Below are 226,656 nucleotides of genomic sequence, written 5' to 3'. Positions count from 1 at the left end.
CGCCCGAGCTCATCAACTCCGACCCGTACGGCTCCGGCTGGATGATGGAGCTGCGGATCCCCGACGGGCGGGCCGTGGACGAGCTGCTCGACGCGGAGGGCTACCAGGCCGTCCTCGACGGTTCCTGAGCTCCCGCACCGGGTGCCGGGAGGCACGATCGTGGGGGCGGCCGTCCCTACGCTCCGCCACGGCACGCGGGTGTGCGCTCACGGTGGGTGGGGAGGGCCTCGACCCCGTGACGGGGACCGGTACCGTGACGGCCACCTCGCGACGATCCGTCACCGAGCCCGCACCGCCGCCCTCCCCGGAGAGCGTCGCGGACGGTCCGGCGGGACGGGCGGGACGACCTGGACGAGCACGACACGACGGAGGAGCACGGTGAGCACAGGCGGTCCCCCGGTCCCCCCCGAGCGTCAGGGCGAGACGACGTCGGTCTTCCGGGCCGACTTCCTGGCCGAGCCCGAGAGCGAGTCGCGCGGCACCTCGGTGTCCGGTGTCGACTCGCTGCCGGCGGGCTCGGCCCTGCTGGTGGTCAAGCGCGGGCCCAACGCGGGTTCCCGGTTCCTGCTCGACCGCGACACCACGAGCGCCGGACGCCACCCCGACAGCGACATCTTCCTCGACGACGTCACCGTCTCCCGCCGGCACGCGGAGTTCCGCCGTGACGGGGCCGAGTTCGTCGTCGTGGACGTCGGCAGCCTGAACGGCACCTACGTGAATCGCGAGCCGGTGGACACCGCCGTGCTCGCCAACGGCGACGAGGTGCAGATCGGCAAGTTCCGGCTCGTCTTCCTCACCGGCCCCCGCGAGGGCGGCTCGGCCGGGGCGGGGGCGGGGCTGGAGTGACCGCCGCCGGGCTGCCCGAGCCTGGGGGTGCCCCCCTCTCGATCGGCTCGGTCCTGGACGCGCTGCGGGCCGAGTTCCCGGAGATCACGATCTCCAAGATCCGGTTCCTCGAGTCCGAGGGCCTGATCCGGCCCGCCCGCACGCCGGCGGGCTACCGGCAGTTCTCGCACGACGACGTCGTGCGCCTGCGGTTCGTCCTGTCGGCACAGCGCGACCACTACCTCCCGCTCAAGGTCATCCGCTCGCGGCTCGAGGAGTTCGACCGCAACCCCGTCCCCGGCGGCCCCTCGCTGCCCGGCGACACCCCGGCCGGCGCCGACATGGCGCTCGCCGGCGGGCCCGCCGCGGAGTCCGGCGGTCCGGGTGGCCCGCCTGGTCCGGGTGGCCCCGGGGGACCGGGTGGGTCGAACGGCTCGCTCGGTACCGGCGGCGGGGTCACCGCACGGGTGCGCAGTCTCGCCTCGGTGGCCGACCGTGCGGAGCCCGACGAGGACCCGGACGGCCTGCCCGCGGTGGGGCGGGGCGACACGGTCGGCCGTGACGTCCTGCTCGCCGAGGACGGCGTCGACGCGGCGCTGCTCGACGGCCTGGAGCACCACGGCATCCTGCGCGCCGACGCCGACGGGCGGTACGAGCCCGAGGACGTCCTCGTCGCGCGCACCGCCGCCGCGCTCGCGCGGCTCGGGGTCGAGCCGCGGCTGCTGCGCTCCGCGCGCGCCAGCGCGGACCGCGAGGTGGGCCTGCTGACGCAGCTCGTGACGCCCGTCGCGCGCAGCCGCGGGCCCGAGGCCACCCGCCGCGCCGAGGAGCTCTCCTCCGAGCTCGCGGCGCTGTCCGGGCGCCTGCACGCCCTGCTCGTGGGGTCCGGGCTGCGCCACGGCCTGCGCCGCTGAGGTCTCCCGCCGAGTCGCCCTGAGGGCCGTGTGACGGGGGCGTCACACGGCCGTCATGGGTGCGCAGATCCGCTGGGCGACGCGACCTGAGGCGCATCCTCGGACGCGCGCGCAGGGGTGCCCGAGCGTGTAGCGTCACGGTTCGTCGACCGGTGGTCGGAGAGATGGAGCCAGAAGCTCGACAGGGCTCGATCCATTCGAGGAGGGCGAGTCGCATGAGCGAGATGCGTGTCGTGGGGGTTCGGGTCGAGCTCCCCGCGAATCAGCCGATCCTCCTGCTGCGCGAGACCGAGGGCGACCGTTACCTCCCCATCTGGATCGGGTCGGTCGAGGCCACCGCGATCGCCCTCGAGCAGCAGGGCGTCAAGCCGGCCCGTCCGCTCACCCACGATCTCCTCAAGGACGTCCTCGGCGCGCTCGACCGGCGCCTCGAGCAGGTCCGGATCATCGACCTGCAGGAGGGCACCTTCTACGCGGAGCTCGTCTTCGACGGCGACATCCGCGTGTCGGCCCGCCCCAGCGACTCCGTGGCCCTCGCTCTGCGTGTCGGGGTGCCGATCCACGCCGAGGAAGGCGTCCTCTCCGAGGCCGGGCTCGTCATCCCCGACGAGCAGGAGGACGAGGTCGAGAAGTTCCGCGAGTTCCTCGACTCGGTCTCGCCGGAGGACTTCCGTGGGGCGGATACGTAGTGTCGCGGCAAGGCTGAGCGCTGCCCCCACGCTCCTGCGTCGCGTGGCGTCAGCCGTCAGCCGCCGCGGCTGACCGGGGTGGTGGGAGACCTGGCCACCCGGCCAGCTAATCTCACCCTCAACTCGAGGTCGAGAGTCGCCGCGCGTCGCGTTGACCCCCGTCTCCGCCGCTCGTACCGTCGGCGTCACAACGGCACGAGGGAGGCACATCGGTGAGCGGTGGTCAGGACGGCGGTCCCGCCGGCCCCGAGCTCGAGCCCCTCGGCCCCGAGGGTGAACAGGGTCTGCTGTTCGCCGACGAGCTCTTCTCGGACGGCGAGCCGGGCGGCGAGGTCGTCGGCTACCGCGGGCCGGCCGCGTGCCAGATCGTCGGCATCACCTACCGCCAGCTCGACTACTGGGCGCGCACGAAGCTCGTCGTGCCGAGCATCCGCACCGCGACCGGGTCGGGCTCGCAGCGGCTGTACTCCTTCAAGGACCTCGCGGTGCTCAAGGTGGTCAAGAACCTCCTCGACACCGGCGTCTCGTTGAACAACATCCGCGTCGCGGTCGAGCAGCTGCGCCGCCACGGCGTGCGCGACCTCGCCCGCATCACGCTCTTCTCCGACGGCGTCACCGTGTACGAGTGCACGTCGCCGGAGGAGGTCGTCGACCTGCTCCAGGGCGGCCAGGGCGTGTTCGGCATCGCCGTCGGCGGGGCGATGCGCGAGATCCACGGCACCATCTCGCGGTTCCCGGCCGAGCGCGCCGACGCCGCGGCGGTCGACCACGCACCGGAGGACGAGCTCGCCTCGCGCCGCAACCGCGGGGCCCGCTCCGCCGGGTGACGCGGCCCACGCGGACCGTGGGCTGCCGGCCCCGTCTGCGCTACCCTCTGCGCGTCGTACTTGGACACCGCGCGGGAGAGACCTGCACACAGAAGCCTCTGGCTGCAGGCGCCGAAGGAGCAACTCCTCCCCGGAACCTCTCAGGCACCCTGACCGCGCGGAGGAGACGACCTCTGGAAAGAGGTGAGCGGTCGGGCTCGCGCCGGGATCGTCCACCCGCCGATGGTGCAAGCCGAGGGTGAGCCCACCCCACCGGCGAAGCTCTCAGGCGCCCGCACCGTAGCGGGCAGCGGCAGAGGGGGAGGCCGCGTTCGGGGACGGCGACGTCCGTGAGCGCGAGGCCCCTGTTCGCCCTGCTCCGGAGGCGTCATGAACGCATCGCACGGTCCCGCATCCTCGTCCTGGGAGAACGCTCCGCTCGCCGCGCTCGAGCACGGCGTCCCCTTTGCCGACCGTCACATCGGACCCGACGCGCGGGGCCTCGCCCGCATGCTCGAGACGGTGGGGGTCGGCTCGCTCGAGGAGCTCGCCGACCGGGCGATGCCCACGTCGATCCGCACGGACCCGGCCGACTGGTCCGACGACCCCACGGGCGCGGCGCCGCCCCCGCCGGCCACCGAGGCGCAGGTGCTCGACGAGCTGCGCGGGCTCGCCGCGCAGAACACGGTGCTCGAGCCGATGCTCGGGCTCGGGTACCACGGCACCATCACCCCGCCGGTGATCCGCCGCAACGTCCTCGAGGACCCGGCCTGGTACACCGCCTACACGCCCTACCAGCCCGAGATCTCCCAGGGCCGGCTCGAGGCGCTGCTGAACTTCCAGACGATGGTCTGCGACCTCACCGGCCTCGACGTGGCCGGCGCGTCGATGCTCGACGAGTCCACCGCGGCCGCCGAGGCGATGCTCCTGCTGCGCCGGGCCGACAAGACCAGGTCGTCGACGTTCCTCGTGGACGCCGACACCCTGCCCCAGACGATCGCCGTGCTGCACACGCGCGCCGAGTCGCTGGGGATCGCGCTGCAGACCGTCGACGTCACCGCCGAGCTCCCCACCGACGACTTCTTCGGCCTGCTGCTCGCGGCGCCCGGCGCGTCCGGCGCCCTGCGCGACCACCGCGCGGTCGTCGAGGCCGCCCACGCGCGCGGGGCCGCCGTCGTCGCGGCCTGCGACCTGCTCGCCGCCGCGATGGTCACCCCGCCCGGCGAGGTCGGCGCGGACGTCGCGGTCGGCTCCACGCAGCGCTTCGGGGTCCCGCTCGGCTTCGGCGGACCGCACGCCGGCTTCCTCGCCGTCCGTCAGGGGCTGGCCCGCCAGCTGCCCGGCCGTCTCGTCGGCACCTCGGTGGACGCCGACGGCGACCCGGCCCACCGGCTGGCCCTGCAGACCCGCGAGCAGCACATTCGCCGCGACAAGGCGACGAGCAACATCTGTACCGCGCAGGTCCTGCTGGCGGTGATCGCGTCGATGTACGGGGTGCACCACGGCGCCTCGGGGCTGCGGACCATCGCGCGCCGCACCCACCGCATGGCCGCCGTGCTCGCCGCCGGCCTGGTCAAGGGCGGCGTGGAGGTCGTGCACCGCGAGTTCTTCGACACCGTCCTCGTGCGGGTGCCCGGTGGCGCGGCGGCGGCCGCGGCGGCGTGCCGGGACGAGGGCATCCTCGTGCGCGAGGTCGACGCCGACCATGTCGGCCTTTCCTGCTCCGAGCGCACCACCCGCGAGCACCTGCGCGCGCTGTGGCGCGCGTTCGGCGCCGGCGAGATGGACGTCGAGGACCTCGACGCCGCCACCGGCGACGCCGTTCCCTCGTCGCTGGTGCGCACGTCGAGCTACCTCACCCACCCGGTGTTCCACCGCCACCGCAGCGAGACGGCGCTCCTGCGCTACCTGCGCGAGCTCTCCGACAAGGACGTCGCGCTGGACCGCAGCATGATCCCGCTGGGCTCCTGCACGATGAAGCTCAACGCGACCGCCGAGATGGAGCCGATCACCTACCCCGGCTTCGCGGAGCTGCACCCGTTCGCGCCGGAGTCCGACGCGCCGGGGATGCTGCGGGTGATCCACGACCTCGAGGACTGGCTGGTCCACCTCACCGGCTACCACGCGGTGTCGCTGCAGCCGAACGCCGGCTCGCAGGGGGAGCTCGCGGGGCTGCTCGCGATCCGCGCCTACCACCGCAGCCGCGGTGACGTGCAGCGCGACGTCTGCGTCATCCCGTCCTCGGCCCACGGCACCAACGCTGCCTCCGCGATCTCGGCGGGCATGCGGGTGAAGGTCGTGAAGACCACCGACCGCGGCGACGTCGACCGCGAGCACCTGGACGAGGTGATCGCGGAGGCCGGCGACGCGCTCGCCGCCATCATGATCACCTACCCGTCGACGCACGGCGTGTACGAGCCGCACGTGCGCAAGGTCTGCGCGGCCGTGCACGACGCCGGCGGGCAGGTCTACGTCGACGGCGCCAACCTCAACGCGCTGGTCGGGCTCGCCCGGCCCGGCCGCTTCGGCGCCGACGTGAGCCACCTGAACCTGCACAAGACCTTCTGCATCCCGCACGGCGGCGGCGGCCCCGGCGTCGGTCCGGTGGGCGTGGCCGAGCACCTCGCCCCGTTCCTGCCGAACCACCCGGCGCAGCCGTCGGCCGGCCCGGCGACCGGGGTCGGCCCGGTGGCCGGGGCGCCGTGGGGCTCGGCGTCGATCCTGCCGATCTCCTGGGCCTACGTGCGGCTCATGGGTGTCGACGGGCTGCGCCGCGCGACGCTGACCGCGGTCGCCGCCGCCAACTACGTCGCGACCCGACTGCAGGACCACTTCCCGACGCTCTACACCGGCCCGGACGACTTCGTCGCCCACGAGTGCATCCTCGACCTGCGCCCGATGACCAAGGCCTCGGGGATCACGGTCGACGACGTCGCCAAGCGCCTGGCCGACTACGGCTTCCACGCCCCGACGATGTCGTTCCCGGTGGCGGGGACGCTGATGGTCGAGCCGACCGAGTCGGAGGACCTCGACGAGATCGACCGCTTCTGCGACGCGATGATCGCGATCCGCGCCGAGGTGGCCCGCGTCGAGTCGGGGGAGTGGCCGGCCGACGACAACCCGCTGGTGCACGCGCCGTTCACGGCCCGGTCGGTGCTGGTGGGGGAGTGGGACCACACCTACAGCCGCGAGGAGGCCGCGTTCCCGGCCGCCGGCCGCCCGGCGAAGATCTGGCCGCCGGTGCGTCGCATCGACGCGGCCCACGGCGACCGCCACCTCGTCTGCTCCTGCCCCCCGCTCGAGGAGCTCGCCGACTCCTGAGGTGCGCTGCGCGCACGTGAGCAGAAATCAGTGCTGGAGCACTGATTTCTGCTCACATGGCCGAAGGCCACACGTCGAGTGCCGCCCGGATGCCGCGCAGCGTGAGGCCGCGGGCGTGCAGGAGACCCGAGGACCGGCCCGTCTCCTCGTGGAGCAGGCCCAGCAGGATGTGCTCGGAGCCGATCGACCGGTCGCCGCGCCGGATGGCCTCGCGCAGCGCGAGCTCGAGGACCTTCTTCGCGCCGCGCTCGAACGGGATGTGCCCCCACAGTCGCCGCCGGTCGCGCCCCGCTGCCCGGGTGCTCTCGAGCGCGCCCGGCCCGAACGCCTCCTCGATGCGGTCGCGGACCTCGTCGAGGTCGATGCCGACGCTCGCGAGCGCGTCGCGGTCCGGCAGCGGGGGGCCCTCGGGCGGCGCCGATCGCCGGAGGTCCTCTTCCACGGTGGTGACCGTGACGCCCCGCGCCGCGAGCAGGGCCGCGCCGCGGGTGTCGCTCGCCCGGCAGAGACCGAGCAGCAGGTGCTCGCTGCCGATGGTCCGGTCGCCCCGCTCGCGGGCGTCCTCCTGGGCCAGCACCACGACCCGACGGGCCGGTTCGGTGAATCGTTCGAACACGTCGGTCCCCCTTCAGAGGATGTGACGGCGGTACTTCTTGTGCACCGCCTGCCGGCTGACCGACAACCCGTCGGCGATCTGCTGCCAGGACCACCCCTGGTCGCGCGCGTTGCGCACCTGCAGCTCCTCGAGCGACTCGAGGAGCGTCCGCAACGACGACACCGCCGCGAGCCCCGTCGCCGGGTCCCGCGAGGACGCCGCCGCCGCCACCGCCGTCGCATCAGCCATGCGTGTCAATCTAGGTTGACGTGTCGAGCGGTGTCAACCGGAGTTGACGCCCGATCCTCAGACCGTGATCGCCTCTGTGGGTGCCTCCGGCGCGGGCACGATCGGCGGGGGAGTCGTGGCGTGGCGCAGCGCCCAGGCCAGCACGTAGTCGGCGATCTCCTCCCACCCCGGCGCGGCGGGCAGGAGGTGGGGCTTGCTGCCGAACTCGACGACCTCGGTGATCGTCTTCTCGGCCCTGTAGTGCGCCGCGTTCGACCACTGCACCTTCGGCGGCATGATGTTGTCGCAGCTGCCGCCGACGAACAGCAGCGGCGCGCGGCCCTCGTTCTCGTAGTTCACCCACGTCCCCTGGTGGCCGGGCGTGAGGTTCGCCAGCGCGCTCTCGAACAGGATGCTGCCCGACACCGGGATGGCGTAGCGCTCGTAGAGGGCGCGGGCCTGGTCCTCGGGGAAGGTGTTGGTGAACGCGTAGTTCCAGTGCTCGAAGTCGTAGCGCACCGCCCGGTGCCGGTTGGCCGGGTTCTTCAGCACCGGGAACGTGGCCTTGACCTGCGACAGCGGGATCACCGGCACGCCCTCGGTCGGTGCCGAGTTCAGCGCGACGCCGGCGGCGCCGAAGCCGTGGTCGAGCAGGATCTGGGTGAACGCGCCGCCCGCCGAGTGACCGATGATGATCGGCGGGGACGACAGCCCGCGCAGGATCTCCTCGAGGTGCTCGACGATCGCCGGGATCGTGAGGGCCTCGACGGGGGAGGGGTCGGCGTTGAGGGACTCGACCTCGACCTCGAACCCCGGGTAGGACGGGGCGATCACCCGGTACCCCTGCGCCTCGTAGTGGGCGACCCACTGCTCCCAGGAGCGCGGGGTCACCCAGAAGCCGTGGACGAGGACGATGGTGTCGGGCGTGCGGTGGGCGTGGGTCATCCCGGGACTCCTCGATCGGCCTACAGTGCGATCACCGTAGGTAGACACGGGACGGCGGAGTTGCCCGAGAGTGCGCGGTTCTTGCCGCAGGATGCGGTCGCAGCCTTGGTATCGCGCTCCGCCGTCTCTACGCTGAGTCACCATGCTGGTGCTCGACTCCCGGGACGCCTCCGCGTCCGAGCGCGTCGAGCTCGTGACGACCCTGATGGCCGAGACGAGCGCGGCCACCGTCACCCTCGCTCCGCACGCCGACCTCCACGCGCGCATGGACCTCTGGCAGCTCGGCCGCCTCCCGCTGTTCCGCAGCGAGTCCTCGGGAATGGCGATGTCCCGCGACCGGCGCCGCGCCCGCCGCGACGAGGCGCCGATCGTCGCGCTGGCCGTGCAGGAGCGCAGCACCGCCCGTCACGAGCAGTTCGGTCACCAGCAGACGGTCGCCCCGGGCCGGCTGATGCTGGTCGACCTCACGGCGCCGTTCGCGTTCTCGTGGGCGACGTCGGGGGCGTCGCGGGCGCTCCAGGTGCCCCTCGACGCGCTCGGCCTGCCGACGGAGGTCATCCGCGACGCGGCACCCCGCCTCGACGCGAGCCCGCTCGCGGGCCTCGTCGGTCGCCACGTCGTCGACCTCTTCGACGCGGCCGACCGCCTCGAGGCCGGCGAGCAGGCCGCTGCGGTCGGCGCGGCGAGCATCGACCTCGTCCGCGCACTCATCGCCTCGACCCACGGCGACCGGGTCGCCCGGCCCGTCCACCACGAGACGCTGCTCGCGCAGATCCACGAGTACCTCCGGCAGCGGCTGCGCGACCCCGACCTGGGTGCCGACGAGATCGCCGCGGTCCACAACATCTCCCGCCGCCGGCTGTTCGAGCTGTTCGCCCGCACCGGTGGCAGCCTCGAGCAGACGATCATCATGCGGCGCCTCGAGGCGGCCCACGACGAGCTCGGCCGGCCCGGCGCGCGGCACAAGGCGATCGCGACCGTGGCGCACGAGTGCGGCTTCCGCGACGCCGCGCACTTCAGCCGCCGGTTCAAGGACGCCTTCGGGGTGACGCCGCGGGACCGGCGGGCGGGCGCCTAGGCCAGGGTCGTCGTGCCCGGCGTGAGGACGACGGGCACGGGCGCGCCGCGGACGATGGCGCCGCCGGGGTCGCCGAGCAGGACGCGGGTGGCGGTGCCGGCCGCGTTGGCGCCGACGACGAGGATCTCGCCGTCGTCCCAGCCGATGCTCTCCACCGCTTCCTCGACGCTCGCCCCGGCGACCGCGAGGGTCTCGGCGTCGGTGACCCCGAGCTCGGTGAGCGCTGTGCGCTGGGCGGCGACCATCTGCTCGCGCCACTGCTCGACGACGACCTCCTCGGCGTGCAGGCCCGCCTCCGGCGGCACGGTCGGCCCGCGCTGGGGGCCGAACGATGCGACGCGCAGCGACGCCCCGGTGCGCCGGGAGAGGTCGACGGCCGTGGCGAGGACCCGGGAGGCGTGGCGGCCGCCGCCCCACGCGCAGGTCACGCGCGTGACCGGGCCGTCGTGGACGGCGTCGTCGCCGACCAGCGCCACCGGGACGTCCGCGGAGCGGGCGAGGCGCGCGCCGACCGAGCCCGGCCCGGGCGGCGCGTCCCCGAGCACGATCACGCCCGCCTGGTGGGCGTGCGCCGCGCGGGCGAGGCCGCCGGGGACCGAGCGGTCCTCGACGACGGTCGTCTCGACCTCGACGCCGTCCACGGCGGGCGCGGGTTCCGGCGCGGCCGGGTCACCGGGCGAGGTCACCGTGCACACGACGACCGGGCCCCCGAGCGCGCGGGCCAGGCGGGTGCCGAGCACGAGGGCCCCGGCGCCGGTGTCGCTCCCGGGGACGCGGCCGACCAGCACGGTCACGACGACTCCTCCTCGGATGTCTCCTCCGTCGACGCGCGCAGACGCGAGTGGCGTGCGCCGTAGAACGCCCAGAACACGAGCGCGACGCCCAGCCAGAGCACGAACACGATCAGCGTGATCCACTGCAGCCCGGAGATGAGGTAGATGCAGGCGGCGATCGAGAGGATCGGCGTCACCGGGTAGCCCGGCACCTTGAATCCACGCGGCAGGTCGGGCGCGGTGCGGCGCAGGACCATGACGCCGATCGAGACCACCGAGAACGCCACCAGCGTGCCCACGCTGACCAGGTCGGCGAGCACGTCGAGCGGGATCAGGCCCGCGAGGATCGCCACGGCCACGCCGACGATGATCGTCGTCGGCACCGGGGTCAGGGTGCGCGGGTTCACGCGCGAGAGCAGGGGCGGGAGCATCCCGTCGCGGCTCATCGAGAACAGGATGCGCGACTGCGCGTACATCGTCACCAGCGTGACGCTGAAGATCGAGATGACGGCGCCGGCGGCGACGACGATGCCCGGCCACGCGGACCCGGTGACCTCGCCCATGATCGCGGCGAGCCCGGCCTCCTGGCCCTCGAACTCGTTCCAGGGCTGGGCGCCGACCGCGGACACGGCGACGAGCAGGTAGATCGCGGTGACGGTGACCAGCGCGAGCATGAGGGCCCGCGGGAGCGTGCGCCGCGGGTCGCGGACCTCCTCGCCGGCCGTCGACACCGCGTCGAGGCCGATGAACGAGAAGAACACCGTCCCCGCCGCCGCGCCCACGCCGCTGAAGCCGAGCGGGGTGAACTCCGCGAAGTTGTCGACGGTGAACGCCGTGAACGCGATGCCCACGAACAGCAGCAGCACGCCGAGCTTGATGACGACCATGACGGCGTTGACCCGGGCCGACTCGCTGACCCCGCGGATGAGCAGCAGCGTGCAGAGCACCACGAGGATCACGGCCGGCAGGTTGAACACGCCGCCCGCGCCCGGCGCGCCGGACAGCGCGTCGGGGAACCGGACACCGATCGTGGCCTCGAGCAGGGCGTTGAGGTACTCCGACCAGCCCACCGCCACCGCGGCCGACGACACGAGGTACTCGAGGATCAAGCAGGCGGCCACGGCCATCGCCGCCGCCTCGCCGAGGGTGGCGTAGGCGTAGGAGTACGACGAGCCCGACACCGGCACCGCGGAGGCCAGCTCGGCGTAGCAGAGCGCGGTGAGGCCCGCGGTGATCGCCGCGATGACGAAGGACAGGACCACCGCGGGCCCGGCCTCCGGGGTGGCCTCGGAGAGCACGAAGAAGATGCCGGTGCCGACCGTGGAGCCGATGCCGATGGCCGCGAGCTGGCCGAGGCCCATCGACCTCTTGAGGTCGCCGCCCTCGCGCCCGGCGTCGGCGCCGGTCTCGGCGGCCATCGCGGTCACCGGCTTGCGCCGCAACCAGGCGGTGCGGTCAGGTCCGGGCACAGGTTCCCCCCTCGAGGTTGCCGCGTTCGTGTCCCGTCGCCCTCGAGCGGGTGATCGCAGAGACTAGCCCGTGTTCTGGCTCTCGGGCACGCGACTCGTCCGGCGACCGACCGACAGCGCGACCACGGCGGCCACGACCGTCACGATCCCGACCACCCAGAGCCCGGCGCGCTGGCTGCCGGTGAGGTCGGCGAGCCCGCCGGTGACGTACGGGGCGACGAACCCGGAGAGGTTGCCCAGCGAGTTGATCAGCGCGATGCCGCCGGCCGCGGCCGCCCCGGTGAGGAACTGGGAGGGCAGCGGCCAGAACGTCGGCAGCGCCGCGCAGGTGCCGACGGCGCAGACCGTCACCGCGGCGATCGCCGAGAAGGGGTCCTGCAGGTAGAGCGCGATGGGGATGGCGATCCCGCCGAGGATCATGGGGAGGGCGAGCCACCAGCGCCGTCCGCGCTCGCCGGCCAGGAAGCCGCCGTCGCGACGGGCCGCGGCACGGTCGGCCGCCCGGCTCCAGACCACCATCCCGATCGCCGCGACGGCGTAGGGGATCGAGGTGACCAGGCCCTTGTCGATGGTGTCGAGCTTCGTGCCGTACTGCTGCTCGAAGCCCGCCACGATCGTCGGCAGGAAGAAGCCGAGCGCGTAGAGGCCGTAGGTGACGCCGAAGTAGACGAACGCGAGCGCGAGGATCCGCGGCGCGGTGAGCGCGCGGCGCAGGGGCCAGTGACCGCCCGCCTCCACCTCGGCGGCCTCCGCGTCGAGGCGCCGGCGCAGCCAGCCGCGCTCGTCCTCGGCGAGCCAGCGCGCCTGGTCGGGGCGGTCGGTGAGGGCGAACAGGGTGACGACGCCCAGCAGGATCGCCGGGATGCCCTCGGCCAGGAACATCACCCGCCAGCCCGAGAGCCCGAACAGGCCGTCGCCCGCGGAGATGATCACGGCGCTGACCGTCGACCCGACCGCGGTCGAGATGGGCACCGCGACCATGAACCAGCCGACCGCCCGCGCCCGGTACTCGGCCGGGAACCAGAAGGTCAGGTACAGGATGATCCCGGGGAAGAAGCCGGCCTCGGCCACGCCGAGCAGGAACCGCAGGATGATCAGCACGGTCGCGTTCGGGGTGAACGCCATGATCGTCGCGACGATGCCCCAGGACACCAGGATCCGCGTGATCCACCGGCGCGCGCCGAAGCGGTGCAGCGCCAGGTTGCTCGGCACCTCGAGCAGCAGGTACCCGATGAAGAAGATGCCCGAGGCGAGCCCGAACACCGTCGCGGTGAGCCCGAGCTCGGCGTTCATGCCGTTCGGCCCGGCGAAGCCGATGTTGACGCGGTCCAGGTAGTTGACGAAGTAGAGCAGCCCCAGCAGGGGCATCAACCGCCAGGCGACCTTCCGCAGCGTCCGCCGCCCGAGGTCACCCTCCGTGCTCGATCCGCTCGTCTCCGTCGACACCCGTTCAGTGGACCAGGTGGGTCAGGTCCGTGTGAAGTGTGCGGGCGCGATCAGCCGCAGCTGCGCAGCGCCGAGACGTCCGGCGACCCTCCGCGCTCGAACGAGATGTGCACGTGGTCCTCGTGGTTGGCCGTGGCGCCGCCGCGGTCCTCCATGCCCTCCCAGCCGGACCCGGTGTTGATCCGCTGGTTCCAGATGACGTACTCGACGCCGAGGTCGCCCTTGTTGTCGATCACGCAGTCGGCGATGGCGTCGCCGTCGGTGGTCATGAAGTCGAGCGCGTAGCCGCCCGGGTGGTCGGACTGCCCGCCGCGGCTGCCGACGCCGAGGACGTCGTGGCCGGGGAAGACGCACTCCATCGCGTTGCCGACCTCCTGCACCGAGTCGGCCACGCCACCGTAGGAGCTCGAGGCCCCGCAGTCCGTCACCGACGCGGTGCGCTCCTGCTCGGCGGCCGCCTGCTGCGCGCGCTGCTGCTCGGCCGCGCGCGCCTGGGCCTGGCGCGCCACGGCGGCGTCGGCCGCGCGGTCGCGCTCGGTGGCCTTGATGAGGTCGGCCGACGCGGCGCCGGTGCTCGGCCCGCTCACCGGGGCGACGGCGGACCGCGCGGGGCCGGCGCTCGGGGCGTCGGCGAGGGCGGCACCCTGCGCGGAGAGCTCGAGGGTGGTAGCCGCCTCGTCCGCGGTGTCGGGCAGGGCGATGACGGCCGGCCCGACGAGCGCGAGCGCGCTGCCGGTCAGGCCCGCGGCCACCGCGCCGTGCCGGACCGCGGAGCGCCCGTTCGAGCGGTGCCGCGACGCGCCGCGGACGGCGCCCTCGGGCATGACGAACGGGACGGTACGGGGCTCGCGGCGCTGTCCTTCGTGCGCGTCACGGCCCCAGGGGGAGCGTTGCCGTGTCACGTGCTGCCTTCCGGTCACGGAACGGCCCGGCGACACCGTCGGGGTCGGTCGTCACCTCGGGGAGGAGAAGATCACCGTTGGGGGAGCCGTGACCTTCTCGTAACCGTTCCGTGAGCGACAGTAGACGAACCGGACGTGGTGATCCCGCCAGGTTGCCTCGGTGGCGACGGGCGGGACGCACGGCGCGGTCGACGGTCACGGGACGGTCACGGTGCGCGGTGACCGGCGCTCCGGGGACCGCTCAAGGTGCGATGCGCGCCGCGACCGCACGGCCCAGCGCCGTGCCGGAGCGCCACGCGGTCTCCACCTTCGGGCTGCCCCAGGCGTCGCCGCAGAGCCCGACGAGGTCGTCGGTGAGGGCGAAGTCGTCCTCGCGCGGCGCGGCGGGGCTCGCGAACGACCACCGGTGGGCGTGGGTCCACGCCGGCGCGTCCGTCAGGGCGAGCAGCTCGGTGACCGCCGCGACCACGGGCGCGACCGCACCCTCGGGGTCGTCGAGGTGGCGGCGGGCCCGTTCGGCGGTGGTGTGGGCGACGAGCACCGGGGCGCCGTCGCCGCGGCGATCGCCGTCGTCAGCGACCAGGTCGAGGTCCGGGTGGCCGTTGACGAAGGCGGCGCGGAGCGGCGACCAGCTGCGGTGCCCGTAGCCCAGCGCCACCGAGATCACCGGGTTCCAGTCCCGGCCGGCGACGAGGGGTGCGGCCCGCAGGGCGGGGTGCAGCAGGCGCGCGGCCTGGGGATCCGGCATCGCGAGGACCACGGCGCGCGCGGGGATGCCGTCGACCGCCGGGCCGGGGGCCACCTCGGTGACCGTGTGCCCGGTGCTCACCGTGACGCCCTCGGCGAGGTCGGCGACGAGCGAGCGCAGGCCCCCGGGGGCGCACCAGCGCTGCGGGCCCTGCCGCGACGACCACGAGCCGTCCGGGTCGCGGCTGGCCAGGGTGTCGGTCCACGGCCGGGCCAGCCCGCGCCGCTGCCAGTCGTCCACCACCGCGGCGAACTCGTCGTCGCGCACGGTGAAGTAGGCGGCGCCGAGGTCGACGACGTGCGCGGACCCGTCCGGTCCCTCCGGCAGCGGCCGGCTGGCCATCCGCCCGCCGACGCGGTGGGAGCGCTCGAGCACCCGTGCCGGCACCCCGGCGGCAGCGAGCGCCCGTGCGCACGCGACGCCGCTGATGCCGCCGCCGACGACCAGCACCTCGTTCCGGACCGGGGTCGTCACGCGCGGGACCCCGACCGTGTCACGTGCGTGCTGTCGCGGACCGTGCCCACGTACTCCTCGACCAGGTCCTCCAGGGCGACCAGCCCGACCGTCGCGCCGTCGTCGTCGACGGCCCGGGCGAGGTGGCTGCCCTCGCGGCGCAGGGCCGCGAGCGCCTCGTCCACCGGCGCGGAGAGCGCCAGCTCGGGCAGCGTGCGGACGCGCTCGGCGGGCACCGGCCGGTCGGCCGCCTCGTCGTCGGACTGCCCGTCCCCGTCGCCGTCGCCGAGGTCGAGGACGTCCTTGACGTGCAGGTAGCCGGCGAGCGCGACGACCGGCGCGTGCTCGCCCGACCCGTTGCGATCGGTCGGGGTGATCGGCGTCGTGCCCGGCTCGAGGTGGTGGGTGTCGAGACGGGGGTGGGCGTCGGGCGCCTGCGGGGCCTGCACCGGGAAGCGCGAGAACCCGGTGCGCGCGACGGCCTCCTCGACGGCGCCGACCGTCGGGTTGGGCGGGAGGACGGTGACGCGTTCCAGGGGGATCGTCACGTCGGCGACGGTGTGCTCGGCGGAGCTGAGCGCCTGGGTCAGCCGGCGGGTCTGCGACGCGTCGAGCAACCCCTCACGGCGCGACTCCGAGAGCATCTCGGCGATCTCCTGCGGCGTGTAGGCCGCCTCCCGCTCGTCGACGGGCGTGACGCCGAACAGGCGCAGGACGTGGTTGGCGCACCAGTTGAGCACCGTGATGATCGGCCGCGTCACCGTGAGGAACGCCACCAGGGCCGGCACCAGCCACAGCGAGGTGCGCTCGGGCCCGGCGATCGCGATGTTCTTGGGCACCATCTCGCCGATGACGATGTGCAGGATCGTCACGATCGTCAGCGCCACGACGAAGGCGATCGGGTGGATGAGCACCGAGGGGACGCCGATCGGCTCGAGCACGCCCTCGAGCTGGTGGGCCACCGCGGGCTCGCCGAGCGAGCCGAGGGCCAGCGAGCAGATCGTGATGCCCAGCTGCGCGGCCGCCAGCATCATCGAGAGGTGCTCGGAGGCCCGCAGCACCGTGGCCGCGCCGGAGACCCCCTCGGCCTGCAGGGCCTCGAGACGGTCGCGGCGAGCGGTGATCAGCGAGAACTCGGCGCCGACGAAGAACGCGTTGGCGAACAGCAACGCGATCATCAGCAGCAGCGCGACGGTGTCGCTCATGCGGGCGCCTCCGTCCCGTCGGTGGTGACCGCCGCCGGCACCTGGGGCGGGCGCACCACCCGCACCTCGGCGATCCGCCTGTCGTCGACGCGGGTGACGATCAGCTGCCAGTCGTCGCAGGTGACGGCGTCGCCGACGTTGGCGAGGCGCTGCAGCTCCGCGACGATGTAGCCCGCGAGCGTCTCGTAGACCTCGCTCTCGGGGAACGCCCAGCCGACGGCGTCGGCGAGCTCGTCGGGGCGCAGCATCCCCGAGACGATCCAGGCGTCGTCGCTCTCGCTGTGCACCCGCGCGACCTCGCCGCGGTCGTGCTCGTCGCGCACGTCGCCGACGATCTCCTCGACGAGGTCCTCCAGGGTGACGATGCCCGCGGTGCCGCCGTACTCGTCGACCACCAGCGCCATCTGCAGCCCGGCGCCCCGCAGGCGGTCGAGCAGCTCGTCGCCGTCGAGGGAGTCCGGCACCGTGGTCGCGGTGCGCATGAGGTTGCGCAGCTTCGTGGTGGGACGGCGGGCGCGCGGCTCGGAGAACGCCTGCTTGACGTGCACGACGCCGCGGATGTCGTCGAGATCGCGGTCGACCACGGGGAACCGGGAGAACCCGGTGCGCACGGTGGCGGCGAGCAGGTCGTCCACCGTGTCGTCCTGGGAGAGCGCCTCCACGCGCACGCGCGGGGTCATCAGCTCGTCGGCGCGGCGCTCGCCGACCCGCAGTGAGCGGGCCATCACCTCGGCCGTGCCCTCGTCGAGCGTGCCCTGCTGAGCGCTCGTGGCCACCAGCGAGCCGAGCTCCTGGGGCGAGCGCGCCGAGCGCAGCTCCTCGGCGGGCTCGACGCCGAGGCGCCGCACGATCCAGTTGGCCGACCCGTTGAGCCCGCTGATGAAGAAGGAGAGCACGCGCGAGAACGCGGCCTGGATGCCCGCGACCATGCGCGCGGTGCCCATCGGGCGCGCGATCGCGAGGTTCTTCGGCACGAGCTCGCCGAAGGTCATCGACAGCGCGGTGGCGACGATCAGGGCGATCACCGCCGCGGTCCCGCCGGCTGCGCCCGCGGGCAGGCCCAGGTCCTCCAGCAGCGGCGAGATCAGCGTCGCGATCGCGGGCTCGGAGAGGTAACCGGTGATCAGCGTGGTGATCGTGATGCCCAGCTGGGCGCCGGAGAGCTCGAAGGAGAGGTTGCGGTGCGCGCGCTGCACGATCTTCGACCGGCGGTCGCCGACCTCGGCGACGTGGTTGTCGATCTGGCTGCGCTCGAGGCTGGTCAGGGAGAACTCGGCCGCCACGAAGATCGCGGTGCCGAAGGTGACGGCGACGAACCCGACCAGGCCGAGCACCGACAGCAGGACGTCCACGATCGACCGTGTCCCCGTCTCAGCCCGTGGCCAACCGGGCCGGGAAGCCGCCGGTGGCGATCGGCCCCCAGCGCTGAACCGCCAGGCGGATCAGCGACTTGCCCTGCTTCGCCATCGCCGCGCGGTACTCGTCCCAGTCCGAGTGCTCGCCGGAGATCGAGCGGAAGTACTCCACCAGGGGCTCGAGCGCGTCCGGGAGGTCGAGCACCTCGGCGGTGCCCTCGACGTGCACCCACGGACCGTCGAAGTCGTCGGAGAGCACGCACATCGCCACCCGGGGGTCGCGGCGGATGTTCGCGACCTTCGCCCGCTCCGGGTAGGTCGACACGAGCAGGCGCCCTTCGGCGTCGATGCCGAGCGTGACGGGCGAGGTCTGGTCGCCGCCGTCGGCACGCCGCGTGACGACGATCGCCTTGTGCCGCGTGCGCAGGAAGGCGTCGAGCTCCTCGCGTCCCACCCGGTCGTTGGTCGCCACGTTCACCATGGCCACGAGGGTAGCCGCGGGGACCGACACGCCTCGTACGGTGATCACCATGGGTGCGCTGGACGGACGGCGGGTGGTGGTGACGGGCGCGTCGTCGGGCATCGGGGCGGCGGTGGCCCGCGCGGCGGCGGACGCCGGGGCCCGCGTGGGGCTGCTCGCCCGGCGCGCCGACCGGCTCACCGCCCTCGCCGGCGAGACCGGGGGGCACGCCGCGGTCGCCGACGTCACGGATGCGGGGGCCGTCACGGCGGCGGTCGACGAGCTCGCCGACGGCCTCGGCGGGATCGACGCCGTGGTGGCCGCGGCGGGGACGATGCACCTCGGCGCGGTGGAGGAGACCGACCCGCAGCGGTGGCGCGAGGTGTTCGACGTCAACGTGCACGGCCTGCTGGCCACGGCCCGGGCGGCGCTGCCGCACCTGGACGACGGCGCGAGCTGGGTGACGATCTCCTCGATGTCGGGCCGGCGGGTGCCCTCGGCCGCCGGCGGGGTCTACGCGGCCAGCAAGCACGCCGCGCACGCGGTCGACGAGACGCTGCGCCGGGAGGCCGGCGCCCGCGGGGTCCGGGTCACCACCGTGGCGCCGGGCTTCGTCGCCACCGACCTCATGGCGGGCGACGAGCCCGGGCGCGCCGACGTCACCGCCTTCCGCGAGCGGATGCACGGTCTGGGCCTGTCGCCCGAGCACGTGGCGGCCGCGGTGGTGCACGTCCTCGGCCTGCCGCCCGAGGTGTGCGTGGTGGAGTACGCCCTGGTGGCGAGCGCGCAGCAGCGGGAGACGTAGCCCGCGGAGCCCGACCCGTCGGCCGGGAGCGAGGTGACCTGCGCCGCAGCCGGTGGCGGGGGACCCCACGCCTCCGACGACAATGTCGCGCCATGTGCGACGGAGCCCCCGGGATGAGCGGGTCGTGAGTGGCAGCCCGTTCGTCGATTTCGACCGGACGTCCTGGGCCCAGCTGCGCGACACCAGCGCGGTGCCGCTGACGGCGCAGGAGCTCGAGGAGCTGCGCTCGCTCGGCGACCCGGTCGACCTCGAGGAGGTCCGCGACGTCTACCTGCCGGTGTCGCGCCTGCTCGACCTGCACGTCCGCGCGAACTCGGGGCTGCTCGACGCCTACCGGACGTTCCTGCGCCAGGACGAGGAGGCGACGCCGTTCGTCATCGGCATCGCCGGGTCGGTGTCGGTGGGGAAGTCGACGACGGCCCGGCTGCTGCGCCTGCTGCTGGCGCGCTGGGACGACCACCCCGACGTCGCCCTGGTCACCACCGACGGGTTCCTGCACCCGAACGCCGAGCTGGAGCGCCGGGGCCTGATGCGGCGTAAGGGGTTCCCGGAGTCCTACGACCGGCGGGCGCTGCTGCGTTTCGTGTCCGACATCAAGGCCGGCAAGCCCGAGGTGCCGGTCCCGATGTACTCGCACCTGGTCTACGACGTCCTCGACGAGCAGCGCATCGTGTCCCGGCCCGACATCCTCGTGCTCGAGGGCCTCAACGTGCTGCAACCGGCACCGCAGACCGGTGAGCGGGCGAGCGCGCTGGCGGTGTCGGACCTCATCGACTTCTCGATCTACGTCGACGCGCACCCGAGCGACGTCCGCCGGTGGTACGTGGAGCGCTTCCTGGCGCTGCGGGAGACGGCGTTCCGCGACCCGGCCTCGTACTTCCGCCGCTACGCCGAGATGGACGAGGACGCCGCGCGCGCCCAGGCGGCGCGGCTGTGGGACGAGATCAACGGGCCGAACCTGCGCGAGAACATCGCCCCGACCCGCTCGCGGGCCGGCCTGGTGCTCACGAAGGGTGGCGACCACTCGGTGCGACGCATCCGTCTGCGCAAGCTCTGACCTCGCCGTGACTGTCTCGATGGTCGAGCTTCGCACGCTCCGTCTCCCGGCCATGGGACCATGAGGTATGTCCACTTCCGCCACCGAGACGCAGGCCGGCCTGTCCGGTGGGTCCGGATCGTCCGATCCCGACCTGCCGTCGCGCCTGCGGCTGGCCGTCGGCCGGCTCAACCGGCGCATCCGTGTCGACTCCGCGGCCGCGCTGCCACCCCTCCAGACGTCGGTGCTCGCCACGCTCGAGGACCACGCGCCCCTGCGTCTGTCGGAGCTGGCGCGCCGCGAGGCGGTGACGCCGCCGACGATGAGCCGCGTGCTGGCCGCGCTCGACGACGCCGGCCTGCTGATCCGCACTCCGGATCCGCAGGACGCGCGGTCCGCGCTGATCCACCTCTCGGAGGAGGGGCACGCGGCCATCCGCCGTATCCGCACGGAGCGCACCGCGTCGCTCGCCCAGCGGCTCGACCGTCTGGACGCGGACCAGCGGGCGGCCCTCGAGGCGGCCCTGCCCGCCCTCGAGCTCCTCGTGGAGGAGTAGCGGATCCCTCGCGCGGTGTAACGTTCCGCGTCCGGCCGACGACGGACGGTGTGTCAGGTGTGAGCGAGACGACTCCGGGAGAGCCGGTGCTGTTCCAGGCCCCGCTGCAACGCCGCCCGTCACCACCCGAGGTGGCCGACGAGCGTGAGGCGCTCGAAGGCTGGCTCGACTACTTCCGTGCCCTGGTGGTGACCGCCCTCGACGGGCTCGACCACGAGACGCTCCGGCGCCGTGTGCCCGCCGACGGGCCCAGCCTGCTCGCGATCGTCAAGCACCTCTCCGAGCTCGAGCGGACGTGGCTCGTCGAGCGGTGGGGCGCCCGCGGCGGGCGCCACGTCCCGAGCTACGTCGACGAGGACGAGCCGGGCTACCGCCTCGCGGACGTCGAGACCCCCGAGGACGTCGTCGGCAGCTACCTCGAGGTGTGCGAGAAGGGTCGCGACGCGCTCGCCGGCGCCGAGTCGCTCGACGACGCCGTGCGCGACGACCGGCGCGGCCACATCGAGCTGCGCTGGATCCTGCTGCACCTCGTCACCGAGACGGCCCGCTACGCCGGCCAGGCGCAGGTGCTGCGCGGTGCCGCGCTCGCCCAGGCCGGCGACCCCGTCGGGGAGACCGTGCCGTCGACGACGTCGTCCGTGACGACCACCCAGCCGGTGGAGCCGGTCGACCCCGAGGACGCCTCGCCGACCTGAGGACCGACTACTTGACGGGGGCCTCCACCGTCAGGTCGTCGTGCGCGAAGCTCAGCAGCCCCTCGATCGCCCGTGACTCGTCGGTCGGGGTCTCGTAGGACCAGACCGCGTCGGTCAGCACGCGCCCGTCGGGCAGTCGCAGCGAGTAGTACGTCGCGTAGCCCTTGTACGGGCAGACCGTGCGCTTCTCCGAAGGCTCGAGCGTCGCCGCGAGGGCGTCGCGCGGTATGTAGAGGCGGTCGACCAGGCCCGTCTCGCCGAGCAGGATCCCGCCCTGCGCGTCCGCCACGGTCACGCCGTCGGTGGTGGTGACGGTGACGTGGCGGCTGGTGGTGCGCAGGCTGACGCGGTGGTACGGGTCGGGCAGGCGCCCGATGACCTCGTCGTCCTCGTCGAACCAGCGGTCGGCGGCGTCCGGGGCCAGCACCGCGAGCCCGGCGAGCCACGACGACTCGGGGATCGGGTCGGGGTAGGCCCACACGGCGTCGGGCACCACGCGGTCACCGACCCGGAGGCTCCGGTACGTCGCGTCGCCCTTGAACGGGCAGTGCGTGCTGGTGTCGCTGGGCTCGAGCAGGTCGGCGCGCAGGTCCTCCTCGGGGACGTAGAGCTGCGGCGGGAGCCCCGTCTCGAACAGCAGGTGGCCCCGCGTCGTGTCCAGCACGGTCACCCCGTCCACCTCCGCGCGCACGCGGCGGGTGAACGGCTCGAGCAGCAGCGAGTGCGCGGGACCCTCGACGGTGAAGGTGCGGGTCTCCGGCACCTTGCGCGACAACGGGCCACCGAACATGGTCAGGGCCACGACGACCTCCAGGACTGGGCGGATGCACCTGGTGGGTGCAACCCGCGTCGCGGCGGACGGCATTCCCTCCTCAGGTGCCGGTGCTGGCGGCACCCGCCGCCGCGACGGCGGCCACCGCGCCGTAGATGTCGGCGATCGCGCGGTGCACGGCCTCACCGGCCCAGTCGCCCTCGGCGATCACCTTGCTACGGTCGCGCAGCGCCCGCTTCGGCGCGTCGACGACCTTGTGCTCGGCCTTGACCGCGCGCAGCAGCGCGACGAGGGCGGCGTCGTCGGTGCTCGGGGCCACCCCGTCGACGAGCACCGCCCGCATCCGGGCGACGGCGGCGTCGCGACGGCCGCGGTCGGCGGCGGGGTAGCGGGGGGACCGCGGGAGGCCCAGGAAGGTGCGCTCCTCGACGCGCAGCGCGCCGTCGTGCACGAGCCCGGCCAGCAGCGGGTCGGTCACCCGGCTCTGGAGCTTCTCGATCGCGGCCTTCGGGGTCGGCTCGGCGGGCAGGCGCTCCAGGGCGAGGTCGAGCACGTGGTCGCCGGTCGGTCCGCGGTCCCCGATCATCAGCACGGTCTTCCAGCGGCGCTCCTCGAGCCGGGCGCGGTCGTCGAGCACGATCTGGAGCACCACCGCCCCGGCGAGCGCCCGCGGCAGGGACGTGGAGTCCACCAGGGGCGCGCCGGTGTCGGGGTCGTGCAGGAGCAGGGCCAGGTCCTCGGCGGTGCGCATGACGTCATCGTGGCGGCCCGCGAGGCCGCGCCGCCTCCTCCTCGCGACGGAGATCGGGTGTGGTCGACCTCCGCGCGGGGGAGGCCCACCCCGTGATCCAGCCCGTGACGCGCGAGGCACCCGGCTACCGGGGGCCGACCATGATGACCCAGCGCTGGTGCGACGTCGCGTTCCTGCACTGGGCGGTCGACCCGGCCGAGGTGGCCCCGCTGCTCCCGCCCGGGGTGCGGCCCGACGTCCACGACGGGGTGACGTGGGTGGGCCTCGTCCCGTTCCGCATGGTCGGCGCCGGGGTGCTGCGCGGGCCGTCGGTGCCGTGGCTCGGGACGTTCGCCGAGACCAACGTCCGCCTCTACACCGTCGACGAGCGCGGGGTGCGCGGCATCGTCTTCCGCAGCCTCGACGCCACCCGCCTCGCCGTCGTCGCCGGTGCGCGGGTGGCGTTCGGGCTGCCGTACCGGTGGGCGTCGATGGACGTCGCCGACGAGAACGGTGAGCGCACCTACGTGACCCGCCGGCCGCACCCGAGCCGCGTGCGGGTGCGGGTCGGCGCGACCCGGGACGCCGGCGAGCTGGAGGACTTCCTGACGGCCCGCTGGGGTCTGCACGAGCGCCATCTCGGCGGCGACTGGTACGTGCCGAACGTCCACGAGCCCTGGCCGCTGCACGACGCCGAGATCCTCGAGCTCGACGACGCGCTCGTGGCCGCCGCCGGCTTCCCGGACCTGGCGGACCGCCCGCCCGACCACGTGATGTGGTCGCCGGGCGTGGCGGTCCGCTTCGGGTTCCCGCGGCTCAGGCGCGGCGCAGTCCCGTCGCCCACTGCAGGTCGGCGAACACGGCCACGGCGGCGGCCTGGGCCAGGACGACCACGGCGCCGATGACGGTGAGCTCCGCCCACGCGCCGACCGCGAGCCCGAGGCTCATCAGCACCCAGGCGCTGTTGCCGAGCACGACGACCCAGGTCGCGGGGCGGGGGATCGCCGGGCGCGCGGCGAGCAGGACGAGCCCGGCGGCGTAGACGACGAGGAACAGGCCGACGCCGAGCAGCAGGGGCGTCGACAGTCCGAGCAGGGTGTCGAGGACGCCCGCGCCGGCCGCGGCGGCGATCCCCAGCGCTCCCGAGGCGGCGGCGTCGAGGCGCAGGACGCCCCGCAGGGTGCGGTGGGTGTCGGTGACGGTGGCGGTGGTCGTGGTGCTCATGGGGTCCTCCTCGTTCGGGCTGTTGACGAGAACCCTGCAGCGGCGCGGGTAAGCGGGTCGATGACCTCGCAGGTCATGGCCGCGACCTGGTAGCGGGCCCTAGCGTCGACGCCGTGACGACGCTCGAGTCCCGCCCGGCGCCCGGCGACCTGCTGCGCGGCTGGCGCACCCGCCGCCGGCGCAGCCAGATGGACCTCGCGCTCGACGTCGGCGTCTCCACCCGTCACCTGAGCTTCGTCGAGACCGGCCGCGCCCGGGCCAGCCGCGAGCTGCTCGTCGACCTCTGCGAGCACCTGGAGGTCCCGTTGCGCGAGCGGAACACGCTGCTGCTGGCGGCGGGCTTCGCCCCGACCTACACCGAGTCCCGGCTCGACGCGCGGGCCCTGGACGCCGTGCGGGGCGCGCTCGAGCACCTGCTCACCGGCCACGAGCCGTTCCCCGCGCTGGTGGTCGACCGGTGCGGCGACGTCGTCATGGCGAACCGGGCGGTGAGCGCGCTGCTCGCGCTGCTCGACCCGGCCCTGCTCGAGCCGCCGGTGAACGTCTACCGGCTCAGCCTGCACCCCGACGGCCTCGCCCCCCACGTGCGCAACCTCCCGGAGTGGGCCGGGCACCTGCTGCACCGTCTCGAGCGCCTCAGCGACCTCACCGGCGACCCGCGCCTGGTCGCGCTGCGCGACGAGCTCGCCGGCTACGTGCCGCCCGCCCCGACCGGCCCGGCCGCCCGCGCGGCCCACGTCATGCTGCCGCTGCACATCGCCCATCCCGACGGGGACCTGCGCCTCTACTCCACGATCACGCACTTCGGCGCGGCGTGGGACGTCACGCTCGACGAGCTGTCGCTGGAGTCGTTCGTCCCCGCGGACGCCGCGACCCGCGCCGTGCTGGAGGGGCTGGTCGCCGCGGGTTAGCCGCGCCGCTCGCGGGGCCGTCGTCACGGTCCTAGCGGCGGTGGCGTGCACGGCGATCACCGGGTCGTCGGACGACTCCCGGCGCTGGGCCACCGGCTCGTCGAACGTCCCCGCGTCGCGCAGGTAGGTGGCCACGATCGCGGCGCGCTGCCGGTCGTCGGCGGCGAGCCAGCCGCGGATCGCCTTGGTGGGGAAGCAGCGGTTCGAGAAGGTCAGCGCGAAGGTCCCGCCGGGGCGCAGCACCCGCCCGACCTCGGCGCACACGGCGACCGGCCGCACCAGGTAGTCGACCGAGACGGTGCAGACGACCGTGTCGAAGGCGGCGTCGGCGAACGGGAGGGTCGGGTCGGCGTTGAGGTCGCGCACCACCCGCTCGTCGGCCATCGGGTTGGCGTCGAGCTCGGCGGCGTTCATCCCGAGCACGGTGAGGTGCCGCGGCCGGGTGCGCAGGTGGGAGACCCAGGAGCTCATGAGGTCCAGCACGTCGCCGTCGGCGCCGATCTCGTCGTAGAACGCGCCCACCGCGGCGATCGCGCCCTCGTCGATGTGCTGCACGAGGCGCGGCGGGCCGTAGAAGGCGGTGTCGTCGCCGTCGTCGGCGCGGTCGAAGAACCCGGGCGGGAAGTCGGTCACGGACACCGGGTATCCCGGGGTCGGCCGTCACATGTGATCCGGGCGGCGGCGACGGGCCTCACCGGGCGCCGTCGCCGACCATGGTCCGCATGGCCGACCACGCCCGGGTGCTGTCCGCCGGTCCCACGCTCGCCGAGGACGGCGACGCCCTCACCGACGCGGCCGCGTTCCCCGTGCTGCGTCCGCTGACGCCGCGCTACGCCGACCTCGGCGGCGACGGCAGGGTGACGACGGTGGCGCTGGGCCGATGGTTCGAGGAGGCGCGGGTCGCCGCGGCGCTGCCCCGCTTCCGGCGTCTCGTCGAGGACGGCGGCGGGGCCTTCCGGTTCCTGCTCGCCGCGCAGCGGATCCGCGTGCTCGCGCCCATGACCCTCGACCGGGAGTACCGCGTCGGCACCGGCGTCCGGCGGGTCGGCGGCTCGTCGTACTCCTACGGCCACGGCGTGTTCGCGGGCGACCGCTGTGTCGCGGTGTCGGACTCGGTGACGGTGCTGGGCGGTGCCGCGGGCCCGTGCGCGCTGCCCGACGAGCTGCGGGCCGACCTCGCCCCGTTGGTCATCGACGAGCCCGGCGGCGCCCCGTCCCGTCCCGGGGCGGCGCGGCACGACCGCGCCCGCTACGAGCACGGGCACACCGTGGTGAGCCGCATCGGCGACGTCGACACCAACCGCCACGTCAACAACGTCGCCGTCCTGTCCTGGTACGCCGACGCGGTCGCGAGCTGGCAAGCGGCCCAGCTGGGCACCGTCGACGGCGGTCCGCCCGAGGACCTCGCCCCGAGCGCGTGGGAGGTGCAGTACGTCGCCGAGGTCGCGCACCCGCGCACCTATGACGTCGCCCTGTCCGTCGACGAGATCCCCGGCCGGGATGGTACGAACGGCCTGCGCTACCGGGCGGGGTTGTTCCTGGGCGAGCAGTGCGTGGGTCTCGCCGACGGCTTCGGATCCGCCTTCGGATCCGCACTGTCGGAACGCGGCGCGGGGCCGGCACGTTGAGCCGACCGTGATGACGCACGAGCTCGCGACGAGTCCCCGGGTCGTGGTGCCCGGCGCCCGTGCCGGGGTGGCCGGTGTGCTCGTGGCGCTGCTGGTCATCGGGGTGATGCACCTCGTGGGGCCCTCGTCGAGGGTCGACCCGGTCCGGCGCACGATCAGCGAGTACGCGCTGCTGCCCGGCGGCTGGCTGTTCGACGTCGCCGTCGTCGGGCTGGCGCTCGGGTCGGCGGGGGTGATCGCGGCCCTCGTCGCCGCGCGGCTGGCGCCCGCCCGGTCGCTGCCGGTCGTGCTCCTCGGGGCCTGGTGCGTCGGGCTGCTGCTCGTGGTCGCGTTCGAGAAGACCAACTGGTCGATCGGGCCGAGCGTCTCCGGCTACATCCACCGCTACGCGAGCCTCGTCGCGTTCATCGCCCTGCCCCTCGGGGCGCTGCTGCTCGTGCGGCGCCACCGTCACGACCCGGCCGCCCGGCCGTTCCGGGTCGGGGTGCGGATCGGCTCGTGGCTCGCGCTGGCGTCGTTCCTCCCGATCGTCGGGGCCATCGCGCTGCGCGGGGTCATCGGTGTGCCGTGGTGGCGCGCGGTCCCGCTCGGCCTGCTCGAGCGCGGCCTCGCCCTGGCCGAGGTGGTGGTGGTCGCGCTGCTCGGGCTGTGGGCGCTGGCGCACGCCCGCCGGTCGGCGGCGGCCGGGAACGGTCAGCTCGTGGACAGTCCGGCGGCGTAGCGTCCCCACGCGTGGTGGAGACGCCGTGGGACGAGACCCTCGACCGGGCACGGCGCGTCGCGGGGGAGTGGCTGGCGTCGCTGCCCGACCGTCCGGTGGGGCGCCCCGTCGAGGACGGTGTCCACCTCGACGAGCAGCTGCCGACGCGCGGTTCGCCGGCGCCGGAGGTGCTCGACGCGCTCGCGGCCGATCTCGGGCCCGGCCTGGTGGCCACGCCGGGCCCCCGCTACTTCGGGTTCGTCACCGGGGGCTCGCTGCCGGTGGCGCTGGGCGCGGACTGGATGGCCGCGGCCGTCGACCAGAACGTCGCCGCACGCGTGATGTCGCCGGCGATGGCGGCGGTCGAGGAGGTCACCGGTCGCTGGGTGTGCGACCTGCTCGGCCTCCCGCCCGCGAGCGCGGTCGGCTTCGTCACCGGTGCGCAGATGGCCAACGTCGTCGGCCTCGCCGCGGCCCGGCACACCCTGCTCGCCGCGGCCGGCTGGGACGTCGGGACCGACGGGCTCGCCGGTGCACCGGTGCCGACCGTCCTCGTCGGCGAGCAGGTGCACTCGACGATCCTGCGGTCGCTGCGCCTGCTCGGGCTCGGCTCCGGGCGCGCCGTGCGGGTCGCGGCCGACGACCAGGGACGGATGCGTCCCGACGTCCTGCGCGACCTGCTCGCCGCGATCGACGGGCCCGTGCTCGTGTGCGCGCAGGCGGGCCAGGTCGACACCGGCGCGTCCGACCCGCTGGACGCGATCGCCGAGGTCGTGGGGGAGCGGGAGCAGCGGTGGCTGCACGTCGACGGGGCCTTCGGGCTCTGGGCCGCCGCCACGCCCGCCCGTCGCCACCTCGTCGCGGGCGCCGGGCTCGCCGACTCCTGGACGGTCGACGCCCACAAGTGGCTCAACGTCCCCTACGACTGCGGCATGGCGATCGTGCGCGACCCGGCGGCGCTCACCGCGGCCATGGGCATGTCGGCGGCGTACCTGCCGATGGGGTCCGCCGACCCGTCCAGCCGCGTCCCCGAGTCCTCGCGCCGGGCGCGCGTGCTGCCCGTCCACGCCGCCCTGCGGCACCTCGGCCGCGAGGGCGTCGCCGACCTCGTCGAGCGCTGCTGCGCCCTCGCCCGCCAGGCCGCGGACGAGCTCGCCCGGCATCCCGGGATCGAGGTCCTCAACGACGTCGTGCTCAACCAGGTCCTCTTCCGGCCGCGCGCGGGCGACGCCCGCGAGCTCGCCGCCGCCGTCGCCCGCGACGGCACCTGCTGGGTCGGGACGACCGTGTGGCAGGGCCGCCCGGCGGTGCGCCTGTCGGTGTCGAACTGGTCGACGACCCCGGAGGACATCCGGCGCTCGACAGCGGCGATCACACGGTTGCTGTGATCAGGCGGGGACCCGCGCCCGGGTGAAGGCGAGCGTCCCGAACACCCACCGGCGGCGCTCGACGACCTCGGCGTCGACGAAGCCGGCACCGGCCAGGAGCGCGACCGTGTCGTCGACCGGGGACAGCTGCGGGCGGAGGTCGTGCTCGTGCCCGTGGCCGTGGCCGTGCCCGTGGCCGTGGCCCTCACTGCGCTTCACCCGGCTGATCGCGTGCATCGCCGCGCCGGCCAGCCGGGCGAGGGGGCCGGTCGATCGCTCACCGTCGGTGTCCACGATGTGCACCGTGCCGCCCGGGCGCAGCACGCGGCGGACCTCGCGCAGCGCGGCGGTCTGCTGATCGGCCGGCAGGTGGTGGAGCATCAGCGACGAGAGCACGCGGTCGACGTCGTCGTCGGGGAGCGGAAGGTCGTCGGCGAAGCCCTGCTCGAGGCGGACGGAGGCGGGCAGCTTGGTGCGGGCGCGCGCGAGCGCCGCGGGGTCGGGGTCGAGTCCGATCAGCGCGACGTCCGGGCGGCTCCGGGCCACGGCGGCGAGGACGTTGCCGGTGCCGCAGCCGATCTCCAGCACCCGCCCGCCCGGGGGAGGGGCGGCCTGGGCGACGAGCCGCCGGTGCGAGGGGCCGGCGCCGAGCAGCCGGCTCATCACGTCGTAGAGGACCTGAGGCGCCTCGCCGGGCATCCCGGGCAGGTAGGCCCGACCTCCCGTGCTGGCGCGCTCCGGCTCCGTCATGCTGGACTCTCCTCGTGGGACGGGATTCGGTGTCGGAGTCCACGATCGTCGGGGCTCCACCAGGCGACAAGGGACAGAGCCCGGCCACGATGGGAGAATCTTCCGACGTCCCGGTGGTCGGCTACCCGCGCTCCCCGGACGGCCTCGACGTCACGGTGCGGCACCGTCGCGGCGATGCGGAGGGCCCGGCCCTCCCACCCGCGGGCACGCCCGTCGCCGGGCCGCACGCCCATGACTTCCTCGTGCTCCTGCTGGTCGAGGGCGGCCGCGGCACGATGCGGGTGGACGACCGGGAGATCCCGCTGGCCCCCGGCGACGTCCTGGTGCTCGCGCCCGGCGCGGTCGTCGCGCCGCAGGCCGGGCACGTCGATCCCCACACCGAGGTGTGGATGGTCTTCTTCCCCGCCGACGTCGTCGACCCCGCGACCACGGGCTCGCTGGTCTCGTGGCGCTCGCACCCGCTGCTCGCCCCGCTCGTCGGCCCCGGGCGGGCCGGCGGCCAGCGGTTCGGCGTGCCGGCGGGGGAGCGCGCCGGGTGGCTCGCCCACGTCCGCGCCCTCGACGCCGAGCTCCGGGAACGCCGGGACGGGGCCGCGGCGGCGGTCCGGGCGTACCTGACCCTGCTGCTCGTCGGGCTCACGCGGCTCGAGGCCGTCGTCACCGACGAGCTCCGCGACCGCGACGAGCCCCTCCTCGCGGCGGTCTTCGACGTCGTCGAGCGACGGTTCCGCGAGCCGCTGTCCCTGCGCGACGTGGCGTCCGCCGTCGGGCTGACGCCGGGGCACGTGACGACGGTCGTGCGCCGGCGCACCGGCCGCACGGTCCAGCAGTGGATCACCGAGCGGCGCCTGCGCGAGGCCCGGCGCCTGCTGCACGACACCGACCTCACCGTGGCCGCCGTCGCCGCCCGGGTGGGGTTCCGCGACGCCGGTTACTTCGTGCGTCGCTTCCGTGCCGAGCACGGGGTCCCACCCGGGCGGTGGCGTGCGGCCTGACCTCACGCCGCGACCGGCTCGGCGGTCTGCGCCTCGGCCGGCGTGGCGGGCACGTGCCGCAGCGTCGCCACGACCAGCGCCGACACCCCGAGCAGCAGGACGGCCGCCACGGCCGCGGTGACGGTGACCGCGCCGGTGAACGCGTCGCGGGCGGGTGCCAGCACGCCCGGGTCCCCGCTGGTCACGGCGCCGGCGAGTCCCTCGCGGGCCGTCGCCGGCACGTCGGCGGGCAGCAGCGTCCGGTAGACCGCGACCGCGAGGCTCCCCATCCCGGCGAGGCCCACCGCCATGCCGAGCTCCTGTCCGGTCTCCGAGAGCGACGACGCCGACCCGGCCTGCTCGGGCGGCGCCGAGCCGACCACGAGGCCCACGCCCAGCCCGCCGGGAAGGCCCATCCCGAACAGGGCGACCGTGAACGCGACGACCAGGGGCAGCGTGCCGGCGGGCGCCGCGAGCGCGACGCCGCCGAGCCCGACCGCCGCGAGCGCGGTGCCGCCGGCCATCATCCACGCCGGCCGGATGCGCCGGGCGACGACGGGTCCGGCGAGCACCCCGACCAGCATCGCCACGGTGCCGGGCAGGGTCGCCAGGCCCGCGGTGAGCGGGTCGAGGCCGGCCACGAGCTGCAGGTCCTGGGTGATCACGAGGAACATCCCGCCCATCACCACGCCACCGAGCAGCATCGTCGCCAGCGCGCCGCGCAGCGCCGGGTGCGCGAGGAGCCGCAGGTCGAGCAGCGGGTGCTCGAGACGGCGCTGGCGGCGCACGAACGCGACACCGGCGGCCACCCCGACGAGGAGCGCGACCACGGTCGACGCCCCGACCTCGCCGCGGGCGAGCGCCTTGACGCCGTGGACCACCGGCAGCAGGGCGAGCAGGGACAGGGCCACACTCGCCGGGTCCAGGCGGCCGACGCCCGTGCCGCGCCCCTCCGGCAGCAGCCGCGGCCCGACGGCGAGCAGCAGCACCATCACCGCGACGCCGGGCAGGAACACCGAGCCCCACCAGAAGTGCTGCAGCAGCAGCCCGCCGAGGGCCGGCCCGAGCGCGCCGCCCACCATGATCGCGGAGAAGACGGTGGCGACGGCCATGCCCTGCCGGCGCGGGTCGGAGTACAGGCCGGTGACCAGGGCGAGCGCCGAGGGCATGAGCGTGGCCCCGGCGACCCCGAGCGCCGCGCGGGCCGCGATGAGCAGCCCCGGGGTGGGGGCGAACGCCGCCGCCAGCGAGGCCACCCCGAACGCCGCGGCGCCGATCAGCAGCAGGCGGCGTCGTCCGATGCGGTCGCCGAGGCTGCCCATGGTCACGAGGAACCCGGCGACGAGGAAGCCGTAGACGTCGGTGATCCAGAGCTGCTGGGCCGCGTCGGCATGCAGGTCCTCGGCGAGCCGGGGGAGGGCCACGAGCAGCACGGACAGGTCGAGCGCGACGAGCAGGGCCGGGAGGGTGAGGACGGCGAGGGCGAGCCGTGGGCGGATCATCGGATCTCCTCGAGCCAGGCGCGCCAGCGGGGCGCCTCGCGGTCGGCGACGGTGGCGGCGACCGGACCGTCCGGGCCCGGGCCGTCGAACAGCGACAGGTGGACGGTGACGTGCCCGCCGGCGGTGGCGAGGTCGGCGATCCCCGGCGCCGGGGCGTCGAGGTGCAGGACGACGCCGCTGAGGTGGCGGCCGGGGGAGAGCACCGAGACGGTGCCGGCGAGCTCCGGAGTGCCGACGAGGGTCACCCGGTCGCCGGCCTGCGCGTCAGCGAGCCCGGTCGCGGCGAGGAGCTTCTGCCAGGCGTCCCGCTGCGGTCCGCCGACCGGGGCGCTCTCGGCCACCGTCGCGGACCGCAGGCCCGCGAAGTGGGTGAGGTACACGCGCAGGGTCTCGAGCGCGGTGCCCATCCCCTCGCGCAGGGCGTCGATCTCGTCGTCCCAGTCGTCGCCGTGGCCGAACCCGCTCATCACCATGCGGACGACGCAGGTGCCCTCGTCGCGCGTGGACACCAGCCACTCGGTGGCGAGCGTGGTGGTCTCCTCCCCGGCGGGCCAGGTCGCCTCGGTGGCGAAGCGCGACGGGGCGTCGTAGGCGGTGACCTCGCCGCCCTCGCCGAAACCGCCGCCCATGTCGAAGGCGAACTCGCCGCCGACGTGCTCGCCCACCCGGGTGGGGTGCAGCCAGGCGCTGATGCCGGGCCCGGTCGCGATCGCGTCCCAGACCTGCTCGGGGGTGCCGGGCACCGCGACCTCGAGGTCGACGGTGCGGGGGTCCTGCTCGGTCATGACTCGTCCTCTCCGGGCTGTGTGGTCGGGGCCGGCACGGGGTGCGCGCCGACGATCAGGCGGTGGGGGCGGCCGTCCGGCGCGTGGTACCGGGCGGCGAGCTCGCGGACGGCGGCGCCGAGCTCGTCGGCGAACGCGGCCCGCTCGGCGGCCGAGGCGAAGGCGATCTCGGTGTCGATCGCGAGGGTCGCGAGCCGCTTGTCCTGGGCGTCGGCGCGGCGGGCGAGGTCGCCGACCTCGCGCACCAGGCGCCCGCCGAGGGCGAGCAGGTAGCGCGCCGAGAGCCGGTCGGACACCCGTTCCGGGCTGCTCGCGGCCTCGCCGAGCGCGGCGGGGGAGACCAGGTAGGAGGCGGCGGAGGCCTCGAGCACCCGCTCGGTCAGCCCGCGCCTCGGGCGCTGGGCGATCTCCCGGACCAGGCCGTGGGCCTCCAGCGTCCGCAGGTGGTAGTTGACCTTCTGTCGGGTGAGGCCGACCCGTCCGGCCAGGGTGGAGGCCGATCCGGGCTCGGCGAGCGCGGCCAGCAGGCGCGCGCGCAGCGGGTCGAGGGCCGCCGCGGCGGCGGCCGGTTCGTCGATCACGTCCACATCGAGCACGGACCCACGACAACATTGACAAGAAAATTTGTCAAATAGGGGAGACGCCTACGGTGGGGGCGTGGCGCGGCGACACGATGCGGACGCGGGCGGCCCCGCCGAGGTCAACGAGGCGAAGGCCGCGATCCGGCAGCGTGTGTGGGACGCGCTCAAGGACGGGAAGCTCGCGCGGTTCCCGGGCGCGCACGGCCGCATCCCGAACGTCAGCGGGGCCGAGGCCGCCGCCGAGCGCCTGCGCGGGACCGAGATCTGGCAGCGGGCCCGCACGCTGAAGTGCAACCCCGACGCCGCGCAGTGGCCCGTGCGCCAGCGCGCGCTGCAGGACGGCAAGACCGTGTACATGGCCGTGCCGCGCCTGGCGGAGGAGGCCCCGTTCTTCCTGCTCGACCCGGAGCACCTCGCCGACACCCCGCGCAAGGCGTCGTCGATCAAGGGCGCGTCACGGTCGGCGCGGACGGTCGCCGTCGAGGACCTCGAGCCCGTCGACCTCGTCGTCACCGGCTGCGTGGCCGTCGCCGAGGACGGGGCGCGACTGGGCAAGGGCGGGGGGTTCAGCGACCTCGAGTTCGCCGTGGCCAGCCAGGCGGGCCTCGTCGCGCCGGACACCCCGGTGGTCACGACCGTCCACGAGCAGCAGGTGGTCGCGGTGGGCGACATCCCGGTGACCGACCACGACGTGCGGCTCGACCTCGTCGTCACCGCCGACCGCGTCATCACCTGCACGCGCGAGGCCCGCCATCCCGGCCGTATCGACTGGGAGCAGCTCACCGAGGAGAAGATCGCGGCGATCCCCCTGCTGCGGCGGTTGCGGCCCTGAGCGGTTGCTTTCGTGAATCGGCACCCACCGGACCGCGCGGGCGCCCACCGTGGGCGCATGACCCTCACACCCGAGAACGCCGCACCCCTGCTGACCGACGACGACGTGCACGACCGCGTCGCCGCGATCGTCGGCCCGGCCACCCAGGACGGGTGCGTCTGGCTGATGCTCGTCGACGGTGACCGCCGGCAGACGCCGGTCGTCATCCCGATCGAGGACTCCCCGCGCTTCCCGGAGACCCATCTCGTGGGCGGCCTGCGCGACATGCTCGCCCAGCTCGGCGACCAGCTGGCCACCGACGCCGGCCCCGGCGCCTGCCTGTTCACGCTCGAACGCCTCGGGCCGCGCGAGACGGCACCGGGGGACGAGGAGTGGGCCCGGGCGCTGCACGGCGCGGCGTCCGCCGCGGGCCTGGGCACGGTCGGCGTCTTCCTCAGCACGCCGGACGGTGTGCGGCGGGTCCGGTAGGTGCACCATGGGTGCCGTGACCGAGCTGGCCTCCACCGCGGCCTACACCGTCGCCGAGCTGCACGCGATGCCCGACGACGGGCGGCGCCGTGAGCTCATCGACGGGATGCTGTTCGTGAGCCCGGCACCGGGCTGGCCGCACCAGGAGATGGCGCTGACGCTCTACCGGCTGCTCCACGCGGCGTGCCCGCCGGCGCTGCACGTGCTCGCGGCGCCGTTCGCGGTCACCACCAGCACGGTCGACGAGGTGCAGCCCGACGTCATCGTCTGCCGGTACGCCGACCTGACCCGGGCCAACCTCCCGGTGGCGCCGGTGCTGGCGGCGGAGGTCGCCTCGCGCAGCACGCGGCTGCACGACCGCAACACCAAGAAGGCCCACTACGAGCGCCTCGGGGTGCCGTCGTACTGGCTGCTCGACCCGGACGGCGCGGGCGAGCTGGAGGTGCTCGAGCTCGACGACGGCGGGCGGTACGTCCACACGGCCCGTGCCGTCGGCGACGAGGTGGTCGCCGTGACCACGCCGTACCCGGTGACCGTGTCGCCGGCACGCCTGCTCGACGGCCTGTGCCGTCACTGAGCGGTCCGCCGCCCGACGAACCGGGCGAGCAGGGGAGCGACGAGCAGCATCAGCAGCACGCGCAGCACCTGGACCGCGACGACGGACGTGACGTCGGCGCCCGAGGAGATCGCGGTGGCGAGCACCGCGTACACGCCGCCGGGGGTCGTCGCGAGGTAGCCCTCGAGCGAGGTCATGCCGGTGGCCCACGACAGCACGAGACCGAGGCCGGCGCAGATCGCGATCACGGCGAGGATCAGGGCCGTCGCAAGCGGCAGGACCCGGGCCACCGTCACGAGCGCCCGGCGGGTGAACTTGAGGCCGGCCTGCCAGCCGATCGCGGCGTAGGCGAGGTCGACCAGCAGGTTCGGCACGCTCGCGCCGACCACGAGCCCGGACATGCTCAGCGCCGCCGCCAGGACCATCGGGCCGAGCAGCGCCCCGGCGGGCACGTGCAGGGCCCGCGCGATCGGGGTGCCGACCACCCCACACCCGAGCACCACGAGGATGCCGACCCACCACGGTGCCGTCGGGCCGGCGGCGGGACCCGAACCCGCGTCGACGTGGGTGGCGCCGTAGCCCACGACGGCGACCACCGGCATCGTCGCCGTCACCAGCCCGACCCGGACGTACTGCACGACGGAGACGATCCGCTCGTCGCCGCCGAGCTCGGCGCTGATCGCGACCAACCCCGACGCCCCGCCCGCGGTCTGCGCGAGCATCCCCGTCAGCGGCGACACCCCGCGCTGCACGCCCATGACCAGCCCCGCCGCCATGCTCACCAGCAGGGTCCCGACGCTGATCAGCAGGATCGGTAGCCACTCGGCGGCCACCGCGGCGAGGGTCTCGGGGCGGGCAAGCAGGCCGATCACCACGCCGATGACGGCCTGCGCCGAGCCCGTGGCCCAGCGCGGGACCGCGGTGGGCCCGAGCCCCGCCAGCGCGACCACCGTCGCCACGACCAGCCCGGCGAACAGCGCCGCCGACGGGACGGCCAGCGCGGCGAACCCCACGGTCGCCGCGGCCGTCAGCAGCGCGAGCAGTGCCCACCGCCCGCCGGCGACGGGCCACCTCGCGGGTTGATCTGCCACTGGGCGGGAGCCTAGGCGCGAGGAGCCCGGCGGGGGAGGACGCCAACGTCTTCGCTCAGGTGTTCGAACGTCGTCGAGCGGCACGTTCGGCAGGCCGCGAGTGCTGATGATCATGCGAGACGTGCCCCTCGCGGTCCGCGGCGTTCCGGCGAGGGGTGCCCTTCGCCCGTCTATCCGAGCGAAGGTGCCGTTCGCTCAGAACACCGCAGAACATCGCTGGCCGCGGGGAGGGCTCCCTCGTGTCAAAATGACATAATGTCGATTATCGGATCGAGCGGGTCATGCGGGTGGTGGCCACCAGCAGTCCCGCCGTGCTCACGGTGAGGACCAGCGACCGCAGCAGGTTCGCGTCGAGCAGGCTGTCGATGGTCGCCGCGTCCTGACCGATGCGGTCGAGACGGTCGTGCCTCGGGATCGCCCAGGCGACCGTCGACACGAGCGCCGCCAGCCCGCCCGCGGCGACGACGGCGGCGAGGCGGCGCGAGACGCCGGCCGGCCGCGTCCACGGGAACGCCGTGCACGCCACGAAGCACAGGAACCCGGGGGCGATCACCACGAGCGGGATCGCCCGGTTGTACTGCGCGTGGTACGCGAGGAAGTCCTCGGCCGGCACGGCGCGGAACAGCGGGTACGACACCAGTTGCGCCTGCCAGCCGACCCCCGTCGCGTACGCCGTGACGGCGGTGAGCCCGACCAGGTGGGCCCGGCGCCAGGCCGGTGTCCGGGTGCCGGTCGAGGTGGCGGTCGCAGCCGTCGTGGTGGACGTGGTGCTCATGCGGGTCTCCCCTGGTGCTTCGAATTCGGTAGAGTGAGACTAACTCTATTTGGGCAGGAGTCAAACGAAATGTGCGCAGCACGCCGCTACGACGCCTCCGGGCGCGAGCGCCAGGCCGCCCTCACCCGCCGCCACATCGCGACGACGGCCGTCGAGCAGTTCGTGGCGCAGGGGTACGCGACGACCACGGTCGCCTCCGTGGCGAAGGCGGCCGGCGTGTCCGCGCAGACCGTCTACAACGGGTTCGGGACGAAGGCGGCCCTGCTCAAGGAGGGCTACGACATCCTCATGGTCGGCGACGGTGAGGCGGTGCCCCTGGCGGAGCGCCCCGACGTGCGGGCGCTGTACGCCGACCCGGACCCGGTCGCCTTCCTGCGCGGCTACGCCCGGCTCGGTCGCACCCTCATGGATCGTCTCGGGCCGCTCGCGGTCCAGATCGGTGCGGGGGCGCTCGCCGGCGACCCGGACCTCGTCGAGCTGCGCGCCACCACGGACCGCGAGCGTCTCGTCGGCACCGGCATGGTCGTCGGGCGGCTCGTCGAGCTCGGCGCCCTCTCCCCCGGGCTGGACCCCGACCTCGCCCGCGACCGCCTCTGGACGCTCAACAGCACCGAGGTCTGGCACCTGCTCACCTCGGCGCGGGGCTGGAGCGGCGAGCAGTACGAGGACTGGGTCGGGGACGCCATGGTGGCCGCCGTGATCGAGATCCGTTCGCCGTCGGGGAACGACCGCCGGTGACGGTCGGACGGGGCCGGTCGTCGGATCGCGCACGACCGACCGGCCGCTGACCCGGACGGTCGGCCCGCCGACCGCGCGCCTCCTTCACACGGCACACCCGATCGAGCACGGTGGGATCACGACCGGGTCGCAGGACCGCACACGTGTGCGCGCGCCGTGACGGTCCGGTCACGTTCAGTGGAAGGTCCGGGACGGGCCGGGCGTGCTCGGGGGGAACCGTGGCAGCAGGAGCAGGACACCGGTGGGGGCGCCGGTGACCGAGGAGTCCGACGAGATCGACCGTCTGGTCGCCGCCGTGCTGGCCGACGACCGCGCGGCGCTCAACCAGCTGCTCGCGATCCTGCGCCCCCTGGTCGTGCGGTACTGCCGGTCGCGGCTCGGCACGGAGCGCTCCGGTGTGGCCGCCGACGACGTCGCCCAGGAGGTCTGCCTGGCGGTCCTCAAGTCGCTGCCGACCTACACCGACCAGGGCAAGCCCTTCCTCGCGTTCGTGTACGGCATCGCGGCCCACAAGGTCGTCGACGCCCACCGTCACGCGGGCCGCGACCGCTCCGAGCCCACCGACGAGGTGCCCGAGGGGTTCGCCGACGCCGTCGGGCCCGAGCAGGCGGCCCTGGAGATGTCGGCCAGCGCCGAGATGCGCGAGCTGCTGGCCTCCCTGCCCGCCAAGCAGCGCGAGATCCTCGTCCTGCGCGTGGTCGTCGGGCTCTCGGCCGAGGAGACCGCGCTGGCGGTCGGCTCGACGCCCGGCGCGGTGCGGGTCGCCCAGCACCGCGCCGTGGCCAAGCTCCGGGACGTCATGAGCGGGGCGGAACGGGACCGCGAGGAGCGCGGCCCCGACGACACCCCGCCCCGCGGGCTGTTCAGTACACGGGGCGGAGCGGGAACCCGGACCGGGCGTCGGGGCCGAGCTTGACCCCCAGCACCTGGTGGAGCTGGATGTTGTTCATGTCGAACCCCACCTGGCACGCCGGCATGTAGAGCCGCCACACCCGCGCGCGCCCCTCCCCGGCCTCGGCGACGCACTCGTCCCAGTGGGCCTCGAGGTTGGCCGACCAGTCGGCGAGGGTCTTCGCGTAGTGCTCGCGCAGGTTCTCCTCGTGCCGGATCTCGAAGCCGGCGGCGTTCATCCGCGAGACCAGCCAGCCGATCGGCAGCAGCTCGCCGTCCGGGAAGACGTAGCGGTCGATGAACGGGTCGGCGTGGGCGCGGTGGTGGGCGTCGGGCCGGGTGATGCAGTGGTTGAGCAGGCGCCCGCCGGCGCGCAGCTTGCCGTAGAGGAAGCGGAAGTAGCCCGGGATGTTGCGCCGCCCGATGTGCTCGGTGAGCCCGATCGAGCTGACCGCGTCGAACTCGCCCTCGGTGACGTCGCGGTAGTCGCCGTGGCGGATCTCGACGAGGTCGCCGAGGCCGCGGCGTGCGACCTCCTTCTGCGCCCAGGTCGCCTGGTCGCGCGAGAGCGTCACGCCCAGCGCGCGCACCCCGTGGTGCTCCGCGGCGTGCATCGCCATCTGGCCCCAGCCGCACCCGACGTCGAGCAGGCGCATCCCGGGCTCGAGCCGGAGCTTCTCGGCGACCAGCGCGTGCTTGGCGAACTGCGCCTCCTCGAGCGTCGAGCCCTCGGACGGGTACAGCGCGCACGTGTAGGCCATCGACGGCCCGAGGACCATCTCGTAGAAGCGGTTCGACACGTCGTAGTGGTGCTCGATCGCGTCGGAGTCCCGGTCCTTGGAGTGTCGCCGGCCGTGCTGGCGGTGCTCCTCGGGCGGCGGGGCGACCCGGTGGCGCAGGCGCAGCGGCGCCAGCCGCGCGGCCATCCGCACGAGCGTCGCGGGCGTCACGTCGGAGACGGTCAGCTCGCCCATGGCGGTCAGCGCCTCGTAGATGTCGCCGTCCACGTCGAGGTGACCGGAGACGTACGCCCGGGCGAGCCCGAGCGTGTTCGGCGAGCTCGCGAGGTAGGCCAGCGCGGTCTCACTGCGCACGTCGACGGTGGCGACGGGCGCGGCGCCCGGGGGCGACGAACTGCTCCCGTCGTAGGCGCGGATGGCGACGGGGGCCTGCTCCCCCAGCACCGGCCGGAACATCTCGGCGACCTGCACGACGATCCCTCCTCAGCCCGTCACGGTCTTGGTGTAGAGGTCGGGGAGGCGGCCGTCCGGGTCGTAGCGAGCCTTGAGCTCCCGGTAGGCCGTCCCCCCGTACAGCGCGTCGAACTCCTCGGGGGTGTAGCTCGCCGTCGAGTACAGCGACTTGTGCCCGTCGAGGCCCATGAGCACCTGCTCGATGCGCCGGTTGTGGTGGTCGGGCGCCTGGCCCGGGGACAGCGGGGCGTCCGACCAGAACCCGATGTTCACGTAGGTCGTGTCGGGGTCCAGGGGGTAGAGCGGCCAGTTCCGGCGGTCGCGCTGACGCAGGGGACACAACCAGATCGGCTCGATCCCGATCTCGTCGTGGAAGAACGCCAGGAACTCGGGCAGCCGGTCCACCGGCACCTCGACGTCCTGGATGATCGGCTCGACGCCGGCCACGCCGCTGCGCCGCGCGAGGGCCTGCGACAGCCCGGTGCGCCGGTCCAGCGCGACGATCCGCCTGTAGACGTCCGAGCGCCGGTAGCGCGACGGCCAGAGCCGCCGGACCACGGGGTGCTGCACCCCCAGAGCGCGCGAGCACCAGAACCAGTCGGTGTCCCAGCGCCACAGGTAGTCGTGGATGGTCAGGAAGTCGAGGTCACGCTGCTGGATCGACCGGTAGTAGATCCCCTGGCCGGTGTAGTCCGAGAGGTACGGCGCGGTGTCGACCATCTCGCTGACGGTCATGTAGTGCTCGCGGGCGGAGAACACGACGCCGTCGCAGAAGTCGACCCGCTCGCCGGCCCACTCGCGGGTCTTCGCGACCTCGGCGAGCGCCTGCGCGACCTCCTCGGCGGTGTCGAAGCGGACGTGGCGCAGGCGCACGAACGGGCGGACCGGCGCGAGCTCGATGCGCAGCCGCAGCGCGTAACCCAGCGTGCCGTACGAGTTCGGCAGCCCGGAGAGCAGGTCGGGGTGCTCGCGCGTCGAGAGGATGTCGCCGGTGCCGGTCAGCACGTCGGCCTCGAGCACCGACTCGTGCGGCAGGCCGTCGCGGAACGACGAGGACTCGATGCCGAGCCCCACCACCGCTCCCCCGAGCGTGATCGTCTTGAGCTGGGGCACGACGAGGGGCATCAGCCCGTGCGGCAGGGTCGCCGCGACGAGGTCGGCGTACGTCGTCATCCCCGCGACGTCGGCGGTGCGCGCCTCGGGGTCGACGGACAGCACCCGGTCGAGGCCGTCGACGGTGAGCCCGCCCGCGCCCCCGCGGAAGCGGAAGAGGTTGGAGGTCTTCTTGCGCAGTCGCACCGGGGCGTCCGGCGGCAGCGCCGCGAGCCCCGCGCGCACCGCGTCCACCGCCTCGCCGTGCGCGGCGCCCGCGTCCGTCATGGTCATGAGCCGACCGTCATCTGGGTGCTCCCTCCCGGATCCCGGCCGAGCGTATGCCCGCCGTGAGCCCCGGGGCACCGGATCTCACCTGTTCTGTGCGCCACCCGAGCGGACGCTCGACGGACCGTGTCCGCTGTGCCACACGGCGTGTCGCGCGGCGTGGCGCCCGGGTGACGGGACGGGGAGTGCCGACGTCAGCCGACCAGGTCGGCGACCAGCTCGATCCCCCCGCGCGCGGCCTCGCCGCGGTCGGTGACGGCGTCCGGGGTGCGCGTCCCGGTCCACACCGTGACGAGGAACAACCAGCGCACGACGAGGTAGACGATCAGCAGGAACCCGACCAGCGCGCCCAGGGCCGTCACCGCGGGCGAGGTGCCGATCAGGCGGAAGTACAGGCCACCGATCTGCTGCAGGACGACGAGACCCACCGCGGCCACCGCCGCGGCCGGCAGCAACGGGCGCAGGGGACGCGTCGGGCGTGGCAGGTGGGCCAGGCACCACGCGACGACGAGCCAGTTGGCGACGAGCCCGATCACGAGGGACCCGGCCGCGAGCAGCACCCGGGCGCCGGTCGTGCTGGTCAGGCCCACCAGGTCGAGCAGCCACCGCCCGAGGACGCCGGTCAGCGCCGCCAGCGCGAACGAGGCGGCCAGGGCCAGGCCGACGCCCAGCAGCGCCGCGACGTCGGAGACCGCGGAGCGCCACCGGCGTTCCGGGCACGGCTGCCCCAGCAGCGCGGTCACGGCGTCGCGCAGGTGGCTGATCCAGCTCCACCCGGAGATCGCCGCGGCCGCGAGCCCGAGCACACCGAGGGCGCCGCGCTCCGCCACCACGACGTGGACGACGTGGACGACCTCGGTGCTCACCGGCTGGGGCAGCGCGACGGCGAGGAGACGCTCCACCTCGGCGAACACGCCCTGGCTGGAGGACAGCACGAACCCGACGGCCGACACCGCCAGCATCAGCAGCGGCACCAGGGCGAGCACGGTGAAGAAGGTGACCGCGCCCGCGAGGTGGTCACCGTGCCGCGCGCGGTAGACCCGCCGGCTCTCGCGCAGGCGCCGCCACCACGGGCCCATCCGACCGGCCGCCGGTCGGCGGACCCGCCAGCCGGTGACCTGCCACCCCGCCGGTGCCATCGGGCCAGGCAACCACGGTCGCTCTCGGTGCCGGCAGGAGGGGTCAGGTGTCCGGTTCGTCCCCGGTGACCGCTGCGAGCACCCGCGGCAGCGCCTCGTCGGCGAGGGCCGCCATCTCGGCGTCCGTGCGGTCCTGGATGGGGTGCGCGACGTAGACCGCGGGCACGGACGCGAAGCCCAGGGCGCGGGCCTGCACGTCGGTGGCCGTGACGAACTCCGTCGACGCGACGAAGGTGGCGGTGACGCCGTCGGCCTCCAGGGCGGCGAGGTCGTGCACACTGCACGACGTGCACGAGCCTCAATCGGCGAGGGCCTCGATCACCACGTCGCACTCGGCGGCGATCTCCGCGCGCAGGTCGGCGGGCATCGGCTTGGTGAACGTCGGCTTGGCGTAGCGGCGCACGGTGGCCCCGCGCTCGGCGACCAGCGTCGCGAGCCGGTCGAGGAACACGTCGCCGCGCGGCTTGGCGATGTCGAGCAGCCCGACGGTGCGCCCGGCGAGGTCGCCGGGCCGCGGGCCGACGGTGCGGGACGCGGGCCGGGACTCGTCGGTCGGGTCCAGGACGGTGGTGATCATGTCGGTCACTCCTCGATGACGCGCGTGACGGGGCTGCTGCCCCCGGGGCCGCCCACCCAGCCGCCGATCACGGCCGAGAACTTGCCCGCTCCCCCGCCGGCGACGGCCACCAGCAGCCCGCCGGGCCGGAACTTCGGGCGGGCGCGGCGGGGCGAGGGCATGCCCTCCTCGATGCCGTCGGCGCCGCGGGCGAGCTCCTCGGGGGCCAGCAGGAGCAGCTCGTCGAGCGCGGCGGTGAACCGCGCCCGGTCCCACCCGGCGTCGGCGAACACCGCGAGGTGCTCCGGCGAGAGCACCAGCGTCGCGTCGAAGCCGCCCGCGAGCTTGGGGTGCGCGACGCCGCGCAGGGCGCCGGCGATCGTCCGGGCCAGCGACTCCGGGGTGCGCGAGATCTGGTCGACGACGCCCCGGACCCCCTCGGCGGCGAACACCGTCACCGCCGACGCGCCGGCGGGCACGCCGCGCGAGACCGACAACGGCTCCCACGGCGAGCCCTGCTCGTCCTCGGCGAAGCACAGACCGACCTTCCCGGGCTGACCGAGCGTCGCCCGGTCGACCTCGCCGGGCCGCCCGCCCCCGACGTTGCGGATCACCAGCTGCAGCGCCCGCCCGATCGTGGAGTTCGCGCGGGTGCCCTGACCGAGGGCGTTGCCGCCGGCGTTCACCCCGATCCGGCGCGCGACCGGGCCGTGCACGAGGACCGCGGGGGCCGCCCCCCACGTGGTGGCGAGCAGGCCGTGGGCGTTGAACTCGGTGTCGCAGGCGGCCTCGACGGCGGCGAGCACGACCGGCAGGTACTCGGGGCGGCAGCCCGCGAGCACGGCGTTGATGGCGACCTTCTCGACGGTGGCGGGCACCAGGTTCGGCGGGACGACGGCGACGACCTCGTCGGGCGCCCGGGTGGTGCCCGCGAGCATCCGCAGGACCCGCGGCGGCGTCGGCGCGACGACGGGCAGCCCGTCGGTCCAGCCCCGGTCGAACAGGGCCTCGGCCTCGTCCTCGAGGCCGGCGAGCTCGACGCGCCGGGCGGCGAGCTCGTGGCCACGGGTGCGGACGAGCACCTCCTCGGCGACGGCGGGGTCGTGGGTGCGCGACCCGCAGCCCGGCTTCCAGTCGACCAGGTCCGCGCCGAGGTCGGCGACGCCGGCGATCTCGCGCCACCGCGCGCGGTCCCAGCCCTCGGTGCGCGCTGTCTCGCGGCCGCCCTCGCGGCGCAGCAGGGTGGGGACGACGTCGATCTCGAGCGCGAGGCTGGTGTCGAGCGCGGTGTCGTCGAGGACCTCGACACCGGGAGGGAACGCCGGGTCGTCCTGGCTGACGACGGTGGCCCCGAGGCCGGGGAGCACGGGCGCCACCAACCGGCACGTGGGGCAGTCCTGCTTGAGCACCACCACGAGACCGTCGTCCGGCAGGGCCACGCCCGGCACGCTACCGAGATTCTCCGGCGGCGTTGTCGAGAATCTCCGATCGGCTCCGTCCCGGGGCCGAGAGCGACCGACGCCCCCCACGAAGGAGCACCCCGATGCGCCAGCTCGTCGTCACCGTCATCGCCACCCTGGACGGCTTCGTCGCCGGACCCGGGGGCGACGTCATGGTCATGCCCTTCGACGACGGCTTCAACGACTACGCCGGCGAGCGCATCCGCGCCGCCGGGACCCTGCTCGCCGGCCGGACCACCTACGAGGACTTCCGGTCGTACTGGCCGGGCGTCGCCGACGACCCCGCGCACGACGAGGTCGAGCGCGACATCTCCCGGATCCACAACTCCCTGGAGAAGGTCGTCGTCTCGGACTCGCTCGTCGTCGAGCCCGGGACGGTGTGGGCCGACATCACGCGGGTCGTGCCGCGGTCGGCGGCCGCCGAGACGGTGACGGAGCTCAAGGCCGGGGACGGCGGCGACATCCTCGCCTTCGGCAGCTTCACCACCTGGAACCCGCTGCTCGTCGCCGGCCTCGTCGACGAGTTGCACGTCCTGGTGGGCCCGGCGCTGCTCGGGGCCGGGATGCCGCTGCTGGCCGAGGAGGTCCGCGTGCCGCTGCGCCTCATCGAGGCCCGGCGCCTGGCCGACTCCTCGCTGGTGCTGCACCGCTACGACGCCCTTGCGCCACGGTAGGCCCTCCGTGCACCATCCAGGTGGATGGCGGACGGAGGGTCACATGGTCGGTGAGCCGGGCACCGAGAAGATCACGATCAACATCGGTCCGGTCGACCTCGGTCGCATCGACCTGCTCGTGCAGGAGGGGTTCTTCACCACCCGCACGGACTTCATCCGCACCGCCGTCCGCAACCAGCTCGCGACGAGCGAGCGCGCGATCGAGCAGACCGTCGCGCGCCGCACGCTCGTGCTCGGCACCCAGCACTTCTCCCGGCGCGACCTCGAGGCCCTCCGCGACGCGGGCGAGCAGGTGCACATCCGTGTGCTCGGGCTCGCCACCGTCGCCGAGGACGTCCCGGCCGAGCTGGCGACGGCGACGATCGCGTCGGTCGAGGTGCTCGGGGCCTTCCGGGCCAGCCGCGCGGTGAAGGCCGCACTGGGCTCCCGGATCGTCTGACGACTCCCCCACGGAGGACGCCATGCTCCACAAGTTGCTCACCGAGACGATGCTGACCGGGATGCACGCGGCCGGACGGCCGGGGCCGATGGGCCTGACGGGCGCTGCCACCCGGCTCGTCCGGCAGGGCCGTCTCCTCGACGCCACGGCCGCGATCCGGGAGCGGCTGGGTGGCGGTGCGCTGCCCGGCACGACGTCCGCCGCGACCCCGACGACCGCGCCGGGTGCGACGGACCGGGCCGGCGGCACCGTCACGCGGGGTGCGGCCTCCGCCGCGGGCGACCGGCGCGCCTACCGCCTGTACGTCCCGGCCGGGCTCGCGCCCGGCGCCCCGCTGATGGTGATGCTGCACGGCGGCACGCAGGACGCCGACGGGTTCGCCGCGTGCACCGACATGGACCGGGCCGCCGAGCGCGCCGGTGTCGCGGTGGTCTACCCCGAGCAGTCCCGCTCGGCCAACGCCATGGGGTACTGGAACTGGTTCCGTCCCGGCGACCAGACCCGGGACGGCGGGGAGCCCGCGATCATCGCCGCGATCACCCGGGCCGTGGCGGCGGAGCTGCGGAGCGACCCGGCGCGGGTGGCCGTCGCCGGCTTCTCCGCGGGCGCGGCGATGGCCGCCGTGATGGGCGCGACCCACCCCGACCTGTACTGCGGCGCCGGCGTGCACTCCGGACTCCCCCACCGCGCCGCCCACGACGTCGGGTCGGCGTTCGCGGTGATGTCCTCGCCGCCCGCCGCGGTCGCCGACGCCGGACCGGTCCCGCTGGTCGTCGTGCACGGCGACGCCGACCGGACCGTGGTCCCGGGCAACGGCGAGGCGGTCCTGCGCTCGGCGCTGGTCGGCGCCTCGCCGGGTCGGCTCGACCGGACCACCGGGCAGGTGCGCGGCGGCCACGCCTGGACGCGCGAGCGGTTCACCGAGCCGGGCGGCCGGACGCTCGCGGAGTCGTGGACGGTCCACGGCCTGGGGCACGCCTGGTCCGGGGGGCCCGCGGGCGCGTCGTACGCCGACCCGGCCGGGCCGGACGCCTCCGCGGCGATGCTCGCGTTCTTCGGATTCGCGGGCGAGGTGCCGGTGGCGCGCCGGGTCGGGTAGATATCCCTCGTGCCCGATCTCTCCGAGTACAACGCGAAGCGGGACCCGGCGCGCACGCCGGAGCCGTTCGGCGAGGTCGACGGGGCCGCGCCCACGGGTGACCGGTTCGTCGTCCAGGAGCACCACGCGCGCCGGCTGCACTACGACGTGCGCTTCGAGCGCGACGGCGTGCTCGTGTGCTGGGCGGTGCCCCGCGGCCTGCCGGACAAGCCCGGGGCGCCGCGCCTCGCGGTGCACACCGAGGACCACCCGCTCGAGTACCTCGACTTCCACGGCGAGATCCCCGCCGGCGAGTACGGCGGCGGCTCCATGACGATCTGGGACTCGGGGCGCTACGAGACCGAGAAGTGGTCCGACAGCGAGGTCGCCGTGACGCTGCACGGCGAGCAGGTCTCGGGCCGGTTCGTCTTCTTCAAGCCGGACCGGGACGGCGGGAGCGATCACGACGAGAAGGACTGGCTCGTCCAGCGCCGCAGGTCCGACACGGCGGCGCCGGCGCGGGACAAGTCGGCCCAGTCACCGCGGGTGCAGGTGGGCGGGCGCGGCCTGCGGCTCTCGAACCTCGACAAGGAGCTCTACCCCGACGTCCCCAAGGCCGCGGTGGTCGACTACTACGCGCGCGTGGCCGACACCCTGTTCCCCCACCTCGCCGGCCGGCCCCTGACGCTGCGCCGCTTCCCGGACGGCATCGCGGCGCCGTCGTTCTACGAAAAGAACGCGGGCGCCAAGGCCCCGGAGTGGCTGCGCAGCGTCACCGTGCCGACCCCGGGCAGCAGCCGCGGCTCGGCGACGGCGAACTTCGTGGTCGTCGAGGAGCTCGCGACGCTGGTGTACCTGGCGAACCTCGCGGTGCTCGAGCTGCACGTGCCGCAGTGGCGGGTCGACGACGACGACACCCCGCAGCCGCCCGACGAGCTGGTGTTCGACCTCGACCCGGGCGAGGGCACCACGGTCGTCGACTGCGCGCGGATCGCCGAGCGGGTGCGCGACGTGCTGCGCGCCGACGGCCTGGAGCCCTGCCCGAAGACCAGCGGCAGCAAGGGCATGCAGGTCAGCGCCGCGATCCGCGTCGACGACCCGGGCCGGACCTCGGCGTACGCGAAGGGTGTCGCCGAGCTCCTCGCCCGCGAGACCCCGCGCTCGGTCACCGCGATCATGGCCAAGGAGCGGCGTCGCGGGAAGATCTTCGTGGACTGGAGCCAGAACAACACCGCGAAGACCACCGTCGCGCCCTACTCCCTGCGCGCGCGGGCGGCCCACGGCGCGCCGACGGTCTCCACGCCCCTGACCTGGGCCGAGGTCGAGGCGGCCGGCGAGGTCCGGGAGCTCACGTTCTCCCCCGCGGACGTGCTCGCGCGCATCGAGGCCGACGGCGACCTCTACGCCGCGGCGCTGGGCGAGGGCGTCACCCGTCCCGACCTGCCCGAGGCGCCGTCGGCCGTCTGACGGCCCGCCCGCTCCCCCCGCTCTGTCGCTCGCCCGGCTCCGACCGAAGGGCACCTTCGCTCGAACTAGCGGGCGAGGGGCGCCCCCCGCCCGAACGCTGCGGGAACGCCGCGCCGACCCTGGCGACACCGCCGAGAGATCGTTCTGGAGAGCGGCCCGCGGGCGAGGTCAGCGGAGCAGACCGGTGGCCGTGTCGAGGACGCCGCCGACGATCCTGGTGACCGGGCCACGTCGGGCCGGGGTGCTCGGGCCGTCGTCGTCCGAGGAGGAGCCGCCCGAGGCCGACCCGCCAGAGCTCGACCCGCCAGAGCTCGACCCGCCGGAGGATCCGCCGGAGGACCCGCCCGACGTGCCGCCGTCGTCGTCATCGTCCCCGCGGGTCGTCGGGGTCGAGGTCTCGCCCTCGTCGTCGTCCGACGTGCTGGTGGGGCGCGAGGTGGTGGTGGTGCTCGTCGGGGTCTCGTCGTCGTCCTCGCGGGCCAGGGCGCGGGGAGCGACGGTGACGGTGCGCGGAGGCCGGGCGACGGCGACGGTCGGGTCGTCCATCGGCGGCAGGACCGACGCGTCGGCCGGCGCGCCGGGAGCAGGCGCCCCGGTGTCGGACCCGGGTCGCGCGACCGGCGGGAGCGCCTGGCCCGGCAGGTCGCCGGGCGCCACGACCGGGAAGGTGCCGACCCGCGGGAGCGCGGTGTTCTCGCCGTCGTGGGCGAGCGTCGAGATCGCGGCGGGCACCACGGCGGCGGCGGCCGCGACGGAGGCCGCGGCGAGGCCCCAGCCCCGGAGGCCCCCGCCACGTCCGGCGGTGCCGCCCGCGGCGGCGGCCGCGCCGCGCCGACGGCGGTGACTCGTGCTGCGGCCCGACTCGGTGACCGGGGCGGAGGGCGGGAAGTCGCCCTGCGACTCCTCGATGCCGCGCCGTGCCCAGGCCGGGAGGTCGTCGGGAACGTCCCCCGACGACCACCAGGAGGCCCCGCCCCCCGACCTCTTGGGCATCCTGCGCTCCCCTCAGCCCAGCGTGATCGCTGAGACTACTGCACGTACATGTACGCCCCCAAGGTGGCCCGGCGCATCCCCGAAACGTGGGATGGAACACGGCTGTGTGCATCAACGCCCGCGCCGACGGCCGGGACCGGGCACACTCAGGGCCCGTGACCCGGGCCCACCACCCGAACGCCGCGCACCCGTTCCTCGCCGGCCGGACACCGCGGGCGTTCGCGCACCGTGGGTGGCACATCGGCGACCTCGACGGCCTGGAGAACTCCCTCGCGGCGTTCCGCCGGGCGGTCGACGAGGGCTACACCCACCTCGAGACCGACGTGCACGCCACGGCGGACGGTGTCCTCGTCGTGCACCACGACGCCACCCTGCGCCGCGTCGCGGGGCACCCCGGGGTCCTGCGCACGATGCCCTGGGCCGACCTCGCGGGCGTGCGCCTGCGGGGGCGCGAGCCCCTTCCCCGCCTCGAGGAGGTGCTCGAGGCCCTGCCGGGGACGTTCTTCAACGTCGACCTCAAGGCGCCGGGCACGCTCGCACCGATGCTGCGGCTGCTCGAGCGCGACGACGTCGCCGGACGCGTGGCCGTCGCCAGCATGGACGAGCGGCGGCTGCAGACCGTGCGGTCGCGGTTCGGCGACCGGGTCGTCACCGGCATCGCGACCCGCTCGGCCCTGCGCCTGCGGGCCCGCGCGGTGTCGCCGACGCCGTTGCGCCGCCCGCTGGACCGGGCGCTGCGGGTCCGGGGCGACCTCGCGCAGCTGCCGGTGCGCCTCGGCGCGCTGTCGGTGGTCGACCCCGCGCTCATCGCCGCCGCGCACGAGCTCGGGGTCGAGGTCCACGCGTGGACGGTCGACCGCACGTCCGAGATGCACCGCCTGCTCGACCTGGGCGTCGACGGCCTCATGACCGACCGCCCCGACCTGCTGCGCGACGTCCTCGTCACCCGCGGGGCGTGGACCGCACCCGCCGACGGGGCGGGGTGACGCAGCACCGACCAGGTGGGCACAACCGGCGTCGTGTGGGCGTTGTGAGAGGCGGGTATTCAGCCCGTGTGCGCCCGGACCGGTGAGTCGGGTCACGGATGGGATGAACGTCGGTCGGCGCGGGAACGAACAGCGGTGGTCCGGCGTTGACCAGCCCGTGCCCGGCGCCCCCGCGCGTCCCGGGTGCACTCGCAGTCGAGGAAAGGACACCATCATGGCCGACCGCGTCCTCCGTGGCAGCCGTCTCGGGGCCGTCAGCTACGAGACCGACCGCGACCACGACCTCGCCCCCCGCCGTTCCTTCGCCTACCGCTGCCCCAAGGGCCACGACTTCGAGGTGCCGTTCTCGGACGACGCCGAGGCGCCGGTGACCTGGGAGTGCCGTCTGCACGGCGACGAGGGCAAGCGCATCGACGGCACCGAGCCCGAGCAGAAGAAGGCCAAGCCGCCGCGTACCCACTGGGACATGCTGCTCGAGCGCCGCTCCGTGCCGGAGCTGGAGGAGCTGCTCGACGAGCGTCTGGGCCTGCTCAAGGAGCGCCGCTCCGAGAGCGCCTGAGCGCCGCACGCGCAGAGCTACGACACGCCAGGGCCGTCCCGCATCGCCGGGGCGGCCCTTTCGTGTGCCCGGTCCCGTCGCGTCAGGGACGCGCCGGCCGTGCCCGGAAGCGGCGGGCCCGGTCGCGCACCCCCCAGGACGTGATCCGCCACAGCGCCTCGCGGACCACCTCGCCGCTCATCTTCGACTCGCCGTGCTCCCGCTCGACGAACGTGATCGGCACCTCGCGCACCCGCAGGCCCGCACGCTCCACCCGGAACGCCACGTCGACCTGGAAGCAGTAGCCCTCCGACGCCACCGTCGCCATCCCGAGCTGGGCGAGGGCGGCCCGCCGGAAGCAGCGGTAGCCGCCGGTGACGTCGTGCAGGGCCAGCCGGAGCGTCCGGCGCGAGTAGACGTTCCCCGCCCGGGACAGCAGCCGGCGGTGCCACGCCCACCCGGCCGTCGCGCCCCCCGGCACGTATCGCGAGCCGAGGACGACGTCGGCGTCCGGGGCGGCGGCGAGCAGCCGCGGGAGCTCCTCGGGGGCGTGCGAGCCGTCGGCGTCCATCTGCACGATCCACCCGACGCCGTGGGCGAACCCGCCACAGCTTCCGTCGACGATCAGGGAGAACGCGTCGACGTACGCGGCGCCGAGCCCCGCCCGGGGCGCGTGGTGGTGCACCCGGACCCGCGGGTCGGCCGCGGCGATCTCCTGCGCCAGGGCACCGGTGCCGTCGGGGCTGCCGTCGTCGACGACGAGGATCCGCAGGCCGGGCAGGGTCCGGTGCAGCCGGGTCACGAGGACGGGCAGGCTCTCGCGCTCGTTGTAGGTCGGGACGGTGACCAGCACGTCGGACCCGTCGGTGGCCGGGCCGCTCACGCTCGCTCCCGCCGGCGCCGCACCAGCCCGACCCCCAGCGCGCCGGCGCCGAGCGCGACCAGCACCCACTCGGGGGCCGGTCCGAGGCGCGTGGCGAGGGTGGTCGTGGTGCGCAGCGGCACCCGCTCGACGAGCAGGCCGGGGGTGAACAGGTCGCCGGTGCGCGCGACGAGCGACCCGTCCGGGGCCACCACCGCGCTCTGCCCGCTGGTCGCGGCGATCACCACCGCGCGGTCGTGCTCGATCGCGCGCAGCCGCGACATCCCCTGCTGCTGGTAGGTCATGTCGCTGTAGCCGAAGGTGGCGTTGTTGGTGGGCACGGTCAGCAGGTCGGCCCCGCCCTGCACGGCGTCGCGGACGGCGTCGTCGAACACGACCTCGTAGCAGGTCACGACGCCGAGGCGCACCGGGCCGGCCGGCAGGACACCGGACCCGGTGCCGGGCTCGAAGTCGGTGACGCGGTCGACCAGCGGGGACACCGCGCGGGCGACGGGACGCAGCGGGATGTACTCGCCGAACGGGAGGATGTGACGCTTGGTGTAGGTCCCGGCCGGGCCGACACCGGGCACCCACACGATCGCGGTGTTCCGCGGGCCCCGGACCAGGGTGCCGTCGGCGCCGCGGGTGCCCGAGAGCACGGCGCCGACCACCACGGGGACGCCGATCTCGTCGGTGACCGCCTGGATCTCCGCGCCCGCGTCGGCGTTGCGGATCGGGTCGATGTCCGAGGAGTTCTCCGGCCAGATCACCAGGTCCGGACGCGGGGTGCGGCCGGCCCGGACGTCGTCGGCGAGCCCGCGGGTCTGGGCGACGTGGTTGTCGAGCACCGCGCGGCGCTGGGCGTTGAAGTCGAGCCCGGCGCGCGGCACGTTCCCCTGGACCGCGGCGACGGTGGCGGTCGGACCGGGTGGGCTCGCGGTGACCGACGGCCACAGCGCGAGGCCCGCGGCCGGGCCCAGCAGGACGGCGACGAGGGCCCCCGCCACCGCTCGGGGACGGCGGGGGCCGCGCAGCGCGCGGACCAGCGCCCAGAGGCCGGCGCCGGACAGGGCGACCGCGACGCTGACCAGCGGGGCGCCACCCACCGACGCCAGCGCCGCGAACGGCCCGCCGGGCTGCCCGAACGCGAGCTTCGCCCACGGGAAGCCCTCGAACGGGGCGCGCTCGATGAACGCCTCGCCGCCCACCCACAGGCACGCCGCCCACACCGGCGCCACCGGCAGCCGCGTCACCAGCGGCAGCAGGGCGATCGGCACCGCCATGACCACCGTGAGGGCGACGAGCAGCAGGAACCACACGCCGCCGACGTACTCGCCGGTCCAGTGCAGCAGCGGCCACTGGTAGGCGACGCCGACCAGCAGCCCGAGCCCGAACGCCGACCGGAGGCGGCACCCGTCGACGACCGTGAGGACCAGCGCGATGCCCAGCGGCGCGGCCCACCAGGCCCCGAGCGGGGGGAACGCGACGTAGAGCAGCAGCCCGGCGACCACGGCACCGGCGAGCCGCCCGAGGGTTCGCAGCGTTGGGCCCCGTCGCTCGAACAGACCGAGCGAGGGGGCCCTTCGCTCGGATCCAGGATCGGTCGTCAGCACGACTGCAGGTCGTGGGGGCGCTGGTTCACCGACTCGCAGCCGGAGTCGGTGACGATCACGATGTCCTCGATGCGGGCGCCCCAGCGGCCCGGGAAGTAGATGCCCGGCTCGACGCTGAAGGCCATGCCGGGCTCGAGCAGCAGGTCGTTGCCGTCGACGACGTAGGGCTCCTCGTGCACCTCGAGGCCGATGCCGTGGCCCGTGCGGTGCACGAAGTACTCGCCGTACCCGGCGTCGCGGATGATCGAGCGGGCGGCCTCGTCGATGCTCGCCGCCGTCACCCCGGGGCGCACCGCGTCGACCGCGGCGGCCTGGGCGCGCTGGAGCACGGCGTAGACCTCGCGGACGTCGCCCGCGGGCTCCCCCACGACGTAGGTGCGCGTGGAGTCGGAGTTGTAGCCGTCGGGCAGCGGCCCGCCGATGTCCACGACCACCACGTCGCCGGTCTGCAGGACGCGGTCGGACACCTCGTGGTGCGGGCTCGCCCCGTTCGGCCCCGAACCGACGATGACGAACGCCGCCTCGGCGTGGCCCGCGTCGACGATGGCGCGGGTGATGTCGGCGCCGACCTCCGCCTCGGTGCGCCCCGCGACGAGCCACCCGGGGACCCGGGCGTGCACGTCGTCGATGGCGGCGCCGGCCCGGCGCAGCGACGCGATCTCCTCGGTGTCCTTGCGCATCCGCAGCTCGCGCAGGATCGGGGTGGCGAGCTCGAGCGTCGCGCCGGGCAGGGCGTCACGCAGGCCCAGGACGTGCAGGGCCGGCATGTCGGAGGCCACCGCGACCCGCCGGACGGCGCCCGCCCCGGAAGTCAGCCGCGACGCGGCCAGGGCGTGGGGGTCGACCCCGTCGGTCCAGGTCAGCACGTCCATCGCCTCGACGGCCGACCCGTCGAGGCCGGGGCGTTCGAGCGTCGGGACCACGAAGGCGGCCCCGCCCTCGGTGGGTAGCAGGAGGGCCGAGAGCCGCTCGTGGGAGTGCTTGACGACGCCGGTGAGGTACTGCAGGTCCGGGCCGGGGGTCACGACCAGGGCGTCCACCCCGGCCTCGCGGGCGGCGGCCCGGGCGCGCTCGAGCCGCGCGGCCACGTGCTCGGGCGCGCCGGCGAGGGTGCTGCTCATGGTCGCCGAGCCTAGGTCAGGCGGTCGCCGGCAGACGAAGCGCAGCGGAGCCCGACCCTCGCGGCGGGTTGAGTAGATGTCCCCTGGGTGCCCGGACCGCGTTCCGGGACGCTCCGGTGTCATGAACAGCCCGGTGTCGCAGGACGCGCTCCTCGCCCGCCTCGACGGCGACCTCGCCGGTCTCGGCCGGGAGGTCGACCGGATCCGCGGGGTCCTGCAGACCCTGCGGCCGGCGAGCACACCGGCACCGGCCCCACCCGCTCCCCCGTCCACCCCGGTGCCGGCCTGGGCGCCACCCACCGCCTGGGCTCCCCCGCCCGCGTGGGCCCCGCACCCCGTGCCACCGCCGCCACACCGTGGTCCCGGCCGCCCCTCGCGTCCGCCCCGCACCCCCCGCGTGACCTGGACGCCGGCGCGGCTGCTCGCCGTCACCGGCGGCGCGACCACCGTGCTCGGCGTGGTCATGCTGCTGGTCCTGGCCGCCGGGCGCGGATGGTTCGGCCCGGAGGCGCGCGTGATCGGCGGCGCGGTGCTGGGCCTGGCGCTGGTGGGCGTCGGGGCGTGGGTCCGTCGCCGGGCCGGACGGATCCACGGGTCGAGCCCCGCTGCGCTCCCACTCCCGCAGGAGACGCCCGCCGGGGCCGTCGCGCTCGTCGCCACCGGGGTCGCCGCGCTCTTCCTCGCCGACGTGGCCGCCGTGGCGCTCTTCGACTTCCTGCCCCTCGCGGTCGGGGCGCCCCTGGCCCTCGTCGTGACCGCCGGCGGCCTCGCGCTCGCGGACCGCTGGCGCCACCGGGGTCTCGCGCTCGGCGTGCTCGTCGCGTCCGCCCTCGCCGCGCCGCTCGTGGTGGGCGCGCCGACGCCCACGCTCGTCGCGGTCCTGCTGGCCGCCCAGGTGGCCGCCGTCGTCGTCGCCCGCCGCCAGGCGTGGCCGCTCGTGGCCGCGGTCGCGACCGTCGCGAGCACGCTCGCCGCCCTGGGCGCCGCGATCCGGTTCCTCGCCGGTGCCACGTTCTCCGACCTGCCGACCACCGTCGCGGTGCTGGCCGTCCTCGCGGCCGGCGGCGCCACCGCGGTCGCCGTCGGGGCGCCGGGCCGCGCCGTCGCCGCGACGCTGCTCGGCCTGCCCGTGCTCCCGGTCCTGCTCGTGGCGCCGGGCCTGGCCCGCGTGCCGGGCACGCTGGTCGCCGGCGGGGTCGCCGTGGTCCTGCTCCTCGCGGTCGTGGCCCTCGACCGCGCCGCCGCGCCCGTCGGGCACCGCGCGCTCGCGCTCGTGGCGGGCACGGGCGGCACCGCCGCGCTGCTCGTCGCGACCCTCATCGCGATGGACTCCGGCCCGGCCTCGGTGCCGCTGCTCGCCGAGGCCACCGTGCTCGCGGTCGCCGCGGCCGTCGTCCGCCGCACCGGCCCGCTCGTGGCCGCCGGCGTGCTCGCCCTCGTCGGCGGGCTCGTCGCCCTCGCCGTCGACGCGCCGCCGGACCTTGTCGCGGACTTCCCCACGCGCCCGTTCGTCCTCACCGCACCCGGCGGCACGGCCACGTCGGGCGTCGTGGGCGAGCTGGTCGGCGCGCTCGGGACGTCCGTGCTGCTCGTCGCGGTCGCCGCCACGGGTCTGTTCGCGCTCACCCGCCTCGGCGCGCTGCGCGACCGGACGCAGACGGCGGTCGCCGCCGCCTGGCTCGGCGTGGTCGGGCTCTACGGGGCGACCGGCACGGTGGTGACGAGCGCGCTGCTCGTCTCCCCGACCCGCGATGCCTTCCTCGCCGGCCACGTCCTCGTCACCGTGGGCTGGACCGCCGCCGCCCTCGTGCTGCTCGTCCGCGGCCTGCAGTCGTCGTTGCCGCGGGTCCTCGGTGGGGTGCTGGTGGTCGCGGCCGTCGTGAAGCTCGTGTTCTTCGACCTGACCGCCCTCGACGGGCTGGCGCGGGTCGCGGCGTTCCTGGGGGCCGGGCTCGTGCTGCTCGCGGCCGGGGCCGGCTACGCGAGGGCCCTGGCCGGGGTGTCCGGGGCGGCCGGCGCCGCGGGGACGTCCGGCGCCGCCGCCCCCGCGGCGGCCCCGACGATCCCGGCGAGCTCGTCCACCGACGGGCCCGCCGCCACCGGTGGCCGCCACCCGGAGGCGTAGATCTCCTGGACCCGCGGGTGCACCGCGGTCAGCGAGTCGGGCAGGGCCCGCATCGCCAGGTAGGGCCCGACCACGGCCATCAACGAGGGGTCGACCGCGGTCGCCGAGACGACGAGGTCGGACGTCGGTGGCCGGGCCGGGTCGACGTCCTCGCCCGCCCAGCGCGCGGTCTGGGCCGCGTCGGTGGCGAGGTGGTCGAGGAACCAGGGCCGGATGTGGTCGCCGCACCACGCGTCCTGGGCGAGCGTGAGCCCTTCCGGGTCGCTTCCCCCGTCGTCGAGGAGCGCGAGCAGGTGCTCGACCTGCATCAACGAGGTCGACACCCCGCGGCCGGCGGTCGGGTTGGTGGTGCAGACGCTGTCGCCGACGAACACGACGCCGGGCAGCGGCACCCGTCCCCGCGCGTCGAGCTGGCCGCGGTAGGTGTTGTGCAGCCGACCGCCCGGCAGCACCGGGCTGATCGGCGCGGCGCGGGCCGGGTCGGTCCAGGTCGCCAGCAGCGGGATCGCGGTGGCGGCGGCCGTCCACGCGGCCTCGTGGCGCAGGGCGGCGAGGCGCCGGTCGGCGCTCGGGCGGGCGATGAGGGTCGAGAAGGTGCCCGCATCGTGCCGGAACACGATGACGATGTAGCCGGCGTGCTCCGCGACCGCGCCGATCACCGAGGTGATGGGCCCGGGCTCGGCCCCGGGCTGCAGGCGGTACTGGCGCGAGACGTAGGCGAGGCCGCAGTCGACGGAGTCCCCGGACGGGCGGAGGTCGTCGGCGAGGCTCGCGGTGCGCCCGGTGGCGACGAGCACGAGGTCCCCCTCCACCGACCCGTCGCGCAGCCGCACTCCCGTCGCGCGCCCCCGCGCGCCGAGCACGGCGTCGGCGCGGCCCCGGATCCGCGTGACGCCGGGCTCGTCCTCTGCGACCCGGCGCAGCTCGCGCTCCACGACCATCCGCCGACAGCGCAGCCCCGATCCCGGCGGGACCTCGTCCCCGGCCGGCACGCCGTCCGGGGCGAACGCCACGGCGCCGTGCGCGAGCAGGGCGTCGAAGGCCTCGGGCATCTCCGCGCGGATCACGTCGATCGCCTGGGGCCGGAACCCGTGCGGGTGGTGGAACTGCATGACCCCGCGCCGCGACCAGTGCTCGGCGTCGCCGGGCCCCGGGTCGTTGTCGACCAGCGACACCCGGTGCCCGCGGCGGGCCAGCGCGACCGCGCTGACCAGTCCCGTGGGTCCTGCGCCGACGACGACGGTGTCCATGGCCGCTCCCGGGATCGATGGCCCCCGACCAGCGCACTCCTGGTCCGAGGGGCACGTCAAGCACCGTGACCGTCGGCGTCGGGGCGAGCCCGGAGCGTGGGAAGCTCTCGTTCATGGACGCCCCGGTGATGCTGCTCGACTCGGCCAGCCTGTGGTTCCGGGCCTTCTACGGGGTGCCGGCCTCGCTCACGGCCGACGACGGCACGCAGGTCAACGCCGCGCGGGGCTTCTGCGACATGGTCGCCCGCCTGGTGCGCGAGCGGCAGCCGGGCGGCGTCGTCGCCTGCCTCGACCGCGACTGGCGCCCGGCGTTCCGCGTGCGCGCGATCCCGTCGTACAAGGCACACCGCGTCGACCCGTCGATGGGCGACCCGTCCTCGCCCGTCGGGGGCGCACCCGACGCCGAGGCCGCCCCGCCCGAGCTCGGGCCGCAGGTCGACATCATCCTCGACGTGCTCGCCGCCGCGGGGATCCCGACCGCCGGCGCGGAGGGCTACGAGGCCGACGACGTCATCGGCACCCTGTGCGCGACCGAGAGCAGCGACGCGATCGAGGTGGTCAGCGGCGACCGCGACCTGCTCCAGCTCGTGCGCGACGAGCCGACGCCGGTGCGGATCGTCTACATCGCCCGCGGGGTGTCGAAGTACGAGCTCTACGGCCCCGAGGACGTCGCCGCCCGCTACGGCGTGCCCACGGCCCGCGCGGGTGACGGCTACGCCGAGATGGCGATGCTGCGCGGCGACCCCTCGGACGGGCTGCCGGGCGTCGCCGGGATCGGCGAGAAGACCGCGGCGCAGGTCGTGTCGAAGTTCGGCTCGTGGGACGAGATGATCGGTGCGGTGCTCGACCGGTCCGACCAGCGGATGTCCTCGGCCGTGCGCGCCAAGATGGCGAAGGCCGGCGAGTACCTCGTCAAGGCGCCCGAGGTCGTGCGCGTCGCCCCCGACGCCCCCATCGACTGGACCGGCGAGCGCCGCCCCCTGCCCCACGCGCCGGTGGACGAGGCGAAGCTGGCCGAGCTCTCCGAGCGCTGGAACCTCACCGGCTCGGTCGACCGCCTCGTCGCCGCGCTCAAGGGTGAGCCGGCTCCCTAGCCGTCCCGGCGACCCTGCTCGGCCAGCCACGCCGCCGCGACCGTCTTCGGCGCGCGCTGCTGCCAGGCCTCCTCGACGAGCTCGCGCAGCTCGTCGGCCCCGATGCGCTCCAGGCGCACCAGCACCGCGGGGTAGCCGTCGAAGTGCGGCGTCGTGAAGTAGACGTCGGGATCGTCGGCGATGAGGGCCGCCTTGACGCCCTCGTCGGCGACGCGGACACCGAGCACGTCGCCGGTGGGCAGCGGGACGCCCGCCGCCTCGAGCGCGGCCTCGTCGGCCCGTCGCAGCGGGCGCTCCCAGACGAAGCCCTTGGATGACACGCGCCAGTGCGCCGACCCCCACGAGACCTTCTCGTCGGTCCGCGGCAGCGCCAGCGCGAGGGCGCGGACGTCGTCCAGGGTGGCCATCAGCGGGGCTGGCCGACGGAGTACGTGCCCTGCGGGTCGACGACGGACACCGGCACCTGCACCGGACGCCCGTCCACCGTGGCCGAGCACGTGAAGCGCGCGCCCGTGCGGACCTCCTGGTCGGCCGGGCACGAGACGTCGGAGATCTGGCGGTGCCACTCGTCGGTGACGACCCGCGTCACGCCCTGCGCGACCGCGTCGGCGTCGAGCACGTCCACCCGCGCGAAGCGGGGCCCGACGACGAACGCCAGCAGCCCGAGGACGATCAGCGCCACCAGCAGCACCGCCCCGGCGACGATCCCGACGACCTTCCAGGGGAACGGCCGGCGCGGCGGCGGCGGGTACGGCCCGCCCCATCCCGGCCCGGGCTGCCCCCACCCGGGCGGTCCTCCCCCGGGCGGTCCTCCCCCGGGCGGCGCCCACGTCCCCGGCCCACCGGGGCCGGGCTGACCGGGCTGACCGGGCTGGGTGAACTGGGCGGTGCCGGACGGCCCACCCCAGCCCGGTGCCGGGCCGGGGCCGGGCTGCTGGGCATGGCCGTACGGGCCGGGCGAGCCGTACCCGGCGGGAGCGCCCGGGTGCGGCGCCGTACCGGCGTCCCAGGCCCTGTCCCCGGGGGTGTCCCAGTGCGTCCCCGGCTGCTGCTGGCCCGTGGGAGGGGTGGGCGGCGCATCCTCCGGCGCGTCCGCCGGCGAGGCCGCGCCGGGAGCGACCCACGGGGCGTCCGCCGACCCCGAGCCCGACCCCGAGCCCGGCTCCGGTCCCGTGCCCTGCTCGGCCGTCGGCCGGGCGTCGTCAGCGGCTCCCGGCTCCGGCGGCGCCCAGGGCGATCGGGGCGCGGCGGTCGGATCGACCGGGGGCTCGCTCACGACTCATCCCTCTCCGACGGCGACGACGCCGCGGCGGATGGCGCGGACCGCGTCGGCGGCGGCACGGCCGACGGTGTCCCCGCCGCCCGCGACGGCGCGGATCTGGTCCAGCAGGTCGACGACCTGCCGGCACCACCGCACGAAGTCTCCCGCGGAGAGCTCGGTGCCGTGCGCGCGGGCCCCGGCGAGCACCGTGGCCAGGGAGTCGCCCCGCACCCAGCGGTGCACCGGCCACGCGAAGCCGAGGTCGGGCTCCCGGGTCTTGTCGAGGTGGTGGCGCCGCTCGTCGGCGACGAGGTCGTGCCAGAGCTGCACGGTCTGGTCCACCGCGGTGACGGCGTCGTCGGGCACCCGCGGCACCCCGCCGTCGTCGCGGCGGCTGTCGTAGACGAGCGACGACGCGACCGCCGCGATCTCGGCGGGACCGAGGCCGCGCCACACGCCGCTGCGCAGGCACTCGGCGACGAGCAGGTCGGACTCGCCCCAGAGCCGGGAGAGCCGGCGGCCGTTGTCGGTGACGTCCTGCTCGGCGTCGCGGGCGTCGTCGAGGTAGCCGCGCTCGGTGAGCAGGCCGCGGATGCGGTCGAAGTTCCGCGCGAGCGAGTGCGTCGTCGAGCGCACCCGGGACTGCAGCTGCTCGGTCTCGCGCTCGAGGCGCTGGTGGCGCTCGTACCAGCGGGCGCGGTCGTCGCGGTCGGGCAGCGCGTGGCAGGGGTGGGCGCGCAGGGCGCGGCGCAGCGCGGCGAGCTCGGCGTCCTCGTTGTCCGCCGCGCCACGGCGCCGTCGGGAGGATCCGTTGCGCAGCGGCGGCTCGAGTCCCGTCTCCCGCAGCGCGTTGGCGAGGTCGCGGCGGACGCGGGGCACGCGATGGTCGACCTTGCGCGGCAGCTTCATCGTGCCGAGCGCGACCACGGGCTCGGGGAAGTCGCCGAGCGAGAGCCGGCCCGCCCAACGGTCCTCGGTGAGCACGAGCGGGCGCGGCTCCTGGCCGCGCGGACTGCGGTCGACGCCGGGGTCGAGGACGACGGCGAGGCCGGCGCGCTTGCCGCCGGGCACGGCGATGACGTCGCCGGGGCGCAGGGCCTCCAGCGAGGTCGCGGCGTCGGCCTTCTGCGCCGAGCGACCCTGACGCGAGAGCAGCTTCTCCCGGTCGGAGACGCGGCGGCGCAGATCCATGTACTCGGAGAACGAGGCGAAGTCCTTCTCCTCGCCCGAGTGCCCGCCGGCGGCCTCGGCGTAGCCGGCGAGGGCTTCCCGGTTGCGCTCGAGGCGCTTGGCGAGCCCGACGACGCTGCGGTCGGCCTGGAACTGCGCGAACGACTGCTCGAGCAGCTCGCGGGCGTCCTCGACGCCGAGCCGGTCGACGAGGTTGACGGCCATGTTGTAGCCGGGCCGGAACGACGAGCGCAGCGGGTAGGTGCGCGTCGAGGCCAGCCCCGCGACCTGCTCGGGGTCGACGCCCGGCGTCCACACGACCACCGCGTGGCCCTCGACGTCGATGCCGCGGCGCCCGGCGCGCCCGGTGAGCTGGGTGTACTCCCCCGGGGTCAGCTCGACGTGCGCCTCGCCGTTGTACTTCACGAGCTTCTCGAGGACGACGGTCCGCGCCGGCATGTTGATCCCGAGCGCGAGCGTCTCCGTGGCGAAGACCGCCCGCACGAGCCCGCGGACGAACAGCTCCTCGACGGTCTCCTTGAACGCCGGCAGCATCCCGGCGTGGTGGGCGGCGACCCCGCGCTCGAGGCCCTCGCGCCACTCCCAGTAGCCCAGGACCTCCAGGTCGGCGTCCGGCAGCCCGCTCGTGCGCCGCTCCACGACCTCGCGGATCGCCGGGACGTCGTCGGGGCCGGTGAGCCGCAGCCCGGAGCGCACGCACTGCGTGACGGCCGCGTCGCACCCGGCGCGGCTGAAGATGAACGTGATCGCGGGCAGCAGGCCCGCGCCGTCGAGACGCTCGATGACGTCGACGCGCGACGGCGGGCGGAAGCCGGACGGCCCGCCCCGGCCGGGCGGGCCCTGGCGGCCTCCCGGTCCCCCGCGCCGGTCGCGGCCCGGCGGGCCCGAGCGGCCGCGCCCACCGCGCACCGCGGGTCCGCGGTCGACCTCGGCGACGGCGCGCACGAGCGTGGGGTCGACCTTGAGGGTGGCCGCGCCGCCTCGGCGTTCCTCGGCAAACAGGTCGAACATGCGGTGCCCGACGACCATGTGCTGCCACAGCGGCACCGGTCGGGTCTCGTCGACGACGACGGTGGTGTCGCCGCGGACGGTGACGAGCCAGTCGCCGAACTCCTCGGCGTTGCTGACCGTCGCGGACAGCGAGGCGATCTGCACGTGCTCGGGCAGGTGGAGGATGACCTCCTCCCACACGGCGCCGCGGAAGCGGTCGGCGAGGTAGTGCACCTCGTCCATCACCACGTAGGCGAGGCCCTCGAGCGCCGACGACTCGGCGTAGAGCATGTTGCGCAGCACCTCGGTGGTCATGACGACCACGGGGGCGTTGCCGTTGATCGCGGCGTCGCCGGTCAGCAGGCCGACGGCGTCCGCGCCGTGGCGCTCGACGAGGTCGGCGTACTTCTGGTTCGACAGGGCCTTGATCGGCGTCGTGTAGAAGCACTTCTGCCCGCGGGCCAGCGCGAGGTGCACCGCGAACTCGCCGACGACGGTCTTGCCGGCGCCGGTGGGCGCGCAGACCAGCACGCCGTGGCCCTGCTCGAGGGCCGCGCAGGAACGGCGCTGGAAGTCGTCGAGCTCGAACGAGAGCCCCGTGGTGAAGCGGCCGAGCTGGGGATGTGCGGCGCGGGTGCGAGCCTGCTCATAGGCCTCGGCGGGAGAGCGGGTGGCCACCCACCCACACTGACACATCGGGACGACGTGCCGCTGGCTCAGGTGACGTCCCACCGGTCGGCCGACCCGCCGTCACTCCGGTCGGTCCTGTCCACCGGCTGGATCCGCGGCGCCGGTCCCGGCGCGGGGGTCGTGGAGCCGAGGCGATCGTCCAGCGGCGAGGGCTGGTCCGGGTCGAGGCCGTCCCAGCCCTGCTCGAGACGCCGTCGTGCCTCCCGCTTGTCGTGCACCCGGGCCACCTGGATGGCGAACTCGAGCAGCAGCACCAGCGAGACGCCGAGGGCGAGCATCGAGATGGGGTCCTGCCCCGGGGTCGCCACGGCGGCGAAGACGAACAGCCCGAACACGAGACCCCGGCGCCACCGCTTGAGCTGGTCGTAGCCGACCACCCCGACGCGGTTGAGCATGATCACCAGCAGCGGGAGCTCGAAGCTCACCCCGAAGATGACCAGCAGCGCGAGCAGCAGGCTGAAGTAGTCCGACCCGCGCAGGACGGTCGCCTGGATGTCGCCGCCGATGGTGAACAGGAACTGCAGCGCCTGGGTGACGACGAAGTAGGCGAGGACCGCGCCCGCGGTGAACAGGACCACGGCGCCGGTGACGAAGGTGTACGCGAAGCGCTTCTCCTTCGCGTACAGCCCCGGGGTGATGAAGCCCCAGATCTGGGCGAACCAGATCGGGCTCGACAGCAGCGCCCCGGCCGTCGCCGCGACCTGCAGGCGCAGCACGAACTGCTCGAACACCCCGAACGCGACGAGGCGGCACTGCTCGCCGCCGCCGAGCTGCACGCGGTTCTCCGGCGGGAGCGCGCAGTAGGGCTCGGTGAGGATCTGGCCGAGCGAGGGCAGGCCGAAGGGGTACGACGTGTACCAGATGAACCCGAGCACCGTGCCGAGCGCGACGGCGAGCAGCGCGATGGCGAGGCGCCGGCGCAGCTCGTAGATGTGCTCGACGAGCGTCATCGTGCCGTCGGGGTTGCCCCGACGGCGCGCTCCGGGCCAGCGCAGGCTGCGCCACCACCGGGCGCGGGACCCGGGCGCCGTCACCTCAGGACGAGCTGGAGCCCGGACGCGTGGCCGGGGAGTCCTGGCTCGCGGGCACTGTGCCGTTGGTGCCGGTCGGCGCCTCGTCGAGTGCGCGGCCCGGGGCCTGCGGCTCGGCCGTGCCCTTCTCGGCCTTCTCGTCCTCGCGCAGGCCGCGCGTCTCGGCCTTGAAGATGCGCATGGACTGGCCCAGCCCGCGTGCCATGTCGGGCAGCTTCTTGGCGCTGAACAGCAGCACCACGCCGACGATCGCGACGATGACCCATTCGCTCACGGTGTGGCTCCTTCCACGGTGCTGCCGATGCTACGCGCGCCGCTCGGCGAGGCGGACCTTGAGCGCGGCCAGCCGCGCCGTGATCAACCCGGTGTCGCGGCCGATCTGCTCCCGCGCCACGCCGGAGACCAGGACGAACCGCTTGACCGGCCCGAGCAGCGCGCCGACCACGAGACCGAGCCCGACGAGTGCCACGAGCACCACCACGACGCTCCACAGGTACGGCACGCCGCAGACCCTAACGGGACGGGGTGACCGGGCGGTGAACGCCTGTCCGCGACTCAGTCGTCCTCGCCGTACGCCGCCAGCGCCTCGCGGGCCCGGGCGCGGCGGGCCTCGACGAGGTCGGGCGGGGCGAGGACGTCGACGGCGTCGCCGAGGCCCAGCAGCAGGCGCACCATCCAGTCGCGGTCGCCGTAGCGCATGGTCACGCGGGCGGAACCGTCGTCGTCGGCGTGCAGGTCTTCGACCGGGTAGTACTCGGCGACCCAGCGCGCCGCGGGGCGCAGCACGAGCGCGGCGACGTGCGCGCCGTCGTCGGGGCGCAGGAGGTCCTCCCCCGAGCCCTCGCGGCCCCGGGCCCCCGGTGGCGGGGCGGCGGGCTCGTCGAGGACCTCCGCGTCGTCGACCCGGTCGAGACGGAAGAGCCGCACGCCCTCGGCGCGCCGGCACCACGCCTCGAGGTAGGCGGAGGCGTCGACGAGCAGCAGGCGCATCGGGTCGACCACGCGGCGCCCGACCGCGTCGCGCGACGCCGAGTAGTAGGTCAGCCGCAGGGCACGGCCGGTCTCGACGGCCCGGCGGACCTCGTCCTCGGCCCCTCCGGGGCGGCGGCCCAGCCCGACGGCGACGACGGCCGTGCCCTCGCCCGCCGGCTCGGCGGACTCGTCGGGGACCGGGCCGACCCGGCCCGCGGCGTCCTCGATCTTGGCCAGGGCCCGCTGGACGGCGTCGGCGTCGACCATGCCAGGCGCGTCCGCGAGCGCCCGCAGGGCCACCGCGAGGGTCGCCGCCTCGGCGCCCGAGAGCCGCAGCGGACGGCGCATCCCGGCGTCGAACGTGACCGTCACGGTGTCGCCCTCGAACGACAGGTCGACCAGGTCCCCCGGACCGTAGCCGGGCAGCCCGCACATCCAGAGCAGCTCGAGGTCGCGGCGCAGCTGGGCCTCGCCGACCCCGAAGTCCGCGGCGGCCTCGGCCACCGCGATGCCGGGGCGGGCGAGCAGGTAGGGCACGAGCGTGAGCAGGCGCGGTAGCCGCTCGGACACACCGGCGGTCATCGGACGCTCCCCGCCTCGACGGTGTCCACGCCGGCGAGCGTCCCCCGCAGCAGCGCGACCACGGCCTTGCGCAGCTCCGGCGGCTCGAGCACCACGGCGTCCGGGCCGTACGCGGCCACCCAGCGCGCGGCGGTGTCGACGCGCGACAGGTCGATCTCGACGACGTCGGGGTCGCCGCCGGGGTCGGGTCGCGACCCACGCCGCAGCCCCTCGGCACGCCCCGGGACCAGCCGGACCCGCGCCGTGCCCGACGGCGGCGGCGGGCCGGCGGACGCGGCGACGAGCGCGACGAGGTCGAGGTCGGCCGGCGGGGTCACCGCGCCGCGGGCGCCGACCGCGCGGACGTCGTCGCCGATGCGCGAGAGGCGGAAGCAGCGCACGTCGTCGCGGTCGCGGTCGTGGCCGACCAGGTACCAGCGCCCCCGCCAGGACACGACGCCCCACGGTTCGACGGTGCGCGTCCGGGCCTCGGCGGTGGGGTTCGACCGGTGGGTGAAGGTGACGACGCGCCCGGCCCGGCTGGCCGCGAGCAGCGGCGCGAACGCCGGCTCGGCGGCCCGGAGCCGGGGCTGGACGGCCGACGCGGCGTCGGGGTCGACCGCGATGCCGGCCGCGCGCAGCTTCTGCAGGGCCGACCGCGCGGCCCCCGCCAGCGCCGGGGAGTCCCACAGCCGGGCGGCCAGGGCGACCGCCGTCGCCTCGTCGGGCGCGAGGTCGATGTCGGGCAGCTCGTAGTGGCCGCGGGCGATGCGGTAGCCGTCGACGGGCTCGGCCATCGACGAGCGTCCGGTCTCGAGCGGGACGCCCAGCTCACGCAGCTCGGCCTTGTCGCGCTCGAACATCCGGAAGAACGCCTCGTCCGACGCGACGTCCGCGTAGCCCGGCACCGTGGCCCGGATGCGCTCGGCGCTGAGGTACTGGCGCGTCGAGAGCAGGCAGAGCACCAGGTTGACCAGGCGTTCGGCGCGCGCGGACGGGCTGGTCGTCACGGGCGTGAGCCTACCGAGCCCTCGCCCACGTGTTCGAACGACCGGCCCGGCGCGCCGGGAGACGTGTCAGCTCGAGTCGCTGCTGCGCTGGGCACGCTGGATGCGCACCTGCCCGTCGTCGTCCCGGTCGACCTCGAACCGGTAGTTCTCGCGGCTCGTGCGCCCGCCGGCGGTGGTGAACTCGATGTCGGCGGTGACGGTGTCGCCGCGCACGGTGACGTTCGAGGTGCGGACCTCGCGGATCCCGGACCAGAAGCGCTGGTAGCCCTCGTAGCCGCCCGAGTCGTCCTGCGCGCGCGGGGAGAGCACGGCCCAGGCGCGGTCGAGGTCGCCCGGCAGGGACGCGTAGTAGTCGACGACGACGGTGGCCGGGTCGCCGGACGACGGCGGGTCGGCCGGGTCGACCGGCGAGAGCGGGGCCGCGACGCTCGGGGTCGGGGCGCTGCCGCCGAGGGGGTCGGACGGCGCGGACGCCGGATCCGCCGAGGTCGGGGCCGGTGCCGGCGGCGGTGCGGCGAGCGTGCTCCCGCTGCTCCCCGAGGTGGCGACCGCGACACCGATCCCGCCGGCCAGCGCGAGCGCCGACGCCGCGGCCACCGCGGCACCGCGCCGGGTGACGACCCGCCGCGCGGGACGGCGACGGTCGGTGCCGGGGGCGCGGGTGGGGGTGGCCACGGCGGCGGACGGCGACGACCCGGGCCGGGCGAGCGAGGCCGCCGCGCCGGCCGCGGCGGCACCGCCGATGCGCTCCGGGCTCGCCGCGAGGTCCGGCACGACGGGAGCGGGCACGGGATCGATCCCGTCGCGGGCCCCGGCCACCGCCGGGCCCGTCGCGGGCAGGTCCACGGTGCCGGCGGGACGCGGGGCCGGGACCGCGACGTCACCGGCGTCCCCGGCCTCCCCGGCCCCGGTGGTCTCCGCCGAGGCCTCCGCGCGCGGCGCCGGGACGAACGGCCGGGTGCCGGCCCGGGCCCGCAGCGCGCGCTCCACGGCGCCGGTCGCGGGCCGGTGCGCCGGGTCGAGCCGCAGCATCGCCGCGAGCGGGCGTCCCAGCACGCCCGCGCGGGCCGCGGGGCGCAGGCGGCCCTCCGCCATCGCGTGCAGGACGGCGAGGGTGTTGTCGAGCCGCCCGCAGACGAGCTCGTTCTCGACCGCGGCGTAGAGGGTGGCGCCGAGGGAGAACACGTCCGAGGCCGGCGACGGGTCGCCGCCGCGGGCGACCTCCGGGGCGAAGTAGCCCGGCGTGCCCGCGACCATCCCGCCGCCGGTGGACGTCGTGTCCCAGCTGGCGCGCGAGACGCCGAAGTCGGTGATCTTCGCGACGCCGTCGTCGGCGATGAGGACGTTGCCGGGCTTGATGTCGCCGTGGACGATGCCGGCCTCGTGCACGGCGCCGAGGGCGTCGGCGACCTGCGCGCCGATCCACGCGGCCTCGGCGGGCTCGAGCGGCCCCTGCTCGGCGAGGACCGCGGCCAGCGAGCGCGACGGCAGGTACTCCATGACCAGCCACGGACCGCGTCCGGCGCCACGGTCGCCGTCGACCACCACGTCGAACACCGCGATGGCCCGCGGATGCACCACGCGCGCGGCGATCCGGCCCTCGCGCATCGCCCGCGCCCGCGCGATCCGCGCCTCGGTGGCGTCGTGGTGGCCCCGCACCGCGAGCTGCTTGACCGCCACCGTCCGCCGCAGACGCCGGTCCCACGCCGTGAAGACCACGCCCATGGCGCCGGCCCCGATGCACTCGCCGATCCGGTAGCGCCCACCGAGGACCGTGCCCTCGGCCGAGGTGTCGACCGGGGCGGACGCGCCGTCGTGCGTCGTGCTCGGCGCCGCCACGGGGCCGTGGAGGCGGGAGGTGCGGGGCTGGTGCTCCATCGAGTTCTCGTGCCGTCCTCGGGCGTCGTCGGTCAGTGCGCGTTCCGGTTACCTCGTGCGCCCCCGACGCACGCCGCCGACGTGGCCGCGGTTACAAGGTCGCGATCAGCCGGTCCACGCGTTCGTCGACCGCGCGGAAGGGGTCCTTGCAGAGGACGGTTCGCTGGGCCTGGTCGTTCAGTTTGAGGTGCACCCAATCCACGGTGAAGTCCCGACCCGCGGCCTGGGCCGCCGCGATGAAGTCGCCGCGCAGCTTGGCGCGCGTGCTCTGGGGCGGCGTGTCCTTGGCGGCCTCGATCTCGCCGTCGTCGGTGACGCGGTCGACCATGTCCTTGCGCTGCAGCAGGTCGAACACGCCGCGGCCGCGCCGGATGTCGTGGTAGGCGAGGTCGAGCTGCGCGACGCGGGGGCTCGACAGGCCCAGGTCGTTGCGCGAGCGGTAGCGCTGGACGAGCCGGTGCTTGATCGCCCAGTCGATCTCGCGGTCGATGAGCGAGAGGTCCTGGCGCTCGACGGCGTCGAGCGTGCGGCCCCAGAGCTCGATCACGCGGTCGGTGACGGGGTCGGACCCGCGGCGGGCGACGTGCTCGACGGCCCGTGCGTGGTACTCGCGCTGGATGTCCAGCGCGCTCGCCTCCCGGCCGCCGGCGAGGCGCACCGGACGGCGTCCGGAGAGATCGTGGCTGATCTCGCGGATGGCGCGGATCGGGTTGTCGAGCGTGAAGTCCCGGAACTGCACGCCCTGCTCGATCATCTCGAGCACGAGGTGGGTGGTGCCCACCTTGAGCAGCGTGGTGACCTCGGACATGTTCGAGTCGCCGACGATGACGTGCAGGCGCCGGTAGCGCTCGGCGTCGGCGTGCGGCTCGTCGCGGGTGTTGATGATGGGGCGCGACCGCGTGGTCGCCGACGAGACGCCCTCCCAGATGTGCTCGGCCCGCTGGGAGAGGCAGAACACCGCGCCCCGCGGGGTCTGCAGCACCTTCCCGGCGCCGGCGATGAGCTGGCGGGTCACGAGGAAGGGCAGCAGCACGTCGGCGATGCGGGAGAACTCGCCCGACCGGCCCACCAGGTAGTTCTCGTGGCAGCCGTAGGAGTTGCCCGCCGAGTCGGTGTTGTTCTTGAACAGGAAGATGTCGCCGCCGATGCCCTCGTCGGCGAGGCGGCGCTCGGCGTCGAGCAGGAGATCCTCGAGGATCCGCTCGCCCGCCTTGTCGTGGGCGACGAGCTGGGTCAGCGAGTCGCACTCGGCGGTGGCGTACTCGGGGTGGCTGCCCACGTCGAGGTAGAGGCGCGACCCGTTGCGGAGGAACACGTTCGACGACCGTCCCCAGGACACGACCCGGCGGAACAGGTAGCGGGCCACCTCGTCGGGCGAGAGGCGTCGCTGGCCGTGGAAGGTGCAGGTGACACCGAACTCGGTCTCGACCCCGTAAATCCTCCGCTGCATCCCTCCACCCTAGGCCAGCACACCCCCGGTTGTGGCCCCTGTGACGCGCCGCGTCACCCGCCGTCACGGCCCATCACGAGTCCCGGCACCCCGGATCACTACGGTCGGTGCCGTGGCGCTCCCGGCACGAGAACTGGCATCGGACATCTCACGCGGTGTGGGCCGCCGGGTGCGGCAGGGCGCCCGCGGCAGCAGGCGACGACTCGCCGACGTCAACGAGCAGGACTGCCGGATCACCACGGCCATCGGTGACCTCCCCTATTCGGCTGCCGACCCTGCGCTGGCCGCGCTGAGCCGCAGCGCCGACCACAGCAAGCTCTGGTTCGCGGTGGCCGCGGCGCTGGCGGCCGGCACGCGCCACACCCGGCGCGGCGGGCTGCGCGGGGTGCTCGCGATCGCCGGCGCGAGCCTGCTCGCCAACGGCGTGCTCAAGCCGCTGGTCCCCCGCCGGCGCCCCGCCGCCGAGCTGCTGCCGACCTACCGGTCGCTCGACGACCCGCCCACCTCGTCGTCGTTCCCGTCCGGGCACGCGGCCTCCGCCGCCGCGTTCGCCACCGCCGTGGCCATGGAGAGCCCCAAGGCCGCGACCTGGGTCGTGCCCCTCGCGGCGACCGTCGCCTACTCCCGCATCCACGTCGGGGTGCACTGGACGAGCGACGTCGCGGCCGGCGTCGCCCTCGGCGCGGGCGCCGCGCTGGCCACGAAGCGCTGGCTGCCGGTGCGCGACATCGACGAGGCGGCGGCCCGCCCCGTCGCCGGCGCCCCGTCGCTGCCCGAGGGCGACGGCCTGGTGATGCTGGTGAACAGCCGCTCCGGGCGCGCCGGCGTCGACCCGTACGACGAGCTGGTCGAGGCCCTCCCCCGCGCCCGCGTCCTGCGCCTCGAGGACGGCGCCGACCTCGCCGAGACGCTCACCGACGCCGCGGGCGAGCCCGGGGTCCGGGCCCTCGGCATCGCGGGCGGCGACGGGTCCGTGGCCGCGGCCGCCCGCGTCGCCGAGGACCTCGACCTGCCGCTCGCGGTGGTCCCGGCGGGCACGCTCAACCACTTCGGGCGCGACGTCGGCGTCTACGACACCCAGGAGGCGATCGACGCCACCGGCGCGGGCGAGGCCGTCGCGGTCGACCTCGGCGAGCTGCGGGTGCACGCGGACGTCGAGGGCCGCCAGGAACCCCAGCGGATCGTCTTCGTCAACACCTCGGCGTTCGGCGGCTACCCCGAGATGGTCCGGCTCCGCGAGACGTGGCAGCCGCGGTGGGGCAAATGGCCCTCGGCCGTCGCCGCGCTGCTGGTCACCCTCGCGCGCAGCCGGCCCATCCGGGTCCGCCTCAACGGCGTGGAGCGCTCGGTGTGGATGCTGTTCGTCGGCAACGGGCCCTACGTGCCGACCGGGATGGTGCCCTCGTACCGGCCCCGGCTCGACACCGGCGTGCTGGAGGTCCGCTACCTGCGCGCCGACCGGCCCCTGGCCCGGGTACGGGCGTTCGTCGCGCTCGCCACCGGCGTGCTCGGGCACAACAGGATCTACCAGGAGAGCGCCATGCGATCGCTGGACATCGAGCTGCTCGACGGCCCGGTCGACGTCGCCGCCGACGGGGAGGTCGTGGGACGCGGCCGGCGCCTGCGCTACCGGGTCGCCGACCACCCCGTGCCGGTCTACCGCCGCGACGAGGCGCTGTGGCCGCACCGCGCCACGGCACGCTGACCGGGACCGCGTCCGTGACCCCACCCGCCGTCCGGCCGGCGCACCGCTCCCCCGTCGGCTCGCGCTGGATGCGCCGCCTCGACCGCACCGCCGACCGCGGGCTGCTCTGGGCCGTCGCGGCCGGCGGCCTGTTCGCCTCGGGGAGGGGCCCGCGCCGGCGCGCCGGGGTCCGCGGGGTCATGGCGGCGGCGGCGACCTCGGCGATCGCCCACGCCCTCGCCAAGCCCCTGCTCCCCCGCGCCCGCCCCTGGGGCCGACGCTTCCCGTCGGCGCACGCCGCGTCGTCGTCGGCCTTCGTCACGGCCGCGGCCATGGAATCGCCGCTGGTCGGGGCCGCGCTCGCGCCCGTGGCGGTCGGCGTCTCGACGGCCAGGGTGGTGCTCGGGGAGCGCACGGTCGAGGACGTCCTGGCCGGCGCGGCGCTGGGCGCCGGGGTGGCGGTGCTGACCCGGCGCTGGTGGCCGGTCGTGCGCCACGCGCCGGCGCGCGCCCGCCCGGCCGGTGACGCGCCCGCGCTCGGCGACGGCTCCGGCCTCGTGGTCGTCGCCAACCCGTCGGCGGGGACGCCCGGCCCGCTCGAGACGCTCGGGCAGATCGTGGCGCCGGTGCTGGGCGTCGGCGAGGGGCCCGAGGAGGACGACACCCCCGGCCCGCCGGACCCGCCGTCGGCGATCCACGAGGTGCTCCCCCGCGCCCAGGTCATCGTGCCGGAGCCGGGCGTGGACTTCGTCGAGGAGGTCGAGGCCGCCCTCGACCGGCCGTCCCCCGACGGGGAGGCGCCCCGGGCCGTCGGTGTCGCCGGCGGGGACGGGTCGGTCGCCGCGCTCGCCGGGCTGGCCCAGCGCCGTCGGGTACCCCTGGTGGTGCTGCCGGAGGGGACGCTCAACCACTTCGCCCGCGACGTCGGGATCGACGACACGCCCGCGGCGCTGGCCGCCGCCCGTGACGGCGAGGCCGTGCAGGTCGACGTCGGCATGGTCGACATGACCCCGGCCGGGGGGTCCGGCGGTTCGGACGACCGGACCCTCGCGTTCGTCAACACCGCGAGCCTCGGCGGCTACCCCGACATGGTCCGCCTCCGCGAGGACTGGGAGGGGCGGTGGGGCAAGTGGCCCGCCGCGGCCTTCGCGCTCGTGCGGGTGCTGGCGGAGGCGACCCCGCTGGTCGTCGAGCTCGACGGCAAGCGCCGCACGATCTGGTTGCTGTTCGTCGGCAACGGGGGCTACGAGCCGCGGGGCATGGCGCCGCTGTTCCGGCCGCGCCTCGACGCGCGGGTGCTCGACGTGCGGTTCCTGCGCGCCGACGTGCCGTTCTCGCGCACCCGGTTCGTCGTCTCGGTGCTGGCCGGCACGCTGTCGCGCAGCCGCGTGTACGTGCGGAACACGCGCACGCGGCTCTCGGTGCGCGTGGTCGGCCCGCCGATAGGGCTCGCGACCGACGGCGAGGTGCAGCCCGACGCCGAGCGGTTCGTCTTCCGCATCGCCCCGGGCGCGATCCCGGTGTACCGCCCGCCCGAGGTGTAGCTCAGACCTCGGTGCGCACCGAGTCGTGCCAGGGGATGACGAGCTTCTTCACCGTCGTCACCGCGACGTAGAGCAGCGAGCCCAGCACCGCGAGCAGGACGATCACGGCGAACAGCCGGGGCGCGTCGAGGGCGTTGAGGCTCGACACGACGAGGTAGCCCAGGCCCTGGCTGCCGCCGAGGTACTCGCCGACGATCGCGCCGATCACGGAGAACACGATGGCGACCTCGGCGCCCGCGAAGACGTAGGGCAGCGTCGTCGGCAGCTCCATGTCCCGGAACGTCGCCCACCGGCTCGCGCCGAGGCCCCGCATGACGTCGCGGTGGCCGCGGTCCACCGAGCGCACCCCGAGCATCACGTTGAGCATGATCGGGAAGAACGCCAGCAGCGCCGCCATGATGATCTTCGAGGTCGGGCCGAACCCGAACCAGATGACGAAGATCGGCACGAACGCCACCTTCGGCACCACCTGCAACGCGACCAGCGCCGGCTGCACGGCACGCTGCAGCCAGGCGATGCGCCCGAGGGTCGCGCCGACGGCGACCCCGACCACGAGCGCGATGCCGAAGCCCGCGAGCACCTCGAGCAGGGTGATGCCGATGTGCCCGCCGATGTCCGGGTCGGCGAACAGGTCGCCGAGCGCTTCGACGACGGCCGCGGGCGCGGGGAGGATGAACTCCGAGACGCCGACGACGGACACCGCGAACTGCCAGATCCCGAGCAGCGCGACCAGCATGAGCGGCCCGCTGACCCACGGCAGCCGCCGCATCCAGGGGGACTCGCCCTCGGCCGGCGCGGCGTCCGCGTCGACGGGACGCGCCGGCGGGGCGCCGTCGGTGCGGGTGTCGATGTCCCGTGTCGGTGAGGTCGTCGGGGGCGTCGAGGTCGTCACCGTTCAGTCCTCCTCGTCCAGCTGACGACGGAGCCCGACGACGAGCTCGCCGAACTCCGCGGTGGCCTCGACCTCGACCGAGCGCGGCCGGGGCAGGTCGATCGGGGTCACGGACCGGATGCGCCCCGGCCGGGGCGTCAGCAGCACGACACGGTCGGCGAGGAACACCGCCTCGCTGATCGAATGCGTCACGAACACCACCGTCGTCCCCGAGACCGCGTGGATGTGCTGCAGCTCGAGGTTCATCCTGTCGCGGGTCATGGCGTCCAGTGCGCCGAACGGCTCGTCCATGAGCAGCACCGACGGGTCGCACGCCAGCGCCCGGGCGATCGCCGCCCGCTGGCGCATCCCGCCCGAGAGCTCGCGGGGGTAGGAGTCCTCGAACCCGGTGAGGCCGACGGTCGCGCACAGCTCGGTCGCCCGGGCCCGCCGCTCCGCCCGGCCCACCCCGCGCAGCTTGAGCGGCAGCGCGACGTTGTCGACCACGGTGAACCACGGGAAGAGGTTGGCCTCCTGGAACACGAGGCCGAACTCCGCGAACACCGCGTCGTCGCGGCGTCCCGCCACCCACGCGGGGCGTTCCCCGGCCTCCACGGTGCCCGCGGTCGGCGCGAGCAGGCCCGACAGGACCCGCAGCAGCGTCGTCTTCCCGCACCCCGAGCGCCCGACCAGCGAGACGAACTCGCCCCGGCCCACCTCGAGGTCGATGTCCGACAGGGCGTGCACGTCGCCGCGCCGCGTGCTGTAGGTCTTGTCGACGCCCGCGACCCGCAGCCCGACGGCCCGCGGGTCGCCGGGGCGATCCGTGTCGCGGCCGTCGAACTCGTCGGGTCCGGCGGGGGTCGGTGGTGGTGCCTGCGGTGATGTCGGTGGTGGTGTCGCGGTCGCCGTGCGGGTCTGCTGCGTCATCGCCGCCTCCTGGCCTGGTGCGGTGGGTGTCCGGTCGGCATCGGTGCGGGTCAGGACGGCGCCGCGGGCGCGAGCGTGGTGTCGAGCCACCGGTTCGGGTCGAGGCCCGCGGGGAGCTGCCCGACCCCGACGATCTCGCCGTAGGTCTGCTGCCAGCGCTGGGGCGAGATGCCGGTGAGGCTCTCGCCCGCGGTGTAGGAGTCGACGTAGGCCGCGAGCGCGAGGCGCGCCGTCTCGGGGTCGCGGAGTGCCGGCACCTGGTACTTCCCGCCGATCGCGGCCATGGTCCCGGCGAACCCGGTGGCCTCGTCGGCGACGATGAACCGCACCGCGTCGTCGATCGCGGCGAGGTAGCGGCGCAGCTTGTCCTGCTCGGCGGGATCCCGGGTGGTCTGCGCCGAGGTGGCGTAGATCTGCGAACCCGCCGTGATCGACTGGTTGGGGTCGAGGACGACGGCCTGCGGGCGCGTGCGCTGCAGGAGCACCGCGGTGTCCAGGGAGACCATGTAGCCGTCGACGCGGCCGGCGGTGAGCAGGTCGAACACGCCGGGCGCGAGCCCGACCACCTGGCGGCGGACCTCGGCCGGGGGCACGCCCGCCGACGCGGCGAGCAGGTCGAGGGTGATCGAGCTCGTCCCGCCCTCCGACGGGGTCCCGATGAGCTTGCCGCGCAGCTGGGCGGGCTGGGTGATCGGGTCGCCGTTCGCCGAGATCACCCGGATCGTGCCGCGGTGGATGACCTCGCCGATCCCGACCAGGGGCGCCTGGCGGTTGCCCGCCGCGATCATCGTCTCGATGTCACCGATGCGGCTGATCTCCGCCGACCCGGCGAGCAGCGTCTGGATCGCCGGCGCGGAGCCCTGCGTGGCCTCGAACCGGACCTCCAGCCCGCGGGCGGCGAAGAACCCGCGGGTGTCCGCGATGAGCTCCGGAGCGTAGGACAGCGACTCGATCGGCAGGATGTTGAGGAACGTCATCCGCTGCCGGCCGTCGTCGGTGGTGTCGCCCTCCCCGCAGCCGGCGAGGACCGCGCACGCGACGAGCACGCCGGCGAGCGCGCGGAACCACGGTCGGCGAAGCCTTCGGGTGGGGGTCATCGGGGGGCCTCCTCGCGCCGGTGCGATGGGGTGGACGAGCCGGTGCCGCGACCGCGGCCGAGCAGGAAGTCCTCGGCGGTCCCGCCCAGGACCGCGGCGCGGGCGGCCGGGTCGAGCGCCGCGAGCAGGCGGGCGGTGCCGTCGCCGTGGACGTGGGGGTGGTCGCCCGCGTACATGACCAGCCGTGCCGCGTCGATCACCTCGAGCGCGTCGGCGAGCTCGGCGGGGTCGGTCGGGAGGTGGGCCGGGGTGCTGGTGAGGCGGACCTGCTCGCGCAGGTACGACGACGGCGGGCGGCGCACCCAGGGCACCTCGCGCCAGATGCCCTTCCACTCCTTGTCGAGCCGCCACAGCAGCGGCGGCAGCCAGGAGAACCCGCACTCGGCGACGACCACGCGCAGGCCGGGCAGCCGGTCGAGGACCCCCTCGACGACGAGGCTCGTCAGCTGGGCCTGGGCGAGGTGGCCCTGCGAGAGGTAGTCGGCGAGGTAGGTGTGGGTGAACCCGGTGGGCGTCGCCGCGCTCCCCGCCCGGCCCCACGCGTGCAGGGTCACCGCGAGCCCGGTGCCGGCGGCGGCCTCGAGCACGGGCAGGAAGCGGCGGTGGCCGTAGCGGTGGTCGTGGCCGCGGACCGGGAGCAGCACCTGGACGAACCGTGGGTCGTCGGCACGGCGGTGGATCTCCGCGACGGCCGCCTCCGGGTCGCCGGACGGGACCGCGATGCCCCCGCGCAGGCGCTCGTCGCGGTCGAGGAAGTGCTCGACCACCCAGTCGTTGAGCGCCCCGCACAGCGCCGCGTCGTAGTAGGGGTTGCGGCTGACGTCGAAGGCCGAGGTGGCGCTGAGCACCGCCGTCCGCACCGGCACCCCGCCCGGGGCGGGCACGTCGAGCACCCGCTCCCGCAGCGTCGCCACGTCCGGCGGGGCGGGCCCGGCGGTGGCGCCGGGCGGGTACGCACCGGCCTGGGCGGGGTCGAGGCGCAGGGCGGCGCCCTCGGCGTAGTCGCGCCAGAACGGCGCGAGGTAGGGCATCAGCGCGTCCAGCGACGCCGGCGCGACGTGGGTGTCGGTGTCGACGGCCCCGCCCACACCGCCCACACCGCCCGCCCCGGCCGTCACGGCGTCCCCTCCGGCAGCTCGAGGCCGTAGAGGGCCGCGCCGGTGCGGGCCATCATCGGCCGGCGCAGGTCGGCCGGGAGGACACGCAGCGCCGTCACCGGGTCGTCGAAGTCCCAGTGCGGGTAGTCCGACGCGAAGAGGATCCGCTCGGCGAGACCGCTCTGGCGGATCGTGACCGCGAGGTGCTCGAGGTTCTCCGGCTCGTCGATCGGCTGCGTGGTGAACCAGCACCGCTCGCGCACGATCTCCGAGGGCCGCCGCCGCAGCCACGGCACGTCGTCGGAGAACCGCGCCCAGGCCTCGTCGAGCCCCCACAGCACCGACGGCACCCAGGTCAGTCCGCCCTCGACCAGCACGAGGCGCAGGTCCGGCACGGCGTCGAGCACGCCCCCGGCGACCAGCGTGGTCAGCGCCATCGCCATCGCGTTGCCGTACCAGCCGTGCTGCTCGAGGTAGAACGACGGCCAGCCGTCACCGCGGTGGCCCTCCGTGCCGCCGAGGTGCATCCCGATCGGCAGGCCGGCCTCGGCCGCGGCGGCGAGCACCGGGCGGTACTTGGCGTCGGTCAGCGGGAGCTGCGTGCCGCTCGGGAAGAGGACCTGGACGAACCGCGGGTCACCGGCCCGGCGCTCGATCTCGGCGACGGCCTGCTCGGGCGACTCGTGGGCGAGGCAGATGCTGGCGCGCAGGCGCGGCTCGGGGTCGAGGAAGTCGGCGACCAGGACGTCGTTGAGCGCCCGGCACAGGGCGGCGGCGAAGTCGGGCTCCTCGGCACCCCAGGTGTGGCCCTGCAGCGGGATGAGCACGCCGGCGAGGACGTCGTAGGGGTCGAGCAGCTGATCGCGCAGCATCCCGAGGTCGCTGCCCGGGGGCCCGGAGGCGGGGTGGGAGTCCGCGCGCATGCCCCCGTTGCGGGTCCGCGGGTAGATCGCCGGCGGCGGGGCCCCGCGCACGCCGAAGCGCTCGTAGCGGCGCCGCCACGGCTCGGGCAGCTCGCGGGCCAGGCGCTGCGGCGTCACCGCGGGATGGATGTCGGCGTCGACGACGGGCGTGCGGGACGCGCGTCGTGGACGGGGCGTGGTGCCGGCCGGCGCGACGTCGTCGGGGAGGGTGTCGGTCACGGTGCCTCCTGCGCCCCGGCGGCCGGGGCTGCTGCTCGACGGGCGGAGGTGTCGACGACGACCACGCGGTCCTCCACGGTCACCGCGTACGTGTCCGCGACCCAGGGGCCGGGGACGCGGCCCGTGGCGGGGTCGGCGGGCACGACCTCGGCGGGGTAGCTGCGCACCGGCGCCTCCCCCGGGCCGAGGAACGACCGGCCGGTGGTGACGTCGTACTCCCAGCCGTGCCAGGGGCAGGCGACGAAGAGTCGGTCGGGGTCGAGCGCGACCTCGCCGGGCGCGCCGGCGGTGGCGAGCGGCGCGACGCGGCCCCGGCACAGCGGACCGCCCTGGTGCGGGCAGTGGTCGGCCAGCGCGTAGTACTCGTCGCCGACCCGGAACACCCCGATCGAGCGCCGTCCGACCTGCACGACGCGGTGCTCGCCGGGGGCGAGCTCGTCGGCCCGCATCACCGCGACCCTCATCGGTCCCCCCTCGCGTCGGGCGTGACCGTCGTGTCCGGGCGGTCCAGCAGCTCGACGGTCCCGGCCGTGGCGTCGAGCCGGATGCGGTCGCCGGTGCGCAGGACCGCGACCGGGTCGGCATCGAGGTCGGCGAGCGCGGGCACGCGGGTGACCACGGCCCCGAGCGCCGCCTTCGTCGTCGTGACCGCGAAGACCAACCCGATCGGCGCCGTGCCGAGCAGGCGCGTGGTCTGGAAGAACCCCGACCAGCCCGAGGAGCCCTTCGCGCCGGGGAAGACGAGGATCTTCCCGGTGAAGCAGACCCCGGCCAGGGGGTGGCGGGCCTCGATGATCGTGCCGCCGGCGGGGTCGATGCCGCCCCAGCCGGAGATCGTCGCCGGGGACACGAGCGCCTCGCCGGTGACGGCGCCGGGCACGACGGTGCGCCCGCGCAGGACGACGCCGGCGCGGCTCCCGGGGCGCTGGAGGTCGGTCACCGCAGCTCACCCCGCCAGCGGCCGGTCACCGCAGCGTCGACGCACTCCGCGGTGGTGCCGAACCACGCCTCGATCCCGAGGATCGCCGGCAGGTAGTGCGCCTGCTTGGCCGAGTCGGTGGCGAACACCCGGGTGCCGGCGGGAGCGGTGCGCGACATCGCCGGGCACGAGTCGGTGAGCACCCGCCCGCCGGCGGCCTCGATCACCGCGGTGTACCCGGAGCGTTCGGCGACGGCCGCCAGCGCCCGCGGCGCCATGATCCACAGCTCGGTGCCGTCGGCGAGGCGCCGGCCGTCGAGGGCGCGGGCGGCGTCGCGGAGCTGGTCCAGCGAGGCGTGCGGGCAGCCGAGGAGGACGAAGTCGACGTCCTCGCGCGTGCCCTGGTCGTTGAGCCGGTCGTAGGCCGCGCGGCGCTCGGTCGCGCCGAAGACGAGGGTGTCCCGCGGCCGCCGGCCCCCGAGGGCCGCCTCGGTGCTCGCCGCCTCCGGCGTGACGCCGGGGACGTGGTACATCTCCACCCCGCCCGACGAGGCCGCGGCCGCGCCGAAGTGCTTGAGGTCGGTGAGGTCCGGGAGCGCGAGGTCGCCGGTGACGACGGGCCGGCCCTCCTGCACGGCGTCGCCGACGGCGTAGCCGAGCAGGCCCCAGTCGAGGAAGGTCGCGACCCGGGTCTCGACGCGCACGTGGTGGGTGCCGAGACGCTCGTCGTCGCGGTGGTTGCCCCAGCACGGGATCCGGCCGGTGAGGCTCGCGGCGCCGGTCGAGGCGCCGCCCTCGCAGTTGGTCCGGGCGCCGAGCACGCTGTTGGCGTAGACGACCGCCGAGGACTCCATCCACGCGCAGTGCTCGCCGCGCACCGGCAGATTGCCGACCTGGTACGGCGTGCAGGTGGCGAGCACCGAGACCCCGCGCGCCCCGACGAACGCCTCGCCGTCGTCCTGCAGCGCGACCATCTCGGGGGCGTAGGGGACGACACCGACCGCGTCGCGGCCGAACCCGTGCTGGAGCTGGCAGGTCGGGACGGCCATCGGCGGGATCGGCAGCGTCTCGTCGGCGTCGAGGTTGATCAGCGAGAACGCCCGGTCCCAGCCGCCCTCGGCGACGAGGCGGGCCTTCACCGGCGAGGGCTGGGTCGTGGTGCCCGCGACGTTGCGGACGTCGCACAGGCGCTCGGCGTCCAGGGCCTCGCCGTAGCGGACCAGCAGGTCCATCGCGGCCGCCACCGCCGGGCCCTCGTCGCCGTCCCGGAGGCGGCGGTCGTCGTCGGTGAGGATCATCTCCGTCGCCTCAGCCCTCGACGTTGGGCCGGATGCGGTCGGCGAGCTCCGCGGTCCGGCGGGTGGGGACGTCGTGGACGGTGCCGTCGGGGCCGACGAGGTCGAGGACGTGGGCGGCGGCGTGGCCCATCGCCGCGCAGGGCCCCATCACCCGCACGCTCGACAGCGCGGCGGCGTCGCCGTCGACGCAGCGGCCGGCGACCAGCAGGTTCGCCGTGTCCGGGGGCGTCATCGCGCGCAGCGGGACGTAGTGCAGGTGATCGGGACCGAAGGTCTCCCACACGTAGCCCGACGGGGTGTCGTGCAGCTCGATCGGCCAGGCGGTGCGCGCCACGGCGTCGGGGAAGCGGGTGCCGGCGCGGACCTCGTCGACGGTGAGCTGGTGGACCCCGGCGACCCAGCGGGTCTGGCGGCGGCCGGGCAGGCCGTAGGAGCGGACCGACGCCTTGCCGAACACCTCCGGGAACTCGGCGCGCAGGAACGCCACCACCCGGTCGGCCTGCGCCTTGCCCTCGAGCTGTGCCTCGGCCGCCGCGATCGGGTCGAGCGGCGCCTCGATGTGGGTCATGTTGAGCACCGCGGTGCCGCGGCCGGGGAAGTAGAAGGCGAGGCCGTCGTGGCGGCGCAGCCCGTACTCCGCGGCCTTCGCCGCGACGCGCGCCGCGAGGTCCGCGGGCTCGGGTGGGTCGGACTCGTCGAGGTGCTCGACGACCAGCTGCTGGCTGCCGTAGATCTCCCGCTCCGGCAGCCGGCAGGGCAGGCCCGCCGCCCAGCACAGGGCGGCGTCGCCGCTGGCGTCGACGAAGCCGTGCGCCCGGACGTCGACCGCGCCGTAGCGGGTGGCGAACCGGGCGCCGAGGACCCGGTCGCCCTCGCGGTCCACGCCCACCAGCGACGCCCCGGTGAGCACCTTGATGCCGAGCTCGCGGACCGTGTCCTCCACCCAGCGCCCGAGCCGGACCTCGTCGTAGCCGACGGTGATGGTGTGGCCGACGCGGTAGAAGATGTCCCCGCTCGCCCCGAGGTCGGTGAAGATGTCGTCGAGCAGGCCGTAGGTGAGCCGGCGGTGCTCCGGCGCGTTGCCGAACGCCCCGCAGAACAGGCCGATCAGCGAGTTCACCATCTGGCCCCCGAGCACCGGCAGTGCGTCGACGAGCACGACGTCGCGGCCGAGGCGGGCCGACTCCACGGCGGCCGAGAGCCCGGCGATCCCGGCCCCGACGACGCAGACGTCCGCGTCGACGCGGTGCTCGGCGGGGTCGCCCGGGTGCAGGAGCGCATCCCGCACGACGGTGCGGACCGGGAGGTCGGTGAGCGGGTGCGGCATGCGTCACACGCTAGGAAGGGGCGGGCCGCGCGCGGAAATAGCGATTCGCGCTGCCCCGCCATCAACCGCGTCGATGGCGGTGAGGAGTCAGACGGCGGCGCCCAGCTCGACGAGGAGCTCGCGCAGCCAGCGGTGGGCGGGGTCGCCGTCGAGGTCGGCGTGCCACCAGAGCCGCTCCCGGATCTCCGCCGCGGCCGGGGCGCGCTCGGAGGCCGGGCACTCGCGCACCACGAGACCGAGCCGCGGAGCGACCTCCCGCGCGAGCCGTTCCTGCAGCAGCGCCACGCGGTCGGTGCCGGCGACGAGGTGGGGCACCGCGAGGTAGCTCTCCACGCGCACGCGGGTGTCGGGCTCGATGCCGAGGCGGGCGAGCTCGCGGGTCATCGGCACCGCCGTCGAGAACCCGCGGTCGGGCGCGAACGGCACCACCCAGGGCAGGGCGGCGAGCACCGCCGGGGTGAGCTCGTCGTCCGCGGTGGGGTGCTCGGCGTCGAGCAGGAGGACCCAGCGGTCGCGGAAGAGCTCGACCGACCGCAGGTCCGGACGGTCGAACCGCGGCGACGGCGGCGCCACCACCCCGTCGATCAGCCGGCTCGTCTCGGCGATGTCGGCGGTGAACGCCTCCCGGACCAGCCGCAGCCGCAGCTCGACGCCGGGGGCGCGCGCCGCGAGCGCCGAGGAGAGCGCGCTCCCGAGCACCGCGATCGTGTAGTCGGCGAGCAGCAGCGTGAAGCCGCGTCGCGTCGAGGCAGGGTCGAACTGCCGGCCCGTGCCGAAGAGCCGCTCCGCGGCCGCGCACACGCCCTCGACCTGCTCGGCCAGCTGCGCGGCCAGCGGGGTGAGCACGTAGCTCCCGTTGTGCCGGGAGAGCAGCTCGTCGTCGAAGTGGCGGCGCAACCGGGAGAGCGCGGCGCTCGCGGCCGGCTGCGTGACCCCGACCCGCGCGGCCGCCCGCGTCACGTTGCGCTCGCGCAGCAGCTCGCGCAGCGACACCAGCAGGTTGAGGTCGAGGTTCGCCAGGTGTGACGACGACGGTGTCCGCACCCGCCCAGGGTGGTGTCCGCGGCGCTTGCGGCGGAAGGCCATCCGCGGCATCGATACCGCGGAGCCCGCCGCCGTCAGGCCTGCGGGTCGGCCCCGCCCGCGCCCGAGACCTCGTCGCCGGCGCCGGTGTCCCCGTCGCCCTCCCCCGCGCCCTCCCCTGCACCCTCGGCGGCGGCGCCGCCCGGGCCCGCGGCGTCGCCGGGCAACAGTGCGGCCAGCGCCGCCCCGGTGACACGGCGGAAGGCGCGGCGCGGGCGGCGCGCGCGGTCGAGCACGGCCACCTCGAGGGCGTCGACGCCCAGCGTGCGGTCCTCCGACGACGCGCCGCTCGCCCCCGAGCCGGACGACCCGTTCGCCGACTGCAGCGCCTCGAGCGCGATGCGCAGGGCGCCCTGCATGTCCAGGTCGGCCTCGTACGAGCTGCGCAGCGCCGCACTGATCGGCTCCGTCGTGCCGCCCATGACCACGTACCGCGGCTCGTCGGAGATCGAGCCGTCGTAGGTGATGCGGAAGAGCTTGTCGCGGTCCGGGGTCCCGCCGACCTCGGCCACGCAGAGCTCGACCTCGAAGGGCTTCTGCTGCTCGATGAAGCTGGCGCCGAGGATCTGGGCGTAGGCGTTGGCGAGCGAGCGGCCCGAGACGTCGCGGCGGTCGTAGGAGTAGCCGCGCACGTCGGCGTAGCGGATGCCGGCGGTGCGCAGGTTCTCGAACTCGTTGTACCGGCCGACCGCGGCGAACCCGAGCGAGTCGTAGATCTCCGAGACCTTGCGCAGGGAGTTCGACCGGTTCTCCGCCACGAACAGCACGCCGCCCGCGAAGGTCAGCACGACGACGCTGCGGCCCCGCGCGATGCCCTTGCGCGCGAGGTCCGAGCGGTCGCGCATCAGCTGGTCGACCGACGCGTAGAACGGCATCGTCATGGCGGGGAGCGCTCCTAGGTCTCGTGTCTAAGGGTGGGGGTGCGGCGCGGTCAGCCGCCGGGACGCTCGCGACGCCCGGCGATCACGGCGTCGGCGACCGCGCCGACCTCGTCGTCGCCCAGCATCGTCGCGCCCTCGGCGTCGATCGTCACCACGATGGGGTTGATGCCGCGGATGGTGTCCGGCCCGCCGGTGGCGGTGTCGTCGTCGGCCGCGTCGTAGAGGGCCTCGACGAGGGCGCGCACGACGTCGTCCTTCGAGCCCTGCGGGTCGTGGCGCTTCTTCAGCGACGACTTGGCGAACAGCGATCCGGAGCCGACGCCGGCGTAGTGGGTCTCCTCGTTGCGGCTGCCGACGACGTCGTAGGAGACGATCCGCCCGGCGCGGGCGGGGTCTCCTGCGTCGACGTCGAAGCCGACGAACAGCGGCACGAACGACAGGCCCTGCAGGGCGGCGCCGAGGTTGCCGCGCACCATGCCGGCGAGCTTGTTCGCCTTGCCGTCGAAGGTGAGCGGGACGCCCTCGATCTTCTCGTAGTGCTGCAGCTCGACGGTGAACAGCCGGACCGCCTCGACGGCCATCCCGGCGGTGCCCGCGATCCCGGCCGCCGACCAGTCGTCGGTGACGTAGACCTTCTGCATGTCGCGGGAGGAGATGAGGTTGCCCATCGTCGCGCGGCGGTCGCCGGCGATGGCGACGCCGCCCGCGAAGGTGGCCGCGACGATCGTCGTGCCGTGCGCGGCGGACGTCCCGGCCTGCTCGGCGGTCACCGTCGTGGCGCCCGCGCCGGGCAGCAGGTCGGGCCGGACCTCCCGCAGGAAGTCGACGAACGAGGCCGTCCCGGCGGAGAAGTAGGCCGGGGGCAGGGCCGACGAGGGCTCCATCGGTGGGGCGCTCCTAGGCAGCTGGAGGTGGTCGGGGGATGGAACACCGCCCCCGGGGCCCGGGGTGACCGGGCCACGGGGGCGGCGTGGTGTTCGTAGGCCGGACGGAGTACCTGACTCCGCCGGGAGGTTACTGGCCGCCCTTCTGGACGTACGCCCGGACGAAGTCCTCCGCGTTCTCCTCGAGCACGTCGTCGATCTCGTCGAGGATCGTGTCGACGTCCTCACCGAGCTTCTCGCGGCGCTCCTGGCCGGCAGCGGTGCTGTCCTCGCTGCCCTCGCCGTCGTCGCCCCCGCCCTGCCGCTGGGTCTGTTCCTGCGCCATGGCTAGCCTCCCGGGGTCTTTCCTCACATCGGGGTACTGCGCTTTCGAACCCTACAGATCGCGGGCGACATCTGCCCGGGAACTAACCCCGCGTGAGTGCCTCGACCAGCGCCGTGGCGTTCGCCGAGTTGTCGATGAGCTCGCCGACGTGCTTGCGGGTGCCGCGCAGGGGCTCCAGCGTCGGGATCCGCACCAGCGACTCGCGGCCCAGGTCGAAGATGACCGAGTCCCAGGACGCCGCGGCGACCTCGCCGGGGTAGCGCTCCAGGCAGCGGCCGCGGAAGTAGGCGCGGGTGTCCTCGGGCGGCTCGGTGACGGCCGCGCGGACCTCGTCCTCGCTGACCAGGCGCTTGATCGAGCCCCTGCTCACGAGCCGGTTGTAGAGGCCCTTGGCCTGCCGCACGTCGGCGTACTGCAGGTCGATGAGGTGCAGCTTCGGCGAGTCCCAGGGCAGGTTGTCGCGCTGCTGGTAGCCCTGCAGGAGGTTGAGCTTGGCCACCCAGTCGAGCCGGTCGGCACAGCGCAGCGGGTCGCTGCCGAGGTCGTCGAGGACCTGCTGCCAGGTGTCGAGCACCTCGCGGGTCATCGGGTCGATCTCGCCGTCGCCGGCGCTCTCCTCGTGCGCCCAGGCCCGCTCGAGGTAGGCGCGCTGGAGGTCCAGCGCCGTCATCCTGCGCCCGTCGGAGAGGTCGACGGTGGTCTTCAGGGTCGGGTCGTGGCTGATGCGGTGCACCGAGCGCACGGGCTCGAGCAGGCGCAGGTCGTCGAACCGGACGCCGGCCTCGATCATCGAGAGCACGAGCGCGGTGGTGCCGACCTTGAGGTACGTGGAGTACTCGGCGAGGGTCGCGTCGCCGATGATGACGTGCAGGCGGCGGTACTTGTCGGCGTCGGCGTGGGGCTCGTCGCGGGTGTTGATGATGCCGCGCTTGAGCGTCGTCTCCAGCCCGACCTCGACCTCGATGTAGTCCGCGCGCTGGGAGAGCTGGAACCCGGGCTCGTCGCCCGACGCCCCGAGCCCGACGCGGCCGGCCCCGCACACCACCTGGCGCGAGGCGAAGAACGGCGTCAGCCCGGTGATGATCGTCGGGAACGGGGTCTGGCGGGCGCAGAGGTAGTTCTCGTGGGAGCCGTAGCTCGCGCCCTTGTTGTCGATGTTGTTCTTGTAGAGCTGGATGCGCGGGGTGCCGGGGACCGTGGCCGCCCGCTCGGCGGCGTCCTCCATCACCCGCTCGCCCGCCTTGTCCCAGATCACGGCGTCGCGCGGGGTGGTCACCTCCGGCGCCGAGAACTCGGGGTGGGCGTGGTCGACGTAGAGGCGGGCCCCGTTGGTGAGGATGACGTTGGCGGCGCCGAGGTCGTCGAGGTCGCCGGCGTCGGGCGGCGGGCCCGCGCTCGGCCCCAGGTCGAAGCCTCGGGCGTCGCGCAGCGGCGACTCCACCTCGTAGTCCCAGCGGGCCCGCCGGGCACGGGGGACGTCGGCGGCCGCGGCGTAGGCCAGCACGATCTGGGTCGACGTGATCACCGGGTTCGCCGCCGGGTCGCCGGGGACGGAGATGCCGTACTCGATCTCGGTGCCCATGATGCGGCGCGCGGTCATGCCCCGACCCTAATTGTGCTGCGCGCCCTCGGCCCCCTCCGGCCCGCTGGTCGCGGACTGCGTGCCGCGCCACAGCACCGCGAAGGCCACGGCGCCCAAGAGGACCGCGCCGGCCATGGTGGCGGCCATCGGCACCGCCGAGCGGCTCCCGGCGAGCCCCACCAGCGGGGCCGTGCCCGCGCCGACGAGGAACTGCGAGGTCCCCAGCAGCGCCGACGCGCTCCCGGCGTGCTCGGGATGGTCGGCCAGCGCCAGCGTCGTCGCGCAGGGCAGCACGAATCCGACGCCGACGACGGTGAGCACGAGGCCGGCGAGCAGACCCACCAGGCCCGCGTCGAGCAGCGCCGAGACCAGCAGCACGCCGGTGCCGGTCAGCGCGACGACGAGCCCGACGACCAGGAGCCGCTCGGGACGCACCCGCCCCGAGCCCGCGAGACGCCCGGCGACCTGCACCGACGCGACGATCGCCACCGAGTTGGCCGCGAACACCCCGGAGAACGCCTGCGGCGAGAGGCCGTAGAGGTCCTGGAGCACGAACGTCGAGCCCGAGATGTAGGCGAACATCGCCGAGAAGACCAGCCCGGCGGTCAGGACGCAGGCGACGACCCGGCGGTCCCCCAGCAGCACGCGGAACGAGGCCGCGGTGGCCGCCGCGCTGCCCGCACGCCGGCGGGAGCGCGGCAGCGACTCGCGCACCGCCAGCAGCACCGCGACGCCCGCGAGTGCCCCGTACACCGCCAGCACCACGAAGACCCCGCGCCAGCTCGTCACGCGCAGCAGCTGACCGCCCAGGACCGGCGCGACGATCGGGGCGACGCCGGAGACCAGCATCAGCGTCGCGAAGGCCCGGGCCGACGTCGTCGCGTCGCTCGTGTCCCGGACGACCGCGCGCGCGACGACGATCCCGACCGCCCCGAGCAGCCCCTGGGCCAGCCGCAGCCCGATGAGCACCTCGACGTTCGGCGCCACCGCACAGAGCGCGGAAGCGACCGCGAAGCCGGCCGCCCCGATCATCATCGGGCGGCGCCGGCCCAGGACGTCGGAGAGCGGGCCGGCGACGAGCTGGCCCAGCGCGAGCCCCACGAGGCAGGAGGTCAGGGAGAGCTGGGTGACCGACGGCGAGGTCGCGAGGTCGGCGGTGAGGGCCGGCAGCGCGGGCAGGTAGGTGTCCAGCGACAGCGGGGCGGCCGCGGTGAGCGCGCCCAGCACCAGCAGCCGCGCCCGGTGGCCCCGTCGGCTCACTCCCGGGTCGGCTCGTCCTCCGCGCTCAGCCATCGCATCAGATGGTCGTGCACGTCCGGGTCGTTGAGCAGGTGGAAGTGGTGTGACGACGTCAACGGTTCGACGTCGGCGACGGCGCCGCCCGCCGAGTCGACGGGGACGAGCAGGTCGCCCAGGGCGTTCGCCAGCGGGTGGTCCGCCGAGCTGGTGACGCAGGCGGCGACGGCGTGGTGGGACGCGTGGGCCAGTAGCGGCACCTCGGTGTCCGAGACGCCGGCGACGAGGTCGCGGATGCCGGCGGAGCGGCGGTCGAGGAACTCGCCCCAGGTGCGGGAGCTCGACCACCGCGACAGCTGCGAGGCCAGCTGGTCGACCCGGTGGGCCAGGGGCGCGCCGCGGTGGGGCGAGCCGAGGTAGATCATCCGGCGGACGGCGCCGACCCACGGCTGCCCGGTCCGCACGGCGTGGTGGCAGGCGTGGCGCAGCACCAGCCCGCCCATGGAGTGGCCCACGAGGTCCAGGCGCGCCACCTCCTCGGGCCAGCGGTGGAACAGGTCGGTGAGCAGCAGCGAGAGCGCGCTGCCGTTGTCGGCGATGCGCAGCCCGCTGTTGTAGCGCAGGAGCAGCGGCGTCGCACCCGTCGCCGACGCGACGCGCTCGGCGTACCCCTCCCCCGCGCTGGCCTCGCCGTAGAGGCGCCAGGCGTGCTCGGTCTCGCCCAGTCCGTGGACGAACAGGACGAGCCGGCGCAGGTCGCGCTCGGGGTGGTCGGCGACGACGGCGCGCAGGGCCCCGGGATCGGCCGTGTCCCCCGGCAGCTCGTGGTGCTCCTCGTCGCCGTCGGGGCCGATCGTGGACGTGTAGAGCGCCATCGGGACGGCGAGGTCGTTGTCGAGGGCGACCATGTGGTCGCCCACCAGCCCGTTGACGGCGCCCGTGAGCACCGCGCCCGTGGGGTTGCCGGTGATCGGGCGCCACTCCCCGGGGCGCGCCAGCGCGGCGGCGGCCCCGACCCCTTGCCCGGCGAGGTGCGAGATGCCGCGCACGGCGGCGTAGACGCCGGTGCTGATGCCGTCGTGCACCACCTGCACCGGCTTCGACGCCGGCCCGAGCCCGACCCGGCGCAGGGCCCCGAAGACCGTGCCGGCGATCGCCTCGTGGGTGCCCTGCACGGGGCGCGACACGATGTCCACGGCCTCCGACGCGACACCGGCCGCCCCGCGGACCTCGTTGCGGTCCTGGCGGGACGGCCGGTGTGGCTGGTCGTTCATGCCCTACACGGTACCTGCAGTCACAGGTACCGGCTGGTCACAGGTACTGGCCGGTGTTCGACGCCGTGTCGATCTCCTTGCCCTGCGTCGCACCCTTGCCCGTGACGAGCGTGCGGATGTAGACGATCCGCTCGCCCTTCTTGCCCGAGATCCGGGCCCAGTCGTCCGGGTTGGTGGTGTTCGGCAGGTCCTCGGACTCGGCGAACTCGTCGACCACCGCGTCCAGCAGGTGCTGCACGCGCAGGCCCGGCTGGGAGCTCTCCAGCTGGGACTTGATGGCCGACTTCTTCGCCCGCCCGACGATGTTCTCGATGACCGCGCCGGAGTTGAAGTCCTTGAAGTACAGGACCTCCTTGTCCCCGTTGGCGTAGGTGACCTCGAGGAACCGGTTGTCGTCGGTCTCGGCGTACATCCGCTCGACGACCCGCTCGATCATGCCGTCGAGGCACGCCGCCCGGTTGCCGCCGAACTCCTCGATGTCGTCCTCGTGCAACGGCAGGCCGTCGATGAGGTACTTCGAGAAGATGTCCTGCGCCGCCTCGGCGTCGGGACGCTCGATCTTGATCTTCACGTCGAGCCGTCCCGGACGCAGGATCGCGGGGTCGATCATGTCCTCGCGGTTGGAGGCGCCGATGACGATGACGTTCTCGAGGCCCTCGACACCGTCGATCTCGCTCAGGAGCTGCGGGACGATCGTCGTCTCGACGTCGCTCGAGACACCGGAGCCGCGGGTGCGGAAGATCGAGTCCATCTCGTCGAAGAACACGATCACCGGAGTGCCCTCGGACGCCTTCTCGCGCGCCCGCTGGAAGATCATCCGGATGTGCCGCTCGGTCTCGCCGACGAACTTGTTGAGCAGCTCGGGGCCCTTGATGTTGAGGAAGTGCGCCTTGACGTCGCGGCTGTCCTCGCCGCGGGTCTCGGCGACCTTCTTCGCCAGCGAGTTCGCCACGGCCTTCGCGATCAGCGTCTTGCCGCAGCCGGGCGGGCCGTAGAGCAGCACGCCCTTCGGCGGGCGCAGCTGGTAGGTCCGGAAGAGGTCGGCGTGGAGGAACGGCAGCTCCACCGCGTCGCGGATGGAGTCGATCTGCCGGGTGAGCCCGCCGATGTCGGTGTAGGCGACGTCGGGGACCTCCTCGAGGACGAGCTCCTCGACCTCGGCCTTCGGCACCTTCTCGTACGCGTAGCCGACGCGGGTGTCGACCATCAGCGAGTCGCCGGGCTTGAGCTCCGGCGCGCCGTCGAGCAGCAGCGAGTCCGCGAGGTGGATCACCCGCTCCTCGTCGGCGTTCCCGATGATCAGGGCGCGGTTGCGCGTGCCGTCCTCGTCGGTGAGGACCTCGCGCAGGGCCACGACCTCGCCCACCCGCTCGTAGGTGCCCGCCTCGACGACGGTGAGCGCCTCGTTGAGCCGCAGCGACTGCCCGCGGGTCAGCTCGGCGACCTCGACCGCCGGGGACACGGCGACCCGCATCCGGCGACCCGAGGTGAACACGTCCACCGTGGAGTCCTCGTGCGCCTCGAGGAACACGCCGTAGCTCGACGGCGGCTGCGCGAGCCGGTCGACCTCCTCGCGGAGGGCCACGAGCTGTGCGCGGGCCTCCTTGAGGGTCTCCGTGAGCTTGTCGTTCCGCTCGGTCAGCTGCGAGACGCGCTGCTGTGCCTCGCCGAGACGCTGTTCGAGGATGCGCGCGTGCCGAGGGGATTCGGTCAACTTGCGACGCAACAGCGCGACCTCGTCCTCGAGGAAGCGCACCTGTGCTGCCATGTCCGCCGAGCCGCGGTCGTGTCGCTCGCCGCGGTCCCGGCCGCTGTCGGCCCTGTCGGATCGGCCCCTGGGGTCGTCGTCGTTCGTCACGGCGCCCTCCTCCGCTACTCCGTATCGCAAACCGTACCCGCGAACCGAGGTGTCCGTGGAGTAGCGTTCCGGTGACGGAGTTCTCACGCAGACCCCTTGCGTCACATCACCGAGGGTGATTCCTCCAGCACCCAGGAGCACCGGTGCTCACGCTCGGTCAGCCCCGGCTGGGGCGGCGCTGGACCCGCGGCGGCGTCACGCCGTCGGCGAGTCGCCGGGCGGTGAGCAGGAAGGCAGTGTGGGCGATCATGCGGTGCTCGGGGCGCACCGCGAGGCCCACCGCGTGCCAGGGGCGCACGATCGTCTCCCAGACCTGGGGCTCGGTCCAGCAGGCCTGCTCGCGCAGCGCCTCGGTCAGCGTCGAGAGCTGGGTCGTCGTCGCCACGTAGCCCACGAGCACGCCGCCGGGCACCACCGTCTCGCGGACGACCGGGAGCACCTCCCACGGCGCGAGCATGTCGAGCACGATCCGGTCCGCGGTCTCGTCGGGGTCGTGGTCGGCGAGGTCGCCGACCCGCAGATCCCAGTTCCCCGGGCGTTCCCCGTAGAAGCGCTCCACGTTCGCCACGGCGTGCTCGGCGTGGTCGGCGCGGATCTCGTAGGAGCGCACGTGCCCCGCCGGGCCGACCGCGCGCAGCAGGCTGCAGGTCAGCGCGCCCGAGCCCGCACCGGCCTCGAGCACCCGCGCGCCGGGGAAGACGTCGCCCCACATGAGGATCTGCGCGGCGTCCTTGGGGTAGATCACCTGCGCGCCGCGCGGCATGGCCAGCACGTAGTCGGGCAGCAGGGGGCGCAGGGCGAGGTACGGGGTGTTGGCCGCGGAGAGCACGACGCTGCCCTCGGGGGCACCGATGAGCTTGTCGTGGTCGATCGCCCCGCGGTGCGTGTGGTAGCTCTGGCCGCGCTCGAGCACGAGGCTGAAGTGCCGGCCCTTCGGGTCGGTGAGCTGCACCCGGTCGCCGGGACGGAACGGGCCGCTGCGCACGGGCCCGCGCTCTTCGTCCAGTTCCTCGCTCCGCACGACGGTCCACCCTAGGAGCCGCTGCTCCGGCGCCTCCCGGGTGGTGGGCGCGACGCCGGCGTCACCCGGGTCGGGCGGGCCGGGTGGCGGCGAGAGGCACGTTCGGCAGGCCCCGAGGCCCGTTGATCATGCGCAAGGTGCCGCTCGCAGCGCGTCGAGGCCGGTGATCGCTCCTGCTGCTCCAGCGGGTCCACATCGCCCCGGAGGAGCACCCGCGGCGATCACCGGGCCGTCCGGACGGGCGCCGGTGTCGGGGTGCTGACCTAGCCTCGGACCCGTGAGCACGGAGGCCGAGGTGACGACGGTGGAGACGCCGCGCCCGCCCGCGCTGTCCCCGTCCCGCGCGGTCGACTTCCGGCGCTGCGCCCTGCTCTACCGCTTCCGGGCGGTCGACCGCCTGCCCGAGACGCCGTCGCCCGGGGCGCTGCGGGGCACGGTGGTGCACGCGGTGCTCGAGCGCCTGCACGCCCTCGAGCCCGGGGACCGCCGGCCCGACGCCGCCCGGGCGCTCGCGCAGGACGTGCTGGGCGAGCTCGACGCCGACGACCGCGCGCTGCTCGGCGAGGAGCCGGGGGTCGACGCGCTGCTCGCGCGCTACTTCGCCCTCGAGGACCCGCGCGGCGTCGTCTCCGAGGCCCGCGAGCTGCGGGTCGAGGCCGAGCTCCCCGACGGCACCCCGCTGCGCGGCCACCTCGACCGCCTCGACGTGGGTCCGGGCGGCGGGCCGAACGGGCTCACGGTGGTCGACTACAAGAGCGGGCGCTCGCCGTCGCTGCGCACCGAGGGCCCGATGATGTTCGGGGTGCGCTTCTACGCGCTGCTGCTGGCCCGCACGCGGGGGGTGGTGCCGACGCTGCGCCTGCTGCACCTCGCCGACACCACCTCGCTCACCCTGCGGCCCCGGGCCGACGAGCTCGAGCGCTTCGCCGGCGTGCTCCGCGCCGTGTGGGCCGCGATCCTGCGCGCCGCGCCGACCGGCGACTTCCGCCCGAACCCCGGCCCCGGCTGCGCCTTCTGCGCGTTCAAGCCGCTCTGCCCCGCCTGGGACGGCACGCCGCCGGACTACCCCGGCTGGCCCGGCGGCTGACCCGCACGGATCAGCAGCCCGGCGGCGCCCCGCCGGTGCCGTCGGGGAAGGGCAGCGCGCAGGGAACGCGGCGCGGGGTGCCGAGCGCTCCGCCGCCCGGGGTCTCCGGCGCGCTGTTGGTGACGATGTGCAGCGAGGCGAACAGCCGCACCATCTGGGGCGAGTCGATGTTCGGGATCTCCTCCTCCGCGCCCGCCTGGGCGTTGAGGGCGTTCGTCGGCGGCCCGCCGGTCGAGTCGACCGCGTAGGCGCCGTAGTCACGGAACGCCTCGGCGATCTTGAGGGTGTCCTTCTCCGTGATCCAGCTGAGGTCGGCGTCCGGCGGGAGCGCGAACATCGTCCCGAGGTTCACGCGCGGGTCGTCCCCGCGGTACGCCTCGCGGAACGCGCCGTCGGCCTTCATCGCGGGCCACCGGAACCCGTTGCCCTCGGGACTGCAGCTCAGCGTGCAGTTGAGGTTGATCTTGAGGGCGTGCCGGAGCGGGGCGGGCGAGGGCATCTCCCCGACGCGGATCGTCCCGCCGATCCCCGAGAGGTTGGACCCGCCGTGGCACCCCAGTCGCCCGTCGCCGCGCAGCGACACCGGGGCGTAGGTGTAGTCCCACGAGGGCGTGCCCCCGGGCTCCAGCTCCAGGGGCTGCCCCGCGACGACCGTCTCGGCGTCGGGGGTGTCGGCGAGGAACGTCGAGCAGTTGTTGAACGACCCGTCCGCGGCGAGACGCGGGTCGACGCGCACCCGCGGACCGCCGTTGTCGGACTCCAGGTCCCGGACGGGCGCGGACGGGTCGACGCTGATGTTCTCGATGTCGAGGTAGATGTCCCGGGCCCGCGTGCTGAACGGCGCGTACTGCGCGGAGGCCGCCAGCGGCAGGTTCCACACGGAGTCCCAGGCGAAGGGGTGAGCACGCAGGTCGCGCGACGGCCCTCGATAGGGTTCCGGGGCCGTCGTGCCGGCCGGTCGGACCGCGACCACCACGCCCGTCACGGCGAGCGCCGCGATCAGCACCGCGAGCACCACCCGTGCTGTCGTCACCCGTCCCGCCCTTCCCCCGCCGGCGAGCCTAGGAGGCGATGTGACCACGACGGTGACCGACCCGTTCTTCCGCCCGCGCCCGCCGGCCCCGGACGACCCGCCGGGCGCCGAGCGCGTGCTGGCGACGGGCTCGACGGCCGGACCGTGGTTCCCGGACGGCCAGCACATGGGCCCGCCGAGCGCGCTGCTGGTCCGGGCGCTGGAGCGGTGCGCGCCGCGCGAGGAGATGCTGCTCTCGCGACTCACCGTCGAGGTCCTGGGGCGCGTGCCGATGGGCGAGCTCACCGTCACGGCCCGGGTCGAGCGGCCCGGGCGGACGATCGAGCTGGTCGTCGCCGAGCTCGCCGCGGCGGGCCGGGCGGTCGCGCGCGCCACCGGGTGGCGCCTCGCCGTCGAGGACACCGCCGCCGCCGCGACCGCGCCCGGCCCGACGATGCCCGGTCCCCAGGAAGGCCGGATCATCCCGACCCCGGAGGGCTGGCTGCCCGGCTACCTCGACGCCGTCGACTGGCGCTGGCTGACCGGCCACCTGGGCGAGTCCGGGCCGGGGCGGGCGTGGGGCCGGCTGCGGGTGCCGGTGGTGGAGGACGAGGAGCCGACGCCGTGGCAGTGCCTCGCGGCCGTCGCCGACTCCACCAACGGGGCGGCGGCCCGGCTCGACCTCAACCGGTGGCTCTTCGTCAACACCGACCTGACGCTGCACCTGCACCGCGCCCCGCGGGGGGCCTGGGTCGGGCTCGACGCGGACAGCGTCATCGGACCCGAGGGGCTGGGCACCGCGTTCGCGGTGGTGCACGACGAGCACGGCCCGGTCGGGCGCGCCGCCCAGGCCCTCACGGTGCGGCCCCGCTGAGGAGGCCGGACCTCAGTGCGCCCCGTTGGCCGAGCCGATGGCGCGACACGACTGCAGCGACGAGGTCACGATGCCCGTGGCGCCCAGGTCGGCGAGCTCGTCCATGATGTCGTTGACCCGCTTGCGCTCCACCATCGAGCGGACCGCGACGAACTTCTCGTTCGACAGCGGCGCGACGGTGGGCGACTCGATGCCGGGGGTCAGCGCCACGGCGCGCTCGAGGAGGCCGACCGGGCAGTCGTAGTCGAGCATGACGTAGCGGCGGGCGTAGACCACGCCGCGCAGGCGCTCGACGAACCGGTTCTTCGACTTCTCGGTGTCCGGGCTGTCGGGGACCTGGTCGAACTTGGCGTTGCGGTCGATGATCACCGCCTCGGACTCGGTGATCGGGTCGCCGAGCACCACGAGACCGTGCTGGGCGAGGGTGCGGCCGGAGCTCACGACGTCGGCGATGGCGTCGGCCACGCCCAGCTCGATCGAGATCTCGACGGCGCCGTCGAGGCGGATGACGTCCTTCGCCGCGATCCGCTGCTGCGCGAGGTTGGCCCGCACCAGCCGGGGGTACGAGGTGGCGATCCGCTTGCCCGCCAGGTCCTGGAGGGTCCACTCGTTGCGGGAGGGCGCGGCGTAGCGGAACTTCGACTGCCCGAACCCGAGCCGCAGCAGCTGGTTCACCGAGGCGCTGGACTCCTCGGTGAGGTCGTGCCCGGTGATGCCGAGGTGCAGCTGGCCCTCGGAGACGTAGGTCGCGATGTCCTTCGGGCGGAGATAGAAGAACGTGACCCCGTTGGCCTCGTCGTGGAGGCTCAGGTCGCGGCTGTCCGCCCGTTGCCGGTAGCCGGCGTCGCGCAGCATCGTCGACGCCTCCTCGGCCAGGGATCCCTTGTTGGGAACGGCGACGCGGAGCATGGGGTCCTTCTCCTCCTGACACCCGCGGGTGTCGACTACAGGTGCTTGTAGACCTCGGCGAGGGTCAACCCGCGCTCGAGCATGATGACCTGGACGCGGTAGAGCAGCTGGGAGATCTCCTCGGCCAGCTTGTCGTCGGTCTCGTACTCGGCCGCGATCCACACCTCGCCGGCCTCCTCGAGCACCTTCTTGCCCTGCGCGTGCACCCCGGCATCCAGTGCTGCCACGGTCCCCGACCCCTCGGGTCGGTCCCGGGCCTTGACGGTCAGCTCGTCGAAGAGCTCGTCGAACGTCTTCACGTCGAGCCATCGTCGCACGGAGCCATGATCGGTCGCACACCACGGGATGGCCCCACTGTCGCGCGTCCTGCACCCGGCGCCGTCCCGGCTGCGCCCTCCGGGCTCCCGGACGCGCCGAACGGACGGTCGGGCGGGAGGACACGCCCACGAGCGGGTCCCGGTTCCCCCGTTCCGCCGTCGGGCCGCCGCGCCCCACCGTCGTTCCTGCGCGCTCAGTGCGCGCCGGCCCGCGTCCGGTGGTTACCGGACAGGCCGCTGCGCAGGGCCGCGCGGAGCTCGTCGACCGTGAGCCCGACCAGGCTCTCCCGCACCACGCGCCGCGTGCCGCCCGGCACGGGCACCTCGGACGGCACGACGAGGACGGTGGCGCCGGCGGCGACGGCCGAGCGGGTCCCGGTCGGTGAGTCCTCGACGGCCACGCAGTGCGCGGGGTCGACGCCGAGGAGCTCGGCCGCCCGCCGGTAGGGCGCCGGATCGGGCTTGGTGGCCGCGACCTCGTCGCCGCACACGGTGACGTCGAAGAAGTCGCGCCCGATGGTGTCGAGGGCGACCTCGGTGAGCCCGCGGTACGTGCTCGTCACGAGACCCGTCGGCAGTCCGGACGCCCGCACCGCGGTCAGCGCCTCCCGCGCGCCGGGGCGCCACGGGAGGTCGCGGGCGAACAGCACCTTGGTGCGCTCGAGGAGCCAGTCGCCGTCCGCGGCCACCGCGTCCCGGTCGTCGGGGTCGAGGCCGACCTCCGCGCGGATCGTCGACACCGAGCGCCGCAGCGACGAGCCCACGAGGTCGTCGCGGGTCGCCGCCGACAGCGTGCCGCCGAGGTGCCCGGCGAGATCGGCCAGGGACACGTCCCAGAGCCGCTCGGAGTCGACCAGCGTGCCGTCCATGTCCCACAGGACGGCCGCGAGGCTAGGCATTGAAGTACTTGGCCTCCGGGTGGTGCACGACGAGCGCGTCCGTGGACTGCTCGGGGTGCAGCTGGTCCTCGTCGGAGAGCTCCACGCCGATCCGGCTCGGGTCGAGCAGGTCGACGATCTTCGCGCGGTCCTCGACGTCCGGGCACGCGCCGTAGCCCAGCGAGAAGCGGGCGCCGCGGTAGCCGAGCTTGAAGTACTCGTGGACGTCCGCCGGGTCCTGGTCGGCCATGGTGGAGCCGTCGGCGAACGTCAGCTCCTCGCGTACGCGTCGGTGCCAGTACTCGGCGAGCGCCTCGGTGAGCTGCACGCCGAGGCCGTGGACCTCGAGGTAGTCGCGGTAGGAGTTCTCCGCGAACAGCTTGTTGGCGAAGTCCGCGATGGGCTGGCCCATCGTCACGAGGTTCATCGGCATGACGTCGACGCCGCCCAGCTCGCGGGCCTCGTCGCGCGTGCGGAAGAAGTCGGCGAGGCACAGACGACGGTCGCGCTTCTGGCGCGGGAAGGCGAAGCGGTGCAGCTCGCCCGCGTCCGGCTTGGCCTCGTCGAGGACGACGACCTCCTGGCCCTCGGAGATCACCGGGAAGTAGCCGGTGACGAGCGCCGCGTGGCTGGTGATGCCCTCGGACTGCAGCCGGTCGAGCCAGTAGCGCAGCCGCGGCCGGCCCTCGGTCTCGACGAGCTCGTCGTACGACGGCCCCTCGTCGCCCTTCTGGCCGCGCAGGCCCCACTGCCCGAAGAACGTGGCACGCTCGTCGAGCAGCGCCGCGAAGTCCTGCAGGCGCAGGCCGCGCACGACGCGGGTGCCCCAGAACGGCGGCGTCGGGACCTCGATGCGCCGCGCGACGTCGGAGATCGCGGTCGGGTCGAACGCCGGGTTCTCCTCGCCGGCCTCGGCCTCGCGCTTGGCCTTGATGCGCTCGGAGCGCTCGCGGCGCTCCTTGCGCTCGGCCATCTTCTCCTTCTCCTCGTCCGACGGGCCCTCGCCCGTCATGACGGAGTCCATGAGCTTGAGGCCCTCGAACGCGTCCTTCGCGTAGCGGACGTCGCCCTGGTAGAGCTCGCCGAGGTCGTTCTCGACGTAGGAGCGGGTGAGCGCCGCGCCGCCGAGCAGCACCGGGTACTGCTCGGCCACCCCGCGGTCGTTCATCTCCGCCAGGTTGTCCTTCATGACCACGGTGGACTTCACCAGCAGCCCGGACATCCCGATCGCGTCGACCTTGTTCTCCTCGGCGGCCTCGAGGATCGCGTTGATCGGCTGCTTGATGCCGATGTTGACGACGTCGTAGCCGTTGTTCGACAGGATGATGTCGACGAGGTTCTTGCCGATGTCGTGGACGTCGCCCTTGACCGTCGCCAGCAGGATCTTGCCCTTGCCGGAGTTGTCGGTCGCCTCCATGTGCGGCTCGAGGTGGGCCACGGCGGCCTTCATGACCTCGGCGCTCGCCAGCACGAACGGCAGCTGCATCTTGCCGGCGCCGAAGAGGTCGCCGACGACCTTCATGCCACCGAGCAGGTCGGTGTTGATGATCTCGAGCGGGTCCTTCTCCTGCATACCGGCGTCGAGGTCCTCCTCGAGCCCGTTGCGGTCACCGTCGATGATCCGCTGCGCGAGGCGCTCGAAGAGCGGCATCGCGGCGAGCTTCTCGGCGCGCTCGTCCTTGGCCGACTGCGCCGACACGCCCTCGAAGAGGTTCATGAAGTGCTGCAGCGGGTCGTGCTTCTCGCGACGGTCGTAGACCAGGTCGAGCGCGGCCTCGCGCTGCTCCTCGTCGATCTGCGAGAACGGCAGGATCTTGCTGGCGTTGAGGATCGCGGTGTCGAGACCGGCGTCGGTGCACTCGTTGAGGAACACCGAGTTGAGCACCTGGCGGGCGGCCGGGTTGAGGCCGAAGGAGATGTTCGACAGACCCAGCGTGGTCTGGACCTGCGGGTAGCGCTCCTTGAGCTGCTTGATCGCGTTGATCGTCTCGATGCCGTCCTTGCGGACCTCCTCCTGGCCGGTGGAGATCGGGAAGGTCAGGCAGTCGATGATGATGTCCTCGACCCGCATGCCCCAGTTCTCGGTCAGGTCCTCGATGAGGCGGAACGCCACGCGGGTCTTCCACTCCGCGGTGCGGGCCTGGCCCTCCTCGTCGATGCAGAGGCCGACCACGGCGGCGCCGTGCTCGTGCACCAGCCGCATGATCTTCTGGAACCGCGAGTCGGGGCCGTCGCCGTCCTCGTAGTTCACCGAGTTGATCGCCGAGCGCCCGCCGAGCTGCTCCAGCCCGGCCTCGAGGACCTCGGGCTCGGTGGAGTCGAGCACCACGGGCAGCGTCGAGGCGGTCGAGACGTCGTGGGCGAGGCGGTCCATGTCCGCGACGCCGTCGCGGCCGACGTAGTCGATGCAGAGGTCCATCCAGTGCGCGCCCTCGCGGGTCTGCGCCTTGGCGATCTCCACGCACTTCTCGTAGTCGTCCTCGACCATCGCCTCGCGGAACGCCTTGGAGCCGTTGGCGTTCGAGCGCTCGCCGATCATCAGCAGCCCCGTCTCCTGCCGGAACGGCACGGAGTGGTACATCGACGAGATGCCGGGCTCGGGCTGCGGGTCGCGCTCGGTGGGCGTCAGGTCGCGGCACTTCTCGGCCAGCGCCCGGATGTGGTCGTTCGTCGTGCCGCAGCAGCCGCCGACGAGCTGCAGGCCGTAGTCGGTGATGAACGAGGCGCAGTAGTCGGCCAGCTCGTCGGGCTGCAGCGGGTACTCGGGGCCGTTCGGGCCGAGCTCGGGCAGGCCGGCGTTGGGCATGACGGAGACCGGGATGCGGCTCTGGCGGCTCAGGGCGCGCAGGTGCTCGCTCATCTCGGCCGGGCCGGTGGCGCAGTTGAGGCCGATCGCGTCGATGCCCAGCGGCTCGAGCGCGGTGAGCGCCGCGGTGATCTCGGAGCCGACCAGCATCGTGCCGGTGAGCTCGACGGTGACGTGGCAGACCACCGGGACGCGATTGCCGTACTGCTCCATCGCGCGGAACGCGCCGAGGATGGCGGCCTTCGACTGCAGCAGGTCCTGACAGGTCTCGACGAGGATCGCGTCGGCGCCGCCCTCGAGCTGGCCGAGCACCGACTCGATGTAGGCGTCGCGCAGCTGCGCGAAGGGTGCGTGGCCGAGCGTCGGCAGCTTGGTGCCGGGACCGTTGGAGCCGAACACGAAGCGCGGGCGCTCGGACGTGGCGTACTCGTCGGCGGCCTGACGCGCGATCTTCGTGCCCTCGAGCGAGAGCTCGCGGATGCGGTCGGCGATGTCGTACTCGTTGAGGTTCGGCCAGTTCGTGCCGAAGGTGTTGCTCGTGACGATGTCGGCGCCGGCCTCCAGGTGGCCCTGGTGCACGGCGAGCACGGCGTCGGGGCGCGAGACGTTCAGGATCTCGTTGCAGCCCTCGAGCTGCTGGAAATCGTCGAGCGAGAGGTCCTGGTCCTGCAGTGCCGTTCCCATGGCACCATCGCCGATGAGTACCCGGGAGTGCAGAGCGGACAGGAAAGCAGACTCACTCGAAGTAGTCATCACACGATCGTAACGTGATCGAGGAGCAGTGCCGGGCGCACTGCGAGCCTCGTCACGACACGTAGGCTGTCCGGGTGTCCGTGCCCGACGACGCCCCCGACGAGCCCGTCCCCGCCGCAGAAGCCCCTTCCGAAGCCCCCTCCGCGGACCCGGAAGCGGGGAGCAAGGATCCCGCCGCGCCGGTGATGCTCGCGGCGTTCGAGGGCTGGAACGACGCCGGTGACGCGGCGAGCACGGCCGTCGAGCACCTCTCGCTGCACTGGGACGCCACCGAGCTCTCGGCCATCGACCCGGACGACTACTACGACTTCCAGGTCTCCCGGCCGACCATGCGCCTGGTCGACGGGGTCAGCCGCGCCATCGACTGGCCCACCACGCGCCTCACCCGCTGCCGCCCGCCGGGCTCGGCCCAGGACCTCGTGCTGGTGCGCGGCATCGAGCCGAACATGCGCTGGCGCGCGTTCTGCGCCGAGATCATCGAGCACGCCCGCGAGCTGGGCGTCGGCACGGTGATCACGCTCGGCGCCCTGCTGGCCGACACGCCGCACACCCGGCCCGTGCCGGTCACCGGCACCTCCTTCGACAAGGCGTCGGCCGCCCGCTACCGGTTGCAGCGCTCCCGCTACCAGGGCCCGACGGGCATCGTCGGGGTGCTGCAGGACGCCTGCGTGCAGGCCGGCATCCCGGCCATCTCGTTCTGGGCCGCCGTGCCGCACTACGTCTCGCAGCCCCCGGCGCCGAAGGCCACGATCGCCCTGCTGCAGCGCGTCGAGGAGGTCCTCGACGTCGAGGTGCCCCTGGGCGGGCTGCCCGAGCAGGCCGAGAAGTGGGAGCGCACGGTCTCGGAGATGGCCGACGAGGACGACGAGGTGCGCGAGTACGTCAAGGCGCTCGAGGAGGCCGGCGACGCCGAGACCGACCTCGAGGAGGCGTCGGGCGAGGAGATCGCCGCCGACTTCGAGCGCTACCTGCGCCGCCGCGGACCCGGCGGCGGGCCGCCCGGACCCGGGGGCACCGCCGGCGGCCCGCCCGGGCCCGGCAAGGGTCCCTGGGAGCGGTGAGCTCGGCCGCACCGGCCCGGTCCGGCCTCGACCGCCTCCGGGTCGGGGCGCTCTACGCCGGCGGGTTCCTCGGACCGTTCGGCGGCGGCATCACCGCCTCGATGCTGCCCGAGCTCGGCGCCGACCTCGGGCTCTCCCCGTCCGCGGCGTCCGCGTCGCTGACGGCCTACCTGCTGCCCTTCGCGCTCCTCATGCTGGTGTCCGGGACGCTCGGCCAGCGCTGGGGCGCGCGGCGCACCGTCCGGGTCGCCTACGTGGCCTACGTGGCGTTCTCCCTGCTCGCCGCCGTGGCCGGCGTGGGGTGGCTGTTCCTGGCCGCCCGGGCGCTGCAGGGCGCGGCGAACGCGTTCACCACGCCGCTGCTGCTCGCGTCGCTGGCCGCCGCCACGCCCCCGGAGCGCCTCGGCCGCTCGCTCGGCGTCATGGGCTCGCTGCAGGCCGCGGGGATGACCTTCGCGCCGCTCGTCGGCGGGCTCGCCGCCAGCCTGGACTGGCGCGGCGCGTTCGTGGGCGTGGCCGTCGTCGCCGCGCTGCTCGCCGTGGCGGGGCTGCCTGCGGACCCGCCCGGCGACCCGTCCGGCGCCCCGCCCGCCCGCCCGCGCCTGCGGGACGCCTGGCGCCCCCCGGTGCTGCGGCTCGCCCTCGTGGCGGGGCTGGCGTGGGGCGCGCTCGGCGGGCTGTCGTTCCTCGTCGCGCTGCGCGTCGAGGACGCCTTCACCGTGGGCGCGGCGCTGCGCGGGGCCCTGCTGACCGGCTTCGGCATCTGCGGGCTGCTGACGGCGCGCCTCGTCGGGGCCGGCGTCGACCGTTTCGGGCCGGGTGTGACGGTGCGCGCCGGCGCGGTGGCGGGCGCGGTGCTGGTCGCGGCGGTCGGCGTGCTGCCGTCGGTCGTCGCGGTCGCCGCGGTGTGGGCCCTCGCGGGCGCGGCCGCCCAGCTCGTGCTCGTCGGCGTCAACACCCTCGTCCTGCGCGGCGACACCGCCGGCGGGGTCTCGGTGGTGCAGGCCGGGCGGTTCCTCGGCGCCGCGGCCGCGCCGGCGGTGTTCCTCGCGCCCTACCACCTGTCCCCCGTTGCCGGCTTCGGTCTCGCCGGCGTCGTGCTGCTCGCGGCCGCGGTGCTCAGCCCGCGCCGCTGAGCCGGCGCGCGCCGGGCAGCGCGAGCGCGGCGGCCGCGACGGCCGAGACGATCGCGAGCCCCGCGAGCGGACCGGTGAGGCTGCCGTCGCCCGCGAGGGCCGAGAGCAGGTAGGGCACCCCGAAACCGAGGTAGGCGCAGGCGTAGAAGGTGCCGGTGAGCGCGCCGCGCTCGCTGGGCAGGGCGAGCCCCGCGACCAGCGCGAGCCCCGAGGCGAGACAGAGCCCGTAGCCCGCGCCGAGCAGCAGGGACACGCCGAGCAGCAGCGGCCAGGCCTCCAGCACGAGGGCGAGCAGGGCGAGCCCGAGCCCCGCCGCCCCGAGGCCCAGCCCCACCGGACCCGCCCACGACGCGCCGAGGCGGCGCTGCAGCGGCGGGACCAGTGCCCCCGTCGACAGCGTCACCCCGGCGACGATCCCCGCGACCGCCACCGCGATGCCGGGCATCTGCGGGGTGAGCAGCAGCGGCAGCACGGTCGCCGCGGTGGACGGGAAGGCGAACACCCCGAGCGCGATCGGCACGACGACCAGGACGAACGGGCGCGCCGTGCCGGCCGGGACGCCGAGGTTCACCAGGGGGCCACCGGCGCGTGGGGCTGCGAGGGTCTCCGGGATGCCGGACAGCAGCGCGATCGCCCCGATCATCAGCGCGACGTGCACGAGGTAGGGCAGCACGGTCGGCAGCACCACCCACTGCCCCATCAGCCCGGCGACCAGCGGCCCGCCCGCCCAGCCGGCCGCGAGCGCGATGGTGGTCAGGCGCGCCGAGCGCCCCGGCTCGCCGACGAGCTCGCCCAGCCAGGCCGTGCCCACGCTGAACACCACCCCGGACACCGCGCCCTGCAGGAACCGCCCGAGGAACAGCACGAGCACCGACGACCCCGCCGCGAGGAACAGGACCGAGACCAGCCCGGCGAGCACGACGAAGGGCACGACCACCGGCCGGCGTCCGAGGCGGTCGGAGGCGGGCCCGGAGAGCAGCAGGGCCGGGATGAGCCCGGCGGCGTAGACCCCGAAGGCGGCGGTGAGCGTCGTCGGCGCGAGCCCGAGCGTCTCGCGGTAGACGAGCAGCAGCGGCGTCGGGACGTTGGTGCCGAAGGCGACGACGAGCACCACCGTCCACAGCGCCGGGACCGGGGCGCGTCTCACCGGGCGGCCTGGGCCGCGAGGGGGTCGAGGGCCGGGCCGCGCGGGAGGAGATCGAGCACGGACCGGGGCGCGGGGCGCGGCACGCCCAGCCCGAGGGCCGACGCGGCGGCGGGATCGGGGACCGCGAACACACGCCCGCCGGGGTCGACGAGCGCGGCGGGTCCCCCGGGCGTCACGACGTAGGTGCCGCCGCCGGCGACCCAGGCGCCGTCCAGCGGCGGCCCGGCGAGCGGCGTCGGCGCGGCCGGTCCGGGCAGGGACGCTGCGGCGAACACGGTGGCGGCGCCCGAGACGTCGGGGCGCACGCAGACCGTCGTGGCGGCGTCGTAGGTGACCGGGCGCGGGAACGTCGCCGGGTAGGCGTCGGCGTCGACGACGGTGACGCGCGGGGCGTCGGCGAGCCGCCCGGCCGGCACCGCCGCGATGCCGGGGTCGGCGGCCGGGTCCGGGTTGGCGAAGCGCGCGAGCTGGGCGACGACGGGCGGCACCTCCTGCACCCCGCCGGCGGCCACGAGGAAGAAGCGCGCCCCGTCGGGGCTGACCACGGAGCCGACGGTGACGCCGAGCGCGGCGGTGCGGGGCTCGGTCGGCGTGGTGCCGGTGCCGGGCACGGTGACCGGCTCGAGCGCCGGGGCCTGCGGGAGCGTGCCCAGCAGGGCGGGGCTCGCGACCCGGGCGCGGGCACCGGTGAGCTCGAGCCCCCGGACGACCGCGCCCGCCTGCGGTGTGATCAGCGCGCGCCGGCCGCCGGTGACCAGCCAGAACGTGCCGTCCGGGCTGCGCAGGAGCAGCGCCTCGTCCGGGGCGAGCGGGCGTCCCGGCGCCGGCAGGCCGCCGAGCACCACCGTCGTCAGGGCGGGGTCGGCGCTCGGGTCGGGCACCGAGGGGTCGAGGACCGCGCGGTCGCAGACGGCCCACGCGTCGGGGATCGGGGCGCCCGGGTCCGGCAGCACCGACGGCGCGCCGGGGATCCCGGCGGGCGCCGTGCGCGGCGCCTCGGCGAGGGCGTCGTCGCGGACGGGGACCGGCGGGTCGAGCAGGCCGCCGTCCCCCGGCGTGTTGCCGGCCGCGGCGGCGAGCAGCCGGGCCGAGGTCAGGTTGAGGGCGGGGACGAGGCGGTCCGGCCCGTGCGCCACGGCGTAGAGCGCGCCGGAGGGCTCGCCGCGCACGACGGCCTCGTCGCGCCAGCCCTCGTCGCCGCGCACGAGCCCGACGACCGCGAACCCGACGAGCGCGAGCACCCCCAGCACGGCGCCGACCAGCAGCGCGCGGTGCTGCCGGCGCCCCGGGTCGTGTCGCGGCGTGGGGTCGCGGCCCACCAGCGCGGACTCGAGCCTGCGCACCGCGAACCGGTGCGCCTGGACCTGCGTCGCGGTGGGCGGCGGGAGACGCAGCGCTCCCGGGCGCGACCCCTCGTCCGACGACACAGCGCGATGCCTACCGCATCAGCGCGCCGCGTGTGGGCCGATCCGCGGCAGCGAACGGCACCTCCGGCAGGCCGCGGTACCCGTTGATCATGCGCACCGTGCCTCCCCGCCCGGGCCTACTGCGTGACGCGGTGCGCCTCCAGGTCGGCGAGGTCGACCCACTCGAGCGTGCGGGCGTGGGTGGCCTCGAGCACGACGGGCGGGGCCACGCCGGCGTCGAACGCCTCCTTCCACCGGCTCGCGCACAGGCACCACCGGTCGCCGGGCGTCAGGCCCGGGAACTGCGGGGCGGGGCGGGTGAGGTCGTTGCCGCGGGACGCGCTGAACTCGAGGAACTCCGCGGTGACGCGGGCGCACACGGTGTGCACGCCCGCGTCGTCGGGACCGGTCTCGCAGCACCCGTCGCGGTAGAAGCCGGTGACGGGGTCGTGACTGCAGTCGGCGAGCTCGCCGCCGAGGACGTTGCGGGCCATGGTGTCCACGTACCCGCGCACGGCCCCTCCCAGCGCCCACCGCAGCGCCTACCGCAGCGGCACACCGAGCAGCGCGTCGACGGCGTCGGCGACCCGGGCGGGGCCGTCGGGGGTCCAGCCGGTGCTCTCCCGACGGCCGAGGACCTCGTCGGCCCAGGCGTCGAGCGCGGCGAGCGCCCCGGGGGTGTCGAGGTCGTCGGCGAGGTGGGCACGCACCCGGGCGATCGTGTCCTCCGGGTCCGGGCCGGTCGGCGACGCGGCGGCCTCGCGCCAGCGGTGCAGGCGCGCCTGCCCGCCGGTGAGCAGCTCCGCGGTCCACGACCGGTCGGTGCGCCAGTGCCCGGACAGCAGGGCGAGGCGCACCGCCATGGGGTCGACGCGGTCGGCGCGCAGGCGGGAGACGAAGACGAGGTTGCCCTTGGACTTCGACATCTTCTCGCCGTCGAGCCCGATCATCCCGGCGTGGCAGTAGTGCCGCGCCAGCGGGTGCGCGCCGGTGAGGGCCTCGGCGTGCGCGGAGCCGAACTCGTGGTGAGGGAAGGCGAGGTCGGAGCCCCCGCCCTGCAGGTCGTACTGGTCGCCGAGGCGGTTCAGGGCGATCGCGGCGCACTCGACGTGCCAGCCGGGCCGACCCTCGCCGAGGTCGGAGCCCCAGGACGGCTCGCCCTCGCGGGCCATGCGCCAGAGCAGGGCGTCGAGGGGGTGGCGCTTGCCGGCCCGCTCCGGGTCGCCGCCGCGCTGGGGGAAGACCTCGAGCATGCGCGCCTCGGAGTAGCGCGAGACGTAGCCGAAGTCCCGGGTGGCGGTGTGGTCGTGGTAGACGTCCGGGAACTCGTCGTCGTCGGCGCGGTAGGCCGCGCCGCTGGCCAGGAGCTTGCCGACCAGCTCGCTGATCTCGTCGACGGCCTCGACGGCGCCGATGAACTCCCGCGGCGGGAGGATCCGCAGCGCCGTCATGTCCTCGCGGAACAGCGCGGTCTCGCGCATCCCGAGGACCACCCAGTCGTCCTTGTCGCGGTCCGCGCGCTCGAGCAGCGGGTCGTCGATGTCGGTGACGTTCTGGACGTAGTGGACGTCGTGGCCCGCGTCGCGCCAGAGCCGGTTGATCAGGTCGAACGCCAGGTAGGTGGCGGCGTGCCCGAGGTGGGTGGCGTCGTAGGGGGTGATGCCGCAGACGTACATCCGCGCCGTGGACCCCGGCGAGGTCGGCCGGACGCTGTCGCTCGCGGTGTCGTGCAGGCGCAGCGGGGGCGGGCTTCCGGGGACCCGCGGGATGTCGACCGATGACCAGGCTCGCATGGTCACGAGCCTAAGCCCGCCGCGGCGAAGAATCCGGTGCCCGTGGCGAACCGCTCGCGCGTGCGTGGCGAACGCCGGGTGGAACCCCGGCCGGGTCGTGTCAGCGGGGAAGCCGTGGGCGAGCACGGCGTCCCCGCACGGGATGACGGACCCGGCCGGGGTGGCCGAGAGCCGCGGGGGGGATCGGCTCCAGCCACCATCGAGCGTACGCGGTGTCGCCCCCCGTGGTCGTGACGCCCGAGTGCGCACACTTCGTTCCCCCGGTCAGGGTCTTCGCTCGTCGGCCGATGCGCTCAGCGTCATCATCTGGGCACTATCCACGGAACGACAGCTCAGCGACGACGCCGGCTCGCGAGGTAGTCGCTGACGACCGCAGCGCCCAGCCCGTCGAGGTCGGGATTCACCACGCGTCCCCCCGCCCGCCGGGCCACGAGGTCCACGAACGCCTCCAGCCGCGGGTCCTCCCCGAGCATGAAGACCGTCATCGCCGCGTTCAGCCGCGCGAGCGCGTCGACCTCCCCGAGCGTCGCCCGGAGGGTCTCCGGGCTCGGCGGGTAGTCGAACGCGGCATGACCGTCGGGCTCGAGGTGCGCGGTCGGCTCGCCGTCGGTGACCACCAGGACGACCGGTGCCGCGTCGGCGTTCTTGCGCAGGTGCCGCCCCGCGAGCAGCAGCGCGTGGTGCAGGTTGGTGCCCTGCTCCCACGCCCCCTCCAGCGCGGTCAGCTCCCCCAGCTCGACCTCCTTGGCGTGCCGCCCGAAGGTGATCAGCTGCAGGTCGTCGCCCCGGAACCGCGTCGACACCAGGTGGTGCAGCGCCAGCGCGGTGCGCTTCATCGGCACCCACCGGCCGTCGGCCACCATCGACCACGAGGTGTCGACGCACAGCGCCACCGCGGCGCGGGTGCGCTGCTCGGTCTCGACGATCTCGACGTCGGTGACGTCGAGGGCGCGCCGGTCACCGGAGGCGTGCCGCATCTCGGCGTTGAGCAGGGTCCGGGACACGTCCCACTGCTCCGTGTCCCCGAACGCCCACGGCCGCGTGGCGCCGGTGGCCTCGCCGGCCGCGCCGGAGCGCTGCGTCTCCCGCTCCCCGCGCCGGGTGGACAGCGAGCCGACGACGTCGCGCAGCGACGACTGGCCGAGTTGGCGCAGCGCCTTCGGCGAGAGCATGAGCGACCCGTCGGCCGCCCGCTGGAAGACGCCCTGCCGTTCGAGCTCGCGCTGGAGCTCGGCGAGGCGCTGGGCGTCGACGCGGGCCTGCTCGCCGAGGGTCGCCTCGAGCGCCTCGAGGTCGATGTCCTCCATGCGCGCGCCCGGGTAGGACTGCGAGAGCTGCTCGGCGAGGGCGTCCATCTGCCCGAGCTCCTCCATGGCCCGGGTCGCCTCGCCCATGCCCATGGGGTTCTCGCCCCGGAAGCGCCCGCGCCCCTGCCAGTCCTCGCCGGGCCGCAGCCCCTGCAGCTGCTGGTCGAGACGCCCCAGCTGCTCGGCGAGGCGCTGGTCGCCGAAGGCCTGCTGCATGAGGCCCTCGAGCTCGGCGCGCTGCTCGGCGGACAGCGAGTTCATCATCCGCTGGGCGGCCGCCGAGCGTTCCGCGAGCAGGTCGATCAGCTCGTCGGTGGTCTGCGGGTTCTCCGGGAAGTACTGCCCGTGCTTGCCCATGAACTCGCGGAACTGGTCCGTCGTGTCCTCGCCGCGACCGTGCGCCTCGAGCAGGTCGTTCAGGTCCGAGATCATCTCCCGGACGGCCTCGACGTCCTCGGGCGTGGCGTTCTCCATCGCCTGCTTCATGCCCTGGAAGCGCTGGTCGAGCGCCTCCCGGCCGAGCAGGTCACGGATCTGCTCGTAGGCCTGGCGCGCCTCGGCGTTGCGCCAGTCGTAGTCCTCGAGCTCGCGCACCGCGCCCGCCGGCGACGGGGGCAGCGCGTCGAGCTGCATCTCGCGGAACCGCGCGTCGTCGGACTCCTCCGCCTGCAGCGAGTTGCGCTCCGCCTCGAGCGCCTGCTCGAGCAGCTCGCGGACCTCCTGCAGCGTGCCGTCGAGCCGGTGGGTGCGCTGCAGACGGCTGCGGCGCTCGTTGAGCCGGCGCATGAGGTCGTCGAGACCCCGCTGCTCACCGAGCCCGCGGCGCATCAGCTCCTCCATCGCCCGCCGCGGCGACGTGCCCTCCATGACGTCGCGGCCGAGCTCGTCCATGGCCGAGCGCAGGTCGAACGGCGGGGCGAGCGGGTCGGGACCGTCGTAGTACCGCCCGTAGGAGTAGCGCCCGCTGGCCGGGCCCTGCCCCTCCGGGCCGGTGGGATCAGCCGCCATAGGCCACCGTCCCCGCGTCCTCGTCGTCGTCCTTGGCCAGCTTGCGGGTCAGGTAGAGGTGCTCGAGGGCCAGCTCGACCGCGCTGGCCAGCGGCCCCGGGGCCTCGGTGCCCGCGGCGCCGAGGCGTTCGGCCACCGTGTAGACCACCGAGATCGACGGCAGCGCGTCGACCACCTGCCGGGCGGCGACGCGGTCGCCGGTGACCACCCGGCGGTCGCCCTCGAGGGCGGAGACGCCGTCGGCGAGCGGGGCCAGGTCGACCCCGGCGAGCCGGGCGCGGGCCGTCTCGCTGATCGAGCGGCGGAGCAGGTGGGTGAGCAGCTCGGCCTCGCGGCCCTCCTCCCCCGACTCGAACTCGAGCTTGCCGCGCAGCACCGGCGGCACCGACTCGAGATCGACGGGACGTGCCACGGCGGCGTCCTCGCCGGTGACGGCGGCGCGGCGCAGCGCGGCGGCCGCGACGGTCTCGGCGGCGGCGATCGTGAAGCGCGCGGACACGCCGCTGCGCTGGTCGACCGCGCCGGACTGGCGCAGGTGGCGGGTGAATCGGGCGAGGACCTCGACGAGGTGGTCGGGCACCTCGGCGACGAGCTGGGCCTCCTGGCGGACCAGGGCGACCTCGCCGGCGACCTCGAGCGGGTAGTGGGTGCGGACCTCGGCGCCGAAACGGTCCTTGAGCGGGGTGATGATCCGCCCGCGGTTGGTGTAGTCCTCGGGGTTGGCGCTGGCCACGAGCATGATGTCCAGCGGCAGGCGCAGCGTGTAGCCGCGCACCTGGATGTCGCGCTCCTCCATGACGTTGAGCAGCGCGACCTGGATGCGCTCGGCGAGGTCGGGCAGCTCGTTGATCGTCACGATGCCGCGGTGGGCGCGGGGCACGAGGCCGAAGTGGATGGTCTCCGGGTCGCCGAGGCTGCGGCCCTCGGCCACCTTGACGGGGTCGACGTCGCCGATGAGGTCGGCGACGGAGGTGTCCGGCGTCGCCAGCTTCTCGGCGTAGCGCTCGTCGCGGTGGCGCCAGCTGATCGGCAGGTCGTCGCCCAGCTCGGCGGCGCGGCGCCTGCTCGCCGGGATGATCGGTTCGGCCGGGTGCTCGCCGAGCTCGGAGCCCGCGATCACGGGCGTCCACTCGTCGAGCAGGTTCACGAGACTGCGCAGGAGCCGGGTCTTGCCCTGACCACGCTCGCCGAGCAGCACCACGTCGTGGCCGGCGAGCACCGCGCGCTCGAACTGGGGCAGCACGGTGCGGTCGAACCCGACGATCCCCGGCCAGGGGTCCACCCCGTCCCGCAGACGGGACAGCAGGTTGTCGCGCAGCTCGGCCCGCACGCTGCGGGCCGCCGCCGCCGGGTGGCCGCTGCGGGCCAGCTCGCCGGCGGTGGTGGGGAGACCGGAGGGAACGGTGGGAACGGAGGGAGCAGCAGAAGAGCTCACCTCTCCACGCTACGTCGCGCGACGGGATCCGGCTCCCCGCTTCTGCTGTGCGTGAACGGGAGCCGGAAACCGCGTTCCCCCGAAGGTGTCGCCCGACGCGCCGTCACGCTGCGTGTGGTTTGAACACTCACTGGAGTTGACTGCGTCACGTTCCTCCCGCGCGGGGCGGGAGGGTCGTGGGTGATCGGAGAGATCATGCAGCGATCCCGTCGGTTCGTGGCGGCGGCCGGTGTGTCGGCCGTCCTCCTGCTCGGGACGGCCGGTCCGGCGCTCGCCGCGCCGTCCGTGTACTACGCCAACTGCAGCGAGGCCTTCGCCGCCGGCGCGCAGAACATCCCGGCGGGCACGCCGGGCTACCGGCCCGCCCTGGACCGGGACGACGACGGCTTCGCCTGCGACCAGGGCGACCCGGCCAACGCGGCCGGGGCCGAGACGGTCGCCGACGACACCGGTGACGCCGGTGATACCGACGACTCCGGCGGGACCCAGGTCAGCCTGATCCCCGTCGGGGCCGCGCCGACCGGCGACGGGTCGACCGCCGCCCTCGTCGAGATCCCGGCCGACTCCCCCGTCGCCTCCTCGGTGCTGTGGTGGACCGGCGGCGGGGCGGTGCTGATGCTGATCGGCACCCTGCGCTCGCGGCAGGTGTCGTCGCGGGGGTCGTCGCGGATGTCGTCGCGGCGGTGAACCGGCACCGTCGCCGAGGACCACGGAGCGAGGGCGTCCCCGGGTGCGTCGCACGCACGCGGGGACTCCCTCGCCCGTCCGGTCCCGCCCCGTCGCTCGGGATCCGCGCCCTGGCCGTGCTCGCCTTCGTGCTCAGCGCGGTCTGCGCCGCCATGGGGGTCGCGACGGCGACGAGCGGGTCGGGGGTCGACCCCTGCCCGCCGGTCGCCGCGCCGTGGCGGCCCGACCCGGCGCCCCTGGCGGCGGCCGAGCCGGTCGCGATCACCGTCGACCGCATCGACGCCTGCTCCTCGCTCGTCCCGGTCGGCGTCGACGCCGGGCGGCGCATCGCGGTGCCGTCGGTGCACACCCCGGAGCAGGCCGCCTGGTACCGCCACGGGCCCACGCCCGGCGAGCGCGGCCCGGCGGTGGTGGTCGGGCACGTCGACGGGGACGGCAGGCGCGGGGTCTTCGCCGACCTCGCCGACGCCACCGCGGGTGACCGGATCACCGTCACCCGCCGCGACGGGTCGATCGCCGTGTTCACGGTGACCGGCACCGTGCAGGTCTCGAAGAACTGGTTCCCGACCCGCGACGTCTACGGGGACACCGCCGGCGCCGAGCTGCGGCTGATCACCTGCGGCGGCGCGCTGGACGCGAGCGGGCACTCCTACGAGGACAACGTGATCGTCTACGCGGCGCTCACGGGCCGGGGTTGAGGGCCACCAGCTTCATCAACGTGTCGGCCAGCTCGTCGAAGGCGCGCTCCTGCTCGTCGTCGGCGAGGCCGGCGCACCACAGTGGCGCCTGGCTCATCGCCGCGTGCATGGCCTGCAGCGTGGTCGAGGTCGCGACGACCGCGAACTCGCCGCGCTCGAGGCCGTCGACGAGGACCGCGCGGAACACCTGGTCGTGACGCCGCCGCATCTCCGTGATGCGGGTGCGCAGGGCGTCGGGCCAGGTGCGCGGCACGAGGAAGAGGCGCAGTGCGGCCGGGTACTCGCGGACGGCGATCACGACGTGCGCACGGATCAGTGCCCGCAGGCGGGTCGCGGCGTCGCCCTCCACGGCCCCGGCCATCGCCTCCAGCCGCCCGGTCCAGTCGTCGCCGAGGGTCTCGATGGCGGCCGTGGCGAGCTGGTCCTTGCCGGCGAAGTAGTAGTAGAGCGACCCCTTGGTGACGTCGAGACGCTCGGCGACGTCCTCCAGGTTGACCGCGTCGTAGCCGCGCTCGCCGAACAGCTCGGCGGCGACCGCGAGGATCTGCTCGACCCGCCGGCCCCGCTTGCGCTCGACGCGGCTGACGGGCTCGTCCATGACCACCAGCATGAGCGTGACTGACTCGTGAGTCAAATTTCGACTCCATCTGTTGACTCCGGAGTCAAAGTTTGCCAGCGTCGTCGACATCCGACACGGAGCGGAGACCGACGATGGACTTCGAGCTCACGGCCGCCCAGGGCGACCTGCGCGACCGGGCGCGGGCGCTGGCGACGGGGCACCTGCTCCCCGGCTACGCCGAGCGCGAGCGCGCCGGGCGCATCGAGCCGGACCTGCGCCGCGAGATCGGGCGCCAGGGGCTGATCGCCCCCGAGCTGCCCGCCGACCTCGGCGGCGGCGGGCACGACCGCGTCGCCGCGGGCGTCGTCACCGAGGAGATCGCCCGCGGCGACATCAACGTCGCGTACCTGCAGGTCGTGGGCTCGCTGGTCGGGGCGGTGCTGGCCCGCAACGCCCCGGCCGCGCTCGCGCAGGAGTGGGTGCCGCGGATCTGCTCCGGCGAGGAGATCGTGGGCATCGGGCTCACCGAGCCGCACGCGGGATCCGACGCCGGGGTGCCCCGGTTGACGGCGACACGCGACGGGAGCGACTGGGTCCTCGACGGCGTCAAGTCGCTCTCGTTCGCCGGCGACGCCGCCGCAGTCGTCGTGTTCGCCCGCACCGGGCCCTCGGAGCAGCGCGGCCGCGACATCAGCGCGTTCCTCGTGCCCCTCGACCGGCCGGGCGTCACCCGCGAGCCCTACCCGGACATGGGGACGACGGCCGTGGCGCGCGGCGCCGCGCACCTCGACGGTGTCCGCGTCCCCGCCGACCACCTCATCGGCGCCGAGGGCCGCGGGTTCGTCCAGGTCATGCAGGGGTTCGACTTCAGCCGCGCGCTCATCGGCCTGCAGTGCCTCGGCGCCGCGGAGCAGAGCGTCGAGGAGACCTGGGCCTACGCCAGCGGGCGTGAGGCGTTCGGCCGTCCGCTCTCGACCAACCAGGGCGTGGCCTTCCCGCTGGCCGAGGCCGAGACGCTGCTCGCGGCCGCACGCCTGCTCTGCCTGGAGACGCTGTGGCTCGGCGACCGAGGCCGGCCGCACACGGACAAGGCCGCGATGTGCAAGTGGTGGGCCCCGAAGACGGCCCACGACGTCATCACCCAGTGCCTGCTGCTGCACGGCCAGTACGGCTACCGCACCGAGCTGCCGTTCGCGCAGCGCCTGCGCGACGTGCTCGGCCTGCAGATCGGTGACGGCACCGCCCAGATCATGAAGCTCGTCGTCGCCCGCGACCGTCTCGGTCGCGAGCTGGCGCCATGAGGAGGATCCGCTGTGGGACGCCTGGACCAGAAGATCGCGATCGTGACCGGCGCCGGCCGGGGCATCGGCCGCGGCATCGCCGAGAAGCTCGCCGCCGAGGGCGCCACCGTGGTGGCCACGGACGTCGACGGGGACACCGCCCGGGACACCGCGACCGCCCTCGGGGGCGGCGCGGTCGGGCTGACCACCGACGTCGCGGACCGCGCGTCGGTCGAGGAGACGGTCGCCGAGGTCCGCGCGCGGTTCGGCCGCATCGACGTCCTCGTCAACAACGCCGGTTGGGACCGCGCCGGACCGTTCGTCGACTCCGACCCGGCCGACTGGGACAAGGTCATCAAGATCAACCTCTACGGCGTGCTGCACACCTCGAAGGCCGTGCTGCCGATCATGGCTGAGCAGGGCGGCGGGCGCGTGGTCAACCTCGCCTCCGACGCGGGCCGGGTCGGGTCCTCCGGAGAGGCCGTGTACTCGGCGGCCAAGGGCGGGGTCATCGCGTTCACCAAGACCTGCGCCCGCGAGATGGCCCGCCACCAGATCGGCGTCAACTGCGTGTGCCCCGGCCCGACCGACACCGCGCTGTTCGCCGACTTCGCGGGGGACAACCCCAAGCTCCGCGAGGCGCTGACCAAGGCGATCCCGCTGCGCCGCCTCGCCCAGCCCGAGGACCTCGCGGGCGCCGTCGCGTTCCTCGCCTCCGACGAGGCCGCCTACATCACCGGCCAGACGCTGTCGGTCAGCGGCGGATTGTCGATGAGCTGATGACGACCTCCGCAGCGCCCGACCTCCTCGCCCTCGACGACCTCCTCTCCCCCGCCGAGATCGCCTGGCGCGACACCGTGCGGTCCTTCGTGGACGCCGAGATCCGCCCGCACGTCGCGCGCTGGTACGACGACGCGCACTTCCCCCGCGAGATCGCCCCGAAGATGGGCGCGCTGGGCGTCCTGGGCATGCACGTCGCGGGCCGGTCGGCCGTCGAGTACGGGCTGGCCGCGATGGAGCTCGAGGCCGGCGACTCGGGCCTGCGCACGTTCGCCTCGGTGCAGGGGTCGCTCGCGATGACCGCGATCCACGCGTTCGGCTCCGACGAGCACCGGGAGCGCTGGCTGCCGGGGATGGCGGCCGGCGAGCTGATCGGCTGCTTCGGGCTCACCGAGCCCGGCGCGGGCAGCGACCCCGGGTCGATGGCGACGCGTGCCGAGCGCACGGCGGACGGGTGGGTGCTGCGCGGCGTCAAGCGCTGGATCGGCCTGGCCACGCTCGCCGACGTCGCCGTCATCTGGGCACGCGCCGAGGAGGGCGTCCGGGGCTTCGTCGTCCCCACCGGCACCCCGGGGTTCACCGCCGTGCCGATCGGGCCGAAGCTCGGCATGCGGGCCTCGGTGCAGGCCGAGATCACGCTGGACGCCGTCGCGCTGCCCGAGGACGCGGCGCTGCCCGGGGTCGTCGGCCTGCGGGGCCCGTTCACGTGCCTCGACGAGGCGCGCTACGGGATCCTCTGGGGCGCGATGGGCGCCGCGCGGGACGCGTACGAGGCCGCGCTGGCGCACGCGCTGGACCGCGAGCAGTTCGGCTCGCCGATCGCGGGGTTCCAGCTCACCCAGCAGAAGCTCGTCGACATGGTGCTGGAGATCCAGAAGGGCACGCTGGTCGCGCTGCGCACCGGGCGGCGCAAGGACGCCGGCACGCTCCCGGCCGCACAGATCTCCCTCGGCAAGCTCAACAACGTCCGCGAGGCGCTCGCCGTGTGCCGATCGGCCCGCACGATCCTCGGCGGCGACGGCCTCACCCTCGAGCACTCCCCGATGCGCCACGCCGCGAACCTCGAGGGCGTGCGCACCTACGAGGGCACCGACGAGGTCCACACCCTGATCCTGGGCCGCGCCCTCACCGGCGTCCCGGCCTTCCGCTGAGTCCCGAGGAGGTTCCGATGACCTTCACCTACGACCCGACCGCCTACCGGACGTACGTCGAGCACGCGTTCACCTACCTCGCGGGCTTCCGCCGCAACGTCCACCGCTACGCCCGCCGGACCGCGATGACCGACCCGGCGACCGGGCAGCGCTGGACCTACGCCGAGCTCGGGGCCCGCGTCGACGCGCTGGCCGCGGGGCTCGTCCGGGCGGGCGTCGGCCCCGGCGACGTGGTGGTGTACCAGCTGTTCAACTCCCCCGCGTTCGCCGAGCTCTACCTCGCGACGCAGGCCTGCGGGGCCGTCGGCGCGCCGGTGAACTTCCGGCTGGCCGCCGGCGAGACCGCGCACGTGCTCGACGACAGCGAGCCCACGGTGCTCGTGTACGACACCGCCCTGGGAACGACCGTCGCCGACGCCCTCGAGCGTGCCCGCCACCGGCCCGCCCTGCTCGTCGCCGCCGGCGAGGGCGAGCCGCTCCCGGACGCGATCCGCCTCGAGGACCTCGTCGTGCCCGGCGGCACCCCGTCCGCCGTCGACCGCACCGTCTGGGACGAGACCACGCGGCTCTACACCTCGGGCACGACCGGCATGCCCAAGGGCGTGCCCATGAACAGCCTCGTGGAGGTGTTCAGCGCCCACGACGTGATCATGCACTTCCCGCTCGCGCCCGAGGACCGGACGCTGAACATGACGCCGTGGTTCCACCGCGGCGGGCTCTACTCGGGCGGCCCGAACCCGGTGTTCTACCTGGGCGCCGAGGTCGTCCCGCTGCGCGCGTTCGACCCCGACCGGGTCCTCGACCTGGTCGCCGAGCACGGGCTGACCTACCTGATCGGGGCGCCGACCAACCTCGCGATGCTCGCCCGCGCCCAGAGCGAGCGGGCCCGCGACCTCGCGACGCTGCGCGGCATCGTGACCATGGGCGCCCCGCTCGAACGGGAGGCGTGCCTGCGCTACCAGGAGCTGCTCACCCCACGGATCTTCAACGGCTTCGGCACCACCGAGTCGTTCTGGAACACCTTCCTGCGGCCCACCGACCTGCCCGACCACGCGGGCGCCGCCGGGCGCGCGTGCACCGACGACGACGTCATGGTGGTCGGCGTCGGGGCGGGGCCGGACGAGCCCGTCGCGCAGGACGGCACCGAGGTCGGCGAGGTGATCATCCGTTCCCCGAAGGCCGGCTACGCCTACGTCAACTCCCCCGAGCAGGAGGCGGCGAAGTTCCACGACGGGTGGATCCACGTCGGGGACCTCGCCACGTGGGACGCCGACGAGTACGTGACGATCGTGGGCCGCAAGGACGACATGCTGATCTCCGGCGGGGAGAACGTGCACCCGGTCCAGGTCGAGGAGGCCCTCAACGAGCACGCCGGCGTGGCCGACTCCCTCGTGGTGGGCGTCCCCGACGAGCGCTGGGGCGAGCGCGTCGTCGCCTTCGTCGTCCGCGAGGACGCCGACCTGACCGCCGCGGACTGCGAGGCGCACTGTCGCGGCCACGCCATGCTCGCGCCGTACAAGCGGCCGCGGGCCTACCGGTTCGTCGACGCGCTGCCGCTCACGGCGACCGGGAAGAAGATTCACTACCGGGCCCGGGCACAGGCGATCGAGGACGACGCCGCGGGCCTGTTCGAGACCGTCCGTACCACCTGATCGAGGAGTGTCGACGTGTCCTTCGAGGGCTACGAGCAGCTGATCTTCGAGCGCCGTGAGCACGGCGTCCTGCTGATCACCATCAACCGACCCGACAAGTACAACGCCGCCGACGAGGGGCTCCACGGCGAGCTCGCCCGCGTGTGGCGCGACGTGAACGACGACGAGCAGACCCGCGTCGCGGTGATCACCGGGGCGGGGAAGGCCTTCTCGGCGGGCGGTGACCTCGCGATGGTCGAGCGGATGGCCGGCAACTACGACGGCGTCCAGCACATGCTGCGCGAGATGTCCGACCTGGTCTACAACATCATCGACTGCGACAAGCCGATCGTCTCGGCGATCAACGGGGTCGCGGTCGGGGCGGGCGTGGTCGTCGCCCTGCTCGCGGACGTCGCGATCGCCGCCGAGGACGCCAAGCTCGGTGACGGGCACGTCAAGCTCGGCGTCGCGGCGGGCGACCACGCCGCGATCATCTGGCCGCTGCTCGCGGGCATGGCCAAGGCGCGCTACTACCTGCTCACCGGCGAGATGGTCACCGGCGCCGAGGCCGAGCGCCTCGGCATGGTGGCCAAGGCCCTGCCCCGCGACGAGGTTCTCGACGAGGCCCTGCGCGTCGCCGACACCCTCGGCACCGGCTCCCAGCAGGCCATCCGCCTGACCAAGCGCAGCCTGAACAACTGGCTGCGCAGCGCCGGCCCGACCTTCGACCAGTCGGCGGCCTACGAGATGCTGACCTTCTTGGGCCCCGACGTCGTCGAGGGCTACACCGCCCTGCGCGAGAAGCGGGCCCCGCGCTTCCCGTCGGCGGCGGACTGACCGCGCACGCGCTTCGCCGAGCGCGCGATCCCCAGCAGCGCGACCAGCCACACCGGCACCTGGACGAGCATCGCGGCGCGGAAGGCGTCGAGCGTGTAGGCGTCCGGGGTGCCCGCGCCCTGCAGGTCCAGCACGACGCCGACCAGCAGGACGACCGCGACGGTCGAGACGAAGCCGCCGACGTTGACGATCCCGGAGGCCCGCCCGATGCGCTGCGGGGGGACGGCGGCGCGGGCGATGTCGAAGGCGACCAGCGAGGCCGGCCCGCCGCCCCCGAGCACGACGACGTGCAGCGCGAGCAGCGCCAGGGGCGCCGGGCCGGGCCAGGCGAGCACGACGAGCCACGACGCGGCCTGGGCGACGGTGCTGACGACGATCAGGCGGACCCGCCGGTGCGGGAACCGCCCGGCCAGGGTGCCGAGCAGCGGGCCGATCGCGATGCCGGCGACGACGTAGAGGGCGAGCAGCCCGCGCGCGGTGCCACCGGCGAGGCCCTCGCCCCCGGTGAGGAACGGGAAGCCCCAGAGCAGCCCGAACACGTTGCCGGGGAACGGGGCGGCGAGGTGGCACCAGAAGGCGAGCTTCACCCCGGGCTCCCGCAGCGCCGCCCCCAGTCCCCCGGCGACCGCGGGACCTGCGGGGGCACTGCTGCCGGCCGGGCCGTCACGCACCACCGCGACCACGAGCACGGCGACGAGCACCGCGGTGCCGCCGGCCGCGAGGTAGGCCGGTGTCCACCCCGTGCCGACGACGAGCGCGGCGAGCGGGACCGCCGAGATCACCTGCCCGAGCTGGCCGAGGATGCCGGCGAGCTGGTTGTAGAGCGGCACCCGCCGCGCGGGGAACCACGACGGGATGAGGCGCAGGACGCTGACGAAGGTCACCGCGTCGCCGGCCCCGACGAGCATGCGCCCGGCGACGGCCAACCAGAACGGGGCGGCGAGCGCGAGGACGACCTGCCCGGCGGCGACGAGCACGGCGCCGCCGGCGATCACCCGGCGCGGTCCGACGCGGTCGACGAGCACGCCGGCCGGGATCTGGAGCGCCGCGTAGACGGCGAGCTGGACCACCGCGAGCAGCGAGAGCACGCCGGAGGAGACGTCGAAGCGCTCGGCGGCGGTGACGCCGGTGGCCGCGAGCGACGACCGGCCGAGGACCGCGGCGACGTAGGCGAGGACGGCGACGCCCCAGACGACCAGCGCCTGTCCGGACCGGCGCGGGGGAACCACGGTCACAGGACCCGCGTCCCCCCGACGGGCAGGTCCCACAGGTCGGCGCGGTCGCGCCCGGCGCGGACCCACTCCTCGCGGACCCGCTCCAGCGGCTCGAGCACCGGCTCACCGGAGACCACGAACGTGCCCCAGTGGATCGGGACGAGGTGGCGCGCCCCGAGGTCGCCGGCCGCCCGGACGGCCTCGGCCGGGTCCATGTGCACGCTGCGCAGCAGGCGTCGCGGCGCGTAGGCGCCGACGGGGAGCACCGCGACCCGGATGTCCCGGTGGCGCGCGCCGATGCGCGCCGGGAACGGGCCGTAGCCGGTGTCGCCGGCGTGGAGCACGCTGCGGCCGTCGGCACCCGTGACCACCCAGCCGCCCCAGAGCCGCCGGCAGGTGTCGAACGGGGTGCGCCGCGACCAGTGGTGGGCGGGGACGAACTCGATCCGGACCCCGCCGACCTCGACGTCCTCCCACCAGTCCAGCTCGGTGACGTCGCTGAACCCGCGGCGGGCGAACCAGGGGGCGCTGCCGCCCCCGACGAGCACCGGTGTCGAGCGCGGCAGGCGCCGCAGCGTGGGGGCGTCGAGGTGGTCGTAGTGGTCGTGGCTGATCAGCACGGCGTCGAGGTCCGGGAGCTGCTCGGGCGTCAGCGCCGGCGCCGTGAGACGCCGCCGCGCCCCGGGGATGCCGCCGGCGAGCACGGGGTCGACCAGCAGCGTCACGTCGTCGACGTGCAGCAGCACCGACGCGTGCCCCAGCCAGGTGACCGCGATCCGGCCCGGCCCGACGGGCGTCGGGTGCGGGTCCGCGGCCACCACCGGGATCCGCGAGCCGTCGCGCTCGGCGGCGGGCGGGAAGGTGCGGAAGAGCTCCCACGCCTCGAGCAGGTTGAGCAGGTCGGCGGTGCGGCGGTGGTGGAAGTCGCGCGGCCAGCGCGGATCGCGGCGTGCGAACAGCACGGCGGTGGCACCTCGGATCGGGGCTATGTGAGCACTTTCCGGGCCTATGGGCCCGGAAAGTGCTCACATGGGGCGGGGCGGGCTAGAAGGCGGGCCACGGGATCGGGGGCCACCGGCCGCCGGGTGAGGGGAGCTCGTCGGCGTCGAGGAGGCGCGAGACCCGGGAACGCAGCGCGGTGACCTCGGCGCGGGTGATGTGGTCGTGCAGGGTGTCGTTCAGCCCGGCGGCGTTGCCGGGCGAGAGCGCCGCGCGCAGCCGGCGCAGGCCGTCCCGCACGTCGTCGGTGAGCGGCTCGCCCACCCAGCCCCACAGCACGGTGCGCAGCTTCTCCTCGCGGTGCAGGCAGATGCCGTGGTCGACGCCGTAGACGCCGCCGTCGAGGCCCGCGAGGACGTGGCCGCCCTTGCGGTCGGCGTTGTTGACGACGACGTCGAGCGCGGCCATGCGACGCAGGGCCGGGTCGTCGGCGTGGACCAGCAGCGCGGGGTCGCCGTCCATGCCGCGGGCGCGCAGCACCGTGCGCCAGCCCTTCCCGACGTCCTTCGGCGAGAGAATGTCGACCAGCTCGCGCTCGTCGTCGGTCTCGATCCAGCGCTGCACCATGCCAGGCCCGAACGGGCCGTCGCGCAGCACGGTCGGCGGGACGACCCCGAACCCCGCGGCCTCGCTGACGAGGAAGGTCGACACCTCGCGGCCGGCGAGCGTGCCGTCCGGGAAGTCCCAGAGCGGGCGCTCGCCGCGCACCGGCTTGTAGACGCAGCGCTCCTCGACGCCGTTGGTGGCGATGGAGCACAGCAGCGTGGTGTTCGAGGCCTCGGTGAGCCGCCCCTCCACCTCGATGCGGCCGTGGAGCAGCAGCTCCAGGGCGTGCGCGGTGGTGTCCGACCGTCCGTTGCCCTGCGTCTCCCGGTCCACGCGCCTACTCAGGGGTCGTCACGCGGCGGTAGCCGTTCTGGCGGGGGCACACGTGCCCGGCGGCGTCGAGCGGCCCGGTGCACAGGGGGCACAGGCGGCGTCCGGCGCCGACGACCCGCTCGGCCCGCGTCGCGAACGCCCGCGCCCCGGCGGGCGAGAGGAAGACGCGCAGCGCGTCGGGACCCTCGTCGGTGTCGTCGAGGACGACCGACTCGTCGACCTCCTCCTCGGTGACCGCGAGCAGCTCGACGACGACGTTGCGGGACTCGGCGTCCCAGCCCAGGCCCATCGTGCCGACGCGGAACTCCTCCTCCACCGGGACCTCGAGCGGCGAGGTGTCGACCTCGTCCTCGGGCACGGTGACGGGCACGTCGGCGCCGAAGCGGCGCGAGACCTCCTCGAGCAGGGTGCCGATCCGCTCGGAGAGCACCGAGACCTGCTGCTTCTCGAGCAGCACGCTCACCTTCCGGGCCTGCTCGGTGGCCTGGAGGTAGAAGGAGCGCTCGCCGGGCTGCCCGACGGTGCCGGCGACGAACCGGTCGGGCTGGCGGAAGACGTGGATCACCCTGGGCATGACATCTCGATCGTAGGACTCCGGGCAGGGCGCCGCTGGAGGACGGTGTCCTCTGGCGTCGGCGGAAGCTTCATGCTACTCCCGTCGACCCCCCGACGGTGGCCTCCGCGGGGACGGCGTCGTCCGCCGGCGGCTGCTCCTGGTCACCGTCCCCGCCCTCGGCCTCCGGCTTCGGGACCAGCGCGGACAGGTCGCCGCCGGTGTCGTTGACGCGGACGACGAACGGGCGCGTCGGCGTGTAGCTGATCACGCTCACCGAGCACGGGTCGACGACGATCCGCTGGAACGAGTCCAGGTGCAGCCCCAGGGCGTCGGCCACCGCGGCCTTGATCACATCACCGTGGCTGCACGCCACCCACAGGGCCTTCTCGCCGTGCTCGGCGCCGATGCGCGCGGCGTGGCGGCGGATGGCGGCGACGGCCCGGGCCTGCATGCCGGCGAGGCCCTCCCCGCCCGGGAAGACCGCGGCCGAGGGGTGGGCCTGGACCACCTTCCAGAGGTCCTCCTTGCCCAGCTCGCCGAGCTTGCGTCCCGTCCAGTCGCCGTAGTCGACCTCGGAGAGGTCCTCCTCGACGGTCGGCTCGATCCCGCGGGCGGCGAGCAGCGGCGCGAGGGTCTCGCGGCAGCGCTGCAGCGGGGACGTCACCGCCGCGGCGAGGGGGAGCTCGGCGAGCCGGTCGACGAGCTTCTCGGCCTGGCCGCGCCCGTGGTCGTCGAGGCCGACGCCGGGCGTGCGACCGGCCAGCACCCCCGAGACGTTGGCCGTGGACCGGCCGTGTCGCAGCAGGATCACCGTCGTCACACGGACGACCCTACGTGCCTCTTCTCCTACGTCGCCGGGACGACCCCGTTGCTCACGGCGAGCAGGACGACCAGCCCTAGCAGCACCCGGTACCAGACGAAGACGTAGATCGTGTGGTTCTCGACGAAGCGCAGCAGCCAGGCGATCGAGGCGTAGCCCAGGGCGAAGGCGATCACCGTGGCGACGATCATCTGCGCGATGCTGGGGAACACGACCACGCCGCCCTGCACGTCCGCGGCGCTCGGGTCGAGGATGTCCGGGATCTGCGTCAGCCCGGAGGCGAACACCGCGGGCAGCGCCAGCAGGAACGAGAAGCGCACCGCCACGGCCCGTTCGAGGCCGAGGAACAGGCCCGCGGTGATCGTCCCGCCGGAGCGGGAGACGCCGGGGATGAGCGCCATCGCCTGCGCGCAGCCCATGACGATGCCGTCGCGCAGCGTGAGCTGGTCGGAGCCCCGGCGCTGGCGCCCGTAGCGCTCCGCGGCGGCCAGGATCAGCGCGAAGACCACCAGCACCGCGCCGTTGAGGTACAGGTTGCGGGCCGGCCCCTTGATCGCGTCCTCGAACGCCAGCCCGAGCACCCCGATGGGGATCGAGCCGAGGATCACGTACCAGGCGAGCTTGTAGTCGTAGCCGCGTTCCTCGCGCCGCGCGAGCCCGACGAACCAGGCCCGCAGCAGGCGCCAGATGTCGGAGAAGAAGTAGATGAGCACGGCCGTCTCGGTGCCGAGCTGCGTCACCGCCGTGAACGCGGCCCCGGCGTCGTTGCCGAAGAAGAACGCCGAGGTGATCCGTAGGTGCGCGGACGACGAGACCGGCAGGAACTCGGTCAGTCCCTGCACGATGCCGAGGACCACCGCCTCGAGCCAGCCCATCGGCGCACCCGCTGTCACGGCGACGGACGGTAGACCACCACGGGGGTGTCACCTCCTCCCCCTCGGGCCCCTCGGGGGTGTCCGTGACGACTTCGTAAGCTGCTGGGCCGTGGAGCAGCGACGCCTGGGCACGAGCGGCCTGCGGGTCTCGCGCCTGGCCCTGGGCACGATGAGCTGGGGTCGCGACACCGACGCCGACGAGGCGGGCGCGTCCCTGCTGGCGTTCCTCGACGCCGGCGGGACGCTCGTCGACACCGCCGACGTCTACTCGGGCGGCGAGGCCGAGCGGATCCTGGGCGGGCTGTTCGACGACGTGATCCCGCGGGGCGAGGTCGTCGTCGCCACCAAGGCCGGCGCCCGGCGCGACGACGGCCCGTTCGGCGGGGGCGCCTCGCGTGCGGCGCTGCTGACCGCCCTCGACGACTCGCTGGACCGCCTCAACACCGACTACGTCGACCTGTGGCAGCTGCACGCCTGGGACGACGACGTGCCGCTCGAGGAGACGCTCGCCGCCGTCGACGTGGCGCTCACCACCGGGCGCGCCCGGTACGCGGGGGTGGCCAACTACGCGGGCTGGCAGGTCGCGTCGGCCGCGACGCGCCAGGGGCTGACGTCGCTGCCGCTGGTGTCGGTGCAGTCGGAGTACTCGCTGCTCGACCGCACCGTCGAGACCGAGGTGCTGCCCGCCGCCGAGCACCACGGGCTGGGCCTGCTGCCGTGGGGCCCGCTGGGTCGCGGCGTGCTCACCGGCAAGTACCGCGAGGGGGTGCCGGCCGACTCCCGCGGGGCCTCGGAGCACCTCGCGGGCTACGTCAACCGCCACCGCACCGAGCGCACCGCCCGCATCGTCCAGGCCGTGGTGACCGCCGCGCACGGGCTCGGCACCTCGCCGCTGGCCGTGGCGCTGGCCTGGGTCCGCGACCGGCCGGGCGTCGTCGCCCCCGTGGTCGGGGCCCGGGACGGCGCGCAGCTGCTGGGCTCCCTCGCCGCCGAGGACCTCGTGCTCCCGTCCGCGATCCGCGGGGCGCTCGACGACGTCAGCTCCCCCCACGGTCCGTCCGGGACGACCGTGCTCGACGACGAGGCCGAGGAGCCCGATCTGCCGCCCTGGGAATGACGCCGTGGGAGTGATCACTGCGCCTGTCCCTGGGTGCGCGGGGTCCGGCGCTGTGCGTACGGTGGTCCGGTCCGCCAGGTGTCCCGGAGGTGGTCGGCTCGTGAACGACGCTGGTGCCCGCGACAGGGTCGGTCGTGATGGGGGCGTGCTCGTCGGTGCGCCGGTGGTCGAGGGCGACTGGGAGTACCAGCCCGTACGCCTCCCCCCGGACGTCACGCGGATCTCCGCCACGGTCCAGCTCGGGATCCGCGCCGAGTTCGGCGGCTGGGAGCTCGCGCGGACGCTGCTCTACGCCGACGGCACCCGCAAGGTCTGGTTGCGCCGCAAGCTCTCCCGCTCCCTGGTCGCCGGTCTCGCCACCTGATCACCTCCTCATGGCGCAGCGAACGTGGCGTTCGCTGCTTCTAGGCGCGCGAACTCCCCGTTCGCTCCCGGTGTCGGGGCTCGCGCCGGTGATCAGGAGCGTCTGACGCACCCGGGTTCGCCCGCCGAGGTGCGTGGCGCGCTGCTGATCTTCGGTCGACGGCGTGACGGCCCACCACGTGCGAGGGCCGACGTCTGCGGAGCCACTCCGCTGACACGAGGGTCAGGGCGCGCGGAGCACCACGCGGCCGGTGGTGCGGCGAGCCTGGAGCTCCGTCATCGCCGTCGGCAGGTCGTCGAACGCGTACACCGCGCCCACCAGCGGGTCGATCGCCCGGCGGTCCCAGAGCGCCTCGATCTCACGCTGCCAGGCCGCGACGAGTTCCGGCGGATAGGCCGACCAGTGGACCCCGACGATCGCGTAGTTCTTCACCAGCGCGTGGTTGGTGGGCGCCTCCGCGATCCGCCCGCCGGCGAAGCCGATCACCAGCAGCCGGCCCTCCCACGCCACCACGCGGCGGGCGGCGTCGAAGGAGTCGCCGCCGACGGGGTCGTAGACGACGTCCGCCCCGCGCCCGTCGGTCAGCTCGCGCACCGAGGTCACCAGGTCCTCGGGGTCGACCAGCACCTCCGCCCCGGCCGCGCGCACCACCGCCGCCTTGGCCTCGTCGCCGACCACGCCGATCACCCGCGCCCCGGCCGCCAGGCCCAGCTGCACCGCGGCGAGGCCCACTCCGCCCGCGGCGGCGAGCACGAGCAACGTCTCCCCCGCCCGCAGGCTCGTGCGGTGGTGCAGCGCGCACCACCCCGTCTGGTAGGAGACGAAGAATCCGGCGGCCTGGGCGGCGCTCATCCCGTCGGGCCAGGGCCACGCGGTCCGCAGCACGGCCTCCTCGGCGAACCCGCCGTGCGGCAGCGACACCGGCCCGAACACGCGCCGTCCGTCGTCGGTCGTCCCGGCCACCTCGAGCCCCGGGGTGAACGGCGGCGGGATGCGCTCCTGGTACTCGCCGGCACAGTGCAGGATGTCCGCGAAGTTCAGGGCCGCGGCCGCCACGCGCACGCGGGTCTCCCCCGGCCCGGGTTCCGGACGCGGGACGTCGGCGACCTCCAGCACGTCGGCGAACGGGCCGTACCGCGGCACCCGCCAGGCGCGCACGCTCAGCCGTCCTCGCGCAGCCGTGGCGGCATGCCCGCACCGGCCGGGCCGGGGACCCCGCGGAAGCGGAACGGCCCGGGCTCGCGGCCGGGCTGCACGAACCAGCACTCCCCCGACGCGCCCCGCTCGATCATCGCCGCGACGGCGTCGGCGACCTCCGGGGCGGTGAGCAGCGGAAACCCGCCGAGCGAGTCGCGGAAGCCGCTGATGAGCGCGGTGTCGGTGAACCCGGGGCACACCGCCATCACGCGGACCGGCTCGTCGGCGAGCGTCGCCGCGACGGAGCGGACATAGCCGACGACGGCGTGCTTCGACAAGGTGTAGATCGCGTCGTCGGGCATGCCCGTGAGCCCGGCCAGCGACGACGTCGCGATCACCGTGCCGCCCCCGGCGCGGCGCAGGGCCGGGAGGACCGCGTTCGTCCCGAAGACGACGTGGTCGACGTTGACGGCCATGACGCGCCGGTAGGCGGCGACGTCGAGGTCGTCGACGCCCGACTGCCCGCCGGTCGAGCCCGCGTTGAGCACGACGAGGTCGAGACGCCTCCCCCAGGCCGTCACCTCGTCGACGGCGGCCTTGATCGCCGTGTCGGACGTGACGTCGCAGACGACGGCGATCCCGCCGCACTCCTGGGCCACCTGGGCGGCGGCCGTCGCGTCACGGTCGACGACGGCCACCTTGTAGCCGTCGGCGGCGAGCCGGGTGCACACCGCGGCGCCGATCCCCGACCCCCCGCCGGTGACGAGGGCGACGTGGCCGTGCCGGACCGACCCGTTCCCGTCGGGGTCGCTCACGCGCGCAGCAGGATGCGCTCGAGCACCCGGGTCCCGAACTGCAGCGCGTCGACCGGCACGCGCTCGTCGATGCCGTGGAAGAGCGCGGTGAAGTCGAGGTCCGGGGGCAGGCGCAGCGGCGCGAACCCGAAGCAGCGCATCCCGAGCTTCACGAACGCCTTCGCGTCGGTGCCACCCGACATCATGTAGGGCAGCGTGTGCGCCTGCGGGTCCTCCTCCTGCACCGAGCGCGTGATCACGTCGACGAGGTCGCCGTCGAACGGGGTCTCGACGGCCTCGAGGTTGCGGATCCACTCGCGCTCGACGTCCGGACCGAGCAGTTCGTCGAGCTCGCGCTCGAAGGCCTCCTGGCGGCCCGGCAGCACCCGGCAGTCGACGGTCGCCTCGGCCACCGAGGGGATGACGTTGGCCTTGTAGCCCGCCTGCAGCATCGTCGGGTTCGCCGTGTCGCGGGTCGTGGCGCCGACGACGCGGGCCACCCCGCCGAGCTTCGCGACGGCGCCGTCGAGGGCGGCCGCGGAGTCGGTGGGGAACTCGATGCCGGTCAGCTCGGTGATCTCGTCGAAGAAGCCCTGGACCGACTCGGTGAGCACCAGCGGGAACCGGTGACGGCCCAGGCGCGCGACGGCCTCGGCGAGGATCGTCACGGCGTTCTCGTCGTGGATCATCGACCCGTGCCCCGGGCGGGAGCGCACGCGCAGCTTCATCCACGCGATCGACTTCTCCGCGGTCATCACGGGGTAGACGCGGACGTCCTCACCGAGCGTCAGCGAGAACCCACCGACCTCGCCCAGCGCCTCGGTGCAGCCGGCGAACAGGTCGGGGCGGTGCTCGGCCAGCCAGTGGGAGCCGTAGGCCCCGCCCGCCTCCTCGTCGGCGAGGAACGCGAAGACCAGGTCGCGCGGCGGCACCGTGCCGTCCGCTTTGAACTGGCGTGCGAGCGCCAGGATCATCGCGTCCATGTCCTTCATGTCCACCGCGCCGCGGCCCCAGACGTAGCCGTCCTGCACCGAGCCGGACAGGGGGTGGACCGACCACTCGCTCTCGTCGAACGGCACGACGTCGAGGTGTCCGTGCACCAGCAGCGCCGGCCGATCGGGGTCGGAGCCCTTCAGGCGGGCGAACACGTTGTGGCGTCCGGGGGCGCCGGACTCGACCACCTCGGTCTCGTACCCGACCTCCCGCAGCTTGGCGTCCACGTACGCGGCGGCCTCCGCCTCGCCGGTGGTGGTCGCGAGCTCTCCGGTGTTCTGGCTGTCGATCTGGATGAGCTCGCTGGTCAGCGTCACGACCTCGTCCTCGGCACGACCCATGCGCCGCATCCTGCCACCCACCGTGATCGCCCGGCGCACCGTCGTCTAGGCTGTCGCTCACGCAAGTCCGAGTGGCGGAATGGCAGACGCGCTAGCTTGAGGTGCTAGTGCCCTAGTAGGGCGTGGGGGTTCAAGTCCCCCCTCGGACACCCCCAGTTCTTCCTTCCTCCGGCGTCGTGTGCGCGCGGCCGGACACCCGTCAGCAAGAGGCCTACCCGGTCGGGCGCTGACCGATCGCGCACTTCCGACCGCCCCTTCCCCGGTGCCCCGCAGCCCGCGCAGACTGCGCCCATGGACGGGGCGCCCTGCTGGGCCGAGCTCGACACCGGGGACGGCGCGGACGCGGAGACGGTGGCGGCCTTCTACGGCGGGGTGCTGGGCTGGTCCCTCGACGACGGCGTCCTCGCCGACCACCAGGAGCGGGTCGCGTGGTGCGGCGACCACGCGATCGCAGCCTTCGGCTCCCCGGGTGCCGCCGCCCCGCCGGCCTGGACCCTCTACCTGGCGGTCGACGACGTCGACGCCGCCGCGGAGCAGGTCGAGGAGCTCGGCGGGCAGGTCCTGCACGGCCCGGAGGACGACCGTGCGGGCGGTCGCCTGCTCGTCGCACTCGACGCCGGTGGCGCGGTGGTCGGGCTGTGGGAGTCCGACGAGCGGGAACGGCCCGACGGACCGGGATCCCTGTGCTGGGCGGAGGCCGCGTCCGCCGAACCGGGCACCACGCGCACCTTCTACCGCGAGCTCCTGGGCTGGCGCTGGGAGGAGGACGGCGCCGGTCCGGGCCGCCTCGCGGGACACGGTGACGACGGGCCGGTCGCCGGCCTCGGCCTCGCCGGGGACGCGCTCCCTCACTGGCTCCCCGTGTTCGCCGTCGCGGACGTCGACGCCGCCGTCGGCGCCGCGGAGGCCGCCGGCGGGTCGGTCGTCGCGCCCGTCGACACCGGACCGCGGGGCCGGACCGCCACGCTCGCGGACCCCGCCGGCGCGCTCGTCGGGGTGCTCGAGACCGGTTGACCCGGCGCCCGACCTCTCCGGATCGGTACAGTCGCGAAGGGAGACGCGGGGAGGGCCGAACGTGGAGCGGGACACCGTCGCGGTGGCGCCGCCCCGCCGGATCCGCTCCTCCCCCTGGACGTGGCTGATCCTCGCGGCGCTGCCCTGGGTCTGGTTCCCCCTGCGCGACGAGCTGGCCCTGGTGGGCGACGTGCTCGCGATCGTGCTCCCCGTCCTCGCGGGACTCGCGGCCGTCGCCGCCGTGGTCCTCGGACGCTGGTGGGGTCTCGTCACCGCGGTCTCCGTCGTGCTCGCGGCCACCGTCGCCGTCGTCGGCCCCTGGACCCCGCAGGACGCCGGCGCGGTGCGCCCCGGCGCCGGCATCACCGTCGCGAGCGCCAACGTCACGGGCATGACCGCGACGGTGCCCGCGCTGCGGGCCGCCGACGCCGACGTGCTCGTCGTCGTCGAGAACGACCGGCGCATCGACGCCGCCCTCGCCGCGACCTACCGCTTCCACGTGTACGCCCCCGGCGAGCCCGCGGTCGGCGTCTACAGCCGGTTCCCGGTCCGCCTGCTCGACGCGCCGAGCGCCGACTTCCCCGGCGTCCGGGCGGCGGTGGACGCGCCGACACCCTTCGTGGTCTACGGCCTGCACATCCCCAGGCCGTGGTGGACCGGCGGCTTCGGCTACCAGTCGACACCGGCCGAGCACCACCGGCTGGTCGAGGCCGTCGCCGCCCGGGTCGGCCGCGAGCCCGGCCCGGTCGTCGTGGCCGGCGACCTCAACTCCACCGACCGGGCCCGCGACTACCGGCTGCTCGACGCCGTCCTCGTCGACGCCATGCGCGACGGCTGCGCCGGTCCGACCTCGGTGACGCAATGGCGCGCCTTCCTCCTGCGCATCGACCACCTCTTCGTGAGCCGGGGCTGGTGCGGCGACGCCGCGCACCGCTTCGACCTGCCCCGTTCCGACCACGACGGCATCGAGGCCACGGTCGGCCCCTGCGCCTAACCCGCCTCGGGCAGCGCGACCTCGTCGCCGACGGCGATCGGCCCGGACGTCAGCACCCGGCAGATCGCCCCGCCGCGGCCGTGCAGTGCGCGCGCCGCGCCCGGGCCGATCTCGGTGTCCATGACGCGGCACGGAGCGGCGCGACGGACGACCTCGAGCACCACGTCGCCGACGGTCAGGCGCGCGCCGGGCTCGGTGGGGACCACGCCGTGGTCGAGCGTGAGGGTGCGGCGGGTGAGCTCCTCGGGCACCGGCGCGCCGTAGGCCTCCGCGGCGGCGGCGAGCTCGTCACGGCTCTGGACGGAGACGTGGCGGTGGCGCGTGCCGTGGTAGCGGTCGCCGACGACGCCGCGACCCGCCTCGGCCTGGACCCGCGGCACGGACGCCATCGGCGCCCTGCGCTCCGGAGCGACGTACAGCGCGACGACCTGGCTCACCCCGGGGACAGCCACCGGACGTCTCCGGACATTCCGTCTCGTCACGCAGTGACCGAGCATGCACACTCCGTGGGACTCACCCGTCCGTGTCGTTGACCACAGGAGCGGCGCATGGAGCGATCGACGACGACCGCACCACCGGACCCGACCGCCGACACTCCCTCGCCGACGCCGTGGCGTCCCGGACCGGCGGCCGCCCTGCTCGGCGTCGTGCTGGCCGCGCTGCTGCTCGTGCCCCCGGCCGTCGGTGCGCTCACCGGCGGCGGCGACGGCACGCAGCTCAAGGGGCTGCGGATGATGGTGCCCAACAGCCCCGGCGGCGGGTACGACGTCACGGCTCGGGCGGCCGCCCAGGCGATGGAGGACAGCGGGCTCAGCGGGCCGGTCGAGGTGTTCAACCTGCCCGGCGCGGGCGGCACCGTCGGGCTCAACCGCACGGTCAACGAGGCCGGGAACGGCCGGCTGCTGATGTCGATGGGGCTCGGTGTCGTCGGCAGCGTCTACTCCAACGAGTCCGCGACGACCCTGCGCGACGCCACGCCGATCGCGCGGGTCACGGAGGAGACCGAGGTCGTCGTGGTCGGTCGCGACTCCCCGTTCCGCGACATCGGGCAGTTCCTCGCCGCCTGGCGGGCGAACCCGGCGTCGGTGCCCGTCGGCGGCGGCTCCTCGGTGGGCGGCCCGGACCACCTCGCGCCGATGCTCATGGCGCGGGGTGCGGGCGTCGACCCCCGGGCGGTCACCTACGTGCCCTACGACGGTGGCGGCGAGCTCATGGCCGCGGTGCTGGGCGACAAGGTCGGCGTCGGGGTGAGCGGGCTCGGGGAGTTCGCCGACCAGATTGAGTCCGGCGACCTGCGCGTCCTCGCGGTCACGGCCGGGACGCGGGTGCCGGGGGTCGACGCGCCGACCCTGCGCGACGCCGGCGTCGACGTGGAGTTCACCAACTGGCGCGGCATCGTCGCGCCGCCGGGCCTGTCGGGCGAGCAGCGCGCCGAGCTCGTCGGCGCCCTCGACGCGCTGCACACGACGCCGGAGTGGCGCGAGGTGCTGGCCCGCAACGGGTGGCAGGACGCCTACCTCCCCGGGGACGCCTTCGGCGCGTTCCTGGCCGACGAGGACACCCGGGTCGCCGGCGTGCTCCGGGAACTGGGGCTCTAGATGACCGCTCCTGCGCGCACGTGGTGGCGCGAGCACTCCGAGCTCGGGGTCTCGGCGCTCCTGGCGCTGGTCGGCGTGCTGGTCCTCGTCGACACCGTGGTCGAGGGCGGGCTGTCCGGCGGGGACGAGGACGACCCGATCGGCCCGGGCGCGGTGCCGCTGATCCTCGGTGCCGCCCTGCTCGTCCTCGCCGTGCTGCTGACGATCGACGTGCTCCGCGGCGGGCATGGCGAAGCGGAGGCGGGCGAGGACGTCGACCTCGACGCGCCGATGGACCTGCGCACCGTCGGGATGCTCGCCGGGGTCCTCATCGCCACCGCGGTGCTCATCCCGCTGCTCGGCTGGCCGATCGCGGGCACGCTGCTCTTCGCCGGCGCCGCCTACGCCCTGGGCTCCCGGACGGTCGTGCGCGACATCGCCGTCGCCGCGGCCGTCTCGCTGGTCACGTGGATCGCCTTCGACGGGCTGCTCGGCGTGGACCTGCCCGGCGGCCCGCTGATGGGGGTCCTGGGATGAACGACTTCGGCCTGCTCGACGGGTTCGCCTCGGCGCTGACCCCGACACACCTGCTCTTCGCGGCGATCGGCGTCCTGCTGGGCACCGCGATCGGGGTCCTGCCCGGCATCGGCCCGGCGATGGCGGTCGCGCTGCTGCTCCCGGTGACGTACGCCTTCGAGCCCACCGGCGCGTTCATCATGTTCGCCGGCATCTACTTCGGGGCGATGTTCGGCGGCTCGACGACGTCGATCCTGCTGAACACCCCCGGCGAGAGCGCCTCGGTGATGGCCGCGATCGAGGGCAACCCGATGGCCAAGCAGGGCCGCGGCGCGCAGGCACTGGCGACCGCGGCGATCGGGCACTTCGTCGGCGGCATGATCGGCGTGCTCGGCCTCGTGCTGCTCGCACCGCTGATCGCCGCCGTTGCGGTGGACATCGGCGCGCCGGACTATTTCGCGATCATGGTGCTGGCGTTCGTCGCCGTGACGGGCGTCCTCGGCTCGTCGCGGGTGCGGGGGTTCGCGTCGCTCGTCCTCGGGCTCACGATCGGGATGGTCGGGCTCGACCCGATCACCGGCTCTCCGCGCCTGACCTTCGGCGTCCCGCAGCTCGCCGACGGCATCGACGTCGTCATCGTCGCGGTCGGGCTGTTCGCGGTCGGCGAGGCGCTGTGGGTGGCCGCGCACCTGCGACGCAAGCCGCCCGAGGTCATCCCCGTCGGGCGTCCGTGGCTGGGCCGCGAGGACGTGAAGCGCGCCTGGCGGCCGTGGCTGCGGGGCCCGTTCATCGGGTTCACGTTCGGGTCGATCCCCGCGGGCGGCGCCGAGATGTCGACCTTCATGACCTACGTGACCGAGCGCCGGCTCTCGAAGCGCCGCGACGAGTTCGGGCACGGCGCCATCGAGGGCGTCGCGGGCCCGGAGTCGGCGGCGAGCGCGTCGTCGGCCGGGACGCTCGCGACGATGCTGACCCTCGGGCTGCCGACCACCGCCATCGCCGCGGTGATGCTCGCGGCGTTCCAGCAGTTCGGCATCCAGCCCGGCCCGCTGCTCTTCGAGCGCGAGCCGGACCTGGTGTGGACGCTGATCGCGAGCCTGTTCATCGGCCTGGTCCTGCTGCTCCTGCTCAACCTGCCGCTCGCGCCCGCCTGGGCCCAGCTGCTGCGCATCCCGCGGCCCTACCTCTACGCCGGCATCCTGTTCTTCGCCTGCGTCGGGGCCTACGCGGTGTCCGGGCAGCCCGTGGACCTGATCGTCCTGCTGGTCGTCGGCGCGATCGGCTTCGGGATGCGCCGGTTCGGCCTGCCGGTGCTCCCGGCGATCATCGGCGTGATCCTCGGGCCCGACGCCGAGCTGCAGCTGCGCCGGGCGCTACAGATCAGCGACGGTGACGTCACGACGCTGGTGTCGACGCCGTTGTCGATCACCGTCTACGTGATCATCGTTCTGCTGTTCGTCGTGCCGCTGGTGTTGCGTCTGCGGCGGCGCCACGCTCCGTCCGACGACGACCGCGAGACCGAGTCGGTCTGAGACACCGCGCCGACACGGCCCGTGGCGCGCCCCTAGACGTCGGCGACCTTCGGGACCACGTCGCCCAGCAGCTCGATCGACCGCAGCAGGTCGGTGTGGCGCAGCCGCGGGTTCGTCATCTGCAGGTTGATCCTGTCGACGCCGCCGAGCTGCTCGGAGATCGTCGTCAGCTTCGCCGCGACCTGGTCCGGGTCACCGATGACGTACGCGCCGTCGGGGCCCCGGGTGGCGTCGAACTGGCGGCGCGACGGCGGCATCCCGCCACGCTCCCGACCGATCGTGCTGAACATCTCCTCCCACCCCGGGTAGAAGGCGTTCGTCGCCTGCGCCACGTCCTCACCGAGGAAGCCGAACAGGTGCAGCCCGACCTTCAGCGTCGCCGGGTCGTGACCGGCCTCCCGGCCCGCCCGCCGGTAGAGGTCGATCAGCGGCGCGAACTGCCGGGGGGACCCACCGATGATCGCGACCATGAGCGGCAGCCCGAGCACACCGGCCCGCACGAAGGACTCCGGGGAGCCACCGACACCGACCCACACCGGGAGCGGATCCTGCGCCGGGCGTGGGAAGACGGGCTGGTCGGTCAACGCCGGCCGGTGCCGCCCCGACCAGGTCACACGCTCGCTGCGGGTCAACGCGACGAGCAGGTCGAGCTTCTCGGTGAACAACGAGTCGTAGTCGGCGAAGGAGAGCCCGAACAGCGGGAACGCCTCGGTGAACGACCCTCGCCCGACGACCAGTTCCACCCGCCCGCCAGAGACGAGGTCGACGGTCGCGTATTCCTGGAACACCCGCACGGGATCCGCGGCGCTGAGCACGGTGACGGCCGACCGCAGCCGGATCCGCTCCGTCCGCGCCGCGGCGGCCGACAGGATGACGGCGGGCGCCGCGTCGTAGTACTCGGAACGGTGGTGCTCGCCGATGCCGTAGGAGTAGAGCCCGGCCCTGTCGGCCGTCTCGATCTCCTCGAGCAGGTGCGCGAAGCGTTCGACCGGCCCGACGACCCGCTCGGTGTCGGGGTCGGTCACCTTCGCGACGAAGCTGTCGACGCCGACGTACACGGCGCCACCTCCCAGATCAGTTGTCGCTTCAATCTTTCGCGACCCAGAACCCGCGCCGGCTCCCCGCTATTCCGTCAGAGCGTCCTCTGCAGACGCTCGGCGAGGGTGTTGACGAACGTCGTCGGCTCCTTGAGCTCGCCGCCCTCGGCCAGCAGCGCCATGCCGTAGAGCAGGCGCGCGACGTCCGGGTCGGCGTCGCCGGTGCCCTGCTTGTCGCGCAGGCCGCTGACCAGCGCGTGCTGCGGGTTGAGCTCGAGGATCCGCTTGGTCACCGGCGGTTCCTGACCCATCGCCCGGTACATCTTCTCCAGGGTCGGCGAGAGGTCGCCCGGGTCGCCGACGAGGCAGGCCGGCGAGCTCGTCAGGCGCGTCGAGAGCCGGACCTCCTTGACGTCGTCGGCGAGCTCGGTGCCCATCCAGGACAGGAGCTCGTCGAAGCCCTCGGGCTTGTCGTCGTCGCCGCCGAGGTCGACGTCGCCCTTGGCGATCGAGGCCATCGGCGTGCCGTCGAACTCGCTGACGGCGTCGGTCCAGACCTCGTCGACCTGGTCGGTGAGCAGCAGCACCTCGAAGCCCTTCGCCCGGAACGCCTCGATGTGCGGGGAGTTCTCGATGCTCGCCCGGGACGCGCCGGTGAGGTAGTAGATCGACTCCTGGCCCTCGGGCATCCGCTCCTTGTAGGCCTTGAGCGTGGTGTTCCCGTCCGGCGAGTGGGTGGACGGGAACGCGCTGGCGCCGAGGATCGCCTGCTGGTTGTCCGGGTCGGTGAGCAGGCCCTCCTTGAAGGCCCGGCCCAGCTCGCTCCAGAACGTCGCGTACTTCTCCGGCTCGTTCTCCTGCAGCGCGGCGACCGTCTGCAGCACCTTGCGCACCAGCCGCTTGCGGATCAGCTGGATCTGGCGGTCCTGCTGGAGGATCTCGCGCGAGACGTTGAGCGAGAGGTCGGCGGCGTCGACGACACCCTTGACGAAGCGCAGGTACTCGGGGACGAGCGCCTCGCAGTCGTCCATCACGAACACGCGCTTGACGTAGAGCTGCACGCCGCGCCGGGCCTCGCGCATGAAGAGGTCCATCGGCGCGTTGGCCGGGAGGAACAGCAGGCCCTGGTACTCGAAGGTGCCCTCGCCCGAGAGCCGCATCGTCTCGAGCGGCTCCTGCCAGTCGTGGCTGACGTGGCGGTAGAACTCGGTCAGCTCCTCGTCGGTGACCTCCGACTTCGGCCGCGCCCACAGCGCCTTGCGGGAGTTGATCGGCTCCTGCGGCTCGTCGGAGTCGGTGACCAGGCGGATGGGCCACGTGATGAAGTCCGAGTAGCGCTTCACGATGCGGCGCACCGTCTCGGGCTTCGCGTAGTCGTGGAGGCTGTCCTCCGCGTCCTCGGGCTTGAGGTGCAGGGTGATCGTCGTGCCCTGCGGGGCGTCCGCGACCGGCTCGAGGGTGTAGGTGCCCTCGCCGGAGGACTCCCAGTGCACGCCCTCGTCGCTGCCGGCCTTGCGGGTCACCATCTCGACCCGGTCGGCGACCATGAAGCTCGAGTAGAAGCCGATGCCGAACTGGCCGATGAGGTCCTCGGCCTTCTCCTCCTGCGCCTCGCGCATCTGCGCGAGCATCTCCGCCGTGCCCGACTTCGCGATCGTGCCGATCAGCTCGACGACCTCGTCGCGGGTCATGCCGATGCCGTTGTCGCGGACCACCAGGGTCCGGTTCTCGGCATCGGGAGCGCTCTGCTCCAGCTCGATGTGCAGGTCCGACGTGTCGACGTCGAGATCCTTGTCCTGGTAGGACGACAGGCGCAGCTTGTCCAGCGCGTCCGACGCGTTGGAGATCAGCTCGCGGAGGAAGACGTCCTTGTCGGAGTAGATCGAGTGGATCATCAGCTGGAGCAGCTGACGGGCCTCGGCCTGGAACTCGATCGTCTCGCTCATACGTCCTCTCCCGGAGTGGTTCCGCCGTGCACCGTCGAGGATATCGACCACCGCGTACACGGACGGGAGCCCGTCAGGTCGCCCAGCCGCCCGAGACGGGCACGACCTGCCCGGCGAGGAAGTCGCTGGCCCCGCTCGCCAGGGCGAGCGCGAGCTCGGCCGCCTCGACGCCCTCGCCGAGCCGACCCGCGGGGATCTGCGCCTCGAAGGACTCGCGGACCGCGTCGTCGGCCAGCATCGCGTCGGTGTAGTACATGTTGTTCCGCACGTGGGCGGGTCCCAGGGCGTTGACCTGCACGTTGTGCGGCGCAACCTCGGCGCCGACGGCCTGGAGGAACGCGTTCTGCGCCCCGCGGGCGGCGGAGTAGATGCCGAGCCCGGGGATGGCGCGGATCGGCGTCGCGCTGGTGACGCCGACGATCTTCCCGGCGCGCCGCTCGATCATCGACGGCAGCGCCGCCCGGATGACGCGCAGGAACGGCCACACGAGGTGCTCGAGGTAGGCGGCGAACGCCTCGTCGGTCCACTCCGTGGCGCCGACCAGCATCTCCGTGACGGGCATGGCCTCGCGCGGGCCGGCGAAGTTGGCGACGAGGACGTCGATCTCCCCGGCACGCTCGACGGCCTCGCGCGGTGCCTGCGGGTCGACGAGGTCATCGGTGTCGGCGACGACCTCGGCCCCCTCGGCGCGGAACAGCTCCACGACCGGCGGTCCCACGTAGCGGTCGGCGTGCGTCACGAGCACGCGGCGTCCCTCGAGCCGTCCCGGCATCGGCGCTGTCCTTCCGTCGGAGTGCGTCGAGGTGACCGTTCCCCCGGGGCGTCGGATTCACGCCGGTTGTGCACGACCGGTCGAGGTGCGGTGATCGCTCCCGGTGCCGACCGTGATCGGCCGACGGGCGCGCACCGCCCACCACGCCAGCCCCACCGCCGCCGCGACGACCGCCACGCCCAGCGGGACGTGCACCGCGAGCACCCCGGTGTAGCCGAGCGCCACCTGCGCCGTCTCCGCGACCACGAGCCCCACCGACACCGCGATCGGCCACGGCGAGAGCCGGCCCGGGCGCCAGGCGAGCACCGCCAGCGGGACCTGCAGCATGGCCACGAGCAGCAGCGTCCCGCCGACGGCCTGGTGGACGACCAGTCCGGTCGCCGACGCCTGCAGCACCGCTCCGGCGGCGACGGGCTGGGCGACCGCCATGACCGCGTGCAGGACGGCGACGACCCGGAAGGCGCCGGCGGCCAGGCGCTCAGCCATGGCCGTGGCCGGTGATCGCCGCGGGCCGCCGGCCCGGCGCGACGACCAGGAACTGGAGCATCATCCCGTCGTCCTCGTGGCGCAGCAGGTGGCAGTGGAGCATGTAGGGCACCTCCGGGTCGGCGTACGGGCCCACGCGCACCAGCGCCCGGACCGTGGTCCCGGGGGCGACGGCGACCGTGTCCTTCCACGCCGGTTCGCCCAGCACCTGCATCCGGGCGTCGTGGACGTGGAGGTTGTGCGGCAGCGTGTGGCGGTTGACGAACTCCCAGACCTCGGTCGCGCCGGGCTCGAGCACCTCGTCGACGCGGGTCATGTCCATCGCCAGCCCGTTGATCCGGTTGCTCGACAGGACGAAGCGGCGGGTCCGGGCGCCGGCGCGCTCGCGCAGCGGGGTCTCGCGGGACAGCACGGCCGGCAGCGCGGGCGAGCGCTCCAGCCGGCCGGCGGGGCGGAGCTCGAGCAGGTCGAGGGTGTCGTCGCCGCCCGCGGCGCGCGCGACCCCGTTGACGGCGCCGAGGTCGTGGGGCAGCGAGCGCAGCACCGTCCGTCGGCCGGGCGAGCACTGGACGACGACCTCGGCGCGCTCCCCCGGCGTCAGCACGACGTCGGGCACCTCCCGCGGGGACGGGAGCAGGCCGCCGTCGGTGCCGACGAGGGTCGTCGGGGCGTCGACGGCGATCCGGTAGCTCCGCGCCGGCGACGCGTTGAGCACGCGCAGGCGCACGCGGGTGGTGCGTACGTCGAGGTAGGGCGCGACCGTGCCGTTGACGAGGACGGTGTCGCCGAGCAGGCCGACCGCGTTGCGGCGGGATTCGTCGAAGCTCCCGTCGGCGGCGAAGCTGCGGTCGGTGAGCACGACGGGGACGTCGTCGACCCCGTAGCGATCGGGCAGGTCCACCGGGACGTCGTCGTCGACGAGGAAGAGGCCGGTGAGCCCGCGGTGGACGTGGCGTTCGGTGCGCCCGTGCGGGTGCGGGTGGTACCAGAGCGTCGCGGCGGGCTGGTCGATGCGCCAGGACGCCTCCCAGGTCGCGCCCGGCGCGATCGGCTGGTGCGGGCCGCCGTCCATCCGGGCGGGGAGGGTCATCCCGTGCCAGTGGGTGGTCGTGGTCCCGGGCAGGCGGTTGGTGACGCGGACGACGACGTCCTCGCCCCGCCGGGCCCGGATCGTCGGCCCGCCGAACGCCATCGGGCCGTAGCCCCAGGTGGGGGTGACGACGCCGTCGAGGAACGCGCTCTCGCCGGGCGCGGCGACGAGCTCGACGACCCGACGGCCGCCCTCGCGGCGGGTCGGCGCCAGGGGTGGGATCGCGAGCGGGCGGCCGGCCTGGCGGACCTCGCGGAGCGGCGGCGCGCCGGCCGAGCAGGCGGCCAGGCCGACCGCGGCGCCGGCGGCGAGCGTCGCGCCGAGGAACCGGCGGCGGGAGAGGGGCACGGCGCCGAGACTCGCCGGGCGACCGGTGCCGGGGCGTCGGCGCAGCGACGTGTTCCGGGGGTACGGACAGTGACGTACCTACCCCGAGTCGGCGTGTCGCGCGATCGACTGTGTGGCCCTATCGGCGTGCTCCCCTCGATGACGTTCAGAGTGTCTGCGGTGCCACACCGCTGACATCTCGGGGTCCGTGTCACCGACTACGCGGAGCGCAGACGCCGGTCTCGTAGGCGATCACCACGAGGGCCGCGCGGTCGCGGGCGTCGAGCTTCGTGAGCAGTCGGCCCACGTGGGTGCGGGCCGTCGCGGCGCTGATGACGAGGCGTGCGGCGATCTCGTCGTTCGTCTGCCCGGCCCCGACGAGGGCGAGCACCTCGCGCTCGCGGGGTGTGAGGACGTCGAGGCGGGCCGCGGGCACCAGGGGCTGGGGGCGGCGGGCGAACTCGGCGATGAGCCGGCGGGTCACGGCCGGGGCGAGCAGCGCGTCGCCCCGGGCCACCAGCGCGATGGCGCGGACGAGCTCGGCGGGCTCGGCGTCCTTGAGCAGGAAGCCCGCGGCCCCCGCGCGCAGGGCCCGGTAGACGTACTCGTCGAGGTCGAACGTCGTGAGCACCAGGACCGCGGTCGCGGACAGCGCCGGGTCCGCGACGATCGTCTCGAGCGCCGTGAGCCCGTCGACACCGGGCATCCGCACGTCCATCACGACGACGTCCGGCCGCGTCCCGCGCACCAGCGACACGGCCGCCGCCCCGTCCGCCGCCTCGCCGACGACGTCGAACCCGTCCTCGGTCTCGAGCAGCACGCGCAGCCCGGCGCGGACGAGCTGCTGGTCGTCGGCCAGGACGACGCGGATCACGGCGTCACCGGCAGGCGCGCCTCGACGACCACCCCGTCGGGTCCGGACACGACCGACGAGCGCCCACCCAGCGCGGTCGCGTGCTCGGCCAGCCCCCGCAGCCCGTTCCCCGGGATCAGCTCGCCGGCCGACCCGCCGTCGTCGGCCACCCGCAGGCGCACCTCGCGCGCGTCGTGCGACAGGTCCACCACCACCCGCCGCGCCCGCCGCGCGTGCCGGACGGCGTTGGTCACCGCCTCGCGCACGATCCGGAACGCCACGCCGTCGACGGCCGGGCCGGGTCGTCCCGCGCTCCCCCGCACCTCCACCTCGACGCCCGCGAGCCCGGCGACCCGCACGACCTCGTCGAGGCGCTCCAGCCGCGGGGCGTCGCCCTCCCCGGCGTCGCGCAGCACGCCGAGGACGTTGCGCAGCTCGGCGAGCGCGGCACCGCTCGCCTGCTTGATCTCGAGGAGCGCCGTCACGGCCTGGTCGGGGCGCCGGTCGGCGACGTGCGCGCCCACGCCCGCCTGCACCGCGATCATCGCGAGGCTGTGCGAGACGACGTCGTGCACTTCGCGGGCCAGGCGCAGCCGCTCCTGCTCGACGCGGCGGCTCGCCTGCTCCTCGGCCTGCTCGAGCGCCGCGGTCTGCGCGCGCCGCAGCCCGCCGACCGCGACCCCGATCGCGACCGTCACGACGATCCACATGACGTGCTCCGGTGCGCTCGCCACCGGCCGGTCGTCGATGACGCGCTCCAGCCCGACCCAGGCGACGAAGAGCAGCACGCCCACCCCCACCGAGCGGGGCCAGCTCAGGCGGGTCGCGACCGTGTACATCGCGACGGCGACCATCAGCGACGCCGGGCCGTCCGGGTAGGCGAGCCAGTAGTAGGGCGCCACCGCGGCCAGGGTCAGCGCGAGCACGACGAGCGGGGCCCGCCGCCGCCACGCCAGCACCAGGGCCGCGGCGGCGACGAGCAGGGCGCCCCCGGGCCACCACGGCCGGTCGGCGGGGGTCGCCGCCATCGCCGTGCCCGCGAGACACAGCGCGCCGAGCCCCGCGCCCAGGGCCACGTCGGTCGCCGGGGGGCACCAGGATCGGACATCCGGGGTCACCCCGGCGACGTTAGGGGCGGGCCGGGGTGCTGTCGTCCGCGTCCCGACGTACGCGACCCGGGGATCCGTCGGGGTCAGGCCGGTGGCGCGTCTCGGGGCACCTACCATCGATGGATCAACCCCTGACGGCGAGGAGCGGGACGACCATGGCGCGCGACGGCGGTACGACCTTCGAGAAGCAGGTGCTCGAGGCGTCGGAGCGTCTGGCGGGCATTGCCGAGCGCACCCCGCTGCAGCGCAACCCGCGCCTGTCGGCCGCCACGGGCACCGAGGTCTGGTTCAAGCGCGAGGACCTCCAGGTCGGGCGCTCCTACAAGCTGCGCGGCGCCTACAACCTCATCAGCCAGCTCGACGACGAGGCGCGCGCGGCGGGGGTCGTGTGCGCCAGCGCCGGCAACCACGCCCAGGGCTTCGCGTTCGCCTGCGCCGCCCACCGCGTGCCCGGCCGCGTCGTCATCCCGTCGACCACCCCGCGGCAGAAGCGCGAGCGGATCGTCGCCCTCGGCGGCGACATGATCGACCTGGTGGTCGACGGCGACACCTACGACGAGTCGTCGGCCGCCGCGACCCGCTGGGCCGAGGAGACGGGCGCGACGCTCGTCCCGGCGTTCGACGACACCCGCACGGTGGCCGGCCAGGCCACGGTCGTCGCCGAGATCGTCGAGCAGCTCGGGCAGGCGCCGGACACGATCGTCGTCCCGGTCGGCGGGGGCGGCCTGCTCGCCGGCACGGCGACGTGGCTGCAGGCGACCCACCCGCGCACCCGCGTCATCGGGGTCGAGCCCGCCGGGGCCCGCAACGTCGCGGCCGCCCTGCACGCCGGCAGCCCGGTGGTGCTCGACGAGCACGGCTTCGACCGGTTCGTCGACGGCGCCGCGGTGCGCAAGGCCGGGGCGGTGACCTACCCGCTGATCCGCCGCTCGGGCGCCGAGCTCGTCGCCGTCGACGAGGGCCTGGTCTGCACCGAGATGCTCGCGCTCTACCAGACCGACGGCGTCATCGCCGAGCCCGCGGGCGCGCTGGCGGGCGCCGCGGTCCGCCCCGACGGGCCGGGGCTCGACCTCGTGCCCGGCGAGACCGTCGTCGTCGTCCTGTCCGGCGGCAACAACGACGTCTCCCGCTACGCCGAGGTCATCGAGCGCTCGCTGCGCTTCCAGGGCCTCAAGCACTACTTCCTCGTCGAGTTCCCCCAGGAGCCCGGCGCGCTGCGCCGCTTCCTCGACGAGGTGCTCGGGCCCGACGACGACATCACCCGCTTCGAGTACGTCAAGCGCGACAACCGCGAGGCCGGCCCGGCGCTGGTCGGCGTCGAGATCGGCGCCCGCGACGACCTCGAGCCCCTCCTGGAGCGGATGGCGCGCTCGCCGCTGCAGATCGAGGCGCTCGAGCCCGGCTCGCCGGCGTTCCGGTTCCTGGTCTAGAGGTCCAGGGCCCAGCGCGTGGCGGGCGCCGACCATCCCGGCCCCTGGTAGGGCTCGCCGTCCGGCGACCAGCCGCGATGGGCGTAGAACGCCTGGGCGTGCGTGTTCGCGGTGTAGACCCACAGGGTGGCGCGGGTGAAGCCGGCCGCCGCGAGGTGTGCCACGCCCGCGTCGTGCAGGGCGCTGCCGGCGCCGGTGCCGATGACCTCGGGGTCGAGGTAGAGGGTGTACAGCACACCGCTCTTGGCGCCGGCGTCCCCGGCGAGGTCGGGGTCGGTGGACGGGCCGACGGTGCAGTAGCCGCGCACGCGGCCCTGGTCGTCCCCCGCGGTCGACACGGCCACGAACACGGCCATCGGCTCCGGGGCGGCGATCACCTCGCGCCGGCGCTCCGCGACCTCGGCAGGGTCGAGGGCGTCGAGCCGGTCGTCGGCGACGATGCCCCGGTAGGCGTGCCGCCAGCCGGCGACGGTGATCTCGCCGATCCGGTCGGCGTCGGCATCGGTCGCGCGACGCAGGCTCCAGCGCACGCGGGTCAGTCTCCGCTCGCGGCGCGAGCGGCGGTGACGCGCTCCGGTTCGGGCTCGGCCGCGACGGGGGTGACGGCGATGGCGGCGAGCGGCGCCAGGGCGGCGACGGCGAACCCGACGGCGTAGCTCGACGCCCCGATGAGCGCCCCGAGCACGGGCGGGGCGGCCGTGGCCACGATGTTCTGGGTGGTGTTCTGCACCCCGAGCGCGCGGCCCGACCAGCCGGGCCCGGCGATCTCGGCGGTGGCGGTGAACGCCAGGCCGTTGTCGGCGACGGTGATGATCGAGCCCGCGGCGATCGCGGCGACGGCGACGAGTCCGACCGCGAGGTCGCCGAAGGAGAAGACCAGCAGCACCGCGGCGCTCGCCACCGCGAGCTGGCGCATCGGGCGCAGCCGGGAGCCGACGCGGTCCGACCACCAGCCGCTCGCGATCCGCCCGCCCGCGCCCGCGATCTGCGCGACGGCGACGAAGATCCCGGCCACGGCCGGCGACCAGCCCTGTTCGCGCACCAGGTACTCCAGCGAGAAGGCCGAGATCGCGAACTGCGGGAGCACCAGCAGCGCGCTCGCCGCGTGCACGCGCGGCAGGACCGCGGTGCGGTACGGGGACGCCGGCGGGGCGTCGCCGGGTGCCCGGGGCGTGCGGGGCGGGTCGGCGGCGACGATGACGACGACCACCGCGCACACCAGGCAGGCGAGCGCGGGCCAGCCCAGCGCGGGCAGCGGGCCCTCCCGCGTCGCGAGCGTCGGCAGCACCAGGCCGGCCGCGGCCACCCCCAGCGGCTGGGCCGTCTGGCGGATCCCCATCGCGAGGCCGCGCTCGTCGACGTCGAACCACCCCATGATCAGACGGCCGCTCGCGGCGTTGACCGACGCCGCCCCGATGCCCGCCAGCACGAGCAGGACGACGGCGGTGACGAGCGACGACGGCGCCAGCAGGGCCAGCACGCCGGTCAGGACACCGCAGAAGCCGAGTCCGACCGCCATCGGCAGGCGCTCGCCGACCCGGTCGACGACCGCACCCCAGGCGATCAGCGCCATGAGCAGCCCGAGCGTCGGGGCGGCGACGACGATCCCGACCGCGGCGAGCGAGAGGCCCCGCTCGTCACGCAGGCTCGGCACGAGGAACGGCACGCCGTAGACCACGGCGGAGGCGGCGGTCTGCGCCGCGACGCCCGCAGCGAGGACGGCCCAGCGTCGACGGGATCGCACGGCTCCCTGTTCTACGCCTCTCGCGACCACTGTGCAGGAAATCCGTCCCACATCGTGAGAAGACTCAGCGTGACGTCAGCCCCACCAGCAGGTCGGCCCGCCGGTCGGCGTCCTCGTCCCGCGCGTGGTGCGACCACGCGACCAGCACCGCGACCACCGCAGCCAGCAGCGGCAGGTCTCCCAGGAGCCAGGCCAGGATGCCGGCGAGGTGCTGGTCGGCGAGCAGGTCCGGCGCCCACGGCAGGCGCAGGCGCACGAAGAAGTCGTCGACGAAGATCTGGCCGGCCCCGCCGTCGGCCGGCAGCACCGGGGTGCGTGACACCGGGTGGTCGGTGGCCAGCAGCGTGAGGCCGACCAGCGCGTGCACCGGCATCGACGCGACGAGGAACGTCAGGCGCGCGATCGGGGGCAGGCCGGGCCCGTCCGGCGGTCCCGCCACCAGCGGGCCCAGGAACAGCACCCCGACCAGCAGGAACCACAGCGTCATCAGCGGCTGCAGCCAGCCCAGCGGCTGGGTCAGGGCGAACACCGGGGTGAGGTAGAGCAGCGCCGGCGAGCCGACCACGAGCACGAGGGCGACCGCGGGGTGGCACGCCCACCGCAGCGCCGGCGCGGCGAGCAGGTGCTCGAGCCACTCGCTCGGACCCTCCGGCCCCTCGGGCGGGGCCTCGCGCAGCGTGCGGCGGGCCAGCACGATCGGCGCGCCGAGCGCCCAGAGCAGCGGGACCGCGGTGGCGACGAGCATGTGTCCCGCGATGTGGACGCTGAGCACGGCGGGCCCGTAGCGCCCCAACCCCGACGAGGTCGCGACCACGAGGAGCGCGCACCCGGCGAACCACGCCACCGACCGCGCCACCGGCCAGCCCGCCCCCTCGGCCGCGAGACGCCGCAGCCCGGCGGCGTAGAGCCCCGCGAGGACGACCGCGAGGGTCAGGGTGACCAGCTCGGGTCGCCAGGAGGTCGCCAGCACGGCCGGGGTCGGCGGCGCCGCCAGCCCGTAGCCCAGCAGCGCGGTCGGCGTGCTCGTCGCGCCGGCCGCCTGCACCGGCGGAACGGCGCGGGTCGCGACCGCCGAGAGCCCGACGACCGCCGCGAGCAGCGCCAGGTCCACCGGCCACGCCACCCGCCCGGCCCGACGGCGCCACAGCACCCCGCCCGCCACGACGGCGAAGGCGGCGCCGAGCAGGACCAGGAGCGTCCAGTCGAGGCCCGCGCCGGGACCGCCCGGGCCGTTCAGCGCCACCGTCGCGGCCACGGCACCCGAGGCCACGGTGACGAGACCGGCGACGGCGCCGAGGCGCGCGACGCGCCACCGGCTCCGCGCGTCGCCCCCGAGGACGGCCAGCACCCCGAGGGTGCCGAGCCACCCGGCGGCCGCCACGACGTGGAACGCCGTGGTCGCCAGGCCGAGGTCGCGGCCGACGCCGTCCGCGGCGTGCCCCGTCGCCACCGGGACCAGCACCGCCCCCACCGCGAGCACGAGGACACCGAGGGCACCCGTCCACCGCCGGACCTCCCCGGCGGCCAGGGCCGTCGCGACACCGAGGACCGCCGCGACCAGCCAGCCGATCGGCTCCCCGCGCGCGAGCATCGTCGTGACGAGGTCCGGCCCGAGCGGGACGTGCCCGCCGGTGGAGTCGGCCAGCGTCGCGGGCACCGACAGGGCCGCCGCGACGGCCCCGGCCCATGCCGCCCCCCGGGCGACGCCCAGCGCCCGGCGCCCCGTCGGGGTGAACGGGACGGTGTCCGGCGCGGGTGTCGCGACGACCAGCGCGACCAGCAGCCCCCCGACCGTCGCGGCGGCGGCGAGGTCGACGACGGTGCGCAGCGCCGGCACCAGGACGCGGACGAGGACGCCCGAGTCGGCGAGGCCCAGCTCCGGGTAGCCGACCGGCCCGCGGACGAGGACGGCCAGCACCACCACCAGCAGGCCCACGAGCGCGGCGGCGCCGGCGAGCGCCGCGCGGTGTCTCACGGGTCGATCTCGCTCGGGTAGCGGGCCCGGTACTCCTCGAGGTGCTGCGACTTGCAGACGTGCTGTTCCTTCTCGTTCTGCGCCTGGCGCATGCACTCGTCGAGGGTGCGCACGCCCCCGGTCTCGAGGTAGGTGACGGCACCGGCGAGGGTGCTCCACTCCACGGCCACCGCGATCGCGACGGCGACGACGCCCAGCGCGAGCCCCGCGAGCGGACCACGGCGGGAGGCATCCCCGCCCCGCAGCCGCGCGAACGCCACCAGGGCCACGGCCACCGCGACGAGCCCCAGGGCCAGCCCGCCCCAGCCCGTCCAGGCGCTGACCAGCGCCATCACGCCCAGCACGGGCGCCGCGACGACGATCCCGGGGCGCCGTGCCGAGCTCTCCGCTCCGCCGGCGTCGGCGGCCGGGTCGGTGGTGGCGGGCTCCGGGGGCACGGTCCGATCGTGGCAAGGCGCGCTCACGGCCCTCGCCCCGGGGGTCGCGGGGGCCGGTCGCTCCGGTGGGAACGCTTCGGGAATCGAAGCGTTCCCGGGGCAGGGCGGCGTCCCGGTGCGAGCGGCGCGATCCGCATGATCGACGTGCCTCGCGGCCTGCGGAAGGTGCCGGTCGCGGTGCTCAGCCGGGCGGGGCGAAGCCGCCGGTGGTCGGCGCGGGGTCCGGGTCGTCCCGGTGAGCGGGCGCCGGCGGTGGGACCGCTGTCGGGATCGGTGCCGGACCAGGCGGCGGAGCAGGCGGCGGGCCGAACGGCGACTGCGGCGCTGGGTTCGGTGCTGGGTTCGGTGCGGGGTTCGGTGCCGGGTTCGGTGCCGCGTACGACGCCGGAGGCGGCCCGTACCCCGACCCGCCGAGCCGGGCGGCCTCCCGGCGCCGGCGCTCCCCCAGGACGGCGAGCAGGTAGGCCTCCGGCGGCGTGCCCGGCGGCGGGGGCGGGGCGACGCGGGCGGCCACGTCGGCGGCGAGCCGCCCGGCGAGCTGGGCCCGCATCGGCGGGGCGAGCTGGGCCGCGCGCACGAGGAACTGGCGAGCGGTGAGCGCGAGGTCGTCGGGGAGGTCGGCGAGCTCGCAGCGCTGCGCCCAGCCGGCGAGGGCGGGGTCGGGCGGCGGGAGGCTGTCGAGCCCCGTGCGCGGGAGCCGTTCGCGGACCACGACCGTGCCCGCCAGCAGGTCGCCGACGCGCTGGCTGCGGACCGTGGTGGCGGAGACGACGATGCCGATGAGGCCGGTGAAGAAGGAGAGCAGCCCGAAGTCGACGATGAACCCGGCGAGCGAGCGCGCCAGCGCGTGCCGGAACACGATCGGCCCGCCGTCGGTGCGGACCACCCGCAGGCCCATCGCGTACTTCCCGGGCGAGCGGCCGCGGGTCAGGGTCTCCCACAGCAGCGGGTAGCCGACGAAGACGCCGACGGTGATCGCGAGGCCGGCGGCCGCCGCCAGGGCGTCGTCGACCTCGGAGCCGGCCAGCTCGATCACCAGCAGCACCGCGAACAGCAGCGTCACCATGATCAGCGCATCGAGCGCGAAGGCGAGCGTGCGGCTGGGCAGGCGCGCGGTGCGGACGTCCAGCTCGACGGCCTCGCCGATCACCACGCGGTCCACGGCGCCATCGTGCCAGCGTGGGTCGGAGCGCCGGGGCAGAACAGCGGAGATCGGTGGGAGGATCGCTCCTCGTGGACGTCGACGCGTACGTGGCCGCGCACCGGCCCGAGTGGGACCGGCTCGCGGCCCTGCTCGACCGCCGCCGTTGGACCGGCGCCGAGGTCGACGAGGCGGTCGCCCTCTACGAGCGCGCGGCCACCCATCTCTCGGTGGTGCGCTCCACCTCGCCCGACCCGGCGCTGGTCGCGCGCCTCTCGACGCTCGTCGCCCGCGCCCGCACCGCGATCACCGGATCGACGACGGCGTCGTGGCGGGACCTCACCCGGTTCGCGACGGTCGGCTTCGCGGTCGCACTCGCCGCCTCCTGGCGCTGGTGGTTCACGATGCTGACCGTGTGCTCGGTGGTGATGGTGGCCGTCGGCGTGTGGGTGGCCCGCTCCCCCGACGTGCAGGCCGCGCTCCTGCCGCCGGACGAGACGCGCCGGCTCGTCGAGGAGGACTTCGCCTCCTACTACAGCTCCGCGCCGGCGTCGTCGTTCGCCGCCCGGGTATGGACGAACAACGCCTGGATCGCCGCGATCTGCCTCCTGTCCGGGGTGCTGATCCTCCCGGTGGTGTGGGTGATGCTCCAGAACGTCGTCAACATCGGCGTCTCCGGCGGGATCCTCGCCGCCAACGGGCGGGCGGACCTGTTCTTCGGGCTCATCACCCCGCACGGGCTGCTCGAGCTCACGGCCCTGTTCGTCGCGGCCGGGGCGGGGATGCGGCTGGGGTGGTCGTGGATCGACCCGGGGCCGCTGTCGCGGACGGAGTCCCTCGCGCGGCAGGGCCGCACCACCGTCGGCGTGGCGCTCGGCGTCGCGGTGCTGCTGGCGATCTCCGGGGTGATCGAGGCGTTCGTGACGCCCTCGGGCCTGCCGACCGCGGCGCGGATCGGCATCGGGGTGCTCGCCGAGGCCGCGTTCGTGGCCTACGTGCTGTGGGGCGCCGTCCTCGTCCGGCGCCACGGCACGTCCGCGCCGGCGCTCGCCGACGTCGCGGCCGACCGGCGCGGGGCCGCACTCCCGGCCGTGGGGTAGGCGGGGATGAGCGTCCCGGAGGACCTGCTCGTCGGTCTGCGCCGCGCCCGCGACCGCATCGACCGGTACTACGCCGAACCGCTCGACCTCGACGCCCTGGCGGCGACCGCGGGCCTGTCCAAGTACCACTTCCTGCGCTGCTTCGCCCGCACCTACGGCCGCACCCCGCACGCCTACCTCACCGAGCGGCGCGTCGAGCGGGCCCAGGACCTGCTGCGCGCCACCAACCTCACCGTCACCGAGGTCTGCTGGCTGGTCGGCTACTCGGGCCTCGGGTCGTTCTCGACGCGGTTCCGGCGGCTCGTGGGCGCCAGCCCGTCGGAGTACCAGGCGCGCTGGGCCCGCACCGGCCCGCCGCACGTGCCGGGGTGCTTCGTGCTGATGCACGGCCTCCGGGACCGGGCCGGAGGGTCCGCAATTCCCGAGAAGCCGTCGGCGGAGCGCACGCGAGGAGAATCCTCCGCATGATCACCAACATCTCGCTGGTCACGCTGTACGTCACCGACCAGGACGAGGCCAAGAAGTTCTACTGCGACGTGATGGGCTTCGTCGAGGGCACCGACGTCATGCTGGGCGAGGCGTTCCGGTGGGTGACCGTGAAGCACCCGGAGCAGCCCGAGCTCGAGGTGACCCTCATGGTCCCGGGCCCGCCGCTGAACGACGAGATGGCCGGCGCGGTCCGCCGGGCGCTCGCGAGCGGCAGCATGGGCGGCTTCGGCCTCACCACCGACGACTGCCGCGGCGAGTACGAGCGCCTGACGAAGCTCGGCGTCGAGTTCACCCAGGAGCCCGCCGAGCGCCCCTACGGCATCGAGGCCGTGATGCGGGACAACTCCGGCAACTGGCTGGTGCTGGTCGAGTCGCGGGCGTTCAGTCCGGAGGACTTCAGCTGACACGCTGTCGCCCGTGGACGCGCAGCAGGAGCAGACCTCGGCGTGGAACGGCACCGGCGGCAACGCCTGGGTGCGCCTGCAGCCCGTCCTCGACGCGATGTACGCGGGGATCGAGGAGCTCCTCGTCGACCGGGTCGCGGCGGCGGTCACCGGTCCGGCGCCCGTCGTGATCGACGTGGGCTGCGGGACGGGCGCCACGACGCTGGCGATCGCCCGGCGCCTCGGCCCGGCGGCGAGCTGCCGGGGCGTCGACCTGTCCGAGCCCATGGTCGCGCTGGCCCGGACACGGGAGCCGGGGCCGGCGGAGTTCCTCGTCGCCGACGCCGCGCGCCACCCGTTCCCGCCGGGAGAAGCCGACGTGATCGCCTCGCGGTTCGGGGTGATGTTCTTCGACGATCCCGTGGCGGCCTTCGCGAACCTCCGTGCCGCCACCCGCCCGGGCGGGTCACTGCGCGCGATCGTCTGGCGCGGCGCCGCGGAGAACCCCTTCATGACGCGCGCCGTGGAGGCCGCCGCGCCCCTGCTCGACGTGGCGCCCTACGACCCCGACGTGCCTGGCCCCTTCGCCCTCGCGGACACCGACCGGGCCCTCGGCCTGCTGCGGGCCGCGGGCTGGTCGACGGTCACCGCCGACCCCGTCGACGTCGCGTGCGCGCTCCCGGCCGGTGCGCTCGACGCCTACGTGGGCGCGCTGGGGCCGGTCGGGCGCGCGCTCGCGAGCCGCGACGAGGCGACCCGGGACCGCGTCGTCGAGCACCTCCGTCCCGCGTTCGACGAGTTCCGGGTGGGCGACGACATCCGGTTCACCGCGGCCTGCTGGCTCCTGGGGGCCCGGGCGTGATCCTCAGAGCCGTCCCGCGGCCTTGAGCGCCAGGTAGCGGTCGGCGACGGCCGGGGGCAGGTCGTCCGGGGCGGCGTCGACGATCTCCACGCCGCGGCGGGCGAGCCGCTCGGCGGTGCGGCGACGGGCGTCGCGTGCCGCGCCGGCCGCGGCGGCGGTGTAGACCGCCTCGGCGTCACCGCGGCCCGCGGCCATCGTCGCCAGCTCCGGGTCGGCCACCGCGGCGAGCAGCAGCGTGTGCCGACGCAGCAGGGAGCCGAGGACGGGGTCGAGGCCCTCGGTGATCGCGGCCTCCTCGAGCCCGGTCACCAGCACGACGAGGCTGCGCCGTCCCGCCCGCGCGAGCGCCGCCGCGGCGAGCAGGCGCATGTCGGTCTCGACGAGGCGTGGCTCCAGCGGCGCCATGGCGGTGACGAGCGCGGGCAGCAGGTCGCGCTCGGTGGCGCCGAGCACGGACGCGCGGACCTCGCGGTCGAGGGCGAGCAGGTCGACGCGGTCACCCCCGCGCGAGGCGAGGGCGGCGAGCAGCAGGGCGGTGTCGAGGGCGGCGTCGAGCCGGGGTGCGTCCCCGACCCGGCCGGAGGCGCTGCGCCCGGTGTCGATGACGACGAGCACGTGCCGGTCGCGCTCGGGGCGCCAGGTGCGCACGACCAGGTCGTGCGAGCGCGCCGAGGCCCGCCAGTCGATGGAGCGCACGTCGTCGCCCGCGACGTACTCGCGCAGCGAGTCGAACTCGGTACCCGGCCCGCGCACCTGGATCGCCCGGCGCCCGTCGAGCTCGCGGAGCCGGGCGAGCCGTGACGGCAGGTGCCGGCGTGACCCGAAGGCCGGCAGCACCCGCACCCGGGCGGGCACCTCCCGCCGTCCCTGCCGGGCGCCGATCCCGAGGGGGCCGAGCGAGCGGACGGTGACGCGCACCGCGTCACGGTCACCGCGGCGGGTCGGGGTCAGGGTGGTGACGACCCGGCGCCGCTCCCCCGCCGGCACGACGAGCCGGTGCCGGGACGGGACGGCGCCGGCGGACGGCTCCCAGGCGTCGCGCAGCAGGAGGGTGGCGCGGCGGCGGCCCGGGTTGGCGACCCGCAGGGCCATCTCGAGCGAGAGGCCGAGCCGCAGGGTCGTCAGGTCCTCCCGCTCGCGGTCGTAGCGCAGGCTGCGCACCGGCACCGCGGCGAGCGCGTCGACGAGCGCGACCAGCACCAGCACCCCGGACACGACGAGGACGCCCGTGCCCGTGGGTAACGCCAGGCCGACGACCAGCGCGCCCAGCGCGACGAGGAGCGCGAAGCGCCCGGTGACGGCCACGTCCCGCTCCTCAGCGCGGGACCGGCACCGCGCCGAGCACCCCGGACACCACGCCGTCGGCCGTCACGCCCTCCAGCTCGGCCTCGGCGCGCACGGCGACGCGGTGACGCAGCACCGGCAGCGCCAGGGCCTGCACGTCGTCGGGGGTCACGAAGTCGCGGCCGGAGAGCCACGCCCAGCTCCGGGCGGCGAGCAGCAGGGCCGTCGCCCCACGCGGCGACACCCCGAGGCGCAGCGACGGCGACGAGCGCGTCGCCCGGCACAGGTCGACGACGTAGGCGAGGACCTCGGGCCGCGCCGTCACCCGCGACACCGCGGCCCGACCGGCCCGCAGGTGCTCGGGTCCGGCGACGGCGCGGACCCCGGCGGCGGCGAGGTCGCGGGGGTCGAAGCCCTCGGCGTGCCGCTCGAGCATGCGGATCTCGTCGTCGCGGGGCGGCAGGGGCAGCACGAGCTTGAGCAGGAACCGGTCGAGCTGGGCCTCGGGCAGCGGGTAGGTGCCCTCGTACTCGACGGGGTTCTGGGTCGCCGCGACGACGAACGGGTCGGGCAGCGGGCGGGGGATCCCGTCCACCGAGACCTGGTACTCCTCCATCGCCTCCAGCAGCGACGCCTGGGTCTTCGGCGGGGTGCGGTTGATCTCGTCGGCGAGCAGCAGGTTGGTGAACACCGGGCCGGGCCGGAAGGAGAACTCGGCGGACCTCGAGTCGTAGACCAGCGAGCCGGTGACGTCGCCGGGCATGAGGTCCGGGGTGAACTGCACGCGGCGGTCCTCGAGCGAGAGCGCGGCGGCGACCGACCGGACCAGCAGCGTCTTGGCGACGCCCGGCACGCCCTCGAGGAGCACGTGCCGGCGGCTGAGCAGCGCGATGACGAGACCCGTCACCGCGGCGTCGTGGCCGACGACGGCCTTGGCGACCTCGCGGCGCAGGGCCAGCAGCGCGGTGCGCGCCTCGTCGCCGCTGACGCCGCCGCCCGACGTCGTCACGGCCTCGGTGTCCGCCCCTGTCATGAGGACCATCCGATCACGTCGCGCCGCCGTGGTCCGCGTCGCCCCGCACGGCGCGGCGCAGGGCGTCGAGGTCGCCGGCGAGGGCGACCAGGGCCGGGTCGTCGGCGGGCACCGGACCGTCGAGGAGGGTGCCGACGTCGTGGGGCGCCCGCCCGGTGCGGCCCGCGACGGCGTCGACGACGGCGCCCGTCCCGGACCCGCGCGGCACCCCGAGGCGGGCGGCGAGGTCGCGGACCGCGTCGGCCCGCAGGGCGGCGGCGGCCCGGTCGCGGGCCCCGGCCCGCCGGTAGAGCCGGGCGCGTCCCCGGACGGTCTCGCCGGCGGGGACGACCACGGGCAGCGTCTCGGTCACCACCGGCCCGAGCCGCCGGCCCCGCCACAGCGCCACCGCGATGCCCGCGACGAGCAGCTGCACCGGCCCCCAGATCCAGCCGGCCGGCAGCAGCTCGGACGTGCTGCGCTCCTGCCCCGGCTCGGCCGGGGGCGGCACGGGGAGGTACCAGAACAGGTCGGGGTGGGCGCCCAGCAGGTTGAGCGCGAGGGCGGCGTTGCCGCGCTCGTCGAGGGCGTCGTTGGTGAACGGGGTCGCGTCGCCGACGACCGTGACCGAGCGCCCCCGGTCGCGGACCGCGACCAGCGAGGCCGCCGACGGGGCCCCGGACTCGACGGTGGTCGGGTAGCACCGCTGCGTCGAGGACGGGACCGGGGCGAGGGCGGCGTCGGTGGTGTAGGCGGCGCCGGCGAGGTCGACGGGCCCGGCGCGCAGCGCGGCGGGGAGCGTGCACGCGGGGTCGGTCGGCTCGGGCAGCTCGATCGGGTCGGTGCGCACGCCGGGGGCGAGCGTGTCGAGGGAACGCTCGTCGGGACGCAGGAGGACGAGGTCGGCGCCCGAGGCGGCGAGGGCGTCGCGCTGGCGGGTGCTCATCCGCTCGGGGAACGCGACGAGGACCGTGGTCCCGGGGGCCGCGGTGGCGGGGTCGAGGTCGTCGACCGCCCGCACCCGCACCCCCTGGTCCGCCAGCACGTTCGCCAGGGCCATCGCGCCTTCCGGTGACGCACCCTCAGGGCTGAGGTCACCGATCCGGGGCGCGGCGCCGAGCACGGCGGCGAGCAGGGCCGTGCCGAGCACCAGCGCCGCGACGATCACCGGGGCGCGCCAGCGCCGGCGCCCCGCCGGGCCGCCTTCCGCTGTCTCTTGAGCAACGAACGCGCTGTTCGCTGCTTCTAGGCGCCGGAAGTCCGCGTTGATCACGCCGAGGTCACCGCTCGGGTCCCCGCCACGGCCGCGTCGATCTCGCGCAGCCGCGCGTCGGCGGCGGCGTCGGCGGCGCGGCCGCCGTACACGGTCTCGTCGAACCGCCGGGCAGCCTCGAGCAGCGCCTCCGCGACGGGCGGCAGGGCCCGCCCGCCCTCGCGGGCGGCGTCGCCGGCGGTGCGGCCCTGGCGCGCCTCGAGGATCGTCCGCTCCTCCAGCGACCGCACGATCGCGCGCATCCGCTCCCGCACGGCGTCGTCGTAGCGGCCCGCGGCGGCGTGGCCGTCGGCGAGGCGGCGGTGCTCGTCGGCGGTGCGATCCGTCCCACCCAGCACGGCGCCGGGCGCCGCAGCCGTGCGGGCGAGACGGCCGAACCGCCGGCGCACCACGACCACGACGACGACCAGCAGCACGAGGAGCACCAGCAGCCCCCAGCCGCCGCCCGGGGAGACCCCGGACGCGGCGCGCAGCAGGTCCTCCAGGCGACGCACGATCCAGCGCAGCGCCATCTGGAGGAGATCGGGCGCCGCCTCCTGGTAGACGCGGCCGGAGAGCTCCTCGCGGGCGAGGTCGCGGGCGGGGTCGGCGCCGATGTCGATCGGGACCGCGACCGGGAGCGGCGCCCCGGGCGGCGCCGGGACCGCGGGCCCGACCGGGCTCATCAGCGGGGCCCGACCGCGGCCCGCTGCAGCTCGATGTCGAAGCCCTCGCGGCGCATGCGCTGGTCGACGTAGAGCAGTCCGGTGACCCCGGACTGGAACGGCGTCGTGAGCGTGCTCGCGATGATGGCGCCGAGGGAGGTCAGGAGCAGGAGCGGGATCGGCATGGACGCCGCGCCCGCGGCGCCACCGGCCGTGCTGAACGCGGCCACGCCGCCGACGATGGAGAACGGGATGGCGATCACGGCGGCGACGAAGAACGCGATGATCCCGGCGAGCAGCTGGATGCCGAACACCGGCCACCAGCGGCCCTTGACGAGGAACCACGACCGGCGCAGCGCGTCGGTGACGCCGACCCCCTCCAGCACGTAGGCGGGCGACGACAGCGACAGCGACACCCCGACCCACAGCAGGACCACGAACGCGGCGATCACGCCGAGGGCGATGACGATCCCGCCGAGCGTCGGGTCGACCAGCAGGAGCAGCAGCCCGGGCACGGCCCCGACGAGCACGATCCCGATCGCGATCAGCGCGATGAGCAACGACAGCCCGATCACGCCCAGGATCCGCGGCTGCGCGGCCTGCCACGCCTCGTTGCCGTTGACGGGCGCGCCGAGCACCGACCGGCTGATGATGACCATGAGGATGCCGGTGAGCACCGACGCGGCCACGAGTGTGACCACTCCCGACACCAGCGAGGAGACGCTCGAGCCGGCCAGCTGCGTCGTGATCCGCGACAGGTCCGCCGAGCCGCCGAGCGACGACGTCGGCGACGCCGCGGGGACCAGCAGCGTCAGCAGCAGCTGTGTCAGCGTGCTGACCACCGCGACCACGGCCGACCACCCCAGCACGATCTTCGGGTGCGCGCGGATGTAGCCCAGCGCGCCGTCGAGGACCTCACCGAGCGCGAGGGGGCGCAGGGGGACGATGCCGGGCTTCGGGGCCCGGGGCGGCAGACCGCCGAACCCGGGCTGGCCGAACCCGGGCTGCTGGCCGTAGCCGGGCTGCTGGCCGTAGCCGGGCTGCTGGCCGTAGCCGGGCTGCTGGCCGTAGCCGGGCTGCTGGCCATAGCCCGGTTGCTGGCCATAGCCCGGTTGCTGGCCGTACCCCGGCTGCCCGTATCCCGGTTGCTGGCCATAGCCCGGTTGCTGGCCGTATCCCGGTTGCTGGCCGTAGCCCGGTTGCTGGCCGTAGCCCGGTTGCTGGCCATATCCCGGTTGCTGGCCATATCCGGGCTGCTGGCCATATCCGGGCTGCTGGCCATATCCCGGTTGCTCGGCTGAGCCCGGCTGCGCGAACCCGCCCGCGGCGCTCGTGGTCGGGCGCTCACCGGGATCCCAGGCCGGGACCGAGGACGCGCCGGGCGTCCCCTTCGGCGGGGTCGGCTCACCGGTGCCGCCGGACGACTCGCCGGACGACCCTTCGGGCGACCCTTCGGGCGACCCTTCGGACGCTCCGGACGACGGACCACTCACCAGGGCACGCTCCCCTCTCCGCGCCGGTGACTCCCCGCGCCGAACCCGTGACGCCGTGATCGTGCCACGCGCCGGGGTACGGCACGCGCGAACGCACGTCACCGTGTCTGCCACGATCCCCCGGTGGCCCTGCACTCCGCGATGTGGCGACGGCTCGACGTCTCCGACGGCCTGGCCCACGGCGCCCTCTCCGACTACACCCCGGACGCGACGTTCCCCGACGGCGCCCACCTGCTCGACGGGTCGGCCGTCATGCGCGACGACGCGGGGCCGTGGTCGCTGCGGTTCTCGGTGGTGGCCGACCGGTCGTGGCTGACCCGCACGGTGTTCGTCGAGGTGCTCGCCGACGACGGGCTGGAGCGGGTCACCCTCGAGGTCGACCAGCTCGGCGACTGGTCCCTCGACGGGCGGCCGTGGCCCGAGCTGCGGGGCTGCACCGACGTCGACGTCTCGGCGACCCCGTTGACGAACGCGCTGCCCGTCCGGCGTCTGGGGCTGCCGGTCGGCGCCGAGGCCGCCATCGACGTGGCGTGGCTCGACGTCCCCTCGCTCGCGGTGCACCGCGTGCGCCAGGTCTACCGCCGGGGTCCCGACGACGCCCGCGGCCTCCACACCTACACCTACGCCGACCCGACGTACGGCGAGTTCGGCATCACGGTCGATCCCGTCGGCCTCGTCGTCGCCTACCAGGGCCTGTTCACGCGCGTCGCCTGAGTACCCTCGATCGGGACATCCGCAGGAGCACGACGGGAGCGCACACAGACCGTGGCCCGCCTGCGTCTGTCATCCGGCCGCGCCCGGTGGGTCCTGCTGGCCAGCCTCCTGCTCGTGGCCGCCGTCGTCGCCGTCACCGTCCCGCTGCCGACGCCGCTGGAGCTGCGCGACCGGGTCGCCGCGCTCGGCGCCTGGGCACCGGTGACGTTCCTGCTGGTCCACACCGTGGTGACGACGACGCCGGTGCCCCGCACGGCGTTCTCCCTGTCGGCCGGGCTGCTCTTCGGGCCGTGGCTGGGGCTCGCGCTGTGCCTCGTCGCGAGCGTCGTGTCGGCCGCCGCGGCGTTCGCCGTGTCGCGGCGCCTCGGCGGGCGGGCCGTGCAGCGGCTCGGTCCGGGCCGCGTGCGGATGCTCGAGGAGCGGCTCAGCGCCCGCGGGCTGCTCGCCGTGGTCTCGGCCCGCTTCGTGCCCTTCATCCCGTTCGCGCCGCTGAACTACACGTTCGGGGTGACGAGCGTGCGGTGGCGGCACTACCTCGTCGGCACGGCCGTCGGGCTGGTGCCGGGGACGGCGGCGGTGGTGCTGTTCGGCGACGCCGTCACGGGCTCGCTCTCACCGGGCATGCTGGCCGTCTTCGCGGTCAGCGGGGCGCTCGGGGTGATCGGCGTGTGGCTCTGCGCGCGCACACCCGCCGACCCCGCCTGACGGCCGGGACTCAGCCGCCGGGCGCCGGCGAGGGCGCGGGCTCCTCGGCCGGCTCCGGCGCCTCGGCGCTCGTCCGCGGCGGCTCCGCGGGACCGATCGGCTCGGGACCGGGGGTGATGACGCCCGGCTGCGGCGAGGGACCGGGCGGCGGGAAGCCCTCGGTGGAGTAGTCGTTGGGGCTCGACGGTGACCCCGGGGCGGGCTCGGCGGGGAACACGCAGGCGCTCAGGGCCACGCCCGCGGCGAGCAGCACGCCCACCAGCGCCGCCGTGCCCCTGGCCGTCCGTCGGTTCGCCACTGCAGGTCCTCCCGGGTCACGCACCGGTCCTCCGCCGGCGGCGCGCAGACGGTATCGCGTCCCCACCCTCGTCGCCGTGCTCGCCCCATGTGAGCGATCTTCGGTGCTATAGCCCCGAAGTTCGCTCACGTACGGGGCGCGAGGACCCCGCGGGGGCGGATCGAGCGGATCGGTTCGGGGGCGGCGCCCTCCTCGCGGAGCACATCGTTGACGGCGGTCAGCGCCGTGACCGTGGCGCGCTCCATCAGCGCCGACGGCACGTCGCTCGCCACCCAGTCCCCGGCCAGGCGCAGGCCCCGCGCGTCGGTGAGGACGCCGGGGCGCACCAGGTGGTAGCCGGGGTCGAAGCCCGGCGCGTTCGCGTACCGGTGGCTCTCGGCGTGCAGCACCCGCAGGTCGGCGGCCTCCGGCCACAGCGCGGCGAGCTCCTCGCGCATCGCCACGACGAGCTCGTCGACCGACTCCCCCGGCGGGCAGGCGTACGAGTGCAGCTCGACCACGGATCCCCCGCGGTCGCGCGCCCACCGCGCCGAGGCGCCCTCGAGGCGGTGGAACAGCGTCACCGAGTCGAGGACGCGTTCGCGGGTCACGCCGGTGAACACCGCCCGCCCCGGGTCGACGTCGCCCTCGCAGAACAGGCGGGTGACGACGTAGGGCTCGCCGCCGGGCAGCGCGGAGATCCGCCGCGCGAGCCCCGGCGCCGCCGCGACGAGCTCGGGCGACGCGGCGATCAGGTCCCGGGTGGCCGGGACGTCGGTGGCCACCACGAGGTGGCGGGCGTGGCGGGCGGGCTCGCCCTCGACGTCGACCGCCCAGCCCCGCGCACCGTCGGGGCGCAGCGACACCGCCCGCGCGCCGGTGGTCACCGTCGCCCCGTGCTTCTCGAGCAGCCGCGTGAACGGCTCCCAGAGCGTCGTGCGGTAGTCGTCGTCCGGGGCGTCCATGCCCAGGCCCTCGGGGTTCGCGGTGAAGTAGAAGTGGCACATGGCCAGGAACTCCGCCGCCGAGTAGCGCTGCTCGAGGTTGAAGAACGAGTGCGCGAAGACCTCGAAGAGCATCGCCCGGCCGCGGTCGGAGAAACCGAGGCCGTCGAGCAGCTCGGCGGCGCTGCGGTGGTCGTGCTCGGCGAACGTGCGGACCGGGTCGTAGCGCAGCATCGCCAGCGCCTCGTCGGCGTCGACGTGGCGCAGCTCGCGCAGCTTGAAGCTGGGACTGCGCAGCACGAGCGCGACGAGGTTGAGCAGCGGGGTGCGGGGCAGCGCGGTGAAGTCCTCGGACTCCCAGCCCACCGACGGGCGGCTCGCGATGGGGTAGCCGCCGACGTCGCGCAGGAAGCCGAGGTCGGGGTCGAGGCGGCGCAGGACGTCGCGCAGGTTGTAGTACTGCCGGAAGAAGCCGTGGTACCCGTGCTCGACGACCACCTCGGAGCCGTCGGGCAGGCGCCGGTCCCAGGTGCCGAGACGCCCGCCCAGGTGTGGCGCCGCCTCCAGCAGCTCGACGCGCACGCCGCGCTCGGCGAGCACGAGGGCGGCGCTCACCCCGGCGATCCCGCCGCCGACGACGAGGGCCGTGGCGTCCGGTCCCACGCGGTGCGGGAGGTCGGGGCGCGCGGCGACGGCGTGGTGGGGAGCGAACACGGCTACCGACCCTATCCGCGCGACCGCCACCAGGCCGTACGATCCACTAGTGGTGAAGCGACTGACGACGCTGACGACGGGAGTGGGCTCGTGCGCGCTGTGGTGCTGTCCGGAGGTCTGACCCACGACTTCCCGGCCACGACGTCCTGCCTCACCGGGCTGCTCGCCCCGCTCGGGGTCGAGTCGGAGGTCCACGAGGGCGTCGACGACGCGTTCCTCGCCCTGCCCGGCGCCGACGTCCTCGTGGTCAACGCGCTGCGCTGGACCATGACCGGGCCCGGCGTGCCCGACCGCTACCGCGAGCAGGCCGGCGCGGAGGGCGCGAGCCCGTCGGACGCGGCCCGCGCCGCGTTCGCGGGTCACCTCGCCGCCGGCGGCGGCGTGCTCGCGATGCACACCGCGGCCCTGTGCTTCGACGACTGGCCCGCCTGGGCCGACGCGCTCGGCGCGCGGTGGGTCTGGGGACGCTCGCAGCACCCGCCCCTCGGGCCCGAGATCGACGTGACGGTCCGCGGTGACGACCCCCTGGTCCGCGACGTCGACGACTTCTGCCTGGTCGACGAGGTCTACGGCGACATGGAGCTCGCCGACGACCTGACCCCGCTCCTCGAGGCTCCCCAGCCCGGCCCCGACGGGCGCGTCATGCCGCTGTTCTGGGCCCGTCAGCACGGCGGCGGGCGGGTTGTCTACGACGCGCTCGGGCACCACCCGCCGTCGTACGCCGTGCCCGAGCACGCGGAGATCGTCCGCCGCGCGGCGCGCTGGGCGCTCGGTGCCTGACCACCCGCTGTCGCTGTCCGCCGGCTGCGTCCTCGACCTGGAGCCGGCCGAGGTCGTGGCGGTCGCGGCCGCGAGCGGCTACGCCCTGGCCGGGGTCCGCCTCGCCGACCCCCGGGCGCAGCGTGACGGCGTCGCCCGGGCGCTCGCCGAGCACCCGGTGGGGCTGCTCGACGTCGAGGTCGTCCGGCTCGGCGCCGGCCCGCCGGGCGATCACGAGCGGGCCCTGGCCGACGTCGCCGGCGAGCTCGGGGCCCGCTTCCTGCTGACCGTCTCCGACGAACCGGACGAGGACGTGACCACCGCGCGCGTCGCCGAGCTGGTGTCCCTGCTGCGCGGCTCGCCCACCCGGGTCGCCCTCGAGCCGATGCGGTTCACCGGCGTCCGGACCCGCGACGCCGCCGAGCGGATCGCCAGGACAGCCGGCGCGACGGTCCTGCTCGACCCCCTGCACCTGCACCGCGCGGGTGACGACCTCGCCCGCCCCGCCGACCCCGCCCTGACCGGGTACGCGCAGCTCACCGACATCGCCGACCCGACCTCGACGCCGCCGGATCCCGCGCACGAGGCCCGTCACGACCGCGTCCCGCCGGGCCACGGCGGGCTGGACCTCGGCGCCTTCGCCGCCGGTCTGCCCGCGGGCGTCCCGCTCGCCGTCGAGGTCCAGTCCGACCGGCTGGCGGCGACGACCGCACCCCTGGAGCGGGCGCTGATGCTGCGGCTCGCCGCCGAGACCACGCTGAGAGGAACCGCCTGATGGCCCGACCGATCGCCGGCACGTCCGTCCTGGTCACCGGAGGGGGCTCGGGCATCGGCGAGACCGTCGTGACCCGTCTGGCCGCCGCCGGGGCGCGGGTCACGCTCACGGGCCGGCGGGCCGGGAAGATCGCTGCCGTGGCGGAGCGCTCGGGCGCCCGGCCGGTGGCGGGCGACGTCACCGTCGACGCCGACCGTCGCGCGATGGTCGACGCGGCCGTCGAGCACGGCGGCGGGCGGCTCGACGCGGTCGTGCACGCCGCCGGGAACATGTACCGGGGCCCGCTCGCGGAGCTCACCGAGCAGGGGCTGCACGACGTGTTCGCCTCCAACACGATCGGCCCGATACTGCTCACGGGCCTCGCGCTCCCCCACCTCGTCGCGTCCCGCGGCGCGGTGGTGTTCTTCGGTTCGGTGCACACCCAGCGGGCCTTCCCGGGGGCGTCGCCCTACGCGGCCACGAAGGGCGCGCTGGAGACGCTGACCGGGGTGCTCGCCGCCGAGCTGGGCCCGCAGGGCGTGCGCGTGGGCTGCGTGCGCCCCGGCGGCGTGCTCACCGAGATCAACCAGCGGGCGGGGGTGTTCGACGACGCCACCGCGGCCGAGCGCATGGAGGCCCTCGGGCCGGCCCACGCCCTCGGGCGGCCGGGCACGACCGACGAGGTCGCCGAGGCCGTCGAGTACCTGCTCGGCGCGGAGTGGGTGACCGGCACCGTGCTCACCGTCGACGGCGGGCTGGGCCTGGGCGTGACGAACGCCTGACCCGTACGTGAGCACTTTCCGGGCCCATGGGCCCGGAAAGTGCTCACATGGGTCCTAGCGGCGCCGGCGGCGGGCGGCCGGCGCCTCGCGCCCGCCCAGCTTGAGCAGCGCCGCGGGGATGCCGTGGTCGGCGCGCAGCCGCGCGATCGCCGGGTCGTTCGCCCAGAACGTCTCGAAGTCCTCGGGGGCGAGCTTCTCGGCGATGAGGTGCATGGCGATGTCGTGGCGCACGTACTCCACGGCGACCAGCACGACGGCCGGGTCGTCGGTGAACACGCCCCACGCGTCGTCCCCCACCACCCCGCCGATGACGGCCTGCTCGCGGTCGGCGGCGACCACCATGAGCCGGCAGCCGAGGTTCTCCAGGGCGACGTCCGGGCTCGAGAAGCGGTGCACCGTGGTGCTCCCGACCGGCTCGGCGTCCTCGCCGAAGCTCACCACCGAGACGTCGACGCCCTCGTTCTCCGCGCGGCGGGCCGCGGCCTTGAGCGGCGTGATCTCGGCGGGCCAGCCGGAGAGGAACAGGTCGTTGCGGGCCGCGCCGACGACGTCCTCGGCCCGCGCGAGCAGGCCGTCGCGGTCGGTGAGGTTGTGGACGATGCGCACCTGCGGCGGGACGGCGAGGCGCGGCAGCTCGGTGCCGAGGGCGTCCATCGACGCGTCGAACTCCCGGCGCATCCGCTCGAGCAGGGACGCGGGCGGCAGCGAGAGGTAGCCGACGCTGGCGTCGCCGGTGTGCACCTCGTAGGCGGCGCCGCGGCCGACGAGCTTGCCGAGCGTCTCGTAGACGGTGCTGCGCGGCACCCCCGAGCGCTTCGCGACCTCGTAGCCGTTGAGCGGCGTCCCGGCGGCCACCAGGGCGACGTAGGCCTTGGCCTCGTAGCCCGACATGCCGAGACGACCCAGCTCGTCGATGACGCTCTGCTGCGACATGGCTCCCATCGTTCCAGGTCGGCGACCGGTCAGTCGGCAGGCGCGTCGCTGCGCGCCCGGGGCATCGCGTTGAGCGCGCCCCGGGTGATCCCGCCGTCGACCGCGAGGGTCTGACCGGTGACGTACGCGGCCTTCTCGGAGCCGAGGAAGAGCACGGTCTCGGCGACGTCCTGCGCGGTGCCGAGCCGGCCCAGCGGGACGCGCCCGGAGCGCAGCCGCCGCACCTCGGGGTCGGCGTAGATCGCGTCGGACATGCCGGCGTCGATGAGACCCGGCGCGACGGCGTTGACGCGGATGCCGTGGGCGCCCCACTCGAGGGCCATGTGCTCGGTGAGCATCACGACGCCGGCCTTGGAGGACGTGTAGGCCCCGGCCCCGGGCGCGGCGGCGAGCCCGTTGATCGAGGAGATGTTGACGATGGCGCCGCCGACCGACTCCGCGATCATCCGCGCCGCCGCCACCCGGGCGACGAGAAAGGTCCCGGTGAGGTTGACGTCGAGGGCGGCCCGCCAGTCGGCCGCCGCCAGGTCGAGCAGCGGGCCGAAGCGCACGATGCCGGCGTTGTTGACCACCAGCGAGGGCGCCGCCGGCAGCTCCGAGACCGCCGAGCGCACCGAGCTCTCGTCGGTGACGTCCACGGCCATCGGCACGCACGCCTCACCGATCTCGTCGGCGACGGCGCGGACGGCCTCCCGGTCGAGGTCCCACGCCGCGACCCGGTAGCCCTCCTTGGCCGCGTGCCGGGCCAGGACGGCGCCGATCCCCCGGCCCGCTCCGGTGATCACTGCCCACGTCGTCGTCACGGTAACGACGCTAGTGCCGCTGATCGGTCGCGTCCATCACCCGACGCAGGTTCGCTCTTGTGCGAGACTGAGACCCAGCGCACGGCGCGACCAGCCATAGTCGTCAGCTTCCTGACGGCGCACCGACGGAGAGGCGCGGACGATGGCCAGCATCCTGATCCACGGCGGCACGGTCGTCGACGGCACCGGTGCGCCGGCCCGGCCCGGGGAGGACGTCCTGGTGCGCGACGGCCGCATCGCGGCCCTCGGCGCGGACGCCGCGGCCGGCGCCGACGAGGCCACCGAGCGCGTCGACGCCGCCGGGAAGACGGTGATGCCCGGCCTCATCGACGCCCACACCCACCTCACCTTCGGCGAGCCGACCGGCAACGACGAGCTGTTCAACCACCGCACCGAGGCCTACAGCTCGATGCTCTCGGCCTACAACGCCCGCAAGGTGCTGCGCGCCGGGGTCACGAGCGTCCTCGACGCCGACTGCCTGTGGAACATCGGCTGCGAGCTGCGCGACGCGATCGACGCCGGGATCGTCGAGGGCCCGCGGATGCGCGCCGGCGGCCAGGCGCTGATGACGATGCTCGGTGGCACGGCCGGCCGCATGATCAAGGACGAGGGCACCACCGGCTACGCCACGGTGGTCACCGGCCGGGACGTGATGGTCAACGAGATCCGCCGCCAGATCAAGTACGGCGTCGACTGGATCAAGATCATGGTGACGGGGCTGATCCCGTCGATGAAGGGCCCCGAGGTCAAGGTCTGGAACATCGACGAGCTGCGCACCGTCTGCGACACCGCCCACGAGCTGAACACCAAGGTCGTCGCGCACTGCCGCAACTCCGACTCCACGCGCGACGCGGCGCGCGCCGGCGTGGACCTGATCTACCACGCCTCCTACCTCGACGACGAGGCCATCGAGGCCGTCGTCGAGGCCGGGGCGTCGATGTGCCCGACGTTCACGCTGCTCGGCAACCTCGCCGACTACGGCGCGCGCATCGGCACGGCCCCCGAGCTCCTGGACGTGTTCCGCGCCGAGATCGAGGTGACGGCCAAGCAGCTCACCAAGGCGCACGCCGCCGGGGTCCGGTTCCTCACCGGCTCGGAGACCGGGTTCGCGGTGACACCGGTCGGCGAGTGGCACGCCCGCGAGCTGGAGATGTTCGTCGACTACATGGGCATGACGCCGATGGAGGCCATCGTCGCCGCCACCCGCAACGGCGCCTTCGCCATGCGCATGGAGGGCGAGATCGGGACGCTCGAGACCGGCCGGATCGGCGACGTGCTCGTCGTCGACGGCGACCCGCTGCGCGACGTCCGGGTGCTGCAGGACAAGGAGAGGATCGTCGAGGTGATCAAGGGCGGGAAGCGCACCGACCTGGTCACGCCGATCCCCGAGCACAAGCAGCGCGCCTCCGACCAGGTCCGCTTCCTGGCCGCCTGCCCATTGACGCGCTCGCTCGCGCTCACCGAGGAGCAGCTCGAGCGCATGTCGCATGTCTGAGATCCTGGACGTGCACGCACACGCCGTCCTGCGCTCCTCCGAGGGCGCGGCCGGTCCGGCCGGCCCGGAGCTGGGGACGACGCAGGACGGGCGGCCGTTCTACCGCGTCGGCGACTACGTCCTGCACGGAGTGCGCTACGAGGGCAGCCCGTTCATGGACGTCGACCGGCGGCTGGCCGCGATGGACGCCGCCGGCATCGGACGTCAGCTCCTGTCCCCCAACCCGCTGACGTACTTCGGCGACCTGCCCGTCGACGACGCCGTCGCCTTCGCGCGCCGGCACAACGACGGCCTCGCCACGCTCGTCGCCGAGCACCCCGACCGCCTCCTCGCGGCCGCCCAGCTGCCCGTCCAGGACGTCGCGGCGTCGGTCGCCGAGGCACGCCGCGCGGTCCGCGACCTCGACATGAGCGCGCTCTACCTCGACACCGACCCGGCCGGCCGGACCCTCGACGACCCTGCCCTCGACCCGTTCTACGAGGCGGTCGTCGAGCTCGACGTCCCGCTGTTCGTGCACCCCTCGCCCCTCGGTCCCGACGGCCCGCCGGCCGACCCGCGGCTGCGCCGGTTCGACCTCGACCTGCAGTGCGGCTTCGCGTACGACGAGACGCTCGCGGTCGCCGCGCTGGTCTTCGGCGGCGTCCTCGAGCGCCACCCGGGCCTCGACGTGTGCCTGTCGCACGGGGGCGGCGCCGCCGCGTTCCTGGCGGGGCGCTTCGCCCGGGCCGCCCGCAAGCGCCCCTGGGCGTCCGACGCGCTGCGCGAGCAGGGCTTCGAGGCGTTCTTCCGCCGGCTCTGGCTCGACGTCCACGTGCACGACGAGGGCTCGCTCGACCTGCTCGCGACGAAGGCCGACCGCACCCGCCTGGTGTTCGGCACCAACTTCGCCGGCTGGGACTCCGACGCCGACGACACCCCGACCGGGACCTGGGGCAAGGAGCTGACGGCGAACGCCGAGCGGCTGCTGCGGCTCACGCCCGCCTCCTAGGTCGGGAGGGGCCTGCGCGCCGTCTCCCTGAGCGCGAGCACCGCCGGCAGCGACAGCACCGCCAGGACCATGACGTAGTACGCGCCGACCATCGTCGACCCGGTGACCCCGCCCAGCCACGTCAGCAGGTACGGCGCGGAGCCGCCGAAGAGCGCGACCGACAGGTTGTAGGTGATGCCGTGGCCGCTCACCCGCACCCGGGTCGGGAAGAGCTCGACGAGCGCGGCGTTGATCACCGCGGCGTAGGCGCCGGCCAGCAGCCCGAACAGCACCAGCCCGCACGCGATCAGCCCGAACGTCCCGGACGTGATGAGCAGGAAGCTCGGGTAGGACAGGACGAGCAGGCCCACGACGCTCGCGAGCAGCACCCTCCGGCGCCCGATGCGGTCGGAGAGCCAGGCCCCGCCGACCTCGGCGACCAGGCACGCCGCCAGCGCGATCACCGACGGCGCGAAGGCCTGCAGTCCCGAGAGCTCGAGGCTGCGGGTCGCGAAGCTCGGGAGGTAGCCGACGATCATGTAGAACGACGACGCGTTCGCCGCGACCAGGAAGAACGCGATCAGGAGCAGGCGGCGCTGCTCGCGGCCGGCGAGGGCCGCGCGAACCGGGTTCGCGGCCCGGTTGCGCTCCTCGCGCAGCGCGAGGAAGTACGGCGTCTCGTCGAGCTTCTGGCGGATGTAGAGGCCGACGAGGCCGAGCGGCAGCGCCACCAGCAGCGGGACCCGCCAGCCCCAAGCCTGCATCTGCTCGGTGGAGAGGGTCAGCAGCAGGACCCCGGGGATCAGGCTGCCCAGGAGGGTCCCGACGACTGCGCCGACCGAGATCATCCCGACGAAGAAGCCGCGGCGGTGCTGGGGCGCGTGCTCGGCGACGAACGAGACCGCCCCGGAGATCTCGCCGCCCGCCGAGACGCCCTGGACGAACCGCAGGAGCACGAGCAGCGCCGGCGCGGCCAGTCCGATCGCCGCGTAGCCCGGGAGCACGCCCATCAGCGCCGTGGCCGCGGACATCAGCAGCACCGTCAGCGCGAGGGTGCGCTTGCGCCCGATTCGGTCGCCGACCGCGCCCCACACGAAGCCGCCGAGCGGGCGGGCGAAGAACGCGACGGCGAACACCGCGAGCGTCGAGAGCAGCGCCGTCGTCGGGTCGACCGCGGGGAAGAACACCGCCGCGAGCGTCGTCGCGAGCACCGCGTAGACGGAGAACTCGTAGAACTCGACGAGCGAGCCGATCACGCCGCCGGCGAGCAGGCGCCGCAGCGCCCGCCGGGTCGTGGCGTCGTCGGCGGCCGGGGGTGCGGTCGATCCCGTGGACATGCGCGCTCCCCGTGACGTCGTCGTGGCGGAGGGTAGACGTTAGGGAGCTGACGACGTTTCTGTCTAGAGCAGACCCTGGTAGGCCCCGCCGTCGACGGGGACGGCGGTGCCGGTGACGAACCCGGCCCGTTCCGAGCACAGGAACGCGACCAGCGCCGCGCACTCCGCGGGGTCGCCGAGACGCCCGGCGGGGACGCCGGCGAGGGCGGCGGCGCGCGCGTCGGGGTCGGCGTAGACCGAGCGCACGCGGTCGGTGTCGTGCAGCCCCGGGAGCACGGAGTTCACGGTGACCCCGTCGGCGGCGACCTCCCGGGCGAGCGTGCGCAGGAACCCCGTGGCCCCCGCCCGCGCCGTGTTGGACAGCGCGAGGTTGGGATAGGGCTGGCGCACGCCCAGCGAGGTGATCGCGACGACCCTCCCCCACCCGCGCTCGCGCATCCCCGGCACGGCGGCCAGGCACATCCCGACGACGGCGAGCAGGCTGCGGTCCAGCGCGGCCTGGTAGTCGGCGAGCGCGGTGTCGGCCACCGTGCCGGGACCCGGCCCCGGACCGTTCACGACGAGCAGGTCGAGCCTCCCGTGGCGCGCCTCGACGTCGCGGACGAAGCCGGCCGCGGCCTCGGGGTCGCGGAGGTCGGCGACCAGCCAGTCGGTGCCGAGCTCCGCGGCGGCCGCCTCGGCGCGCCCGGCGTCGGAGCCGCAGATCGTCACCTCGGCGCCCTCCCCGACGAGCGCCGCCGCGCACGCCCGCCCCAGCCCCGCCGTCCCCGCGGCCACCGCCGCGCGCCGTCCCCGGATCCCGAGGTCCACGTCGTGCCCTCCTGCTGACTAGGTCGCGAAGACGTCGATCTCGTCGCCGCTCTCGGCATCGAACACCAGCAGCGCCGACGACGGGCAGGCGCGGGCGAGCCGCAGGGCGGCGTCGTCGGGCAGCGCGGGCGCGCCGGGCACCCCTTCCGCCACCTCCTCGTCGTCGAACCGGAACCGCTCCGGGTACTCGGCGACGCAGCGGCCCGAGCTGATGCAGATCTCCTTGTCGACCTCGATGCGGTAGGTCATCCGAGCACCACCGGGTAGGTGCCCCAGTAGGGGCGCGCGGTCGAGGCGTCGCGCTGCGGAGGGTGCTCGGGATCGGCGCGCACGCCGGCCGCGAAGAGCTGGCCGACGGCGCCGGTGACCAGCCCGAACAGGTGCGTGCCAGAAGTGTTGTCAGCGTCGGTGTCCGATCGCGCGACCACGCCCGCGGCGAGGTCCTGCCCGATGCAGACGTGCATGCCGGCGGCGAAGCTCAGCCCGAACGGGGCGACGCCGGCGGGCACCGTGCGGTCGGGGTCGAAGGCGGCCGCGTCGGCCCCGAACAGCGTGGCGTCGCGGTTGACGGCCTGCAGGTCGATCACGACGGTGGCGCCCTCGGGGATCGTCGTGCCCGAGCGCAGGGCCACCGGGGCGAGCGCGCGGCGCATCCCCACCGGGCTCGATGGGTTGAGGCGCACGGTCTCGTGGACGCAGCGCTGCACGAACAGCGGGTCGGTGTGCGCCTCGGCGCGGTCGGGGTGCTCGGCGAACCAGCCGAGCATGTGGTCGACGGTGCGCACGAACGCCGTGGCGCTCGTGTGCGCCCCGGCCAGCAGGTAGAAGGCGACCTCGCGTCGGACGACGTGGTGCGGCAGGTCGAGCTCGTCGGCGTGGCGCAGCAGGGTGGCGAGCACGTCGCGGGGCGGCTCCTCCCCCCGGTCCAGCATCTCCCGCCGCCGGGCGATCGAGGGCGCCAGGAACTCCGCGTCCCACTCCTCGAGCGCGCGGGCCACCTCGGCGGCCTTCGCGGCCTTGTCCCCCGTGGCGTGCGCCAGCGTCGCACCCTCGATGAACCGCATCATGTGCGCGTGCAGCCGGGCCGTCTCGGCGGCGGTGCCCTCGGGCCGGTCGATCCCCGCGGTCAGCGCGGCGAGGTTGAGCATCAGCTCGTGACCGAGGTGCACGAGGTCGACACGACCCGACGCCACGTAGGGCGCCAGCGTCTGCGCCGTGACCTCGGGGAACAGGTCGCGCTCGTAGCGCTCGAACACCTCCCGGCGGAACATCCGGTTCTCGACGCGCCGGCGGTCGCGGTGCTCCGTGCCGTGCAGGTTCACCAGCACGTCCGCCATCACCACCTCGCCCTCGTCGTAGAGGGACTGACGCAGGTCGCGGCTGCGGTAGGCGTCCTTGGCGTCGGCGAACGTGCTCAGGGTGACGACGAGCGACTCCCCGGTGGTGGTCACGGCTTCCTCCTCGAACCCGGCGACCCCCGGACGGTAGTCGTTAGTCGACTGACGTCAAAGCCGTCAGGCCGCCGTCCACCGCGTCGGCGACCCGCAGGGCGGCGACGCCGTCGGCGAAGGTCGGCAGGTCCGCGGCCGGCGCGCCCTCGGTCAGGTGCGCGACGAGCGCCCGGACGAGGCGGGTGAAGGGCTCGGTGGCGCCGCCCTCGGCGGGCACGATCTCCGCGAGGGCCTCCCCCGGGCGTGCACCGGAGAGGCGCACCGGGAAGTGGCCGGTGTGGCCCGCGGCCTCGGCGACCAGCACGCCGTCCGAGCCGTGCGCGACGAGCCGCCAGCCCCCTCCCCCGGGCGCGACCCAGGAGCTGTGCACCGAGCACAGCGCGCCGTCCCCGGTCCTCGCGGTCCAGGCGGCCGAGTCGACGCTGTCGGCGGGGACCGGCCCGTCCGGTCCGGGCCACGTCGGCGCCCGCCGGGCCACCAGTCCGCGGACGTCACCGAGCTCGCCGAACACCCACCGCAGGACGTCCGCGGTGTGCAGGCCGTGCACCCGAAGCGAGCTCGCCCCGTGGGCGGCCTCGGCGCACCAGCCCGAGCCGCGCACGGCCGCGGGGTTCGTGAACGTCGGGTAGAACGCCTGCACCGCCACGTTGTCGACGCGGCCGATCCCGCCGTCCCGCACCCGCCGGTGCAGCTCGGCGAGTCCGGGCCAGTAGCGCGACTGCATGTCGACCACGGCCACCCGATCGGCCGCCCGCGCCGCCTCGGTCATCTCGAGGCCCTCGCCGGTCGACCGGGCCAGCGGCGCCTCGCACAGCACGTGCTTGCCGGCCCCGAGCGCCGCGGACACCATCGCCGCGTGGCGGCTCGGGCGGGTCGCCACGTCCACCAGGTCGACCTCGGGGTCCGCGCAGAGGGCCTCGAACCCGACGTGGGCCCGGGGCACGCCATGCGTCCGGGCGGCCTCGTCGGCGGTGTCCCGGTGGGCCGTGGCGACCGCGACGAGCTCGACGAGGCCCTCGCGCGCGAGCGCGGCGTAGACCGGCAGGTGGGTGCCGGCCGCGTAGTGCAGGCCGACGACACCGACGCGGACGGGCTTGGCGCGCAGCGGCGTCACGCGGGGACCGCGGGCCGGTCCAGCGCGGGCAGGACCTCGGTCCCGAACAGCTCCATGGCCCGCAGGACCGACCGGTGGTCCGGGCCGGTCGGGTAGCGGAAGATCATGAGGAAGTCGTCGACGCCCGCCTGGTCGCGGAAGCGGCCGATCGTCTCGACGCACTCCTCGGGCGTGCCGAACACGAACCGGTCGCGCACGAACTCCTCCAGGGTGATCTGGTCGGCGCTCGTGACGCCGGGCAGGTCGGTGACGGCGCCGTAGTCGAACAGGGTGCGGGCCATCGCGAGCGCGGTGTCGCCGAAGAGCTCGAGGGCCTCCTCACGCGAGGTGTACGGCCAGCAGAATCGGATGGAGGTCACGTGCGGACGCCGCCCGGCCGCCTCGGCCGCGGCCCGGTAGTCCGCGGCCATGGTCGTCATGGTGTCCAGCGACATGAGCGCGTTGGTGATCCAGCCGTCGCCGAGGCGGCCGGCGCGGCGCAGGCCCCCGGGGGTCCAGGCCGCGAGGTGCAGCGGGACGCCCTCGGGCTGCAGCGGGCGCGGCAGGACGGCGAGGTCCTCGAAGTGGTGCAGTTGGTCGTCGAAGGAGAAGCGCTCCTGCGTGTGGGCCGCCCGCACGATGCGCACGGTCTCGTCGAAGCGCTGCGCCCGGTCCTCCCACGGCACGCCGGCGGCGGTGTAGTCGACCGGCATGTAGCCGGCCCCGAGTCCGAGCCAGGCCCGGCCGCCGGAGAGCTGGTCGAGGATCGCGGCGTCCTGGGCGAGGACGGCGGGCGCGTAGAGCGGCGCGATGGCGATGGCCGTGCCCACGCGCACCCGCTGCGTCCGGGCGGCGATGGCGAACGCGAGGTGCAGCGGCGCGCCGAAGTACTCGTCGGAGTCCTTGTGCTCGGTGGTCAGCGCCGCCGAGAACCCGAGCCGGTCCGCGGCCTCGGCCTGCTCCAGGATCTCCGCGAGCGTGGTCCGCGGCTCGCCGGTCACCTGGCCCTGCGTGAACAGCACTCCGACCGACATCGTCGTCTCCTCGGGGGTTCGTCCTGGTTCAGGAGGTGGTGGGCTCGGGATCGAGCTGCACGAGGGCGATGCGGGCGTCGAGCATGCCCGGCAGCTGGGCGTGGAGGACCGTGCCGTGGCCGCCCCCGCCACGGACGTCGCGGGCCGCGGCGCGCCCGGCGAGCCGTCCGAGCGTGAAGCCGCCACTGATGTGGATGCCGCCCAGGTCGGAGACGGGGTTGAGCCCGCCGACGCAGTCGCCGGCGGCGAACAGGCCCGGGATCGCGTCGCCGAAGACGTCGAGGACCTGCAGGTCGGAGGTGACGCGGAAGCCCCCGCAGCAGAAGTTGATCCCCTCGACCATGGGCACGGCGGTGAACGGCGGCCGCGCGCAGGTCCGGCGTCCGGGCGGCAGCACGACGCGCCCGAAGTCGGGATCCTGTTCGGCCCCGGTGCCCAGGAAGTCGTTCCACCGCGCGACGGTGGCCTCGAGGGCCGCGGCGGGGACGCCGATCGCGGCGGCCAGCTCGGCGAGGCTCCCGGCGGACACCGGGGGCTCGGGCATCTGACCGATGAGCGTGGCCTTCTCGCGGGCCACCTCGTCGTCGACGACGTACCAGGCCCGGCGCCCCGGCTGGTCATGGAGGCGGTCCACGCGCTCCTCGTAGGGCCCGGCCTCGTCGTGGAACCGCTCGCCCTGCCCGTTCACCGCGATCGCGTCCTCCACGACCGAGGAGGAGACGATCACCAGCGGCGGCACGAACGTCATGTTGACCAGGTCGCCGCCCACCGCCTGCCCCAGCAGGTGGCCGTCGCCGCGGCAGGTGTCGATCCCCAGGTACGGGGCGCGCGACACCACCTCGGGCTGGAAGCGGCGCCGCAGCTCGGGGTTGGCCTGGTAGCCCCCGGTGGCCAGGACGACGCCGCGGCGGGCCGTGACCTCGAGGGGCGACCCGTCGGTGCGGGCGTGGGCACGGACCCCGGTGACGCGTCCGTCGGCGGCGAGCAGGCGGTCAGCGACCGTGCCGTAGCGGACCGTCACGCCGTCGCGCTCGACGTCGTCGCGGAAGGCGCGGCCGAGCATCCAGCTGTCCTCGACGGCCGCCATCCGGTCGACCGTGTGCTGGCGGGGCCGCGGGATGAAGCGGCTGAAGCGCACGCCGCGCTCGACGAGCAGGCGGTGGGTCTCGGCGCTCTCCCGGGCGAAGAGCCGCACCAGGGTCTCGTCCCACTCGACGCCGAACCGGTCGCGCGCCTGCTCGACCATCGCGCGGGCGTCGGCGACGAAGGTCTCCTCGTCGTCGGTGATGCCCTGCTCGCGCTGCATCGCCGAGTCGACGAAGGCAAGGTAGCCGGTGGACCAGACGGCGTTGCCCCCGATGTGGTCCCTGGCCTCCAGGACGACCACGCTCGCGCCCTCGTCGGCCGCGGCCGCGATCGCCGCCATGCCGGCGGGTCCGGTGCCGAGCACGACGACGTCGGCCTCGAGCGTCTCGACCTCGGGCACGGTGGCTCCCCGGTAGGTTCTCAGAGGGCAGTGGGACGGGTCACAGACTGGGGAGCGGGCGGAGCGGCGTCAAGTCCCTGACGACGTCCCGACCACTCGACCGGACCGGGAGCCGTTGCTAGCGTCGTTAGTCACGCCACGCCGAGGGAGTGCTCCTTGCCCACGATCACCCTGGACCGCTACGCCGACGTCCGCGAGGCCTACCGGCAGCACGATCTCGAGCAGGCGCTCTACGACGCCGGCGGCGTGGTCATGGCCGACTGCCTGCTGGTGCTGCACGGCTCCGCGCACCGCACGCGGCGCCGCGTCGAGAACCGGCTCTTCCGCCGCGGCACGTTCCGGCACTGGGAGCACACGTTCCTGCGCGACGTCGTCACCGACACGCTCACCCCGTTCGTCGCCGCCGGCCGCGCCGACCTCCTCGAGCTCGGCTACCGCACGGTCATGAACCTGACGGCGATGGTGGCGGGCGTCGACCACTCGACCACCGACGTCACCGAGACCGACGCCCTCTACCGCTTCGCGAAGAAGTTCTCCGAGGGCGCGACGCTCGTGCACACCACCCGCGACCCCGCGGAGGTCCGCGCCGAGGTCGCCGAGGCGCTCGACGAGTTCGACCGGATCTTCCTGACGCCCTCGATCGCCCGCCGCGAGGCGCTGCTGGCGCAATTCGCCGCCGGGGAGATCACCGAGGACGACCTGCCGCGCGACGTCCTCACCGCGCTGCTGCGCCACACCGAGGAGCTCGGCCTCGACCGCGACATGCTGCGCCGCGAGGTCGCGTTCTACCTGCAGGCCGGCTCGCACAGCACCGCCGACGCCTTCTCCCACGCCGTCGACGACTGGTTCGCCTGGTACGCCCGCGACCCCGAGGCGGCCGAGAAGGCGCGCCAGGACCCGGCCCTGCTGCAGGCCTGCGTCTACGAGACGCTGCGGCTGCACCCGGCGAGCCCCGTCGCCCGGCGCCGCGCACTCGCGCCGATCGCGCTGCGCGGCGGTACCGCGATCCCCGAGGGCGCCGAGGTCGTCCTCGACATCGCCGCCGCCAACCGCGACCCGGCGATCTTCGACCGCGCCGGGGAGTACGACCCGACCCGCGACGTCCCCGCCGACGTGCCGCGCTGGGGGCACGCCTTCGGCGGCGGGATGCACGCGTGCATCGGCACCGAGCTGGCCGGCGGGGTGCCCGCGGCGTCGGACCGCGAGGGCGCCCAGGTCCTCGGCACCGTGACCCTCATGCTCGACGCCCTGCTCGCGGCGGGCGCGCGCCCCGACCCGGCGGCACCCCCGCAGCGCGACCCGCACTCGGCGCGGGACCACTTCGCGTCGTACCCGGTGGTGTTCGGGCCGTGACGATGCCGCCCGTGGTGGAGCGCTTCCTCGCCGCGGTCGAGGCCCGCGACCCCGACGCGGCCGGCGCGTGCTTCGCCGACGACGCGACGTGGGCGAACGTCCCGCACCCGCCGGTCGTCGGCCCCGACGGTGTCCGCGGCATGCTCGCCCCGATCCTCGCGCGCTCGGCGTGGGTCCGCTGGGACATCGTCACCGCGGCGCACACCCCGGAGCGGTCGTGGCTCGAGCGGGTCGACCGCTTCGGCATCGACGGCGACGAGTACGCCGTCGCCTGTCACGGTGTCGTCGAGGTCGACCCGGAGCGCGACCTCATCATCGCGTTCCGCGACTACGTCGACCTCGGCGAGTGGCGGGCACGGCTCGGCGCGGTCCTGTCGCTGTGACGGACGAGCTGTGACGAACGAGCTCAGCCTCGGCCTCGGTCTCTGGAGCGGCCAGCACGGCGACCCCACCGACGCCGTCGCCCTCGCCCGGGCCGGCGAGGCCGCCGGGTTCGACTCCTTCTGGGTCACCGAGCACCACGGCCTGCCCGACGGCTACCTCCCCTCGCCGCTGACCGTGCTCGCGGCGTGCGCGCCCGTCACGAGCCGGATCGAGCTGGCGACCGGCGTCGTCCTGGCGCCCCTGCACCACCCGCTGCGCCTCGCCGAGGACGCCGCGCTCGTCGACCGGCTCAGCCACGGCCGGCTCCTGCTCGGCCTGGGCCTCGGGTACGCCGCGCACGAGTACCGCGCCTTCGGCGTCGACCCGGCCACCCGCGGCGCCCGGCTCGAGGCGCTGGTGGACGCGCTGCGCGCGGCGGGGGCGGGCGAGCCGTTCTCCGCGCCCGCGCTCGGTCTGCACGACGTCCGGGTGACGCCGACACCGGCGCGCCCCATCCCGCTGTGGCTCGGTGGGTACGCCGGCCGCGCGCTCGCGCGGGCCGGGCGCCTCGCCGACGGGCACCTGGTCGGGCGCGGTGAGCCGGGGATCGTGTCGGCGGCCTCGCGGACGCTGGAGACGGTGCGCGACCCCGCCGACCCGACGTTCGTCCGCGGCGTCGTCGTCACCTGCGTGCTCGACGCCCCGGGCGGCGGGGCCGCGCAGGCCCGCGCCGGGTTCGCCCGCGCCCAGGAGGCCTACGAGGCGATCCAGCGGGGGCGGGCGGTCTACGCCGGGCTCGCGGACCCCGCCCGGGCGGCCGACATCGACGCCCACATCCAGGTCCGCGGCGACGTCGACGAGGTCGTCCGTGGCCTGCGGGACGTCGTCGCGTCGCTCGCTGCCTGGTCGCGGGTCCACCTCGTGATCCGCCTGGTGTTCGCCGAGCCGGACCTCGACACCGTCCTGACCCGCGTCGCGACCTTCGGCGAGCGGGTCCTCCCCCACCTGGAGCTCCCGTGACCCCCGACGACCGCGTCGCCATCACCGACGTGCTCGCGCTGTACTGCGAGCGGATCGACTCCTACGACATGGACGCCGTCGTGGACCTGTTCACCACCGACGCCGTCATGGACTTCGGTCCCGGGCGCGGCGGGGCGCTGCGGGGCCGGGAGGCGCTGCGGGCGCGGTTCGCCGGCGGCCAGGCGGGCTTCCGGAGGACCCACCACCACCTCGGGCAGGTGCGGCTCACCGACGCCGGCGACGGGCGGGTGCACGCGCTCTCCTCCTGCTCGGCGGGCCACGAGCTCCACGACGGCACGCAGTGGCGCGTCGGCCTGCGCTACGTCGACGTCCTGGTGCGCGAGGACCGCTGGCGCATCGCCGAGCGCCGGATCGAGGCCGCGCTCGTCGAGGGCGGACCGCGCGACGGGTGGACGTGGATCGGCCGGAAGGACCCCGAGACCGCCTGAGCCTTGCCGCCTCCGTCGAGCGGCGTTAGCGTCCTCACGACGCATGAGCGGCGTCACAGGCACCCAACGGCGGAGGCGTTTCGATGGCGGCAGTACTGCGTGGGCTCGAGGGCAAGAACGTCCTGATCACCGGCGCGGCGAAGGGGCAGGGGCTCAGCCACGCGCTGGCGTTCGCCGACGCCGGGGCCGACATCGCCGCCCTGGACATCACCGACCCGATCCCCGACATCTATCCGCTCGCCACGGGCGAGATGCTCGAGGAGACCACCAAGGCCGTCGAGGCCGCGGGTCGGCGGTGCCTGCCGCTGGGCTGCGACATCCGCGACGAGAGCCAGGTCGAGACGTCGGTGGCCAAGGCGCTCGACTACTTCGACGGGCGCATCGACATCCTCGTCAACAACGCCGGCGTGGCCGCCCTCGACACCATCCAGGGCATGCGCAGCCACGTCATGGACGCGGTGATCGACACGATCCTCAAGGGCCACATGTACGTCGCCAAGTACGTGGTCCCGAACATGATCGGCCGCCGCTCCGGGAAGATCATCAACATCTCGTCGGGCGTCACCGGCTCCGGGCACGCCCAGCTCTCGCACTACGTGGCCGCCAAGCACGCGATCCAGGGCCTGACCTCCGCGTGGGCGTTCGAGCTCGCCGAGTTCGACATCAACGTCAACGCCATCGCGCCCGCGACGATCAAGCCGGGCGAGGGGCAGGGTTCGGGCATGGTGCTCGGCCTCGCGGGCGAGGTCGGCATGACCCCCGACGACGCCTACGAGATGTTCTCCGCCGCCGGCAACATGCCCGGCGACAAGTGGCGCACCGAGGTCTCCGACATCACCGACGCGGTGCTCTTCCTCGCCTCCGACAACGCCGACCAGATCACCGGCCACATCCTGCGCGTCGACGCCGGGCAGGGGGCCAAGTAGCCCATGACCACCGGGACGCGCCCCACCAAGCCGATCTTCGACCAGGAGCAGGACGCCATGCGGTGTCCGTATCCGCACTACGCGCAGCTCCGGCGCGAGGCACCGGTCTTCCACGACCCCGAGTACGACATCTACGTCGTCACCCGCCACGCGGACATCGAGAAGGTCAACACCCAGCCCCGGCTGTTCTCCAGCCAGAACCCGATGGGTCCGACGGTGTCGGGGGCCGTCGCGGCGGTGGGGCGCGCGCTCGCGGACGCGACACCGGAGTTCGCCGAGCGCGTCCGCGTGGTCATGAGCCGCGGCGACGTCCTGTTCACCCAGGACCCGCCCGACCACAGCCGCCACCGCCGCATCCTCAACAAGGCGCTGACGCCGCGGTCGGTCGCGAAGATCGAGCCGCGGATCCGGGAGCTCTGCCACGGGCTCGTCGACGGCTTCGCGGTGTCGGGCGACGAGGGCGAGGTCGACCTCGTCCCCGCGTACTGCTCGCCCGCGCCCGTCCAGGCGCTGGCGACGCTGCTCGGGGTGCCCATCGAGAACTCCGGTGACTTCGCGCGCTGGGCGGACGCGATCAACGCCGCCATCGGCACGGCGATGACCGACGAGGCCCTGCTCGCGACGCTGGAGACCCAGATCGAGTTCTGGACCTTCTTCGAGAACGAGATCGCCGACCGCACCCAGAACCCGCGCGACGACCTGCTGACCGCGGTTGTGCAGGCCCGCAACGAGGGCGACGCGCCGCTGACGCCGAACGAGATGGTCGGCTTCTGCAGCCAGCTCATCGGCGCCGGGGCGGACACCACCACCAAGCTGATCTCGTCGTTCATGCTGATGCTCTGCGAGGACCCGGAGCTCATGGCGCGGATGCGGGCCCGCCCCGAGGAGCTCGGCCGCTCGCTGGAGGAGGCCCTGCGGCTCGAGTCGCCGGTGCAGGGGCTCTTCCGCGTCGCCACCGCCGACACCGAGCTCGACGGCGTCGCCATCCCCGCCGGCGCCCACGTGTGGGTCGTCTACGCCTCCGGCAACCGCGACGAGGACATCTTCTCCGCGCCGGACGCGTTCGACCCGTCGCGCGAGCGCCTGCGCTCGCACCAGGCGTTCGGCCACGGGCCGCACTCGTGCATCGGGGCGCCGCTGGCCCGCTCGGTCGCGCGAATCGCCTTCGAGGTCCTGCTCGAGCGGCTCGACGACATCGCGCTCGCCGAGCCGGGCTTCGTGCCGCGCTACGACCCGAGCTACGTCATGCACGGCATGGCGCACCTGCCGCTGATCTTCACCGCCCGGTGAGCGATCTTGAGGCGCTCCGGCGCCGCCTCGAGGTCCTCGAGGCGGAGTCGGCGCTGCACAAGCTGCGCAACCGGTTCCACGAGTACGTCAACACCGACCGGTGGGACGAGATCGGCGGCCTCTTCGCCGAGGACGCCGAGCTCGACTACTCCTACCTCGGGGCGGCGTCGGGGCGGGCGGCGATCACGGAGTTCTTCGCGGCGATCCCGCGGCTGCTCCCGGCCGGTCCGGAACAGGCCGGCACGCCGTTCGTCCGGCAGTTCATCCACGGGCACGACGTGACGATCGACGGGGACGCGGCGACGGGGACGAGCTTCCTGTTCGCCACGCCGATCTACCACGGGCAGAGCTTCGTGCTGGCCGGGCGCTTCGCCGACACCTACACCCGGGTCGGCGAGCAGTGGCTGTTCGCGAGCGTGGCCCTGGAGATCTACTACTCGGTCCCTCTCGCCGAGGGCTGGGCCGGCCCCGACCGGCACCGGATGGCGCTCTAGATTCCGCGCGAACGGGGACTTGCGACGCAGAGAAGCAGCGAACGCCACGTTCGCTGCCACCACCTCACGCGCCGCGGCGACCACCCGCGGCCCGCGCACGCGTAGCGGCGTGGATCCCAGGGCACTCCGCCGTCCGACCGGCCCCGTACGACGGGGCAGCCGACGGGAGGGGACCCATGGCCGAGAGCGACCGCGAACGCCGAGTGATCGACGAGGTCACCAAGGGCCTGATCATCGGCGGGTCGGTGCGCGACGCCACCGACGGGCGGACGTTCGGCGTCGAGGACCCCTCGACGGGGGAGCTCCTCTGCGACGTCGCCGACGCCTCCCCCGCCGACGGGATGGCGGCCCTCGACGCCGCGGCGAAGGCCCAGGCCTCGTGGGCGGCGACCGCCCCGCGCGAGCGCGGCGAGATCCTGCGCCGCGCGTTCGAGCTGGTCACCGAGCGGGCCGACGACATCGCCCTGCTCATGACCCTCGAGATGGGCAAGCCGCTCGCCGAGTCGAAGGCCGAGATCACCTACGCCGCCGAGTTCTTCCGCTGGTTCTCCGAGGAGGCCGTGCGGATCGCCGGCGAGTGGAAGGTCAACGCGAACGGCGCCGGCCGGGTGCTCGTGATGCGCCAGCCGATCGGCCCGTGCCTGCTGATCACGCCGTGGAACTTCCCGCTGGCCATGGGCACCCGCAAGATCGGCCCGGCGATCGCGGCGGGCTGCACCATGGTGATCAAGCCGGCCGGGCTCACGCCGCTGACGATCCTCAAGCTGGCCGACATCCTCGCCGAGGCGGGCCTGCCCGACGGCGTGCTCAACGTCGTCACCACCTCCTCGACGGGCAAGGTGATGGAGCCGCTGATCCGCGATGGCCGGATCCGCAAGCTCTCGTTCACCGGCTCCACCGAGGTCGGACGCCGGCTCATCGAGCAGTCCGCGGAGCAGGTGCTCAAGACCTCGATGGAGCTCGGCGGCAACGCGCCGTTCGTGGTGTGCGCCGACGCCGACGTCGACGAGGCCGTGGCGGGCGCGATGCTCGCCAAGATGCGCAACATCGGCGAGGCCTGCACCGCGGCCAACCGCTTCTACGTCCACGCCGACATCGCCGAGGAGTTCACGAAGAAGCTCACCGAGCGGATGGGTGAGATGAAGGTCGGCCGGGGCACCGAGGAGGGCGTCGAGGTCGGCCCGCTGGTGGAGGCCGACCAGCGCGACAAGGTCGCCGAGCTCGTCGACGACGCCGTGCAGAAGGGCGCCACCGTGCGCACCGGCGGGCAGATTCCGTCGGGGGCGGGCTACTTCTACCCGCCGACGGTGCTCGCCGACGTCCCGACCTCCGCCCGCCTGGCCAAGGAGGAGATCTTCGGTCCGGTGGCGCCGATCTTCACCTTCACCGAGGACGACGACGCGGTCCGGGCCGCCAACGACACCGAGTTCGGGCTGGTCAGCTACCTGTACACGAAGGATCTGACCCGGGCGATCCGGCTCTCCGAGCGTCTCGAGGCCGGCATGGTGGGCCTCAACCAGGGCATGGTCTCCAACGCCGGCGCCCCGTTCGGCGGCTGGAAGCAGTCGGGCCTGGGCCGCGAGGGCGGCAGCGTCGGCATCGACGAGTACCTCGAGATCAAGTACGTCGCCATGAACGTCTGAGGTGCGCTGCGCGCATGTGAGCACTTTCGCGTGCTGGAGCACGCGAAAGTGCTCACATGGCCGCAGGCCACAGGTCGCCGACGAGGTGGTCGCCGTCGAGGCGGTGGGGCGCCGGGGTGTCGTGGAGGACGAGCAGGCCCTCCGGCAGGACGGCCAGCCCCTCCGGGCGGTCGCAGCCCCGGCCCACCGCCACCTCGGTGACCACCTCGACCTCGCCGGCCGTGATCGCGGGCGGCAGCGCCGCCGAGGCCGCCCCGCGCAGGCGCACGACGCGGGCCGGGCCGTCGAGCACCATCGTCGGCCCGGCGAGCACGAGCAGGTCGTCGCCGTCGCGGGCGAGGTCGCGCACGCCGAGGCCCTCGAGGTCGACGAAGTGCTTCGTCACGCCGTCGAGCACGAGCGCCGCGCCGTCGGCGTGCACCGCGACCTCGAGCAGCACCGCCCACCCCCGCAGCACCGGCCCGCGCAGCCCGAGGACCACCCCGCCGCCGGCGTTCGCCTCGCGCACGGCGAGGCCCTCGACGTCGAAGCCGTTGTCCTTGCCGGGGATGCCGAGGAACGGGCCGAGGTGCTCGTCGTCGGCGAGCGCGCCCCATAGCCCCCGCTTGCCCGCGGGCAGCCGCGCCGCCTCGCCGAGCCCGGCGACCTCCTGTCCCGCGGGCACGGTCCGCGGGCCGTCGGCGCCGTCGCGCAGCGGCAGGCGCGCGAGGACCCGCCGGGACTTCTCGGGCGAGACCTCCGCGATCCGCGGACCGATCTCGTCGAGGGCCGTCCCCGGCTTGACCCGCTTGCGCTTGGCGCTGTGCGACCCGGCGACCCAGAGGCAGCCGTCGACCACGTCGAGACCCTCCGCGTCCACCTCGTCCTCGGGCCCGCCCTTCAGCGCCACCGCCTCGGTGAGCGCCACCTCCTCGGGCTCCTCCCAGCCCAGCGAGCCGCCGGGCTCGCGGCGCAGCCGCAGGAGCGCCGAGCCCTCGTCGGGGGCGAGGAACATCGTGTCGCCCGTGACGGCCACGCCGGACAGGTCGAGCCCCGCGGTCGGGGCGTAGGAGCCGAGGTGCAGCCGCACCGGGAGCGGGGTCATCGCCGCTGGAACGAGAAGACGGCCGTGCGCCCGTCGGAGGACTCGACGCGCACCGTCGACCCGTCCTCCACGAACGTCCCGCCCTGCTGCACGCGGGTCACGACGCCGTCGTCCTCGACGTCGACCCAGCCGGGCCCCATCGCGTTCACCCCGAAGTCCACGCCGTCATTGTTCCGCGGCGCGCGCCGTTTCGTGCTGCTGCGTGTGCGCGTCGACTGGTTCGTGTCGGGCTGGGAGACCTCGACCGGCGCGCTACTGACCGTCGCGCGGCAGTTGCTGTTGCTGCAGCTCACCGAGGTGGCGGCGCCGCTGCAGCCGCCGAGCAGGCCGCCGGCGAGCACCGCGGTCGCCAGCGCGCCGGCGGCGAGGGACAGCCGCCGGCCCGGCGGGCCGCCACCGTGGGTCGTGGCAGGGGCTGATCGGCGCTCGCGGGTGATGACGGCCATGGCGCACCTCTTCGTGGGTCGGCGGGGACGATCTCGCCCCTCCGACGCTGCGGCACGGCCGGAATGTTCCGTCAGCTGCCGAGGACGTCGCCCAGGACCCGCGCCAGGTCCTCGGGCTCCCAGCCGTGCCCGGCCCCGGGGACCTCGCCGCGCCGGGCGTCGGGCAGAGCGTCGACGAGCGCATCGGCCGCCTCGACGAGGAACGGCCAGGCACTGGTGCCGGTGAGCACCGTCGTGGGCACCGTGACCCGGCGGGCGAGCGTCCCGTCGCGCAGCGCGTCCGCGGTCCACGCGAGGGCCTCGGCGTCGGCGGCCGTGGTCGGGGCGAGACGCAGGTGGTGCTCGCGGTCGGGACCGGCGAGCATGCCCTCGAGCCACTCCGGGGGCATGTCCGCCGTGACGAGGCGCAGCACGGCCTCGTGGTCGCCCGACGCGCTGCGCTCGACGATCCCCCGGTGCCACGCGCGCGCCTCGTCGCCACCCTCGAGACCGGCGGGCAGCTCCCAGAGCACGAGACGGTCGACCTCCGGCAGCACGGCCGCCGCGGCGAGCGCGATCGCCCCGCCCGAGGAGCTGCCGTAGAGCGCGGCGCTCCCGCCGAGCTCGGTGACCAGCGCCCGGATCGCCGCGATCTCGCCGTCGAGGGTGAACGGCGGCTCGCCGGTCGACTCCCCGCGGCCGGGCCGGTCGTGGTGCACGACGTCGAACCCGCGCCCCGCGAGCGCGGTGGTCAGCGCCCGGGTCGCCGTGTCGGTCGGGCGCGCCTGCCCGAGCCCGCCGACGAGCACCAGCGGCCGCCCGCCCGAGCCCTCGCGGTCGTAGGCGATCCGGCGGCCGTCGTCGGTGCGGACGTACACGGCTCAGCCGGCCGGTGCGCGCAGCCGGCGGACCACCTCGTCGGCGCCGAGCGCGCGCGTGACCTCGTAGAGGTCGGGGCTGCGCTGCGCGCCCGTGATCGCCACGCGGGCGACGTTGGCGGCGTCGCGCAGCATGCCGGGATAGGCGTCGGGGTCCTTCTTGTACGTCTTCGGGTTGGGCGCGAAGCCGTGGCGCTGCGCGAGGTCGCGGATCTGCTGGAACCAGGTCGGCTGGTCGCCCTCGTGGGTGTAGGTGTCCGCCAGGTCGGTGGCGACGGCGCGCACCAGCGACGCGTCGAGCTCGCCGAAGCGCTCGTCGGCGGGGTCGGTGACGTCGGTGAACAGCTCCGGGAAGAAGAACCCGTAGGCCTCCCGGAAGTCCGACCACTTCGCGAGGTCCTTGCGCGGGTTCTCGACGCCGACGCGCTCGACGTCGATCGCCGCGAGTGCGAGCTCGGGGTTCGCGTCGAGCACCTTGACGACCTCGGGGTCGTACTCGGCGGCCCAGGCGCGCACGCCGGCCATGACGTCGGGGCCCGACAGCGTCGCGATGTGGTCGGTGGAGATGTCGCTGAGCTTGACCGTGTCCACCAGCGGCCCGGCGAGCCCGAACTCGTCGAGACGCAGCGGGGTCGCCAGCGCCTCCGGCAGCGGCATCTCCGCGAGGCGGGGGTTGGCCAGCCCGCGCAGGTAGTACTGCACCGCGGGGACGGGGAAGCCGGCCTCGAGGTAGAAGTCGACCGACGCCTCGGGGTCCTTGCGCTTGGAGAGCTTGCGCTTGGAGCCGCCCTCCTGCTTCATCAGCGGCGCGAGGTGGGCGTAGTCGACCGGCTCGAAGCCGAGCGCGGCGAACAGCTGGCGGTGGGTCGGCACCGACGAGAGCCACTCCTCGGTGCGCACCACGAGGTTCGTGCGCATGAGGTGGTCGTCGACCGCGTGCGCGAAGTGGTAGGTCGGCAGCCGGACGGCGCTGTCCGAGCTCTTGAGGATCACCACGTCGTTGTGGTTGTCCTCCATCTCCACCCGCCCGCGCAGGCGGTCGGCGAACGCGAACCGCTCCCCCACCTTGCCCTCGGACCGGAACCGCGCCACCCACGGCTTCCCGGCGTCGAGCGCCGCCTGCACGTCCTCCTGCGCGGCGTCGCGCCACGGCGCCCACCGGCCGTAGTAGCCGGTGGGGAGCTTCAGCGTGCGCTGGGCGTCGGAGATCTCGGCGAGCTCGGCCTTGGTGGCGAAGTCCGGGTAGGCCTTCCCCTGCCGCATCAGCTCGCGGACGTAGCTCTGGTAGATCGCCGCGCGCGCCGATTGGTGGTACGGGCCGTACTCGCCGGCGGACACGGGGATGTCGCCCTCGTCGGGCAGGAGGTCGAACGCCTCGAACGCCCGGCGGAACTGCTCGTCGGCGCCCTCGACCTCGCGACTCTGGTCGGTGTCCTCGATGCGCAGCACGTAGACGCCGCCGGTCGAGTGGGCGAGGTCGCGCGACACCATCGCCGTGTAGAGGCCACCGACGTGCACGAACCCCGTCGGGCTCGGGCCGAACCGCGTCACCAGCGCGCCGTCCGGCAGCCCGCGCGGGGGGTAGCGCTCCTCGAGCTCGGCGGGCTCGGGCAGGTCGGCCGGGAACAGGCCGTCGACGAGGGCGCGATCGAGCATGCACCCAGCCTAGGAGGTGGCCGCCGGGTCAGACCGTGTCGGGCGGCGTCACGTCCCCGCCCGCGTGGCGCCCGGCGCCGTTCGACTCGGGCTCGGCCGACGTCGCCGCCTCCGCGCGCTGCTCCGCGGCGGCGACGACCTTGGCGATCTCCGGGTCGGTGCTGGTGTCGAACCAGTCGGCGACGTCGTCATCGGTCTGGCCGGGGCGGCTGGCGGGGCCGTCGTCCGGGGACGGCGTGTAGCGGAAGACGCCGTCGTCGCCGGGCGCCCCGAGCATCTTCGTGAAGCCCTCGAGGGCCTTGCCGAAGTCGCTCGGCACCATCCACACCTTGTTGGCCTCGCCCTGCGCCATCTGCGGCAGCGTCTGGAGGTACTGGTAGGCCAGCATCTCCGGGGTGGGACGCCCGGCCTTGATGGCGGCGAAGGTCTTCTCGATCGCCTTCGCCTCGCCCTGGGCCTGGTAGTACTGCGCGGCCCGCTCGCCCTGGGCGCGCAGCATCGTCGACTGCCGGTCGGCCTCGGCCTCGAGGATGGCGGCCTGCTTGGCGCCCTCGGCGGACAGGATCGCGGCCTGCTTGTTGCCCTGCGCCTCGGCGATCGCGGCCTCGCGGTGGCCCTCGGCGGTGAGGATCATGGCCCGCTTCTCGCGGTCGGCCTTCATCTGCCGCTCCATCGAGTCCTGGATCGACGGGGGCGGGTCGATGGCCTTGAGCTCGACGCGGACGACGCGCAGGCCCCAGGGACCGGTGGCGTCGTCGAGGGCGCGCCGCAGGCGGGAGTTGATCGTCTCCCGGGACGTCAGCGCCTCCTCGAGGCTCATCCCGCCGACGACGTCGCGCAGCGTCGTGGTGGTGAGCTGCTGGACGCCGTTGATGTAGTCGGAGATCTCGTAGACGGCGTTGCTCGGCTCGGTGACCTGGTAGTAGACGACGGTGTCGATGGAGACCGTCAGGTTGTCCTGCGTGATCACCGGCTGGGGCGGGAACGAGACGACCTGCTCCCAGAGCGCCACCCGCTCGCGGATGCGGTCGATGAAGGGCACGAGGAACGTCAGCCCGGGGGCGGCGGTGCGCTGGTAGCGCCCGAGCCGCTCGATGACGGCGGCCTCGGCCTGGCGGACCACGGTGATGCTCTTGACCACCGCCGTGATGATGAGGATCAGCGCGGCGGCGATGACCACGTAGAGCACGAGCGTCGCGGGCTCCATCAGCTCTCTCCCTGGAGGGGCGGGTGGGACGGGTGGGACGGGTCGGGCGCGCGGCCCGGACCGGTGACCACCGCGGTCGCCCCGCGGATGTCGACGACGACCACGGGGTCGCCGGTGGCGAGGGTGTCGCCCTCGTGCAGGGCGCGCGCGGTCCACAGCGCGCCCCCGATCCGCACGGTGCCGGTGTCGCCCGTGGCGATCGGGTCGACGATCTCCGCGTCGGCGCCGAGCAGGGCCTGCGGGCCGGCGTTGACCGTGCCGGAGCGATCGGTGCGGAAGCGGCGCTGCAGTGCGGGCCGCGCGAGCAGCACGAGGGCGGCGGCCGACAGGCCGAACACGGCGACGTCGACCCCGAGCGGGGCGCCGAGCGCGGAGGCCCCGGCCGTGACGAGCGCGGCGAGCCCGAGCATGAGCAGCACGAAGGTGCCGGTCACGAGTTCGACCGCGACGAGCACCACCCCCGCGATCGCCCACAGCAGCGGGATCACGCGTGTGAGTGTGCCAGAGAGCACCCTGCGGGCAGCGTGTGTTCAGGGACCGACGGTGACGAAGTCGATCAGCTGCTCCATCGCCGTGATCAGGGGCGTCTCGAGGTCGGTCCACGTCGACACCGACGACAGGACCCGGCGCGCCCCGGCCCGTTCGTCACCCCACCCGAGCGCCTCGCAGACGCCCTTCTTCCACTCGATCCCGCGCGGGATCGTCGGCCACGCGTCGATGCCCACGGTCCGGGGCTTCACGGCTTCCCAGATGTCGATGTACGGGTGGCCGAGCACCAGCACGTGGGCGGCCGCCGGACCGAGATCGCGCCGCAGTCCCTCGGCGATCCGCGACTCCTTGGACCCGGTCACGAGGTGGTCGACCAGCACACCGAGACGCCGGTCCGGCCCGGGTCCGAACTCGCGCGCGGCGTCGACGAGCACGTCCGCGCCGTGCAGCGGCTCGACGACGACGCCCTCGACGCGCAGGTCGTGGCCCCAGACCCGCTCGACGATCTCGGCGTCGTGCAGGCCCTCCACCCAGATCCGGTGCGGGAGCGCCGTGCGCGCCCTGACGTTCTCGACGCGCCGGGAGCCCGAGGCGGAGTGCTGCTGGGCGGCCGGGGTGGGCGGCGTCGCGCGCTGGGGCGGGACGAGCGTCGCCGGCCGGCCCTCGTGCAGGAACGCGGCGGGCTTGTTCGGGAAGAGCCGGCGGCGCCCGGCGGCGTCCTCGAGCACGACCTCGCGGATGTCGGCGCGGATCACGGCGCCGCAGAACGTCTCGGCGGCGTCCTCGACGACGAGCCCGGGCTCCGCGACCACGGTCACGACCTCGCGGGCCGGCTTGTGCGGCGCGAGCCCGGGCAGGCCGCCCGTGCGCCCGGCGCCCGACGACGGCCCGCCGCCGCCCCGGCCCGGAGCGCGCACCGCCCCGCCCGTCGAACGGAATCCGGGGTCACCGGTGGAGCCGTGCATCCCCCGGCCCTGCGTCCTCGCCACGGAGGGACGCTAACCGCGCGCGGCGATCGTCCGTGGCCGACACGCCCGTGCGCCGGCTGTGGTGTCGAGCGAGGGTCACCCTGACTGCGTGGGAGGCAGCCGGGGAGTCCCCCGCCGCGCCACGTGGACGGGCGCGCCCTGGTCGGGAGGCGCCGGTAGCGTGGATCGGGTGCCCTGTGCGAGTGCCTCCCTCGCTGTCTGGAGTGCGGCGTGGCTCGCCGGCTCCGCCGCGGCCGACGACGTGCTCGACGCGCTGGCCCCGTGGTCCGAGGCCCACGACGTCGTCGCCGCCGACGCCGCGACGGCGGCCGTGACCGACCTGCCGACCCCGGACCACGCCGGCGCCGCGCTGGCGTCGCTGCTGGTCCTCGCCCGGCAGCGGGTGTCGCCGACCGGCCCCGACGCGCGGCTGGTGATGCCCGCGCCCGGGGACGTCCGCGGGCTGCCGGGGCCCGCCGGGCTGCGGACGGCGGCCCTGGAGGCCGGGGAGTGTGCCGTGCTCGCGGGGGCGGGGCTCGCGGCCGTGCCGGCGCCGGTCGCCGACGGTGTCCTGCGCTGGACCGTGCACGTCGTCGACGACGTGCCGCCGGCGGCGCACCCGAGCCTGTCCGACGCCGAGCACGACCTGCGCAGCTCGGTCCGCGACGCCGCTGACACCCTGGCCGCGATGGACGTGGCCCGCCCGAAGGCCGGGGTGCGCGAGGAGATCGCCGACCGGCTGCGCCGCCGTCCCCACGCGACCTGGCCCACCGGCACGCCCGGACGCCCGCTGCGCGTGCTCCAGCACGCCGACGAGGTCGAGGCGATCCTGATCGCGGCCTCCGGCGACGACCCGGGCGGCGCGATGTCGTCGTCGGCGACGCTGGCGCGCACCGACGCCCTGCGCCCGCTCGCCACCGCCGTGCGCGCGGCCCGCGTCGCGGCCGTGGCCGAGACCGTGCGGGCGCTGACGGCCGCCTGACCCCGAGGGGTCCGGCGGCCGTCAGCTCTCAGTGGCCGTGCCCGTGACCATGGCCGTGGCCATGGCCGTGCCCCGAGGAACCCGAGGACCCCCCGGAGTCCTTCTTCGGTGCTGACTCCGACGACGACGAGTGCCCGATGTAGGGCTCCCCCGCCCGCAGGGGCGCCTGCTCGTAGCGACCCTCGTGGGCCGCGACGGGGCGGGTGTCCCCGCGGAGCTCGGGGTGCTTCGCCTCGAGCTTCTCGCGCTTGTCCCACTGTCGCTGCAGACCGGTGACGTACTCCCGGTTGCCGCGGTGGGTCCCCTTCCACGTCTGGGGCATGTACTCCTTGGACGGTCCCGGGTCGGCGGTCCCGGTGAGCGCGGGGCGGGACGGCACCTTGCGCGTCTCGCCACCGCACTCCGGGCACGCCGGCGCGGGCGCGTCCCGGCCGATCAGCCGCTCGAACCGCGAGCCGCAGTCGCAGCGGTAGTCGTAGATCGGCACGCGTCTACCAGTTCTCGACCGACTTGCGGAAGATGTCCGCGATGTCGTCCTCGGTCGGTGTCCGCGGGCAGGTCGCGAGCAGCCGCTGCTGCTTCATCGTCCCGTCGACGAGGTCCGGGATGTCGCCCTCGCCGAAGCCGACCGCGCCGATGCCGTTCGGGATCCCGATGTCGCGCATCAGCTCGGTGACCACGTGCGGCAGCTGCTCCGACGCGTTGTTCTGCGTCTCGGCGTTCGGCCCGAGCATCCGCGCGGCGGCCATGTGGCGGTCGGGGGCGGAGTCAAAGCTGAACCGGAAGGCCTCCGGCGCCGTCAGCGACACCGACATGCCGTGCGGCACCATCGCCTCGTCCGACGGGTAGCCGGCCGGGTGGAAGTCCCGGACCTGCCCCGCGATGGGGTAGGCGTTGGCGTGCGGGATGTGGACGCCCGAGTTGCCGAAGCCCATGCCGGCGAACGTCGCCGCCATCATCATGTCCATCCGGGCGTCGACGTCCTCGCCGCCCCGCTCGACCGCGGTGCGGAACGAGCGGGCGAGCAGGGACATCGACTTCTCGCACCAGAGGTCCGAGACCGGGTTGGACCCGCAGTAGGTCACCCGCTCCTCGGGCTTCTTGCGGTCGAACGTCGTGTACCAGCGCGCGGTGTACGACTCGAGCGCGTGGCAGACGATGTCCATGCCGGACGCGGCGGTGACCTCCGGGGGGAGGGTCATCGTCAGCAGCGGGTCGACGACGGCGAGGGTCGGGCGCAGCCGCCAGCTGCTGATGCCCGTCTTCACGCGCAGCGAGAGGATGTCCAGCACGCACATGGCGGTGGACTCCGAGCCCGTGCCCGCCGTCGTGGGCACCGCGATCAGCGGCTTGAGCTGCCCCGGCGGGGTCTGGGCCTTGCCGACGGGCTTGTTGACGTAGTCCATCAGGTCGCCGGGGAAGGTCGTCAGCAGGTTGACGGCCTTCGCGGTGTCGATCGCCGAGCCGCCGCCGACGGCGACGAAGCCGTCCCACGGACCCTGCTGCTGGGCGTAACCGACGGCCTTGTTCATCGAGTCGTCGGTCGGCTCGACGTGCACGCCGTCGAAGATCTCGACGGTCATGTCGTAGCGGCGGATCTGGTCCGCGATGCGGTCGGGCAGGCCGGTCTGCTGCATGCCCGGGTCGGTGATCAGCAGGATCCGCTTCGCGCCGTACTGGGCGAGGTCGAAGCCGATCTCGTCGCAGGCACCCGCGCCGAACTTCAGTGGCGGGGCGCCCCACGTGAACACCGACTCTTCGGTGGGGACCGGGGGGACGGTCATACCGGTGAGATCTCCGATCGGGTTGTCAGGGATCAGGTGGCCAGACCTCAGGTGTAGTGGCCGCCGCCGTTGCCCACGGTCTTGAGCTGGTGGATCTGCTCGGAGTCGTGGCCGAACACCACCGTGGCGTTGGTCTTCTCCGCGACGCCGCGGATCTTCTCGACCGACGAGTAGAACTGGCCCATGTCGTTGACGATCGCGGCCGGCGTCGTGGGCGGACCGTAGCTCTCGCCCATGTAGACGGCGTCGGAGGTGAAGATCATCGTGCCGGTGTCGGGCAGGTCGACCTGCATCGACATCGTGCCGGGCGTGTGTCCCGGGGTCTGGAGCAGCGTGACGCCGGGCAGGAACTCGGTGTCACCCGAGACCGTCTCCCAGTTCAGGCCCTCGTAGTCGGTCTTGAGGTGGGCACCGTTGAACAGGCCGTCGAACCCGAACGCCCAGTCCTTCTCCTTGTCGCTGCACACCAGCTTGGCCGACGAGTCCTTGAACATGTCGGCGTTGCCGCAGTGGTCGAAGTGCAGGTGGGAGAGCACGACGTAGTCGATCTGGTCGACACCGACGCCGATCTGGCGCAGGCGCGAGTCGAGGTACTCGTCCTCGCTGACCTTGTCGTAGGGGAAGAAGTCCTGCAGGCCCGTCGGGCCCCAGCGCTCCTCCCAGTCCCGCGGGCAGCTCGTGTCCCACAGGATCGTGCCGTCGGGGGTCTCGACGAGCACCGTGTGCGTCGGGACGTCGGCCCACTCGGTGGGCTGGTCCCGCATCTGACGGGGCCGGATCGAGCGCCCGGGCTTGAGGAGCAACCACGTCAGGTCCGCGGTCATCATGCCGCAGTCCAGGATGCTCACCTTGATCTCGCCACTCGCAGCCATCAGCGCTCCTCCGCGTGCCGCGTGCCGATCGGGGAACGCGGCCGGGGGCGCCGCACCGATGATGCATGCATCACCGACCACGTGATGCGGGACACTAGCCATGCTCATGACCGACGGCAAATGATCAGGTGGTGGCTCCGTCCGAGCACGGACGACCGGACGGCACTGCTCCAACAGGGTGGCGCCTCCTGTCACGCACAGTGACGCTAGGGCAGGCTGAGCGCGTGGCCACCCCTCCGCCGACGACCGGGACGTCGACGCACCGTCGCGCTGTGTGGGCGCGCCGCTCCCGGCTCGCGACGGCCCGTCGGGCGCCGTTCTCGGCGCTGCTCGCGGCCGGGATCGTCGCCGGGGCCTCGGCACCGATGGTCAATCTGGCGATGACCGACCGGTGGCGCGACGCCGACGGCATCCTCCCCGAAGGACTGGTCCGCCTCACGGTGCTCGCCGCGTTCGGGCTGATCGTCGCGGTGCTGACGACCGTCGCGGGGGTGTTCTGGGCGCTCGGCGCCCTCGGCGAGGCGCCCACCGACGATGTCCTGGCCTACGGCGGCGGTCGACGGGCCGGTCTCGCCTGGGCCGACCGGTACGCCACGACCGGGCGGACGACGCTCGAGGACGCCCCCGATGCGCGCGTGACGGCGGCCCGCGACGCCCAGGGTCGGCGCGCACTGCCGGCCACGGTGGCCGGAACCCGGGTCGCCGCGGCCCGCGAGCGCCCGCACGGCGTCGCCGCCTACTCGGTGACCGCGCCGGACGGGGCCGTCACGGTGACCGCCGACGAGGGCCCGCGCGGGAACGTCGACTGGACCCTCGACGACGGCCGCGGCACGGTCCTGCGCTGGCGCCACCACCTCGCCGACCGGGTGCCGCGGCTGACCCTGATCGACGCGCACGGCACCGCGTGGTGGGTCCGGCGCAAGGGCCGCACCGTCCTGGCCGCCGAGCTCCCCGACGAGCTCGATCCCGTCGCCGCGCGCGCCCTCCTGCTCGTCGTCGACGACCAGCTGACGAACGCCCGGCACCTGCGGTCGGCGATGGCGGCAACGGGCGGCGGCGGGGACTAGGGCGGGCCCGACGGATCGAGGTCGCCGGTCCGGCGGAACAGGCGACCCGCGGGCGGGGCTGGAGGGGCCGCCCGAGGCACGGGGTGTCTCAGCCTGGCGGCCACGCTGACGTTGGACGTCAGAAAAGCCGCCACGATCACGACGCTTCCGGGACCCGGTCGTGCTGACGTCGTTGTCGGTGCCTGTCGTTCGATGTCGCGACTGTCGCCGATGTGCGGTAGACTCGAACACATGAGCGAACAGGTCGGGGCGGTGGAGCGGGAGCTGCTCGCCCGCGCCCGGACCCGTCTGCACGCTCGCGGGGCGGAGCATTACCGGCTGCTGCTGGAGATCGCGGAGCTCGACCGTTCCGGGGTGGCCGACCGGACCGGGGACCGGCTGACCGAGCGGCTCGTGGAGACCCTCGCCCGCTGCGACCGGCGGGAGGCGAACCGGTTGGTCGAGCAGGCCCGTGACCTCGTGCCCCATGCCGGCATCGGCGGTCAGCCGCTGCCCGCGCGGCTGCCGCACACCTCGACCGCGCTGGCTACGGGGGAGATCGGCGAGGCCCACCTGGTGATCATCCAGAAGACGATGCGGCGCATCGAGGAGCTCGAGCACCTCACCCCCGCCGTGGTCGCCGAGGCCGAACAGTCCCTGGCCGACAAGGCGCGCGCGCTGCCGCCGGCCGGGCTGGCGCAGGCCGCGCAGCGCCTGCTGGCCCACCTGGATCCCGACGGCGCCGCCCCGAAGCCGGACGAGGCTCGCGCGGATGCGGTGCAGCGGCTGCGTCGCCGAGACGGCTCCCTGGACCTGCGCGCCTCGATCACCGAACCCGCCGCCGCCGCGATGATCGACGACGGGTTCGAGGTCATGTCGCGCCCCGCCGGGCCCGACGACCCCCGCGACCTGCCCGCCCGCCGCGCCGAGGCCTTCAAAGAACTCTTCGCCGCCGCCACCGGCCAGCACGGGCTGATCACCGACACCCGCCACGAAGCCACCCCCGACCAGCCCGCCACCCCCGAACCGGCTGGTTGGACCCACGACGAGCCGGGCGAGCCGACCGAGCCCGTGGACGGTCAGGACGCGCTGATCCCGGCGCCGCGGCGCCCCGAACCCGAGCAGCCCGCTCGTGCTGCCAGCACCGCGGGCACGGCAGCGGGGGCGGGGCGGGCGTTGATCGCCATCACGATCGACCACGACTGGCTGCGCCGGGCGGTCGGCCACGGGGTCCTCGACGACCAGCACCTCGTCGACGCCGCCACCCTGCGGCGGCTGGCCTGCGACGCCGACATCATCCCCGTCGTGCTCGGCACCCGCTCCGAACCCCTCGACATCGGACGTCGCTCCCGCACCGTCCCCGACGCCCTGCGCCGCGCCCTGACCGTCCGCGACCAGGGCTGCGCGTTCCCCGGCTGCACCCGACGACCTCGGCGCTGCCAGGCCCACCACATCAGGTTCTGGGGCCATGGCGGACCCACCGAGATCGACAACCTGGTGCTGCTGTGCACCCATCACCACAACCAGGTCCACCACGCCGGCTGGCACGTGGAGATGATCAACGGGCGACCCTGGTTCACCCCGCCGCCCTGGATCGACACCACCCGAGCTCCACGTCCCGGCCCAGCACCCCCCTTCCCCGCCGCGGCATAGGCCCTCCCCTCGGCGGGATCCGTCAGAGATCCGCGATCACGGGGAACCCTTCACGTGGGATCACCCATGGTTGTCCACGGGCGTCGCCGCATCCCGCGCAGCGCCGGCCAGGAACGCCGTGATCAGCGCTGCGGCGACGAGGAGCCACCACGACGACGGCTGGGGTCCGTACGCGACGAGTCGGAAGGCGAACGTGACGATCACGCCCGAGCACGACCCCAGGATCGTCTTCACGCCGAACACCGGGCGCTCGGCGGTGAGCGTGTCGACGGTGCCGAGCAGCCCGAAGCAGACGGGACTCAGGACGACCCCGATGACGACGAGGATCACGAGCTGGTCCCAGAACGTCGCCGGGTCCTCCAGCTGCGACCGGGCCATCCACGTGAACAGCGCCGTCGTGCCCGCAGGCCACACCGCGAGCAGCACGAACCCCCGGAGCGCGGCCCGGCCCAGGGTCCCGTCCCCTCGCATCCTGCGGAGGTCCCGCCGTTCCGGGGTGTCCGCCGCGCGCTCCCGGACCTCGTCCATCGTCGAGCGCGCCTCCCACCAGCCCACGCGGTCGAGGAACGCCGACACCGCGGGCGGGGTGCGGGTCAGTGGCCCCGCGATGTCGGGCCGCTCGCCGAGGTAGCGCGCGAGCCGGGTGACCGGGATCCGCGTCCGGTGGACGGGCACACCGAACCTCGCCGCGAGCATGTTCTCTGCCGCCTGCGGGACGCTCGGCCCGACGACGAGGAGCCGGGGGCGCGCATGCGACGCCCGGATGCGCCCGATCTCGTGCTCCTGGCGGACTCTCCCGGAGAGCTCGACGACGCCGAGGACGTCGCCCGCCTCCATCCTGTCGCCCGGCTCGGCCACGGCCCACCATCCGCAGAAGCAGCCCGGTGCCGGCGCGTCGTGGTCCTCGTCGGGGCAGGACGCGACCGCGGGGCGGTCCCCCGGCCATCGATCGTCGCGCAGCAGATCCGAGGAGAACCAGGTACACCACGCCGACATCGCCACGACCCGATCGTCGGACGCCGGGCCGGCCGGATCGATGGGAACCGGATGGCCCCCGGATGGAATCAGCGAGTGGGTCGCTTCGCCGGCTCGCAGCACCCCGGGTGGCACAGCTCCCCGTTGCAGCCCACCCCGGCCCGCGGTGCGGACCCCAGCTCGCGGACCGGCGCCCCGTCGACCTGCTCGGCGATCAGCTCCACGACCATCGCGACGAAACGCGGGTCGGACCCCGCGCTCGCAGCGCGGGCGAAGCCCATGCCGATCTTCTCGGCGTGCTCGGCGGCCTCGTTGTCGAGGTCCCACACGACCTCGAGGTGGTCGGACACGAACCCGACCGGGCTGACGACGACGGCGCCGACGCCGCGGTCGTGCAGGTCGTCGAGGTGGTCGACGATGTCGGGCTCCAGCCACGGGATCTGCGGCGGGCCGGAGCGCGACTGCCACACGAGGTCGTGGTCCCCCGCGCCGACCGCGTCGGCCACCAGCGCGGCGGCCTCGGCCATCTGCCGCGAGTAGCGGTGCCCGCCCTCCCCGGGCGGCCCCGCGGTGCGATCGGCCGACTCGGGGATCGAGTGCGCCGTGAAGACGAGCCGCGCCTCGTGACCCGCGTCCAGGCGCTCGCGGGCGGCCCGCACGCCGTCGGCGACGGAGGCGACGAAGAGCGGATGGTCGTAGAAGTGGCGCAGCTTGACGAGGTCCGGCGCGGACCCGGTGCGCTCGATCGCCGCCTCGCGGGCCCGGGCGATGTCCTCGTGGTACTGGCGGCAGGCCGAGTACCCGCCGTAGGCGCTCGTCGCGAAGACGAGCGCTCGCTGCACGCCGTCCCGGGCCATCGCCTCGACCATGTCCTCGGCGAGCGGGTGCCAGTTGCGGTTGCCGAAGTAGACCGGCAGCTCGCGCCCGGCCTCGCGCAGCGCGCGCGACAGGTCGGCGACGAGCCGGCGGTTCAGCTCGTTGATCGGGCTGACGCCCCCGAAGTGCTGGTAGTGCTCCTCGACGGCGTCGAGCCGCTCGGGCGGCACCCCGCGGCCCCGCGTCACGTTCTCGAGGAACGGGCGGACCTCGTCGGGACCTTCCGGACCCCCGAAGGACAGGACCAGCACGGCGTCGTAGGACTCGTAGGGCACGGCCCCAGGATGCCCCGCTCAGGCGCCCATCGCGTGATAGCCCCCGTCGGCGTGCACGACCTCACCCGTGGTGGCGGGCATCCAGTCCGAGAGCAGGGCGCAGATCGTCTTCGCGACCGGCGTCGGGTCGGTGAGGTCCCAGCCCAGCGGCGAGCGCTGCACCCAGGCCTCCTCGAACGTGTCGAAGCCCGGGATCGACTTGGCCGCCATCGTGCGCACCGGACCGGCGGCGACGAGGTTGGCACGGATGCCCTCGGGGCCCAGGTCGCGGGCGAGGTAGCGCGTGGTGGCCTCGAGCGCGGCCTTCGCGACGCCCATCCAGTCGTAGCCGGGCCAGGCGACGGTGTTGTCGAAGTCCATGCCGACGAGCGACGAGCCCGGCCCGAGCAGCGGCTTGCACGCCATCGCGAGCGACTTGAACGAGTAGGCCGAGACCTCGACGGCCGTCGCGACGTCGGACCACCCGGTGTTCAGGAAATTGCCGCCGAGGGCGTCCATCGGCGCGAAGCCGATCGAGTGGAGCACGCCGTCGAGGCCGTCGACGTGCTCGCGGACCTGGTCGGCGAGGCCGTCGAGGTGCTCCTGGTTCTGCACGTCGAGCTCGATCACCGGCGCCTCGGTGGGCAGCCGCTTGGCGACGCGCTTCACCAGCGACAGGCGCCCGAAGCCGGTCAGCACGACCGTGGCGCCGGCCTCCTGCGCCGCCTTCGCCGCGTGGAAGGCGATCGAGGCGTCGGTGATGATCCCGGTGACCAGGATCCGCTTGCCCTCGAGCAGGTTGCTCACTGTCTCCCCTTCTAGTGGCCCATGCCGATGCCGCCGTCGACCGGCAGCACCGCGCCGGTGACGTAGGCGGCGTCGTCGGAGGCCAGCCATGCGACGGCCTTGGCGATGTCCTCGGGCGCGGCGGTGCGGCCCAGCGGGATCGACGCAAGGAGCTCCTCGCGCCGCTTGTCGGTCAGCTCGGCGGTCATGTCGGTGTCGACGTACCCGGGGGCGACGACGTTCGCGGTGATCCCCCGCCCGCCGAGCTCGCGGGCGGTGGAGCGGGCCAGGCCGACGAGCCCGGCCTTCGAGGCCGCGTAGTTCGCCTGGCCGGGGGCGCCGGTGAGGCCCACGACGCTCGAGACGTAGATCAGGCGACCGAAGCGGGCCTTCATCATGCCGCGGACCGCGCGCTGCGTGACCCGCCAGGCGCCGGTGAGGTTGGCGTCGAGGACCTCGGTGAACGCGTCCTCGGGCATGCGCATGAGCAAGCCGTCGCGGGTGATGCCGGCGTTGGCGACCACCACCTCGACCGGCCCGTGCTCCGACTCCACCTGCGAGAACGCGGCGTCGACCGCGGCCGAGTCGGTGACGTCGGCCTGCACGCCGTGCAGTCCCTCCGGGGGCTCGCCGGAGCGGTGGGTCACCACCACCGTGTGTCCCCGCTCGGCGAGCTCGCGCGCGGTGGCGAGCCCGATCCCGCGGTTGCCTCCCGTGACCAGCACGACGCGGCTCACGCGACTCCTCTCGATCGGGAGCCGTCCCCGGCGGATCCCTTCGGGGCGGGACGGCGGCGGCAGGGTACCGAGTACCCGGTCCCGCGGCCCACCGGAACTCGCGGGCCGTACGGCCGAACGGCGCTGTGTGCGGTGTGGTCCGCGCCATAGAGTCGATCACGCGTCGATCAACTCAGCCGTCGACCCCCCGGAGGACCGATGACCGCGACCGACCTGCCGACGACCCTCCCGGGCCGGCTCGGCGACCCCGCCCTCGACCTGCGCACCGACCCGCGCGCCAAGCCCGGGCTCGTCGCCGCCCTCGCGGCGTTCGGGCTCGACGGTCCCGCGGCCGAGCCGCCCCTGACGCGGGAGGCCGGCCCGGAGGCGGTGGGCGAGGCCGTCGCCGGACTCCACGACGCGTTCAGCGCCCTCTACGCGAGCGTCCCCCTCGCGCTGCCCGGCGACGCCCCGGACGACGCGGTCGAGGTCACCGAGGACTCCGTCCCCTCCCCCGACGGCCACCTCGTGCCGCTGCGCCTCTACCGCCCGGCGGGGGTCGAGGGCCCGCTGCCGGCGGTCGTGTACATCCACGGCGGCGGCATGACGATCCTCGACGCCGACACCCGCGTGCACGACCGCTGGTGCCGCGACCTCGCCCTCACCGGTGTGGTCGCCGTGCGCGTCGCGTTCCGCAACGCGTGGACGCCGCTGGGCCTCCACCCTTTCCCGGCGGGTCTGGACGACTGCGCGGCGACCGTGCGCTGGCTCGACGACCGCCGCGGCGAGCTGGGCCTGACCCGCATCGTGCTGCAGGGCGAGTCCGGCGGGGCCAATCTCGCGCTCGCCACGACCCTGCGGGCCAAGCGCTCCGGCGACCTCGACGCCATCGACGGCGTGCACGTCGCCGTGCCCTACGTCAGCGGCGGCTACGCCTGGGAGCGGGACCGCAAGCGGCGCGAGCTCCCCTCGATGATCGAGAACGACGGGTACTTCATCAACTGCGCGCTGATGGACCTGCTGGTCGCGAGCTACGACCCGCACGGCCGCCACACCGAGGACCCGCTGGCCTGGCCGTACTTCGCCACCGCCGACGACCTCGCCGGCCTGCCCCCGCACGTCGTCACCGTCAACGAGCTCGACCCGCTGCGCGACGAGGGCCTGGCCTACTACCGCAAGCTGCTCGCCGCCGGTGTGCCGGCGAGCGGGCGGGTCAACCTCGGCATCGTCCACGGCGCCGAGGCCATCTTCCGGCAGGCGCTGCCCGACGAGCGCCGCACGGCGCTGGCCGACATCCGGTCCTTCGTCGACGCCCTGTCGGTGGACCACGTCTAGATCTAGGGGAGGCGCTGCCCCGTGACGATCGCGGTGGCGGCGCCGAGGACGACGAGGATCGTGGCCGCGAGGAACCAGCGCCCGGAGAGGTCGACCGTGCGCTCCTCGTAGCCCACCTGTTCGGCGAGGTTGGCGTAGGTCTCGCGCAGGTCGAGCTCGGTGGAGGCGCGCCGGAAGTCGCCGCCGGAGAGCTGGGCGATCTCGCGCATCTGGTCGTCGGCGACCGCCACCGACACGGGCCGCCCGTCGATCTCGATCTCGCCGTACTCGGTGCCGAACGAGATCGCCGAGATCGGCACGCCCGCCGCCCGGGCCTCCGACGCGGCCGGGAACGCGCCCCGGTCGTCGGCGGGGTCGGTGGTCGGCGTCGTCTGCTTGCCGTCCGAGAGCAGGATGATCCGCGCCGGCGGCGGGCCCTCCGGGCCGCGGATCTGGCTGCCGAAGGCCCGGATCGCGGCGAGGCTCGCCCGGATCGCGTCGCCGGTGCCGGTCGACTCCGCGAGCTGGAGGCTGCCGATCGCGTTCTTCACCGCCTGGCGGTCGGTGGTGGGCGTGACGAGCGTGCTCGGCGTCGCCGCGAACGACGACAGGCCGAGGTTGATGCCGGCGGGGAGCTGGTCGGCGAACGCCGACGCCGCGGTCTCGGCGACCTGCAGGCGGGAGGGCTCGACGTCGGTGGCGCGCATCGAGAGCGACACGTCGATCGTCAGCATCACCGTGGCCCGGTTCCGGGGCACCTGCGCGGTGCCCTGCGGTCCGGCCAGCGCGATGACCATGAGCACCAGCGCGACCAGCACGAGCGCCATGGGGACGTGCCGCCACCGGCCCGGGCCCTTCGGGGCGACGCGCTCGAGCAGCGCGAGGTTGGTGAAGCGCATCGTGTAGCGCTGCCGGCGCCGGTTGATCCACCAGTAGCCGACGGCGAGTGCGGCCACGACCAGCAGGCCGAGGAACCACCAGGGGTGCGCGAACATCAGCGCCTCCCTGCGGGTTCAGGGATCTGCCCGGTGGTCGCCCCGCCCGACCAGCCCCGCTTGCGGGCCACGGCGAAGCGCACCACGTCGGCGATCCAGTCGCGATCGGTGCGCAGCACGAGGTGCCCGGCCCCGCAGGCGCGCAGGGCCGCGGCGACGCGCCCGCGGTGGGCGGCGGCCTCGGCGGCGAAGCGGCGGCGAAGCGTCGGCGTGGTGGTGACCTCGCGGCGGTGCCCGGACTCGGGGTCGGCGAGCACGACCGTCCCGACGTCGGGGAGCTCCTCGTCGCGCGGGTCGACGACCTCGACGGCGAGCAGGTCGTGGCGCGCGCGCAGGGCCCGCATCGCGCGCTCCCAGTCGACGTCGCCGAGGAAGTCCGACACCACGACCACGAGCCCCCGCCGGCGCGGCGGGCGGCGGAGGGCCTCGAGCGCGCCGGGCAGGTCGCCGCGAGTGCCCTCGGGCGCGGGCGGGGTGGACGCGATCCGGCGCAGCAGCTCGCGGGCCGCGGTCTCCCCGCCGCGGGCGGGCAGGCGCCGGATCTCCGCACCGGTGGCGACGACGGCGCCGACGCGGTTGCCGCCGCCGCGGGTCAGGTGCACCACGGCGGCGCAGGCGGCGACGGCGAGGTCGCGCTTCTCGCACTGCGCGGTGCCGAAGTCGAGGCTCGGCGAGAGGTCGACGACGAGCTGGGTCTCGAGCTCGCGGTCGGCGATCGTCTCGCGGATGTGGGGCTCGGTCGTGCGGGCGGTGACCGACCAGTCCATGCGCCGCACGTCGTCACCCGGCTGGTAGGGCCGCGGCTCCCCCGCCTCCGTGCCCGGCCCGGGCACGAGACCCAGGTGGTTGCCCTGCAGCAGCCCGTCGAGACGGCGCCGGACCGAGAGCTCGAGGGTGCGCAGCGACGCGGAGAGCCGCGCGTAGGTGCGCTCCCCCGCTACCTCGTCGGGTCCCGAGGGCACCGGCGACGTCGGCGGCGGCGCCCACGCCGGGCGGGGCCCGCCGCCGGGGCTCTCCGCGGGCGGGGCGCCCGGCGGCCGCGGGCCGGGCTCGGGGACCTGGGCGGACGGCTGGTCCTCCGTCTGGTCCCCCGGGGTCGTCACCGACCCGCCGCCGGCACGGGCGCCGGGCCCATCCCGACCGGGCGGGCCGACACCTGCGGCAGCGGGACGGTCTGCAGCACGCGGGTGACGACGTGGTCGACCGGCACGCCGTCGGCGAGCGCGTCGTAGGACAGCACCAGGCGGTGACGCAGCACGTCCGGCGCGATGTCGACGACGTCCTGCGGCAGCACGTAGTCGCGGCCGCGGACCAGCGCGAGCGCCCGCGCCCCGGCGATGATGCCCAGCGAGGCGCGCGGGGACGCGCCGTAGGCGACCCACCCGCCGACGTCGGCCATCCCGTGCTCGGCCGGCGAGCGCGTGGCGACCACCAGCCGCACGACGTAGTCGACGAGCGCGTGGTGGACGAACACCTGGGCCGCGACGTCCTGCAGGCGGCGCAGCTCGGCGGGGTCGAGCACCCGGTGCGGCGACGGCGGGCTGACGCCCATCCGGTAGACGATCTCGCGCTCCTCGTCGGCCGTCGGGTACTCGACGAGGATCTTGAACAGGAAGCGGTCGCGCTGCGCCTCGGGCAGGGGGTAGACGCCCTCGTTCTCGATCGGGTTCTGGGTGGCCAGCACGAGGAACGGGTCGGGCATCGGGTGGGTCTCGCCGCCGATGGAGACGTGGCGCTCGGCCATCACCTCGAGCATCGCCGACTGCACCTTCGCCGGCGCGCGGTTGATCTCGTCGGCGAGGACGAAGTTGGACACGACCGGGCCCAGCTCGACGTCGAACGCCTCGCGGCCCTGCCGGTAGATACGCGTGCCCAGGATGTCGGCGGGCACGAGGTCGGGCGTGAACTGGATGCGGGCGAACGACCCGCCCACGACGCGCGCGAACGTCTCCACCGCGAGGGTCTTGGCCACGCCGGGCACGCCCTCGAGCAGCAGGTGGCCCTTGGCCAGCAGGCCGACGAGCATGCGCTCGACCAGGCGGTCCTGGCCGACGATGACGCGCTTGACCTCGAGGACGGTGCGCTCGAGCTGCTCGGCGTCGTGCGCCGGGGTGGAGGGCTGGCCCGACCCGGTCGCGGCCGCCGGGGGCGTCGGCGAGCCCGACGGGCCCTGTCGCACCGTCTGGCTCGTCCGGCCGGACTGGCCGGCGTCGGTCGGCTCGGTCACCGATGTCCCTCTCTGCTGGGCACTCGCTGCACCCCCGTCGGACGGGGGCATCCGGGGCGGCACGCTACCTGCCGGTCCACCAGGCAACCCGCTGGCCGGTGAGGGGGCCGTGAACACCCCGTCCCGGTCGGGTCGCCGCCGGTCACACCACCCGCGTGACCGTCGGGACGATCTCGTCGTCGAGGCGCACCGGGGCGATCCGCACGGTCTTGCCCGACTCCGGTGCCTCGACCATCTGGTCGTCACCCAGGTAGAGGGCCACGTGGTGCACGGCGCCCGCACCGTCGTCGTCGGCCCAGAAGAGCAGATCCCCGGGCCGGCGCTGCTCCAACGGGATCCTGTCGCCGGCGTCGGCCTGGTAGCCGCTGTAGTGCGGCAGCTCCTTCCCCGCCCCGGCGAACGCGTAGATCATGAGCCCGGAGCAGTCGAAGCCGGTCTTGTCGTAGTCGCCGTGGCTGTCGGCGACGCCGCCGTCACGGATGCCCTGCGTGGGGCCCTGGTCGTTCCCGCCGCCCCAGGCGTAGACGACGCCGAGCTGGGAGAGCGCGCGCTCGAGCACCAGCTTCACCTCGTCGGGCATCCCGGTCGTGTCGACGCCGGCGTCGGCGAGGGGGTCGTCGCCGGCGCTCTCCTCCCCGGTGGCCTCGTCCCCGGCGGCCCGCGGTGTCGCGGCACGCGCGGTCCGGGCGTCGCGGGCCTGCAGCCCGGCGGTCGCCGCGCGGCGGACACGCGCGTCGCGGGCGGTGTCGCGGGCCTGCGCGGCGTCGTCGAAGGCCTCGGCGCGGTCGCGCTGGGCGGCCAGGGCGGGGTCGGCGTCCTCCAGGGCGCGCAGCCGGGCCTCGGCCGCCTCGCGCTGGGCGGTGAGGTCGCGCAACGCCGCCTGCCGGGCCTCGGCGTCGGTGCGGACCCGGGCGAGCTCGGTGTCGGCAGCCACGCGGGCCTGGGCGGCCCGGGTCGCGGCGTCGTCGGCGGCGATCCGCGCGGCGCGGGCCCGGGAGTCGGCGTTGGCCGCCTCGATGCGGGCCCGCTCGGCGCCGTCGAGGGCGGCCCGCTGGTCGGAGGTGACGACGTCGCGCAGGTGGGCGCGCGCGGCGACGTCGTCGGGTCCCGCCGAGCCGGAGAGCACGGAGAGCGGCCCGAGCACGTCGGCCTGCTGGAACCAGGCGGTGATCCAGGCGTCGACCTCGGTCCGGGCCCGCTCGGCCGCGACGGCGGCCTCGTCCGCGCCCCGGCGGCTCTCCTCGGCGGCCCGCCGGGCCTCGTCGGCGCGACGGCGGGCGGCGGTGTCGTCGGCGAGGGCCTTGTTGGCGAGCTCCTGGCGCTGACCGAGGTCCGCGGTGAGGCGGTCGAGCTCGGTGCGCGCGGTCGCGATGCGGGCGACCAGGGAGCCCGCCTCCCCGGCGGGGTCGTCGGTCGGAGACGTCGGCGCTGCAGACGTCGGCGCGGGCGGCGTCGGGGTCGGGCTCGGCGGCGCGGCCAGGGCGGCCGGGACGACGGTCAACGCCGTCGCGAGCACCGCGGCGAGCACGGCCGGACCTGCGATGACACGCCGCACGCCGTCCTGCACCTCCCCCGCCGGACCGGTCCCGAGCGCGAGGAGCCTCCCGGGCACGGCGGCCGCCTCCCGGCTCCGACACGCGGTGGTGTGGCGGGAATCGCCCGCTCGTGGGGCGTTCGCGGCCCTCACGGGCCGCGCCGGGGCCACCACGCAGGGGTACCCGGCCGTAGGCTGGTGAGGGCGGGAGTGCGGCATCCGGGAGGGTGCGCGAGACTCCCGCCCGACCCCCGGGCCGAGCGTCGTCACCGGATCGTCCGCACTGGGCCGTCCGTACCGGGCCGGGCCGGACCACCACCCGGACCGGCCCCGCCCGCTCCGGCGACGCCGCCGGGACCGCAGCGACCCCGGGTCGCGGCCGACCACCACTCGCCGCGCCCGCGAGGAACGAGGAGGAACGTGTCCGTGAGCTCGCCAGCGCAACCCGACTCTTTCGGTGCGAAGGGCACCCTCGAGGTCGGCGGACAGTCGTACGAGATCTTCCGTCTCTCCGCGGTCGAGGGCTCGCAGCGCCTGCCGTTCAGCCTCAAGGTGCTGCTCGAGAACCTCCTGCGGACCGAGGACGGTCTCGTCACCACCGAGAAGTCGATCCGCGCGCTCGCCGAGTGGGACCCGACCGCCGAGCCGGACACCGAGATCCAGTACGTGCCGGGCCGGGTCGTCATGCAGGACTTCACCGGCGTCCCGTGCATCGTCGACCTCGCGACGATGCGTGAGGCCGTCACCGAGCTCGGGGGCGACGCGCAGAACGTCAACCCGCTCGCGCCCGCCGAGCTCGTCATCGACCACTCGGTCGTCGCCGACCTGTTCGGCACCCCGGACGCCTTCGAGCGCAACGTCGAGCTGGAGTACCAGCGCAACGAGGAGCGCTACAAGTTCCTGCGCTGGGGCCAGACCGCGTTCGACGAGTTCAAGGTGGTCCCGCCGGGCACCGGCATCGTCCACCAGGTCAACATCGAGCACCTGGCGCGCGTCGTGATGACCCGCAACGGGCAGGCCTACCCGGACACCCTGGTCGGCACCGACTCGCACACCACGATGGTCAACGGCCTCGGCGTGCTCGGCTGGGGCGTCGGCGGCATCGAGGCCGAGGCGGCGATGCTCGGCCAGCCGGTGTCGATGCTCATCCCCAAGGTCGTCGGCTTCCAGCTCTCCGGCGAGCTGCCCGCGGGCGCCACCGCGACCGACCTCGTCCTGACGATCACCGAGATGCTGCGCGAGCACGGCGTCGTCGGGAAGTTCGTCGAGTTCTACGGCGAGGGCGTCGGCGCGGTGCCGCTGGCCAACCGCGCGACGATCGGCAACATGAGCCCGGAGTTCGGCTCCACGGCGGCGATGTTCCCGATCGACGACGAGACGCTGACCTACCTGCGCTTCACCGGGCGCGACGACGAGCAGGTCGCGCTCGTCGAGGCGTACGCCAAGGAGCAGGGCCTCTGGCACGACCCGAAGGCCGAGCCGGACTACTCCGAGACGCTGTCGCTGGACCTGTCCACGGTCGTCCCGTCGATCGCCGGCCCGAAGCGTCCGCAGGACCGCATCCGGCTCGACGCCGCGAAGGAGTCGTTCCGCTCCGCGCTGCCCGACTACGTCTCCGGCGACGAGCAGCCCCGCAGCCAGTCCGAGGAGTCCGACAGCGAGTCGTTCCCGGCCTCGGACCCGCCCGCGGAGCACCCCAACGGCGACGCCGACAAGCCCTCGGTGCACAAGCAGCCCGCCGACCCGGGCGGCCGCGCCTCGCACCCGACGCCGGTGACGCTCGACGACGGCACGCAGCTCGAGCTCGACCACGGCGCGGTGACGATCGCGGCGATCACGTCGTGCACCAACACCTCGAACCCGTCGGTGATGATCGGTGCGGCGCTGCTCGCGCGCAACGCCGTCGACAAGGGCCTCGAGCGCCGCCCGTGGGTGAAGACCTCGCTGGCCCCGGGCTCGAAGGTCGTCATGGACTACTACGAGCGCTCGGGCCTGCTGCCCTACCTCGAGAAGCTCGGCTTCAACCTCGTCGGCTACGGCTGCACCACCTGCATCGGCAACTCGGGCCCGCTGCCCGAGGAGATCTCGAAGGCGATCAACGACGAGGACCTCGCCGTCACCGCGGTGCTCTCGGGCAACCGCAACTTCGAGGGCCGCATCAACCCCGACGTGAAGATGAACTACCTCGCCAGCCCGCCGCTGGTCGTGGCCTACGCGCTGGCCGGGACGATGGACCTCGACCTCGCCACCGAGCCGCTCGGGCACGACCCGCAGGGCAACCCGGTGACGCTCGAGGACATCTGGCCGTCGCCGCAGGAGATCCAGGAGACGATCTCCTCGGCACTGTCCCCGGAGCAGTTCACCCAGGGCTACGCCGACGTCTTCGCCGGCGACGAGCGGTGGACCTCGCTGCCCACGCCCGAGGGCGAGACCTTCACCTGGGACGAGGGGTCCACCTACGTCCGCAAGCCCCCGTACTTCGAGGGCATGTCGCGCGAGCCGTCGGACGTCGCGGACATCGACGGTGCCCGCGTGCTGCTCAAGCTCGGCGACTCGGTGACCACCGACCACATCTCCCCCGCCGGGGCCATCAAGGAGGACTCGCCGGCCGGGCGGTACCTCAAGGAGAACGGGGTCGAGCGCAAGGACTTCAACTCCTACGGCTCGCGCCGCGGCAACCACGAGGTGATGATCCGCGGGACGTTCGCGAACATCCGGCTGCGCAACCTGCTGCCCACCGGCGACGGCGGTTCCCTCGACCAGGGCGGCAACACGGCCGACTACACCCAGGACGGGAAGCAGGCCGCGGTCTACGACGCGGCGCAGAACTACGCCGCCGAGGGCACGCCGCTGGTGGTGCTCGCGGGCAAGGAGTACGGCTCCGGGTCCTCGCGCGACTGGGCGGCCAAGGGCACGACGCTGCTCGGCGTGCGCGCCGTCATCGCCGAGTCCTACGAGCGCATCCACCGCTCCAACCTCGTCGGCATGGGCGTGCTGCCGCTGCAGTTCCCCGAGGGCCAGAACGCCGACTCGCTGGGCCTGACGGGCACCGAGACCTTCGCCATCGGCGGGGTCACGGCACTCAACGACGGCGACGTGCCGGACACGGTGCACGTGACGGCGCAGCCCGAGTCGGGCGAGGCGATCGAGTTCGACGCGCGCCTGCGCATCGACACCCCGGGCGAGGCGCAGTACTACCTCAACGGCGGCATCCTGCCCTACGTCCTGCGCAAGATGCTGGGCTGAGCGCGCTCCCGGCCCACCCCGGCCCACTCCCGCCCACTCCCGCCTTGCGGAACGAACGCGCCGTTCGCTGCTTCTAGCGCAGCGAGCGGCGCGTTCGTTCGTTCCGGGCAGGCGTGGCAGTCAGTCGTCGGCGGGCTCGGCTGAGCGGTCGGCGTTCTCCATCGCGGCGCGCACCTCCTGCTCCTCGGTGCGTCCGCGGCGCCAGTAGCCGGTGAAGCACACGTCGCCCTTGTCGACCCCGCGCTCACGCACGACGTGACGGCGCATGGCCTTGACGACGGACGCCTCGCCGGCGAGCCAGACGTAGGGACGCTCGCCGGGGAGGGCGAGGTCGGCGAGACGCTCGGCGAGGGTGTCGGGCGTCGTCCAGTGCACGGTGACGTCGCCCTCGGTGTCCCAGGTCTGCTGCTCGGTGACGTCCCGGACGCTCGCCACGACCGTCGCGGGGCGCCCGGGCGGGAGGGCCTCGACGATCGCGGCGATGGCGGGCACGGCGGTCTCGTCGCCGGCCAGCAGCACGCCGTCGTGCTCGTCGCGGGGGGCGTAGAGGCCGTAGGGGCCGGTGAAGGCGAGGTGCTCGCCGGGGCTCGCGCGCAGCGCCCAGTCGCGGGCGGGGCCCTCGTCGTGCAGCACGAAGTCGACGTCGATCTCCACCGGGTCCTCGCGGCGCCGGCGCAGGGTGAACGTGCGCATCGGCGGCCGGACGTCGTCGCCCATCGCGAGGTAGCGGCGGAACCAGCCGGCGATGTCGGGGCCGTCCTCGCCCCCCTCCTCGACGAGCGGAGGCAGGGTCGGCTCCACCTCGTCGGGGCGCGGGAAGAAGAGCTTCATGTAGCCGTCGGGGGCGACCATCGGCAGGTCCGCGAGGTCGGGCCCCGCCAGGGTCACCCGGATCACCCGGGGCGTCGGGCGTTCCACCGCGCGGACCACCGCCCGCCGCAGCCGGACCGCCGGACGTGTCGACGCCGTCGTCACGCACTCCCCTTCCGTCACCGCCAGGTGAGGTCACCCTAACTTCTACGGCGCATACGTGACGAGGTGGCGGTCAACCCCCCGGCATGACGCTGAACGAGACCGCGCGCGAGATCCTCGCCGACGGGAAGGGGATCCTCGCCGCGGACGAGAGCACCGGGACCATCACGAAGCGCCTCGAGGCGGTGGGCGTCGAGTCGACCGACGAGACCCGCCGCCGGTTCCGCGACCTGCTGTTCACCACCAAGGACGTCGAGGAACGCCTCGGCGGCGTGATCCTCTACGACGAGACGGTGCGGCAGGACGCGCTCGACGGGACGGGCATGGTGGACCTGCTGCGCCGGCGGGGCATCGTGCCGGGCATCAAGGTCGACGGGGGCGCCAAGGACCTGGCCGGTTTCCCCGGCGAGAAGGTCACCGAGGGGCTGGACGGGCTGCGCGAGCGGTTCGCGGAGTACGCCGACCTCGGCCTGCGGTTCGCGAAGTGGCGTTCGGTGATCTCGGTGTCCGACGCCCTGCCGAGCGCGACGGCGATCGAGCTCAACGCCGCCGGCCAGGCCCGCTACGCGGCGCTGGCGCAGGAGGCGGGCCTCGTCCCGATCGTCGAACCCGAGTCGATCATGGACGGCGACCACGGTATCGACCGTTCGGCCGAGGTCACCGAGCAGGTCCTCGCCGCCACCGTCGAGGCCCTGCGCCGCCAGCGGGTCGCGCTCGAGGGCGTGCTGGTGAAGACGAACATGGTGGTCTCCGGCTACGCGGGGTCCGACCAGGCCGGCCCCGAGGAGGTCGCCGACCGCACCCTCGAGGTCCTGCACCGGACCGTCCCGGCCGCCGTGCCCGGGATCGTGTTCCTCTCCGGCGGGCAGGACGACGCCCAGGCCAATGCCAACCTCGACGCCATCGCGCGCCGCGGCCCGCAGCCCTGGACCGTGAGCTTCTCCTACGCCCGCGCGCTGCAGGGCCGTCCGATGTCGGTGTGGGCGGGTGCCGAGGAGAACGTCGCGGCCGCCCAGGACGCCTTCGCCGAGCGGCTGCGCCTCACGGGCGCGGCCAACCGCGGCGAGTGGACCGCGGACGCGGAGCGCGCGTCGGCCTGAGCCGTCGATGATCGTCCGGGACTGTCGGGGGTCGGTCGTAGCGTCCGGGGTGTGGAGCAGGAATCCTCGGTCGCCCCGAGTGCGGTGCGGACGGCGCTGGCCGGTGTGCTGGCGCCGACGCTCCCGCTCGCCGCGGCCGCGGTGCGCGCCGGCTCGATCGACGCCGACCAGCTGTACGTCCTCGGCGAGCTGATCGAGGCCCTGCGCGCGGACGGGCGCGACGCGGACCTGCTCGCCGAGGTGGAGCGGACGCTGGTCCGCGCCGCCCTGACGGAGCCGGGCGCCGACCTGGCGCCGCTCGCGACCGACCTCTGGGTCACGTACGCCTCGCAGCCCGCGGACGACGTGCCGTGGGACGTGGAGCCGGAGCTCCTCGACGACGTGTGGTCCGGGAGGCCTGCGGCGGGCGACGTCGCGGACGTGGGTCAGGTGCTCCCCGCGCCGGAGGCTGTCTCGAGTGCCTCCGACGCCGTGGAGCCGGCCCGCCGGCACGACGGCGAGGCGCCCTGCCACGGTGCGCAGGAGGTCCACGTCGTGCCTGACCCAATCGAGACGCACGAGCCCGCCGAGGAACCCGATCACGCCGCTCGGCACGAGGCGGTCGACGTCGTGGACGCGGGCCACTCTTGCCGCGGGCCGGAGGCGGCGAGGCCGCCCGGTGTCGCCGACGAGCCGGGCCGCGCTCGTCGCCGGGCGTTCGACGCGCTCGGCGGCGTGGTCCTCGGGGGGACCGCCGTCGCACCGGAGCTCACCGAGGCGACTGACCTGGCTCGTGCGGCGGTCGATCGCGATGTCGGGCGCGTGCTCGACGGCGTCCTCACGTCGGGGTCCACCGAGCCGCTCGAGGAGCGGTGCGTGGACTCGGTCGCCCGGACGGCCTCACGTCGGCGCGTGCTCGCCACGACCCAGCACCGCGCGCTCGGCCCGGAGCCTCGGCACGCCTCCGGGCGGTCGCCGCCGGCGATGCGCCACCCGCGGGCGAGGCCCGTTCCCCGGACGACCCGCCCGGCGTGTTGATCACGCCCCGGCGAGGCCGGCGATCCGCCGCGGCCCGGGTCAGGCCTGCTGCGGCGTCTGCGGGTGGAGCCTGCCGATGTCGGCGGTCAGCTCCTCGACCGACGCGACCACGTCGGAGGCGCCGGCCTCGCGGAGCTCCTCGTTCGAGAACCCGCCCGTGCGCACCGCCACCGACGGCAGCCCGAGGCGCTCGGCGGCGCGGCAGTCCCAGACGGAGTCGCCGACGACCACCGCCGCCTCGGCGCCGACGCGCTCCATGGCGACCTGCAGCAGGTCCGGGGCGGGCTTGGTCTGCTCGACGTCGCCGGAGCTGACCCAGGCGTCGGCGAGGTCGCCCGCCTCGATCAGCTTCGCGTAGCGCTCGACGTGGTGCGGCTTGCCCGAGCTCGCCATCACGAGGGTGAAGCCCGCGCCGACGATCGCCTCGAGCAGGTCGTGGGCGCCCGGGAGCGCGGCGAACTCGTCGATCATCGCGTCGGCCTGCTCGGTCCACGCCGCGCGGATGTCGTCGCCGTGCTCGCGCTCGACGTCGTCGCCCGCGACCGCGCCGACGAGCTGGTCGCCGCCCATGCCGATGTGGCGGTGGATCGTCCAGACCGGGATCGTCACGCCGTACCGGCGGAAGGCGCGGTACCAGGCCAGCGCGTGGTGGTAGTTGGTGTCGACCAGCGTGCCGTCGACGTCGAGGATCACGGTGCCGCGTGTGTCCGTCATGGGACCGGGGGTGCCCGACGCGGTCCGGCGCGCATGCCGAGAGCACCGGCACACCCGCGCCTACTCCGCCGACCGGTCGAGTGTCCATCGCCCGTTCGTCGGTGTGACATGACGCGCACGGCCCCTCACAGAGACGTCACTCAGCTGCTTGAAGCTCGTTTGGCCGAGCATGATCTTCTCCCCCCGGAGGGCGCTCGGGGCGACCGCGCTGATCACGGCGGTGCTGGCGGTCAGCGGGTGCGGCGGGGGCGGGGAGACGCCGCCACCACGCACCGTGCCGGTGGTGCGGGCGGCCGTGGAGACCGGGGTGTCGGCCCAGGGGTCGGTGTCTGCCACGGCGACCAACAACATCGGCTTCCCCAAGGGCGGCCAGCTCGACGAGGTCAACGTCGCGGTGGGCGATCAGGTCCGCGCGGGCGAGGTCCTCGCGAAGATCGACGACTTCAACGCCCGCCAGGCCGTCGAGCAGGCCCAGGCCGCGCTCGACGGCCAGGAGGCCGCCTACCAGCAGGCGCTCGACAACACCGCCGTCGACGGCGCGGGGAACTCGGTCGCCCAGGCGCGGCGGATCGTGCAGGCCACCGAGGACCAGGTCGACGCGACACTGGACGCCGACGACGCGGCGATCCACCAGGCCGAGCGAGCCGCACGGGACGCGCACGCGGGGGCGGTGCAGGCGCAGAAGGCGTTCACGGACGCTCAGACCGCGTGTTCTTCGCAGGGCGGGGCCAGCGCCTACGGTTTTCCTCGAGCCCTTCTCCCAGAGCAGCAGCAGGCGAGCACGGCTTGCATCCTGCTGCCCGGCGCGCAGAGCCAGGCGGCCATGGCCCAGCAGAGCAAGGCCCAGGCCGAGAGCCAGCTCGCGCAGGCGCGCAGCAAGCGCCAGGTCGACGAGGCCTCGGGACGCGTGCAGGTCGAGCAGGCCCGCAACGGCCTCGTCCAGACCCAGAACCAGCTCGACGCCTCGCGCGCCGACCGCCCGAACCAGCTCGACGGCGCCCAGGCCCAGGTGGACAACGCCCGGGTCGGGGTGCAGAACGCCCAGCGCGATCTCGCGAACACCACCCTCCGTGCCCCGGTCGACGGGGTCGTGACGGCCGTCAACGGCGCGGTGGGCGAGTTCCTGCAGCCGAGCTCGGGGACGACGCCCCTCGCCCCCGGCGGCGAGGCCGCCATCCCGGGCGCCGCGGCGGACGCCGGCGCCGCGGCCGCGTCGATGGGCGGCGGGGCCTCCCCCGGCCGGCCCGGCGGGTCGCAGTTCCTCGTCCTGCAGAGCACCTCCGGGTTCTCGGTGGTGGCCCCGTTCCAGGAGATCGACGCGGCGTCGCTCGTGCCCGGCCAGGCCGCCCACGTCACCCTGGACGCCCTGCCGGACGTGGTCCTCGACGGCACCGTCCTGGCGGTGTCGCCCGCCTCGACCGACATCGCGAACGTCATCAACTACTACGTGACGGTGGCGGTCGCCCGCCCCGACCCGCGGCTCAAGGACGGCCAGACGGCGCAGGCCGCCGTGATCACGGGCGAGGGGCCGGATGCGGTGAGCGTCCCGAACTCGGCGGTGATCCGGCAGGGCGACCGGACATCGGTGGTCGTCGTCGAGCCGGGCGGGCGCCAGGTCCCGACGCCGTTCACGCCGGGTCTCGTCGGCGCCGACCGCACCGAGGTCCGCAGCGGCCTCACCGAAGGTCAGCAGGTGCTCGTGGCGGCCCGTCGATGAGCACCGACGACCAGGGCACCATCACGACCGAGCAGCCCGACACCACCGAGGGCACCGGCAAGCGCCGCCCGATGCGCCGCGGCACCCGGATCGCGCTGATCGTCATCGTGCTCCTCGCCGTGCTGGCGGCGATCGGGTTCACCCTGAGCTACTTCCTCGACGCCCGGCAGTACGTCACCACCGACAACGCCCAGATCGACGGCACCCAGATCCCGATCGTCGCGCCCACCGCGGGCACGCTCGTCGGCTGGACCGGCACCCAGGGCGCGGTGCTGCGCGCCGACCAGGTGGTGGGGCGGATCGAGATCGACGGCGGCTACGTGCGCCCGCAGCGCAGCATCCGCGCCCCCGCCGCCGGCACGGTGGCCATGGACGACACCACCGACGGCGCCTACGTGACGGCGGGCCAGCAGCTCGCGATCGCCTACGACCCGGATGGCGTGTACGTCACCGCCCGCCTCGACGAGACCGACATCGACGCCGTGCAGCCCGGCCAGGAGGTCGACTTCACCGTCGACGCCTACCCCGACCGCACGTTCACCGGCTCGGTCCGCGAGATCCAGGGCGGCGCGGCCGGGGTGTTCTCGCCGCTGCCGCAGTCGAACAGCCAGGGCAACTTCCAGAAGGTCACCCAGGTCATCCCGGTGAAGATCGGCATCGACGACCTGCAGGGCCTCGAGCTCATCCCCGGCATGAACGTCGAGGTCGACATCCACCGGGGCGGGTGAGCCTCAGCCCTCCATCACCCGCGGACCCTCACTCGGGGCGGGCTTCCCGCTCGGCAGCATGAGCGCGAGCAGCACCGCGCCCGCGGTGAGGGCCGTGGTGACGACCATGAGGTCGCCGAACGCGGTGTCGAACACCCGGGTCTGCAGCTGCTGGTACATCGAGTACTCGCCGAGCACCGAGCCGAACGTCTCGGGGTCGGCGGGCACCATGCCGGCGCGGTCGGCGTAGCCCTGGGACTGCTGCGCGGTCATCAGCGCGGTCATCGCCGCCAGCCCGATCGCCGACGACGAGCGCTGCACGACGGTGTTGAACGCGCTCGCCCCGTCGACGCGGTGCGGCGGCAGCGACGAGAGCCCGCCCGTCATGATCGGCATCATGGCGAGCCCGATCCCGGCGGCGCGGAACCCCAGGATCCAGGCCAGGTGGCCGTGCGAGGTGTCGATCGTGAGGTCGCGCAGCATCCACGTGCCCCAGGCCGTGATGACCAGGCCCGCCACGGCCGGCCAGCGCGCGCCGATCCGGTCGTAGATCTGCCCGGCCAACGGCATGATCACCGCCATGACCAGCGCCTGCGGGAGCAGCAGCAGGCCCGTCTCGAACGCCCCGAGTCCCTGGTTGAGCTGCAGCGACTGCGGGATGTAGAAGAGCACCCCGAACAGCCCCGCCGAGATGACGGCGATGAGGATCAGGGAGTTCGTGAACGGCCACGACCGGAACACCCGCACGTTGAGCAGCGGGTGGTCACTCTCGAGCTCGATCACGACGAAGAGCGCCAGGGCCAGCACGCCGTAGGTGATCAGGATCATCACGGGGTAGGACGTCCAGCCCCAGTCCTCGGCCTCGTGCAGCCCGAGCAGCAGGGCGAACAGGCCGGACGCGATGGCGAGGAAGCCCGGCAGGTCGAACCGCCGGGCCAAGCCGGCGCCGAAGTTCGGCAGCCACACCATCGCGGCGATGGTGCCGACGATGCCGATCGGCACGTTGATGAAGAAGATCAGCCGCCAGTCGACGTACTCGACGAGGTAGCCGCCCAGCGTCGGGCCGATCGCCGGCGCGAAGACGATCCCGAGGCCGTACATGCCCATCGCGGCGCCGAGACGGTCCTTCGGCACGATCTTGTAGAGCATCGTCAGCGCCACGACGGGGATCACGCCACCGGGGATCGCCTGCAGGATGCGGAAGGCGATCATCGAGTTCAGGTCCCACGCCAGGCCGCACAGCACCGAGCCGACCGCGAAGCCGATCATCGCGACGATGTACGCCCGGCCCAGCCCGAGCCGTAGCCCCAGCCACGCGCTGGCCGGGACGATGACGCCCTCGGCGAGCGAGTACGACGTCGACACCCACGAGATGTCCTCGGTGGTGACCCCGAAGTCGTTCTGCATCACCGGGATGGCGACGTTGACGATGCTGATGTCCAGCACCGACATGAACATGCCGGCGACGAGGACGAGCAGCGCGACGACCCAGTGGGTGTTCCCGGACGGAGCCGCCTCGCTCGACTCGGCGGACTCCGCCCGGTCGACCGGCGCGGCGACCGGTTCCTCGACGTGGTGGCCGTTCGTGGACGGCGGTGCGGTCGGTGGAGCCGTGAGCTCGGTGTCCCGGACCTCGGGCCTGGCCGTCACGGCCCGAGGCTACGACGTCTGGCCCACCACTTCACGCCGAGCGCACGGGCATGGTGATCAGCGCGACACCAGCAGGGCGGCGATCTCGTCGACGGCTCGCCGCAGCTCGGCGGCGAAGCGCTCCATCTGCCCACCCACGGCGGCGGGCGTGCTGAGGTGCACCACCAGGCGCCCCGGCAGCAGCACGTACGCGACGCCGATGCACTGGGTGCTCGTCGAGCCGAAGCCGAAGACGCGCACGTTCGCCGAGGGTGCCGAGCTGGTCGACAGGTAGTCGTCGCGCAGGACGCGCCACCCCGGCGAGTCGACGATCTCCAGCGGCTCCGCCGCGCCGAGCGAGGCTCCCCGCCGCTGCTGGATCAGCGAGAGCTCCCAGAGGTGCTGCTCGGGCGCATGCCCCGCCTGGCACTGCTGCGCCCGCGCGACGTGGGCGGAGGCGGCGGCGTCGAACGCCTCGCGGCGACGGTCGTCCCCGGCGGCCGGGTCCTCCATCGCCGCCGTGAACGCGAGGATCTCCGGGGTGACGACGCGCATCGCCTCGGTGCGCCCGTGGTGGAACTGCAGCGTCGCGATCGACTCGTAGGTCGCGCCCACGAAGCCCTTCGCGCGCACGTGGGCCAGCTGGTACGCCATCTGCACGAACGCGTCCGGGGACACGCCCAGCTTCTTCGCGCGGTCGCTGCCGAGGTCGTCGAACACCACGAGCTGCGTCGCGACCCCGTCCGCGAACGCCGCGAAGTCCTCCCGGGCGTCCCGGACGTCGGCGGCGCGCTCCTCGGTGATCACGAACGGCAGCGGCGCGGACGCCGGGGCGCCCTGGGCGCGCGCCCCCAGGCTCGCCGCGTGCTCCTCCGTCGACGCCCCGAAGATCCCGTCGACGAGGGCGAGCACCGTCGTGCCGTCGAGGCGGCAGTGCTCGGTGTTGATGCCGGCGGTGCCGTCCGGGAGGACGACGAACGTGACGGCCTTGTCGAACCACCGGTCCGCGCTGTCGCCGCCCAGCAGCTGCTTGCCGACGGCCCGGTCGTCGCGGGCGTCGTCGCCGGGCTCGTCCTCGAGCGCCACCGCGAACAGCGCGGTCTCCACGTCGTCGAGCGGCGCGGCGTTGCCCTCGGCCAGCAGCGCCCGCCGGCTCGCGGCCCACTCGGCCCGCGCCTTCGTGGTCAGCGCCCCGACCCCCGGACCGCGGCTCTCCCCCACCTGCGCCCGGATCGCCCGCAGCCCGTCGGCGATCTCGTCCGCGGTGTGGGCGACACCGTCGGGGCCGAGGACGTCCATCCGGTAGGCGTGTCCGCGCACGAGCACGAGGACGTGGCGCTCGCGCGACGGTCCCGGCCACGCGTCGGTGTAGGGCGTGCGGGCGGTGTCCTGGTCGTCGCCGGGGATGCGGGTCGACGAGAACAGGTACTTGTGCTGCTCCATCGTCATCGGCGCGTCCTTGCGGGTGGCCGGCGGCAGCGTCTCGGTGTCCACCCGGTGCTTGTGGTCGAGCGCGCCGAGCACGAGCCCGGCGGCCCGCGAGAACGCGTCGTGCGCCGACGGGTCGTCGGCGAAGAGGAAGAAGAAGTTGGCGTTGAGCGCGATCCGGTCGCGGCGGCCCAGGTAGCGCGACTCCCAGAAGTCGTCGAGCCAGCTGTGCGTGGTCGGCTCGGCGTCGTAGGCCTCGAGCGCCGCCTGCAGGACCGGCCCCGGGCCGTCGGGTCGCAGCAGCTGGTCGACCGCCCCTCGGGTCTCGGCCCGCTGGGCGTCGTCGAGCAGCGGCTCGCACCACGCGAGGAACTGCTCGGCGCTGTCGGCGAGCGTGGGTACCGGGACCCGGGGCAGGTCGTCCTCGGCGTCGAACGTCCCGGTCATGCTCTGGTCCTCCCAGACGGTGGGTGTCAGTCCTGCAGGGTGTCACCGCGGACGGTGGCCGCCGCCAGGTGCTCCGGGGCGACGCGGCCGAAGAGCTGTCGCGTGCGGGTCGGGGAACCGACGACGCCCGGGCGCTCGCTGTACGCGAGGATCGCGGCGTGGCGGGACGTCGCGCCCTCCACCGGCGTCACGCGGTGCAGCGCGTGGCGACCGCGGAAGAGCTGCAGGTCGCCGGGGCGCAGCTCGAGGCGCCGGACGGAGCGACGGTCGCCGTCGAGCACGGCCCGCACCCCGGCGTGGTTCTCGTCGCCCGCCGCACGGATGCCGGGGCAGTACTCGAACGCCCCGCCGCGCTCCGCTGCCCGGGTGAGCAGGCTGACGGCGAACTCGTTGGTGTCGAAGTGCCAGGGGTGGTCGTGGCCCGGCGCGACGACGTTGAGGGTCAGGCCGGCGTACGGGTCGGCGAGCGGGTGCACCGCCGGGACCTCGAAGCAGGCCGCGATCAGGCGCTGCAGGCCGGGGTGCGCGTAGAGGTGTGCGACGAGGTGGTCGGCCGGGATGTGGTCGCGCGCCACGAACGCGTTGCGGCGCTGGAGCACCACGCGTGCCGGGTGGTCGTCGGGCAGCGACGGGTCGGGGTCGGTGTTGTAGACGGTGACCTCGGCGACGTCGGCGTGGGCGTGCCCGGCGATCGCGTCGCCCTCGGCCCGCAGGCGGTCGCGGTGCTCCGGGGCCACCACGTCGCGCAGGACCGTGCAGCCCTCGGCGCGCAGCTCGGCCCGCGCGCGATCGACGACGGCCCGCCAGGCCGGGCTCCCGGGGTCGTCGAGGGGATAGCGGCGGGTGTCGACGACATCTCCCCCAGGTGCCACGGGAGATCACCGTAGCGACGATCACGCCGGGCCCGCCCCGTCCATCAGGTCAGGGCGGGCCAGGCGGCACGCAGCGCAGCGGAGCTGCCGCGCCGGAGGCCGGATACTGCGATCTAGCGCGGGTTCTTGATGAAGTCGGCGCAGCGCTCGCCGATCATCATCGTGGTGATGCAGGGGTTGACGGTGATCAGGTCCGGCATGATCGACCCGTCGGCGACGCGCAGGCCGTCGACGCCCCGGACCCGGAGCTGCGGGTCCACCGGGGCCAGCGGGTCGGAGTCCGGGCCCATCTTCACCGTGCACGACGGGTGGTAGACCGTGTTGTGGGTCTTCGAGATGTAGTCGAAGATCTCCTCGTCGGTCTGCGCCGCGTCGCCCGGCGCCTGCTCCTTGCCCACCCACTCCTTCAGCGCCGGGGCCGACGCGATCTCCCGGGCCACCCGCACGCCCCGGATCATCACCTCGCGGTCGTGCTCGTGGGTGAAGTACCGCGGGTCGACCTTCGGCTTGTCGCGGAAGTCGCGGGTGCGCAGCCGCACCGTGCCCTTCGACTGCGCGCCGGTGACGTTCGGCGTGAGGCAGAACGTGTTCTCGGTGCTCGGGTAGCCGTAGCGGACCAGGTTGAGGTCGAACGGCACCGACCCGTAGTGGAACATCAGGTCCGGCGTCGTCCGGTCCGGGGCGCCGGCGAAGATGCCGATCTCCCACCACTGCACCGACTCGGTCGGCATCGTCTGCAGGGCCTCCCACTGCACCAGGCCCTCCGGGTGGTCCTGCAGGTTCTCCCCCACGCCCGGCGCGTCGACGCGGACGTCGATGCCCACCTCGCGCAGGTGCTCGGCCGGCCCGATCCCCGAGAGCATGAGCAGCTTCGGCCCGTCGATCGCCCCCGCCGACAGGATCGTCTCGCGGCGGGCCGTCACCCCGATCGTCCAGCGGGTGTCCGGGGTGCGCAGGGCGACACCGGTGGCCCGCGGGCGGGGTCCGGAGTCGTCGAACGTCAGCCGCTCGGCGCGGTAGCCCGTCCAGACCTCGAGGTTCGGGCGCTTCGCCATGATCGGGTGCAGGTAGGCCGCCGACGCCGAGCTGCGCGTGCCGTCGGGGTTGGCGTTGACCTGGAACCAGTTGGCGCCCCGCAGCACCGTGCGGCCGGTGTTGAACGGGGTCACGGGCAGCCCGACCTGCTCGCACGCCTCGAGCAGCGCGCGGCCGCAGGGGTCGCGCGGCGCGATCGAGCGGATCGTCACCGGCCCGTCGGTGCCGCGGCCGGGCGGCTCGGCGTACTCCGCGCCGTCCAGCGCCGTCTCGAGCTTGCGGTAGAAGGCGTAGCTCTCGTCGGCGCCCCATCCGGTGCAGCCCTGGGCCGCCCAGTCGTCGAGGTTCTCGCGCGGGGCCCAGAAGGCGATCGCGGAGTTGTGCGACGAGCACCCGCCGAGCACCTTGGCCCGCGCGTGGCGCATGTAGGAGTTGCCGAACTCCTGCGGCTCGATGGGGTAGTCCCAGTCGTAGCCGGACTCCAGCAGCTCCATCCAGCGCCAGAGGTTGAGGATCGCCGGGTCGCCGACGTCGGACGGCCCGGCCTCGACGAGCAGGACCGACACGTCCGGGTCCTCGGAGAGCCGCGACGCGACGGCGGACCCCGCCGTGCCCCCGCCGACGACGACGTAGTCGAACTCGCGCCCGGACGTCTGTGGGTCTGCCATCACGCCTCCTGGACGGGCTTGTCGGTGGGGGTCGCCACGGTGGTGTCTACGCGGGCGTGCTCGGCGACGACGCCCGTCTTGTGCCGCTGGACGGTCCAGTAGTACGCGAAACCGGCCCCGAGGATGATGCCCGGCAGCAGGATGCCGCCGTACTGGAGATACCAGTGGAACGGCTCGGTCGCGTTGTAGATCTCGTTGCGCGGCCAGGCGAGGTTGATCGCCATGAGCGCGCCCCAGATGACGGCGAGGATGTTCACCGGAAGCCCCCAGCGACCCAGCGAGAAGCCGTCGGGCCGTGGCTGCCAGGTGCCCCGCAGCCGCTGGATGAGCATCGGGACCGTCACCAGGAGGTACGCCGTGTAGATCATGATGATCGCGATCGACGTGACCACCGTGTAGATCTGCGGGCTGAAGGTGACGAGCAGCAGGACGATCGCGATGACCCCGATCGTCACCGACGACACCACCGGGGTGCCGAAGCGCGGGCTGATCGTGCACAGCTTCGTGCCCGCGGGCAGGTTGTTGTCGCGGCTCATGGCGAACGCGAGGCGGATCGCCGCGGCGTGCACCGCGAGGGCGCACACCACGACCGCCACGACGACGGCGATGAGGATGACCGTGCCGACCCCGCCGCCCAGCACGGCGAGGATGAGGTTCTGCAGACCGCCGAGGCTGCCGAACGCCGGATCGGACAGGTCGGGCGCCGACATGATCGCGAACAACAGGATCAGTCCGCCGAGCAGGAACGAGAAGAAGAGCGCCCGCAGGATCGCCTTCGGGGCGTTGCGGCGCGGGTCGTGCGACTCCTCGGCCAGCGAACTGGCGGTGTCGAAGCCGTACATGACGTAGAGCGAGGCGAACATGGCGACGAGGAACGCGCCGGCGTAGCCGAGCGGCCGGCCGCTCGCGTCGATCCCGCCGCTGGACAGCACGACCTGCGGGCCGCGGACGATGTTCACGGCGAGCAGGATGATCAGGACGACGGCCGCGATGAGCTCGATGAACACGCCCGCGGAGTTGATCTGCGCCATGAGCTTGGTGCCGAAGGCGTTGATCACAGTGGTGAACACGATGAGCAGCGCGGCGAGGATGACGCCGTTGAGCGCCTGCGCGTTCGTGTCCTCGTCACCCTGCATCGGGATGAACTGGAACCCCGACCAGATCTCCGGCAGCGTCGCCTGCAGCGCCAGGGCGACCGCGGCGATGGACACGATCGACGCCGTGAGCATCGTCCAGCCCGCGAGCCAGGAGACGCCGTGGTTCGAGAGCCGCTTGCTCCAGTTGTAGATCGAGCCGGCGACCGGGAAGCGCGCCGCGAGCTCGCAGAAGCACAGCGCGACCATCAGCTGGCCGAGGAACACGATCGGCCACGACCACCAGTACGACGGTCCGCCGGTGCCCAGCCCCAGGTAGAACAGCTGGAACGTGCCGGTGAGGATCGAGATGTAGCTGATCCCCGCCGCGAACGTGTGGAAGCTCCCCAGGGACCGCACGAGGCTCGGCTTGTAGCCGAACTCGTCGATGTCCTCGGCGTCCGTCGCGCTGGCCTGCTTGTGGGCTTTCTCGTCTCTCGTGCTCATGAACCACTCCCATGCTGTGTCGAGGAGGGGAACCACCCGGTCGGGCCCGGCCGGGTGTTGGTCCAGATGTGCTTCGGTTCCTGGTACTCGGCGAACCCGGCGCGGCCGAGCTCGCGCCCGACCCCGGAGTGGCCGAACCCGCCCCACTCGGCGGCCGGGACGTAGGGGCCGAAGTCGTTGATCCACACGGTGCCGTGGCGCAGCCGCGCGGCGACCTCCTCGCACGTGCCGTGGTCGGAGGAGAAGACCGCGCCGGCCAGGCCGTACTCGGTGTCGTTGGCGATGCGCACGGCGTCCTCGAGGTCGGTGAACGTCTCGACGGTGAGGACCGGACCGAAGCTCTCGTCGTGCACCACGGACATGTCCTGGGTGCAGCGGTCGAGGATCGTCGGCGGGTAGAAGTAGCCGTCCGCCAGCTCCGGGTCGGTCGGGCGCTCGCCGCCGCAGCGCAGGACCGCGCCCTCGGCGACCCCGGCGGCGACGTAGGCCTCGACCTTCTCGCGGTGGGCGGCGGAGATCAGCGGCCCGGTCTCGGTGGCCGGGTCGTCGGGCCCGCCGAGGCGGATCCGCCGCGCGCGCTCGACGAGGTCGTCGACGATCCGGTCGTGCGCGGACTCCTCGACGACGAGCCGCGCGCCCGCGGAGCACACCTGGCCGGAGTGCAGGAAGATCCCGGTGAGCACGTTGTCGACGGCGGTCTCGTGGTCGGCGTCGGCGAAGAGCACGAAGGGGTTCTTGCCGCCGAGCTCGAGCGCCACCTTCTTCACGGTCGGCGCCGCCGACTCCATGATCCTGCGGCCGGTGACGAGCCCGCCGGTGAAGCTGACCATGTCCACGCGCGGGTCGGTCGACAGCGGCGCGCCCGCCGTGGCCCCGGCGCCGAGCACCAGGTTCGCGACGCCGTCGGGCACCCCGGCCTCGGCCAGCAGCTCCATGAGGATGATCGCGGTGTGCGGGGTCAGCTCGCTGGGCTTGAGCACGAACGAGCAGCCCGCCCCGAGCGCCGGCGCGACCTTCCAGGCCGTCTGCAGCAGCGGATAGTTCCAGGGCGTGATGAGCCCGCACACCCCGACGGGGTCGTGGACGACCTTGCTGCGCGCGGTCGGGATGCCGGTCTCGACGAGGCGCCCGTCGTCGGTCGCCGCGAGGTGGCCGAACCAGCGGAAGCAGTTGGTGATGTCGTCCATGTCGATCTCGGACTCGACGACGCGCTTGCCGGTGTCGTCGGTCTCGGCGCGCGCCAGGCGGGCCTTGTCGCGCTGGAGGAGGTCCGCGACCCGCAGCAGCAGCGCCCCGCGCTCCGGGGCGGGCACCGACGCCCACCGCCGGTCGTCGAAGGCCCGCCGCGCGGCCCCGATCGCCCGCTCGGTGTCCTTCGCCCCGGCCTCGTCGACCTCCGCGATCAGCGATCCGTCCGCCGGGGAGCGGATCTCCCGGCGCCCCCCGTCGACCGCCGACGTCCACTCTCCGTCGATGAACAGCTGCCCCACTCCTGGCGCCTCCTCGTTCGCATCACCCGGTCGGCCGTGCCGGTCGGTCGTCCGAGTATCGACCTCCCGCCACGTCCGCACCATGCCTTACACGGACCACACCCCTTCGCTCAGAACGCGCGCGAGCTCAGAACCCGCGCGCGCCACCCACACCCCGGACGGCCAGGAGGCTCTCCTCGCCGTGGCCCTCCTCGTGGTGCCGCACGTCGAGGTGGCCGAAGGCGGCGAGCAGCTCCCCCGGCGGTGCGCGGAAGGGCCCGCCGGTGTCGCCGGACCCGGACAGCACGCTGATCACCAGCAGTCCGCCGGGGACGAGCAGCTCGACCAGCGCGGGGTAGAGCGCCGGGTCCCGGAAGCGCTGGCAGACGACCACGTCGTACGGTCCGCGCACCGGCAGCCCGTCGTCGAGGTCGGCCTCGATCCACCGCACGTCGGGAGCGAGCTCGCGTCCGGCCGCCAGGCCCACCGGCGACACGTCGACCGCGTCCACCGCGAGCCCGCGGCGGGCCAGCCACGCCGCGACCGTGCCCCGCCCGCAGGCGAGGTCGAGCGCGCGCCCGCTCGTCGGGACGAGGTCCTCGCGACCGACCAGCACGCCCGGCGGGCCCGCCTCCCCCGCGCCGAGGCCGGCGAAGCGGGCGTCCCAGCGTTCGCGGTCGACAGCCCCCACGGGTCGGCTCAGGGCTTGCGGCCGAGCACGCCCGCGATGCAGTACTGCGCCGGCAGGAGCGGGGCGAGCTGCGGGCCGTCCGGCCACCACTTCACGCAGAGCTCGAGGCCCGGGTCGATCAGCTCGAGACCCGGCATCATCGCGAGGATCTGCTCGCGGGTGCGGAAGACGCCCGTGCCCAGCGGGCTGTGCAGGAACACGCCCTCCATGCGCCGCGCGACCTCGCTGTGCTCGTCCTGCGGGTCGAGGAAGTGGCTCAGCGCGACGTACGAGCCCGACGGCAGCGCGTCGATGTACTGCTGCATGATCTCGACGCAGGTCAGCTTGCTCTCGTCGTAGTGGTGCAGCGTGCCGAGCTGCAGCAGCGCGACCGGCCGGTCGAAGTCGAGGTTGCGGGTGACCACGGGGTCCGCCAGGACCTCGCCCGGGACCGTGAGGTCGCCCGGCGAGAAGAACGTCCGGTCGTTCTCCTCCAGCAGCGCCCGGCCGTGCGCGACCACCGACGGGTCGTTGTCGACGTAGACGACGCGGGCCTCGGGGCGCAGGCGCTGGGCGGCCTGGTGGGTGTTCTCCGCGGTGGGCAGGCCCGAGCCGAGGTCGAGGAACTGGTCGATCCCGGCCTGGCCGGCGAGGAAGCGCACGGCGCGCACGAGGAACGCACGGTGGTCGACCGTGAACTGCGAGATCTCCGGGGCGACCTGGCGGAGCTTCTCGACGACCTCGCGGTCGGCCGGGTAGTTGTCCTTGCCGCCGAGCGCGGTGTCGTACACCCGCGCGATGCTCGCCTTCGTGGTGTCGACGTACGCGGGAGCCGACCCCGAGCGGGACGAGGAGTGCGCAGCGGTCATCGGGTTCCCATCGGGACGTGCGTCACGGACGGTCGATCACCCTAGGAGGGTACGGCCACACGGCCCTCCGCGGGTCGATCAGCGCACGTCGACCTGCGGCGGCGTGTAACGTCTGCGGCTCGGCGGCACGGGCCGGGCCCGGGTCGGGCTCGAGGACAGGCCCGAGGACAGCGGGGAGCGCACCAACGTGGCCGAGGTGGAGCACACCGAGCCGGAGGTCTCCGGACCCACCGCGCGGCGGATCATCCTGGGTGCCCAGCTGCGTCGCCTGCGCGAGCGCGCCGGGGTCGCCCGCTCCGACGCGGCGTGGTCGATCCGCGGGTCGGACTCCAAGATGAGCCGCCTCGAGGCCGGCAAGGTCGGCTTCAAGGAGCGCGACGTCGCCGACCTGCTGACGATGTACGGGATCACCGAGGACTCCGAGCGCGAGCTCCTCCTCGGCATGACCCGGCGCTCCAACGAGCCCGGCTGGTGGCAGCCCTACGGCGACGTCCTCCCCGACTGGTTCGAGGACTACGTGGGCCTGGAGACCAGCGCGTCGCGCATCCAGACCTACGAGCTCATGTTCGTCCCCGGTCTCCTGCAGACCGAGGACTACGCCCGCGCGATCATCACCTCCGGGCACCCGGACCGCGCCACCCCGGACGACGAGCGCCGCCTCGCGGTCCGGATGCGCCGCCAGCAGAAGCTCGGCCGGCGCGACTCGCCGACGGTGTGGGCGATCCTCGACGAATCCGTGCTGCACCGGCCCATCGGTGGGCCCTCGGTGCTCGTCGGCCAGATCGAGCGCCTCCTCGAGGTCGCGGCCCTGCCCAACGTCGTCGTGCAGGTGCTGCCGTTCGCGCTCTCCGGCTACGCCGCGGAGAGCACGTTCTCGATCCTGCGCTTCGCGGAGCCGGAGCTGCCCGACCTCGTCTACCAGGAACACCTCACCCACGCGACGTACCTGGACAAGCGGCCCGAGGTCGAGACGTACAGCCGCGTGATGGACCGCGTGGCCGTCGACGCGCTCACCCCCGACGAGACGCGCCAGTACCTCACCAAGCTCGCCGCCGAGCGCTGAGCAGGGCGTACCGCCCGGTAACCGTCCGCGCACGGACGACTCGCACACGTCACATGCACGTGCAGATGATCGGCACAGTTGCTAGGCTCGGCGCCACTGACGGATGCACGTGCAGACGATCGAGGCGGTCGCATGGGCCAGGTGCCGAATGCACACGACGCTCTGCCCGACGTGACGTGGCGCAAGAGCGCCCGGTCCGGCAAGCAGGGCAACTGCGTGGAGCTCGCGCCGGTGCGCTCCCGGGGCGTGGCGGTGCGCAACTCCCGCTTCCCCGAGGGGCCGGCGCTGGTGTTCTCCGTCGCCGAGATGAGCGCCTTCCTCGCCGACATCAAGCGCGGCGCCTACGACGACCTGCTCGGTGTCGACGACGTGGCGGGGCGGTCGGCGTGACACACCCCGGTGGCCGGCTCATGTGGCTGACGTGCGCCGTCGACGGTGCCGACCACGCCGTCTCCGACGCCGCGTTCCTGGCCGCGCAGGGCGGTGACGGACGCTTCGAGGCCCTCTGTCGCGCGACGGTGTGGGCCTCCTCGCTGTCCGCTCCCCCGGCGTCACGCTGTGCGTCGTGCGCCGTCGCCGCCGGCGAGCCCCTCGGCTCACCCGACCGCCGTCCGGGGCTCTGGTCGCGGCTGGTCCCTCGCGCATCGGCCTGAAGCACCGTGATCCGCGCTGATGCGAACCGACGCGTCCGATCCTCCGATCCGGTCACCACGTCACCCCCGTGCGCAGCAGCCGGTGTCGTTTCGTGGATGAAGCGGCCGTTTGGCGTAAAGTAATCACTCCGTCCACGGACGACCCGTTGCATCACCTGGATAGGTAACGTCAGCCGAACGGCCAATTGCTCTCCGTAACCCTCCCTCCTAGGCTCGTGACCTCACCGAGCTGCGGACGAGAGGATTTCGTGATCACGGCGTCGACAGGGACGGCGGCTCCCACGGGGGCCGCCCCGGGTGGTCTCCAGACCCCCGTGGTCGTCCCGGCGCCGCCCGCACCGGCCGCGCCGTCCGCTCCGCCCGGGGTCCGCGTGCCGCTCGAGTCCCTGCCCGACCTGCCGGGCTTCGCGCACGCGGTGCTCGCCGAGGCCGCCGGCGCCCGCCCGCACGTGCTCGCCGAGATCGGCACCGACGAGGGCACCGCCGATGCCGTCCTCGCCTGGGGACGCCGCGCCGGGGCGGTCGCAGCCGACCGCGACCTCGCCCTCGACGACGTCATCGTCACCACCGACCGGGCCCACCACCTGCTCCGCGCCCTGCCCGGGGCGGACGGCGTGTGGGTCTACCTCCGGGTCCATCGCGACGGGGGCAACCTCGCCCTCGCCCGCCGGCGCCTCACCGCGCTGAC

Annotated in this window: 217 protein-coding genes, 1 tRNA gene, 3 pseudogenes and 1 riboswitch (2 of these 222 running past the window's edge); of the genes and pseudogenes, 84 read left to right on the top strand and 137 right to left on the bottom strand. The window is 74.5% G+C overall.

The window, feature by feature from the left end; genetic code table 11:
- The 6 genes from gcvH to gcvP form a co-directional block, all read left to right on the top strand.
- Positions 1–128, top strand: the 3' end of a protein-coding gene (gene gcvH / locus WCD41_RS14365) for a glycine cleavage system protein GcvH (RefSeq protein WP_337714087.1). 262 nt of this gene lie to the left of the window's left edge; the window shows 128 of its 390 coding nt (coding positions 263–390); its start codon lies off the left edge, out of view; it ends in the stop codon at positions 126–128.
- Positions 129–378: 250 nt separating this feature from the next.
- Positions 379–846, top strand: coding sequence for a glycogen accumulation regulator GarA (garA, locus tag WCD41_RS14360; protein ID WP_337714086.1), 468 nt, complete (start codon positions 379–381; stop codon positions 844–846).
- Complete coding sequence (locus tag WCD41_RS14355; RefSeq protein ID WP_337714084.1) at positions 843–1,739, top strand: MerR family transcriptional regulator; 897 nt, start codon at positions 843–845, stop codon at positions 1,737–1,739. The genes garA and WCD41_RS14355 overlap by 4 nt, the downstream gene beginning before the upstream one ends.
- A gap of 215 nt (positions 1,740–1,954) precedes the next feature.
- Positions 1,955–2,428 carry a bifunctional nuclease family protein gene (locus WCD41_RS14350; RefSeq protein WP_337714083.1) on the top strand — a complete coding sequence of 158 codons (474 nt, stop codon included), beginning with the start codon at positions 1,955–1,957 and terminating at the stop codon, positions 2,426–2,428.
- A gap of 284 nt (positions 2,429–2,712) precedes the next feature.
- Positions 2,713–3,255 carry a MerR family transcriptional regulator gene (locus WCD41_RS14345; protein WP_337714240.1) on the top strand — a complete coding sequence of 181 codons (543 nt, stop codon included), beginning with the start codon at positions 2,713–2,715 and terminating at the stop codon, positions 3,253–3,255.
- A gap of 62 nt (positions 3,256–3,317) precedes the next feature.
- Positions 3,318–3,421: riboswitch (glycine riboswitch) on the top strand.
- Between the two features lie 203 nt (positions 3,422–3,624).
- Positions 3,625–6,555, top strand: a complete 2,931-nt coding sequence (gcvP, locus tag WCD41_RS14340) for an aminomethyl-transferring glycine dehydrogenase (RefSeq protein WP_337714082.1) — start codon at positions 3,625–3,627, stop codon at positions 6,553–6,555.
- A gap of 52 nt (positions 6,556–6,607) precedes the next feature.
- Here the strand turns inward: gcvP and WCD41_RS14335 are convergent, their stop codons facing one another.
- Genes WCD41_RS14335 through WCD41_RS14320 form a run of 3 tightly spaced genes read right to left on the bottom strand, consistent with a single transcriptional unit; the run spans position 6,608 to position 8,323 of the window.
- Complete coding sequence (locus WCD41_RS14335) at positions 6,608–7,171, bottom strand: Clp protease N-terminal domain-containing protein (protein ID WP_373695129.1); 564 nt, start codon at positions 7,169–7,171, stop codon at positions 6,608–6,610.
- A 12-nt stretch (positions 7,172–7,183) separates the two neighbouring features.
- Positions 7,184–7,399 carry a helix-turn-helix domain-containing protein gene (locus tag WCD41_RS14325; protein ID WP_337714081.1) on the bottom strand — a complete coding sequence of 72 codons (216 nt, stop codon included), beginning with the start codon at positions 7,397–7,399 and terminating at the stop codon, positions 7,184–7,186.
- Between the two features lie 57 nt (positions 7,400–7,456).
- Positions 7,457–8,323, bottom strand: coding sequence for an alpha/beta hydrolase (locus tag WCD41_RS14320; protein ID WP_337714080.1), 867 nt, complete (start codon positions 8,321–8,323; stop codon positions 7,457–7,459).
- 142 nt (positions 8,324–8,465) lie between these two features.
- Here WCD41_RS14320 and WCD41_RS14315 point away from each other — a divergent pair, with 142 nt between their 5' ends.
- Positions 8,466–9,401: a helix-turn-helix domain-containing protein gene (locus WCD41_RS14315; RefSeq protein WP_337714079.1), complete on the top strand. Its 936-nt coding sequence runs from the start codon at positions 8,466–8,468 to the stop codon at positions 9,399–9,401.
- On the opposite strand, the gene WCD41_RS14310 is transcribed toward WCD41_RS14315, so the two are convergent.
- The 8 genes from WCD41_RS14310 to WCD41_RS14275 all read right to left on the bottom strand — a co-directional run bounded on the left by WCD41_RS14310 (position 9,398) and on the right by WCD41_RS14275 (position 18,233).
- Positions 9,398–10,195 carry a universal stress protein gene (locus tag WCD41_RS14310; RefSeq protein WP_337714078.1) on the bottom strand — a complete coding sequence of 266 codons (798 nt, stop codon included), beginning with the start codon at positions 10,193–10,195 and terminating at the stop codon, positions 9,398–9,400. The genes WCD41_RS14315 and WCD41_RS14310 overlap by 4 nt on opposite strands.
- Positions 10,192–11,592 (bottom strand): APC family permease, encoded by a 1,401-nt coding sequence (locus WCD41_RS14305; protein WP_337714238.1) that lies wholly within the window; start codon positions 11,590–11,592, stop codon positions 10,192–10,194. Before WCD41_RS14305 ends, WCD41_RS14310 begins: the two co-directional genes overlap by 4 nt.
- Positions 11,593–11,706: 114 nt before the next feature.
- Complete coding sequence (locus tag WCD41_RS14300; RefSeq protein WP_373695128.1) at positions 11,707–13,089, bottom strand: MFS transporter; 1,383 nt, start codon at positions 13,087–13,089, stop codon at positions 11,707–11,709.
- A gap of 50 nt (positions 13,090–13,139) precedes the next feature.
- Positions 13,140–13,913, bottom strand: a complete 774-nt coding sequence (locus WCD41_RS14295; protein WP_337714077.1) for a VldE C-terminal domain-containing protein — start codon at positions 13,911–13,913, stop codon at positions 13,140–13,142.
- Positions 13,914–14,232: 319 nt separating this feature from the next.
- Positions 14,233–15,213, bottom strand: a complete 981-nt coding sequence (locus tag WCD41_RS14290) for an NAD(P)/FAD-dependent oxidoreductase (protein WP_337714076.1) — start codon at positions 15,211–15,213, stop codon at positions 14,233–14,235.
- Positions 15,210–16,397: a hemolysin family protein gene (locus WCD41_RS14285; protein ID WP_337714075.1), complete on the bottom strand. Its 1,188-nt coding sequence runs from the start codon at positions 16,395–16,397 to the stop codon at positions 15,210–15,212. The genes WCD41_RS14290 and WCD41_RS14285 overlap by 4 nt, the downstream gene beginning before the upstream one ends.
- On the bottom strand, positions 16,394–17,749 hold the full coding sequence (locus WCD41_RS14280) for a hemolysin family protein (RefSeq protein ID WP_444876301.1): 1,356 nt from the start codon (positions 17,747–17,749) through the stop codon (positions 16,394–16,396). Before WCD41_RS14280 ends, WCD41_RS14285 begins: the two co-directional genes overlap by 4 nt.
- 19 nt (positions 17,750–17,768) lie before the next feature.
- Positions 17,769–18,233 (bottom strand): PPOX class F420-dependent oxidoreductase, encoded by a 465-nt coding sequence (locus tag WCD41_RS14275; protein WP_337714074.1) that lies wholly within the window; start codon positions 18,231–18,233, stop codon positions 17,769–17,771.
- 49 nt (positions 18,234–18,282) lie between these two features.
- Between WCD41_RS14275 and WCD41_RS14270 the strand changes: the two genes are divergently transcribed.
- The 4 genes from WCD41_RS14270 (at position 18,283) to WCD41_RS14255 (ending at position 21,304) form a co-directional block, all read left to right on the top strand.
- Positions 18,283–19,017 (top strand): SDR family oxidoreductase, encoded by a 735-nt coding sequence (locus tag WCD41_RS14270; RefSeq protein ID WP_337714073.1) that lies wholly within the window; start codon positions 18,283–18,285, stop codon positions 19,015–19,017.
- 82 nt (positions 19,018–19,099) lie between these two features.
- A complete protein-coding gene (gene coaA, locus WCD41_RS14265) occupies positions 19,100–20,074 on the top strand; it encodes a type I pantothenate kinase (RefSeq protein WP_373695127.1) in 975 nt (324 codons plus the stop codon).
- Between the two features lie 67 nt (positions 20,075–20,141).
- Positions 20,142–20,609, top strand: coding sequence for a MarR family transcriptional regulator (locus WCD41_RS14260; protein ID WP_337714071.1), 468 nt, complete (start codon positions 20,142–20,144; stop codon positions 20,607–20,609).
- Positions 20,610–20,668: 59 nt separating this feature from the next.
- Positions 20,669–21,304 (top strand): mycothiol transferase, encoded by a 636-nt coding sequence (locus WCD41_RS14255; RefSeq protein WP_337714070.1) that lies wholly within the window; start codon positions 20,669–20,671, stop codon positions 21,302–21,304.
- A gap of 7 nt (positions 21,305–21,311) precedes the next feature.
- Here the strand turns inward: WCD41_RS14255 and WCD41_RS14250 are convergent, their stop codons facing one another.
- Together WCD41_RS14250 and WCD41_RS14245 are read right to left on the bottom strand one after the other, a co-directional pair.
- On the bottom strand, positions 21,312–22,106 hold the full coding sequence (locus WCD41_RS14250; protein WP_337714068.1) for a DUF427 domain-containing protein: 795 nt from the start codon (positions 22,104–22,106) through the stop codon (positions 21,312–21,314).
- 70 nt (positions 22,107–22,176) lie between these two features.
- Entirely contained in the window at positions 22,177–22,827 is a 651-nt protein-coding gene (locus WCD41_RS14245) for a GOLPH3/VPS74 family protein (RefSeq protein ID WP_337714067.1), read from the bottom strand.
- A 59-nt stretch (positions 22,828–22,886) separates the two neighbouring features.
- Here WCD41_RS14245 and WCD41_RS14240 point away from each other — a divergent pair, with 59 nt between their 5' ends.
- Positions 22,887–23,711 carry a YqjF family protein gene (locus tag WCD41_RS14240; protein ID WP_337714066.1) on the top strand — a complete coding sequence of 275 codons (825 nt, stop codon included), beginning with the start codon at positions 22,887–22,889 and terminating at the stop codon, positions 23,709–23,711.
- Here WCD41_RS14240 and WCD41_RS14235 read toward each other — a convergent pair.
- A complete protein-coding gene (locus WCD41_RS14235; protein ID WP_337714065.1) occupies positions 23,623–24,030 on the bottom strand; it encodes a hypothetical protein in 408 nt (135 codons plus the stop codon). The genes WCD41_RS14240 and WCD41_RS14235 overlap by 89 nt on opposite strands.
- A gap of 113 nt (positions 24,031–24,143) precedes the next feature.
- On the opposite strand from WCD41_RS14235, the gene WCD41_RS14230 reads away from it, so the two are divergent.
- Entirely contained in the window at positions 24,144–24,941 is a 798-nt protein-coding gene (locus WCD41_RS14230) for an MmyB family transcriptional regulator (protein WP_337714064.1), read from the top strand.
- 228 nt (positions 24,942–25,169) lie between these two features.
- On the opposite strand, the pseudogene WCD41_RS14225 reads toward WCD41_RS14230, so the two are convergent.
- A pseudogene (locus WCD41_RS14225) lies at positions 25,170–25,325 on the bottom strand (class I SAM-dependent methyltransferase); the annotation flags it as partial.
- 338 nt (positions 25,326–25,663) lie between these two features.
- Between WCD41_RS14225 and WCD41_RS14220 the strand changes: the two are divergent.
- The 3 genes from WCD41_RS14220 to WCD41_RS14210 are packed head-to-tail and all read left to right on the top strand — an operon-like array spanning position 25,664 to position 28,657.
- Positions 25,664–26,569 (top strand): acyl-CoA thioesterase, encoded by a 906-nt coding sequence (locus WCD41_RS14220; protein ID WP_337714063.1) that lies wholly within the window; start codon positions 25,664–25,666, stop codon positions 26,567–26,569.
- A gap of 10 nt (positions 26,570–26,579) precedes the next feature.
- Positions 26,580–27,290 carry a DUF998 domain-containing protein gene (locus tag WCD41_RS14215; RefSeq protein ID WP_337714235.1) on the top strand — a complete coding sequence of 237 codons (711 nt, stop codon included), beginning with the start codon at positions 26,580–26,582 and terminating at the stop codon, positions 27,288–27,290.
- Positions 27,291–27,301: 11 nt separating this feature from the next.
- The gene (locus tag WCD41_RS14210) at positions 27,302–28,657 is read left to right on the top strand and encodes a pyridoxal phosphate-dependent decarboxylase family protein (RefSeq protein WP_337714062.1); all 1,356 of its coding nucleotides are present in this window, start codon (positions 27,302–27,304) and stop codon (positions 28,655–28,657) included.
- On the opposite strand, the gene WCD41_RS14205 is transcribed toward WCD41_RS14210, so the two are convergent.
- Positions 28,658–29,386: a class I SAM-dependent methyltransferase gene (locus tag WCD41_RS14205; RefSeq protein ID WP_337714061.1), complete on the bottom strand. Its 729-nt coding sequence runs from the start codon at positions 29,384–29,386 to the stop codon at positions 28,658–28,660. It lies immediately after the preceding gene.
- An 89-nt stretch (positions 29,387–29,475) separates the two neighbouring features.
- On the opposite strand from WCD41_RS14205, the gene WCD41_RS14200 reads away from it, so the two are divergent.
- Positions 29,476–30,381, top strand: coding sequence for an AraC family transcriptional regulator (locus WCD41_RS14200; protein ID WP_337714060.1), 906 nt, complete (start codon positions 29,476–29,478; stop codon positions 30,379–30,381).
- 2 nt (positions 30,382–30,383) lie between these two features.
- On the opposite strand, the gene WCD41_RS14195 is transcribed toward WCD41_RS14200, so the two are convergent.
- The 3 genes from WCD41_RS14195 to WCD41_RS14185 are packed head-to-tail and all read right to left on the bottom strand — an operon-like array spanning position 30,384 to position 33,243.
- Positions 30,384–31,862 carry an MFS transporter gene (locus tag WCD41_RS14195; RefSeq protein WP_337714059.1) on the bottom strand — a complete coding sequence of 493 codons (1,479 nt, stop codon included), beginning with the start codon at positions 31,860–31,862 and terminating at the stop codon, positions 30,384–30,386.
- Entirely contained in the window at positions 31,859–32,647 is a 789-nt protein-coding gene (locus tag WCD41_RS14190; protein WP_337714058.1) for an SRPBCC family protein, read from the bottom strand. The genes WCD41_RS14195 and WCD41_RS14190 overlap by 4 nt, the downstream gene beginning before the upstream one ends.
- Positions 32,644–33,243, bottom strand: a complete 600-nt coding sequence (locus WCD41_RS14185; RefSeq protein WP_337714057.1) for an ArsR/SmtB family transcription factor — start codon at positions 33,241–33,243, stop codon at positions 32,644–32,646. Before WCD41_RS14185 ends, WCD41_RS14190 begins: the two co-directional genes overlap by 4 nt.
- A 61-nt stretch (positions 33,244–33,304) precedes the next feature.
- Here WCD41_RS14185 and WCD41_RS14180 point away from each other — a divergent pair, with 61 nt between their 5' ends.
- The 3 genes from WCD41_RS14180 to WCD41_RS14170 are packed head-to-tail and all read left to right on the top strand — an operon-like array spanning position 33,305 to position 35,105.
- A complete protein-coding gene (locus tag WCD41_RS14180) occupies positions 33,305–34,060 on the top strand; it encodes a 5-formyltetrahydrofolate cyclo-ligase (RefSeq protein ID WP_337714056.1) in 756 nt (251 codons plus the stop codon).
- 57 nt (positions 34,061–34,117) lie between these two features.
- Positions 34,118–34,528 (top strand): hypothetical protein, encoded by a 411-nt coding sequence (locus WCD41_RS14175; RefSeq protein WP_337714054.1) that lies wholly within the window; start codon positions 34,118–34,120, stop codon positions 34,526–34,528.
- Between the two features lie 7 nt (positions 34,529–34,535).
- Complete coding sequence (locus WCD41_RS14170) at positions 34,536–35,105, top strand: Uma2 family endonuclease (protein ID WP_337714053.1); 570 nt, start codon at positions 34,536–34,538, stop codon at positions 35,103–35,105.
- Here WCD41_RS14170 and WCD41_RS14165 read toward each other — a convergent pair.
- The gene (locus WCD41_RS14165) at positions 35,099–36,175 is read right to left on the bottom strand and encodes an AbrB family transcriptional regulator (protein WP_337714052.1); all 1,077 of its coding nucleotides are present in this window, start codon (positions 36,173–36,175) and stop codon (positions 35,099–35,101) included. The two genes, WCD41_RS14170 and WCD41_RS14165, sit on opposite strands and share 7 nt — an antisense overlap.
- Positions 36,176–36,437: 262 nt before the next feature.
- The gene (locus WCD41_RS14160; protein ID WP_337714051.1) at positions 36,438–36,950 is read right to left on the bottom strand and encodes a hypothetical protein; all 513 of its coding nucleotides are present in this window, start codon (positions 36,948–36,950) and stop codon (positions 36,438–36,440) included.
- Positions 36,951–37,019: 69 nt separating this feature from the next.
- Between WCD41_RS14160 and WCD41_RS14155 the strand changes: the two genes are divergently transcribed.
- Both WCD41_RS14155 and WCD41_RS14150 read left to right on the top strand, forming a co-directional pair.
- Complete coding sequence (locus WCD41_RS14155; RefSeq protein ID WP_337714050.1) at positions 37,020–37,688, top strand: TetR/AcrR family transcriptional regulator; 669 nt, start codon at positions 37,020–37,022, stop codon at positions 37,686–37,688.
- Between the two features lie 253 nt (positions 37,689–37,941).
- Positions 37,942–38,502: pseudogene (locus WCD41_RS14150) on the top strand (sigma-70 family RNA polymerase sigma factor); the annotation flags it as partial.
- Positions 38,503–38,551: 49 nt separating this feature from the next.
- Here WCD41_RS14150 and WCD41_RS14145 read toward each other — a convergent pair.
- From WCD41_RS14145 to WCD41_RS14125, 5 genes are all read right to left on the bottom strand, one after another.
- Complete coding sequence (locus WCD41_RS14145; protein ID WP_337714234.1) at positions 38,552–39,775, bottom strand: class I SAM-dependent methyltransferase; 1,224 nt, start codon at positions 39,773–39,775, stop codon at positions 38,552–38,554.
- Between the two features lie 27 nt (positions 39,776–39,802).
- Positions 39,803–41,152: an FAD-binding oxidoreductase gene (locus tag WCD41_RS14140; RefSeq protein WP_337714233.1), complete on the bottom strand. Its 1,350-nt coding sequence runs from the start codon at positions 41,150–41,152 to the stop codon at positions 39,803–39,805.
- A 194-nt stretch (positions 41,153–41,346) separates the two neighbouring features.
- Positions 41,347–42,291 (bottom strand): YihY/virulence factor BrkB family protein, encoded by a 945-nt coding sequence (locus tag WCD41_RS14135; protein WP_337714048.1) that lies wholly within the window; start codon positions 42,289–42,291, stop codon positions 41,347–41,349.
- 43 nt (positions 42,292–42,334) lie between these two features.
- The gene (locus WCD41_RS14130; RefSeq protein WP_337714047.1) at positions 42,335–42,868 is read right to left on the bottom strand and encodes a UGSC family (seleno)protein; all 534 of its coding nucleotides are present in this window, start codon (positions 42,866–42,868) and stop codon (positions 42,335–42,337) included.
- Between the two features lie 5 nt (positions 42,869–42,873).
- Entirely contained in the window at positions 42,874–44,286 is a 1,413-nt protein-coding gene (locus WCD41_RS14125) for a hypothetical protein (protein ID WP_337714046.1), read from the bottom strand.
- A gap of 104 nt (positions 44,287–44,390) precedes the next feature.
- On the opposite strand from WCD41_RS14125, the gene WCD41_RS14120 reads away from it, so the two are divergent.
- From WCD41_RS14120 to ligD, 4 genes are read left to right on the top strand one after another with little or no spacing between them, the layout of a single operon-like run.
- Complete coding sequence (locus WCD41_RS14120) at positions 44,391–44,981, top strand: dihydrofolate reductase family protein (RefSeq protein ID WP_337714045.1); 591 nt, start codon at positions 44,391–44,393, stop codon at positions 44,979–44,981.
- A 43-nt stretch (positions 44,982–45,024) separates the two neighbouring features.
- Positions 45,025–45,420, top strand: coding sequence for a ribbon-helix-helix domain-containing protein (locus WCD41_RS14115; protein WP_337714044.1), 396 nt, complete (start codon positions 45,025–45,027; stop codon positions 45,418–45,420).
- A 22-nt stretch (positions 45,421–45,442) separates the two neighbouring features.
- On the top strand, positions 45,443–46,519 hold the full coding sequence (locus WCD41_RS14110) for an extracellular catalytic domain type 1 short-chain-length polyhydroxyalkanoate depolymerase (RefSeq protein ID WP_337714043.1): 1,077 nt from the start codon (positions 45,443–45,445) through the stop codon (positions 46,517–46,519).
- Positions 46,520–46,528: 9 nt separating this feature from the next.
- Entirely contained in the window at positions 46,529–47,965 is a 1,437-nt protein-coding gene (gene ligD / locus WCD41_RS14105; RefSeq protein WP_337714042.1) for a non-homologous end-joining DNA ligase, read from the top strand.
- Between the two features lie 168 nt (positions 47,966–48,133).
- Here the strand turns inward: ligD and WCD41_RS14100 are convergent, their stop codons facing one another.
- On the bottom strand, positions 48,134–48,958 hold the full coding sequence (locus tag WCD41_RS14100; protein ID WP_337714041.1) for a hypothetical protein: 825 nt from the start codon (positions 48,956–48,958) through the stop codon (positions 48,134–48,136).
- Between the two features lie 155 nt (positions 48,959–49,113).
- Here WCD41_RS14100 and WCD41_RS14095 point away from each other — a divergent pair, with 155 nt between their 5' ends.
- Positions 49,114–49,944, top strand: coding sequence for a glycerophosphodiester phosphodiesterase family protein (locus WCD41_RS14095; protein ID WP_337714040.1), 831 nt, complete (start codon positions 49,114–49,116; stop codon positions 49,942–49,944).
- 214 nt (positions 49,945–50,158) lie between these two features.
- Positions 50,159–50,503 (top strand): RNA polymerase-binding protein RbpA, encoded by a 345-nt coding sequence (locus WCD41_RS14090; RefSeq protein ID WP_133828683.1) that lies wholly within the window; start codon positions 50,159–50,161, stop codon positions 50,501–50,503.
- Between the two features lie 82 nt (positions 50,504–50,585).
- Here WCD41_RS14090 and WCD41_RS14085 read toward each other — a convergent pair whose 3' ends face one another.
- The 3 genes from WCD41_RS14085 to WCD41_RS14075 form a co-directional block, all read right to left on the bottom strand.
- Entirely contained in the window at positions 50,586–51,365 is a 780-nt protein-coding gene (locus tag WCD41_RS14085) for a polyprenol monophosphomannose synthase (RefSeq protein WP_337714039.1), read from the bottom strand.
- A complete protein-coding gene (gene lnt, locus WCD41_RS14080) occupies positions 51,362–52,855 on the bottom strand; it encodes an apolipoprotein N-acyltransferase (RefSeq protein WP_337714038.1) in 1,494 nt (497 codons plus the stop codon). Before lnt ends, WCD41_RS14085 begins: the two co-directional genes overlap by 4 nt.
- A gap of 95 nt (positions 52,856–52,950) precedes the next feature.
- On the bottom strand, positions 52,951–54,078 hold the full coding sequence (locus WCD41_RS14075) for a M24 family metallopeptidase (RefSeq protein ID WP_337714037.1): 1,128 nt from the start codon (positions 54,076–54,078) through the stop codon (positions 52,951–52,953).
- Positions 54,079–54,199: 121 nt separating this feature from the next.
- On the opposite strand from WCD41_RS14075, the gene WCD41_RS14070 reads away from it, so the two are divergent.
- A complete protein-coding gene (locus WCD41_RS14070) occupies positions 54,200–56,203 on the top strand; it encodes a DUF2339 domain-containing protein (RefSeq protein ID WP_444876300.1) in 2,004 nt (667 codons plus the stop codon).
- Positions 56,204–56,466: 263 nt separating this feature from the next.
- On the opposite strand, the pseudogene WCD41_RS14065 reads toward WCD41_RS14070, so the two are convergent.
- Positions 56,467–57,453 (bottom strand): annotated as a pseudogene (locus WCD41_RS14065) (NAD(P)/FAD-dependent oxidoreductase); the annotation flags it as partial.
- Positions 57,454–57,581: 128 nt separating this feature from the next.
- Between WCD41_RS14065 and WCD41_RS14060 the strand changes: the two are divergent.
- On the top strand, positions 57,582–58,547 hold the full coding sequence (locus tag WCD41_RS14060) for a 5'-3' exonuclease (RefSeq protein ID WP_337714232.1): 966 nt from the start codon (positions 57,582–57,584) through the stop codon (positions 58,545–58,547).
- On the opposite strand, the gene WCD41_RS14055 is transcribed toward WCD41_RS14060, so the two are convergent.
- The 10 genes from WCD41_RS14055 to pafA form a co-directional block, all read right to left on the bottom strand.
- Positions 58,544–58,954, bottom strand: a complete 411-nt coding sequence (locus WCD41_RS14055) for an MmcQ/YjbR family DNA-binding protein (RefSeq protein WP_337714035.1) — start codon at positions 58,952–58,954, stop codon at positions 58,544–58,546. The genes WCD41_RS14060 and WCD41_RS14055 overlap by 4 nt on opposite strands.
- Complete coding sequence (locus tag WCD41_RS14050) at positions 58,954–59,823, bottom strand: DUF4333 domain-containing protein (protein WP_337714034.1); 870 nt, start codon at positions 59,821–59,823, stop codon at positions 58,954–58,956. The genes WCD41_RS14055 and WCD41_RS14050 overlap by 1 nt, the downstream gene beginning before the upstream one ends.
- 3 nt (positions 59,824–59,826) lie before the next feature.
- Positions 59,827–62,667 carry a DEAD/DEAH box helicase gene (locus tag WCD41_RS14045; protein ID WP_337714033.1) on the bottom strand — a complete coding sequence of 947 codons (2,841 nt, stop codon included), beginning with the start codon at positions 62,665–62,667 and terminating at the stop codon, positions 59,827–59,829.
- Between the two features lie 38 nt (positions 62,668–62,705).
- A complete protein-coding gene (gene tatC, locus WCD41_RS14040; protein ID WP_373695140.1) occupies positions 62,706–63,629 on the bottom strand; it encodes a twin-arginine translocase subunit TatC in 924 nt (307 codons plus the stop codon).
- An 85-nt stretch (positions 63,630–63,714) separates the two neighbouring features.
- Positions 63,715–63,984 carry a Sec-independent protein translocase subunit TatA gene (gene tatA, locus WCD41_RS14035; protein WP_337714031.1) on the bottom strand — a complete coding sequence of 90 codons (270 nt, stop codon included), beginning with the start codon at positions 63,982–63,984 and terminating at the stop codon, positions 63,715–63,717.
- A 30-nt stretch (positions 63,985–64,014) separates the two neighbouring features.
- A complete protein-coding gene (locus WCD41_RS14030; protein ID WP_337714030.1) occupies positions 64,015–64,212 on the bottom strand; it encodes a hypothetical protein in 198 nt (65 codons plus the stop codon).
- A 53-nt stretch (positions 64,213–64,265) separates the two neighbouring features.
- A complete protein-coding gene (locus WCD41_RS14025) occupies positions 64,266–65,264 on the bottom strand; it encodes a helix-turn-helix transcriptional regulator (RefSeq protein WP_337714029.1) in 999 nt (332 codons plus the stop codon).
- The gene (locus WCD41_RS14020) at positions 65,261–66,253 is read right to left on the bottom strand and encodes a helix-turn-helix transcriptional regulator (RefSeq protein WP_337714028.1); all 993 of its coding nucleotides are present in this window, start codon (positions 66,251–66,253) and stop codon (positions 65,261–65,263) included. Before WCD41_RS14020 ends, WCD41_RS14025 begins: the two co-directional genes overlap by 4 nt.
- Positions 66,254–66,319: 66 nt before the next feature.
- Positions 66,320–68,131: a serine/threonine-protein kinase gene (locus WCD41_RS14015; RefSeq protein WP_337714027.1), complete on the bottom strand. Its 1,812-nt coding sequence runs from the start codon at positions 68,129–68,131 to the stop codon at positions 66,320–66,322.
- Positions 68,132–68,222: 91 nt separating this feature from the next.
- Positions 68,223–69,581, bottom strand: a complete 1,359-nt coding sequence (gene pafA, locus WCD41_RS14010) for a Pup--protein ligase (RefSeq protein ID WP_133828696.1) — start codon at positions 69,579–69,581, stop codon at positions 68,223–68,225.
- A 169-nt stretch (positions 69,582–69,750) separates the two neighbouring features.
- On the opposite strand from pafA, the gene WCD41_RS14005 reads away from it, so the two are divergent.
- Complete coding sequence (locus tag WCD41_RS14005) at positions 69,751–71,286, top strand: bifunctional phosphatase PAP2/diacylglycerol kinase family protein (RefSeq protein WP_444876303.1); 1,536 nt, start codon at positions 69,751–69,753, stop codon at positions 71,284–71,286.
- Positions 71,259–72,809 carry a diacylglycerol/lipid kinase family protein gene (locus WCD41_RS14000; protein ID WP_337714025.1) on the top strand — a complete coding sequence of 517 codons (1,551 nt, stop codon included), beginning with the start codon at positions 71,259–71,261 and terminating at the stop codon, positions 72,807–72,809. The genes WCD41_RS14005 and WCD41_RS14000 overlap by 28 nt, the downstream gene beginning before the upstream one ends.
- Before the next feature lies 1 nt (position 72,810).
- Here the strand turns inward: WCD41_RS14000 and WCD41_RS13995 are convergent, their stop codons facing one another.
- From WCD41_RS13995 to WCD41_RS13910, 18 genes are all read right to left on the bottom strand, one after another.
- Positions 72,811–73,701, bottom strand: a complete 891-nt coding sequence (locus WCD41_RS13995) for an ABC transporter permease (RefSeq protein ID WP_337714024.1) — start codon at positions 73,699–73,701, stop codon at positions 72,811–72,813.
- A gap of 3 nt (positions 73,702–73,704) precedes the next feature.
- Positions 73,705–74,610, bottom strand: coding sequence for an ABC transporter ATP-binding protein (locus WCD41_RS13990; protein ID WP_337714023.1), 906 nt, complete (start codon positions 74,608–74,610; stop codon positions 73,705–73,707).
- Between the two features lie 50 nt (positions 74,611–74,660).
- Positions 74,661–75,707, bottom strand: a complete 1,047-nt coding sequence (locus WCD41_RS13985) for an ABC transporter substrate-binding protein (protein ID WP_337714022.1) — start codon at positions 75,705–75,707, stop codon at positions 74,661–74,663.
- The gene (locus tag WCD41_RS13980) at positions 75,704–76,825 is read right to left on the bottom strand and encodes an amidohydrolase family protein (RefSeq protein WP_337714021.1); all 1,122 of its coding nucleotides are present in this window, start codon (positions 76,823–76,825) and stop codon (positions 75,704–75,706) included. Before WCD41_RS13980 ends, WCD41_RS13985 begins: the two co-directional genes overlap by 4 nt.
- A complete protein-coding gene (locus WCD41_RS13975; RefSeq protein ID WP_337714020.1) occupies positions 76,822–77,946 on the bottom strand; it encodes an amidohydrolase family protein in 1,125 nt (374 codons plus the stop codon). The genes WCD41_RS13980 and WCD41_RS13975 overlap by 4 nt, the downstream gene beginning before the upstream one ends.
- A complete protein-coding gene (locus WCD41_RS13970) occupies positions 77,943–78,410 on the bottom strand; it encodes a Rieske (2Fe-2S) protein (RefSeq protein WP_337714019.1) in 468 nt (155 codons plus the stop codon). The genes WCD41_RS13975 and WCD41_RS13970 overlap by 4 nt, the downstream gene beginning before the upstream one ends.
- Positions 78,407–78,886: an aconitase X swivel domain-containing protein gene (locus tag WCD41_RS13965; protein ID WP_337714018.1), complete on the bottom strand. Its 480-nt coding sequence runs from the start codon at positions 78,884–78,886 to the stop codon at positions 78,407–78,409. The genes WCD41_RS13970 and WCD41_RS13965 overlap by 4 nt, the downstream gene beginning before the upstream one ends.
- Positions 78,883–80,163 (bottom strand): aconitase X, encoded by a 1,281-nt coding sequence (locus WCD41_RS13960; protein WP_337714017.1) that lies wholly within the window; start codon positions 80,161–80,163, stop codon positions 78,883–78,885. Before WCD41_RS13960 ends, WCD41_RS13965 begins: the two co-directional genes overlap by 4 nt.
- A gap of 10 nt (positions 80,164–80,173) precedes the next feature.
- Positions 80,174–81,490 carry an FAD-dependent oxidoreductase gene (locus tag WCD41_RS13955; RefSeq protein WP_337714016.1) on the bottom strand — a complete coding sequence of 439 codons (1,317 nt, stop codon included), beginning with the start codon at positions 81,488–81,490 and terminating at the stop codon, positions 80,174–80,176.
- A gap of 87 nt (positions 81,491–81,577) precedes the next feature.
- Positions 81,578–82,534 carry a LysR family transcriptional regulator gene (locus WCD41_RS13950; protein ID WP_337714015.1) on the bottom strand — a complete coding sequence of 319 codons (957 nt, stop codon included), beginning with the start codon at positions 82,532–82,534 and terminating at the stop codon, positions 81,578–81,580.
- A 74-nt stretch (positions 82,535–82,608) separates the two neighbouring features.
- Positions 82,609–83,454 carry a proteasome subunit alpha gene (prcA, locus tag WCD41_RS13945; RefSeq protein ID WP_337714014.1) on the bottom strand — a complete coding sequence of 282 codons (846 nt, stop codon included), beginning with the start codon at positions 83,452–83,454 and terminating at the stop codon, positions 82,609–82,611.
- A 50-nt stretch (positions 83,455–83,504) separates the two neighbouring features.
- The gene (gene prcB / locus WCD41_RS13940) at positions 83,505–84,338 is read right to left on the bottom strand and encodes a proteasome subunit beta (RefSeq protein ID WP_337714013.1); all 834 of its coding nucleotides are present in this window, start codon (positions 84,336–84,338) and stop codon (positions 83,505–83,507) included.
- Positions 84,339–84,468: 130 nt separating this feature from the next.
- Positions 84,469–84,663, bottom strand: coding sequence for a ubiquitin-like protein Pup (locus WCD41_RS13935; RefSeq protein ID WP_337698589.1), 195 nt, complete (start codon positions 84,661–84,663; stop codon positions 84,469–84,471).
- Between the two features lie 82 nt (positions 84,664–84,745).
- On the bottom strand, positions 84,746–86,263 hold the full coding sequence (gene dop / locus WCD41_RS13930; protein ID WP_337714012.1) for a depupylase/deamidase Dop: 1,518 nt from the start codon (positions 86,261–86,263) through the stop codon (positions 84,746–84,748).
- A 9-nt stretch (positions 86,264–86,272) separates the two neighbouring features.
- Positions 86,273–87,538 (bottom strand): multidrug effflux MFS transporter, encoded by a 1,266-nt coding sequence (locus WCD41_RS13925; RefSeq protein WP_337714011.1) that lies wholly within the window; start codon positions 87,536–87,538, stop codon positions 86,273–86,275.
- On the bottom strand, positions 87,502–88,755 hold the full coding sequence (locus WCD41_RS13920; protein WP_337714010.1) for an esterase/lipase family protein: 1,254 nt from the start codon (positions 88,753–88,755) through the stop codon (positions 87,502–87,504). The genes WCD41_RS13925 and WCD41_RS13920 overlap by 37 nt, the downstream gene beginning before the upstream one ends.
- Positions 88,756–88,792: 37 nt before the next feature.
- Positions 88,793–90,613, bottom strand: a complete 1,821-nt coding sequence (gene arc / locus WCD41_RS13915; RefSeq protein ID WP_337714009.1) for a proteasome ATPase — start codon at positions 90,611–90,613, stop codon at positions 88,793–88,795.
- Positions 90,614–90,770: 157 nt separating this feature from the next.
- Positions 90,771–91,598 (bottom strand): tRNA (adenine-N1)-methyltransferase, encoded by an 828-nt coding sequence (locus tag WCD41_RS13910; RefSeq protein WP_337714231.1) that lies wholly within the window; start codon positions 91,596–91,598, stop codon positions 90,771–90,773.
- A 313-nt stretch (positions 91,599–91,911) separates the two neighbouring features.
- On the opposite strand from WCD41_RS13910, the gene WCD41_RS13905 reads away from it, so the two are divergent.
- A complete protein-coding gene (locus WCD41_RS13905) occupies positions 91,912–92,721 on the top strand; it encodes a RecB family exonuclease (protein WP_337714008.1) in 810 nt (269 codons plus the stop codon).
- Positions 92,722–92,731: 10 nt separating this feature from the next.
- On the opposite strand, the gene WCD41_RS13900 is transcribed toward WCD41_RS13905, so the two are convergent.
- Positions 92,732–93,754 (bottom strand): hypothetical protein, encoded by a 1,023-nt coding sequence (locus WCD41_RS13900; RefSeq protein ID WP_337714007.1) that lies wholly within the window; start codon positions 93,752–93,754, stop codon positions 92,732–92,734.
- A gap of 40 nt (positions 93,755–93,794) precedes the next feature.
- Between WCD41_RS13900 and WCD41_RS13895 the strand changes: the two genes are divergently transcribed.
- Entirely contained in the window at positions 93,795–94,607 is an 813-nt protein-coding gene (locus WCD41_RS13895; RefSeq protein WP_373695126.1) for a thioesterase family protein, read from the top strand.
- A 12-nt stretch (positions 94,608–94,619) separates the two neighbouring features.
- On the opposite strand, the gene hisG is transcribed toward WCD41_RS13895, so the two are convergent.
- The 4 genes from hisG to metH form a co-directional block, all read right to left on the bottom strand.
- A complete protein-coding gene (gene hisG, locus WCD41_RS13890) occupies positions 94,620–95,516 on the bottom strand; it encodes an ATP phosphoribosyltransferase (RefSeq protein WP_337714006.1) in 897 nt (298 codons plus the stop codon).
- Between the two features lie 35 nt (positions 95,517–95,551).
- On the bottom strand, positions 95,552–95,815 hold the full coding sequence (locus WCD41_RS13885) for a phosphoribosyl-ATP diphosphatase (RefSeq protein WP_337714005.1): 264 nt from the start codon (positions 95,813–95,815) through the stop codon (positions 95,552–95,554).
- A 212-nt stretch (positions 95,816–96,027) separates the two neighbouring features.
- Entirely contained in the window at positions 96,028–96,732 is a 705-nt protein-coding gene (locus WCD41_RS13880; protein WP_337714004.1) for an HAD family hydrolase, read from the bottom strand.
- Positions 96,725–100,270, bottom strand: coding sequence for a methionine synthase (metH, locus tag WCD41_RS13875; protein WP_337714003.1), 3,546 nt, complete (start codon positions 100,268–100,270; stop codon positions 96,725–96,727). Before metH ends, WCD41_RS13880 begins: the two co-directional genes overlap by 8 nt.
- A 185-nt stretch (positions 100,271–100,455) precedes the next feature.
- On the opposite strand from metH, the gene WCD41_RS13870 reads away from it, so the two are divergent.
- Together WCD41_RS13870 and WCD41_RS13865 are read left to right on the top strand one after the other, a co-directional pair.
- Entirely contained in the window at positions 100,456–101,331 is an 876-nt protein-coding gene (locus WCD41_RS13870) for a PAC2 family protein (RefSeq protein ID WP_337714229.1), read from the top strand.
- Positions 101,328–102,467, top strand: coding sequence for an MFS transporter (locus WCD41_RS13865; RefSeq protein ID WP_337714002.1), 1,140 nt, complete (start codon positions 101,328–101,330; stop codon positions 102,465–102,467). Before WCD41_RS13870 ends, WCD41_RS13865 begins: the two co-directional genes overlap by 4 nt.
- On the opposite strand, the gene WCD41_RS13860 is transcribed toward WCD41_RS13865, so the two are convergent.
- From WCD41_RS13860 to WCD41_RS13835, 6 genes are all read right to left on the bottom strand, one after another.
- On the bottom strand, positions 102,451–103,614 hold the full coding sequence (locus WCD41_RS13860) for an MFS transporter (protein WP_337714001.1): 1,164 nt from the start codon (positions 103,612–103,614) through the stop codon (positions 102,451–102,453). The genes WCD41_RS13865 and WCD41_RS13860 overlap by 17 nt on opposite strands.
- Entirely contained in the window at positions 103,611–105,041 is a 1,431-nt protein-coding gene (gene eccB, locus WCD41_RS13855; RefSeq protein ID WP_337714000.1) for a type VII secretion protein EccB, read from the bottom strand. The genes WCD41_RS13860 and eccB overlap by 4 nt, the downstream gene beginning before the upstream one ends.
- 116 nt (positions 105,042–105,157) lie before the next feature.
- Entirely contained in the window at positions 105,158–105,514 is a 357-nt protein-coding gene (locus WCD41_RS13850) for a DUF2237 family protein (RefSeq protein WP_337714228.1), read from the bottom strand.
- Between the two features lie 48 nt (positions 105,515–105,562).
- A complete protein-coding gene (gene mshC, locus WCD41_RS13845; RefSeq protein WP_337713999.1) occupies positions 105,563–106,813 on the bottom strand; it encodes a cysteine--1-D-myo-inosityl 2-amino-2-deoxy-alpha-D-glucopyranoside ligase in 1,251 nt (416 codons plus the stop codon).
- A gap of 332 nt (positions 106,814–107,145) precedes the next feature.
- Positions 107,146–109,128: a VWA domain-containing protein gene (locus tag WCD41_RS13840; RefSeq protein ID WP_337713998.1), complete on the bottom strand. Its 1,983-nt coding sequence runs from the start codon at positions 109,126–109,128 to the stop codon at positions 107,146–107,148.
- Positions 109,118–110,563 carry an ATP-binding protein gene (locus WCD41_RS13835; protein WP_337713997.1) on the bottom strand — a complete coding sequence of 482 codons (1,446 nt, stop codon included), beginning with the start codon at positions 110,561–110,563 and terminating at the stop codon, positions 109,118–109,120. The genes WCD41_RS13840 and WCD41_RS13835 overlap by 11 nt, the downstream gene beginning before the upstream one ends.
- A 195-nt stretch (positions 110,564–110,758) precedes the next feature.
- Between WCD41_RS13835 and WCD41_RS13830 the strand changes: the two genes are divergently transcribed.
- Both WCD41_RS13830 and WCD41_RS13825 read left to right on the top strand, forming a co-directional pair.
- Complete coding sequence (locus WCD41_RS13830) at positions 110,759–111,250, top strand: excalibur calcium-binding domain-containing protein (RefSeq protein WP_337713996.1); 492 nt, start codon at positions 110,759–110,761, stop codon at positions 111,248–111,250.
- 116 nt (positions 111,251–111,366) lie between these two features.
- Positions 111,367–111,948: a class F sortase gene (locus WCD41_RS13825; protein ID WP_337713995.1), complete on the top strand. Its 582-nt coding sequence runs from the start codon at positions 111,367–111,369 to the stop codon at positions 111,946–111,948.
- Here the strand turns inward: WCD41_RS13825 and WCD41_RS13820 are convergent.
- Positions 111,932–112,546: a TetR/AcrR family transcriptional regulator gene (locus WCD41_RS13820; protein WP_337713994.1), complete on the bottom strand. Its 615-nt coding sequence runs from the start codon at positions 112,544–112,546 to the stop codon at positions 111,932–111,934. The genes WCD41_RS13825 and WCD41_RS13820 overlap by 17 nt on opposite strands.
- Positions 112,547–112,659: 113 nt before the next feature.
- Between WCD41_RS13820 and WCD41_RS13815 the strand changes: the two genes are divergently transcribed.
- The 5 genes from WCD41_RS13815 to WCD41_RS13795 are packed head-to-tail and all read left to right on the top strand — an operon-like array spanning position 112,660 to position 118,186.
- Entirely contained in the window at positions 112,660–113,808 is a 1,149-nt protein-coding gene (locus WCD41_RS13815) for an acyl-CoA dehydrogenase family protein (RefSeq protein ID WP_337713993.1), read from the top strand.
- A gap of 12 nt (positions 113,809–113,820) precedes the next feature.
- Positions 113,821–114,567 carry an SDR family NAD(P)-dependent oxidoreductase gene (locus WCD41_RS13810; protein ID WP_337713992.1) on the top strand — a complete coding sequence of 249 codons (747 nt, stop codon included), beginning with the start codon at positions 113,821–113,823 and terminating at the stop codon, positions 114,565–114,567.
- Positions 114,567–115,718, top strand: a complete 1,152-nt coding sequence (locus WCD41_RS13805; RefSeq protein ID WP_337713991.1) for an acyl-CoA dehydrogenase family protein — start codon at positions 114,567–114,569, stop codon at positions 115,716–115,718. Before WCD41_RS13810 ends, WCD41_RS13805 begins: the two co-directional genes overlap by 1 nt.
- 17 nt (positions 115,719–115,735) lie before the next feature.
- Complete coding sequence (locus WCD41_RS13800; protein ID WP_337713990.1) at positions 115,736–117,370, top strand: class I adenylate-forming enzyme family protein; 1,635 nt, start codon at positions 115,736–115,738, stop codon at positions 117,368–117,370.
- A gap of 15 nt (positions 117,371–117,385) precedes the next feature.
- Positions 117,386–118,186, top strand: coding sequence for an enoyl-CoA hydratase/isomerase family protein (locus WCD41_RS13795; RefSeq protein ID WP_337713989.1), 801 nt, complete (start codon positions 117,386–117,388; stop codon positions 118,184–118,186).
- Here the strand turns inward: WCD41_RS13795 and WCD41_RS13790 are convergent.
- From WCD41_RS13790 to WCD41_RS13765, 6 genes are all read right to left on the bottom strand, one after another.
- Entirely contained in the window at positions 118,132–119,421 is a 1,290-nt protein-coding gene (locus WCD41_RS13790) for an MFS transporter (protein ID WP_337713988.1), read from the bottom strand. The two genes, WCD41_RS13795 and WCD41_RS13790, sit on opposite strands and share 55 nt — an antisense overlap.
- On the bottom strand, positions 119,418–120,362 hold the full coding sequence (locus WCD41_RS13785; RefSeq protein WP_337713987.1) for an MBL fold metallo-hydrolase: 945 nt from the start codon (positions 120,360–120,362) through the stop codon (positions 119,418–119,420). The genes WCD41_RS13790 and WCD41_RS13785 overlap by 4 nt, the downstream gene beginning before the upstream one ends.
- Before the next feature lie 82 nt (positions 120,363–120,444).
- A complete protein-coding gene (locus tag WCD41_RS13780) occupies positions 120,445–121,278 on the bottom strand; it encodes an SCO1664 family protein (RefSeq protein WP_337713986.1) in 834 nt (277 codons plus the stop codon).
- A gap of 4 nt (positions 121,279–121,282) precedes the next feature.
- Positions 121,283–121,852: a DUF3090 domain-containing protein gene (locus tag WCD41_RS13775; protein WP_337713985.1), complete on the bottom strand. Its 570-nt coding sequence runs from the start codon at positions 121,850–121,852 to the stop codon at positions 121,283–121,285.
- A 70-nt stretch (positions 121,853–121,922) separates the two neighbouring features.
- Positions 121,923–122,654 carry a histidine phosphatase family protein gene (locus WCD41_RS13770; RefSeq protein ID WP_337713984.1) on the bottom strand — a complete coding sequence of 244 codons (732 nt, stop codon included), beginning with the start codon at positions 122,652–122,654 and terminating at the stop codon, positions 121,923–121,925.
- 26 nt (positions 122,655–122,680) lie between these two features.
- On the bottom strand, positions 122,681–123,529 hold the full coding sequence (locus WCD41_RS13765) for an undecaprenyl-diphosphate phosphatase (protein ID WP_337714227.1): 849 nt from the start codon (positions 123,527–123,529) through the stop codon (positions 122,681–122,683).
- A gap of 109 nt (positions 123,530–123,638) precedes the next feature.
- Between WCD41_RS13765 and WCD41_RS13760 the strand changes: the two genes are divergently transcribed.
- Positions 123,639–124,646 (top strand): aldo/keto reductase, encoded by a 1,008-nt coding sequence (locus WCD41_RS13760; RefSeq protein WP_337713983.1) that lies wholly within the window; start codon positions 123,639–123,641, stop codon positions 124,644–124,646.
- A 145-nt stretch (positions 124,647–124,791) separates the two neighbouring features.
- Positions 124,792–125,010, top strand: coding sequence for a DUF5703 family protein (locus WCD41_RS13755; protein WP_337714226.1), 219 nt, complete (start codon positions 124,792–124,794; stop codon positions 125,008–125,010).
- A 222-nt stretch (positions 125,011–125,232) separates the two neighbouring features.
- On the opposite strand, the gene WCD41_RS13750 is transcribed toward WCD41_RS13755, so the two are convergent.
- The 3 genes from WCD41_RS13750 to WCD41_RS13740 are packed head-to-tail and all read right to left on the bottom strand — an operon-like array spanning position 125,233 to position 128,275.
- Positions 125,233–126,168 carry an NADPH:quinone oxidoreductase family protein gene (locus tag WCD41_RS13750; RefSeq protein WP_337713982.1) on the bottom strand — a complete coding sequence of 312 codons (936 nt, stop codon included), beginning with the start codon at positions 126,166–126,168 and terminating at the stop codon, positions 125,233–125,235.
- 2 nt (positions 126,169–126,170) lie between these two features.
- Positions 126,171–126,962, bottom strand: a complete 792-nt coding sequence (locus WCD41_RS13745; RefSeq protein WP_337713981.1) for an SDR family oxidoreductase — start codon at positions 126,960–126,962, stop codon at positions 126,171–126,173.
- Positions 126,959–128,275, bottom strand: coding sequence for a M20/M25/M40 family metallo-hydrolase (locus WCD41_RS13740; protein ID WP_337713980.1), 1,317 nt, complete (start codon positions 128,273–128,275; stop codon positions 126,959–126,961). The genes WCD41_RS13745 and WCD41_RS13740 overlap by 4 nt, the downstream gene beginning before the upstream one ends.
- Before the next feature lie 65 nt (positions 128,276–128,340).
- Between WCD41_RS13740 and WCD41_RS13735 the strand changes: the two genes are divergently transcribed.
- The 3 genes from WCD41_RS13735 to WCD41_RS13725 all read left to right on the top strand — a co-directional run bounded on the left by WCD41_RS13735 (position 128,341) and on the right by WCD41_RS13725 (position 130,283).
- A tRNA-Leu gene (locus WCD41_RS13735) sits at positions 128,341–128,424 on the top strand.
- Between the two features lie 142 nt (positions 128,425–128,566).
- Positions 128,567–129,289, top strand: coding sequence for a VOC family protein (locus WCD41_RS13730; RefSeq protein ID WP_337713979.1), 723 nt, complete (start codon positions 128,567–128,569; stop codon positions 129,287–129,289).
- 61 nt (positions 129,290–129,350) lie between these two features.
- Positions 129,351–130,283, top strand: coding sequence for an endonuclease/exonuclease/phosphatase family protein (locus WCD41_RS13725; RefSeq protein ID WP_337713978.1), 933 nt, complete (start codon positions 129,351–129,353; stop codon positions 130,281–130,283).
- Here the strand turns inward: WCD41_RS13725 and WCD41_RS13720 are convergent.
- On the bottom strand, positions 130,280–130,735 hold the full coding sequence (locus WCD41_RS13720; RefSeq protein WP_337713977.1) for an MOSC domain-containing protein: 456 nt from the start codon (positions 130,733–130,735) through the stop codon (positions 130,280–130,282). The two genes, WCD41_RS13725 and WCD41_RS13720, sit on opposite strands and share 4 nt — an antisense overlap.
- Positions 130,736–130,831: 96 nt before the next feature.
- Here WCD41_RS13720 and WCD41_RS13715 point away from each other — a divergent pair, with 96 nt between their 5' ends.
- Genes WCD41_RS13715 through WCD41_RS13705 form a run of 3 tightly spaced genes read left to right on the top strand, consistent with a single transcriptional unit; the run spans position 130,832 to position 133,908 of the window.
- Complete coding sequence (locus WCD41_RS13715) at positions 130,832–131,881, top strand: Bug family tripartite tricarboxylate transporter substrate binding protein (protein ID WP_337713976.1); 1,050 nt, start codon at positions 130,832–130,834, stop codon at positions 131,879–131,881.
- Positions 131,882–132,397: a tripartite tricarboxylate transporter TctB family protein gene (locus WCD41_RS13710; RefSeq protein ID WP_337713975.1), complete on the top strand. Its 516-nt coding sequence runs from the start codon at positions 131,882–131,884 to the stop codon at positions 132,395–132,397. It abuts the gene before it with no gap.
- Positions 132,394–133,908 (top strand): tripartite tricarboxylate transporter permease, encoded by a 1,515-nt coding sequence (locus WCD41_RS13705; protein WP_337713974.1) that lies wholly within the window; start codon positions 132,394–132,396, stop codon positions 133,906–133,908. The genes WCD41_RS13710 and WCD41_RS13705 overlap by 4 nt, the downstream gene beginning before the upstream one ends.
- A 32-nt stretch (positions 133,909–133,940) precedes the next feature.
- Here WCD41_RS13705 and WCD41_RS13700 read toward each other — a convergent pair whose 3' ends face one another.
- From WCD41_RS13700 to WCD41_RS13670, 7 genes are all read right to left on the bottom strand, one after another.
- Positions 133,941–134,966, bottom strand: a complete 1,026-nt coding sequence (locus WCD41_RS13700; protein WP_337713973.1) for an LLM class flavin-dependent oxidoreductase — start codon at positions 134,964–134,966, stop codon at positions 133,941–133,943.
- 74 nt (positions 134,967–135,040) lie between these two features.
- A complete protein-coding gene (gene htpG, locus WCD41_RS13695; protein WP_337713972.1) occupies positions 135,041–136,891 on the bottom strand; it encodes a molecular chaperone HtpG in 1,851 nt (616 codons plus the stop codon).
- Positions 136,892–136,964: 73 nt separating this feature from the next.
- Entirely contained in the window at positions 136,965–137,663 is a 699-nt protein-coding gene (locus WCD41_RS13690; RefSeq protein ID WP_337713971.1) for an SDR family NAD(P)-dependent oxidoreductase, read from the bottom strand.
- A 57-nt stretch (positions 137,664–137,720) separates the two neighbouring features.
- Complete coding sequence (locus WCD41_RS13685; protein WP_337713970.1) at positions 137,721–138,149, bottom strand: hypothetical protein; 429 nt, start codon at positions 138,147–138,149, stop codon at positions 137,721–137,723.
- Positions 138,142–139,587: a multicopper oxidase family protein gene (locus WCD41_RS13680; RefSeq protein ID WP_337713969.1), complete on the bottom strand. Its 1,446-nt coding sequence runs from the start codon at positions 139,585–139,587 to the stop codon at positions 138,142–138,144. The genes WCD41_RS13685 and WCD41_RS13680 overlap by 8 nt, the downstream gene beginning before the upstream one ends.
- 190 nt (positions 139,588–139,777) lie before the next feature.
- Positions 139,778–140,440 (bottom strand): response regulator transcription factor, encoded by a 663-nt coding sequence (locus tag WCD41_RS13675; RefSeq protein WP_337713968.1) that lies wholly within the window; start codon positions 140,438–140,440, stop codon positions 139,778–139,780.
- Positions 140,437–141,537 (bottom strand): sensor histidine kinase, encoded by a 1,101-nt coding sequence (locus tag WCD41_RS13670; protein ID WP_337713967.1) that lies wholly within the window; start codon positions 141,535–141,537, stop codon positions 140,437–140,439. Before WCD41_RS13670 ends, WCD41_RS13675 begins: the two co-directional genes overlap by 4 nt.
- Positions 141,538–141,683: 146 nt before the next feature.
- Between WCD41_RS13670 and ilvA the strand changes: the two genes are divergently transcribed.
- Complete coding sequence (gene ilvA / locus WCD41_RS13665; protein ID WP_337713966.1) at positions 141,684–142,958, top strand: threonine ammonia-lyase IlvA; 1,275 nt, start codon at positions 141,684–141,686, stop codon at positions 142,956–142,958.
- Here ilvA and WCD41_RS13660 read toward each other — a convergent pair.
- The 5 genes from WCD41_RS13660 to WCD41_RS13640 all read right to left on the bottom strand — a co-directional run bounded on the left by WCD41_RS13660 (position 142,955) and on the right by WCD41_RS13640 (position 148,276).
- Positions 142,955–143,488 (bottom strand): GNAT family N-acetyltransferase, encoded by a 534-nt coding sequence (locus WCD41_RS13660; RefSeq protein WP_337713965.1) that lies wholly within the window; start codon positions 143,486–143,488, stop codon positions 142,955–142,957. The genes ilvA and WCD41_RS13660 overlap by 4 nt on opposite strands.
- A 5-nt stretch (positions 143,489–143,493) precedes the next feature.
- The gene (locus WCD41_RS13655) at positions 143,494–144,702 is read right to left on the bottom strand and encodes an MFS transporter (protein WP_337713964.1); all 1,209 of its coding nucleotides are present in this window, start codon (positions 144,700–144,702) and stop codon (positions 143,494–143,496) included.
- A 64-nt stretch (positions 144,703–144,766) separates the two neighbouring features.
- Positions 144,767–146,677, bottom strand: coding sequence for a cytochrome c oxidase assembly protein (locus tag WCD41_RS13650; RefSeq protein WP_337713963.1), 1,911 nt, complete (start codon positions 146,675–146,677; stop codon positions 144,767–144,769).
- On the bottom strand, positions 146,674–147,114 hold the full coding sequence (locus WCD41_RS13645; protein ID WP_337713962.1) for a hypothetical protein: 441 nt from the start codon (positions 147,112–147,114) through the stop codon (positions 146,674–146,676). The genes WCD41_RS13650 and WCD41_RS13645 overlap by 4 nt, the downstream gene beginning before the upstream one ends.
- 181 nt (positions 147,115–147,295) lie before the next feature.
- Complete coding sequence (locus WCD41_RS13640) at positions 147,296–148,276, bottom strand: RDD family protein (RefSeq protein WP_337713961.1); 981 nt, start codon at positions 148,274–148,276, stop codon at positions 147,296–147,298.
- Between the two features lie 71 nt (positions 148,277–148,347).
- On the opposite strand from WCD41_RS13640, the gene WCD41_RS13635 reads away from it, so the two are divergent.
- The 4 genes from WCD41_RS13635 to WCD41_RS13620 are packed head-to-tail and all read left to right on the top strand — an operon-like array spanning position 148,348 to position 151,089.
- Positions 148,348–149,355 carry a stage II sporulation protein M gene (locus WCD41_RS13635; RefSeq protein ID WP_337713960.1) on the top strand — a complete coding sequence of 336 codons (1,008 nt, stop codon included), beginning with the start codon at positions 148,348–148,350 and terminating at the stop codon, positions 149,353–149,355.
- A gap of 6 nt (positions 149,356–149,361) precedes the next feature.
- Positions 149,362–149,823, top strand: coding sequence for a helix-turn-helix transcriptional regulator (locus WCD41_RS13630; protein WP_337713959.1), 462 nt, complete (start codon positions 149,362–149,364; stop codon positions 149,821–149,823).
- Positions 149,820–150,248 carry a VOC family protein gene (locus tag WCD41_RS13625; RefSeq protein ID WP_337713958.1) on the top strand — a complete coding sequence of 143 codons (429 nt, stop codon included), beginning with the start codon at positions 149,820–149,822 and terminating at the stop codon, positions 150,246–150,248. The genes WCD41_RS13630 and WCD41_RS13625 overlap by 4 nt, the downstream gene beginning before the upstream one ends.
- A 13-nt stretch (positions 150,249–150,261) precedes the next feature.
- The gene (locus tag WCD41_RS13620; RefSeq protein WP_337713957.1) at positions 150,262–151,089 is read left to right on the top strand and encodes a class I SAM-dependent methyltransferase; all 828 of its coding nucleotides are present in this window, start codon (positions 150,262–150,264) and stop codon (positions 151,087–151,089) included.
- A 3-nt stretch (positions 151,090–151,092) separates the two neighbouring features.
- On the opposite strand, the gene WCD41_RS13615 is transcribed toward WCD41_RS13620, so the two are convergent.
- Genes WCD41_RS13615 through WCD41_RS13595 form a run of 5 tightly spaced genes read right to left on the bottom strand, consistent with a single transcriptional unit; the run spans position 151,093 to position 156,795 of the window.
- Positions 151,093–152,394, bottom strand: a complete 1,302-nt coding sequence (locus WCD41_RS13615; protein WP_337713956.1) for a DUF58 domain-containing protein — start codon at positions 152,392–152,394, stop codon at positions 151,093–151,095.
- Between the two features lie 10 nt (positions 152,395–152,404).
- The gene (locus WCD41_RS13610) at positions 152,405–153,406 is read right to left on the bottom strand and encodes an AAA family ATPase (protein WP_337714225.1); all 1,002 of its coding nucleotides are present in this window, start codon (positions 153,404–153,406) and stop codon (positions 152,405–152,407) included.
- Positions 153,407–153,419: 13 nt separating this feature from the next.
- Positions 153,420–154,658 carry a DUF4350 domain-containing protein gene (locus WCD41_RS13605; RefSeq protein WP_337713955.1) on the bottom strand — a complete coding sequence of 413 codons (1,239 nt, stop codon included), beginning with the start codon at positions 154,656–154,658 and terminating at the stop codon, positions 153,420–153,422.
- Complete coding sequence (locus WCD41_RS13600) at positions 154,655–155,323, bottom strand: DUF4129 domain-containing protein (RefSeq protein WP_337713954.1); 669 nt, start codon at positions 155,321–155,323, stop codon at positions 154,655–154,657. Before WCD41_RS13600 ends, WCD41_RS13605 begins: the two co-directional genes overlap by 4 nt.
- Positions 155,323–156,795: a DUF7847 domain-containing protein gene (locus tag WCD41_RS13595; RefSeq protein ID WP_337713953.1), complete on the bottom strand. Its 1,473-nt coding sequence runs from the start codon at positions 156,793–156,795 to the stop codon at positions 155,323–155,325. Before WCD41_RS13595 ends, WCD41_RS13600 begins: the two co-directional genes overlap by 1 nt.
- Before the next feature lie 123 nt (positions 156,796–156,918).
- On the opposite strand from WCD41_RS13595, the gene WCD41_RS13590 reads away from it, so the two are divergent.
- Positions 156,919–157,509, top strand: coding sequence for a putative glycolipid-binding domain-containing protein (locus WCD41_RS13590; protein WP_337713952.1), 591 nt, complete (start codon positions 156,919–156,921; stop codon positions 157,507–157,509).
- A 51-nt stretch (positions 157,510–157,560) separates the two neighbouring features.
- On the top strand, positions 157,561–158,214 hold the full coding sequence (locus WCD41_RS13585) for a TVP38/TMEM64 family protein (protein ID WP_337713951.1): 654 nt from the start codon (positions 157,561–157,563) through the stop codon (positions 158,212–158,214).
- Between the two features lie 10 nt (positions 158,215–158,224).
- Here WCD41_RS13585 and WCD41_RS13580 read toward each other — a convergent pair whose 3' ends face one another.
- Positions 158,225–158,512: a hypothetical protein gene (locus WCD41_RS13580; RefSeq protein WP_337713950.1), complete on the bottom strand. Its 288-nt coding sequence runs from the start codon at positions 158,510–158,512 to the stop codon at positions 158,225–158,227.
- A 125-nt stretch (positions 158,513–158,637) separates the two neighbouring features.
- Positions 158,638–160,149 (bottom strand): FAD-dependent oxidoreductase, encoded by a 1,512-nt coding sequence (locus WCD41_RS13575; RefSeq protein WP_337713949.1) that lies wholly within the window; start codon positions 160,147–160,149, stop codon positions 158,638–158,640.
- 90 nt (positions 160,150–160,239) lie between these two features.
- Here WCD41_RS13575 and WCD41_RS13570 point away from each other — a divergent pair, with 90 nt between their 5' ends.
- From WCD41_RS13570 to WCD41_RS13560, 3 genes are read left to right on the top strand one after another with little or no spacing between them, the layout of a single operon-like run.
- Positions 160,240–160,929 carry a ThuA domain-containing protein gene (locus WCD41_RS13570; RefSeq protein ID WP_337713948.1) on the top strand — a complete coding sequence of 230 codons (690 nt, stop codon included), beginning with the start codon at positions 160,240–160,242 and terminating at the stop codon, positions 160,927–160,929.
- Positions 160,922–161,683, top strand: coding sequence for a sugar phosphate isomerase/epimerase family protein (locus tag WCD41_RS13565; protein WP_337713947.1), 762 nt, complete (start codon positions 160,922–160,924; stop codon positions 161,681–161,683). Before WCD41_RS13570 ends, WCD41_RS13565 begins: the two co-directional genes overlap by 8 nt.
- Positions 161,683–162,444: an SDR family NAD(P)-dependent oxidoreductase gene (locus WCD41_RS13560; RefSeq protein ID WP_337713946.1), complete on the top strand. Its 762-nt coding sequence runs from the start codon at positions 161,683–161,685 to the stop codon at positions 162,442–162,444. The genes WCD41_RS13565 and WCD41_RS13560 overlap by 1 nt, the downstream gene beginning before the upstream one ends.
- Positions 162,445–162,498: 54 nt before the next feature.
- Here the strand turns inward: WCD41_RS13560 and WCD41_RS13555 are convergent, their stop codons facing one another.
- Both WCD41_RS13555 and WCD41_RS13550 read right to left on the bottom strand, forming a co-directional pair.
- Positions 162,499–163,377 carry a TrmB family transcriptional regulator gene (locus WCD41_RS13555; protein WP_337713945.1) on the bottom strand — a complete coding sequence of 293 codons (879 nt, stop codon included), beginning with the start codon at positions 163,375–163,377 and terminating at the stop codon, positions 162,499–162,501.
- A gap of 29 nt (positions 163,378–163,406) precedes the next feature.
- Positions 163,407–164,180, bottom strand: a complete 774-nt coding sequence (locus tag WCD41_RS13550; protein WP_337713944.1) for an SDR family NAD(P)-dependent oxidoreductase — start codon at positions 164,178–164,180, stop codon at positions 163,407–163,409.
- Between the two features lie 142 nt (positions 164,181–164,322).
- On the opposite strand from WCD41_RS13550, the gene WCD41_RS13545 reads away from it, so the two are divergent.
- Together WCD41_RS13545 and WCD41_RS13540 are read left to right on the top strand one after the other, a co-directional pair.
- Positions 164,323–165,675 (top strand): metal-dependent hydrolase family protein, encoded by a 1,353-nt coding sequence (locus WCD41_RS13545; protein ID WP_337713943.1) that lies wholly within the window; start codon positions 164,323–164,325, stop codon positions 165,673–165,675.
- A complete protein-coding gene (locus WCD41_RS13540; RefSeq protein ID WP_337713942.1) occupies positions 165,668–166,663 on the top strand; it encodes an amidohydrolase family protein in 996 nt (331 codons plus the stop codon). The genes WCD41_RS13545 and WCD41_RS13540 overlap by 8 nt, the downstream gene beginning before the upstream one ends.
- On the opposite strand, the gene WCD41_RS13535 is transcribed toward WCD41_RS13540, so the two are convergent.
- The 7 genes from WCD41_RS13535 to WCD41_RS13505 form a co-directional block, all read right to left on the bottom strand.
- Positions 166,660–167,979: an MFS transporter gene (locus WCD41_RS13535; protein WP_337713941.1), complete on the bottom strand. Its 1,320-nt coding sequence runs from the start codon at positions 167,977–167,979 to the stop codon at positions 166,660–166,662. The two genes, WCD41_RS13540 and WCD41_RS13535, sit on opposite strands and share 4 nt — an antisense overlap.
- 63 nt (positions 167,980–168,042) lie before the next feature.
- The gene (locus WCD41_RS13530; RefSeq protein ID WP_337713940.1) at positions 168,043–168,789 is read right to left on the bottom strand and encodes an SDR family oxidoreductase; all 747 of its coding nucleotides are present in this window, start codon (positions 168,787–168,789) and stop codon (positions 168,043–168,045) included.
- Positions 168,790–168,807: 18 nt separating this feature from the next.
- Positions 168,808–169,038 carry a ferredoxin gene (locus tag WCD41_RS13525; protein WP_337713939.1) on the bottom strand — a complete coding sequence of 77 codons (231 nt, stop codon included), beginning with the start codon at positions 169,036–169,038 and terminating at the stop codon, positions 168,808–168,810.
- Positions 169,035–170,240 carry a cytochrome P450 gene (locus tag WCD41_RS13520; protein WP_337713938.1) on the bottom strand — a complete coding sequence of 402 codons (1,206 nt, stop codon included), beginning with the start codon at positions 170,238–170,240 and terminating at the stop codon, positions 169,035–169,037. Before WCD41_RS13520 ends, WCD41_RS13525 begins: the two co-directional genes overlap by 4 nt.
- A gap of 40 nt (positions 170,241–170,280) precedes the next feature.
- The gene (locus tag WCD41_RS13515; RefSeq protein ID WP_337713937.1) at positions 170,281–171,354 is read right to left on the bottom strand and encodes a Gfo/Idh/MocA family protein; all 1,074 of its coding nucleotides are present in this window, start codon (positions 171,352–171,354) and stop codon (positions 170,281–170,283) included.
- Entirely contained in the window at positions 171,351–172,367 is a 1,017-nt protein-coding gene (locus tag WCD41_RS13510; protein ID WP_337713936.1) for an LLM class flavin-dependent oxidoreductase, read from the bottom strand. Before WCD41_RS13510 ends, WCD41_RS13515 begins: the two co-directional genes overlap by 4 nt.
- A gap of 28 nt (positions 172,368–172,395) precedes the next feature.
- Positions 172,396–173,853 (bottom strand): FAD-dependent oxidoreductase, encoded by a 1,458-nt coding sequence (locus WCD41_RS13505; RefSeq protein ID WP_337713935.1) that lies wholly within the window; start codon positions 173,851–173,853, stop codon positions 172,396–172,398.
- A gap of 156 nt (positions 173,854–174,009) precedes the next feature.
- Between WCD41_RS13505 and WCD41_RS13500 the strand changes: the two genes are divergently transcribed.
- From WCD41_RS13500 to WCD41_RS13465, 8 genes are all read left to right on the top strand, one after another.
- Positions 174,010–175,206 (top strand): cytochrome P450, encoded by a 1,197-nt coding sequence (locus tag WCD41_RS13500; RefSeq protein WP_337713934.1) that lies wholly within the window; start codon positions 174,010–174,012, stop codon positions 175,204–175,206.
- 2 nt (positions 175,207–175,208) lie between these two features.
- Positions 175,209–175,589 carry a nuclear transport factor 2 family protein gene (locus tag WCD41_RS13495; protein WP_337714224.1) on the top strand — a complete coding sequence of 127 codons (381 nt, stop codon included), beginning with the start codon at positions 175,209–175,211 and terminating at the stop codon, positions 175,587–175,589.
- 10 nt (positions 175,590–175,599) lie between these two features.
- The gene (locus WCD41_RS13490) at positions 175,600–176,589 is read left to right on the top strand and encodes an LLM class flavin-dependent oxidoreductase (protein WP_337713933.1); all 990 of its coding nucleotides are present in this window, start codon (positions 175,600–175,602) and stop codon (positions 176,587–176,589) included.
- Positions 176,586–177,038, top strand: coding sequence for a nuclear transport factor 2 family protein (locus WCD41_RS13485; protein ID WP_337713932.1), 453 nt, complete (start codon positions 176,586–176,588; stop codon positions 177,036–177,038). Before WCD41_RS13490 ends, WCD41_RS13485 begins: the two co-directional genes overlap by 4 nt.
- 83 nt (positions 177,039–177,121) lie before the next feature.
- Positions 177,122–177,964, top strand: coding sequence for an SDR family NAD(P)-dependent oxidoreductase (locus WCD41_RS13480; protein WP_337713931.1), 843 nt, complete (start codon positions 177,122–177,124; stop codon positions 177,962–177,964).
- 3 nt (positions 177,965–177,967) lie between these two features.
- Complete coding sequence (locus tag WCD41_RS13475; protein ID WP_337713930.1) at positions 177,968–179,254, top strand: cytochrome P450; 1,287 nt, start codon at positions 177,968–177,970, stop codon at positions 179,252–179,254.
- A complete protein-coding gene (locus tag WCD41_RS13470; protein ID WP_337713929.1) occupies positions 179,251–179,748 on the top strand; it encodes a nuclear transport factor 2 family protein in 498 nt (165 codons plus the stop codon). Before WCD41_RS13475 ends, WCD41_RS13470 begins: the two co-directional genes overlap by 4 nt.
- Positions 179,749–179,924: 176 nt before the next feature.
- Positions 179,925–181,391 (top strand): NAD-dependent succinate-semialdehyde dehydrogenase, encoded by a 1,467-nt coding sequence (locus WCD41_RS13465; protein WP_337713928.1) that lies wholly within the window; start codon positions 179,925–179,927, stop codon positions 181,389–181,391.
- A 52-nt stretch (positions 181,392–181,443) separates the two neighbouring features.
- Here WCD41_RS13465 and WCD41_RS13460 read toward each other — a convergent pair whose 3' ends face one another.
- The 7 genes from WCD41_RS13460 to WCD41_RS13430 all read right to left on the bottom strand — a co-directional run bounded on the left by WCD41_RS13460 (position 181,444) and on the right by WCD41_RS13430 (position 188,119).
- Positions 181,444–182,475, bottom strand: coding sequence for a DUF3616 domain-containing protein (locus WCD41_RS13460; RefSeq protein WP_337713927.1), 1,032 nt, complete (start codon positions 182,473–182,475; stop codon positions 181,444–181,446).
- Complete coding sequence (locus tag WCD41_RS13455; protein ID WP_337713926.1) at positions 182,472–182,921, bottom strand: hypothetical protein; 450 nt, start codon at positions 182,919–182,921, stop codon at positions 182,472–182,474. The genes WCD41_RS13460 and WCD41_RS13455 overlap by 4 nt, the downstream gene beginning before the upstream one ends.
- A gap of 71 nt (positions 182,922–182,992) precedes the next feature.
- Entirely contained in the window at positions 182,993–183,778 is a 786-nt protein-coding gene (locus WCD41_RS13450) for an alpha/beta fold hydrolase (RefSeq protein WP_337713925.1), read from the bottom strand.
- 3 nt (positions 183,779–183,781) lie between these two features.
- The gene (locus tag WCD41_RS13445; RefSeq protein ID WP_337713924.1) at positions 183,782–185,434 is read right to left on the bottom strand and encodes a glutamate--tRNA ligase; all 1,653 of its coding nucleotides are present in this window, start codon (positions 185,432–185,434) and stop codon (positions 183,782–183,784) included.
- A 28-nt stretch (positions 185,435–185,462) separates the two neighbouring features.
- Positions 185,463–186,641, bottom strand: coding sequence for an SPFH domain-containing protein (locus WCD41_RS13440; RefSeq protein WP_337713923.1), 1,179 nt, complete (start codon positions 186,639–186,641; stop codon positions 185,463–185,465).
- A complete protein-coding gene (locus WCD41_RS13435) occupies positions 186,641–187,129 on the bottom strand; it encodes an NfeD family protein (RefSeq protein WP_337713922.1) in 489 nt (162 codons plus the stop codon). Before WCD41_RS13435 ends, WCD41_RS13440 begins: the two co-directional genes overlap by 1 nt.
- Before the next feature lie 42 nt (positions 187,130–187,171).
- Positions 187,172–188,119, bottom strand: a complete 948-nt coding sequence (locus WCD41_RS13430) for a DUF3097 domain-containing protein (protein ID WP_337713921.1) — start codon at positions 188,117–188,119, stop codon at positions 187,172–187,174.
- Between the two features lie 169 nt (positions 188,120–188,288).
- Between WCD41_RS13430 and WCD41_RS13425 the strand changes: the two genes are divergently transcribed.
- Positions 188,289–189,080, top strand: coding sequence for an Rv1486c family protein (locus WCD41_RS13425; protein WP_337713920.1), 792 nt, complete (start codon positions 188,289–188,291; stop codon positions 189,078–189,080).
- Positions 189,081–189,108: 28 nt separating this feature from the next.
- Here WCD41_RS13425 and WCD41_RS13420 read toward each other — a convergent pair whose 3' ends face one another.
- Genes WCD41_RS13420 through WCD41_RS13410 form a run of 3 tightly spaced genes read right to left on the bottom strand, consistent with a single transcriptional unit; the run spans position 189,109 to position 191,736 of the window.
- The gene (locus WCD41_RS13420; protein ID WP_337713919.1) at positions 189,109–189,567 is read right to left on the bottom strand and encodes an FmdB family zinc ribbon protein; all 459 of its coding nucleotides are present in this window, start codon (positions 189,565–189,567) and stop codon (positions 189,109–189,111) included.
- 4 nt (positions 189,568–189,571) lie between these two features.
- The gene (locus WCD41_RS13415) at positions 189,572–190,864 is read right to left on the bottom strand and encodes a hydroxyacid-oxoacid transhydrogenase (RefSeq protein WP_133828788.1); all 1,293 of its coding nucleotides are present in this window, start codon (positions 190,862–190,864) and stop codon (positions 189,572–189,574) included.
- Positions 190,865–190,911: 47 nt separating this feature from the next.
- Positions 190,912–191,736, bottom strand: a complete 825-nt coding sequence (locus WCD41_RS13410) for an N-acyl homoserine lactonase family protein (protein WP_337713918.1) — start codon at positions 191,734–191,736, stop codon at positions 190,912–190,914.
- Positions 191,737–191,960: 224 nt separating this feature from the next.
- On the opposite strand from WCD41_RS13410, the gene WCD41_RS13405 reads away from it, so the two are divergent.
- Together WCD41_RS13405 and WCD41_RS13400 are read left to right on the top strand one after the other, a co-directional pair.
- Positions 191,961–192,803 (top strand): hypothetical protein, encoded by an 843-nt coding sequence (locus WCD41_RS13405; RefSeq protein WP_337713917.1) that lies wholly within the window; start codon positions 191,961–191,963, stop codon positions 192,801–192,803.
- A 231-nt stretch (positions 192,804–193,034) separates the two neighbouring features.
- Positions 193,035–194,435 carry an HNH endonuclease signature motif containing protein gene (locus WCD41_RS13400; RefSeq protein ID WP_337713916.1) on the top strand — a complete coding sequence of 467 codons (1,401 nt, stop codon included), beginning with the start codon at positions 193,035–193,037 and terminating at the stop codon, positions 194,433–194,435.
- Between the two features lie 60 nt (positions 194,436–194,495).
- On the opposite strand, the gene WCD41_RS13395 is transcribed toward WCD41_RS13400, so the two are convergent.
- From WCD41_RS13395 to WCD41_RS13380, 4 genes are all read right to left on the bottom strand, one after another.
- Positions 194,496–195,437, bottom strand: a complete 942-nt coding sequence (locus WCD41_RS13395) for a hypothetical protein (protein ID WP_337713915.1) — start codon at positions 195,435–195,437, stop codon at positions 194,496–194,498.
- Positions 195,438–195,499: 62 nt separating this feature from the next.
- Positions 195,500–196,561 carry a ferrochelatase gene (locus WCD41_RS13390; protein ID WP_337713914.1) on the bottom strand — a complete coding sequence of 354 codons (1,062 nt, stop codon included), beginning with the start codon at positions 196,559–196,561 and terminating at the stop codon, positions 195,500–195,502.
- Positions 196,562–196,579: 18 nt separating this feature from the next.
- The gene (fabI, locus tag WCD41_RS13385; protein ID WP_337713913.1) at positions 196,580–197,347 is read right to left on the bottom strand and encodes an enoyl-ACP reductase FabI; all 768 of its coding nucleotides are present in this window, start codon (positions 197,345–197,347) and stop codon (positions 196,580–196,582) included.
- An 11-nt stretch (positions 197,348–197,358) separates the two neighbouring features.
- A complete protein-coding gene (locus WCD41_RS13380) occupies positions 197,359–198,063 on the bottom strand; it encodes a beta-ketoacyl-ACP reductase (RefSeq protein WP_337713912.1) in 705 nt (234 codons plus the stop codon).
- A gap of 198 nt (positions 198,064–198,261) precedes the next feature.
- Between WCD41_RS13380 and WCD41_RS13375 the strand changes: the two genes are divergently transcribed.
- Positions 198,262–199,377: an alpha/beta hydrolase fold domain-containing protein gene (locus WCD41_RS13375; RefSeq protein ID WP_337713911.1), complete on the top strand. Its 1,116-nt coding sequence runs from the start codon at positions 198,262–198,264 to the stop codon at positions 199,375–199,377.
- A gap of 2 nt (positions 199,378–199,379) precedes the next feature.
- On the opposite strand, the gene WCD41_RS13370 is transcribed toward WCD41_RS13375, so the two are convergent.
- The 4 genes from WCD41_RS13370 to WCD41_RS13355 all read right to left on the bottom strand — a co-directional run bounded on the left by WCD41_RS13370 (position 199,380) and on the right by WCD41_RS13355 (position 204,190).
- Positions 199,380–200,351 carry a VWA domain-containing protein gene (locus tag WCD41_RS13370; RefSeq protein ID WP_337713910.1) on the bottom strand — a complete coding sequence of 324 codons (972 nt, stop codon included), beginning with the start codon at positions 200,349–200,351 and terminating at the stop codon, positions 199,380–199,382.
- Positions 200,351–201,313, bottom strand: a complete 963-nt coding sequence (locus WCD41_RS13365; RefSeq protein ID WP_337714223.1) for a DUF58 domain-containing protein — start codon at positions 201,311–201,313, stop codon at positions 200,351–200,353. Before WCD41_RS13365 ends, WCD41_RS13370 begins: the two co-directional genes overlap by 1 nt.
- Positions 201,314–201,450: 137 nt before the next feature.
- Positions 201,451–202,530, bottom strand: a complete 1,080-nt coding sequence (locus WCD41_RS13360; protein ID WP_337714222.1) for an AAA family ATPase — start codon at positions 202,528–202,530, stop codon at positions 201,451–201,453.
- Between the two features lie 190 nt (positions 202,531–202,720).
- Complete coding sequence (locus tag WCD41_RS13355) at positions 202,721–204,190, bottom strand: NlpC/P60 family protein (RefSeq protein ID WP_337713909.1); 1,470 nt, start codon at positions 204,188–204,190, stop codon at positions 202,721–202,723.
- 348 nt (positions 204,191–204,538) lie between these two features.
- On the opposite strand from WCD41_RS13355, the gene WCD41_RS13350 reads away from it, so the two are divergent.
- Positions 204,539–207,358 (top strand): aconitate hydratase, encoded by a 2,820-nt coding sequence (locus WCD41_RS13350; RefSeq protein ID WP_337713908.1) that lies wholly within the window; start codon positions 204,539–204,541, stop codon positions 207,356–207,358.
- 120 nt (positions 207,359–207,478) lie between these two features.
- On the opposite strand, the gene WCD41_RS13345 is transcribed toward WCD41_RS13350, so the two are convergent.
- Positions 207,479–208,333 (bottom strand): siderophore-interacting protein, encoded by an 855-nt coding sequence (locus WCD41_RS13345; RefSeq protein WP_337713907.1) that lies wholly within the window; start codon positions 208,331–208,333, stop codon positions 207,479–207,481.
- A gap of 83 nt (positions 208,334–208,416) precedes the next feature.
- On the opposite strand from WCD41_RS13345, the gene WCD41_RS13340 reads away from it, so the two are divergent.
- On the top strand, positions 208,417–209,430 hold the full coding sequence (locus WCD41_RS13340) for a class I fructose-bisphosphate aldolase (RefSeq protein ID WP_337713906.1): 1,014 nt from the start codon (positions 208,417–208,419) through the stop codon (positions 209,428–209,430).
- A 51-nt stretch (positions 209,431–209,481) separates the two neighbouring features.
- Positions 209,482–210,447, top strand: a complete 966-nt coding sequence (locus WCD41_RS13335; protein ID WP_337713905.1) for a hypothetical protein — start codon at positions 209,482–209,484, stop codon at positions 210,445–210,447.
- Positions 210,448–210,486: 39 nt separating this feature from the next.
- Here WCD41_RS13335 and WCD41_RS13330 read toward each other — a convergent pair whose 3' ends face one another.
- Entirely contained in the window at positions 210,487–211,161 is a 675-nt protein-coding gene (locus WCD41_RS13330; RefSeq protein WP_337713904.1) for an HAD family hydrolase, read from the bottom strand.
- Positions 211,162–211,330: 169 nt separating this feature from the next.
- Here WCD41_RS13330 and WCD41_RS13325 point away from each other — a divergent pair, with 169 nt between their 5' ends.
- Together WCD41_RS13325 and WCD41_RS13320 are read left to right on the top strand one after the other, a co-directional pair.
- Positions 211,331–212,878, top strand: a complete 1,548-nt coding sequence (locus tag WCD41_RS13325; RefSeq protein ID WP_337713903.1) for an HlyD family efflux transporter periplasmic adaptor subunit — start codon at positions 211,331–211,333, stop codon at positions 212,876–212,878.
- On the top strand, positions 212,875–213,606 hold the full coding sequence (locus tag WCD41_RS13320; RefSeq protein ID WP_337713902.1) for an HlyD family secretion protein: 732 nt from the start codon (positions 212,875–212,877) through the stop codon (positions 213,604–213,606). Before WCD41_RS13325 ends, WCD41_RS13320 begins: the two co-directional genes overlap by 4 nt.
- A 3-nt stretch (positions 213,607–213,609) precedes the next feature.
- On the opposite strand, the gene WCD41_RS13315 is transcribed toward WCD41_RS13320, so the two are convergent.
- From WCD41_RS13315 to WCD41_RS13280, 8 genes are all read right to left on the bottom strand, one after another.
- The gene (locus WCD41_RS13315; protein ID WP_337713901.1) at positions 213,610–215,235 is read right to left on the bottom strand and encodes a DHA2 family efflux MFS transporter permease subunit; all 1,626 of its coding nucleotides are present in this window, start codon (positions 215,233–215,235) and stop codon (positions 213,610–213,612) included.
- Between the two features lie 57 nt (positions 215,236–215,292).
- A complete protein-coding gene (locus tag WCD41_RS13310; RefSeq protein WP_337713900.1) occupies positions 215,293–217,089 on the bottom strand; it encodes a choline/carnitine O-acyltransferase in 1,797 nt (598 codons plus the stop codon).
- A 26-nt stretch (positions 217,090–217,115) separates the two neighbouring features.
- On the bottom strand, positions 217,116–217,961 hold the full coding sequence (locus WCD41_RS13305) for a HalD/BesD family halogenase (RefSeq protein WP_337713899.1): 846 nt from the start codon (positions 217,959–217,961) through the stop codon (positions 217,116–217,118).
- Between the two features lie 113 nt (positions 217,962–218,074).
- Complete coding sequence (locus WCD41_RS13300; protein WP_337713898.1) at positions 218,075–219,664, bottom strand: GMC family oxidoreductase; 1,590 nt, start codon at positions 219,662–219,664, stop codon at positions 218,075–218,077.
- Positions 219,664–221,244: an APC family permease gene (locus tag WCD41_RS13295; protein WP_337713897.1), complete on the bottom strand. Its 1,581-nt coding sequence runs from the start codon at positions 221,242–221,244 to the stop codon at positions 219,664–219,666. The genes WCD41_RS13300 and WCD41_RS13295 overlap by 1 nt, the downstream gene beginning before the upstream one ends.
- Positions 221,241–222,734, bottom strand: coding sequence for an aldehyde dehydrogenase family protein (locus WCD41_RS13290; RefSeq protein WP_337713896.1), 1,494 nt, complete (start codon positions 222,732–222,734; stop codon positions 221,241–221,243). Before WCD41_RS13290 ends, WCD41_RS13295 begins: the two co-directional genes overlap by 4 nt.
- A gap of 127 nt (positions 222,735–222,861) precedes the next feature.
- Positions 222,862–223,404, bottom strand: a complete 543-nt coding sequence (locus tag WCD41_RS13285) for a class I SAM-dependent methyltransferase (protein WP_337713895.1) — start codon at positions 223,402–223,404, stop codon at positions 222,862–222,864.
- Positions 223,405–223,412: 8 nt separating this feature from the next.
- Positions 223,413–224,252 carry an SAM-dependent methyltransferase gene (locus WCD41_RS13280; RefSeq protein WP_337713894.1) on the bottom strand — a complete coding sequence of 280 codons (840 nt, stop codon included), beginning with the start codon at positions 224,250–224,252 and terminating at the stop codon, positions 223,413–223,415.
- A gap of 187 nt (positions 224,253–224,439) precedes the next feature.
- Here WCD41_RS13280 and WCD41_RS13275 point away from each other — a divergent pair, with 187 nt between their 5' ends.
- The 4 genes from WCD41_RS13275 to WCD41_RS13260 form a co-directional block, all read left to right on the top strand.
- Entirely contained in the window at positions 224,440–225,315 is an 876-nt protein-coding gene (locus WCD41_RS13275) for a Sco1979 family transcriptional regulator (protein ID WP_337713893.1), read from the top strand.
- Between the two features lie 132 nt (positions 225,316–225,447).
- On the top strand, positions 225,448–225,705 hold the full coding sequence (locus WCD41_RS13270; RefSeq protein ID WP_337713892.1) for a DUF397 domain-containing protein: 258 nt from the start codon (positions 225,448–225,450) through the stop codon (positions 225,703–225,705).
- Positions 225,702–225,968, top strand: coding sequence for a hypothetical protein (locus WCD41_RS13265; RefSeq protein ID WP_337713891.1), 267 nt, complete (start codon positions 225,702–225,704; stop codon positions 225,966–225,968). Before WCD41_RS13270 ends, WCD41_RS13265 begins: the two co-directional genes overlap by 4 nt.
- A 371-nt stretch (positions 225,969–226,339) precedes the next feature.
- Positions 226,340–226,656 carry the 5' end (the start) of a hypothetical protein gene (locus WCD41_RS13260; protein ID WP_337713890.1) on the top strand. 688 nt of this gene lie beyond the right edge of the window, so only the first 317 of its 1,005 coding nucleotides appear in the window; the start codon lies at positions 226,340–226,342; the stop codon falls past the right edge of the window.

The organism is Actinomycetospora aeridis, assembly GCF_037400275.1.
Classification (GTDB): Bacteria; Actinomycetota; Actinomycetes; order Mycobacteriales; family Pseudonocardiaceae; genus Actinomycetospora; species Actinomycetospora aeridis.
This window is presented reverse-complemented; position numbering and strand designations above follow the sequence as displayed.

Bases quoted from the DNA above. Each gene is read 5' to 3' on its own strand.
- WCD41_RS13710 (WP_337713975.1), top strand. From the start codon at position 131,882: ATGACCGCTCCTGCGCGCACGTGGTGGCGCGAGCACTCCGAGCTCGGG.
- WCD41_RS13600 (WP_337713954.1), bottom strand. From the start codon at position 155,323: ATGAGCCCGGTCGGGCCCGCGGTCCCGGCGCCGCCCGGGGCGCCGCTC.
- WCD41_RS13815 (WP_337713993.1), top strand. From the start codon at position 112,660: ATGGACTTCGAGCTCACGGCCGCCCAGGGCGACCTGCGCGACCGGGCG.
- WCD41_RS14320 (WP_337714080.1), bottom strand. From the start codon at position 8,323: ATGACCCACGCCCACCGCACGCCCGACACCATCGTCCTCGTCCACGGC.
- WCD41_RS13925 (WP_337714011.1), bottom strand. From the start codon at position 87,538: ATGGCTGAGCGCGGAGGACGAGCCGACCCGGGAGTGAGCCGACGGGGC.
- WCD41_RS13310 (WP_337713900.1), bottom strand. From the start codon at position 217,089: ATGACCGGGACGTTCGACGCCGAGGACGACCTGCCCCGGGTCCCGGTA.
- WCD41_RS14275 (WP_337714074.1), bottom strand. From the start codon at position 18,233: ATGGTGAACGTGGCGACCAACGACCGGGTGGGACGCGAGGAGCTCGAC.
- WCD41_RS14155 (WP_337714050.1), top strand. From the start codon at position 37,020: ATGTGCGCAGCACGCCGCTACGACGCCTCCGGGCGCGAGCGCCAGGCC.
- gcvP (WP_337714082.1), top strand. From the start codon at position 3,625: ATGAACGCATCGCACGGTCCCGCATCCTCGTCCTGGGAGAACGCTCCG.
- WCD41_RS13840 (WP_337713998.1), bottom strand. From the start codon at position 109,128: ATGGCGGCTGATCCCACCGGCCCGGAGGGGCAGGGCCCGGCCAGCGGG.
- WCD41_RS14260 (WP_337714071.1), top strand. From the start codon at position 20,142: ATGTCCACTTCCGCCACCGAGACGCAGGCCGGCCTGTCCGGTGGGTCC.
- WCD41_RS13775 (WP_337713985.1), bottom strand. From the start codon at position 121,852: ATGCCCAGGGTGATCCACGTCTTCCGCCAGCCCGACCGGTTCGTCGCC.
- WCD41_RS14285 (WP_337714075.1), bottom strand. From the start codon at position 16,397: ATGAGCGACACCGTCGCGCTGCTGCTGATGATCGCGTTGCTGTTCGCC.
- htpG (WP_337713972.1), bottom strand. From the start codon at position 136,891: ATGAGCGAGACGATCGAGTTCCAGGCCGAGGCCCGTCAGCTGCTCCAG.
- WCD41_RS13630 (WP_337713959.1), top strand. From the start codon at position 149,362: ATGAGCGTCCCGGAGGACCTGCTCGTCGGTCTGCGCCGCGCCCGCGAC.
- WCD41_RS14200 (WP_337714060.1), top strand. From the start codon at position 29,476: ATGGGAGAATCTTCCGACGTCCCGGTGGTCGGCTACCCGCGCTCCCCG.
- WCD41_RS13560 (WP_337713946.1), top strand. From the start codon at position 161,683: ATGGCCCGACCGATCGCCGGCACGTCCGTCCTGGTCACCGGAGGGGGC.
- WCD41_RS13280 (WP_337713894.1), bottom strand. From the start codon at position 224,252: ATGACCGCTGCGCACTCCTCGTCCCGCTCGGGGTCGGCTCCCGCGTAC.
- WCD41_RS13400 (WP_337713916.1), top strand. From the start codon at position 193,035: ATGAGCGAACAGGTCGGGGCGGTGGAGCGGGAGCTGCTCGCCCGCGCC.
- WCD41_RS13545 (WP_337713943.1), top strand. From the start codon at position 164,323: ATGGCCAGCATCCTGATCCACGGCGGCACGGTCGTCGACGGCACCGGT.
- WCD41_RS14245 (WP_337714067.1), bottom strand. From the start codon at position 22,827: ATGCGCACCGCCGAGGACCTGGCCCTGCTCCTGCACGACCCCGACACC.
- ilvA (WP_337713966.1), top strand. From the start codon at position 141,684: ATGGCGCGCGACGGCGGTACGACCTTCGAGAAGCAGGTGCTCGAGGCG.
- coaA (WP_373695127.1), top strand. From the start codon at position 19,100: ATGTCGCGCCATGTGCGACGGAGCCCCCGGGATGAGCGGGTCGTGAGT.
- WCD41_RS13960 (WP_337714017.1), bottom strand. From the start codon at position 80,163: ATGATCCTCACCGACGACGACCGCCGCCTCCGGGACGGCGACGAGGGC.
- WCD41_RS13480 (WP_337713931.1), top strand. From the start codon at position 177,122: ATGGCGGCAGTACTGCGTGGGCTCGAGGGCAAGAACGTCCTGATCACC.
- WCD41_RS13340 (WP_337713906.1), top strand. From the start codon at position 208,417: ATGACGCTGAACGAGACCGCGCGCGAGATCCTCGCCGACGGGAAGGGG.
- WCD41_RS13510 (WP_337713936.1), bottom strand. From the start codon at position 172,367: ATGTCGGTCGGAGTGCTGTTCACGCAGGGCCAGGTGACCGGCGAGCCG.
- WCD41_RS13535 (WP_337713941.1), bottom strand. From the start codon at position 167,979: ATGTCCACGGGATCGACCGCACCCCCGGCCGCCGACGACGCCACGACC.
- WCD41_RS13955 (WP_337714016.1), bottom strand. From the start codon at position 81,490: ATGCCGCACCCGCTCACCGACCTCCCGGTCCGCACCGTCGTGCGGGAT.
- WCD41_RS14160 (WP_337714051.1), bottom strand. From the start codon at position 36,950: ATGAGCACCACGTCCACCACGACGGCTGCGACCGCCACCTCGACCGGC.
- WCD41_RS13715 (WP_337713976.1), top strand. From the start codon at position 130,832: ATGGAGCGATCGACGACGACCGCACCACCGGACCCGACCGCCGACACT.
- hisG (WP_337714006.1), bottom strand. From the start codon at position 95,516: ATGCTCCGCGTCGCCGTTCCCAACAAGGGATCCCTGGCCGAGGAGGCG.
- WCD41_RS14315 (WP_337714079.1), top strand. From the start codon at position 8,466: ATGCTGGTGCTCGACTCCCGGGACGCCTCCGCGTCCGAGCGCGTCGAG.
- WCD41_RS13330 (WP_337713904.1), bottom strand. From the start codon at position 211,161: ATGACGGACACACGCGGCACCGTGATCCTCGACGTCGACGGCACGCTG.
- WCD41_RS13300 (WP_337713898.1), bottom strand. From the start codon at position 219,664: ATGGCAGACCCACAGACGTCCGGGCGCGAGTTCGACTACGTCGTCGTC.
- WCD41_RS14075 (WP_337714037.1), bottom strand. From the start codon at position 54,078: ATGAGCAGCACCCTCGCCGGCGCGCCCGAGCACGTGGCCGCGCGGCTC.
- WCD41_RS14215 (WP_337714235.1), top strand. From the start codon at position 26,580: ATGACGCACGAGCTCGCGACGAGTCCCCGGGTCGTGGTGCCCGGCGCC.
- WCD41_RS13465 (WP_337713928.1), top strand. From the start codon at position 179,925: ATGGCCGAGAGCGACCGCGAACGCCGAGTGATCGACGAGGTCACCAAG.
- WCD41_RS14090 (WP_133828683.1), top strand. From the start codon at position 50,159: ATGGCCGACCGCGTCCTCCGTGGCAGCCGTCTCGGGGCCGTCAGCTAC.
- WCD41_RS13935 (WP_337698589.1), bottom strand. From the start codon at position 84,663: ATGGCGCAGGAACAGACCCAGCGGCAGGGCGGGGGCGACGACGGCGAG.
- WCD41_RS14195 (WP_337714059.1), bottom strand. From the start codon at position 31,862: ATGATCCGCCCACGGCTCGCCCTCGCCGTCCTCACCCTCCCGGCCCTG.
- WCD41_RS13410 (WP_337713918.1), bottom strand. From the start codon at position 191,736: ATGGCTGCGAGTGGCGAGATCAAGGTGAGCATCCTGGACTGCGGCATG.
- WCD41_RS13370 (WP_337713910.1), bottom strand. From the start codon at position 200,351: ATGTTCGCGCACCCCTGGTGGTTCCTCGGCCTGCTGGTCGTGGCCGCA.
- WCD41_RS14140 (WP_337714233.1), bottom strand. From the start codon at position 41,152: ATGACGGACGCGGGCGCCGCGCACGGCGAGGCGGTGGACGCGGTGCGC.
- WCD41_RS13475 (WP_337713930.1), top strand. From the start codon at position 177,968: ATGACCACCGGGACGCGCCCCACCAAGCCGATCTTCGACCAGGAGCAG.
- WCD41_RS13375 (WP_337713911.1), top strand. From the start codon at position 198,262: ATGACCGCGACCGACCTGCCGACGACCCTCCCGGGCCGGCTCGGCGAC.
- WCD41_RS14295 (WP_337714077.1), bottom strand. From the start codon at position 13,913: ATGCCCGAGGGCGCCGTCCGCGGCGCGTCGCGGCACCGCTCGAACGGG.
- WCD41_RS13730 (WP_337713979.1), top strand. From the start codon at position 128,567: ATGGACGGGGCGCCCTGCTGGGCCGAGCTCGACACCGGGGACGGCGCG.
- WCD41_RS14055 (WP_337714035.1), bottom strand. From the start codon at position 58,954: ATGGCCACCCTGGACGACGTCCGCGCCCTCGCGCTGGCGCTGCCGCGG.
- pafA (WP_133828696.1), bottom strand. From the start codon at position 69,581: ATGCAGCGGAGGATTTACGGGGTCGAGACCGAGTTCGGTGTCACCTGC.
- tatC (WP_373695140.1), bottom strand. From the start codon at position 63,629: ATGACGCTCGTCGAGCACATCTACGAGCTGCGCCGGCGCCTCGCCATC.
- mshC (WP_337713999.1), bottom strand. From the start codon at position 106,813: ATGCGAGCCTGGTCATCGGTCGACATCCCGCGGGTCCCCGGAAGCCCG.
- WCD41_RS14070 (WP_444876300.1), top strand. From the start codon at position 54,200: ATGAACAGCCCGGTGTCGCAGGACGCGCTCCTCGCCCGCCTCGACGGC.
- WCD41_RS13820 (WP_337713994.1), bottom strand. From the start codon at position 112,546: ATGGACGAGCCCGTCAGCCGCGTCGAGCGCAAGCGGGGCCGGCGGGTC.
- WCD41_RS14145 (WP_337714234.1), bottom strand. From the start codon at position 39,775: ATGTTCCGGCCGGTGCTGGGGGAGCAGGCCCCCGTCGCCATCCGCGCC.
- metH (WP_337714003.1), bottom strand. From the start codon at position 100,270: ATGACTACTTCGAGTGAGTCTGCTTTCCTGTCCGCTCTGCACTCCCGG.
- WCD41_RS13880 (WP_337714004.1), bottom strand. From the start codon at position 96,732: ATGCCTAGCCTCGCGGCCGTCCTGTGGGACATGGACGGCACGCTGGTC.
- WCD41_RS14100 (WP_337714041.1), bottom strand. From the start codon at position 48,958: ATGCCCAAGAGGTCGGGGGGCGGGGCCTCCTGGTGGTCGTCGGGGGAC.
- WCD41_RS13850 (WP_337714228.1), bottom strand. From the start codon at position 105,514: ATGGCCCGCAACGTCCTCGGCGGCGAGCTCGCCGACTGCAGTCACGAC.
- WCD41_RS13455 (WP_337713926.1), bottom strand. From the start codon at position 182,921: ATGGCCGTCATCACCCGCGAGCGCCGATCAGCCCCTGCCACGACCCAC.
- WCD41_RS13295 (WP_337713897.1), bottom strand. From the start codon at position 221,244: ATGAGCACGAGAGACGAGAAAGCCCACAAGCAGGCCAGCGCGACGGAC.
- WCD41_RS14170 (WP_337714053.1), top strand. From the start codon at position 34,536: ATGGGTGCCGTGACCGAGCTGGCCTCCACCGCGGCCTACACCGTCGCC.
- WCD41_RS14325 (WP_337714081.1), bottom strand. From the start codon at position 7,399: ATGGCTGATGCGACGGCGGTGGCGGCGGCGGCGTCCTCGCGGGACCCG.
- WCD41_RS13320 (WP_337713902.1), top strand. From the start codon at position 212,875: ATGAGCACCGACGACCAGGGCACCATCACGACCGAGCAGCCCGACACC.
- WCD41_RS14235 (WP_337714065.1), bottom strand. From the start codon at position 24,030: ATGAGCACCACGACCACCGCCACCGTCACCGACACCCACCGCACCCTG.
- WCD41_RS13415 (WP_133828788.1), bottom strand. From the start codon at position 190,864: ATGACCGTCCCCCCGGTCCCCACCGAAGAGTCGGTGTTCACGTGGGGC.
- WCD41_RS14220 (WP_337714063.1), top strand. From the start codon at position 25,664: ATGGCCGACCACGCCCGGGTGCTGTCCGCCGGTCCCACGCTCGCCGAG.
- WCD41_RS14350 (WP_337714083.1), top strand. From the start codon at position 1,955: ATGAGCGAGATGCGTGTCGTGGGGGTTCGGGTCGAGCTCCCCGCGAAT.
- WCD41_RS13765 (WP_337714227.1), bottom strand. From the start codon at position 123,529: ATGGGCTGGCTCGAGGCGGTGGTCCTCGGCATCGTGCAGGGACTGACC.
- WCD41_RS13830 (WP_337713996.1), top strand. From the start codon at position 110,759: ATGCAGCGATCCCGTCGGTTCGTGGCGGCGGCCGGTGTGTCGGCCGTC.
- WCD41_RS13555 (WP_337713945.1), bottom strand. From the start codon at position 163,377: ATGTCGCAGCAGAGCGTCATCGACGAGCTGGGTCGTCTCGGCATGTCG.
- WCD41_RS13800 (WP_337713990.1), top strand. From the start codon at position 115,736: ATGACCTTCACCTACGACCCGACCGCCTACCGGACGTACGTCGAGCAC.
- WCD41_RS13740 (WP_337713980.1), bottom strand. From the start codon at position 128,275: ATGGGTCGTGCCGAGGACGAGGTCGTGACGCTGACCAGCGAGCTCATC.
- WCD41_RS14190 (WP_337714058.1), bottom strand. From the start codon at position 32,647: ATGACCGAGCAGGACCCCCGCACCGTCGACCTCGAGGTCGCGGTGCCC.
- WCD41_RS13440 (WP_337713923.1), bottom strand. From the start codon at position 186,641: ATGGAGCCCGCGACGCTCGTGCTCTACGTGGTCATCGCCGCCGCGCTG.
- WCD41_RS13495 (WP_337714224.1), top strand. From the start codon at position 175,209: ATGCCGCCCGTGGTGGAGCGCTTCCTCGCCGCGGTCGAGGCCCGCGAC.
- prcA (WP_337714014.1), bottom strand. From the start codon at position 83,454: ATGACGATGCCGTTCTACGCGTCGGTCGACCAGCTGATGCGCGACCGC.
- WCD41_RS14120 (WP_337714045.1), top strand. From the start codon at position 44,391: ATGCGCCAGCTCGTCGTCACCGTCATCGCCACCCTGGACGGCTTCGTC.
- WCD41_RS13705 (WP_337713974.1), top strand. From the start codon at position 132,394: ATGAACGACTTCGGCCTGCTCGACGGGTTCGCCTCGGCGCTGACCCCG.
- WCD41_RS14060 (WP_337714232.1), top strand. From the start codon at position 57,582: ATGCTGCTCGACTCGGCCAGCCTGTGGTTCCGGGCCTTCTACGGGGTG.
- WCD41_RS13325 (WP_337713903.1), top strand. From the start codon at position 211,331: ATGATCTTCTCCCCCCGGAGGGCGCTCGGGGCGACCGCGCTGATCACG.
- WCD41_RS14305 (WP_337714238.1), bottom strand. From the start codon at position 11,592: ATGGCCGCCGAGACCGGCGCCGACGCCGGGCGCGAGGGCGGCGACCTC.
- WCD41_RS14110 (WP_337714043.1), top strand. From the start codon at position 45,443: ATGCTCCACAAGTTGCTCACCGAGACGATGCTGACCGGGATGCACGCG.
- WCD41_RS13445 (WP_337713924.1), bottom strand. From the start codon at position 185,434: ATGCTCGATCGCGCCCTCGTCGACGGCCTGTTCCCGGCCGACCTGCCC.
- WCD41_RS13690 (WP_337713971.1), bottom strand. From the start codon at position 137,663: ATGCCGGGACGGCTCGAGGGACGCCGCGTGCTCGTGACGCACGCCGAC.
- WCD41_RS13270 (WP_337713892.1), top strand. From the start codon at position 225,448: ATGGGCCAGGTGCCGAATGCACACGACGCTCTGCCCGACGTGACGTGG.
- WCD41_RS13685 (WP_337713970.1), bottom strand. From the start codon at position 138,149: ATGGCTGAGCGCCTGGCCGCCGGCGCCTTCCGGGTCGTCGCCGTCCTG.
- WCD41_RS13920 (WP_337714010.1), bottom strand. From the start codon at position 88,755: ATGAACGACCAGCCACACCGGCCGTCCCGCCAGGACCGCAACGAGGTC.
- WCD41_RS13625 (WP_337713958.1), top strand. From the start codon at position 149,820: ATGATCACCAACATCTCGCTGGTCACGCTGTACGTCACCGACCAGGAC.
- WCD41_RS13870 (WP_337714229.1), top strand. From the start codon at position 100,456: ATGCTCGCGGCGTTCGAGGGCTGGAACGACGCCGGTGACGCGGCGAGC.
- WCD41_RS13525 (WP_337713939.1), bottom strand. From the start codon at position 169,038: ATGACCTACCGCATCGAGGTCGACAAGGAGATCTGCATCAGCTCGGGC.
- WCD41_RS13970 (WP_337714019.1), bottom strand. From the start codon at position 78,410: ATGAGGGTCGCGGTGATGCGGGCCGACGAGCTCGCCCCCGGCGAGCAC.
- WCD41_RS14135 (WP_337714048.1), bottom strand. From the start codon at position 42,291: ATGGCACCGGCGGGGTGGCAGGTCACCGGCTGGCGGGTCCGCCGACCG.
- WCD41_RS14115 (WP_337714044.1), top strand. From the start codon at position 45,025: ATGGTCGGTGAGCCGGGCACCGAGAAGATCACGATCAACATCGGTCCG.
- WCD41_RS14205 (WP_337714061.1), bottom strand. From the start codon at position 29,386: ATGACGGAGCCGGAGCGCGCCAGCACGGGAGGTCGGGCCTACCTGCCC.
- WCD41_RS13985 (WP_337714022.1), bottom strand. From the start codon at position 75,707: ATGACCCCCACCCGAAGGCTTCGCCGACCGTGGTTCCGCGCGCTCGCC.
- prcB (WP_337714013.1), bottom strand. From the start codon at position 84,338: ATGGAGCCCTCGTCGGCCCTGCCCCCGGCCTACTTCTCCGCCGGGACG.
- WCD41_RS14025 (WP_337714029.1), bottom strand. From the start codon at position 65,264: ATGACCGCCGGTGTGTCCGAGCGGCTACCGCGCCTGCTCACGCTCGTG.
- WCD41_RS13540 (WP_337713942.1), top strand. From the start codon at position 165,668: ATGTCTGAGATCCTGGACGTGCACGCACACGCCGTCCTGCGCTCCTCC.
- dop (WP_337714012.1), bottom strand. From the start codon at position 86,263: ATGACCGCGCGCCGCATCATGGGCACCGAGATCGAGTACGGCATCTCC.
- WCD41_RS14015 (WP_337714027.1), bottom strand. From the start codon at position 68,131: ATGGAGCACCAGCCCCGCACCTCCCGCCTCCACGGCCCCGTGGCGGCG.
- WCD41_RS13610 (WP_337714225.1), bottom strand. From the start codon at position 153,406: ATGACAGGGGCGGACACCGAGGCCGTGACGACGTCGGGCGGCGGCGTC.
- WCD41_RS14270 (WP_337714073.1), top strand. From the start codon at position 18,283: ATGGGTGCGCTGGACGGACGGCGGGTGGTGGTGACGGGCGCGTCGTCG.
- WCD41_RS13460 (WP_337713927.1), bottom strand. From the start codon at position 182,475: ATGACCCCGCTCCCGGTGCGGCTGCACCTCGGCTCCTACGCCCCGACC.
- WCD41_RS14175 (WP_337714054.1), top strand. From the start codon at position 34,118: ATGACCCTCACACCCGAGAACGCCGCACCCCTGCTGACCGACGACGAC.
- WCD41_RS13990 (WP_337714023.1), bottom strand. From the start codon at position 74,610: ATGACGCAGCAGACCCGCACGGCGACCGCGACACCACCACCGACATCA.
- WCD41_RS13805 (WP_337713991.1), top strand. From the start codon at position 114,567: ATGACGACCTCCGCAGCGCCCGACCTCCTCGCCCTCGACGACCTCCTC.